This is a genomic window from Salinibacillus aidingensis (assembly GCF_055393355.1).
On the sequence record NZ_AP043759.1, the window covers coordinates 1,485,974 to 1,716,659 of the forward strand.

Sequence of the window (230,686 nt, forward strand, 5' to 3'; positions counted from 1 at the left end):
GTCATCCACCAGCATGATATTGCTATGTTTTCCCATAATTTCCACCATAAGAGTTTTGCTCGTAATATCCCCGATTTCATCCTTACTGTAAATTCGAAAGGCAATTATACGCTCCATGTTTTTTTGCTCAATCTTCTCAATAAATCCACCAGCCAGATACTTTCTTAAAAGCATACAGAACATTGGTGGCTCCTTAGGATTGGTCAGGGATTCACTGGTTAAATGTATACGGGCGTAGCTTGGGTGTACAGACAGGAGAAGCTTATGATTTTCTCCGTGGCTACGCACAGTCATCACTAATTCAGTGCTTGTTGGCTGATAAATTTTCAGTATTCGGCCGCTCGTTAGCTTCGTTGATAATTCATCAACAACGGCTCGTGTTACAACTCCATCAAATGACATCTTCATCACCTCATATCATACAAAGTATAGCATTTTTTAAGGCTTGTCTGAATAGATATACACAAGAAGCTCGGTATGGGGGTAATAACCGTGAAGTGGTATACGAAAAATCAAAGAGAAATAGAAGAGCAGTTACAGACAAATGCAGGCCATGGGTTATCGGAAAAACAAGCGGAGGAGCGTTTAAGACAACACGGCGAAAATGAAATTGCTGAACAGGTGTCAGTATCCAGAATCTATTTGTTTGTCCAGCAGTTTAAAGATTTTATGGTGCTTGTTTTACTTGGAGCAACTCTGATCTCTGGTTTGTTGGGCGAATATATCGATGCTATTGCCATTATGGCCATTGTTCTACTAAATGGTCTTTTAGGCTATTTTCAGGAGCAGAAGGCTGAAAAATCGATGGCAAAATTAAAAGAATTATCCGCTCCGGTTGTCACGGTATTACAAGATGGCGTCTGGGTCAATAAAACAAGTCGTGAACTTGTCCCCGGGGACATTGTAAAAGTGAAAACAGGTGACAGAATCAGTGCGGATCTTCGTTTGCTGGATGTAAATGCACTTGAGATAGAGGAATCCGTTTTAACCGGGGAATCGATTCCTGCGGTTAAGAATGAACAGCCTATTCCAAAAGAAAATGTTGAGCTTGGCGATCAGCACAATATGGCCTTTTCCGGTACATTAGTCACCAGAGGAAGTGGGACCGGAGTGGTTGTAGCCACTGGAATGTCAACCGCCATGGGACAGATTGCTTCAATGCTGTCTTCCACAGAGCGAATACCAACACCTCTCGAAAGAAAGCTTGAAGAACTAGGGAAGATCCTCATTGTCGGTGCCATTCTATTAACTGTTGCTGTCGCCCTATTAGGAATTTATCAGGGACACCCAATCTATGAAATGTTTCTAGCGGGCGTATCCTTAGCTGTTGCTGCTATCCCTGAAGGACTTCCGGCTATTGTAACGGTTGCTCTGTCCTTAGGTGTGCAGCGGATGATTAAGCGAAAAGCTGTAGTTCGCAAGCTGTCAGCGGTCGAAACCCTGGGGTCAGCCTCCGTTGTCTGCTCAGATAAAACGGGAACTCTGACCCAGAATCAAATGACTGTGCAACAGATATATGTACCAAAGCAGCACTATTTTGTTACAGGACAGGGCTATCATCCTAAGGGAAAGTTTTACCTCAATCGAAAGAAAATCGATCCATTAAGCACGAGCGCTTTGAGTCAAATACTGAAAAACACCCTTTTATGCAGCCATGCTGAAATTTTGAAAACCAATGGCCGTTTTCAAATTGATGGGGATCCTACTGAAGGTGCACTGGTGGTTGCGGCAGAAAAAGCAGGTTTATCCCGACAAAATCTGCAGGGGTTGAACGTGATTCATGAGATTCCGTTTGATTCGGCCAGGAAGCGTATGACGGTTGTTGTAAAAGACGAAAAAGGGAAACGGTTTGTTATTTCTAAAGGGGCTCCTGATGTATTGCTGAAACGGACAAGCTGGATACAGGAAGGCAGTGAAAGACGCCCCTTTACACCTAAAAAAGAAAAGCATATTCATCACATGATGGAAAGAATGACGAATGAAGCCTTACGGACAATTGCTGTCTGTGTTAAAGAACTGGACCCTTCAGAAAACGAAAAGGACTTTCAACTGGAAAATCATTTAACCTTTGCAGGATTATTTGGTTTGATGGATCCACCACGGGAGGAAGCAGCAGAGGCAATTGAAACCTGCCGACAAGCTGGTGTAAAAACGGTGATGATCACCGGCGATCACGTAAATACGGCACAGGCTATTGCCCGACAGCTGAAGCTGCTTCCTCCTCATGGAAAAGTTTTAGGTGGGTACCAATTAAGTCAAATGACCGATGAGGAACTGGAAGCCATCATTCCTGAGGTGTATGTCTTTGCCCGTGTTTCCCCTGAGCATAAATTAAGAATTGTAAAAGCCTTTCAAAATCGTGGTCATGTTGTAGCCATGACAGGGGATGGAGTCAATGATGCCCCTGCCATAAAAGCCAGCGATATTGGAATAAGTATGGGAAAAGGCGGGACAGATGTCACCAAGGAAGCCTCCTCATTAATTTTAATGGACGATCATTTTGCGACCATAAAATCTGCTATTGAAGAAGGACGAAATATTTATGAAAATATCAGGAAATTTATCCGATATCTGTTAGCTTCCAATGTAGGAGAAATTCTGGTGATGCTGTTTGCCATGATGCTAGCTATGCCTCTCCCATTAGTTCCAGTACAAATTCTTTGGGTAAATTTAGTTACAGATGGACTGCCTGCACTCGCCTTAGGTCTGGACCAGCCTGAAAAAGATGTAATGAAACGTCCACCTCGAAGCCAGAAGGAAAGTGTATTCGCCAGAGGACTGGGTTTTAAAATTGTAAGCAGAGGATTTTTAATTGGTCTGGTCACATTGATAGCCTTTATCTTTACCTATCAAAAAAGTCCTGATCATTTAGCCTACGCCCAGACGGTAGCCTTTGTCACATTAGTAATGGCCCAGCTTATTCATGTATTTGATTGCCGATCGGATTATTCGGTCTTCTCACGCAATCCATTGGGAAATCTTTCTCTGGTAGGAGCAGTGATTTCCTCGATTCTGCTATTACTGGTTGTTGTGTATTTTGAACCTCTACAGCCAATTTTTCATACAGTAGAGTTGCCTCTGACCGAATGGATTTATATTCTGGCATTAAGCGCTATACCAACGTTTATCTGGATGCCTTCAGGGAAGGAAAAAAATCATTCGATTCATGTCTGAAACGGTGTATTTTGACAAATTTATTAGAAATTCCAAGTAAATCATGATAAAATAATGTATATCGTAGCAATTATCCTATAATTGGTAAGAGAAATGGAAGTGAGAAGTCTTGGTTAAGAGTATGACAGGCTACGGTAGAGAAATCGCAGCAATAGGGGAAACAAGAATTACAGTAGAAGTGCGCACTGTTAATCATCGTTTTTTAGACCTGTCAATTAAAATGCCAAAGATGCTTCTGTATATTGAAGAGAAAATTAAGGAACAGGCCAGATCATTCTTTACACGTGGACGGATTGATGTCATGGTGACGATAGAAGGGGAAGGTCTGGTTAACGAACCATTAACATTGATTGGGATCTATTAGATCAATATATTGAGAAGTTGTCCTCCATACAGAATCATTATCAGCTGTCCGGATCTGTTCGTGTACAGGATATTCTGAAGCTTGAGGATGCGTTTTCTATTGTGGAACAGGAAAATACCAGTAGTGATTTTGAAGATGTATTACTCCGCACCTGTTATACTGCCTGCAAAAAAGCCTTGGAAATGAGAGAACATGAAGGGAACGCTCTCTTTAATGATCTAAAGCAGCGCATTCATTTTGTACAGACGGTCGTGCAAAAGCTGGAGAAACAACGGGACATCATTATGGAAGAATATCGTCAGCGCATTCGCCAGAGAATTGAAGAGTATATGAATGAAGAGCTTTATGAGGAGCGCAGAATGATGCAGGAGGTGGCCTTACTGGCTGAAAAGGGGGATATTACAGAAGAAGTTACAAGGCTTTTCAGTCATATCCATCAATTTGTGTCAACGTTGGAGCAGGATGATGAATCAATTGGAAGGAAGCTTGATTTTATTGTCCAGGAAATGCATCGGGAGGTTAACACGATAGGCTCCAAATCAAATGACGGTGATTTGTCAGAATGGGTTGTAAGTATCAAAAGTGAAGTCGAAAAGCTTAAAGAACAAATCCAGAATGTTGAATAAACCCAAAAAATCCTGTATATTTTGAAGAAAAGCGGAGGCGACTGTTCAGGTCTGGAGGTATAAGGCGAAGACATGTAGTGGCATGTTTTTGCCACGTAATGGCTTTGGCTTATATCCGCAAAGGCCTGGGAGCCGCAGCTGGACAAAGAATAGCGGAGGCGACCGGCACTTTATTACATAATAAATGTTGCGATAAGAGACAGAAAAGCGTAAATTAGAGGAGGAACCATACTTGAGTTTAAAATTAATTAATATTGGCTTTGGGAATGTTGTATCAGCAAATCGGATTATTTCCATTGTTTCACCAGAATCAGCGCCTATTAAGCGTATTATAACGGTTGCAAGAGACAATAATAAATTGATAGATGCTACATATGGAAGACGTACACGTGCAGTCATCGTTGCAGATAGTGATCATGTTATCCTTTCTGCAGTTCAACCAGAAACAGTTGGTCAACGTGTCATTAGTAATGATGACATGTCGGATGAAGGCTAGGAGGCAATATTGTGATTGAGAATAAAGGTATACTTTTTGTTTTATCTGGCCCATCAGGAGTCGGAAAAGGCACAGTAAGAAAAGCATTATTTGATCAGGCAACAGATTTGCAATATTCGATTTCTGTTACAACACGTAAGCCAAGAAATGGGGAAAAACACGGAGTTGACTACTTCTTTCATGAAAAAGATGAAGTAGAGAAAATGATTGAAGAGAGTAAGCTGCTTGAGTGGGCAGAATATGTCGGAAATTATTATGGAACTCCAAGAGAATACGTGGAACAGACACTTGAATCAGGTAAGGATGTATTCCTCGAAATCGAAGTTCAGGGTGCTCTGCAAGTAAAAGAAAATTTTCCAGAGGGAGTCTTTATTTTCCTGTTCCCGCCTAGTCTCGATGAGCTAAAAAATCGTATTGTAAACAGAGGCACAGAAACAGAGGACCTGGTTCGAAATCGGCTGTTAGCTGCTAAAGAAGAAATTGAAATGATGGAAGCCTATGATTATGTAGTGGTTAATGATACAGTAAGTCATGCTGTAGAAAAAATAAATTCCATTGTTCAGGCAGAACATTGTAAAAGAGAAAGAATTGCCGAAGAATATAAAAAAGCATTGGAGAGTGATATAGAATGATGTTGGAACCATCTGTTGATGAATTGCTTGAAAAAATCAATTCGAAATATGCATTAGTTATTCTGTCGGCTAAACGTGCAAGAGAACTACAATTCACGGATGATCCGATGATTGATGATGTGAAATCCAATAAATTAGTCGGGACTGCTTTGGAAGAAATTCGTGCCGAAAAACTTGAAACGGCTAATCATGACTATGAATAATCACCTATGATTAATTGAAATAACAACCTTAACAGGGTTGTTATTTTTTGCACTTAATGACACCATTTTGTTCATGGTCTTCTCTATTAAAGGGTTAAGGAAAGAGGGGAATGAAGGATGTTAAAAGGAAAAAAGGTCGTATTAGGAGTATCAGGAGGCATTGCCGCTTATAAGGCATGTGCACTGACAAGTAAGCTTGTCCAGAGAGGAGCCATCGTAAAGGTTATAATGACCAATCATGCGACTCAATTTGTCAGTCCCCTGACATTTCAGGCTTTATCCAGGCAGCCGGTTTATACGGACACCTTTGATGAAAAGGATCCGGAAAAAATTGCTCACATCGATTTGGCAGATTGGGCCGATTTATTTATTCTTGCTCCAGCAACAGCAAATGTGATCGGAAAAGCTGCAAATGGAATAGCAGATGATATGCTGACAACGACGCTGCTTGCTACAGAAGCAACCGTGTATGTAGCTCCGGCGATGAATGTTCATATGTATGCCCACCCAGCTGTTCAGAAGAATATGCAGACCTTACATGATTTTGGTTATCAGTTTATCGAACCTGGCGAAGGTTTTCTTGCGTGTGGTTATGTAGGCAAAGGCAGGCTGGAAGAACCTGAATCAATCCTTGACGTTATTGAAGAGCATATAGGGACAAAAGAATCCTCTTCTTATTATAATGGCAAACACATATTAGTCACAGCCGGCCCTACACGGGAATCGATTGATCCTGTCCGCTTTTTTACCAATCATTCTTCAGGAAAAATGGGCTACGCGATTGCCGAAACTGCTGCAAAACTGGGTGCGAGCGTTACCTTAATTTCCGGACCATCCAATCTGGGAGTACCGAATGGAGTCAGTCGAATGGAAGTTGAGAGCGCCCGGGATATGTATCATGAAGTATTCCGCCATTATGATAAGGCTGATATTATTATTAAAGCAGCCGCAGTTGCAGATTACCGGCCTAAGGAAACCTTTGATCAAAAAATGAAAAAGCAGGAGGGTTCGCTCGTCATTGAACTAGAGCGGACAGAGGATATTTTAAAAGCTTTAGGGGAGAAAAAACAAAAGCACCAATACTTAGTTGGGTTTGCCGCCGAAACATCAAATGTGATTCAATATGGCAGGGAAAAGCTCGAAAGAAAAAATCTGGATGCCATTGTCGTTAACGATGTCAGTCAGGAGAATGCCGGTTTTTCAGCTGATACAAATGAAGCAGCTTTTATTTCAAAGACAGGAAAACAGCAAAAGCTGTCACTAAACTCAAAAGTTAAAATTGCTCAACAGCTATTTTCTCTAATTGAGGAAGACTTAAAGGGAGGAGAACAGTGAAAATTGCAAGTGTAATTGTTGATGTCCCTTCCATGGCTATTGATCATGTGTTTGATTATCGAATTCCTGATCGATATAAAGACAGCCTGGAAGAGGGGATGAGGGTAATTATTCCTTTTGGACCGAGAAAGGTCATGGGCTTTGTTATTGAAATCAAAACGAATACAGAAGTGAAAGAATTAAAAGAAATCGACGAAGTTCTGGATTACACACCTGTTCTGACTCAGGAACTTTTACAACTGGGGACATGGATTGCCAATCGGACTTTAAGCTTCCAGATAACCTCTTTACAAGTGATGCTCCCTCAGATACTGAAGGCTAAATATAAAAAAGAATTGTGGCTGCTAGCTGAGGAGGAAGAGCTGTCGGAAACTTTACAGATACTATTTGCCGGGCGGGTTATGGTCACGTTTGAGGAGATAGAGGAGAGGAACATCCCTTATATTAAAATTCGCACTGCAATCAAAGATGGTTTGGCTGAGGTCAGATATGTCGTCAAAAGTAAAGAAACCAGAAAGAAAATGACCTGGGCAGAACCGGTGGATGCCTTTCAGTTAGAGGAAGGCTTCATGGAAACTTCCAATCAGGCCAAAAAACAGAAAGCCATTATCGGATTTTTTCTTGAGAATCCTGAGCCCATTCTTTTAAAGCAATTGTTAACAAAGCTCCATACAACTCGGTCCACCGTTCAATCATTAGTCAGTCGGGGTTTGATCCGCTTATATGAAAAAGAAGTTTATCGGGATCCCTATGAAAATCGTAATTTTGAAAGAACCGAACCTTTACCTTTAACAGAGGAACAAGCGAAAGCGATAAAACCCATTCATCAGACGATGGATCATCATGAGCATGAAGTTTTCCTGCTCCATGGTGTTACAGGAAGCGGAAAGACTGAAATTTATCTGCAGTCTATTCAGAATGCATTAGACAAAGGACAGGAAGCGATCGTGCTGGTGCCGGAAATATCCTTAACCCCTCAAATGGTACAGCGCTTTAAAGGACGATTTGGCTCAGACGTAGCTGTGATGCATAGTGGGTTATCCGCTGGAGAAAAATTTGATGAGTGGCGGAAAGTTCAGCGTAAGGAAGTCCGTGTCGTCGTAGGGGCCAGGTCCGCTATCTTTGCTCCTTTTGAAAATCTGGGTATTATTATCATTGATGAAGAGCATGAAAACAGCTATAAACAGGACGATACCCCTCGCTATCATGCACGTGATATAGCGATTTTCCGGGGAGAGTATCACCATTGCCCTGTTATTCTCGGAAGTGCGACGCCAACTCTGGAATCTTTTGCACGAGCGAAAAAGGGCGTTTATCATTTGCTTACATTGTCGAAACGGATGAACAATCAAAGCATGCCAGAGGTTGAAATTGTAGATATGCGGGACGAACTTCACCAGGGTAATCGTTCCATGTTTTCCTTTCCATTACAGGAACGTATTCGTGAGCGTTTAGAGCGAAAAGAACAAATTGTCCTGCTTTTAAATCGCAGAGGGTATTCAACCTTCGTCATCTGCCGGGATTGTGGGACGACCATTCAGTGTCCCCATTGTGATATTTCTCTAACCTATCATAGGAAGCAGGAGAGATTAAAATGCCATTATTGCTCCTATGAAATTCCTATGCCACAGGTGTGTCCGGAATGCGGAAGTGACTCTATCCGCTATTTTGGTACAGGAACTCAGAAAGTGGAGGAATCCCTTCAGCAGACATTCCCGGAAGCCGGTATCATTAGAATGGATGTGGATACCACACGGAGAAAGGGCTCCCATGAAAAATTATTAAATCAATTCAGGGAGAGAAAAGCGGATATTTTATTGGGGACGCAAATGATAGCAAAAGGACTTGATTTTAGTAATGTTACATTAGTAGGCGTGCTTGCTGCTGATTCCATGTTACATATTCCGGACTTTCGCTCAGCTGAAAAAACCTTTCAATTATTAACACAGGTTAGTGGCAGAGCCGGCCGTCATGAATTACCAGGTGAGGTGGTCGTTCAATCTTACACACCGGATCATTACAGTATTGAACTGGCAAGTCAGTATCAATTTGAACCCTTTTTTCAATATGAAATGAAAATGAGAAAAAGATTTAAATATCCACCCTATTATTTTCTGGCTTTAGTAACGATTTCCCATCCCAATCATGCTTATGCCGTTCAAGTTACGCAGAAAATTGTAAAATCCTTACACGAGATGAGTATGAACCGTACACAGATTATGGGGCCCACGCCATCCCCTATTACAAGGATTAAAAATAGATATCGCTATCAATGCATGATAAAATACAAAAATGAACCAAATCTGTATGAGAATATGAAGAAAATTATCCAGCAATATGAAAAAGAAATTCAGACAAAGGATTTACAAATATCTGTTGACTTTCAACCAACGCAAATGATGTAAAAGGAGTGACCCAAATGACAAAACGTATCGTATTTATGGGGACCCCGGACTTTGCCGTTCCTGTCCTGCAATCCATTATCCAAGCGGGCTATGAAGTGGCTGCAGTCGTTACCCAGCCAGATCGGCCCAAGGGGAGAAAGCGTGTATTAACCCCACCACCAGTAAAGGCTGAAGCCGAGAAGCATAATATTCCTGTCATACAGCCGGAGAAAATCAAACATGAATATGACAAGGTGCTTGAATACCGTCCGGACCTTATTGTCACAGCTGCCTTTGGTCAGATTCTGCCTAAGGAATTACTTGATGAGCCCGAGTATGGATGTATTAATGTACACGCTTCTTTACTTCCGGAATTAAGAGGTGGTGCGCCCATTCACTATGCAATTTTACAGGGCAAACATGAAACAGGAGTCACCATTATGTATATGGTAGAGGCCCTGGATGCAGGTGATATGTTAGCGAAAGTCAGGGTTCCTATTGATGAAAAAGATCATGTCGGCTCTTTGCATAACAAACTGGCTGACGCCGGTGCCAGACTCTTAATTGAAACCTTGCCTGAAATCTTTAATCGCTCCATTGAACCTGAAAAACAGAATCATGAACAGGCCACATTTGCTTATAATATTAAACGAGAACAGGAAAGAATAAACTGGAATCAGTCACAGGAAGAAGTCTATAACCATATTCGCGGTCTCCATCCCTGGCCAGTGGCATCGACTACGCTTAACGGAAAAAACGTAAAAATCTGGTGGGGGGAAAAGATTGAAAGCACCTTTCAGGAAACACCCGGTACGATAAGTGAATTGGATGATGACGGGTTTACAGTCGTATGCGGGGATCAAAAAGGAATTCGCATTACAGATCTTCAGCCCTCAGGCAAAAAACGAATGAATGCTGAGTCCTTTTTACGTGGTGCAGGAAGTAATCTTACTAAAGGAGACAGGTTAGGAGAGTAACATGGCACAAAAAACAGTACGTGAAGCAGCTTTAAATATATTAGTACGTGTTGGACAAGGTGGTGGCTACAGTCACTTACTCATTCAGCAGGAAATAAGCAAAGATGATCTGAATCAGAAAGATGTTTCCCTGCTTACTGAACTGGTCTACGGAACGCTGCAGCGAAGAGACACCTTGGCTTTTTTTCTTAAACCATTCGTTCGAAAGCGTGTAAAACCCTGGGTAAGATGGCTTTTGTATCTGGCCATTTATCAGATGCATTACCTGGAACGGGTTCCCGATCATGCGATCATTTATGAAGCTGTGGAATTGGCTAAGAAAAAAGGCGGTAAAAGCTTAAGCTCATTTGTCAATGGTGTCCTGCGAAATGTTCAACGAAAGGGAGTCCCTTCCTTTGATTCCATTGAGGACCCGGTAAAACGGCTGGCTGTCGAAATGAGTCATCCCGAATGGCTGGTGAAACGGTTTGTCAGATGGTACGGATTTGATATTGCACGGTCCATGTGCCTTAAAAACTTACACGAAAAGGATGTTTCCGTTCGTGTACAATCCACAAAAATGAGTCGTGAGGATGCGATAAAACGTCTTGAACAGGATGGCTTTGAGGTGGAACGCTCTCTATTATCTTCACAGGGAATCATTATGAAAAGCGGAAACATCTTTCGTCATCCATTATTTAAAGAATATTTCACCGTACAGGATGAGAGCTCAATGTTAGTGGGTGAAATGATGGATGTGGAGCCGGGTATGTTTGTACTTGATGCTTGCAGTGCTCCAGGTGGGAAAACGACCCACATTGCGGAAAAGATGAAAGACAATGGAGAAATTCATGCCTATGATCTCCACGCAAAAAAAGCGAAGCTGGTAGAAGAAAAAGCCAAGGACCTTGGGCTGAGTATTATTACTGCCAAGCCTGCCGACAGCCGTACACTGCCTGATATTTATGAAAAAGAGACCTTTGACCGGATTCTATTGGACGCACCTTGTTCGGGATTGGGCGTATTACGAGGTAAACCTGATATTAAGTATCAGAAATCAGCGGAGGATGTCACCAATTTATCTGGCATACAGACCGATTTACTTGAGGCCGTTGCACCGCTTTTAAAGACCGGCGGGAAGCTTGTTTACAGCACATGCACAGTTGATAGGGAAGAAAATGAGCATGTTATTCAGCAATTTTTGAAAAATCATCCTGAATACGAAATCGATCCATCCTTTCGAGAATCCCTGCCAGTTGTTTGCAGAGAATTAAGCGGTTTGTCACAATGGGGACTCCAGCTTTTTCCCCATGATTTAGACACAGATGGATTTTTCTTAACAAGATTAATCAAAAAATCATAAATATGGTATTCTATAGTAGATAGATATTGAGGAGAGTTTAGGTGTTAGATTTTTTGTAAGCTTATCCTGAAAAGCGAAATCATGATAGTGCCAGGAGCTTATCATTTAAACTGGATAAGCATGTAAGAAAAGACGGGGTGATACGAGTGTTAGGAAATTTTCTAACCGATACAGGGCATGTCAGAAGTCATAATGAAGACTCAGGTGGAATTTATTTTAATCAGCAAAATCAAATGCTTGCGATTGTTGCTGATGGAATGGGGGGACACAGTGCAGGTGATGTAGCCAGTTCCCTCGCAACGACAGAACTACATAACAGATGGAAGAACACAGAATCCATTACATCACCCGACGAAGCACAGACATGGCTTGAAGATCAAATCAAGGATATTAATCAGATTATTTTACAGTATGCGATTGACCATGAAGAGTGTAAGGGTATGGGAACTACCATTGTTGCAGCAGTTTGTACAGATGAGTTTATTACGATTGCCCATATTGGAGACAGCAGATGTTACTTGTCAAACAGTAACGGTTTCTCTCAAGTAACAGAAGACCATTCCCTTGTAAACGAGCTTGTGAGAACGGGACAATTATCACCTGAAGATGCGGAACATCATCCGAGAAAGAATGTTCTCCTGAAAGCATTGGGAACAGAGAAGGATGTGGAAATTGACACCAAAACCATCACTTGGGATTCTGGAAATTATTTAATTTTATGTTCGGATGGTTTGACAAATAAGGTAGAAGATCATGAGCTTCATCAGTATATTATAGAGGCCGATTCGATTGAAGAGTCCATGAGAAGTCTGATTGATCTGGCCAATGAACGAGGCGGCGAGGATAACATTTCCTTAGCCATTGTACAAAATTCCCCTCAAGAGAAAGAGGGTGAATAAACGTGTTTGAAGGACAAGTCTTAAATGATCGTTATAAAATACTGAATGCAATAGGTGGCGGGGGGATGGCCAATGTTTATCTCGGCCATGACACCATTCTTGATCGTAAGGTTGCCATTAAGGCTTTACGGATGGAATACGCCCATGACGAAGAGTTTATTGAAAGGTTCAGGCGTGAAGCTCAATCAACCATCAGCCTGTCACATCCAAATATCGTCAGTATTTATGATGTAGGGGAAGAAGATGACAATGACAATATTTATTATATTGTCATGGAATATGTAAGGGGAATGACTCTTAAGCAGTACATCCAGCAGTATGGGCCTCTTCCTGCAGAGGAAGCTGTGGATGTCATGAAGCAGATTACTTCTGCCATTAGTCATGCCCATCATAACGAAATTATTCACAGAGATATAAAGCCTCAAAATATCCTGATTGATAATAAAGGGAATGCTAAAGTAACAGATTTTGGTATTGCTATGGCACTTAGTCATACAAGTGTAACCCAGACGAACTCAGTGCTGGGCTCTGTTCATTATCTATCGCCCGAACAGGCCAGAGGTGGCACAGCCATCAAAAAATCTGATATTTATTCATTAGGTATTGTATTTTTTGAAATGCTGACAGGCAGACTCCCATTTTCAGGGGAATCAGCTGTATCTATTGCATTAAAGCATTTACAAAGCAAAACACCGTCTGTACGCAGATGGATTCCTGATATTCCCCAGAGTGTTGAAAATGTTGTATTAAAGGCGACAGCAAAAAATCCTTTTCATCGCTATGAAAATACAGCACAAATTGAAGAAGATTTGGCGACCGTGTTGCTCCCGAGCCGAATGAACGAAGAAAAATTTTCGCCTCCTGAGGAAGAGGGAGAAGAAACTAAAGCAATACCCGTTATCCCGAATGATCACCAATTGGCTGGCAATCAGAACGGGGATACGGTTATTCATAAGAAACCAGAGTCGGAAACTGAAGAGGAACCAAAAAAGAAGAAAAGGAACTGGAAGGCATGGACCTTCTCTATTTTAGGCGTTTTACTTGCAGCCGCTATATTTTCCATTTTTGTTTTACCTAAATTGTTAATGCCGGATGAAGTCGAAGTTATGGATGTTTCCGGATTAACCTATGAAGAGGCTGTGAACCGCCTGAATGAACTGGATGTGGAAATTGATCATGACCAGGAAAATTCTGATGAAATTGAAGAAGGAAAAGTCATTGAAACAGACCCGGAAGCAGGGTCCATTATCAGGGAAGGTACAACTGTAACCATTATTACCAGCCTAGGACCTGAAAAAGAAGCTTTTGGTGATTACGTTGGTCAGCAATATGACCAGGTGAAACAAATCCTCGAAGGTTTGGGCTATGATGATATTAAAAAATTTGATGTAGAATCAGAAAAACCTGAGGGGGAGATCATTTCACAGGATCCAGAGGCTGAAGCTCCCGTTATTCCAGAGGATACCTCTGTAAGATTTGAGGTTAGCAGTGGCCCTCCTATGGTAACAATACCTTCATTTAAAGGATCAGCGTTAGAGGAAGTCGATCAATTTATTAGCAACAACAACTTAGTTATGTCTTCAGAACCTGAGGAAGAGTACTCCGCTGACGTGAAAGAAGGACATGTTATTCGTCAGGATCCTGCTCCAGATGAGGAAGTGGAGGAAGGTACTGAAATTTCTGTAGTGATTTCAAAAGGTCCGGAACCAAAGCCTGAAACAAATCCTGTTGAATATACAGTAGAAGTAAATCAGAGTAATGGAAATGAAAATGACGATGATTCCGGGAATAAACAGGAACCAGAGCCTGTAAAGGTAGAAATTTATATAGAGGATATGAATAACGATGGTTCTGTTCCATATATAAGTGAAGAGATTACTAGTACCAAACCCTATAAGTTTGATGTAGTCGTTGCTCCAGGAGAGACAGGCAGCTACCGCATCCTTGTTAATGGAAATGTAGTCGATACGAATACATTCACGAATAATCCAGAAGGTGGAGATTAAGTACATGGAGAAAGGAAAAATTGTAAAAGCATTAAGCGGGTTTTATTATGTAGAAGTACCAAATAAGGGCATTTATCAATGCAGAGGCAGAGGCCTTTTCCGTAAACAGAAGATTACCCCTCTTGTTGGGGACAGGGTAGAGATTGATATTACCGATAATGGAGACGGTTATGTCACAAAAATTTACGAACGAAACAATGAATTAGTCCGGCCTCCTGTATCCAATATTGATCAGGCGATTATCGTAACCTCTGCAGCCAAACCTGACTTTAATGCTTTACTATTGGACCGCTTCCTTGTATTAATCGAGGCCAAAAGGATTGAACCTGTTATTGTCCTTACAAAAATGGATCTCGTAAGTTCTGAGGCTGAGAGGCAAATGGAAGCCGTTCAGAAAATCTATGAGAACATTGGTTATTCCGTTGTCCGGCTAAGCTCTAAAGATAAAAACCAGGTTCAGCAGCTTGTCCCTTATATAGAAGGGAAAACGTCCGTGATAGCAGGTCAGTCGGGAGTCGGAAAGTCTTCACTGCTTAATGCACTTAAACCAGGTCTGGATCTGGAAATTGGAGATATTTCTGAAACATTAGGTCGTGGAAAACACACAACAAGACATGTTGAATTCATTTCAATGAATGATGGGTATGTAGCTGATACTCCCGGCTTTAGTTCACTTGACTTCCGGGAGATTGTGGCTGAAGAGCTCCCTGAATGCTTTCCGGAAATGGTGGATAGGCAGGATGGCTGTAAATTCAGGGGCTGTAAGCATTTTAAAGAGCCGAAATGTGCGGTGAAAGATGCTGTCCAAACAGGGGATATCCCCGAATTTCGCTATAACCATTATTTGCAGTTTTTAGAAGAAATCCAGTCAAGAAAGCCGAGGTATTAAAAGTGACAAAATTAGCTCCTTCTATATTATCAGCCGATTTTGCCAGGCTTGGAGAAGAAGTAAAGGATGTTGAGCAGGCCGGTGCCGATTATATTCATGTCGATGTGATGGATGGGCATTTTGTTCCTAATATCACTATCGGGCCACTTATAGTTAAAGCCATCAGGCCGGTGACTGCTCTGCCGCTTGACGTTCATTTAATGATTGAAAAGCCCGAAGATTATGTAGAAGCTTTTGCAAATGCAGGTGCAGATATTATTACAGTCCACCAGGAGGCCTGTGTGCATCTACACAGAACGATTCAGATGATTAAGCAAAATGGAGTTAAGGCAGGTGTGGTCATTAATCCTGCAACGCCTGTAGAAACCATACGGCCGATATTGCCTGATGTTGATTTAGTCTTATTAATGACCGTTAATCCCGGATTTGGCGGACAGGCATTCATCGAATCGGTCATTCCAAAGATTGAAGAAGTAGCAGCTCTAAAACAGGAGCAAAACCTCTCGTTTGAAATTGAAGTGGATGGTGGAGTGAATAAAGACACAGCAAAGCGTTGTACGGATGCCGGGACCAATGTACTTGTGGCTGGCAGTGCGATTTTTAATTCAGAAAATCGTAAACAGGCTATGGAGGAAATACGTCAGGAGATTATTTAAAGTAAAATTTGATTCTATTGAAAAGCTGCCTTCAGGAGGCGGCTTTCTTTATTGAGGAGGAAGCAATCATGACTATAGTGGGTATAGTTGGTGGAGGTCCTGAAGATAGACTCCCGGATCTCCATTTGTATAATGAACAGAATGTGCAATGGATAGGAGCAGATCGGGGAAGTATCTATTTGCTTAATCAAGGAATTGTTCCGGACTACGCGATGGGGGATTTTGATTCGACTTCTGAAGATGAAAAAGCCATGCTTCATACAAAAATCAATCAGGTGGACACTTATCCTATTGAAAAAGACCAGACTGATTTGGAAATTGCTGTTCAAAAAGCCATAGAGCTAAAGCCTGATAAAATCTATCTATTTGGGGTTACAGGTGGAAGACTGGATCATGAACTCGTTAATATACAGCTGCTGTATCAGCTTTCCGAACAAAATTTAAGAGGAATAATCATAGATAAAGGAAATCTAATTGAACTAAAGAGGGCGGGTGTGCATATAGTAGAATATGATGAAAATTATGAGAATATTTCATTGATTCCACAGACACCCTTGATTAAAAACCTGACTCTGAAAAATTTTTATTATCCGTTAACCAACGCAACTCTTGAATTTGGAACTACCCTGTCCACGTCTAATCGTTTAATTGGAAAAAAAGGTACTTTTTCATTTGATGAAGGCATATTATTAGTGGTAAGGAGCGATGCTGTCCACCAATAATGCGTCTTCATTTCATCATACGGGTGTTGTGGAATTTTGATTTGATCGCTAGAGGAGGGGGATCTAATGAAATTTTATACGATTAAACTCCCAAGGTTTCTCGGTGGCATGGTTAGAGGGATAATTGGGATATTCAGAAAAGAATGAATTTGCTCATGTGCAACCCGGAAAAGAAGCATGGGCTAACAGAAAAAGCTGTCAATCAGGAAAACTGACAGCTTTTTTTGTGAAAAACAAAGGCGGAAGCGCCCGTTAGCGACGTACGGACTGGACTGAGCCGGACGTGGCCTCACCTGTTTTTCTTAGCCACAAATTGCTTATTTTATAATTTCCTAGGCCAAGAAGAAAAACGGAATCGCCCCGGGAGCAGGTGTTGGACAAAGAAACGGATTCAACCGTTCGGAATCACACCAATTGAGTAAAGAAAAAAACGCATTCGTAAAAAATACGAATGCGTTTCTTTCCATCAGGAACTTTTATTATACACGCTTGATTTTACCTGATTTTAAAGCGCGAGCAGAAACATATACCTTCTGAGGCTTTCCGTCAATCATTACACGTACTTTTTGTACATTGGATTTCCACTTACGTTTATTAGCATTCATTGCGTGTGAACGACTATTTCCAGAACGTGTTTTACGTCCAGTTACAGCACATTTACGAGCCATTTACATTCCCTCCTAATTCAAGTAAAACTATATATATTCAGTACATACTAAATTAATTTATCATAAGAAGCAGTAAAATGCAATGTGGAACGAATGATTTCATCCGCTGTCTGCTTTTCTGTGTTGAGCTGTGGCCTGGGCTTCCTGTTTGAATCATACCCCTAAAGTAAAAATACTTGACATTATGTTTATTTTAGGCCATTGTATGAAGAGAAATTGTATTCATACATAGCTTATCTTTTAAAACAAAGGTCTTTGTAGTAAAATATCCATGAGTTAAGTGAATTGTAGAGGAGGATTCATATGTCCATTGATTTACAAAATGAATATGGTCATGTCACCATTTCAAATGAAGTGATTTCCACAGTAGCAGGTGGTGCTGCCGTAGAATGCTACGGAATTGTAGGCATGGCTTCTAAAAAGCAATTAAGAGATGGACTTGCTGAAATATTAAGAAGAGAAAATTTCTCTAAGGGAATTGTTGTACGTCAGGATAATGATAAAATCCATATTGATATGTATATTATTGTAAGTTATGGAACAAAAATTTCTGAAGTAGCTCACAATGTTCAAAATCAGGTTAAATATACACTAAATAAAACGGTAGGATTATCTGTTGACTCCGTGAATATTTATGTTCAGGGTGTCCGGGTTATTAATGCTTAACAGATCGGTACTGTCTAAGCACGTGTGAGTATTTACTCACACGAAATCGTATGAAGGAGGAAGTGTCGTGACGGTAAAGACGATAGATGGTGAAACGTTTTCCCAAATGGTTCTGCTCGGAGCAAGCCATTTAACCAATAATGCTAAAATGATTGATGCACTGAATGTATTCCCAGTTCCTGATGGTGATACAGGTACGAATATGAACTTAACCATGACTTCCGGTGCTGAAGAAGTTAAAAAAGCATCCGGTAATCATGTCGGTTCAATCGGCGAATCCCTGGCAAAAGGGTTATTAATGGGAGCAAGAGGAAATTCCGGAGTTATATTATCTCAATTATTTCGAGGCTTCTCTAAATCAATAAAAGATAAAGAAGTTTTACATATATCAGATTTTGCTGATGCATTTGAAGCAGGAGTAGAGACAGCTTACAAAGCAGTTATGAAGCCGGTTGAAGGAACGATCCTGACAGTTGCCAAGGATGCAGCAAAGGCCGGTAAAGATGCTGAGAATTCAGTGGAAGATATCGTTGAATTAATGGAAACCATTTTAAAGGCAGCTAAGGAATCCTTAGAGAGAACACCTGAACTCCTGCCAGTCCTAAAAGAAGTAGGAGTTGTTGATAGTGGAGGCCAGGGTCTGGTAACCGTCTATGAAGGATTTCTTGCTTCATTGCGTGGAGAAGAAGTTCCTGAACAGAAAGATTCCCAGGTTCGTATGGATGATATGGTGAGTGCTGAACACCATAAAATGCACCAGGACTTTATGGATACTTCTGAGATTGAATATGGATATTGCACAGAATTTATGGTTCAGTTTGAAAAAGATAAGCTTAAGGAAAATCCCTTTGATGAAGAATCCTTCCGTAACACCTTAAGTGAGATTGGAGACTCATTGCTTGTTGTATCAGACGATGAGCTTGTTAAGGTACATGTACATGCAGAATATCCGGGGGAAGTTCTTAATATAGGTCAGAAATATGGCAGCTTAATCAACTTAAAAATTGAAAATATGCGTAAACAACATACGGATATAGTCGGGCAAGAAAATAAAGAACCCCCTGAGGTTAAACAGGAACAGGCTGAGTTTGGTATTGTAACAGTCGCAATGGGGGATGGCATTAAGAAATTATTTGAAAGCCTGGGTGCCACGGTGGTTATTGAAGGTGGACAAACCATGAATCCGAGCACACAGGATATTGCCGAGGCCATCAGTCAGGCTAATGCTAAAAAAGTCATTGTTATGCCAAATAACAAAAATGTTCTTATGTCAGCCGAACAGGCAGCAGAACTGGCCGATTCCGAGGTGGAAGTGGTTCCAACCAAAACTGTTCCACAGGGCATGAGCGCACTACTTATGTTCCATCCCGAGAAGTCGTTAGAGGAAAATGGAAAATTAATGAGAAATGCAGCTCAGGATGTAAAAACAGGTCAAATCACTTATGCTGTCCGTGATACACAAATCGATGGTATGACGATTGAAAAAGGAAATTATATGGGAATCGCTGATGGAAGCATTACTTCTACCAATGAAGATAAAATCAGCGTAATGAAGGAATTGCTAACCAGTATGATTGATGATGAAGAAGATGAAATCATTACAATCCTGCAAGGTGAAGAAGGTACAGATGAAGAAGTATCTGAAATTCAGACCTTTATTGAAGAAAATTTTGAAGAACTAGAGGTTGAAGTCCATCAGGGGAAACAGCCAATCTATTCCTTTATTTTTTCAGTTGAATAATATTAGCTTAAAAACCAGAGAACAGATTCTCTGGTTTTTAATTTGGCATATTTGTGTTTTGCGGATAAAATAGAAGTAAGAGACAATTTGTGGGGTGGTTAGGAGTATGAAATATCGATCCGTTTTTGATATTATTGGTCCGGTCATGGTGGGTCCGTCCAGCTCGCATACTGCCGGTGCTCTTCGTATTGGGCGTATGGCAAGACAGCTATTAGGGCGGGAGCCGAAATGGGCAAAAATTTATTTGTATGGTTCGTTTGCGGACACATACAAAGGTCACGGAACCGATGTTGCCATCACCGGTGGTTTATTGGACTTTGATACGTTTGACACAAGAATGGGCGATTCCATGAAAATAGCCAGTGAAAAAGGTATAGATATCGAATTTTTTGAGGAATCGGCTAAAACGGACCATCCGAACACGGCCAAAATACGAATTGGTGATGATGAAGAGGATATTGAACTGGTTGGCATTTCAATTGGTGGCGGGAAAGCTGAAATTACAGAACTGAATGGTTTTGATTTAAGATTGAGCGGCCATCACCCTGCCATACTGGTTATGCATAACGACAGATTTGGTGCGATTGCCTCTGTGACACAAATACTAGCAAAATATGAAATTAATATAGGTCATATGGAAGTTTCAAGACGGGAGCAGGGACAGGATGCGCTGATGGTCATTGAAACCGATCAGAATATTGACCCTGAAATTGTTACGCAACTGGAAAAAGAGGAACATATCATGCAAGTAGTAAAGGTATCTGACTGAGTTTTTGAGAAAGGGAGGGAGAGGTTTGTTTAAAAATGTCCGAGAATTGGTTGAGCTTGCTGAAAACGAGAATATCCCCATTTCAGAAGTAATGATACGACAGGAAATGGAAGTTACTGAAAAATCAAGAGATAAAGTGATGGGACAGATGGAAGAGAATTTGTCTGTAATGGAAAAGTCGGTAGATGATGGCTTGAAGGGCGTCGAATCCCGATCAGGTTTAACGGGTGGAGACGCCGTATTAATCCAGGACTATATGAAAAATGCTGAGCCGTTATCCGGTCACTTACTTTTGGATGCTGTGAGTAAAGCTGTGGCCACGAATGAAGTGAACGCAGCGATGGGAATTATCTGTGCGACGCCAACAGCCGGGAGTGCAGGATGCGTACCTGGAACATTATTTGCTGTTAAAGAAAAACTGAATCCTACAAGAGAAGATATGATCCGCTATTTATTTACTTCAGGAGCTTTCGGTCAGGTGATAGCCAATAACGCTTCCATTTCAGGTGCTGCAGGAGGCTGTCAGGCAGAAGTAGGATCAGCTGCGGGGATGGCCTCTGCCGCTATTGTTGAAATGGCAGGAGGCACGCCGCAGCAGTCTGCTGAAGCGATGGCTATTACTCTGAAAAATATGCTTGGCTTAGTTTGTGATCCTGTTGCAGGACTTGTTGAAGTACCGTGTGTGAAACGGAACGCAATGGGGGCTTCAAATGCTATTGTCTCTGCTGATATGGCTTTAGCAGGGGTCACAAGCCGAATTCCATGCGATGAGGTAATCGAAGCCATGTTCAGAATTGGACAGCGTATGCCTTCTGCTTATAAAGAAACCGCACAGGGAGGCCTTGCAGCTACGCCAACAGGAAGAGCAATTGAACAACAGATCTACGGAACGTCTTTACAGAAAGAGTGAGGAATGTGTTAGCGAATATACCCGTTTCAAATCTAAAAGGAATTGGAGAAAAAATTGAAAACGACTTGCAGACAATGGGAATTGAAACCGTTGAGGATTTACTCTTCTATTTTCCATTTCGCTATGATGTACATGAAATAAAGCCTCTGACAGAGCTCGAACATCATGAGAAAGCTACACTGGTAGGGAAGGTTATCTCAGAACCTTCCCTCACCTTTTATGGACGAAAAAAATCACGGCTCATGGTCACTCTGGAAATTGATCAGATTGCGGTGAAGGCAGTCTTTTTTAATCAGGCATTTGTAAAAAAGCATTTAAAGCAGGGGGAGCTTATTACAGTTATCGGGAAATGGGATCAGCACCGCCTGCAGATTACCGTAAGCCAGTTTAAAAAAGGACAAGTAAAAGAAAAGGACACCATTCAGCCTGTTTACTCCTTAAAAGGGAAGGTGTCACTGGGATTCTTACGAAAAACGATGAGACAGGCTCTTCAATCCTATAAGAACCAAATTGATGAAATTCTTCCAGAAAGTTTTCTCACAAACTATAAGCTCCCTCCTCGTGAAGAAGCATTAACACAAATGCATTTTCCTGGTAACGGTCACCGATTAAAGCATGCTAAAAGAAGATTTATCTATGAAGAATTGCTTTTATTCCAGTTAAAAATGCAATGGCTTCGGAAACAAAAAAGAGAGGCGACCATGGGAAATGCCATAAAGGTTGACTCGGAGCAGACAAATGCTTTTGTTGACAGTCTTCCCTTTTCTCTCACAAATGCCCAGCAAAACGTTTTAAAAGAGATCCTGAACGACCTGAAACAGCCTTATCGTATGAATCGATTGCTGCAAGGGGATGTAGGGTCAGGTAAAACCGTTGTTGCTGCCATTGGACTCTATGCGACAATCAGCGCAGGAAAACAAGGTGCATTAATGGTTCCAACTGAAATTCTGGCAGAGCAGCATCATGAATCTTTACAGGAGCTTTTTGGAGATCAGGCTGAAGTTGTGTTATTGACAGGCTCTGTAAAAGGGAAGAAAAGACGGGAAGTTCTACATAAAATTGAAACGAATGAAGCTCAGATTGTTGTAGGTACCCATGCATTAATCCAGGATGATGTGTTCTTTCATGATTTAGGCTTTGTTATTGTGGATGAGCAGCATCGTTTTGGCGTTGAACAAAGGCGTGCTTTAAGGGATAAAGGTCTGCATCCTGATGTCTTATTTATGACAGCCACACCTATTCCGAGAACCCTGGCCATTTCTTCGTTTGGAGATATGGATGTTTCGGTAATTGATGAAATGCCGGCCGGTCGTAAGCCGGTAGAAACCTATTGGGTAAAGGAAAATATGCTGAAGCGGGTATTACGATTTATATATAAAGAAATTCAGAACGGCCATCAGGCTTACGTTATCTGTCCTCTGGTAGAAGAATCGGACAAGCTTGATATTCAAAATGCAGTTGACCTCCATCAGCAATTAGAGGAAATTTTTCCGGATGACGTCAATGTTGGCCTGATGCACGGTCGCCTTCATTCAGATGAGAAGGATGACGTTATGAAAAGTTTTGCCGAAAATGAAATCGATGTCCTCGTATCAACAACAGTCGTTGAAGTAGGGGTTAACGTACCGAATGCCACCCTTATGCTGATTTATGATGCTGAACGTTTTGGTTTGTCACAGCTCCATCAATTACGGGGGCGAGTGGGAAGAGGAGATGCGCAAAGCTATTGTATTTTACTGGCAGACCCTAAAGGCGAAACGGGGAAAGAAAGAATGCGTATTATGTCTGAGACAAACGATGGCTTTGAGCTTTCAGAACATGATCTCAAATTAAGAGGCCCTGGAGATTTCTTCGGTAAAAAACAGAGTGGCTTGCCCGAATTTAAAGTAGCTGATTTAGTGCAGGATTACCGTGCATTGGAAACGGCAAGAAAAGACGCTGTTGAAATTATTGAATCAGGAAAACTATTTGATGATTCCTCCTATCAAAAAATGAAGCGAATCATAGAAGATGATCCATTTATAAAAGGACAGGTATTGGATTAAAAAAGTATTGCATATAATCTTCAGGTATTATATATTACTATTAGTACCTAGTCATAATTGTGGACGGTGTCATACATGAAGAAACCAAAAAAAGCAAGACAGGCAGAACTGAAAGAAACGATTTCCCGAATGCCATTTATTACAGATGAAGAGCTTGCGAAACAGTTCAGTGTAAGTATTCAAACTATTCGTTTAGATCGAATGGAACTGTCTATCCCTGAGGTTCGGGAGCGCATTAAATCTGTAGCCACACACGAATGGAATGAAACCGTTAAGGCTTTACCTATTGATGAAGTCATCGGTGAAATTATTGATTTGGAACTGGATCAACGTGCGATCTCCATTTTAGATATTGGGAGAGAACACGTTTTTTCACGTAATAAAATCGCCCGAGGGCACCATTTATTTGCCCAGGCAAATTCATTAGCGGTTGCCGTTATTAATGATGAACTGGCGCTGACAGCCAAATCTGATCTTAAGTTTAAACGACAGGTAAAAGAAGGAGAACGAGTCGTAGCTAAAGCAGATGTTAAAGGAAGTGACGAAAAAGGGCGTACGATGGTTTCGGTACAAAGCTTTGTTGACAATGAACCCGTATTTCAGGGGTTGTTCGAAATGTACCGCTCAAATGACCAAAAAGGAGAGGCAAACGAATGAAACTAGCAATCGATGCAATGGGGGGCGATCATGCTCCAGAAGCTATTGTAAAAGGAGCTTGTACTGCTGTTCAGAATATACCTGATTTATCCATTGTCCTTGTCGGCGATCAGGAGCAGATCAAACCCTTCCTAACTCATACAGAACGAATCGATATTATACATACAACAGATGTTATTAAATCAGAAGATGAACCGGTAAAAGCTGTTAGAAGAAAGAAAAACGCTTCTATGGTTCTTATGGCTAATGAAGTGAAGGAAGGAAGAGCTGATGCGTGTATCTCAGCTGGAAATACCGGGGCATTAATGAGTGCGGGTTTATTCATTGTTGGCCGGATCAAAGGAATTGACCGTCCAGCCTTAAGTCCAACCCTTCCAACCCTTGATGGGAAAGGCTTTTTGCTGTTGGATGTTGGAGCAAATGTGGATGCAAAACCTCAGCACTTATTGCAGTACGGACTGATGGGTTCCATTTATGCTGAAAAAGTGAGAGGCATAACAAATCCGAGGGTGGGTCTGTTAAACGTTGGAACCGAAAGTCAAAAAGGAAGTGACTTAGCGAAAAAGGCTTTTGATTTAATGGAAGATGCCCCCATTCACTTTGTGGGTAATGTTGAAGCCAGAGACTTTTTAAATGGTGTGGCAGATGTCGTTGTCACCGATGGATTTTCCGGCAACATCGCCCTTAAATCCATAGAGGGAACTGCTCTAGGCATGTTTTCCATGATGAAGGAAGTTTTTATGAAAAATGTAAAGACAAAAGTAGCAGCAGGTGTTTTAAAATCCGATTTAAAAGGTCTTAAGGACAAGCTGGACTACTCAGAATATGGAGGTGCCGGATTATTTGGACTGGCAGCTCCAGTGATAAAAGCGCATGGTTCTTCTAATGAAACAGCTGTATATAATGCTATTCAGCAGGCCTGTCAACTGGTTGAACAGGATGTAACAGCGAAAATAGAAGAAACAGTCCAATCCTATAAAGCAGAGGAGGGGAATGAATGAAAAAAGTAGCGTTTCTATTTCCCGGGCAGGGATCTCAGGAGACTGGTATGACAAAAGCCTTTTATGAAAAGGATGAAGATGTAAGGACTTTAGTGGATCAGGCCGAGGAAATTCTTCAAGTACCTATAAAAAAGCTAATGTTTGAAGGTCCTCAGGAAGACCTGACAAAAACAGAGCATGCCCAGCCAGCTTTGCTATTATCCAGTTTAGCTGCGTTAAGGGTTCTTGAAAAGGAAGGGATCCGTCCTGAAATGGCAGCAGGACACAGCCTCGGAGAATACAGTGCATTAGTAAATGCCGGTGCTCTTTCCGCTGAAGATGGCTTAAAACTTGTTCAAAAAAGAGGACAATTAATGGAAAAAGCTTATCCCGCCGGCAAAGGTTCTATGGCTGCTGTGTTAGGGCTTGATGAATCTACCATTCAAAGTACGATCAATGAGATATCCGAACAGGGTGAAGTCGTTGATATTGCTAATGACAATTGCCCTGGACAAATCGTTATCTCTGGTACGAAACAGGGAATTGAACAAGCAGTTGACAAACTGAAGGAGAATGGTGCTAAACGGGTGCTTCCATTAAATGTGAGCGGGCCGTTCCATTCCAGATTAATGGAGCCTGCCAGTAGTGAATTGGCAGCAGAGCTTAATCAGATAAACATAAAGGATGCGGATTTCCCGGTTTATGCAAATGTCACTGCAGCACCAGTTCAGGACCAGACAGAAATTAGAGACCTCCTTGTTAAACAGCTTTACTCACCGGTTCGATTTTCAGAAACCATTTCAAATATGCTTGAGAAGGATATTGATGCGTTTGTCGAGGTGGGTAATGGCAAGGTTTTATCCGGATTGGTCCGTAAAGTGAAAAGAAGAGCGAAAACATTCTCTGTTCAGGATCCGGATTCCATGAACGCTTTTCTTGAGTGGTATAAGGAGGATTCATAATGTTAGACGGAAAAAATGCGTTGGTAACAGGAGCATCACGGGGGATTGGTCGTGCTATTGCGCTTGAGCTAGCCAAAAATGGTGCAAACGTTGCGGTTAATTATGCAGGAAACGAACAGAAAGCAAATGAAGTCGTTAAGGAAATTGAAGACTTAGGCGGCCGGGCATTCCCTGTGCAGGCGAATGTTTCCAATTCAGAAGATGTTAAGGGAATGATAAAGAGCGTCATTGACACATTTGGTTCCCTTGATATTCTGGTAAACAATGCAGGCATCACTCGGGATAATTTACTAATGAGAATGAAGGAAGAAGAGTTTGAAGACGTCATTGATACGAACTTAAAAGGGGTCTTCTTAACAACAAAGGCTGTAACAAGGCAAATGATGAAACAAAAGGGTGGCCGAATCATTAACATTGCTTCCATAGTTGGAGTGGCAGGAAATCCGGGTCAGGCAAATTATGTAGCCGCTAAAGCCGGAGTCATTGGCCTGACGAAAACGACGGCCAAAGAGCTTGCTTCCCGTAATATCCTGGTAAATGCCGTTGCACCCGGATATATCTCAACAGATATGACGGATGAACTGGATGAGGAAACCCGTGAAATGATGCTATCTGCCATTCCGTTAAACCGTTTGGGTAAACCAGAGAACGTAGCAAAAGTCGTGAAATTCCTAGCCTCCGACGACGCTGCATACATGACAGGCCAGACCCTCCATGTAGACGGCGGAATGGTTATGTAGGCAGAAAAGCGGAGGCGACCGATTAGGTCCGACGGCATAAGCAGAATATCCGGAGTGGCCGCTTTTTGGCCATGGAGGTTATTCTGCTTATGACCGCTTGGGCCTGGGAGCCGCAGCTGGACAAAGAAAAGCGAAGGCGACTGTTCAGGTCATGCGGGATAAGACAAAGACATGAAGTGGCATGTTTTTGGCCACGGAATGGCTTTGACTTATATCCGCCTTGACCTAGGAGCCGCAGCTGGACAGAGAAAAGCGGAGGCGACCGTTTCTTTAAATTCCATCGAAGGGAGGTGACAACAATGGCAGACGTTTTTGAACGCGTAAAAAAAGTAATTGTTGACCAGTTAGAGGTCGATGAAGCAAAAGTTACCATGGAAGCATCTTTCAGCGATGACCTTGAAGCTGATTCACTTGATGTAGTTGAGTTAGTGATGGAGCTGGAAGATGAATTCGATATGGAAATCTCCGATGAAGACGCAGAAAAAATTGCAACTGTAGGAGATGCTGTGGACTACATAAATAAGTCACAGTCCTAATGAATGTATATCAACTTTATGTTTGAAATTATAGGAAAGCCTTGTTTTTTAACAGGGCTTTCCATTCATTTATTTTAATGAATAACTATATCTAAAGATAGGTGGAAGTAAAGGTGAATTTTGAACAATTCCAAGAGCAAATTGGTGTCCATTTTCAGAACCAGGCACTATTAAAAAAGGCTTTTACACATTCATCGTATGTGAATGAACATCGGAATCGCGGTTTGGAAGATAATGAGCGGCTTGAATTTTTGGGTGATGCGGTTTTGGAACTTGCTGTATCCCAATTTTTATACCGTAAATTTCAGAAAATGAATGAAGGAGAGATGACAAAATTCAGGGCTTCGATTGTATGTGAGCCTTCTCTTGTTCATTTTGCCGAGAAGCTTCAATTTAATGATTTGGTATTGCTGGGAAAAGGAGAAGAAATGACGGGTGGACGAACCAGACCGGCATTACTGGCTGATGCCTTTGAAGGATTTATTGGAGCTTTGTACCTTGATCAGGGCTTTGACACTGTTCTGAGTTTTCTGGATGAATATGTCTTTCCTGAAATAAAACCTGGTGCTTTTTCTCATGCAATGGATTATAAGAGTATGCTTCAGGAGGTTGTACAACAGGATCAGGAGGGGGACATTGATTATAACATTGTTGATGAAAAAGGACCTGCTCATAACCGGGAATTTATTGCAGAGGTAACCATCCAAAGTGAAGGATTTGGAAAGGGAAGCGGCCGGACGAAAAAGGAAGCAGAACAAAATGCGGCTAAAGAAGCTCTGGATAAAATAAAAGAACAACAATCATAATAGGTGCCAAAGCTTTCGAATTCCTGTTTTGAAGGCTTTGGCACCTATTAACTTAGGTTCTTTTATTTTACCCTGTATTTTCTCAGTTCTTCAATGATGGCCTGTATTTCCGGTACACTTAATTGACCCTTACTTTTAACCATTTCATAGACCGACTTTATTTCATGATAATCTTTGACATCGAAATACTTAGGGTCCAATACGCCCCGATTAATAACCTGTAAATCATTCATGAGTTCTTCAACCATAAATGATAAATTCTGCTCGGATACTTCATTTAAGTTCACGTCAACACTCCTTTAAGTAGAAACATTCTTCTTTCCTATTATATTCTATGATAAAATATACAAGGTTAAAAAGAAACCTATGATAGAAAAAATGATGATAACAAACATCTCTCTATAAAGTAAGTTGTATGAAAATAGATTACAGGAGGAAAACGTTATGTTCCTCAAACGATTGGATACAGTAGGATTTAAATCATTTGCTGAACGAATTTCCGTAGATTTTGTCCCGGGTGTTACGGCTGTTGTCGGCCCCAATGGAAGCGGGAAAAGTAATATAACAGATGCCATTCGCTGGGTTTTAGGAGAACAGTCTGCGAAATCCCTGCGTGGTTCAAAAATGGAGGATATCATTTTTGCAGGCAGTGATACACGGAAGGCACTCAATTTTGCAGAAGTTTCGCTTGTTTTAGATAACGAGGATAGTGCTTTGCCGATTGACTATCAGGAGGTTGATATCACTCGTCGTGTTTACAGATCCGGTGAAAGTGAATTTTTAATTAATCAGCAGCCGTGTCGACTAAAGGATATCATTGATCTATTTATGGATTCAGGTCTGGGAAAGGAAGCCTTTTCGATTATCAGTCAAGGAAAGGTTGAAGAAATTTTAAGCTCCAAACCTGAAGAACGGCGGGCGATTTTTGAAGAAGCTGCTGGAGTGTTAAAGTATAAGCAGCGGAAGAAAAAAGCGGAAATGAAGCTGGCTGAAACCCAGGAAAATCTTTACCGTGTAGAAGATATTATTTATGAAATTGAAGGTCAGCTTGAACCTCTGAAAGAACAGGCTGAGACAGCAGAAACCTATTTACAGAAAAAGGACGAACTGAAAAAGCATGAAGTCTCCTTACTCGTCACAGAGATTGAAAGGTTAAATGAAGAATGGCAATCTCTGCTTAGCCAAATTGAAGAACAAAAGCAGGAGATTCTACATAAACAGACGGGGATTCAACAGGAAGAAGCTGAGCTTGAAAAGGAAAGGGCTGAGATACAGGGACTGGATCAGGCCATTGAACAGATGCAAAATCAAATGCTTTCCCTAACTCAGGAATTGGAAAATCTTGAGGGACGCAAGCGGTTGTTTAATGAACGCTGGAAGCATTATGAAGAAAACAAGGATAAATTGGCAGATGAAGAAAAGCGTTTAGATGAGAAGATAGCTAATGTTACGAAACAGCTGACAGAAGATGAAGAGCAGCTGAATGTGCTGGTTTCTGAGAGAAAAGAAACAAAGGAAAGAATGGCAGATCTGGAGCAAAGCCTTGGCACCTCGAGGGAAAGTATGGAGGAGAAGATAGAGGAGCTGAAAAGTGAGTACATTGAGGTATTAAATGAACAGGCAGCTAAACGGAATGAACTGCAGGGGATCGAACGCAGTCTGGAACAGAATAAGCAAAAGAAAAATAGAATGACTGATCGTTTTCAGGGGTTATTGGATCAGCGAAAAGAGATCGATCAGGAACAGGAAACCATTACAGACCAACTAAAGACGATTGAACAAACCCTTACTGAAAAACAAAAGCTATTAAATGGAGAAAAGTCTGCTCTTGAGGAACAAAAATCCCAAGTTGAAGAAGAGCAGAAAAAATTAAATCAGGGATATCAGTTCATCCACAAGCTTAGGTCAAAAAAAGAAATGCTTGAAGAGATGAAGGAGGACTTTTCCGGGTTTTTCCATGGTGTAAAGGCTGTTCTGAAAGCGAGAGAACGGAAGGAATTAAGTGGCATTCATGGAGCTGTTGCCGAAACGATTCAAATTGGGGATGATTATGTTCTCGCGATTGAAACGGCGCTTGGGGGACAAGCCCAGCACATTATAATGGAAAGTGAAAATGATGCTCGTCAGGCCATTCAATGGCTTAAAAAGACGAACAATGGCAGAGCAACTTTTCTTCCGTTACCTTCTATGCAGCCCAAGCGAATACCTGAACATCTGATTCGTAATATCGAAAACCACCAGGGCTTTATAGGCGTAGCTGAGCAATTGGTGGATTATGATCAAAAGTTTTCAAATGCCATTCAGTCTTTACTTGGAAACATTGTGATTGCACGAACTCTGAAAGACGCCAATGAATTGGCAGGCTTACTGAATCGTCGTTTTCGGATTGTCACACTTGACGGAGATGTAGTGAATCCTGGGGGTTCAATGACTGGTGGAGCTCAGAAGAAGAAAAACCAATCTTTATTTACCAGGGAAAAAGAGTTAGGTCAGGTGTCTGAAAAGCTGCAGGAATTTGAAGAAAGAACAAAAAGCTTTGAACATCAGCTTGATGATCATATCCAGTCTCAGAAGCAGAAAGAGAAGCGTGTCCAGGAACTGGAGGATGAAATAAACCAGCTCCAATCACAGGTCAGTAAGCTTCAGGGATACTTAAGAGAGGTTAAATTGAAGCGTGAGAATGTGAATGACCACTTATCTCTTTATGATCAGGAGCAGGAGCAGTTCCAGGAAGAAGAACAGGAACTTAAGAACTCTACTGATGCGTTATCCAGTCGTCTTCAGGAACTTGAAGATGAGGCGGAGAACCTGCAAAATCAAATTGATACCCTTACCCATGAGCTTACCAATCAACAGGAATCCAGTGAAAAAATTCAACAGGAATATCATCAGCTCCAGGTCATGCTAGCTGAGCAGGATACAAACGTGAAGAACCAGAAAGAAAAAGTAAACAGCTTGAAGCGTGACTTATCTGATTTTCAGTCCCAAAAAGATCAGTTAAAAGAAGAGCATATAGCACTGGAGGAAATTAAGGAACAGGGACAGACAGCTGAGGAAATTGAAAAGGAAATTGAGAATAAGCGTAAGGAGAAACGGGAAACCCAAAACACTTTAAAGTCAAAACGGGAAGAAAGACAGCAGCGTAACCAAATGACGGAGGATCTGGAAAAAGAAATAAAAGAGAGAAATCGTATTCTTAATCAATCGACCGATGATCTGCAACAGAAGGAAGTAAAAGCGAACCGTCTGGATGTTGAGTTGGAAAATAATCTCAGTGTCTTGCAAGAGGAATATATGCTGTCCTTTGACAAGGCACTTTCAGACTTTGGCAGAACCGACAATACAGATGAAGCGAAACAAACCGTTCAGCAAATCAAACAGGAGATTGATCGTCTGGGAACGGTGAACTTAGGTGCGATTGATGAGTATAAACGAATTCAGGAACGGTATGAGTTTTTAACGACTCAACGTCAGGATTTATTGGAGGCCAAGGATACCCTTTATGCTGTTATTAAAGAAATGGATGGGGAAATGGTCACCCGTTTTGAAGGCACTTTTAATCAGATTCAAAAGGAATTCACTGATGTATTTAAGAAATTATTTGGCGGTGGCCGGGCCGATTTAAAATTAACGGATCCCAAAGATTTACTTGAAACAGGTGTTGATATTGTTGCCCAGCCTCCAGGTAAAAAGCTGCAAAATCTCGGACTTCTTTCAGGAGGGGAACGAGCCCTCACAGCCATTGCCCTTCTGTTTGCGATTTTAAGAGTCCGGCCAGTTCCATTCTGTGTATTGGATGAAGTGGAGGCTGCGCTTGATGAAGCAAATGTCAACCGTTTTGCCCAGTATTTAAAAGAATTTAGTGAAAATACACAGTTTATTGTCATCACCCACCGGAAAGGAACGATGGAGGAAGCGGATGTCCTCTACGGTGTAACCATGCAGGAGTCAGGTGTCTCGAAATTGGTTTCTGTACGACTGGAAGAAACCGACCAAATGGTAAATGCTTAAAAGAAAGGAAGATTCTACTTGAGTTTCTTTAAAAAGCTAAAGGATAAAATCAACAAACAAACGGAACAAGTGACAGATAAATTTAAGGATGGATTGACAAAAACAAGAGATTCGTTTGCGACCAAAATGAATGATTTGGTAGCGAAATATCGAAAAGTCGATGAAGAATTTTTTGAGGAACTGGAAGAAGTACTGATCTCCGCAGATGTTGGTGTGGAAACTGTTATGGAACTCATTGAAGAATTAGAAATGGAAGTGAAACGCCGTAATATCAAAGACACTTCAGAGGTTGTGGAAGTTATCTCTGAAAAGCTGGTGGAAATTTATTATGGAGATGCGGATGAAGAGATAGAAGAGCTGAATTTAAATGAGGACGGCTTATCCGTGGTTCTGTTTGTAGGAGTTAATGGTGTTGGAAAAACAACAACCATTGGAAAGCTTGCTCATCGACTCAAAGAGGAAGGCAAAACTGTGATGCTTGCAGCAGGAGATACCTTTAGGGCAGGTGCCATTGAACAGCTTGATGTATGGGGAGAACGCGTCGGTGTTGAAGTCATTAAACATAGTGAGGGCAGTGATCCGGCTGCTGTCATTTATGATGGAATTCAGGCTGCGAAATCAAGAAATGCCGATGTTCTTCTGTGTGATACGGCAGGACGTCTGCAAAATAAAGTGAATTTAATGAACGAACTTTCTAAGGTTAAGCGCGTCATCTCACGTGAGATCCCGGAAGCCCCTCATGAAGTTTTACTTGTTCTGGATGCTACGACGGGGCAAAATGCCATGAGTCAGGCCAAAACCTTTTCAGAATCAACAGATGTTTCCGGAATTGTGTTGTCCAAACTGGATGGGACGGCTAAAGGAGGCATTGTTTTAGCGATTCGGAATGAGTTGTCCATTCCGGTTAAATATGTCGGACTTGGTGAAAAGGTAACAGATTTACAGCCGTTTAATGCCAATTCCTTTGTTTATGGTTTATTTGCTGACATAGTTGATCAGGACACGAACACAGATGCAAGAGATGACTAGCTGTATCTTGACACAGTGCAGCATTCCCCTTTACCATTTAAATGTAAAGGATATTCCCTTAACAAGAGGTGTTTACCTTGCTTGAAAAAACAACCCGAATGAACTATTTATTTGATTTTTATCAGAAATTGCTAACACCTAAACAAAAGAGTTATATGGAACTATACTATCTTGAAGATTATTCTTTAGGTGAAATTGCAGAGGAATTTGATGTGAGCAGACAGGCGGTTTATGATAATATTAGAAGAACAGAGTCTATGCTTGAAGAATATGAAGAGAAGCTGGATCTTTATCATAAATTCAAACAGAGAAACGAGCTTATTCATGAATTGAAAGAAACCATTGAAAGCAGAGACGCAATGGATAAATCTGAATTGTTGAGGTTTATTCAAAGGTATGAAAATCTAGATTAGGAGGCGGCTGTATGGCATTTGAAGGGTTAGCCGACCGGCTGCAGAAAACGATTCAGAAGGTAAAGGGCAAAGGTAAAGTTACCGAAGCCGATGTAAAAGAAATGACTCGTGAAGTGCGGTTGGCTTTATTAGAGGCCGACGTTAATTTTAAAGTCGTAAAAGATTTTATTAAGAGGGTTAAGGAACGCGCCATTGGTCAGGAAGTTATGGAGAGTTTAACTCCGGGCCAGCAGGTTATTAAAGTTGTAAAAGAAGAGCTGTCTGACTTAATGGGCGGTGAGCAAAGTAAGATTGCAACAGCTAATAAGCCACCAACCGTTATCATGATGACGGGTTTGCAGGGTGCCGGTAAAACTACTACCACCGGAAAACTGGCAAATCTTCTACGGAAAAAGCATAATCGCAATCCTATGCTTGTAGCCGCTGACGTTTATCGTCCGGCAGCGATTAACCAGCTGGAAACACTGGGGAAACAGCTGGATATGCCTGTCTTTTCTTTAGGCACAGATGCCAATCCTGTTGACATAGCTAAGCAGGCGATTGACAAAGCAAAGGAAGACCATAACGACTATGTCATTATTGATACTGCTGGTCGTTTACATGTTGATGAACAGTTAATGGATGAACTGCAGAGTATTAAAGAGGTCACCACACCAGATGAAATTTTCCTCGTTGTGGATTCCATGACTGGACAGGATGCAGTAAATGTCGCTCAAAGCTTTGATGATCAGCTGGATATTTCAGGTGTTGTGTTAACCAAGCTGGATGGGGATACACGAGGAGGAGCGGCTATTTCTATTAAAGCTGTTACCGGAAAACCGATTAAATATGCGGGTATGGGTGAAAAACTTGACGAACTCGAAGCCTTTCATCCCGATCGCATGGCTTCCAGGATATTAGGAATGGGAGATGTCCTTTCCTTAATTGAAAAAGCGCAGGATAATGTTAATGAAAAGCAGGCAAAAGAGCTTGAAGAAAAAATGCGTTCGGCTTCATTTACATTTGAAGACTTTCTGGAGCAGATGCAGCAGGTCAAAAATATGGGTCCTCTGGATGAACTGATAAACATGATGCCCGGGGCCAATAAAATGAAAGGAATGAAGAATCTCCAGGTTGATGAAAAACAAATCAGTCATGTGGAGGCCATCATTCAATCCATGACGAAGAAAGAAAGAATTGACCCAAGTATCATGAATGCGAGTCGTAAACGGAGGATTGCAAAGGGATCCGGAACCTCTGTATCAGAAGTAAACCGGCTCCTTAAGCAATTCGACGAAATGAAGAAAATGATGAAACAAATGACCAACTCAGGCAAAAAAGGCAAAAAGAAAAAAGGCATGATGAACTTCCCTTTTATGTAGACAGAACAGCGAAGGCGACTGACCAGGTCATGCGGGATAAGACAAAGACATGAAGTGGCATGGTTTTGGCCACGGAATGGCTTTGACTTATATCCGCCTTGACCTAGGAGCCGCAGCTGGACAGAAAAAAGCCGAGGCGACCGTTTAGGCCCGACGGCATAAGCAGAATATCCGGAATGGCCGCTTTTTGGCCATGTAGGATATTTTGCTTATGACCGCTTGGGCCTGGGAGCCGCAGCTGGACAGAGAAAAGCGAAGGCGACTGACCAGGTCATGCGGGATAAGCCGAAGACAAATGCGATTTTTTGAAATGTAATGGAAATATACTTTACAGCAAATAAAATATCTGCTACAATCTACACTTGTGTAAGATAATTATTTGGAGGTGCAGAAACATGGCAGTAAAAATTCGCCTAAGAAGAATGGGTTCAAAGAGAAATCCATATTATCGTGTAGTCGTTGCCGATTCACGTTCTCCTCGTGATGGACGTTTTATTGAACAGATTGGAACATATAATCCAGTAGTTGAACCAGCAAAAGTTGATTTGGATGAAGAAAAAGCACTTGACTGGATGCAAAAAGGTGCAAAACCAAGTGACACCGTTCGTAATCTGTTTTCAGAGCAAGGCATCATGAAGAAGTTCCACGAAGCTAAAAACCAAAATTAAAGTAGTGTGATATCATGAAAGCCTTAATAGAAACCATTGTTCGTCCTCTTGTTGATTATCCTGAGGAAGTCGTGGTGACTGAGGAAGAAACAGATAAAAAAATCCGGTATCATCTTACTGTTCATGAACAGGATGTCGGTAAAGTAATCGGCAAAAACGGACGTATTGCCAAAGCCATTCGAACCGTTGTATATGCAGCTGGTTCGGACAAGGATAAAAAATTATATTTAGATATCATGTAAACAACAGGGAAGGGGCAGACCTTTCCCTGTTGTTTACTAATAGCTGTTTTTTTGTGAGAACTTATCTATCAGGAGTGCCGCCAGTTAAATATCTATTTAACGTGGTCCAAACTATTGCTGGTGAAAGACTGTTGATGGACACTTTACATAATGGTGTGGTTTGAAAAAATGGAGGTATTCCCTCGTGAAAATAATAAGAAAAACTTCTGTTAAACAGGTGATTACCGAAAAAAGCAAGGAACGATTGGAGTTAAAATTTCATCGTCAGCTGTCCCAGCTTGAAAATGAGTGTCATCAGCTTCAGTTTGAGAAACGAAAACTGCAATCAAAAAAAGGGATTTCACCACAGGATGTTAAGACCCGGTTTCAAAAAGAAATAGACCGGCGACAAAACAAGATGAAATGGCTTGAATATCAGCTTGAGCAACTGGATATTTTACCAGTAGGCAGTGAAATCACTGAAAGCGAAATTGATGAGATTGTAGAGGTTTCCGTTGGAGATCGCTGGTCAGATGTTATGGGTGAACATTCCATTACCATAAAAGATGACACGATTATTCGAATCGATTAATATTAGGTGATGGGTGATACATAATGGAAATGTTTAATGTCGGAAAAATAGTAAATACTCATGGAATAAAAGGTGAAGTTAAAGTTATTAAAATTACGGATTTTGATGAGCGATTAGAGCCGGGCTCCAAACTTTACTGGGTTTCGGATGATGGTTCAATCACCATTCCCCTTGAAGTGGACGGACACCGCATCCATAAAAACTTTCATTTGCTCCATTTTGACGGGTACTCCTCCATTAATGATGTTGAACCGTTAAAAAATGGAATGCTGAAAGTCTCCGAGGAGCAGCTGTTGACTCTCGATGAAGGAGAGTATTATTACCATGAAATTATTGGCTGTGAAGTAGTGACGGAAGAAGGCGAAAAAGTGGGTATTATTAAGGAAATTCTGTCACCAGGAGCTAATGACATTTGGGTAGTGAAACGGTCGGGGGAGAAAGATGGCTTAATCCCTTACATAGAGGAGATTGTAAAACAAGTGGATGTAGAACATAAAAAAGTTGTGATACATCCGATGGAGGGTTTACTGGATTGATGCATATAGATATTTTAACCCTGTTTCCTGAAATGTTCGAGGGCGTACTTAATTCCTCCATTTTAAAAAAAGCGAAGGATATGGAAGCTGTCCAATATAATACGATTAATTTTCGCTCGTATTCAGATAATAAACATCAGAAAGTGGACGACTACCCATATGGGGGAGGAGCGGGCATGGTCCTGACACCACAGCCCTTATTTGATGCAGTTGAAGATCTGTCATCAAATCGTTCTTCAAAGCCCCGTGTTATTTTAATGTCTCCACAAGGGGAGCCCTATACCCAGAAAAAAGCAGAGGAGTTTTCCCGGGAAGAGCACTTAATTCTGATTTGCGGCCATTATGAAGGGTATGATGAGCGCATTCGCACGCATCTGGCTACGGATGAAATTTCCGTTGGTGATTACATTTTAACCGGTGGTGAACTTGGGGCCATGGTTGTGACAGACAGTGTGGTAAGGCTCCTTCCAGGTGTGCTTGGCAACGATCATTCTGCAATACAGGATTCTTTTTCAACCGGTCTTCTCGAACACCCCCATTACACCCGTCCCAGGGAGTTCCGGGGGATGAATGTACCAGATGTTATTTTGTCCGGTGATCATCAAAAGATAGAGGATTGGCGGCAAAAGGAATCGTTAAAAAGAACCTGGGAGCGTAGGCCTGATTTATTAGAAAATGTTGTCTTAACCGATAAACAAAAACAGTGGATAAAGCAATGGAAGATGGACAAATAATCTTGCATTGAAAGGGTCATTATGATATATTAATTGTTGTGCTTAAGAGTTCGCTTAGGCAAAGAAAAACGATACTCCGCTGTCGCAAATAAAGGCAAGAGTGTTAGTTGGAAGGAGTGAAGACTTGTGCAAAACATCATTGAACAAGTTACCAAAGACCAATTACGCACGGACCATCCGGATTTTCGTCCTGGGGATACGGTAAAGGTTCACGTGAAAGTTGTTGAGGGGAACCGTGAACGTATTCAGGTATTTGAAGGTGTCGTACTTAAGCGTCGTGGTGGCGGAATAAGTGAAACCTTCACTGTACGTAAAATCTCTTATGGCGTGGGAATTGAACGTACGTTCCCAGTACATTCCCCACGTATTGCTAAGATTGAAGTACCTCGCCGTGGTAAAGTACGTCGTGCGAAGCTTTATTACCTTCGTGGGCGTCGTGGTAAAGCAGCACGTATTAAAGAAATCCGATAAGATAATTAAAGCTGTATGAGCTTTAATTCAGTGGAGAAGGAGCTTGCATGGTCAGGCTCCTTTTTCTATTATATATACATATCGATTATTCCATTGAAAATGAAAGCTAAACTTTTGTACATATGCTCGGGGGTTTTGACATGTCCACGAAGAACAGAGAATGGCTAAGCTGGATTAAAGTTATTGTCATTTCAGCTATTATTGCATTAGGAATTCGAACATTTTTATTTACCCCAATTATTGTGGACGGGCCATCCATGCTACCTACACTTGAAAACGGGGATCATCTGATTGTAAATAAATTAAATTATCAGATTGGTGAGCCGGAACGCTTTGACATTGTTGTCTTTCATGCTACACAAAAAAGAGACTACATAAAAAGGGTGATTGGCCTGCCGGGAGAACATATAGCTTATCGTAACGAAACTCTCTATGTAAATGGAACCCCTGTGGAGGAACCGTTTATTCAGGAAAGAGTGGAAAGCCTGCAGGAAGGAAGTCACTATACGCATGATTTTACTCTTGAAGACTTACCTGGAGAATATGAAAAAATACCTGAGGGATATGTATTAGTCCTTGGAGATAATCGTATGAACTCAACAGACAGTCGAATGATAGGGTTAATTCCTGTGGATCAGATTGTGGGGGAAGCCCAACTCACTTACTGGCCTCTCTCTCATTTTGAGTGGAAAACATAAAGAAGGTGATAATGTGACGATACAATGGTTTCCGGGCCATATGGCAAAGGCAAAGAGAGAAGTAGAAGAAAAATTAAAGCTCGTCGATTTTGTGATTGAATTGGTGGACGCAAGAGTGCCAAAATCCTCACAAAACCCTATGCTCCAGGATGTGTTAGGAGATAAGGACAAGCTTGTACTCCTTATGAAAAAGGACCTGGCAGACCCTGAAGTGACAAAGGAATGGGAAGACTATTTTGACCACATGGGGATCCCTCATTTAGCTGTAAATGTACAGGAGCAAAAAGATATTCAAACCCTAATCAAAAAAGCAAAAACGATCGGTGAGCAGAAGCTGGAACGTTTAACACAAAAGGGAATAAAGCCAAGACCAATCAGAGCCATGATAGTGGGGATTCCTAATGTAGGGAAATCTACCCTTATTAATCGACTGGTTAACAAAAAAATAGCACTAACCGGAGATCGTCCAGGAGTAACGAAATCCCAGACCTGGATGAAAGTGAAAAAGGATTTCGAGCTTCTCGATACGCCGGGGATTTTATGGCCGAAATTTGAGGATGAAGAGGTGGGCCTTAAACTGGCCGCTATTGGCACAATTAAGGATCAGCTATTACACCTTGATGATGTTGCCGTTTTTGTGCTTAAATTTTTAAAACAGTATTATCCTGCTCAACTTAAAGAGCGTTATGGCATCGATTTAGATGCTGAAGATATTGTGACATGGTTTGATGAAATCGGGAAAAAACGAGGCTGCCTGGCCAGTGGTGGTATGATTGATTACGAAAAAACAGCTGATGTGATTATTCGTGATTTGCGAACGGGAAAATTAGGACATTTCACCTTCGATCGTCCTTAAATAGAAAAAGGCTGTCCTCTTAAACCTCAACAGTTATTGCAAATAATCATTAATATTTCCTGTTTAGCAGCCGATAAATCAAGTAATGGAGGAAAAGGATGACCAGCAAAGAAACCATAAAAGAAATACGCGAAAAATTAACGAATGAAAGCTATTCAGCCGCTGATTGGCAAGCCTATCAGGAGGATAACCGAAAAGGTGTACAGGCATTAGTTCTCAAGGAACAAAAAAAGCACGCTGAAAGACAGAAGAATTTAGAGCATTTTCAGGGAATGCTGATGTGGGAACATCGCCTTTGGGAACAGGGATATACATATATTGCAGGAATCGATGAAGCTGGCCGCGGACCGTTAGCAGGCCCGGTCGTGGCAGCTGCTGTGATCATTGATGATTCCTTTTATCTGGAAGGTCTGGACGACTCCAAAAAATTATCGGAGTCAGTGAGGGAAAGATTTTTTGATACGATTAAAGAAAAGGCTGTGGATTACGGTATAGGAATCGTTAATGCCAAAACCATTGATCAGATTAATATCTATCAGGCCTCAAAATTAGCGATGAAAAAGGCTGTTTTAGAATTAAAACATCAGCCTCAGTTTCTGCTTATTGATGCGGTAAAACTGCCGGAACTGCCCATTCAGCAGGAATCCATTGTTAAAGGGGATCAAAAGTCTGTATCCATTGCAGCAGCAAGTGTATTAGCTAAAGTAACAAGGGATCGAATGATGAAAGAAATAGATCGTCAATATCCTTCCTATCAGTTCGGATCAAACATGGGATATGGGACAAAAATGCATTTGGAAGCACTGGAGCAATTTGGACCTACCCCTTACCACAGAAAGTCGTTTTCACCAGTCAAAGAAGCAACTCAATCCTAAAGGGAGAGATTTGGAATGCAAAATTCCGGGATTACAAAAGCTCTTCAATCAATACGAATAAGGTCTGTCCAGAATTCAGGTTTATCCTTTAAAACAGGTCAGATCGTGACAGGAAAAGTGGAAAAATTTCTACCTCAAAATAAAGCGATGATACAGATGGGCGGACAGAAGCTTATCGCTCAATTAGAGCATTTCCTGCAGGCCAATAAGCGCTATGTTTTTCAGGTGAAACAAGCTTCTCCTTTTGTAAAACTTCAGGTGGTGAGTGAAAAGCCGGTGAAAAATCAGCAGGAGTCAGCGGCTATTTTGCTAAAGGAGATGGGCATGAAAGGAACGAGGAATCAGCATACGTTCCTTTCTTTTCTATTGGATCATCAACTCCCCGTTCAAAAACAGGTGCTAAGTCAGGCTTTTGGTTTACTGGATAGGGGTTCCTCTTTTGATGAATCGAGAATGGTTCTGCTGGAAATGCTGCAAAGAAACCTGCCGATGACAAAAGAGGTTTTTGATACTACTTATGCGCGGTTGTTTCGGCCTATATCCATTTCAAATGCAGCAGAAATTCTCACTCAATCCCTTCCCGACGAATTTTCAAATGAAACGATACAGCTCAGAAATATCCTTCATTTATTTCATTCAGGAGAATCGAATTTTAGTACCAGACAATTAGCTTCCTATATTTTATCGGATATTCATAAAGGTTCGACACAGACATTTTCACTGCTGAAAGCCTCAGGGCTAATACCCGGGAAGATGGATTTCACCAGCTGGAAGCAGGAATGGACGAGCTGGGCTGAACAAAATCAGATCCAACTAGGTCGACCGTTTTTTAACAAGCAAGTAGTGATGAAGGATTCGCCTCTTCCCTTTGAGTCCATGGAGGAATTTTATCAGGGAATCAGAGCATTGTGGAAATCGATGAAATCTACCGGTAATCAGGACTTCCAACGTGCACTGGATTTTTGGCTGCTTCAGGGGGCTGGGTCAGAAAAGTATGCTCATGTATTTACTGCTGCCGAAAAAGCAGCCATTAAATTTAGAGGGTTTACATCGCTATTAAGCAGTCAGCCAGACTTGAATTCCCCCGGCATGTCAGATACCTACAAGCCTTTAACGGAACTTCTGCAATCAGTTCAACAGCAAGTTAACGGACAGAAGTTAAAGCAGCCGCTCCAGCAGCTGATGCAGGTGTTTTCAGGCATACAACTGCTGTCTAATGATTATGGAGAATGGACACAGTTCAGTGTTCAATTTCCGGGTGAACTATTTGGGCTTCAGGAAGATTTTTTTATGGATTTTGAAGGTAAAAAGAAGGATGACGATCAGCTGGATTCTGATTATTGCCGGGTAATGTTTTATCTGCAGCTCCATCAACTTAAAGAAACGGTCATGGATATGAATATACAAAACAAGCAGATCTCATTGACCATTTTCAATCAGAATCCCAGCCGCATAAGACCAATTGCAAAGCTATTTGAGCCTGTTCTTAAAGACAATCTATCTCAATTAAACTTTCCACTTATGTCTGTCCAAATAAAAGAATTTCGACATAATACAGGTTTTCCGGGGACTAATCGTTTGGGGTCTGCCTATACTCAGGAGAAAGGACTGGATATTAAAATATGACACAGCCGTCTGAAGATAAACGGAAAAAAGCAGTGGCCTTATCTTATGATGAAACAATAGAGAATGCCCCAAAAGTTGCAGCTTCAGGGCAGGGGAAGGTCGCTGAGAGAATTCTGTCAAAGGCGAAGGAACATGATGTACCTGTACAGGAGGATGAAACGCTCGTTGAACTTCTTTCAGCGTTAAATATTAATGAAACGATTCCGGAAGATTTATATCAGGTAGTAGCTGAAGTTTTCGCATTTATTTATCAGGTCGATCGTCATGAAGAGGAGAGAACATAAATAAAATAGTTTGGACAACTGATCGTGAGGGAGGTAAAGAAAATGAAACTATTACGGAGACTTTGCATATTTCTGCTGTTAATAGGTGTTCTTGGTTTAGGAATTTACCATTTCGGTACAAAAATTGCTGCGGAGAAGATTGTGGAGTCTTATGCAGAGGAATTGTCAGCAAGCCCTGTTATGAATCAGCTGGAAGATCAAATGAACAATCATTCGGAATTACAGCAGATGGTTAAGGATGGAGCCAAGGCAGCCGAGGAGGGTTTGCCATTTTCTACAAAGGATGAGGCTGCTAAGGAACTAGTCTCCAGGTTCAGTGTCAGGGAATTAATTGAACTTGGAAACATGGCAAAGGACGGTCTGAGTCAGGATGAAAAACTGGAAATGGTCAACCAGTTAGAAAGAAAGCTATCGGAAAAAGAGCTTCTGGCCTTAAAAGCTATTGCCTATAAAGAACTTAATCAATAAATATTCGGCTATGTTTGTTATTTTTATAGAATCGTCTTATAATAGAAAAGTGTGGACAAATTCCAACAATTTTGTATACAATGTACACGCAATTTGAATTTCAGATGGGAGGATGGAAGATGAACATTCACGAGTATCAAGCAAAAGAGATTTTTCGCCAATTCGGCGTTGCTGTACCCAATAATCGTGTTGCGTTTTCAGTAGATGAAGCTGTCCAGGCGGCACAGGAATTAGGTTCAGATGTAAGCGTTGTAAAAGCTCAAATTCATGCAGGCGGCCGCGGGAAAGCAGGCGGAGTAAAAATTGCCAAGAGCCAGGAAGATGTACGTACATATGCTGAAGAGCTTCTTGGTAAAACATTAGTGACGCATCAGACTGGACCTGAAGGAAAGGAAGTAAAACGTCTTCTGGTTGAAGAAGGCTGCGATATTCAAAATGAGTACTATATTGGTGTTGTTCTTGATCGTGCAACCTCCCGTGTGGTGATGATGGGTTCCGAAGAAGGAGGAACTGAAATTGAAGAGGTTGCTTCCAATACACCTGAAAAGATCTTTCAGGAGGTTATTGATCCTGTAACGGGGCTTATGCCTTATCAGGCGAGAAGATTAGCGTTTAATATTAATATTCCGAAAGAGCTCGTTTCCAAAGCTGTTAAATTTATGATGGGACTTTATGATGTATTTATTAAAAAAGATTGCTCTGTAGCTGAAATTAACCCGCTTGTTACAACAGGTGACGGTGAAGTTTTAGCTTTAGATGCGAAACTGAACTTTGATGACAACGCTTTATTCCGTCAAAAGGATTTATTGGAGTATCGTGATCTTGATGAAGAGGATCCAAAAGAAATTGAAGCTTCAAAATATGATCTCAGCTATGTAGCTCTTGATGGGAATATTGGCTGTATGGTTAATGGCGCTGGTCTTGCTATGTCTACCATGGATATTATTAAACATTCAGGTGGAGAGCCGGCGAACTTCCTTGATGTAGGTGGAGGAGCAACTGCGGAAAAAGTTACCGAAGCCTTTAAAATTATTCTTGCTGATGACAACGTAAAGGGAATCTTTGTGAATATCTTTGGCGGTATTATGAAATGTGATGTAATTGCTGAAGGTGTTGTAGAGGCGACAAAGCAGGTAGGCCTTGAACTGCCATTGGTTGTTCGTCTTGAAGGAACAAACGTAGAGCAAGGGAAGAAGATTTTGTCTGAATCCGGTTTGAATATCACATCCGCAAATTCCATGGCTGATGGAGCACAAAAAATCGTTGAACTGGTTAAGTAATGTAGAAAGGTGGGAGAGAAATCATGAGTATCTATATAAATAAGAATACAAAAGTAATCGTTCAGGGTATTACTGGTTCTACAGCTTTATTCCATACGAAGCAAATGCTTGAATATGGCACTGAAATTGTAGGAGGTACTTCCCCAGGAAAAGGCGGACAGACAGTAGAAGGTGTACCTGTTTTTAATACCGTCCAGGAAGCGAAAGAAAAAACCGGTGCAACTGCATCTGTTATTTATGTACCCGCACCATTTGCCGCAGACGCCATTCTGGAAGCTGTGGATGCCGAGCTGGACACTGTCATCTGTATTACAGAACATATTCCGGTTATGGATATGGTTAAGGTAAAGCGGCAAATGGAAGGGAAGAAAACCCGTCTTGTAGGACCAAACTGCCCAGGTGTGATTACTCCCGAAGAGTGTAAGATTGGTATTATGCCTGGTTATATTCATAAAAAAGGTCATGTAGGAGTTGTATCACGTTCCGGTACATTAACCTATGAGGCTGTTCACCAGCTGTCTGAAGAAGGAATTGGCCAATCTACTGCTGTTGGTATTGGCGGGGACCCGGTCAATGGTACAAATTTCATTGATGTACTAAAAGCTTTTAATGAAGATCCTGATACAGAAGCTGTGATTATGATCGGTGAAATTGGTGGTACAGCTGAAGAGGAAGCAGCTCAATGGATTAAAGAAAATATGAGTAAACCTGTCGTAGGCTTTATCGGGGGACGTACAGCACCTCCAGGAAAACGTATGGGTCATGCTGGTGCCATTATTTCTGGTGGAAAAGGAACGGCAGACGAAAAAATCCGGATTATGAATGACTCTGGAATTAAAGTAGCAGAAACACCAGCTGTAATGGGTGAAACTTTAATAGAAGTTCTAAAAGAAAACAACCTTTACGAAAAATGTAAAACGTATTAATGTTGTTAAAGGGGACTGATCCAATCGATTTGGATGAGTCCCTCCCTTTATACTTTGGAAGGATGTGTGTGTATTGGTATCTGAAAATGAATTAAGATTGGCCCATTTGCTTCGGGTGCAGGGGCTTGGTCGAAGAAGAATCCGGCACTTATTAGAGTTAGATTCCAGTCTCTCCTCTATATACCAATTCTCCATCAGCGATCTTCAGGCAATTTTCCGCCTGACCCCGATGAAAGCTCAGAAAGTTCATCAAGGACTCCATAGCCCAAAATTGCTAAATAGTGTCGAACAGGACCTTAAAAAAACAACGATTATCTCTCTGAATCATCCCCACTACCCTTCATCACTGAAAATGATTCCTGATCCACCTTTACTGCTTTACATCAAAGGTTCGCCTGAGTTTTTAGAACATGAGCCTAAGCTGAGTGTTGTAGGTACAAGAGCCCATTCCGGAGAAGCCAGACGTAAAGTTCATTCCCTGCTAAAACCAGTGATAGAACGTGATTGGTTAATCGTCAGCGGAATGGCAAAAGGAATTGATTCTTTTTCTCATCAGGCTGCTTTGACGTATAACGGGAAAACCATTGGTGTTTTAGGATTTGGCTTTCATCATATTTATCCGAAAGAAAACATACAGTTAATGAAAACCCTGGAGCAGGAGCATCTGCTGATTTCTGAATATCCCCCGGATGCATCTCCTAAGCCCTGGCATTTTCCTGAACGCAACCGGATTATTAGTGGTCTTTCCTTTGGTACACTGGTTGTGGAGGCTAAAGAGAGGAGTGGAACATTTATAACGGCTGAGCAGGCCTTAGAGCAAGGACGAGAGGTGTTTGTTGTCCCTGGTTCTATTCTGCTGCCACAAACCAAAGGGTGCCATCGTCTCATTCAGGAAGGGGCTCAACTTATTCATAGTGCAGAAGATTTAATTGAGGCCAGAAATTCTTATGAAAACTGGAGTTTAACACCTAAAAAGGTATGAATTGTTGATTCTGTTGTAAAAAATGGTTTGACAAATGTAATACTTGTATTTAATAATAAGGAAGATTTCAAAAAACGTTTTCCATTATATGAATTTGTTCCTTCATGAAACCGTTAACCTTATATGTAATAGATAAAAAATAGAAAAGAAAAAGAGAGAAAACCTCTTAGGAGGATGAATATGGCAGATTATTTAGTAATTGTCGAATCACCGGCAAAAGCAAAAACAATTGAACGATATTTAGGAAAAAAATATAAAGTAAAGGCATCCATGGGACACGTGCGTGACCTGCCAAAAAGTCAAACAGGCGTTGATGTGGATGAAAACTATAAACCAAAGTATATAACCATACGGGGAAAAGGGCCTGTATTGAAAGAATTAAAAACGGCTGCTAAGAAAGCCAAAAAAGTATTTTTAGCAGCCGACCCGGACCGAGAGGGAGAGGCTATTGCCTGGCATTTGGCATATAGCCTGGACGTGGATGAAAGTTCCAAATGTCGTGTTGTATTTAATGAGATTACCAAGGATGCAGTAAAGGAATCCTTTAAACATCCGCGACATATTGATATGGATTTAGTTGATGCGCAGCAGGCAAGAAGAATTCTGGATCGTCTGGTAGGTTACAATATTAGCCCATTGCTTTGGCAAAAAGTAAAGAAAGGCCTAAGTGCGGGCCGTGTACAGTCTGTAGCTGTTCGTCTTGTTATTGAACGGGAAAGAGAGATTCAGAACTTCCAGCCGGAAGAATACTGGACGATAGAAACAGATTTTATGAAAGGCAAAGATACCTTTCAGGGTTCTTTTTATGGATTGAACGGAAAAAAACAGAAGCTGAGCTCACAAGAAGATGTTAATGAGATTTTAAATAAAATGGATGGAGACCAATTTAAAGTTGATAAAGTCAATAAAAGGGAAAGAAAAAGGAATCCAGCAGCTCCATTTACAACATCGTCTTTACAGCAGGAAGCTGCCCGTAAGCTGAATTTCCGTGCGAAAAAGACAATGATGCTGGCCCAGCAATTATACGAAGGAATTGATTTAGGAAAGAAAGAGGGAACAGTTGGTCTGATCACGTATATGAGAACCGACTCTACCCGGATTTCTAATACGGCTAAGCAGGAAGCTGCAGAGTTCATTGAAACTTCCTATGGAAAAGAATATTTGGGCTCTTATAAAAAGAAGAAGGATTCTGAAGGGGCTCAGGATGCTCACGAGGCAGTTCGTCCTACTTCAGTAAATCGAACTCCCCAATCTCTCAAATCCGTTCTGTCACGCGATCAGCTCCGTTTATATCGCCTGATCTGGGAACGTTTCTTAGCCAGTCAAATGGCTCCGGCTGTTATGGATACTGTTACAGCTCATTTAATAAACAATGATGTTGAGTTTCGTGCCAGTGGATCACAGGTAAAGTTCAAGGGCTTTATGAAAGTGTATGTGGAAGGCCAGGATGATAAAAAGAAAGAAGAAAATAAGCTCCTTCCACCACTTGAAGAGGGAGAGACGGTAAAAGCACAGGAGATTAATCCGAGTCAGCATTTTACTCAGCCGCCTCCAAGATATACAGAGGCGCGGTTAGTTAAAACGCTTGAAGAGCTTGGTATAGGAAGACCATCAACTTATGCACCTACACTGGATACGATTCAGCGAAGAAATTATGTTACTCTGGAAAACCGCCGTTTCGTTCCTACCGAGCTCGGAGAAATTGTCGTCAATATTCTGATGGAATACTTTCCTGAAATCATAGACATAGAGTTTACTGCAAAAATGGAAAATGACCTGGATAGCATTGAGGAAGGAAAGACCGAGTGGGTAAACATTATTGACGATTTTTATCAGGGATTTGAAAAAAGACTGAAAACGGCAGAACAGGAAATGGAAAAGATTGAGATAAAGGATGAACCTGCAGGGGAAGATTGTGAGGAATGCGGACACCCTATGGTTTATAAAATGGGTCGCTACGGGAAGTTTATGGCGTGCTCCAATTTTCCTGAATGCCGGAATACGAAACCCATTTTAAAGGAGATTGGGGTTAAGTGTCCCAACTGTAAGGATGGAAATATTGTTGAGCGAAAGTCGAAAAAGAACCGTACATTTTATGGATGTGACAATTATCCGGAATGTGAATTTATTTCCTGGGATAAACCTATTGCAAGGCCATGTCCAAAATGTGAAGGTTTATTAGTAGAAAAGAAAAGAAAAAAAGCAACGCAGGTTCAATGTACGCAATGTGATTATAAAGAAGAAAAGCAGGAATAGTGTAAGAACAAAGGCGGAAGCGCCCGTTTAGCGACGTACGGACTGGACTGAGCCGGAGGAGATAAAGGAAACACGACGAACCTTGTGAGTCGATGTTGACTTATCGGACGGAGGTGAAGGAAGTCACGCTAGTCGCTGGGCGCTGGAGCCGGACGTCCTCTGATTGATTTTTTATCCACAAATCTTAAATTATATAATATCCTAGACAACGAAAAATCCCTCCAATAGTTCGCTTATGCAACTTTGGAGGGATTTTTTAATGCTTTTGTTTGACAGTGAACAATCCTATAGCTATAATTACCATTTGGTAAGGTTATTTACTTGACACAACTTACATACATTTGAAATATTTAGAAAGATGATACGCCCGGGGACATTTCAGAATTTTGTTACAATTTAGTCAAATTTATTGCAACCTATCCTTTAACTATGTTAAGATTTATACGCTCCAGGCAGGAAAGAAGAACATTTACCTGGTCTCCATACACACCTGCATATACTTTACTCTATATATTTGAACTAAAGTAAGGTGGGGAAACATGAATTCTGATTACTTACGTGAGGTATTTACTGAATATTTGCAGGTTGAAAAAAATGCCTCACCTTATACGGTGAAGTTTTATCAAGAGGATCTTGATACCTTTTTTTTGTTTTTAGAGGAAGAAGGTATTGAACATGTTAAAGATGTCGATTATGCAGCTATAAGAGTATTTTTAACGAAACAATACGAACAAAAGCTTTCCAGAAGAAGTGTATCAAGGAGACTGTCAACCTTACGAACGTTTTATCGTTTTCTGGAAAGAGAGGAGAAAGTAGACTCAAATCCATTTTTGCAGGTTTCTCAACCAAAGGTATCAAAACCTATACCAGGATTTTTATATGAAGAAGAGATTGAAAAACTGTTTCATGTAAATGATTTAACCAGCCCCCTCGGTCAGCGGGATCAGGCGATTTTGGAATTACTTTATGCGACAGGGATGCGGGTGAGTGAGTGTGCCAATTTAAAACTTGTCCATGTGGATTTTTCAATTGGAACTGTCTTAGTCAGAGGAAAAGGGAATAAGGAAAGATATATTCCATTTGGACGATATGCGCAGGATGCTTTAGAACAATATATCCATGATGGCAGAGCGAAACTGGTAAATAAAGCGAACGAAGATAGTGGATCGTTATTTTTAAATGCGCGTGGGACGACATTATCAACCCGGGGATTTCGCCTTGTATTAAACAAAATGGTAAAGAATGCTGCGCTGACGATTAACGTGCATCCGCATAAGCTAAGACATACCTTTGCGACGCATTTACTTAATGCAGGGGCCGATATGAGGTCGGTTCAGGAGTTGCTCGGGCATAAAAATTTATCGTCAACACAGATATACACACACGTTACAAAGGATCATTTACGTAACATATATAAAAATTCGCATCCTCGAGCTTAAAGCATTGTAGAGGAGGACTTTCAATTGTCAAATGAATTTCATGCAACCACCATATTTGCTGTGCGACATAATGGCCAATGTGCAATGAGTGGTGATGGTCAGGTTACCTTGGGAAATCAAGTGGTCATGAAGCATACGGCTCGAAAGGTCAGACGTCTGTTTAATGGCAATGTATTAGCTGGGTTTGCCGGCTCTGTCGCGGATGCTTTCACGCTATTTGAGAAATTTGAAAGCTACCTGGAGAAATATAATGGCAATTTGGCCAGGGCTTCTGTGGAGCTTGCCAAAGAGTGGAGAAGTGATAAAGTGCTTCGAAAGCTTGAAGCCATGTTAATTGTCATGGATAAGGAAAAGATGTTTTTAGTCTCCGGAACGGGTGAGGTCATTGAACCGGATGATGACCTTTTAGCTATTGGATCCGGTGGCAATTATGCCCTTAGTGCCGGTCGTGCTTTGAAGCGGTATTCACAGGAAAAGACAGCACCTGAAATTGCGCAGGCAGCACTGGAGATAGCTGGAGAAATCTGTGTCTTCACGAATGATCAGATTGTTTTAGAAGTGTTGGAATAAGGAGGTTGAACAATGGATGAGATGAACCTCACCCCAAGACAAATTGTTGAGAAGTTAGATCAATTTATTATTGGGCAAAACCAGGCGAAAAGGGCTGTAGCTGTGGCGCTAAGGAATCGGTTTCGCCGGTTGCAGATGGATGAAAAGCTTAGAGATGAAATTGTTCCCAAAAATATTCTGATGATCGGTCCAACTGGTGTAGGGAAGACCGAAATAGCCAGACGTCTCGCCAAATTAACCGGTGCCCCTTTTGTGAAAGTAGAAGCAACAAAGTTTACAGAAGTAGGTTATGTGGGGCGTGATGTGGAATCGATGGTTCGCGATCTGGTGGAAATATCCATCCGAATCGTGAAAGAAGAAAAGATGAAGCAAGTGAAGGGAAAAGCAGAGGACTTAGCCAACAATCGGCTTGTGAAACTCTTAGTTCCGGAAAAGAAAAAAAATCAATCCATGAAAAATCCTTTTGAAATGCTGTTTTCCAATCAGCAAAACGATGAACCAGCTCAGGAGGATGAACAACAAACTGAAATTGAACAAAAACGCAAGCGAATCAGACATCAGCTTGACCTTGGAGAATTAGAGGATCAGATGGTTACTGTTGAAGTAGACGAACAGCAATCTTCTATGCTTGATATGCTTCAGGGATCAGGAATGGAGCAATTCGGCATGAACATGCAGGATGCTTTTGGACAGCTGATGCCTAAGAAGAAAAAGAAGAGAAGACTTCCTGTGAGAGAAGCGCGAAAATTGCTGACTCACGACGAAGCCCAGAAATTGATTGATATGGATGAAGTCTCTCAGGAGGCTATAGAAAAAACAGAGCAGTCAGGGATTATTTTTATCGATGAGATTGATAAAGTTTCCGGAAAAAATGAATCACAGGCAAATGTTTCGAGAGAAGGAGTTCAGCGTGATATCCTGCCTATTGTTGAAGGTTCAACAATTACGACAAAATATGGCCCTGTAAAAACAGATCATATTTTATTTGTGGCTGCAGGGGCTTTTCATATGTCAAAGCCTTCAGATTTAATACCGGAGCTTCAGGGACGTTTCCCTACAAGGGTGGAGCTTCAGAAGCTTAACGTCGAGGATTTCATCAATATTTTAACAGAGCCTTCAAATGCATTACTTAAACAATACTCTGCATTATTGAAAACAGAAGGTATAAATGTTGAATTTTCTGACGATGCTGTAAATAGAATTGCTGAAATTGCTTATGAGGTAAACCAGGACTCCGATAATATTGGAGCAAGAAGACTCCATACAATTCTGGAGAAACTTCTGGAGGATTTATCCTTTGAAGCACCGGACATTAATATGGAAAAGGTGGATATCACCAGAGAGTATGTCAATGATAAGCTGGGCTCAATTGTGAAAAACAAAGACTTATCCCAATACATCTTATAGGGACTCGTCAAGAATTAGGAGGATGAAAATGGAGTTATTAGAAAGAGCAAGAATGATTAATTCGATGTTACAAAAAACAACAGGAAAGACCGTTAATTTTAGTGATATGTCCGCAACATTAAGAGATGCAATTAGCGCAAATGTATTTGTACTTAGTCGCAGAGGAAAGCTGTTAGGATTCTCCATTAAGCAGGAGATTGAAAATGAACGAATGAAGCAAATGCTGGAGGAAAGACAATTTCCTGAGGAATACACAGAGAATCTATTTACGATTTCGAGAACAACACCAAACTTAGACATCCACAGTGAATATACAGCATTTCCGGTAGAAAATAAGGATTTATTCCAAAATGGACTTACCACAATTGTACCAATCATTGGTGGCGGTGAGCGTCTTGGAACATTAATTTTAAGTCGTTTACAGGATCACTTTAATGATGACGATCTGTTGCTGGCTGAATATGGAGCAACCGTTGTTGGAATGGAGATTCTTCATCAGAAAGCCGAGGAAATTGAAGAAGAAGCCAGAAGTAAAGCAGTCGTACAAATGGCTATCAGTTCATTATCCTACAGTGAATTAGAGGCTATTGAACATATATTTGATGAACTCGGTGGAAATGAGGGTCTTTTAGTAGCCAGTAAAATAGCAGACCGTGTTGGAATCACCCGTTCGGTTATTGTAAACGCCCTTCGTAAACTGGAAAGTGCAGGCGTCATTGAATCCAGATCATTGGGAATGAAGGGTACGTATATTAAAGTGTTAAACGATAAGTTTCTTGTTGAACTGCGAAAACTTACGACCTGATAGGCCTATACACATATAACCCATAAAAAGGGGACTGACTCAAAATTGGAGTCAGTCCCCTTTTTATGGGTGAAGCCATGCATAAATGCAATTTTCTGACTAGTGAATGTATTCGAATGTTTTAAAACCTAACAAAAACATGGTCCTTTTGACCTAAACTAAAGAATGATAGCTCTATGTCTTTTGTAGTATTCTCTGTAAAATTTACGAAAATATCGATTTGATAATTTTCTTGAAGGATTTTTTATGTAATAATCTAATATAGTATGTAACGACAAAAAACTACAAAATAAGATGATAAACTACAAATTCTTTGAAAAATTTCTAACCAAAGGAGGGGTTCTTTTATGGCCTTGTTTGGGAATACATTCCAGATCCTTGACCGATCCCTTGATTATGCATCAGTAAAAAATCAGACTATATCAAACAATATCGCTAATGTGGATACTCCGAACTATAAAGCAAAAGATGTCGATTTCAAAAGTGCGTTAAATAAAGCACAATCCTCACTGGAGGCTGTGCGGACGCATGAGAAACACCTTCCATTTCAGTCTGGACATGGTTTGCCTGAATTTGAAGTTGTAAGCAGACAGAATACAACCTACAATCATAACGGAAACAATGTCGATGTAGATAAAGAAATGACAGATCTTGCGAAAAATCAAATCTACTATCAGGCAATTGCCGACCGCCTGAATGGGAAATTTAACAGCCTGAAAACAGTCATAAGGGGAGGTCAATAATGGGAATCTTTAATTCTATCAATACCAGTGCGAGTGGATTAACGGCTCAGAGATTGAGGATGGATGTCATATCTTCAAACATCGCTAATGCGGAAACAACCAGAGCTCAATTAAATGAGGATGGAGAATGGGTACCCTATCGCAGAAAAATGGTTTCTTTTGAAGAAAAAGGTTCATCCTTTCATTCCAAGTTCCAACACGCTCTGCACTCTCATTCCGATAACAATGCGAGTAATCAGAATACCGGTGTTCGGGTTGCAGAAATTTCAGAGGACGAACAACCGTTTAAAATGGTCTATAAGCCAAACCATCCAGATGCGAATGAACAGGGGTATGTTGCTATGCCGAATGTAGATCCATTAAAAGAAATGGTTGATTTGATGAGTACAACCAGATCCTATGAGGCAAATGTTACATCCATGAATGCATCAAAGGATATGTTAATGAAAGCTCTTGAAATAGGAAAATAGGAGTGTGTAATCCATAATGCCAACTGTTAATCAACTGATGCTAAACCAGGCTGCATCAATGAAGAATGTAAGTCAGAATCGTACGACGCCATTTGAAGCGCAGCAGAATTTCGCCGACTCATTGAAAAATGCAATTAATCACGTGAATGAAACACAAATTAATTCCGACCAGAAAACAAAGGCGCTTGCAGCCGGGGAAATAGACAACCTGCATGACGTTATGATTGCTGCACAGAAAAGCAGTATTACTCTTCAAACAGCTGTAGAAGTACAATCTAAAGCAATTGATGCTTATAAGCGAGTCATGCGAATGCAAATTTAAGTTATTGCTTTGCTTTTCTATTAAATAGTACGAATCCTATTAATAGTTTTTGAGGGTACCTTAAGAAATTTTTTAGTAATCTTTTCTGCATATCACATAGAAAATCAATGATTTGCAGTTGTTTTTCAATGTTATCCTCCAGATATCATTAAAAACTAGAGAAGAAATGCGGAGGCAGCAGCAGTGAATAAAGTTCGTGAATATTACCAGAAAACAATAGAATTTTGGAAGAGCCGTTCTCTCCTGCAAAAGTCACTTATGATTGGTGCTATAGTTGGCTTGCTGATGATTATTTTGGTTTTCAGTCTACTTGCCAATCGATCGAATCTCGTTCCTTTGTACAGTGATCTTTCTCTTCAGGAAACGGGACAGATAAAAACTGAACTTGAAGCTAGAGGGATTACCTATGAAGTTGCGGATGGCGGGTCTTCTATTTTAGTTCCTAAAGAAAACGTTGATTCTTTACTCGTTGACTTAGCTGCCCAGGGTATCCCGGATAGTGGAAGTATAGACTATTCGTTCTTTAGTGAAAATGCTTCCTGGGGGATGACTGATGGGCAACGGGAAATGATTGAGTTGGACACTCTGCAAACAGAAATATCCAATTTAATTAATAGTATTCAGGGTATTCAAGGCTCTGAAGTGTTAATTACGAAGCCTGAAGAAAGTGTTTTTATGAATGAACAGCCTAAAGAAGCATCTGCTTCGGTGGTTGTTCATACCCAGCCTGGTTATGAATTTAATCAGGGTCAGATTAACGGGCTTTATCATCTCGTTTCAAAAGCGGTTCCTAACCTTCCTACTGATAATATCGTCTTAATGAACCAATATTTTGAGTATTTTGATCAGAAAAATTCAAATAATGCTACAGCAGGAAATACGTATATGGAACAGCAGGATATCAAAAAGGACATTGAGCGTGATATTCAAAGCAGAGTTCAACAGCTTTTAGGCACCATGATTGGACGGGAAAATGTAGTCGTATCTGTTACCACCGATGTTGACTTTACTAAGGAAAACAGGACTGAAGAGTTAGTAGAGCCGATTAATGAAGAAGATATGGAAGGTCTTCCGGTAAGTGTAGAGCGTATTACCGAAACGTATTCCGGTACAGGTGCACCACCGGATGAAGCTGGTGTGGGAGATGAGAACGTACCAGGATATCCAGGTCAAGATGGGGAAGGTACGGACTCCGAATATGAAATGGTCCAGGAAACGATTAATAATGAGTTTAATAGAATACAGAAGGATATTGTAGAGAGTCCTTATAAGGTAAGAGATTTAGGAATTCAGGTCGCCGTAGACTCAAAAAAAGCACAGCCTGATGAGGAAGGAAATGCTCAATTCTTAACAGCTCAGGAACAGGCAACAGTCAGGGAGAGTATCTCTTCTATTTTAAATTCCATGATTTCAACAACCGTATCCGGTGAGTATGGGGAAATAAATCCTGAAGAAAAAGTTTCGATTGTGTTCCAGGAATTCAACTCACAGCCGGCAGCAGAACCTGCACCAACTCCTGTTATTCCGACATGGCTGTATATAGCAGGTGGTGTATTGCTATTAGCAGTCATCCTTCTATTAATTCTGCTGTTCAGAAGAAAGAATCAGGATGATGTAAGTGGATATAATGAAGAAGTTACTGAGGAACAGGTTTCAGTACCAGATATCGAACAACCACAGGAAACGGAAGAAACAATGCGAAAAAGACAGCTTGAAAATATGGCTAAAGATAAACCAGAAGAATTTGCAAAATTATTAAGATCATGGATTTCAGAGGATTAAGGGGGCACAAGGAATGGTCAAAGCCAAAACAGAGTTAACAGGAAAACAAAAAGCAGCCATTCTATTGATTTCTTTAGGTCCTGATGTATCTGCTGAGGTTTATAAGCATTTGTCAGAAGAAGAAATTGAACAATTAACCCTGGAGATTTCATCTGTACGCAAGGTGGACTCAAACCAAAAGGAACAGGTGATTGATCAGTTTCACCAGATTGCATTAGCACAGGATTATATTACACAAGGTGGAATTGGCTATGCCAAAACCATTTTGGAAAAAGCTCTTGGTGATGGAGAAGCATCACAAATTATCAATCGACTTACTTCATCCTTACAAGTAAGGCCTTTTGATTTTGCAAGAAAAGCTGATCCCACTCAAATCCTGAACTTTATCCAAAATGAACATCCTCAAACCATCGCGCTGATTCTTTCCTATCTGGATTCAGAACAATCGGCGCAGATTCTATCGGAGCTGCCTGAAGATATTCAGGCAGATATAGCCAGAAGAATCGCAGTTATGGATTCGACCTCTCCTGATGTCATTAATGAGGTTGAAGAGATATTGGAGAAGAAATTATCTGCTACGGTTACACAGGATTACACACAGACTGGTGGTGTTCAAGCTGTCGTGGAAGTTCTTAACGGGGTAGACCGGTCTACAGAAAGAACAATTCTGGACGAACTCGAAACACAGGATCCGGAACTGGCGGAGGAAATTAAGAAACGAATGTTTGTCTTTGAAGATATTGTCACTCTTGATAATCGTGCGATACAGAAAGTCATCAGAGAAGTGGACAATGAGGATCTTATTCTATCCCTTAAAGTGGCCAGTGAGGAAGTACAGCAGGTCTTATTCAGTAATATGTCTAATCGAATGGCCGAGAATTTCAAGGAGGAAATGGAATTTATGGGGCCTGTTCGCCTGCGGAATGTAGAAGAAGCACAAACAAGAATTGTATCAACTGTCCGTCACCTGGAAGAGATTGGCGAAATTGTCATTGCCCGCGGTGGAGGGGATGATATCATTGTCTAATCTTTACAGAGTTAATATTTCCAATGCACCTGAAAGTTCGAAAACAATCTCCATTAAACCTTTCAAGTCTATGGAGGATGAAGAGCAGAATACGTCAAGTGCACATGATGATGCTGTGATAGAAATGGAAAAACAACGTGAAGAGCTTCTTTTGGATGCAAAGCAACAACGTGAAGATGCCAAAGCAGAGGCAGAACAAATCATAAAAGATGCAAGGGCTCAAATTCAACAGGAGCACGAGAACTGGCAGCATGAAAAAGAGGAACTCTATAAAGAAGCAGAACAAAATGGTTTTCAGGATGGATATAAGGAAGGGAAAAAAAAGGCTGAATCTGATTTCAGATCCTATGTAGATGAGGCAACTTCTCTTATAACACTAGCGAAGAATGAGTATACACACATTGTTAATCGAAGCGAAAAAGATATTCTTATAATGGCGCTAAAAGCCGCTGAAAAAATGATTGGTCATAAACTCGATGAAGATCATGATGAAGTGTTTCTTTCGATTGTCAAACAGGCCATATCAGCCGTGAAAGATTCTCCTGAGATTAACCTTTATGTGTCGGTACAGGAATATGAACAGCTTCTTCAATATAAAGAAGAACTGCAAAATGTATTAAGCGATCAGGCAGAGCTAACCCTTTATCCCAGCCGTGAAATGGAACAATACGGCTGTATAATCGATACGCCCAGTGGACAGGTGGATGCAGGGGTTGATACACAGCTGAACATTCTGAAACAAAGGTTATTGGATTTGCTTGAGGAGGATCAATGGAGTGGAAACCAATCAATGGCTGAAACGGATTGAGGATACAGCAACCGTTAAAAAATATGGAAAAGTAACCCGGATTGTCGGACTAATGATTGAAGCAACAGGTCCCGAAACAAGTATAGGCGATGTTTGCTTCGTTTACACAAATGGTAAATCAAGTAAACCAATCAAGGCAGAAGTGGTAGGTTTTCAGCAAAAAAGTGTTCTTTTAATGCCTTATTCAGAATTAAAGCATATAGGCCCTGGCTGCCTGGTAGAGTCAACGAATCAATCTCTTGTCGTTAAAGCCGGAAACAGCTTAATAGGGAATGTCCTGAATGGATTAGGAGAGCCTCTGGATGGTTCAAGCCTTCCTGAAAATCTCACATATGTGCCAACCGACCAGGATCCGCCGAATCCGATGGAACGAGCCCCTATAAGAGAGCCCATTTCCATTGGTATTAGAGCTATTGATGGTCTGTTGACCGTAGGTAAAGGACAGCGGGTAGGTATTTTTGCCGGCAGTGGTGTGGGTAAGAGCACATTACTCGGTATGATTGCAAGAAATAGCGATGCTGATATAAATGTAATTGCTTTAATTGGGGAAAGAGGCAGGGAGGTACGTGAGTTCATTGAAAAAGACCTGGGCGATGAAGGGTTAAAAAAATCGATTGTAGTCGTGGCCACATCTGATCAGCCTGCTCTTCAGCGAATTAAAGGAGCTTATACAGCAACTGCCATCTGTGAGTATTTCCGTGATCAGGGATTGAATGTAAACCTGATGATGGATTCCGTTACACGAGTAGCCATGGCTCAGCGTGAAGTTGGACTGGCATCAGGAGAACCGCCAACAACGAAAGGTTACACACCAAGTGTCTTTGCTATTTTGCCAAAGCTTTTGGAACGAACCGGAGCGAATAATCGCGGCTCCATTACGGCATTTTATACGGTGCTTGTAGATGGGGATGACATGAATGAACCTGTAGCCGATGCGGTTCGGGGGACATTGGATGGTCACTTTGTTCTGGATCGCTCGATTGCTGAACAGGGACGTTATCCGGCTATCAGTATTTTGAAATCGATAAGCAGGGTTATGCAGAACATTTCTTCAAGAGAACACTTGCAGGCTGCAGAATATATTCGCAATATCCTTGCAACATATGAAGAAAATAAAGAACTCATACAAATAGGCGCCTATAAAAAGGGAGCATCAAGAGAGGTTGACCAGGCCATTTCCTTCTATCCTCAAATTGTTAAATATTTAAAACAGGATGTACATGAGAATGTTACAGGTGGAGAAGGAATTCAGATGCTATTGGAGCTTGCTAATGGGAGTGAGCGGTAATGTCCAGTGTGGAAACCTTTAAAAAAATATTAAATATCAAAATGATAGAAAAAGATCAGGCACAAAAGGATTACCAGAATGCGATGGATCAATTTGAAGCCAGTGCTACGGAATTATATTATCTTCTGAAAGAGAAGGAAGATTTCGAAGCGCATATGAAAGAACAGATTCAGTCACGGATTCGAGCTTATGAAATACGAAATTACCACCAATACATTCAGAGTCTGAATCAAAAAATAAATGAGCTGCAGCAGCATGTACAAAGAACCAGGGCGAATATGGAGAATAAGCAGCAGTCATTGACAGAGTCCTATATAGAAGTGAAGAAATATGAAAAAATTGTCTTTGACCGAAAGCTCAAGTTCAAGCAAATGGTGGAAAAACAGGAAAATGAAGTGATCGATGAAGCTTCGGTACAGCAATATATTCGTCATAGGGAAAAGGTGAAACCATGAGTCAAAAAAACTACGAAAAGGAAAAGACCAGTAAAATCCAATGGTTTTTGTTCGTTATCGTTATTCCTGTTATCTTTGCGATCACCCTTCTTTTCGTTGTATTAAGCATAGCCGGGATTAATGTTGTCGATATGGCGGAAAAACATAACATTCCTGTGGTTTCGGCGCTGGTTCAGGGTGATGAAAAAACGAAGAATGAAAAGAAAGACACACAAATTTCCGAATTACAGGAAACGGTCAAAAATAAAGAAACCAGTATTGAACAACTGGAGACGAAGGTTGAATCAAAAGAAGAAAAGATTGCAGAACTGGAGCAGACCATTAGTGAACTGACCAATCAGCTGAATGACCAGAAGGAAAAACAGCAAAATCAGGAGGAACAGGTAAAAGAGGTATCTCTTACATTTGAAGAAATGGATCCTGAATCGGCTGCACCCGTTATTGAAAATATGGATCAGGAAGTGGCTGTAAAAATTCTGACCGAAATTCCTTCCGAACAAAGAGGGGCCATTCTTTCGGCCATGAATCCAGAAATGGCCGCTTCATTTACAAGTGAACTATTAAACAATTAATAAGGACACTTGGAACGACCTTTGAAAGGGGGTGAAAAAACTTGAATGTCGCACTTCTTCAATCAATGCTGTCTCAGACAACAGCCAATCAGGAAGGAAAAATAATGACTGACAAGTCGAAGGATGGGGATAGCTCAAAAAACTTTTTAGCTTTACTTTCGAGCCTGCAGCCAACGGAGAAAGGAAACGCTGGTGCCGATTCAGCGCAGTCAGTTTTTCTTGGAGATTTGGCAAGTCAGCTCAGAGATGTCCTGCAAAGTCTGGAAGGAAAAGTGAACGAAGAATCTCTGAATCAACTAACAGCCACTCTGACAAAGCTGGCTAACGAATTATTACAAAATGATACATTCAGGTCGGCGGGGGGAGAAACTTCCCGTAACTCTGATGATCCGTTCACGCTTATCGACAACTCCTCCTTCTCTATTTCCAAGCTGCTTGAGAACATTAATGAAAATAAGGAGATAAAGCAGCAGCTTCTTACATTGGCTGGAGATTTCGTCAAAATGACAGAACAATTTATCAGTGCTGATAAAAGTCAGCGATTAAGTATGAGCAGGGAACTCCAATCTGCGTTGGTCAAGATATCAAATTTTCTATCTCAGGCAGGCCATACTTTAAAGCAAAACGGGCAAAGTACCCAGGCGAATTTTTTATTTCAGCAAAAGTTGACGGATACCAATCTGACTGGAAAACATGGGAATGGAAATTTGACGGCTCAGGTTAATCAGAACCAGTCGAACGCTTCCTTAACCAGAAGTATAAATCCTGTTTCAAATCATGGCAGTCAAACGATTCAAACGAAGGCAGCTCAGGAATTGTCTACTATAAAAACTGGCACTGCGGTTTCAGTTGACTCCATGCCGATGTCAAAAGTAGAGCAATTCACCATTTATCTTCAGCGAAACGGGGGTAACCAGGCAGCAACCAATAACAGCCATGATTTTATGGAGCAATTTCAAAAAATTATAAAGTCCAGCCGTTTTATTCAAAATGAAGGATCTTCACAGCTGACTCTAAAGCTGAAACCGGCCCATCTCGGAGACATGGTTGTTAAGTTTACACAGATAAATGGAGAGATGGCGGTACGAATTGCCGTTTCCTCACAAGCGGCTAAGGAAATGTTAGAGAGCAATATTAACCAGCTCAGACATATGTTTCAGCCCAATCAGGTTGTCATCGATAAGCAGGCTGAACCCATTTTGGCCCAACCGTCCTCATCCTATTTGAACTTTAGTCAGAATGAGGAAGAACAGGAGCAAAGAGGGGATACTTACCATCATGATCAGCTCGAGGATGAGGAAAATACAGATGAAGATTATGAGGACAAAAGCTTTGAGGACTATTTAAATCAGACGAAGGCAGGTGATCACTTTGACGCAGATTGATACATCGCTGTATTTGTCCAGTCAGAAAAATCAGGGAACAGGAAGCAGTACGCTTGGTAAGGATGATTTTTTAAAAATCCTGATGACGCAATTACAAAATCAAAGTCCTTCAGACCCTATGAAGGATAAGGAATTCATCTCGCAAATGGCTACTTTTTCTTCATTAGAACAGATGATGTCTATCTCCGGATCTGTAGACCAGCTTGTACAGCAGCAAGCCTATACACCGGTTGTTGAGTACAGCCATCTAATTGGTAAAGAGGTAGAATTTAAGACGAAGAATGAGGATGGAGAAGTCCAAACAGAAGGAAGTGGAACCGTTTCGGGTATTGCAGCGGGTCAGGATGGAACGGAAATCATTTTGCAGAATGAGAAGAGAATTCAGGTTCATTCGATCATAGAGGTAAGGGATTCTGAGTAATAAGCTGTTTCATAGAAAGAAGGGATGAGATGGATCATCGTATACATCAATTGCACAATCATCCGTTACAGCAGCAATCGTTAAAGACGTCACAGCCTGCAAAGCATAGTTCTGCAAAATCCTTTCAGACCCATTTACAGGAAGCACAGACTCAGCAGCCTTTGAAAATCAGTAAACATGCACAAAAACGTCTGGATGAACGAAATATCCAAATAAATGAATCAAAGTGGTCTGAAATTCAGGATCAAATGAACAAAGCAAAAACGAAAGGTGTAACGGACTCACTTGTTGTATTAGACGATGCCACCCTTGTTGTGAATACGAAGAACAATACTGTAATTACAGCAATGGGGCGTAAAGAAACCAATCATCATGTTTTTACAAACATTAATGGCACGATTGTATTACAGGATTCATAAAGGCTGGACCGTATGGGGGCCTTAGGCTGCGGACCGATCGAAGCAGCTATATGAAAATATTCCTAAGAGGAAAGGAAGATGTTACGTGTTACGTTCCATGTATGCCGGTATTTCCGGAATGAAAGGTTTTCAAACAAAATTAGATGTTGTTGGAAATAACATAGCAAATGTAAATACCTTTGGGTTTAAAAAAGGGAGAGTAACGTTTCAGGATATGATGAGTCAAACTATTCAGGGTGCTCAAGCTCCCCAAATTAATGAGAATGGTGAGCAAGTATTAGGTGGTAAAAATCCTATGCAAGTAGGATTGGGAGTTAACACTGGTAGTATTGATACGATTCATGATGGAGGTAATACACAGACAACAAATCGTTCATTGGATTTTGCTCTTGAAGGTGATGGAATGTTTGTTGTGGCAAAGAATACAGATTCTGGAGTTAACTATAACTATGATGGTAACGATATACCAGGAATAACTTTAGGGGAAAATGGCGATAACGTGAATTTCACAAGAGCAGGTAATTTTTACCTGGATGATAATGGTCATATTGTAGATCCAAATGGAAATTATTTAGTGGGAAATCCTACAACAAATGATGGTGTTGCACTTTCTCAAGTGAATATAGATGGGGTTAATCACACCGTATACTATAATTCAGATAATAATTCATATATCGACTCAGATGACAATGTATTTGAATATAATCCAGATACAGAAGAGTATGAAAATACAGCCAATGATGATTCTTTTGTAGAACAACAGGTTCAGCCAGTTTTAAGCCCATTACAAATCCCTGAAGATGCCGAGAGTTTTAGCATAGCCTCTGATGGAACTGTTAACTATGTTCAGGATGGTAATCCGCAGGTAGCGGGTCAAATTCAAATTGCTAAATTTTCAAATGCAGAAGGATTACAGAAAGCAGGAAACAATTTATTTCAATTGACTCCGAATGCGGGGGCTTATGATTCTGATAACGACGGAGTAATGGATTTACTGTCACCTGGTGAACAGGGTTCTGCTACTCTTCGCTCAGGTGCTTTGGAAATGTCCAATGTAGACTTGTCTGAAGAGTTCACTGAAATGATTACGGCTCAAAGAGGATTTCAGGCCAACACAAGAATTATCACAACGTCTGATGAAATCCTTCAGGAGCTTGTAAACCTGAAAAGATAATAAGCAGGGGAGGTAGAGTGAGGCTGGGACATGCAAATATTTTTGTCCAAGCCTTGCTCATGTAATCTATGATTCAAGTAACCAGGTTAAATGGAGAATCCTTTGTATTAAATGCTCTCTATATAGAAAAAATCCAGAACTTACCGGATACAACCATTACGATGATTTCCGGCAAGAAATATTTTGTGAAAGAAGAAAAACTGGAGATTGCTGAAAAAACCGCCCAATTTTATAAACGAATTGGCTTAATGGGTGTTCAGGCAAATTTGGAGGAGTCTTATGAACAAAAAAGTGATTAATATCATGTTAACCCTTTTAATCATCATCACGCTTGCTGGTATTGTTACCCTGGTGCTGATTATGAATAATAAAGACGAGAAAACCCATGCAGATGATGAAAAAAATGTTGAGGAAATGATTGAGACTTCATTTGAAACCGAAGAGATGACAACAGATCTGAAGGATGGAAACTTTATCCGCATACAGTTTCAAATTGTTACGGATAACAAGGAAACTATGAAAAAATTAAAAAAGGATTTTCGTTTAAAGAATGTGATGATCAAGGAGTTATCCAAAAAGGAATCTTCGGACTTTCGAGCAGGATTAGGAGAAATGGAGTCAGCGATTAAGGAAGAACTCAATCAACTATTAGATACTGGAATGGTTACAGATGTTTACACAACAAGCAAAATACTGCAGTAATATTTTATCTTAACCCATTCTCCATACAGGAGGTGAACTTTTTGGCCGAGGATGTTCTGTCACAAAATGAAATTGATGCGCTCTTATCCGCCTTGTCTTCAGGGGAAATGGATGCGGATGAGTTAAAAAATGAAGAGAAAGAAAAGAAAGTAAGAGTTTATGACTTTAAACGTGCCTTAAGATTTTCGAAAGATCAGATTCGTGGTATTACAAGGATTCATGAGAATTATGCCAGATTATTAACAACCTTTCTGTCCACACAGCTTCGTACATATTCTTCTGTGTCCGTAGCTTCTGTTGATCAGATTCCATATGAAGAATTTATTCGTTCGATCCCTAAACAAACCATCTTAAATATATTTTCTTTATCTCCTCTGGAGGGGAGAATTTTGATGGAAGTAAACCCCAATATAGCTTATGCCATATTAGATCGGGTTTTAGGTGGAAAGGGAGTCAGCTTTAACAAAGTTGAAAATCTAACCGAGATCGAAACAAAAATTATGTCCGCTTTTTTTGAGAAAACGATAGGAACTTTACAGGAGGCTTGGAGTTCATTAATGGATATTGATCCATTTTTAGAGGACTTTGAAATCAATCCTCAGTTTCTGCAAATGGTTTCGCCAAATGAAACGGTTGTTGTCATTTCTTTAAATACCTCGATTGGTGAATCCAGTGGAATGATTAACATATGTATTCCGCATATTGTGCTTGAACCGATTATTTCGAAGCTGTCTGTTCATTATTGGATGCAGAATCAATCCAGTAATGCCAAACCTGAAGATGCCAAAAAGATATCGAAACAGATCAAAATGGCTAAGGTTGATGTTAAGGCTGTACTCGGTGAATCTTCCATTACGATAGACGAGTTTTTGCAGCTAAAGGAAAATGATGTGATTCAACTAGAACAAAGCATTGAGGAGCCGCTGACCGTTTATGTTCATCAGGAACCTAAATTTCAGGCTCAGCCGGGTAAAAGAAAAAATAATTTAGCCGTACAGATACTCAATGAGATTAATAGGGGGGATGAACTTGAGTAATCGCGAAGAAATGCTTTCACAGGAAGAAATTGATGCACTGCTAAACGGCAATCAGAATCTCATGAGTGAAGAAAAACAATCAGACGAGGAAACATCGGACTCTCAGGAAATTACTGATGTTGAACGGGATGCTCTTGGTGAAATTGGAAATATATCATTTGGGACGTCTGCTACCACTCTTTCAACTCTATTAAATCAAAAAGTTGAAATAACCACACCAGCTGTTTCTGTGGTGGAGAACAAAAATCTCAGTGATGAATTTCCACACCCTCATGTAGCGATTTCTGTAGATTACACGGATGGATTCACGGGAATAAATCTGTTTGTCATTAAAGTAGAGGATGCTGCCATCATTGCCGACTTAATGCTTGGTGGGGATGGTACGTCGCCGGATACAGAATTGAATGATATACATCTAAGTGCTGTACAGGAAGCAATGAATCAAATGATGGGTTCAGCTGCAACAAGTATGTCGAGTATCTTTGATAAAAGAGTGGATATTTCTCCGCCTTCAATTACTCTAATGGATGTAAATAACGATGAAGGTACGGATAAGATTCCGGACAACGATTTGCTGGTGAAGGTTTCCTTCCGATTAAAGGTTGGTGAGCTCATTGATTCAAACATCATGCAACTCCTTCCTATTGATTTTGCCAGAGAGTTTGTGGATGAATTGTTAAATGGTCATGAAGATGAGCAGACGCAAACTGAAAAACCGGTTCAGGAAGAAAAGACGATGAATGTGCAGAACGATTTTGATTCTGTAAAGGAACCCGTTTCTTCTGCAGCCAATCATTCATACAGTCAGGAGCAAATTCCGGCAAGTCATACAAACCAGCAGCATTTTGGTTCGGAACGTCCTGTTGCTGAACCAAACATACAATCCGCGGCATTTTCGGAATTTGAAAATAACAAACTGGAAGCCCATCAGCAGCAAAACCTTGATATGTTAATGGATATTCCATTGAAGGTGTCTGTTGAATTAGGACGAACCAAAAAAACCATTAAGGAGATTTTGGAAATGGGCTCTGGTTCTATTGTTGAACTGGATAAATTAGCAGGAGAGCCTGTAGATATTCATGTGAATGACAAATTAATAGCCAAGGGTGAGGTTGTTGTTATAGATGAAAACTTTGGTGTTCGGGTTACGGATATCGTAAGCCAGACAGAAAGAATACAAAAGCTCAGATAAGGGGGAAGGTAAAATGGCACATAAAGTATTAGTTGTCGATGATGCAGCATTCATGAGAATGATGATAAAGGATATTCTGGAGAAAAATGACTTCGAAGTCGTTGGTGAAGCACAGGATGGAAATCAGGCCGTTGAAAAATATAAGGAATTAGAGCCGGATTTAGTTACTCTTGATATTACGATGCCTGAAAAAGATGGCATAACCGCTCTAAAAGAAATTAAGGAAAGTAACCCGGATGCAAAGATCATTATGTGTTCAGCAATGGGACAACAGGCAATGGTTATTGATGCGATTCAGGCAGGAGCAAAGGATTTTATTGTCAAACCTTTTCAGTCTGATCGTGTTATTGAGGCCATAAATAAAACTTTAGATATTTAATCGATTACGTGCGATAACGAAGTGGGGAAACGTTATGAACAGATATGTAAGGCCGATTCTATCATTAGTATTTATTATTGCTTTTATCGTACAGCCGATAAACCTTGGCTATGTACAGGCAGCTATGAATGTTGATGAATATTTCGACCAGAAACAAAACGAACAGCAAGAAGAAGAAAACAATGAGAGTAATTCTTCCGCTGAACAGGAACCGGAATTACAGGCAGACAACGGTTCTTTAATGGGGAATTTAATTAAAATGGTTATTATGCTTCTGATTGTTTTGGCTCTTATTTATTTCTTATTAAAGTTTTTACAAAAGCGAAATAAAATGTTTCAGCAGGTGCAGGCATTGGAGAATTTAGGCGGGATATCCTTAGGCTCTAATAAATCTGTTCAAATGGTCAGAATAGCTGATCGTGTCTTTGTCATCGGTGTGGGTGAGGATATCTCAATGCTGACAGAAATTGAGGATGAGGAAACGAAAGAAGAGTTATTAAAAGAAGATCAGGAAGCAAATACCAACCAGCCGTTTAAAGCCATGCTGAAATCCTTGGAGCAGAGAAAAGAACAGCAGAGTGATAAGGAATCAGTTACGAATTCCTTCAAAGAGCAATTTAACAGTGAGCTTAAGAAATTAAAAAATGGGAGACAAAAGCTGATGGAAAATAACAGGGATACCGGAAAAGAGGATCAGGATGGGTGAATTTGTAGACTTTTTTAATAACACGGATCCCCAGAGTGTCTCAACATCCGTTAAATTATTACTCTTATTAACTGTTCTGGCTCTTGCTCCAAGTATCCTGATATTGATGACAAGCTTTGCAAGAATAATCATTGTTTTGTCCTTTGTTCGTACATCTCTGGCTACACAGCAAATGCCGCCGAATCAAATATTAATTGCGCTGGCACTGTTTTTAACCTTCTTTATCATGGCACCTACTTTTCAGGAAGTTAATGAAGAAGCCTTACAGCCATTATTCAATGAAGAAATTACCATTGATGAAGCCTATGATCAGGCCAGTATGCCAATGAAGGAATTTATGGCCAAGCACACACGACAAAAAGATATGGCTTTATTTATGGATTATACCCAAATGGAGGCACCTGAGACATTAGAAGATGTGCCTCTTACAACATTAATCCCTGCTTTTGCCATTAGTGAATTAAAAACAGCTTTTCAAATGGGATTTATGATTTTTGTTCCCTTTTTAATCATTGATATGGCCGTTGCCAGTATTTTAATGTCGATGGGAATGATGATGTTACCACCAGTCATGATCTCTTTACCTTTTAAAATCTTATTATTTGTACTTGTGGATGGCTGGTATCTGATCACCCATTCATTATTAGAAAGCTTCTAGCTTTGGAAGGGAGCGCATCATTTTGAATAGTGAATTTGTTATCTCCTTGGCAGAGACTGCGGTGTACACGTTGCTTACGGTTATTGGTCCCATATTAATTCTGGCTCTGGTTGTAGGTTTATTAGTGAGTATTTTTCAGGCAACGACACAAATCCAGGAACAAACCCTTGCCTTTATTCCGAAAATCATAGCTGTTTTTATAGGGATTATTTTCTTTGGTCCCTGGATGCTTGTTCAGGTTGTGGACTTTACCGCAAATATATTTAACAATCTCCATCAAGTGATTGGTTAATATGTTAGAAGTCTTTGAACTTAGTAAACTGCCAGGATTTATCTTGATTTTTGCAAGGGTCATTGGTTTTTTCTTAACAATACCTGTATTTTCTTATCGTAATCTTCCCAGAACTCATAAGCTAGGTTTTGCGATTTTTTTATCATGGATCATGTTTTATACCGTAGATATCCCTGTTTTCCTGTTAAATGGGCAATTTATTCTCTTAATACTGAAAGAGCTTATTGTCGGGATACTTATCGGTTTAATTGCCTTTATTATATTAGGTGCTATTCAAATTGCAGGCGGATTTATTGATTTCCAGATGGGTTTTGCCATTGCCAATGTGATGGATCCGCAAACAGGGATCCAGAGTCCTTTAATTGGTCAATTTTTATATACCATTACCTTGCTTTTTCTCATAACGGTTGATGCCCATCATTTATTGCTTGATGGTATTTTTTACAGCTATCAATATATCGAAATCGATCAAATGGTTCCGTTTCAGAACGATTCGATTGTGCAATTTGTGATGGAAAGCTTTAGCCAAATGTTTTTAATCGCATTTCAAATGTCCATCCCCATCGTAGGCTGTCTGTTTCTGGTTGATGTTGCTTTAGGGATTGTGGCAAGAACCGTTCCACAATTGAACGTGTTTGTTGTAGGGCTGCCTTTGAAAATTTTTGTCAGCTTTGTCGTGATTTTTGTTTTTCTGGGTATTTATGTAACCTTAATACAACAATTATTTGAAACCATTCTCAACGCTATGAGAGGATTAATGTCTTTATTTGGGGGTGCTTAGTATGAAATGGTTATCCTTGGATTTGCAATATTTCGCAGGGGAAAAGACCGAAAAAGCTACCCCGAAAAAGCGTCAGGATTCAAGAAAAAAAGGACAGGTTGTGAAAAGTCAGGATGTTAATACCGCAATCCTTCTGTTTATGATGTTTATTTTATTTTTTGTCATGGGCGGGTACCTGAAAGAACGATTAATGGCGATCTATGAAAAAGGGTTTGTGGAATATATCCAGTGGAACGTAACAGCAGATACTGTCCAGTCCATGTTTTTTCAATACACGGTTGATGGGGTTATGGTGTTACTTCCCGTTATGATTGTGGCGGTTATTGCCGGACTGGCTTCTAACTTTCTGCAGATAGGGTTTTTATTTACCACCGAACCTCTAAAGTTTAACCTTGGGAAATTAAATCCTATAAAAGGAGCCAAGAAGATATTTTCGGCCCGGGCTCTGGTGGAGCTTCTGAAATCTTTATTAAAGATTACTGTCATCGGCAGTATTACATTTACGGTTATCTGGATGAACAAAGACCAAATGATGATCATGTCCTTAAAAGGCCTTGATAGTGCCCTCGCTTTTTTTGGACAGATGACGATAACCATGGGGATTGCAGCTTCCATAGGGCTTTTAATCATTTCCGTCATCGATTATATCTATCAAAGGTATGATCATGAAAAAAACATTCGAATGTCCAAGCAGGATATTAAAGATGAACATAAGAACATGGAAGGCGATCCACAAATAAAGTCCAAAGTAAAAGAAAGACAGAGGCAGATGGCTAATTCACGAATGATGAGTGAAGTACCAGATGCGGATGTAGTGATTACCAATCCGACGCACTATTCTATTGCGATTAAGTATGATGAAGATAAATATGATGCTCCTTATGTAGCAGCAAAAGGGGTTGACTATATCGCTTTTAAAATTAGGGAAGTGGCCAAACACCACGATATTCCCATGGTGGAAAATCGGTCACTGGCACGTTCCTTATACGCAAAGGTTGAAATAGGAGAAGTCATTCATGAAGACTTTTATCAGGCTGTTGCCGAAGTTCTTGCTTACGTATATCGATTGCAAAATAAAGTTTGAAGCAATGAGGAGAGACCATCATGAAACTTAAAGATTTATCTGTATTATCAGCTGTTATATTAATTATTGTTATGCTCGTCATTCCTATGCCGGGCTGGCTTTTAAGTGTATTCATTTTAATTAACATCACACTCGCTTTAATCGTGATCCTTGTTGCTATGAATACAACTGAGGCACTGGAATTTGCAGTGTTTCCTTCTCTCTTATTGCTTTTAACTTTATTCAGATTGGGATTAAACGTATCCACAACACGATCCATTCTATCTGAAGGGGATGCGGGAGTCGTTATTGATACATTCGGAAGTTTTGTTATCGGGGATAACTCATTGGTTGGTTTTGTGATTTTCCTGATTTTAATTATTATCCAGTTTATCGTCATTACGAAAGGCTCTGAGCGTGTATCAGAGGTTTCCGCACGATTTACATTAGATGCGATGCCTGGTAAGCAAATGAGTATTGATGCTGATCTTAACTCAGGATTAATTTCTGAACAGCAGGCAAAGGATCGCAGAGAAAAAATTGAACAGGAGGCGGATTTCTACGGTGCCATGGATGGTGCCAGTAAATTTGTTAAGGGTGATGCGATTGCAGGGATTGTTATTGTTATTATCAATATTATCTTTGGATTAATTATTGGTGTGGCTCAGATGGGCTTAACGTTTGGTGAAGCTTCGAATCAATTCCTGCGCCTTACAGTTGGAGATGGACTTGTATCACAAATTCCGGCGTTACTCATTTCCACCGCAACAGGTATTGTCGTTACACGAGTAGCTTCTGAAGGAAATTTGGGTACCGATATTACAAATCAGCTGCTGCGATTCCCTAAATTACTATATGTTGCTGCCGTCACCATATTTATGTTTGGGCTGACGCCAATTAACTTTGGGTTAACTACCATGATTGCAGGTGTTCTGGCCTTCGGAGGCTTTCAATTAAGTAAAACAAAAGCCGAAGAAGAGGGTGAAGAATGGCAGGAGGAGGAAGAAATCGAATCTCAAGATATGTCTTCACCTGACAGCATTATTCAGATGATTAGTCACGATCCGATTGAATTCGAATTTGGTTATGCTCTGATTCCTCTGGCAGATGCGAATCAGGGAGGAGATTTACTGGACCGGGTTGTGATGATCCGCCGCCAGTTGGCCATAGAGCTGGGAATGGTTATCCCGGTTGTCCGGATACGTGACAATGTTCAGCTGAATCCTAATGAATACAGTTTAAAAGTAAAGGGGAATGAAGTGGCCAGAGGTGAGATTTACCTTGATCACTATATGGCCATGATGCCTGGAATCGAGGAAGAAGATCTCGATGGCATTGATACGATGGAACCTGCTTTTGGCTTACCGGCAAAATGGATTTCAGAGGATCTTAAAGATGAGGCCGAAATGCTGGGAGCAACTGTGGTAGACCCGCCATCCGTTGTATCCACGCACATTACAGAGGTTATTAAGCGGCAGGCACATGAATTGCTGGGCAGAGAGGAAACGAAGCAGTTAATCGATCATCTGAAAGAAAGTAATCCAATTCTTGTGGAGGAAGTTACCCCAGAGCCTTTATCCACTGGAGAAGTCCAGAAAGTTCTGGCCAAGCTGTTACGAGAGCAGGTATCCATCCGGAATTTGCCTGTCATTTTTGAAACCTTGGCTGACTTCGGTAAAATGACAAATGATACAGATCTTCTGGGAGAATATGCCAGACAGGCCTTAGCCAGCCAAATATCTAGTCAATATATAAATGATGATCAGATTTTAAAGGTGGTAACTTTATCAGGGCAAGTAGAAAAGCTTATTGCAGATCATGTTCAGCAGACAGAGCACGGCAGTTATTTAGCTCTTGACCCTGAATCCCAGCAAAAGATCATTCAATCGATTAATCAGCAAATCGAAAAACTGTCATTACAGGAAGCTACACCCGTTCTTCTTTGCTCACCAGCGATTCGGATGTATGTGAAGCAGTTAATTGAGAGATTTCTCCCTCAAGTTGTGGTTCTTTCCTACAATGAAATAGAACCATCTGTTGAGGTACAAAGTACAGGGGTGGTGAATAGCTAATGAAGGTTAAAAAATACACAGCCCAGACCATGCCGGAAGCCATGAAACAGGTTCGTAATGAACTGGGCAGTGATGCGGTGATTTTAAATTCAAAAATTGTCAAGCCTAAGGGGATTTTTGGAATTTTTAAGAAAAACAGCATAGAAGTTATCGCTGCTATCGATCCAAATCCTACACACGAGAAAAAACAAAAGCCTTCGCTGCAGCCAAGGCATAATATCAGTGAACGAAAGCCTCAAAATAATCAAAAGGTAACAGGACCATCCGGATCCGATAAACAGGTTTCTGATGAAGTCATTAGAGAACTTCGTGAATTAAGGGAGACGGTGACAGCACAACAAAACTCAGCTGCCGGTTCACAGGACTACTTACCGGCTCCAATTAATAAAGCCTATCAATATTTAATAAACCAGGAACTTTATGAAGAAACTGTGAGATTGATCATAGACCCCTTGCTGGAAAAGTATTATCTTCATAATAAACAGGTGAATGATCAGCTTATCTTTCAATGGTTAAGAGAAGAATTGGAAGAGCATTTGCAGGCTTATTCAAATGGTTTTAAAGAATTTTCATCTAAAGTCATGTTTTTCGTAGGGCCTACTGGTGTAGGAAAAACAACCACAATTGCCAAAGTAGCAGCCAAGGCTGTGGTGGAGGAAAAGAAGAAGGTAGCTTTTTTAACGACCGACACTTACCGTATTGGTGCGATTGATCAGTTAAAAACCTATGGCAAAATTTTAGACGTTCCTGTAGAAATTGCTTATAACCAGGATGATTTTCAAAAAGCAAAAGAAAAATTTTCAAATTTCGACATAATTTTAGTGGATACAGCAGGACGTAACTATAAACAAGTCGAATTTATAAAACAGCTGGAGGATACCATCGATTTCGAGCAGGATGATGAAATGTTTCTCGTGCTATCTGCTACAACAAAAAACAAAGAACTATCAGCTGTACAGTGGCAGTTTCATCAATTTCCGATTAAGAAGCTTATTTTTACCAAATTAGATGAAACCTCTGAATATGGACCAATATTAAACATTATGAAGGAAGGGAATGCCGGTCTTGCCTTTTTATCCGATGGTCAGGATGTCCCGGATGATATAAAGGAAGGATCTACGGAACAAATCATTTCCTTAATTCTTGGTGGTTGGAACCATGACTGATCAGGCGCAAAAGTTAAGAGATCTGCTTAAAAAGAAGAAGGATATTAAAGAAGCCAAAACGATTGCCATTCTGAGCGGCAAAGGAGGAGTGGGGAAATCCAATTTTGCGCTTAATTTTGCTATTGGACTTCAGCAAAAAGGAAAAAGAGTTCTTTTATTTGATTTGGATTTTGGAATGGGCAATATTGATGTATTAATGGGGGTAGCCCCGAAGAAGACAATCATTCAAATGTTTCAGGAATCGTTGGAAATTGGAGATATTATAGAAAAAGGTCCGAATTCGCTATCTTATGTGGCTGCTGGTTCAGGATTAACCAATATTTTTCACTTTAATCCTCATTATTTTGATTATTTTGCAGACCAGCTGCAGTCGATCTCTATGCAATATGATTATATTCTTTTTGATCTGGGAGCCGGTATGCAGGATCAGCATTTACAGTTTGCATTTGCTGCGAATGAATGCTTTGTTTTAACAAATACTGAGCCAACTTCCATAACAGATGCATATGCGGTGATGAAGCATCTGTACTATGAGCAGAGTTCCATACCCGTTTATCTTATTGTTAATCGAGCAGAACCTGAGGATGGTGACCTGACCATTAAAAAATTTAAAGCTGTGGTTGAACAGTATTTGAAGCAATCGTTTATTCCTTTAGGTGTTTTACCGGATGACCACGCTCTAGTCAAGGCGGTTAAAGATCAGATTCCATTCCTTTTGCATAATAAACGGTCGGCAATTAGTTTGCAGCTAGCACAACTGATTGACAACTATTTAGGTGAGCAATCCAAGGAAAGAATGGCCATACGTCACTCCTTTGTTACAAAGCTGAAAATGCTATTTAAGAGAAAGGTAGATTAATATGCAAAACATCCGAGTACTGGTCATAGATGATTCGGCATTTATGCGTAAAATGATTTCAGATATTTTAAATCAGGATGATCAAATCCAGGTTGTTGGAACAGCACGAAATGGACAGGACGGTATTCAAAAAATCAAAAGTCTTTCACCTGATGTCATTACTTTAGACGTGGAAATGCCTGTCATGAATGGGATTGAAGCATTAGAAAAGATTATGAAGGAATGTCCAGTACCGGCTGTTATGGTTTCAAGTGTGACTAAATCCGGAGCAGACAGCACTCTTCAGGCCTTACACCTGGGTGCGATTGACTTTATTACGAAACCTTCCGGGTCTATTTCGCTCGATATCTACAAAACAGAGTATGAAATCATTTCGAAAGTAAAACACGCCGCAACTGTTAATGTCCATCAAATTCATACAAAAGCAACTTTGCCAAAACCCGCATCTTCTCGAACTGACAGTACCGTCAGCCAAAAGAAGAAGATTGTTGTTATAGGTGTTTCAACTGGTGGACCTAGAGCTTTACAATCTCTGATCCCTGCTTTGCCTGATGATTTCCCGGCTCCAATTTTAATTGTCCAGCATATGCCTGCTGCATTTACAAAATCACTGGCTGAACGTTTAGATCGCGAGTCCAAACTGTCTGTTAAGGAGGCAGTGAATGGAGAAATATTATCTAAAGGTGTGGTTTACATTGCCGCTGGCGATTATCACTTAGAAATTAAACGAACAGGAACTTCATTGACTGCTTTAGTTGTACAATCCGAGCCGGTGAACGGACATCGCCCTTCTGTCAATAAATTGTTTGAATCTGCAGCAGATCTGAAACATTATGAAAAATATGCATTAATTCTGACAGGTATGGGTTCGGATGGATCGAAAGGGATTCAAACATTGAAGGAAAAGGATAAGGGGACAAAGGTCATTGTCGAATCTGAAGAATCAGCTGTGATTTTCGGGATGCCCAAAGCAGCTCTAAATACAAAAGAGGTCAATCATGTAGTAAGCATAGATCAAATGGGATCCCTGCTATGTGAGCTTGTTCAAAATTGAAGGGGATTTGCAGATAATAACGTAAGGGGGAATGATGCAGATGACAAAAGAACAACGGAATGAAAAAGTAATCGTTTTTCAATTAAAGAATGAAGAGTACGGAGCCCCGGTGGACGCTGTAGGTTCCATTGAGCGTATGGTGGAAGTAACACGAGTTCCCGGGACACCTCAATTTGTAAAAGGAGTTATTAATCTTCGAGGTGTGGTAACTCCGATTATTGATTTAAGGGAAAGATTCGGAATAGAGCCAGCGGAATATGACGACAGCACCAGAATAATTATTGTTTCACTGGAAGATAAAGAAGTTGGAATGATTGTCGACACTGCTAATGATGTTATCGATGTTTCAGCCGATGCGATTGAGCCTCCGCCAGAAGTAATAGGATCAGTGGATGTAGATTATATCCGGGGAGTTGCAAAATTAGACAATCGATTATTAATTCTTTTAAACATTGAAAAAGTCCTTTCGGAAGAGGAGATAACTGAAATATCACAGGTAGAAGGGTAGAACATTATGAATGATTCGTTTTCTTTTTCCAGCTTACATTTAGATATATTAAAAGAGATTGGAAATATCGGTTCCGGAAATGCAACTACATCTTTATCAGCTTTATTAAACCGGAAAATACAAATGAAAGTTCCTGAAGTAAATATCGTCAGTTTTGATGAAATGATGGACATGACAGGTGGTCCGGAGAAAGAAATTGCTTCTATTTTTGTGAAAATTCAAGGGGATATTTCCGGCAGTATGTTTTTTGTACTCCCTCCGCACGAGGCAAGTATGCTTATAAGGGAAATGACGGGGAATGACGACTTCCATTTTCAGTCTCCACCCTATTCTGATCTTGCTGTTTCCGCTTATGTGGAGTTGGGAAACATATTATGCGGATCGTACCTAAGTGCCTTATCCGATATGACAAACCTCAACATTCAGCCGTCTGTACCATCAGCAGCTTTTGATATGGTTGGTGCTATTTTAACGGCAGGATTAGTGGAGATTTCCCAGGTTGCTGACCAGGCGATTTTTATTGAAACGCTGTTATTAGATGAAAAGGATCAGTATGACCAGATGAAAGGACAGTTCTTTCTCCTGCCTGACCCTAATTCCTTTGACAAAATTTTTAATGCTTTAGGAGCTCCTCGTTAGTATGGAGACTGCAGGAGAAATTGTAAAAGTAGGTATAGCAGATATAGGGATTTTAAAAGGTCCAGGTAAAATTCGTACTTCCGGACTTGGCTCTTGTGTTGGAGTTTTGATTTATGATCTTCGTGAACAGTTGGCTGCTTTAGTACACATCATGCTCCCTGATTCATCATCGTTCAGGGGAGATAATTTAAACAGGGCAAAATATGCAGACACAGGAATCCGGGAAGCCATAACCTTATTAAAACAAAATGGAGCACGTTCCCATTACTTAAAAGCCAAAATAGCCGGGGGTGCGCAAATGTTTCAGCTCTCTGCAGCACAGGATATGATGAGAATTGGACCTCGTAATATAGAAGCGGTTAAGCAGGTGCTATCAAGCCTTCGTATTCCATTGATTAGTGAAGAGGTTGGAGGTTCAAACGGTCGAACGATTGAATTTAGTTTTGTGACCGGCATGCTGACGATACGTACAGTAAATGAGGGAATAAAAGAAATTTAACAGGATTTACCGTCTGAAGGAGGTCAAGGGATGAAGCAGCAGGAGGCTCCCGATTTACAGTCATTATGGAATAAGTGGCAACAACATAGAAATGAGGATGCGGGGAACGAACTTGTTGCCCAATACATGCCTTTAGTCGATTATCACGTAAGAAGAATTTCTGCCCATTTGCCTGGAAATGTCAGTCGGCAGGAAATTAAAAGTCTCGGATTATTAGGATTGGTGGATGCTATTGAGAAGTTTGATTATAAGAGAGACTTGAAATTTGATACCTATGCGTCTTTCCGGGTTCGCGGTGCTATCATGGATGGATTAAGAAGAGAGGATTGGCTTCCACGAACAGTCCGTGAGAAATCGAAAAAAATAGATGCTGTTGCAGAAGACTTGGAGCAGGTGCTGGGCAGAGAGCCTGAGCCTGAGGAAATTGCGGATAAGATGGGAATCTCCAGTCAGGAAGTATTAACAGTCATGAAAGATACCCTTTATGCAAACACCTTATCCATTGAGGAAAAATCAAGTGATGAGGATGGCCAGCACGCAGAAGGTATTGGTTACATGATTCCGGATGAAAAGGAATCCCTGCCAGAGGATCAGCTTATCGATCAGGAAAAAGTTGGTGAATTAAGTAAGGCAATTAAAACTTTAAATGAAAAGGAACAAATGGTCATTAGTTTATTTTATCATAAGGAATTAACTTTAACTGAAATAGGAGAGGTATTAGAGCTTTCAACATCAAGAATTTCACAAATCCACAGCCGTGCAGTTTTTAAGCTCAGAAAGGTCCTTTTACAAGTCATTGACTAAGGTCTTCAGAAGTTATATCCGTATTTAGTCCATAAATGGGGGGAAGGACAATATGGTATCATTAAATTCAGCAAAGGATTGGTTCAGGATTAGCGTTACAGAGGATCAAATGGAAGCTTATCTTGAGTTAAGAGGGGATTTTGAAAGAGATTTTGAAAGAGATGAGATCACGATTGAGGATCTACAGGAGCTATTTGATGAGAGTAATATTACTTTCGGTCATCTTGATGAACAAATAAACAGGATTACGGAAAATCCATCCTTAGTCACATTTCCCTGTTTGATTGCAGCTGGACAACCAGTTGAACACGGAAAGGATGGCAGGGTTGAATTTTTCATAAATTTGCAATCAGACCTTTCTATTGAGGAAAAGGAAAACCTGGATTTCCGGGAAGTTATGAAAATTCCAAAGGTTACAGGCGGAGAACCGATTTTAAAGATGATTCCACCAACAGATGGAAATTCAGGTTTAAACGTTTTCGGCGCAGAAGTGAAGCCGCAGGAGGGAAAGATTGCCCGTGTGAAGGCAGGTAAAAACACAAAATGGGCAAGCGAGGATACCCTTATAGCAACAATGGATGGTCAGGTTTCTCTTGTAGATCGTTCCATACAAGTATTACCGACTTATGAGGTCAATCATGATGTTGATTTGCGGTCCGGAAATATTGATTTTAACGGTTCAGTGGTTATACATGGCGATATTCCCTCAGGCTTTACCGTTAAAGCAAAGGGTGATATCCACGTTATGGGTTTAGTTGAAAGTGCAGTATTAGAAGCTGGTGGCTCTATTTTTATACAAAAAGGAATATCAGCGGTTCATAAAGGTATGGTGCGTTCCGGCCTGGACGTCCATACAAAATATATAAATCAGGGAAATGTGGAAGCTGGAAGAAACATTTTTGTTGAACAATCTATTTTGCTCAGTCAGTGTACAGCAAGGGAAACCATCTTCTGTCAAAGAGGAAGTATCATTGGTGGCCATTTGTCTGCCGGACAGCATATATATGTGAAGGATCTGGGGAATCGCCTGGAAGCGGAAACAAATATATATTTAGGTGAAAATAAGGATCATTTAGATACCTTACAGCATTTAGAGGATCGTTTAACAGAACTTAAAAATACCATTAATAAACTGAAACAACTAGGTGAAAAGTTGAAAAAAATAGCATCCATAAGAGGAGAATTAACATTCAGTGAAAAAGATACTCTCCTAAAGCAGGAAAAGTCCTTGCGAGCAGCAACATCAGAATATTTAGAAGTACAAAAACAGCTTTCGGAAAAGAAGGAAATAAATGTTGATTTTTCCCAGCCTGTTTTTTATATTCATGGTATACTGTACCCAAACTCTAAAGTCAACTTTGGTAAATACCAGAAGAATTTTTTGACTCAATCCAGAAATGTGAAAATAAAGTTAGAGGGCTCTGAAATTCAGGTTTCACCATTTCATTAATGGGATGGAGGTTGACTCTTTATGAGCTGGAAAGCTGTAGAAATGCAGGTTGCTCTGCCACGGACACAGGATGCCGGCCAGATTCAGGAACAGCTTGAACAAAGATCGGCGAATAGTCAGCATTATCTGGCTCAGGCTAAGCAGCAGGAAGAGGAGAGGCGACGAAAAAAGGTTAATGAACTCAGACAAAAAGAGCACAAACGTCTCCAGAATGATGATGCACGTTCTGACTCTCCCGGGACCTCCTTGAACAGACGGGAAATGGAAAGAAATTTATTCAGACAGAAACAGAAACATCCTTATTTAGGAAATCGATTTGACTTAACAAGATAGGAATGGAAGCTATGATAGAATTTTTAGTTATATTCAGTCTGATTTTACATGCGATTGTATTTATATTTATCATTTATCTTTATCGACGGTTTTCACAGAATTCATCAGGTATGTCCGTGCAGGAAAGAAAAGAAATGGAAGAAATGCTTTCCTCCTATATTACCGAGATGAAAAAGGAAAATGAACGTCTATTGAATATTCTGAATGAAAATGGCAAAAATGTGAAAGAAAAACAAACAGCACCAGATTCCCGGCAAAACTCAAGTCCAACCCTGGATACATACGTGGAACCGGTACAGAAAAAGGAAACAACTGCAAAGGAAACCAAAAACGTGGAGAAATATAATCCGGAATCCATTATAGTGGAGGATGAAGCAGAGGGAGTATCAGATCACGCAAAAGCGCTGCAATTATATAATGAGGGACTTTCTACTGAAGAAATTGCTCAAAAATTGAACAAAGGGAAAACAGAAATTGAGTTGTTTATTAAATTTCAATCACAATCATAAATTTCTGCTTGAATGAATACTGTCCATATGATATATTTACTTTTGGTGTAAAACACACGTCTGTCGATTGTGCAGGAGGTGCTTTCAAGTAGGGAAGTCCCTGTATAAAGATGAGACAGACGGAGGCCAAAACCATTTTATAGGAGGAAGAAAGAATGTCAGTAATTTCAATGAAACAACTTTTAGAGGCTGGTGTACATTTTGGTCACCAAACTCGCCGTTGGAATCCAAAAATGAAGAAGTATATCTTCACAGAGAGAAACGGCATTTATATTATTGACCTTCAAAAAACAGTTAAGAAGGTTGAGGAAGCATACGAATACGTGAAGAATGTAGCTGCTGATGGAGGTACTGTTCTATTTGTAGGTACTAAGAAGCAGGCACAGGATACTGTTCGTGAAGAAGCAGCACGTTCCGGTATGTTCTACGTAAACCAGCGCTGGTTAGGTGGTACGTTAACGAACTTTGAAACGATTCGCAAACGTATCCAGCGTCTTAAAGATATTGAGCGCATGGAAGAGGACGGAACTTTTGATGTTCTTCCTAAAAAAGAAGTTGTTATGATTAAGAAGGAACAAGATCGCCTTGAAAAATTCCTTGGCGGTATTAAGGATATGGAAGGAATTCCTGACGTGCTATTTGTTATTGACCCTCGTAAAGAGCGTATCGCAATAGCTGAAGCACATAAATTAAACATTCCAATTGTAGCAATGGTTGATACGAATTGTGATCCGGATGAGGTGGATTATGTTATCCCGGCAAACGATGATGCAATTCGTGCTGTAAAACTTCTTACCGGCAAAATGGCTGATGCAATTCTTGAAGCTCGTCAAGGTGAAACAAGCGAAGAAGTAGCAGAAGAAGAAGAAGAAGAAGCACAACCAGTAGAAGAGTAAGAAAGGTTTTGAAGGTGATAAGAGGGAAAAAGCCTTTTATCACCTTTTTTATCAAAGAGAATGGATATGAAAGCTGTACCATTTGAATAATAATAAAGACCATTATTATCATGGAAGGTTAAGGAGGAAATGTCATGGCTGTAACAGCAAAAATGGTAAAAGAGTTACGTGAAAAAACAGGTGCAGGAATGATGGACTGCAAAAAAGCATTAACAGAAACAGATGGTGACATGGAAAAAGCAGTTGATTTTCTTCGTGAGAAAGGTATTGCAAAAGCGGCAAAGAAAGCTGATCGTATCGCTGCAGAAGGATCTACATACATCGAAGTGGATGGAAATACTGCTGTAATTTTTGAAGTGAACGCTGAAACAGACTTTGTTGCAAAAAATGATCAGTTTAAAAATCTTCTTGCTGATCTTGGAAAACACCTTGTTAAACAAAAGCCTGCAACCGTTGAAGAAGCTCTGCAGCAAAAATTACATGGTGAAGGCGAAACTTTAGAATCTTACATCACAGATGCGATTGCTAAAATTGGGGAGAAAATTTCTCTTCGCCGTTTCACAGTAGCCGAAAAAACAGATAGTGATGCATTTGGTACTTACCTTCATATGGGTGGACGTATTGGTGTACTAACTGTTCTTGAGGGAACAACAGATGAGTCCGTTGCTAAAGATGTTGCTATGCACGTAGCTGCTGTAAATCCTAAGTATCTATCCCGTGATGATGTACCTAAAGAAGAAGTAGATAGTGAGCGCGAAGTACTTAAGCAGCAGTCCCTGAATGAAGGGAAACCAGAGCATATTGTTGAAAAAATGGTAGAAGGGCGTCTCGGCAAGTTCTTCCAGGGCATCTGTCTTCTTGAACAGGAATTTGTAAAAGACCCTGATCAAACCGTTAAGAAATTTGTAGAATCCAACAATGCGACTGTGAAACAATTTGTACGTTATGAAGTAGGAGAAGGAATGGAAAAACGTGAAGAAAACTTCGCTGATGAAGTTATGGGTCAAGTTAAAAAATAACACCACAAAAGAGTTTTGACTTTGAAAATAGGGGACACGTGGTGTTCCCTATTTTCAAAAATCCTACATACTAAAGATATCCCGGAAATAAACACATTTAAACCAAATCATAATTTTATCAATTTTTCGCTATCTTATAAGGGTGAACTTTATAGAATGTGAAAAATTGATAATAGATGGAGGTTACTATGACATCAGTCCAGTATAAACGAATTGTACTTAAGTTAAGTGGAGAAGCTCTAAGTGGAAATGCCGGCTATGGACTTGACCCTGTTATTGTAAAATCAATTGCCCAGCAAGTGAAAGAAGTAGCAGAGCTTGGTGTGGAAGTCGCAGTCGTTGTAGGTGGCGGAAACATATGGCGCGGTAAAGTAGGCAGTGAGGTAGGTATGGACAGGGCTACTGCTGACTATATGGGAATGCTGGCAACTGTCATGAATTCACTGGCTTTACAGGATAGTCTCGAGAACATTGGAATTCCAACCAGAGTGCAGACATCTATAGAAATGAGGCAGGTTGCAGAGCCATACATTAGGAGAAAAGCTATGCGTCATCTGGAGAAAAAACGTGTGGTGATCTTTGCAGGGGGTACAGGTAATCCGTACTTTTCAACAGATACAACGGCAGCATTGCGGGCTGCTGAAATTGAAGCCAATGTTATCTTAATGGCCAAAAATAATGTTGATGGGGTTTACAATGCTGACCCTGTAAAAAATAAGGATGCTAAAAAGTATACACAGTTATCCTATTTAGATATTTTAAATGAAGGATTAGAAGTTATGGATTCAACAGCATCTTCACTCTGTATGGACAATGATATCCCGCTTATTGTGTTTTCTATTACGGAAGAAGGAAATATTAAACGTGTTGTTCAAGGAGAAAATATTGGAACTATTGTTAGGGGGAAAGAAAAATGAGTCAAGCAGTCATTAAAGAAACCCAGGAGAAAATGGAAAAAGCAAAAGATGCCTATCAAAAACAATTAGCAACCATACGTACAGGCCGCGCGAATCCATCTATTTTAGATGGCGTATTAGTGGAATATTACGGTACAATGACCCCATTGAACCAATTAGCAAATGTTTCAGCACCAGAGGCTCGTTTACTTGTGATTACTCCATTTGATAAAAGTGCATTAGGTGACATGGAAAAAGCTATTCAAAAAGCAGATTTAGGGTTAACTCCAAATAATGACGGGAATATGATTCGTATTAATATTCCAGCATTAACGGAAGAACGCCGTAAGGAATTGGTGAAAATTGTCCGTAAATATGCCGAAGAAGCAAGAGTACAAATCCGTAATATTCGTCGTGACAGTAATGATCAGCTGAAGAAAATGGAGAAAGATGGAGAGCTGACAGAAGACGAACTGCATGGCTTTCAGGATGATGTTCAAAAAGAAACAGACAAATACATTGATAAAATTGATCAACTAACAAAAGAAAAAGAAGATGGAATCCTGGAGGTTTAATGCTCACATCTGCTTGTTTATGTGAGCTCCTTATTCATTCCATAAAAAAAGAAAAGGATTGATAAATCTCCCACTGCATGGGGGATTTTTCACATCCAATTATCATTAACTCGAAAGAAAGTCTTTCTTTCTCCTTAGTGATTGATTTATAATATTTGTACTTATTAAATGGATAGATAAATCCTGACTGGAGGATTTAATTTATGGCAATACGGATTCCTTTTTTAAAAAGTAAGAATAGAAAACGCAGTACGATACAAACAAATGAAAGCCTGCCAGGACATGTCGCTATTATTATGGATGGAAATGGAAGATGGGCGAAAAAACGAGGTCTGCCAAGAGCTGCGGGACACAAAGAAGGAATGAAAACAATAAAAAAAATTGTAAAAAAAGCGGTTGAACTTAAGCTGAATGTTCTAACATTATATGCTTTCTCCACAGAGAACTGGAAGCGCCCTAAATCTGAAGTGGATTATATTATGAAATTACCAAGTGAATTTTTAGATACATATTTACAAGAATTAATAGATAACAATGTTCAAGTACGAACAATCGGTGATTTTAGTGCCCTTCCTGTTCATACTCAAAAGGCTGTTCAGACTTCTATAGACGAAACTGCTCAGAATGATGGGCTCATCCTGAATTTTGCTTTAAATTATGGAAGCAGAAATGAAATCGTTGGTGCTGTGAAGGATATTGTTCATGATATTGAACAGCAGCAGATGTCAAAGGATGATATTAATGAGGAAGCGATTTCGGAAAGATTGTATACGAAGGACTATGAAGATCCAGACTTGTTAATACGCACCAGTGGAGAAATTCGCATTAGTAATTTTTTATTATGGCAGATTGCTTACGCTGAATTTTACTTTACAGAAGTACTATGGCCGGACTTTGACGAAATTGAATTTGAAAAATCCCTCATAGATTATCAGAACCGTAAAAGAAGATATGGGGGAATTTAAGGTGTTGAAGAAAGCATGAAAGAAAGAGTATTGACCGCTATTATAGCATTACTTTTATTTGTACCCATTGTCATATATGGACAATGGCTATTTCAGCTTGTTATTTACCTTTTAGCCTCCGTATCACTCTTGGAATTGCTCAAAATGCGTAATATTCCTATCATATCCTGGCCGACAACCATTTCAATGCTTTCATTATGGATCCTTTTATATGATTCCTCTATGTTACCCATAACTTTTCTTGAAAACTATAGTAAGCTGGAGTGGCTTGCTTTAGGCGTATTTGTATTATTAGGGTATATGGTGCTGAAAAAGAACACTTTTACTTTTGAGGATACTGGTTTTTTAGCAACCTCTATTGTTTATGTGGGAATTGGCTTTTATTGTCTCATGCTGGCTAGAGAGTCAGGTCTTGAATACCTGCTTTATGTATTGGTTGTCATCTGGGCAACTGATACAGGAGCATATTTTGTGGGCCGATCATTAGGAAAGAGAAAGCTTTGGCCGAACATTAGTCCGAAAAAGACTGTCGAAGGGTTTATAGGTGGAATTATACTGGCTTGCGTAGTAGCTGTTATTTTTCAATTCATCTATGCTATTGGGGACTATTCGGTTTTATCTATGATCGGGATTACAATCATTGCTTCAATGGTAGGTCAAATTGGTGATTTAGTGGAATCGGCCATTAAACGTACATATGATGTGAAAGATTCCGGTAAGATTTTACCGGGTCATGGTGGCATATTAGATCGGTTTGACAGCTTAATCTTTATGTTGCCTGTGTTATATTTTATTGGCTTTTTTAATTAACAGGTTTAGGAGCGGTGTTGATGCAAAATATTACCCTGCTTGGTGCTACAGGATCCGTAGGCCTTCAAACAGTTGAGGTCATACGGGAGTTAAAAGAACAATTTCACATTTATGCCATTGCTTATGGAACAAGCACAGAAAAAGCCCTTCCTATCATCGAGGAGTTTCGCCCTCAATATATTGTTGTGAGTAATAAAGAGGCGAAACAGGAATTGGAAAGGAAAATCACTTACAATCCCGTACTATTAGTTGGAAATGAGGGAATGACTGAAGTTGCCACCCTTCCTGAAGTGGACATGGTTGTGAATGCTGTCCTGGGAAGTGTTGGTCTTGAACCAACTTTGGCCGCTATAAAGGAGAAGAAAAGAATTGCCTTTGCTAATAAGGAAACACTGGTAACCGCCGGACATCTTGTTATGAAAGAGGCACGTAAACATGGAGTTCAGCTTCTTCCTGTTGACAGTGAGCATGCCGCCATCCATCAATGTCTGAAAGGTGAGCGGGCAGATGAGGTTAAAAGACTTATCATTACAGCCTCAGGAGGCAGTTTTAGAGATAAATCAAGAGAAGAGCTTCAGAATGTGACCAGGCATGATGCTCTTAAACATCCTAATTGGAGTATGGGAGCTAAAATAACGATTGATTCGGCTACCATGATGAATAAAGGTTTGGAAGTCATAGAGGCCCATTGGTTGTTTGATATTCCTTTCGAGCAGATTGATGTAATTTTACATAGAGAAAGCATTATTCATTCCATGGTTGAGTTTAAGGATCATAGTATAATGGCACAGCTTGGGACCACAGATATGAAAGGACCCATACAATATGCATTAACGTATCCAAACAGGCTTGATATTTCAAATGCAAAAGCGTTAAACTTAATGGATATAGGAAAACTGCAATTTGAAAGGATGAGCCTGGAACGCTTTCCTTGTTTAAAAATGGCTTATGATGCAGGAAAAATCGGTGGCACCATGCCGACAGTGCTGAATGCTGCCAATGAACAGGCGGTAGAATTGTTTTTAAATAATAAAATTTCTTTCCTTGAGATAGAAGATTTTATTCAAAAAACAATGGATAAGCATACAATAATACAGGAACCAGATTTATCTACAATTATAGAAGTGGATCAATCAACAAGGCAACGAGTAAAATCTTATGTAAACTAAAGGAAGGTGCTTTCTTTGAATACGGTTATTGCTTTTATTTTTATGTTCGGTCTGCTCGTCTTTATTCATGAGTTTGGCCATATGATTTTCGCGAAAAGAGCAGGGATGTTAGTTCGCGAATTTGCCATTGGGTTTGGACCCAAAATTTTTTCATATCGAAAAAATGAAACTCTATATACAGTCAGACTGCTTCCTATTGGTGGTTATGTAAGAGTTGCAGGGGAAGATCCTGAAATTATTGAACTGAAGCCTGGTCAGCATATTGGTCTTGAGTTTAATCAAATTGGAAAAGTCAATAAAATTATTGTAAATAATAAATCCAAGCATCCAAATGCCCGTGTGATTGAAGTAGAACGTGTTGATTTGGATCATGAATTAATGATTACCGGTTATGATGTGGATAGTGAAGAGCGTTTAACATTTGACGTTGATCCAAAAGCGTTTTTCATTATGGATGAAAACGAAACACAAATAGCGCCTTATAATCGTCAATTTGCATCAAAATCAGTGCCCAAAAAAGCTATGCAGATTTTTGCGGGGCCGATGATGAATTTTATACTGGCCATCGTCGTGTTTATCATCCTTGGTTTTGCACAGGGCGTACCTGTTGAGGAAGCACAACTGGGTGAAATCAGCGAAAATTATCCTGCTGACGAATCAGGATTACAGCAGGGAGATCGAATTTTACAAGTCGATAATACATCCATTGATACTTGGGTCGATTTTGTAATGGAAATCCAGGCGCATCCAAATGAAGAGGTTGAATTGACCGTGGACCGCAATGGAGAAATCATGAATTTATCGGTTACACCAAGAGCCATAGAAGGGCAGCAAGGTGAAGAAATTGGGCAAATCGGGGTTCGACAGGCATTTGATGAATCGCCGGGTGAAATTGTGAAATATGGGTTTACAGAGACCTATGAATTGTCAACGCTGATTTTAACAAGTGTTGGACAACTCGTTACAGGACAACTATCCATTGACAATCTCGCTGGACCTGTAGGTATTTATGATGTCACCGACCAGGCTGTTCAGACAGGTTTCTACACATTCCTGACCTGGATGGCGATGTTAAGTGTGAACTTAGGAATTATTAATTTATTGCCACTGCCTGCCTTAGATGGGGGACGGTTGTTATTTGTGGGGTATGAAGCAGTTCGGGGCAAACCTATTGATCCTCAAAAGGAAGGGATTGTTCACTTTCTCGGATTTGCGCTGCTCATGTTATTGATGATCGTCGTAACATGGAATGATATCCAGCGATTATTCACTCCATAGGCTGTGTAAAGCACCCTTAGATTGAACAGGTTATTAGATTAAATAAGAAATCGAGGTGCATGTTTATGCGACAAAGCAATTTACTAATACCTACCTTAAAAGAAAATCCAAATGATGCTGAAATAAAAAGTCACCAATTATTGGTTCGTGCAGGCTTTATGCGACAAATTGCGTCCGGCCTTTACAGCTTTCTGCCTTTAGGAAATCGTGTGCTAAGAAAAGTGGAACAGATTGTAAGGGAAGAGATGGATGAAGCAGGAGCCTCAGAAATGCTGATGCCTGCATTACAGCCATCCGAATTATGGAAGGAATCCGGACGCTGGGAAACGTTTGGACCAGAACTTATGCGAATCAATGACCGCCATGAACGGGAATTTGCCTTAGGTGCAACACATGAAGAGGTTATTACAAGTATTATTCGTGATGAACTGAAGAGTTATAAAAAACTGCCTTTAACCGTCTATCAGATCCAATCGAAGTTTAGAGATGAAAAAAGACCTCGATTTGGGTTGCTACGCGGGCGTGAATTTTTAATGAAGGATGCTTATTCCTTCCATGAGAGTTTTGAAAGTCTTGATGAGACCTATGAAAAATTATTTAATGCCTATAAAAATATTTTCAGCCGATGTGGTTTGGATTTCCGCGCTGTTATTGCCGACTCTGGAGCTATGGGCGGAAAGGATACCCATGAGTTTATGGTTCTGTCAGAGGTTGGAGAAGATGTGATCGCCTATTCTGACACATCTGACTATGCAGCCAACATCGAAATGGCACCTGTTATAACAACATATGAAACTTCAGATGAAAAATTAAAAGAATTGCAAAAAGTGGAAACACCGAATCAGAAAACGATGGAAGAAGTGGCAGATTATCTGGGACACTCATTGGATCAGGGTATAAAAGCTCTCATGTTTAAAGTGGACGAGCAATTAGTTTTAGTCATTACACGAGGGGATCACGAAGTCAATGATGTTAAGTTAAAGAACTTATATGATGCAAGTTTCGTTGATTTAGCCAGTGAAGAGGAAACCAGACAGGCTATGAATGCCGGATTTGGCTCATTAGGGCCAGTAGGTGTCCCTGAAGATATTGATATTGTTGCCGATCATGCCGTACAATCTCTGGTTAATGTTTCCTGCGGGGCAAATGAGGATGGCTATCACTATATGAATGTTACCCCTGATCGTGATTTTAAAGTAAGCCAATATGCAGATTTAAGGTTTATTCAGGAAGGTGATCCATCCCCTGATGGGAACGGTAAAATTAAGTTTGCCAGAGGTATTGAAGTGGGTCACGTGTTTAAACTGGGAAGGTACTATTCTGAAAAGATGAATGCTACCTATTTGGACCAGAATGGAAAGGCCAATTCATTTATCATGGGCTGTTATGGTATAGGAGTTTCACGTACCCTTGCCGCTATCGTTGAACAGCATCATGACGACAATGGTATCACCTGGCCGGCTCAGGTTGCTCCATATCATGTTCACCTGCTGGCATTAAATGTGAAAAAAAATGAACAACTGGAGCTTGCTGAGGAAATTTATGAATCATTGAAAAAAGCTGGTATTGAAGTGTTATTTGATGATCGTCAGGAACGCGCAGGTGTGAAGTTTGCGGATAGTGATCTTATGGGCATACCTTTGAGAATAACTGTTGGTAAACGTGCAGCTGAAGGCTATGTCGAGGTTAAATATCGAGATTCCGGAGAGCAGGAAGATGTTCAGCAAACAGAAATTATTAATACTGTACGTTCTTTTATCAGTGAGGTAAAATAGAATAGAGCATTTTTCAACCCTTGTCACTAATTTACGACAGGGGTTTTCCAGTTTAACAGGGGGAGATTTAATTATGCCGGTCACCAGCCGTGAAAAAATGGAGATTTTGCTGGAGCAAATTCAATTACCCAATGACATTATCAATAAATATTTTCAAGAAGCCTCCTTAGAGAAATTAACCGTTTTTAAGAAGGAGAAAATGTGGCGCTTTACATTCCGTGTTCAGAGTGTACTGCCGCCGGATGTATTTCAGTTATTTGAAACCAAAATTCATGAAGCTTTTGATCATATAGCTTCTGTAGATTTTAAAATAGAAGCGGAAAATCAAGAATTTAAGAGGGAGTATATAGATGAGTACTGGTCTGTTTTCATTCAATCTGTCCCTGATTTGCTGCCTGCCTACAAGGATATTCTTCATCAGCAGACACCGGAATTGGATGGCAATAAACTAACGATTTTGGCCAGAAATGAGGCGGAATCCCACGCCATTAAAAAACGCTTGCAGCAGCCTGTAAGTGATTTTTGTGCCAAGATTGGCTGTGCTCCTTTTCAAATTCACGTGAATGTCAAAGAGTCTGAAGAGGACTTGAAACGATTTATCGAAATGAGAGAGCAGGAAGATCAAAATCTTATACAAAAGGCTGTAAAAGATAAAGAAGAAAGAGCAAAAAAACAAAGTGAAGAAAAAAGTAATGAGCCCTTTACCATTGGTTATCCTATTCAGGAAGATAAGGTTGAGATGGAAACCATTGTGGAAGAGGAGCGGAGAATTACGATAGAAGGCTATGTTTTTGACGTTGATATTCGTGAGTTGCGATCTGGTCGTCATTTATTAATTGCAAAATTAACAGACTACACAGACTCTCTTACTGTAAAAATGTTTTCCAATGGTGAAAGTGATCAGGAGAAGTTTAAACAGTTAAAGAAAGGGATGTGGGTGAAAGCACGAGGGAGTATTCAAACGGATACTTTTACAAATGAATTAACCATGATGGGCCGGGATATTAACCAGATCCAAAAAGGTGAACGCTCTGATCAGGCTCCAGAGGGAGAAAAAAGGGTGGAATTACATGCGCATACCATGATGAGTCAAATGGATGCGCCAGTATCAGCATCCCGCCTCATTGAAACAGCTGCTAAGTGGCAGCACCCTGCTGTTGCAATTACTGACCATGCTGTCGTACAGTCCTTTCCTGAAGCGTATGCTGCAGGAGAAAAGCATAATATTAAAGTGTTATATGGGGTAGAAGCTAATGTAGTCGATGACGGTGTTCCAATTGCTTATAATGAGCATGATCGAATGCTGGAAGATGCAGAATATGTGGTCTATGACGTTGAAACAACGGGGTTATCGGCAATATATGATACGATCATTGAACTTGCGGCAGTCAAAGTGAAGAAGGGGGAAATTATCGACAGATTCGAATCGTTTGCCAATCCTCATCATCCATTGAGTGAGACAACAACAGAATTAACCGGAATCACGGATGAAATGGTTCAAAATGCACCTGAAGTAGATGAAGTGCTGGAAGATTTCCACACCTGGATGGGGGATGCCATTCTTGTTGCACATAATGCAAGCTTCGATATGGGATTCCTGAATGCCGGACTTAAAAAAATCGGGAAAGAAAAGGCGCCAAACCCTGTGATTGATACGCTTGAGCTCGCAAGGTTTTTGCTGCCTAATTTAAAGAATCATCGTTTAAATACTCTATGTAAAGTGTTTAACATTGAATTAACCCAGCATCACCGGGCCATTTATGATGCAGAAGCAACAGGATATTTACTCTGGAAGCTTGTAGAGGAATGCTTTAAAAAAGATATTTCCAACCATAATCAGCTGAATAACCATATGGGTGAAGGAAATGCCTATCAACGGTCAAGACCTTTTCATGCAACATTATTAGCACAAAATCAGGAAGGGCTTAAAAATTTATATAAACTAGTTTCGATTTCTCATATTGATTATTTTTACCGAGTTCCAAGAATCCCACGGTCAAAATTGCAAAAGTATCGTGAGGGTATTTTAATAGGTTCCGGCTGTGATAAAGGTGAGCTTTTTGAAACCATGATGCAAAAGTCAAAGGAAGAAGCGGAAGATGTGGCAGCCTTTTACGATTATATTGAAATACAGCCTCCGTCCAATTATGCGCATCTGATTGAAAAGGAACTGGTCCGGGATGAGCATGATTTACTCGATATTTTGAAAAATTTAACGGAGCTTGGAGAAAAATTAAACAAGCCTGTGGTGGCTACGGGGAATACCCACTACATTGAAAAGCATGAAAGAGTTTATCGACAAATATTAATTGCTTCACAGAGCGGAAATCCATTAAACCGGCAGACATTACCTGATGTTTATTTCAAAACAACGGATGAAATGCTGAATGAACTCTCCTTTTTAGGTGAGGATAAGGCTTTTGAAGTTGTAGTTGAGAATACACAGAAAATCAGTGAATGGATCGATGAAATTAAACCGGTGAAAGAAGACTTGTATACGCCTAACATTGACGGAGCCGAGGACGAAATGCGGGATATGACGTATGGGCGTGCGAAGAGCATTTATGGAGATCCTCTGCCGGACATTGTTAAAAACCGTCTTGATAAAGAATTGGACAGTATTATCGGTAACGGATTTGCCGTTATTTATCTGATTTCGCAAAAACTCGTTAAAAAGTCGCTGGATGATGGTTATCTGGTTGGCTCAAGGGGATCTGTCGGTTCGTCGTTAGTTGCTACAATGACAGAAATTACTGAAGTGAATCCTCTTCCACCACATTATGTTTGTCCAAACTGTCAGCACTCTGAGTTTTTTAATGATGGATCTGTTGGCTCCGGATTTGATTTACCAGAAAAGGATTGCCCTAAATGCGGGACCAGTCTGAATAAAGATGGACAGGATATTCCATTTGAAACCTTCTTAGGATTTAAAGGTGATAAAGTTCCCGATATTGATTTGAATTTCTCAGGGGAATATCAGCCACGGGCACATAATTACACAAAGGTTCTATTCGGTGAGGACAAGGTGTATCGTGCAGGAACCATTGGTACCGTTGCAGATAAGACCGCATATGGCTATGTGAAGGGGTATGCATCCGATCACGATATTACGTATAAACAGACTGAGGTAGATCGCCTGGTTCAGGGCTGTACGGGAGTTAAACGAACAACCGGGCAGCATCCGGGCGGGATAATCGTTGTGCCGGATGACAGGGAAATATATGATTTTACACCAATACAGTATCCAGCAGATGACCGGAGTTCTGAGTGGAGAACAACTCACTTTGACTTCCATTCCATTCATGACAATTTGCTTAAGCTGGATATACTCGGACACGATGATCCCACAGTTATCCGTATGCTGCAGGACTTAACCGGAATTGATCCTCAGGAGGTACCAACAGACGATCCTGAGGTCATGAAAATATTCAGTGGTCCTGAATCTCTTGGTGTAGATGCTGAACAAATTATGTGTAAAACAGGAACATTAGGTGTCCCTGAATTTGGTACCAGGTTTGTTCGGCAGATGCTGGAAGATACAAAGCCGTCTACCTTTGCAGAATTAGTCATGATATCGGGATTATCACATGGTACAGATGTATGGTTGGGCAATGCTCAGGAATTGATTAATAAAGGTATTTGTACACTGCCCGAGGTAATCGGCTGTCGTGATGATATCATGGTATATTTGCTCCACAAAGGGTTAGAAGCTTCTCTTGCCTTTAAAATTATGGAGTTTGTACGTAAGGGGAAAGGACTGCAGGATGACTGGATTGAAGAGATGAAGAAGCATGGTGTACCAGACTGGTATATTGAATCCTGTAAGAAGATTAAGTACATGTTCCCGAAAGCTCACGCAGCTGCTTATGTATTGATGGCCATTCGAATCGCCTATTTTAAAGTACATTATCCGATTTACTTTTATGCAGCCTACTTTAGTGTGCGCGCCAGTGACTTTGAGCTGGATACCATGATAAAGGGAAGTCAGGCCATTCGGAAACGGATTGAAGAGATTCAGAACAAAGGGAATGACGCCTCTCCAAAAGAAAAAAGTTTACTGACTGTCCTTGAAGTCGCCTTAGAGATGAACGAAAGAGGCTATTCATTCCAAAAGGTAGACCTGTATCGCTCAGACGCCAAGGATTTTCTAGTAGACGGGGATACGCTCATCCCTCCATTTAATGCAATTGACGGTCTGGGTACAAACGCCGCTTTAAATATCCAGAAAGTCAGAGAAGATGGCGAATTTCTATCAAAAGAAGACTTGCGCGAAAGAAGTCGAATATCCAAAACCGTATTGGAGTACCTTGATCAGCATGGCTGTTTAGAAGGATTACCGGATGCCAATCAGTTATCTCTCTTTTAGTATGTTTGCAAAGTTTATGAAGTTATGGTATATTTTTGTTGGTATAACAAAGGATACGAAGTAAGGATAAAGAGTGGGGCAGCCCACTCTTTCCTATTACCTGAAGGTTTATTACTTTATTGGCAGCCGTAAAGGAAGAAACTGGTTGTCATAAACTTCTATTTTGTTATGGGTGAGTTTTTGTTCTTTTGATTCTGTTAGTGATTCAAATGGCTCTGAAGGAAAATTCCCTGCTTGTATAGCAGGGAATTTTATCGTAAATGATGTATCATTTGAATCCTGCGGCAAAAGGGTAAATCTACATAAACGCTAAAGGAGTGATCGGAATGGGAAAAAAAGTAACAGAGACGACAGAAGAGCTCGTACAACCCATTTTGGACGATATGAACCTGGAACTTGTAGATACAGAGTTTGTGAAGGAAGGGAAGAACTGGTTTCTTCGTGTTTATATCGATAAAGAAGGCGGTGTGGATATAGAAGAGTGCGGAAAAGTGAGTGAAGCGCTCAGTGAGAAATTAGATGAAGCAGAGCCTGTAAAAGACCCCTATTATCTTGAAGTATCTTCGCCAGGGGTAGAGAGACCGCTGAAAAAGGAGCAGGACTTTATCGATCATACAGGTGAAAACGTGTATGTGAAGGTTTATAAGGCTATTGATGGTGAAAAAGAATTTGAAGGAAAGCTGCGTTCTGTTGAAAATGGGATTGTTAATTTGGAAGTGAAAGTTAAAACCAGAACAAAGAATGTTGAAATTCCCTTCGATCAGATAGCTAAAGCTCACTTAGCTGTTACATTTAATTAAAAGGAGGATATCAAGGTGAACAACGCCGATCTTTTTGAGGCAATCCAATATTTAGAGAAAGAGAAGGGTATCGATAAAGAAATTTTAATGGATGCCCTGGAAGCTGCCTTAATTTCAGCTTATAAAAAGAATTTTAAATCAAAAACAAATGTACGTGTGGATCTGAATGAAGAAACAGGCTCAATGCATGTACTGGCACGAAAAACGGTTGTTGACTCTGTTGAAGACGACCAGACCGAAATCACCTTACACGAAGCCCAGCAAATAGATCCAAGCTACGAAGAAGGGGATATTGTAGAGCTTGAGGTAACACCTAAGGACTTTGGCAGGATTGCGGCTCAGGCTGCAAAGCAGGTCGTTACTCAGCGTGTTCGGGAAGCTGAGCGCGGTGTCATTTATAATGATTATATTGATCGTGTAGAAGATGTTATGACGGGAATTATTCAACGTAAAGATCATCGCTTTATTTATATCGATTTAGGAAAAGCAGAAGGTCGCTTACCGCATAATGAAGTTATGCCAAATGAATCTTATGAAGTACATGACCGGATTAAAGTTTTTCTGACAAAAGTGGAGAGCACAAATAAGGGACCGCAAATTTTTGTTTCCCGTACACACCCTGGACTTTTAAAACGTTTGTTTGAGATGGAAGTCCCTGAAATTTATGATGGTATTGTTGAGGTTAAATCTGTTTCAAGAGAGGCTGGAGACCGCTCAAAGATTTCCGTACATGCCGAGGATCCTGAAATTGATCCTGTTGGTTCTTGTGTTGGTCAGCGTGGTCAAAGGGTTCAGGCTGTAGTGGATGAGCTAAAAGGAGAAAAAATTGATATCGTAGAGTGGTCAGAGGATCCTGTCGTTTATATCTCGAATGCTCTTAGCCCGGCCAAGGTGCTTTCTGTATTAGTGGATGAGGAAGATAATGCCACAACAGTTATCGTTCCGGATTATCAGTTATCATTAGCTATTGGAAAGCGTGGCCAGAATGCTCGTCTTGCTGCTAAATTAACAGGATGGAAAATTGATATAAAGAGTGAATCTGTAGCTTTGGAAGAGGGGCTGCTTGAGGAAAACCATGAGGAAGAAGAAGCTGATTCTGAACCAGAAGAAGAAAATTCTTTTGAGTAAGGGGAGATTTTCTTATGGCTAAAAATAAAAAAGCACCTTTGCGAAAATGTGTGATGACGAAAGATATGAAGCCTAAGAAGGAACTTATCCGCGTAGTGAAAAATAAAGACGGCGATATCTTTATAGATGAAACAGGAAAGAAAAATGGCCGTGGAGCTTATTTAACAAAGGATAAACATGTTATTGAACAGGCAAAAGCGAAAGATGTTTTATCTCAAACCTTTAATGTAAAGGTGGATACAGAAATATATCAGGAATTACTAGACTACGTTGAAGGTGTAAAACATTGAAAAATTCCTACTTAAATCTAGTTGGATTGGCATTCAGAGCTGGAAAATGCAGTTTAGGAGAGGAAGCCATTTTAAAAGATATTCGCTCGAAGCAGATGAAGCTGTTAATTATAGCAAAAGATGCAGCACCAAACACAAAAAAGAAATTTACAGATAAGTGTACGTATTATGATATACCGTTTGTCATTGGAGATGATCGTGACCAATTATCACAGGCCATGGGTAAAAATGGTCGTGTGGCTGTAGGTATTAAAGACGACGGATTTGCGAAAAAGATTATCTCCATGCTCGAAGAAACTAACCGGGGGTGAATGTATGAGTAAATTGCGAATTTACGAATACGCAAAACAGAACCAATTAAAAAGTAAGGAAGTTATTGAAAAACTAAAAAGTTTAGATATAGAGGTATCCAATCACATGTCCACCATTACAGATGGAACCAAAGCTATTCTGGATAAGGAATTTGGATTTGGTGGTACGGTGAAGGATGACCAGCCCAAACAGCAGGGTAATAAGCCTGAGCAAACTAAGCAAAACAACAGTAACCCTAAGAATAAGAAAAACAACCAATCTCAAAATGCCGGTCAAAAGCAACAGGAAAACAAAAAAAATGGTCATAAAAAAGGGAAACAAAAGAAAAATAAAAATACTATGAAACAACAAAATCAAAATCAGAATGAAAAACAACAATCAAATAAAAAACCGGCATCACCTGAAAAAATAACTTTCTCCGGCTCTTTAACAGTTGGTGAACTGGCGGAGAAATTAAATAAAGAGCCTTCCGAGCTTATTAAAAAATTGATGTTTCTTGGTGTGATGGCCACAATTAATCAGGATCTTGATAAGGATACCATCGAACTTCTTTGTGAGGAATATGGGGTAGAAGTTGAAGAAGAAGTGGTGGTTGATGAAACAGACATCGAAAATTATGATTTTGAAGATGCTGAAGAGGATTTAATTGAGCGTCCATCTGTAGTGACGATTATGGGTCACGTTGACCACGGAAAAACCACTTTACTTGATTCCATTCGCCATACAAAGGTGACGGAGGGAGAAGCAGGTGGAATTACTCAACATATTGGTGCCTACCAAATTGAGCCGGAAAATGGAAAGAAAGTTACCTTCTTGGATACACCGGGTCACGCAGCTTTTACAAGTATGCGCTCAAGAGGTGCTCAGGTAACCGACATTGCCATCCTGGTGGTGGCTGCTGATGACGGCGTTATGCCACAAACTGTTGAAGCCATCAATCATGCGAAAGCAGCTGAAGTGCCTATTATTATCGCTGTTAATAAGATTGATAAAGAGGGAGCCAATCCTGACCGTGTCATGCAGGAATTGACGGAGTACGAGCTCGTTCCGGAAGACTGGGGTGGAGATACGATTTATGTTCCTGTGTCTGCACTTAAAGGAGAAGGCATTGATGATTTACTTGAAATGATTACCCTGGTTGCAGAGGTTGAAGAGCTGAAGGCTAACCCTGATCGCCTTGCTGTCGGTACAGTAATAGAAGCTGAATTAGACAAAGGCCGTGGTCCAGTTGCCACTCTACTTGTTCAAAATGGAACACTGAATGTCAGTGATTCATTAGTTGTGGGTCATACATTTGGCCGTGTAAGAGCTATGGTCAATGATGAAGGACGTCGTATACAAGAAGCAGGCCCATCTACTCCAGTTGAGATTACAGGTCTGAATGAAGTACCTGAAGCAGGTGACCGATTTGTTGTCTTTGAAGACGAAAAGAAAGCGCGTCAAATTGGTGAAGCAAGACAACAGCAGCAAATTGAAGCACAGCGTAACGATTCCGCGAAAGTAAATATTGATGATCTGTTTGAACAAATAAAACAGCAGGATATGAAGGAAATTAACCTTATTGTAAAAGCAGATGTTCAGGGATCCGTTGAGGCTGTTGCAGCATCCTTGCGTAAGATTGAGGTTGAAGGTGTTAAAGTTAAAATTATTCACACGGGTGTAGGTGCCATTACAGAGTCTGATATTATCCTTGCCTCTGCATCTAACGCTATTGTTATTGGTTTTAACGTAAGACCGGATGCCAATGCGAAGAATGCAGCTGAAACAGAAAATGTAGATGTAAGACTTCATCGTGTTATTTATAAAGCCATTGAAGAGATTGAATCGGCGATGAAAGGTATGCTGGACCCTGAGTATCATGAAAAGATAACAGGTCAGGCAGAAGTCCGTGAAACCTTTAAAGTTTCTAAAGTAGGAACCATTGCGGGTTGTTATATTACTGAAGGTAAAGTTACCCGAAATGCTGGTGTACGTCTTATTAGAGATGGTATTGTCCAATTTGAAGGTGAAATTGATTCATTAAAGCGTTATAAAGATGATGTAAAAGAAGTTGCTCAAGGGTATGAGTGCGGAATTACAATTAAAAACTACAATGATATTAAAGAAGGAGACATTATTGAAGCCTTTGTTATGGAGGAAGTTAAGCCTGTATGATCGTGTATCTTGAAATCGAATGCTTCATTTATGACACCCATTCATTAAAGCAGAAACGGTCCGTGTTAAAACGGTTTTTGCACAGGATCAGGCAATCATTTAATGTGTCCATAAGTGAACTTGATTATCAGGATTTGTGGCAAAGAACATTAGTAGGCATCGCACATGTCTCATCTGACAAAATACAGGCAGAAAAGGTTCTTCAGGAAATCGTAAAATTAACAGACTCCTTTTCTGAACTTGAAGTAACAAATAAACAAATTGAGTGGTTATAGACTCATCCCTTGTTATAAAGAGGTGTTAGCAAATGAGTGAACTTCGTGTCAATCGAATTGCAGAACAGATGAAAAAAGAACTTGGGGATATTATTGGCAAGAAAATTAAAGACCCCCGTATTGGATTTGTTACAGTAACAGATGTAAAAGTCACCGGTGATCTGCAGCAGGCAAAAATTTTCATTTCTGTTTTAGGAGATGACGAGCAAAAGTATGATACACTCGCCGGACTTGCAAAAGCGAAAGGGTTTATCCGCTCCGAAATAGGGAAACGAATTCGCTTACGAAAGACTCCTGAGATCACCTTTGAGTTTGATGAGACGATTGAATACGGAAATCGAATTGAACGGATTATAAGTGAACTCAACGAAGACACGGATGAACAGTAGGCATGAAAGGATAGGCATTTATGTCTATCCTTTTCACTTGTTTAAACAAAGAAGATTGGAGGGTCAAATATGGATGGAATCCTCCCTTTATGGAAAGAACCTGGTTTGACCTCACACGACTGCGTGTTTAAGGTTCGAAAGCTTTTGAAAATGAAAAAAGTCGGTCATACAGGAACGCTGGACCCCCAGGTTGATGGAATTTTACCGATTTGTATTGGACAAGCCACTAAAATATCTTCTATTATTATGGAATCTCCAAAAGTTTACGAAGCGGAAATAACGCTGGGAATTGCCACTGAAACAGAGGATCAGGAAGGACAAATCATCAAAAAGGAAAAGGTTTCAGACACTCTCACGATTGATGATATTGTACAGACACTATCTGAATTCGAAGGGGAAATCGAGCAGACTCCACCCATGTATTCTGCTGTAAAAGTAAAAGGGAAAAAGCTTTACGAGTATGCGAGAATGGGGGTAGAAGTGGAGCGCCCGCAAAGAAGTATAACCATTCATCATCTGAAGCTTTTGTCTGAAAGCATTGACTGGTCACAGGATCATTCAACAGCTTCCTTTCGTATACGTGTAAAATGTTCAAAAGGTACGTATATCCGTACATTATGTGTAGATATAGGTTCCGCTTTAGGCTATCCTGCACATATGTCACAGCTGACTCGAACGGAATCGGGGACATTTCGTCAGACACAATCCCTAACGATAGAGGATCTTAAGAAGGCTGTATTGGAAGATAAAATTGAAGAAAATCTGTACTCAATCGACTTTGCTCTACAAAAATTTGATACACTGTATATAAGTGAACAGGATGTCTCCCGCTATAAACATGGACAAGTGTTACCTTTACCTGAAAACATGCCGAGTACAGACCCTTTTCGGATTAAAGCTGAAACGACAAATGAATTAATCGCTCTCTATCAGATTCATCCCAGTAAGAAGGATTTTATGAAGCCCTATAAAATGTTTCAGGTTCCTGCTCAAACGTAGGCGAAACAAACATACTTGCTGCTGTAAAGAAGGTGGAAAAATGGAAGTATTTGAACTGGAATATCCAATTGAAAAATCCTTGGATGTACAGGATATGGCTCTGGCTATTGGTTATTTTGACGGGGTTCACCTTGGTCATCAGAAGGTCATTGGTGAGGCAAAAAAAGCAGCCGAAGAAAAACATTTGAAAAGTGCAGTGATGACCTTTCATCCTCACCCTTCTGTTGTTTTAAATAAAGAAATTCAGGAGGTCCATTATCTTACTCCAAAAAGAGCTAAGCTGGAGCAATTTGAAAATTTAGGGATTGATTATGTCTTTATTGTAAAGTTTAATGAATCTCTGGCGCAATTGGAACCCGATAAATTTGCAGAAGAGTTTTTAATTAAACTTGGTGTTAAGCACTTAGTTGCAGGCTTTGATTTTACATATGGTCATAAGGGTAAAGGAAATATGGATACCATGAAGGAACATTCCAAAGGTGAGTTTACCCTGTCGATGATAGAAAAAGTGAGTCATAATAATGAAAAGATTAGTTCTACAGCCATTCGTAACAAGATAGCTGAAGGCCGGATGAATGATGCCCGCCAGCTGTTAGGAAGACCTTATCGTTTAAAAGGAAGAGTTAAAAAGGGAAGTCAAAGGGGTCATACAATCGGATTTCCCACAGCAAATATACAGCTTTCTGATGACTATTATTTGCCCAAAGTAGGCGTATATGCAGTACAGCTTGCCTTAAATGGGTCAACTTATTACGGAATGGCTAACCTTGGCTACAAACCTACATTTAAGGAAGGTGATGCAAAACCATCCTTAGAAGTGTATATTTTTGATTTTTCTGGCAATATTTATGGTAAAGAGGCAGAGGTGGACTTCTTTACGTATATACGGGAAGAACAAAAATTTTCTGGTATTGAGGAGTTAAAGTCACAGCTCCGTCATGATGAGGAAATGATACGACAATTTTTTGCGATTTCTTCATAAACCTCTTGCATTTTTAGTCAAAAAGTTGTATCGTATAATCCGTACGTTATTCAACCATCGCTTGGCTTAGCGCTTCACCAACGCTATGCTAGGAGAATGGGGATTATAATAATAGGAGGTGAAACAGGATGGCTTTAACACAAGAACGTAAGAATGAAATCATCAATGAGTTTAAGACACATGAAAACGATACTGGATCTCCAGAGGTTCAAGTTGCTGTCCTAACTGAAGAGATTACCAAGCTTAACGAGCATTTGCGTGATCATAAGAAGGATCACCATTCACGTCGTGGTCTTTTGAAGATGGTAGGTAAACGCCGTAACTTGCTGAACTACTTACGTAAAAAAGATGTAACTCGCTACCGTGAGTTAATTAAAAAACTTGGTCTGCGTCGCTAATTTTGTTTTTATCCGCGGATCAGCAGAGAAAGATAAAAAGCGGGATAGAATCCCGCTTTTTCTATAGGAAGAATTTTTGTTATATTTTGGATAGGAGTATTTTTTACATAAATTTATACGCAGTAGTTACAATCTAACTATAAACGTAATTTTTTTGTTTGAGAGGAGTAGTACAAAATGGCAGAAGATAAAAAGGAGTACTCCATTGATATAGCTGGCCGTACGCTTAAAGTTGAAATTGGCGAACTTGCTAAACAGGCAAACGGCGCATGCATGATACGATATGGAGAAACAGCTGTATTATGTACAGCCACTGCATCAAATGAACCGAAGAATCTAAACTTTTTCCCGCTTACAGTGAACTATGAAGAAAGATTATATGCTGTAGGTAAAATTCCGGGTGGTTTTATCAAGCGTGAAGGGAGACCAAGCGAAAAAGCAATTTTAACCTCCAGACTCATTGACCGTCCAATAAGACCGCTATTCCCGGATGGATTCCGTAATGAGGTACAGGTGATCAGTACAGTTATGAGTGTTGATCAGGACTGCTCATCAGAAGTAGCCGCCATGATTGGGTCTTCCATTGCGTTGGGAGTTTCTGATATTCCATTTAACGGACCGATTGCAGGTGTTATTGTTGGACGAATTGATGGCGAATTCATTATTAATCCTACTGTAGATCAGTTGGAGAAAAGTGATATCAATCTGTCTGTTGCAGGTACGAAGGATGCCGTTAACATGGTAGAAGCTGGAGCGAATGAAGTTCCGGAAGAAGTCATGCTGGAAGCCATCATGTTTGGTCATAAAGAAATTCAAAGACTGGTTGAATTTCAGGAAAAAATTATTGAAGAAGCCGGCAAAGAAAAAATGGAAGTTGAACTTTTCCAACCAGAAGCATCCATCAGGGAACAGGTTGAAAAAGATGCTAAGGAAGAATTAATCCAGGCTATTCAGGTAGAGGAAAAACACGCAAGAGATGAAGCGATTGAAAAAGTAAAAAATGAAGTACTGGAGAAATATACAGAAGAGGAACAGGATGAAGATGTCCTTGGACAAGTTCGGGATGTACTGGATGCATTGGTTAAGGATGAAGTACGCCGTTTAATCACAAAAGAAAATGTACGTCCGGATGGTCGTGCTCCGGATGAAATCAGACCATTGTCTTCCCGTGTGGGTGTGTTGCCAAGAGCACATGGATCGGGTCTGTTTACAAGAGGTCAAACCCAGGCCTTAAGTGTATGTACATTAGGAGCATTGGGCGATGTTCAGATTTTGGATGGACTTGACCTGGAAGAATCAAAGCGCTTTATGCATCACTATAATTTCCCTTCCTTTAGTGTAGGTGAGACCGGTCCAATTAGAGGGCCAGGACGTCGTGAAATTGGACATGGTGCACTGGGTGAACGTGCTTTAGAGCCTATTGTTCCTTCTGAAAAGGAATTCCCATACACAATCAGGGTTGTTTCTGAAGTGTTGGAATCAAACGGTTCAACATCGCAGGCAAGTATTTGTGGAAGCACGATGGCTATGATGGATGCAGGTGTGCCTATAAAAGCTCCAGTAGCGGGTATTGCTATGGGACTTGTGAAACAGGACGAAGATTATACGATTTTAACAGATATTCAGGGCATGGAAGACCATCTTGGTGACATGGACTTTAAAGTTGCCGGAACAAAAGATGGAGTAACCGCTCTTCAGATGGATATTAAAATTGAAGGCCTGTCACGTGAGATTTTGAAAGAAGCTCTGACACAAGCGAAAAAAGGGCGTATGCATATTCTCGGCCATATGCTTGAAACCATACAGCAGCCACGTCACGAGCTTTCTGCACATGCACCAAAAATCTTAACGATGAGCATTAACCCGGATAAAATCAGAGATGTCATCGGACCAAGCGGTAAACAAATTAACCAGATTATCGAAGAAACAGGCGTAAAAATTGATATTGAACAGGATGGAAACATCTTTATCTCATCAGCCGATATGGATATGAACAAACAGGCGAAGCAAATTATTGAAGACCTGGTTCGTGAGGTTGAAGTAGGTAAGACATATCTTGGTAAAGTTAAGCGCATTGAAAAGTTTGGAGCCTTTGTAGAGCTTTTCAAAGGTAAAGAAGGTCTTGTTCATATTTCACAGCTTGATGAACGTCATATTAAGAATGTTTCAGACGTTGTTTCCATTGGAGATGACATTCTGGTTAAAGTAAAAGAAATCGACAACCAGGGAAGAGTTAATCTTTCACGAAAGGATGCAATGAAGGAACAAGGAGTTGCGAATAAGGAAACTGAATAGACGATAAAGTAAGAAGCTGGCCTGCCAGTTTCTTTTTTATTGGATTTTTTGGGCATTCTGCTTATGCCGGACCTAACCGCTCGCCTTCGCTTTTCTATGTCCAGCTACGGCTCCCAGGTCAAGGCGGATATAAGCCAAAGCCATTCCGTGGCCAAACCCATGCCACTCCATGTCTTCGTCTTATCCCGCATGACCTAACCGCTCGCCTTCGCTTTTCTATGTTCTACACGGGGCTTGTTTTTCATAGGGTTTAGGGAGAGGGGGATTTTATGAGGCGGCGTTATTGGATTCAGGGTATATTATTTGTCGTTCTTGTTATGCTGTCATATGGTTTATTTGAGAATACTTATACTAAAGACTATGTTTCCGTTATGGAAAATATTTCAGTATCCTCTGTCGATAAAAGTGATTCACTTTATAAGGAAATTGAACAAAAGGCTCCAAGCTTTGAGGTAGAGCCTCAAAATGCTAAAATACATAAAGTGTGGAAAAAAATGCCGGGTTTAAATGGTTTAGAGGTAAATGTGGATAAATCCTATTTAAAAATGGAGGATACAGGGGAATTTAATAAAGAGAAGCTCGTGTATAATGAAACAGAGCCTGAGGTTACGTTTGATGACCTCCCTGCCGCTCCTGTTTACCGGGGACATCCGGACAAAAAAATGGTTTCTTTTCTCATCAATGTTTCCTGGGGAGAAGAATATATACCAAACATGATTAAAGCGCTAAAAAAACATAACCTGAAGGCAACATTTTTTATAGATGGAAAATGGGCACAGGATCATGTTGAGCTATTAAAGATGATTAATGAGGAAGGTCATGAAATCGGCAGTCACGGCTATAATCATCCTGATATGAGTCAAATGAACAAAGAACAAATTACCGATCAGATTACAAAGACCAACGGCATTATTAAATCTATTATTAAAAAGAAGCCTGAATTTTTAGCTCCACCTGCGGGTAACTTTAATAAATATGTTGTCAACGTCGCTGCTGAACATAACATGGAGACGATTATGTGGACGATTGACACCATTGACTGGGATAATCCTTCTAAGGCTCAAGTTATGAATCGTGTTATACCAAAATTAGAAGGGGGATCCATGATTTTAATGCACCCGACAAAAGTAATGGAGGATACACTTGAGGACTTAATTTTGAAAATCAAGGAAAAAAACTATAAAATTGGTACCGTTGGAAATTTATTATCAGAGAACAGATCATGAAATGAATATGTTTTATTTAGGAGGATGAATTTTGGTTAAAAAATATACATGTGATAATGGACTCCGTATCGTATTAGAAGAAATCCCGACTGTCAGATCTGTATCGATTGGAATATGGGTTTTAGCAGGCTCCCGAAATGAAGGAAATCTGAATAATGGGATCTCCCATTTTATCGAACATATGATGTTTAAAGGGACTGAAAATCGGAACGCTCGTGAAATTGCAGAAAGCTTTGATTCAATTGGAGGACAAGTGAATGCCTTTACCTCCAAGGAGTATACCTGTTACTTTGCAAAGGTTATGGATACACATGCAAGCTATGCGCTGGATATTCTGGCTGATATGTTTTTCCATTCCACCTTTGATCAGGAAGAAATGGAACGGGAAAAGAAGGTTGTTAATGAGGAAATTAAGATGTATGAAGATACCCCGGATGACATTGTTCATGACTTGCTGTCGGAAGCAAGCTATGGGAAGCATCCATTGGGCTATCCAATCTTAGGCACGGAAGAAACCCTGGCATCCTTTAAACCTGAGGATTTGCGAGCCTATATGGAGGAGAATTACAGCCCGGAAAATGTTGTGGTTTCTGTGGCGGGAAATGTGGATGAAGGATTTTTCAAAGATGTTGAAAAGCTGTTCGGCACCTTTGAGCGTAAGGGCGGGAAGAATCAATTTGATAAACCCGACTTTCAGCATCAGCACTTTAAGCGAAAGAAGGATACCGAACAGGCTCATCTTTGCCTGGGGTACCAGGGGCTTCCTGTAGGTCATGATGATATTTACAGTCTTGTCGTTGTGAATAATGTATTAGGTGGCAGTATGAGTTCCCGATTATTCCAGGAGGTAAGGGAAACAAAAGGTCTGGCCTATTCAGTGTTTTCCTATCATAGCTCCTTCCTTGATGATGGTCTGTTAACCATTTATGGAGGAACAGGTAATGATCAATTAGAGGTACTGGAAGAAACGATTCACGATACGGTTCAAAAATTAATTTCTGATGGTCTGACAGATAAGGAGCTGAAGAACAGTAAGGAACAGCTGAAAGGGAATTTAATGCTGGGTTTAGAAAGCACAAACAGCAGGATGAGCCGCAACGGTAAAAATGAGCTGCTGCTTAAGCGCCATCGCTCTCTTGATGATATTATTCAGCTCATTGATAACGTAGACCATCATTTAATCAATAACAGTATTCAGCAAATATTTAATCAGCCTTATTCAAGTGCATTAATCTCAGCAAAAGATTAAAAATAACTTTCATTCCCTGCGCATAAAGTAATAGTGGGAGGGAACAAAATGAGATTTAAAGACTTGAGCGGGAAGGAATTGATTGATGTATCCAAAGGTACCCGCCTGGGGATTTTAGGTCAGACAGATTTAGATATTGATATCAAAACAGGAAAGATTGAATCCATATTAATTCCGGATTATAAATGGTTCGGTGTTAAAAAGGGAGAAATGCAGGATAAGATTCATTGGAGTGAAATTGAAACGATCGGAGACGATATTGTCGTTGTAAAGCCCTATCAGGATCCATATCAAGGTTAAATCAGCAGGAAAAAACCTTTGTTTTCGCATTTGAATGGCGGAAACAAAGGTTTTTTTATTCGTCATTTTTCAAAGAGAAGAAAACATTCACGTTATTGGCTTATGGTCATAAGATAACATCGTAAATGAATTTGGGCTTATTCATTAAAAATAACGGTTCTCTATAGTGAGGTGCTGACATGTTAACAGGTTATCAAATAGGTGTGCTTGGTGGTGATGCCAGGCAGCTGCAAATCATTAAGAAGCTTTGTGATTGGGATGCAACCCTGTATTTAGTCGGGTATGACGAGTTAGAAGAGGATATACCAGGCGTTAATAAGACCAATATGGAGGAAATTAAACCAGATCATTTAGATGCAGTACTTCTGCCTGTACGTGGGGTAGATCAGGAAGGCTATTTAGATACTGATTTTTCCAGTTATTCTCCAAGATTAACGGAAGAATGGTTAGACCAACTGTCACCATCCTGTCAGGTCTTTACTGGTATTACAAATTCATATTTAACCAATTTATGCGAAGAAAAGGATCTTACATTGATCCCGTTATTCAATCGCGATGATGTAGCGATTTATAATTCGATTCCAACCGTTGAAGGATTACTCATGTTAGCCATACAGTACACAGATTTCACCATACATGGATCAAAAGTAGTGGTTCTTGGCTTTGGAAGAGTTGGAATTACGATTGCAAGGACATTTCAGGCTTTGGGAGCCAAAGTAAAGGTAGGGGCAAGATGTCAAAAGGATCTTGCTCGTATTTATGAAATGGGATTTGAACCCTTTGAAATGAAAGAAGTAAGTGAAGCCGTATATGATTGTGATATTTTATTAAATACCATTCCAGCACCAGTAGTGAATGTGAAGGTCATTCAAAACCTGCCTCTCACGTCTATTATTCTGGATGTAGCGTCAAAACCTGGAGGCACTGATTTTCGCTACGCCAGACGCAGAGGGGTAAAGGCGATATTAACACCCAGTCTGCCCTCCATTGTGGCTCCAAAAACAGCAGGAGATATATTGGCTGGTGTCATCACTCAAATTTTAACGGATGAACAATAAGAAAGGAGTTATGACGTATGGATATCAAAGGGAAACGTATTGGATTTGGAGTGACCGGTTCTCATTGTACGTATGAGGAAATTTTTCCACAGATTCAACAGCTGGTAGATGCAGGTGCTGAAGTGGTTCCTGTGATTTCCAATACTGTAAAATTTGTAGATTCTAAGTTTGGGAAAGCGGTGGATCATGTCAATAAAATTGAGGAAATCACCGGACAAAAAGTGATTTCAACCATTCCGGATGCAGAACCTCTTGGACCGAAGTATCCGTTAGATTGTATGGTCATTGCGCCATTAACAGGAAATTCTTTAAGTAAATTGGCAAATGCATTAACCGATTCGCCGGTATTAATGGCTGCTAAAGCAACCATGAGAAATCAGAACCCAATTGTATTAGGGTTGTCGACAAATGATGCTTTAGGCATGAATGGTGTTAATTTAATGAGATTGATGGCCAGTGAATACTTCTACTTTATACCTTTAGGCCAGGATCACCCATTTAAAAAGCCAAATTCCCTTGTTGCTGATATGACTCAGCTTCAAGCAGCGGTAGAAAGTGCACTGGACCGGGAACAGTATCAACCGGTACTAATTCAGCGCATGTTTAACGAAAATTAAGGAAAACCATACTTTTCAACCTGTGAGTATGCTAGAATGGAGATAATTATATCAAGTTATCATTGAATTTAAAATTGAGTATTGTAAACTTGTGATTAGAGCAACTTTTCAATCTATTTATATTCTTAGTGAAGATTTAAACGATTAATGATTTAGGAAAGGAGAAACATTTATGTCACAAAATCAACAAAGCTATCATGTTGCAGTTGTTGGTGCAACAGGTGCAGTTGGCCAAAAAATGATCCAGACACTCGAAGCACAGAACTTTCCAATTGATAAAATCTCCCTTCTGGCATCTGAACGCTCAGCAGGTAAGAAGGTTTTGTTTAATGGGGAAGAAGTTGAGATAAAAGAAGCGTTGCCTGAAGCCTTTGAAGGCGTGGATATCGCTTTGTTTTCAGCAGGAGGAAGTATTTCAAAAAAACTGGCACCCGAAGCTGTAAAACGTGGTGCAGTGGTTGTCGATAATACAAGTGCCTATCGTATGGACCCCGAAGTACCTCTGGTTGTTCCTGAGGTGAATGAGGAGGATATTAAGGAGCACAATGGAATTATTGCCAATCCAAATTGTTCAACCATTCAAATGGTCGCTGCCCTTGAACCTATTCGTGAAGCATACGGTCTGAAAAGAGTGATCGTATCGACCTATCAGGCAGTATCTGGAGCGGGAAACGCAGCCGCAGATGAATTAAAAGAACAATCTCAGTCCTTTTTAAATGGTGATGAGTTAAATGCCGAGATTCTGCCAGTTAAAGGCGATGAGAAGCATTATCCAATCGCATTTAACGCATTACCGCAAATTGATGTCTTCCAGGACAATGGATATACATTTGAAGAAATGAAAATGATTAATGAAACGAAAAAAATCATGCATTTAACCGAATTACCTGTTTCTGCAACCTGTGTACGACTTCCATTTTTCACATCACATGCAGAAAGCGTGTATGTTGAAGTGGAGCAGGAAGGAGCATCTGTCGGACAGATAAAAGAACTATTCCAGAACGCTCCAGGGGTTGTACTGGAAGATGATCCGGAAACACAAACCTATCCAACGCCTTTAAGTGCGGAAGGAAAACGGGATGTGTTTATCGGTCGTATTCGTCAGGATCTCGATCAGGCCAATGGATACCATCTATGGGTTGTATCTGACAATCTATTAAAAGGTGCAGCATGGAATTCTGTTCAGATTGCACAAAGTATAATAGAAAATAATTGGTTAAAAAAATAACGTTATAGAGGTGTATCAATGAAACTAGTCGTTCAAAAATTCGGTGGAACTTCTGTACGTTCAAAGGATACTAGAAGTAGCGCTATCTCTCATATTAAGAAAGCGATGGATGATGGATATAAGGTGGTTATTGTCGTTTCAGCCATAGGCAGACAGGGGGATCCATATGCCACGGATACCCTTTTGTCCCTGGTTAATGACACCCATTCGTATATTTCAGATCGTGAAAAAGATTTGCTGGTCTCTTGTGGGGAAACTATTTCATCCATTGTGTTTTCCAATGAACTTAATGAGCAAAATGTCAAAGCTGCAGCATTGACAGGTGCACAAGCTGGATTTTTAACTAACAGTGAATTTACAAACGCCAAAATTGAAAGAGTAAATACAGATCGGATTTTAAAAGAATTAGAGGTTTATGATGCGGTTGTCGTTGCAGGCTTTCAGGGGAAAGATGAAAATGGAGAAACAACCACAATAGGCAGAGGAGGATCAGATACTACAGCAGCAGCATTAGGAGCTGCGCTTAAGTCAGAATATGTAGATATCTTTACAGATGTTGAAGGCATTATGACAGCTGATCCGCGAATCGTAGAAAAGGCACGACCGTTATCTGTAGTTACGTATAATGAAATCAACAACCTGGCTCATCAAGGTGCAAAGGTGATTCATCCAAGGGCAGTAGAACTGGCCATGCAGGCAGAAATCCCTTTGCGAATACGCTCCACTTATTCAGATGATGAGGGAACGCTCGTAACCTCCTCAAGAACAGAAGCCAATGGTCAGGATATTCCTGATCGGCTTATCACCGGTATTGCTCATTTATCCAACATTACACAGATTAATGTAAAGTCGGAAACCAATACGGATAAACTTCATGAAGATGTTTTTACAACAATGGCTGAAGCGAACATTTCTGTAGACTTTATTAATATTTCACCAGATGGGGTAACCTATACTGTACCAGGTGCATCAGCAGATCAGGCTGTAAAACTGCTTCAAAAATTGGGTTATCAGCCGGAAACCGTTCCAAATTGTGCAAAAGTGTCTACAGTTGGAGCAGGTATGACCGGTGTCCCTGGTGTCACTTCAAAAATTGTCAGTTCCTTAGCTGCTGAAGGAATTCAGATCTTGCAATCCGCTGACAGTCACACAACGATTTGGGTACTGATTCATGAGGATGACTTAAAAAAGGCAGTCACTGCATTACATGACACATTTGAACTAGGGTGAGATCAGGAGAGAAGGGAGTCTTTTTCGTGAGTTTCGGCAGGATTTTAACGGCTATGGTTACTCCTTTTGATGATAATAGCAAAGTAGATCTGTTTAAAACGACAGAATTAGTTGAGTATTTAATTGAGAATGGTTCTGATGGTTTAGTTGTGGCTGGAACAACTGGTGAGTCACCCACCTTGTCAGTGGATGAAAAAGTTCAGTTATTTAATCATGTAGTGAAGGTTGTCGATGGCAGAGCAACTGTCATTGCCGGAACAGGGAGCAATGACACTCAGGCTTCCATTGAGCTGACAAAAAGAACAGAACAAACAGGTGTAGACGGGATTATGCTAGTAGGCCCTTATTATAATAAACCAAGTCAGCAAGGTCTATATGAGCACTTTAAGTCAATTGCTGAATCCACATCCTTACCCGTTATTCTGTACGATGTACCAGGAAGAACGGTTGTACGCCTGGAAGCCGACACAGTGGTCCGTCTCTCTAAAATCGATAACATTGTCGCCATTAAGGATGCAAGTGGTGACTTAAATAAAATGGCTGAGGTCATTGAACAGACAGATGATGAGTTCGTATTGTATACAGGTGAAGATCCTTTAACTCTCCCTACCAGAGCGATTGGCGGGGAAGGAGTTATTTCTGTATCCGCTCATATCATTGGAAATGAGATGCAGGAAATGCTTCAACATTATGATCAGGGAAATGTGCAGCAGGCAGCCTACCTTCACCGTCATCTGCTGCCGGTCATGAAAGGAGTCTTTTTAGCTCCTTCACCAGCACCTGTAAAAGCTGCATTACACTGGAAGGGGATTGATGCAGGTGGAGTACGCTTGCCAATTATCCCCCTAAATGATGATGAGAATAAACAATTAGTCAGTATTTTAGAAGGAATTCATGAAAGCCGGCAATAATTTATGCCGGCTTTTTTGCATGTCTATACGTCCTATCGGTCATAATAAGATGTAAACATAGAAAAGGGGCGTAGATAGAGTGAGTAACGAACAAAATCCACAAAAAGATGGAAATCAGGATGGACAGCAACAAGGGAATGACCAGAATAGCAGTAGTCTGGTACAGAAATTACAGCAATTAGGTCAAACCAACGTTGCCCAAACCCCTGATTCCAACGTTCATATACTGCCCATTATTGGCCAGATTGAGGGTCATGTGCAATTACCGCCAAAGAATAAAACAACAAAATATGAGCATATGATACCGCAAATTATAGCTGTTGAACAAAATCCTAAAATTGAAGGGTTAATTGTTCTTTTGAATACTGTAGGTGGGGATGTAGAAGCAGGTCTGGCCATATCCGAAATGATTGCCTCGATTTCAAAGCCCACAGTCTCCATTGTTTTAGGCGGTGGACACTCTATTGGTGTTCCTATTGCTGTGTCAACGGATTACTCGTTTATAGCCGAAACGGCAACGATGACCATTCACCCGATTCGTCTGAATGGTCTTGTGATAGGTGTGCCGCAGACTTTTGAGTACTTAGATAAGATGCAGGATCGAGTGATTAACTTTGTCACTCGTCACTCTAATGTTGAAGAGGAAAAATTTAAGGAGTTAATGTTTGAAAAAGGGAACTTAACGAGAGATATTGGCACTAACGTTGTAGGAACAGATGCAGTAAATTTTGGACTTATTGACGAAATAGGCGGTGTAAAGGAAGCTATGGAAAAGCTGAATCAAATGATTGATGACAACAAAGATAACGGTAATGAGAGTCAGGTGATACAATGATTCTTTACACACCTTTAAGCGAACATGATATTTTTCCACCAGATGAGGAGGAATACAGCCAGTGTAAATGGGTCACCGTTGAAAATCGCGTATTAAAGGTACAGGATATGAAGGATGGATCTTACGAAATTCTGCAGACCATGTCAACAGACCCAAATGATTATTTAAACCAGCAGTATACACCAGGTAATCGGATCCGATTATAAGTTCCCTTCATGATTACAAGCGTGTCTACACTGTGATATAATAAGAATGGAAAAAGCAGCCACGAGGTATGGCTGCTTATCTTTTACATAATAGAAAAGCGGAGGCGACCGTTTAGGCCCGACGGCATAAGCAGGATATCCGGAGTGGCCGTATTTTGGCCATGGAGGAGATTCTGCTTATGACCGCTTGGGCCTGGGAGCCGCAGCTGGACAGAGAAAAGCGGAGGCGACTGTTCAGGTCATGCGGGATAAGACGAAGACATGGAGTGGCATGGGTTTGGCCACGGAATGGCTTTGGCTTATATCCGCCTTGACCTAGGAAGCCGCAGCTGGACAGAGAAAAGCGGAGGCGACCGTATATTGAGGTGAACATCTATGGCAAAGAAAAAGAGGAAAAGAAGTAAAAAAACAATAAAAAAAGGTCTGAAGTTTGAATTACTAGGCCTATTATTCATAGCCCTTGCGATTTTTTCAAGTGGAATAAGTGCTATTGGTGCAGGTTATATTCCAAGAGGTCTGGAGCACTTATTACGGTTGTTTTTCGGGATATGGTTTGTTATTCCTTCTATATTTCTATTTGGGTTAGGGATATCGCTAATGGTTAAGAGAACCTGGCCTAAATTCTTTCAGCCCAAACTTACAGGTTTTTATATTATTATTTCATCACTTTTATTGTTTACCCATATCCAAACCTTTGAATCTATTATGACTTCAGCTGCTGACCCATCGATTCTAAAGACAACCTGGAGTCATTTTACGGGTTTTCTCAGTGGTGAACTCGAAGCTTCCTATTTAGGGGGAGGATTAATTGGTGCCAGTCTTTATGCGTTCAGCTTTTACTTATTTTCACCGGATGGAGCACGAATTTTGTCTGTTTTCGGTTTTATTATAGGTATTCTCTTTTTGACACAAATTTCATTAGGAGATCTTTTAAAGAAAAGCTATGAAAAAAGTAAAGACAAATGGTTGGAACAAAAAAACAATCTCCAGCAAAAATGGCTCGAACATAAAGCAGATAAACTGGAAAAGAAGGCAGCTTCGACAGATATAGATGCTTCTCCGGAAATTGATATGGGACAAGCTGCGCCTGAAATTGCAGATAAGGGTGAAGAGCCGATTATTGAAGATTTTACAGACGCTGTATATCATACCCATGACTTTCATGAACCTGGTTCTGATGGAGAAGAGGAGACTGGTCAATCAAGCCAAAATCAAACTCAAGAAGTTCAGGAGGATTCCGGGTCACAGGAGGATCAGACAGAACTGGACGAGTCGTTGCCATTGGCAGAGAAGGAAAACATAGAATATATCTTGCCATCGCCGGAACTGCTTGTTGAACCGGTTCAGAACTCTCAGCAACAAGAAAAGTCCCATATTCAGGCTACGGTTCGAAAGCTGGAAAAAACTTTTGAAAGCTTTGGTGTTAAAGCAAGAGTCTCCAAAGTTCATGTAGGGCCTTCGGTTACAAAGTATGAGGTATATCCCAGTGCTGGTGTAAAAGTAAGTAAAATCGTCAATCTTCACGATGATCTGGCTTTGGCATTAGCTGCCAAGGATTTACGAATTGAAGCGCCAATACCGGGGAAATCTGCCATTGGTATTGAAGTTCCCAATCAGGAAATTGCAACAGTCTCTTTAAAAGAAGTTATGGATGCATATCCGAAAGGCAATTCCTCCAAGCTGCTATTTGGGCTGGGAAGAGATATCTCCGGCGAAGTTATAACAGCTGAACTGAATAAAATGCCGCATATGTTAATTGCTGGTGCAACAGGAAGCGGAAAAAGTGTCTGTGTAAATGGAATTATTACCAGTATCCTAATGAGAGCCAAGCCTCACGAGGTTAAAATGATGATGATTGACCCGAAAAAAGTAGAGCTGAATGTCTATAATGGAATTCCTCATTTACTTACACCTGTTGTTACCGATCCTAAAAAAGCTTCGAGAGCATTAAAAAAGGTTGTAGCAGAAATGGAGCGGCGTTATGACTTATTCTCGGAAACAGGTACACGGAATATAGAAGGATACAATGAATATGTGAAACGAATGAACAGCATTAGCCCAGAGGAAGAAGAACAGCCATTATTACCTTATATTGTTGTTCTGATTGATGAGTTAGCGGACCTGATGATGGTGGCTTCCAATGAAGTGGAAGATGCGATTACACGACTGGCTCAAATGGCACGGGCTGCCGGTATTCATCTGATCATTGCAACTCAGAGGCCTTCTGTTGATGTTATTACAGGAGTCATTAAGGCGAATATCCCATCAAGAATCGCCTTTAGTGTATCTTCACAGACTGACTCGAGAACGATTTTGGACTCTGGTGGAGCTGAAAAGTTATTAGGTCGAGGAGATATGCTCTTTATCCCGGTAGGAGCTTCCAAACCTACACGTATTCAGGGTGCTTTTCTATCAGATGAAGAGGTTGAACGTATTGTCGATCACTGTGTCGAACAGCAGAAGGCTCAGTATCAGGAGGATATGATCCCTGAGGAAGAGTCTGAAGTTGTACAGGAAGTGGATGATGAATTATATGATGATGCTGTACAGCTCGTCCTGGAGATGCAAAGTGCAAGTGTATCCATGCTCCAGAGAAGATTCCGAATTGGGTACACGCGTGCGGCTCGTTTAATTGACGCAATGGAAGATCGGGGAATCGTTGGTCCTTATGAAGGAAGCAAGCCACGAAAAGTTTTAACGAATCATGTTGAAGAAGAACAAACCTCATGAAGCAGCCTTTCCTTTAAGGCTGCTTTTCGTCCAATTAATAGTAAAACAGGAGCTTGGTCCATACAGTTCGGAACCTTATTCTGATTGAAGTTTTGCTTTATTTGCATGTCGAATAATGATATAGTAATTTAAGGTTCATCGTTGTTCCAAAGAAAGTGATTTGAGGTGAATGTAATGTCCATTCGTGATGATTCACGTCATTTATATTTACAGGTCATAGACCAAATTAAACATGACATAGAAAAAAACAAATATCGGGAAGGCGAAAAATTACCTTCTGAATTTCAATTGTCCAGGGATTTAGGAGTTTCCCGGGCCACATTGCGGGAAGCGCTCCGTATTCTGGAGGAAGACAATATTGTCATTCGAAAGCATGGTGTGGGTACATATGTGAAGGAAAAGTCCGTTTTTGCTTCTGGGATTGAGCAATTGCATAGTGTAACGGATATGATCGCTCAAACCGGAATGACCCCTGGCTCCCGCTACCTTGCAACTGAAATCATTCAATCATCATCGGAAGACAGGGTTCAGTTTAATGACAATTCGTTATCTGAAATCGTCGAAATTGAGCGAATTCGTACAGCAGATGATACTCCTGTGATTTACTGTATTGATCACATTCTTCCAGATTCCATTGACCTTGAAAATGTGCACAAAAATACCTCCTTGCTGAAGGTTATAGAGGATTACACGGGTTATCGAATAACGTATGCTGTAACGAAAATCGAACCGGTAAGTTTTCATGAAAAAGCTTCATTATTACTTGATTGTCAACCTGATCAATCTCTTCTTTTATTAAAACAAATGCATTATAACGAAAAGGATGAGCCTGTGTTATATTCGAAAAATTATTTCAGAGCGGACAAATTCAGCTTTTACGTTATAAGGAAGAGAATTTGAGTACGTGTTTAACTTAAGGGGATGGTTAAGGAATAAGTTCATACGAAATCCAGGACTCTTTATTTCTAATAATAAAGGGTTTTTTTTACGCTTTAATTTATGCTTATAGAAGGATACTTTTTCTAATTCATGATAAGCTATATGGAGAGATTGTATGTTTAAGGAGGTAAAAAGGAATGGCTGAATTGACTGAACATCAGTTTGATATGGAAGGATATCAGCTGCATGTAATTCCTACAAAAAAGTTTAAAACCAATGTGCTGGTTATCCGATTCCTTGCTCCTTTGCAAAGGGATATAGCCACCAGACGTGCCTTACTTTCTTTTGTAATGCAGAAAGGAACAAAGGATTATCCGAGTGAGAGAAAATTACGAACCAGACTCGATGAGTTATACGGAGCAGATTTGAATATCGATGTTTCAAAGAAAGGTGAAAATCACTTAATTACGATTCGTATGTCATTTGTGAATGAGAAATTTTTACCTGATGAAAATTCACTGATGGATGAGGTTATGGAACTTGTTCAGCAAATTCTTCTTAAACCTCTTCTCGAGGAAAATGTTTTTAAGTCAGAAATCGTAGAAAAAGAAAAGGAAACCCTCAGACAGAAAATTGAATCCATTAAAGATCAGAAGATGAGTTATGCCAATATGCGTTTAATTGATGAAATGTGCCAAAATGAGCCTTATGCCACTCATGTACACGGATATTTGGAAGATTTGGAATCCATTGATGGCCAAACTTTGTACAACACATTCCAATCGATGCTAAAAGAGGATCGTATGGATGTTTATCTTTTAGGAGATGTGGATGTTGAGGAGACTAAGCAAACCATTGGTCAATCGCTCAGCTTTGACCGTTATCCTGTTCATTCCTCTTCACTGGTACAGTCACCATCAGAATCAAAACAGGGGCAGGAGGTAACGGAAAAACAAAAAATACAACAGGGTAAGCTGCACTTAGGTTTTAGAACGCAAACCACATTTAAGGACTCCGACTATTTTACGATGCAGGTGTTTAATGGCTTATTTGGCGGATTTCCTCATTCAAAATTATTTGCCAATGTTCGGGAAAAGCATCAGCTGGCCTACTATGCTGCTTCCAGATTTGAAAGTCACAAAGGATTATTACTTGTTTTCAGCGGTATTGCTCCTGAAGCATATGATAAAGCGAAAGAGATTATCATCAAGCAGTTTGAAGAAATGCAGAAAGGAAACTTCACGGATACTGAGGTTGAGGAAACAAAAAGGCTTACGATTCATCAGTTAAAAGAAACTTTTGATCATCCAGTCGGAATTATTGAGATAATGTATCATCAGGTTCTGGCCAATCAAAAGAGAACCCCCGGTGAAATGTTTGAGGGAGTCGAACAAGTAACGAAACAGGATTTAATATCTTTTGCTGATAAGGTTAAGTTGGATACGATTTACTTTTTAACGAGTGAAGGTGATAACGCATGAAATCAAAAACATTAAATCAGATTCAGGAAACCTTATATTTTGATACGTTGGAAAATGGATTAGATGTATATCTATTACCCAGAGATGAAATGGAGAAGACGTTTGGCATATTTTCAACAAAATACGGCTCCGTTGATCGTACATTTACTCCTCTTAATAAAGATGAATATGTAACGGTTCCAGATGGGATTGCCCATTTTCTTGAGCATAAAATGTTTGAAAAAGAGGATGGGGATGTTTTTCAGCAATTTACAAAGCAGGGAGCATCGGCAAACGCCTTCACATCATTTACTAGAACAGCTTACTTATTTACGTCCACGGAAAATGTTACAGAAAATGTTGAAACACTTTTAGACTTTGTTCAGGAGCCTTATTTTACGGAAGAAACCGTTGAAAAAGAGAAAGGAATCATTGCCCAGGAGATCAAGATGTATGATGATCAGCCGGATTGGCGGTTGTTTTTTGGAACGATCGGCTCTATGTATGAAAATCATCCGGTCAAAATCGATATTGCCGGTACAGTCGATTCTATACAGGAAATTACGAAGGATGACTTATATACATGCTATGAGACGTTTTATCATCCCTCTAACATGATTTTATTTGTGACCGGAAAGTTCGAGCCAGAGGATATGATGGGAAAAATTAAAGAAAATCAGGAAAGAAAATCCTTTCACCCTGCTGACGAAATTAAACGTTCCTTCCCGGAAGAGACTGTTCAGGTGGCAAAAAAGGAAGAAGAAATTTACATGCCCGTTTCAGTTTCTAAATGTCTTGTCGGGATTAAGGAAGACCCGTCTCAGCTGACGAAGGATAAATTACCGAAATTAAAACTGGTCACTCAAATGGTTTATGACTTTCTGTTTTCGAAAAGTGGTCCTTATTATGAAGAATTATATAATGAAAACCTTATTGAAGATGGATTTGATTACGAAGTTCATATTGAAGAAAATTTTGCATTTTCCTTTGTCGGTGGGAATACACAGAAGCCCAAAGAATTATCTGCTAAATTAAAGGAAATGCTCTTGAAAATCAAGAATGAACAATGGTCAGATGAAGTTTTCACCCGGATGAAGCGTAAGCAAACCGGTGATCTTCTGAAAACCTTAAATTCTCTGGAGGGAACGGCGAATCAATTTATTGATTATCATCAGCTGGGTCTGAATTATTTTGATTTATACGAAACGTTAAACGAAATGACGAAGGAAGAGTTTGAGCAAATTGTGCAGGATTGGATCAGCGAGGAACGTATTAGTACGTGTTATATCCTTCCCGAGTAAGACAGAAAGGAATAGTTAAAGATGAAAACATGTTTGGTCACAGGGGCGAGTGGAGATATAGGAGGAAACATTGCTAAGGATCTGGTGCAGGATGGCTGGCAGGTCATTCTGCATTGTAATCAGAATCTTGAACGTTTACAGGAGCAGACGAAGCACTTTCCAAGCGAGTCCATCCTATCCTGTATTCAGGCAGATCTTTCAACCTCGGAAGGAATTCAAACACTAATGGATCAGCTTTATTTTAAAGTGGATGCACTGGTTTATGCGAGTGGAAAAGCATTATTCAGCCTGTTTCAGGATGTAACCGATGAGGATATGGAGGAAATGATACTCCTCCATATGCAGGCGCCTATGAAAATTGCCCGTTATCTTCTTCCCGATATGATTAAGCAAAAGAGTGGGCATATTGTGCTCATTAGTTCGATTTGGGGAGAAATTGGTGCCAGTAATGAAGTCTTATATTCAACAGTTAAAGGAGCTCAAAACAGCTTTGTAAAGGCGTTATCAAAAGAAGTTGCCGCTAGTGGTATCCGGGTAAATGCAGTAAGTCCAGGTGTAATTGATACGAAAATGAATGAACATTTATCAGCGGAGGAACGGGATGCATTATTTGAGACGATTCCTCAAAAGAAATTTGGGAGCACACAGGATGTTTCCAATGTGGTGCAGTTTCTTTTTAGTGAACGCGCACAGTATATAGATGGGCAAATCATTAACGTTAATGGTGGGTTTTCCTCCTGAAATGGTATTTCTTTTGTGAATAATCACCTGCTTCCGGTTCAAACTAAAGATGAAAGGTCCAATTTGAAGGAGGAAAGAATATGTCCATCTTAGATAATTTTGAATCATGGAAGGATTTCCTGGGTGACAAAATGCATAACGCAGAAGGTCAAGGGCTGTCCCAGCAGGAAATTAGCGACCTTGCTTATGAGGTTGGAGATTATTTAGCCACTCAGGTAGATGCAAAAAATGACCAGGAAGCAGTTCTCAGAGATTTATGGAATGTAGCTTCAAATGATGAGAAACATGCAATTGCTAATATGATGGTTAAGATGGTACAAAATAACGGGATACAATAAAAACAAGAGGGTGCTTCCCTCTTGTTTTTATTGTGCCAGAAACTTTTGAATGCATAAGCCGTAATACCCCCAACTTTGGGGCGTTAGTAAAACGAACTGTAAAAATGAGAGCCTCGTATATGGCCTTATAAGTTTATCTGCCTATGAATGGGAGGGAGGATCTTCTCCCTCATTTTAAAGTCCTATCTTTTCTCTTTTTAAATGAATTACAGGATTATGCTTTTATGTCCTTTTCTAATATTGAAAAATCATTTATCATAGTAATTAATAAACGTTTTATGTTACGTAATGAAGGGGTTTATCTATGGGAGAGAGACAGGAATGGTACCTGGAGTATGAAATTCAAACCAACAGGCCTGGACTGTTAGGCGATATTTCTTCTTTGTTAGGGATGCTGTCGATTAATATCGTCACGATTAATGGAGTGGAAAATTCCCGCAGAGGGATGTTGCTCTTAAGTAAACACGAAGAACAGATACAACGATTGAAATCGATATTAGATACAATGGATACGATACGCGTCACCAAGCTGAGACTGCCTAAATTACGAGATCGACTTGCGGTTAGGCATGGAAGATACATACATAGTGATGTGGATGATAAAAAGACCTTCCGCTTTGTCCGTGATGAATTGGGACTTCTTGTGGATTTTATGGCTGAATTATATAAAAAGGAAGGACACAAACTAATTGGGTTAAGAGGTATGCCCAGGGTTGGGAAAACGGAATCAGTCGTGGCAGCCAGTGTATGTGCAAATAAGAAATGGTTATTTGTATCCAGTACGTTATTAAAGCAAACGGTCAGAAGTAAGCTGATCAGAGACGAATATGATGAGAATAATCTTTTCATTATAGATGGGATTGTATCCACCAGACGAGCAAGTGAAAGACATTGGCAACTAATTCGTGAAATTATGCATATGCCAGCTACAAAAGTTGTCGAACATCCGGATATTCTTGTGCAGCACACAGAATATACCTTAGATGATTTTGATTATATTATAGAATTACGAACAGACGAAGAGGAAGAAATCACGTATGAAAATCTTGAACGTCCAGCATTTTCTCAAGATGATGGTTTCTCAATGTTTGACTTTTAAGGATGGATGGTGTTAAAGAATGGAATTAGGACAAAGATTAAAAGAAGCAAGAGAAGAAAAAGGCCTTTCTCTATCTGATATTCAGGAAATGACGAAGATTCAAAGGCGCTATTTAAATGCCATAGAGGAAGGTCAATTCAACATCCTGCCAGGCAGTTTTTATACAAGAGCATTTATTCGTGAATATGCGAACACCGTTGGATTAAATGCAGATCAGCTCTTTGAAGAGTATGAAAATGAACTTCCATCCCCTGAACAGGAAGAATATGAACGTATCAGTCGTGTTCAGAAGCATAGTAAACAGCCATCTTCTGAGAAACATTCCGCACTGTTTTCTGTTATCCCGAAAATATTAACCGTTCTCTTAATTGTCGCTATTATTGTTTTTGCCTATTTCTTTTATCAGCAAACGATTGATCCCGAAGAATCTCCGGAACAGGACAATCCGGATGAGGTGGAAATTACGCGTGGGGACCAATCTCAGCAGGAAAATAAGAATGATGACAATGGCTCGGACCAGAAAGAGACAGAAAAAAAGGAAAATGGTGATCAAAATAGCGAAGAAAATGAAAATAGCGGGTCAAGCGAGTCAAATAGTGACACGGGCGATGCAGAAAAACCTCAAACAGAAGTAAATTTAACAAACCAATCCAAAAGCGGAGGTCTCTCAGCAGAATATGAAGTAAAACTCCCTGATGATAAGTTTAATGTAACCTTAACAACGTCTAAAAAAAGCTGGCTGACGATAAGAGATGCGAATGAACAAGTTATTTTTGATAAAATGTTAACATCAGATAACTCCCCTAAGGAATTTGATTTTTCGGACCAAAAGTCAGTAACGATGAGAATCGGACAAGCAGCAGCGGTTGATATAAAGGTAAATGACACAAACCTTAAATATGCCTTTGACCCTAAAAAACCAAAAAATTATGTTCAAGATATTACTTTAAAAGTGGTACAATAAAAAATATAAATGAATAAAGTGGAGTCATCGAATACCGATGACTCTTTATTTCGTTAGCAGGAGGCGTTAAAATTGAATATTCCCAATCGAATTACTTTATCTCGTATAATGTTAATCCCATTTTTTATTCTGTTACTAGCTATCTCTTTTGAATGGGGAGAAATAACCGTTGGTGAGCGTATTTTACCTGTGTCTCATTTAGCAGCAGCAATTCTTTTTATTGTTGCTTCTACAACGGACTGGATTGATGGGTATTATGCCAGAAAACATAATCTGGTAACCAACTTAGGGAAATTTTTGGATCCATTAGCTGATAAATTGCTCGTTTCAGCGGCATTTATTCTTTTGGTTGAACAGGGGTTAGCACCGGCCTGGATTGTTATTATTATAATTAGCAGAGAATTTGCAATTACAGGTTTAAGGTTAGTCGCTGCCGGTGAAGGGATTGTTCTGGCAGCCAGTCAGATGGGAAAATTAAAAACATGGATTCAAATTATTGCTGTATCTGCATTATTACTGCATAATTTTCCTTTTTCTTATCTGGGGCTTCCCTTTGACATCATTGCCTTATATGCCGCTATGATTATTACCGTTGTTTCAGGTGTTGAATACTTTATCAAAAATTGGCATGTGATGAGGGATTCCAAATGAAGAAGGACATAAATGCCGAAATTATATCCGTCGGGTCTGAGCTCCTGTTAGGGCAGATTGCCGACACGAATGCGCAGTGGATTTCCCAGAATCTTGCACATATGGGCATCAACGTTTATTTTCACCATACCGTGGGTGACAATTATGACCGTCTTAAAAGCGTTATGGAGCTGGCAGACAGGCGTTCCGATCTGGTTATTGTTACAGGAGGACTGGGACCTACGGAAGATGATTTAACCAGAGAGGTTGGGGCAGATATCCTAAGTCAGCAGCTTGAGATTCATCCCCAGGTGCTGACAAAGGTTGAATCCTTCTTTGAACGCCGTGGGATATCTATGACTGAAAATAATCGCAAACAGGCTCTTGTCTTTAAAGATGGAAAGGTTTTTCCAAATGAAGAAGGGATGGCCCCAGGGATGTTTGTGGATCATATGCAAAAAGGCTGGATTTTCCTTCCTGGTGTCCCACGGGAAATGAAATCCATTTTTTCAAAAAGTATCATCCCATTTCTTAAGGAAAGGTATCCATTTAAAAATCAAATTGTGTCACGAGTGCTGAAATTTATTGGAATCGGAGAATCTATTCTTGAAGAACGGGTTTCAGATTTGATAAGAACCCAAACCAATCCTACCATCGCCCCACTGGCTGGAGAAGGTGAGGTTACCTTACGTTTAACAGCAAAAGCTGAAACTGCTGAAGAAGCGTTATCCTCTATTTCCAATGTCCAGGAGCAATTAATGCAGCGGATTGGTGATTATTATTATGGCCGGAATGATGAAACGCTTGAGCAAAAGGTGCTGGAAATGCTTAAGTCACATTCGTACACACTTGCTTCTGCGGAAAGCCTGACAGGGGGAAGGTTCATTGACCAGTTAATATCTATACAGGGCGCTTCGGATGTTATTGCCGGGTCGATTGTGGGCTATCAGACTAAAATTAAAGAAAATGTGTTACATATTCCTGACTCCCTGATTAAAAAGCACGGCACAGTCAGTGAGCAATGTGCACGTGAGATGGCGGAACAGGTTCAGCGGAAAATGCAGTCAGCGGTCGGTATCAGTTTCACTGGTAATGCAGGACCGGATGCCAGTGAGGGAAAACCGGTCGGACTTGTATATATAGGTCTGAAAATAGGTGATCAGGATTCAGTTGTAAAAGCTTATCAATTAAACGGAAGCAGAGAAAAAATCCGCCAGCATACAGTGAAAAAGGGATTGGAATGGTTATTCTATTCATTAAAAGAAATGCCTGAAAAATAATTTGAAATTCATTTATTAGTGCGTCTATTTTAGCCGAATTTAAAAAATGGACAGGGAAAACCTCACTTTTTGGCCATTATTTTTCATGAAATTAACAGAACATTTATTCGCATTTCTGTTGGCAAATCCCTTAAAAAAGGTTATGATAGACATAACGATGATAGATTGTTAAAGGAGGAAAAACTGTGAGCGAACGTAAGCAGGCGCTTGATATGGCGTTAAAACAAATAGAAAAGCAATTTGGCAAAGGCTCCATTATGAAACTTGGGGAACAGGAAGGACAAAAAGTTTCAACGGTTTCAAGTGGATCAATTACACTTGATGTTGCATTAGGTGTTGGCGGGTACCCACGAGGACGTGTGGTGGAAATTTATGGTCCTGAATCCTCTGGTAAAACAACGGTAGCTTTACATGCGATTGCAGAGGCACAGCGTAATGGAGGTCAGGCTGCGTTTATTGATGCAGAGCATGCACTGGATCCTGTCTATGCAAGAAAATTAGGGGTAAACATTGAAGAATTACTATTATCACAGCCTGATACTGGTGAGCAGGCATTGGAAATCGCGGAAGCCCTTGTACGTAGTGGAGCTATTGACATGATTGTTGTTGACTCTGTTGCAGCCCTTGTACCTAAAGCAGAAATCGAAGGGGAAATGGGTGACTCCCACGTTGGTTTACAGGCACGTTTAATGTCTCAGGCACTGCGTAAATTATCTGGTGCCATCAATAAATCGAAAACAACGGCTATTTTTATTAATCAGATTCGTGAAAAAGTCGGTGTTATGTTTGGTAATCCGGAAACCACTCCAGGTGGACGTGCATTGAAATTCTATTCCTCTGTTCGTCTGGAAGTCCGCAGAGCCGAAACCTTAAAACAAGGAAATGAGATGGTTGGTAACAAAACCAAGATTAAGGTTGTTAAAAACAAGGTTGCCCCACCATTTAAAACAGCTGAGGTTGATATTATGTATGGAGAAGGTATCTCTAAGGAAGGCGAGATTCTTGATATTGGAGCCGATTTAGATATCATCCAGAAGAGTGGAGCCTGGTATTCTTATAATAATGAAAAAATGGGTCAGGGAAGAGAAAATGCGAAGAAATTCCTGAGTGAGAATGAAGATATAGCCGAAGAAGTAAAAAGTGCAATCAGAAAGCATCATAATCTTGATGAAGATGATGGAGACGAAGGTAAGGAAGTAAATAATGATGAGGCCCAGGAAATGTTAGATGTTTAATAGGGATGAATTCAAAAGGCTGTCCGTTATAGGGACAGCCTTTTGAATTTTGTATATTGGACAGGCAAACCTTGACAATAAAATTTGGCAAGCTTAAAATTAATATGTATAATTTTATTTTTATATTTCAACAAATTTTTGAAGTGCTGACTTAAATTTGAATCTTTGTACATGCCGACTTGAAATAGTACGAGCATTACAGCAAGAGGAGGTGAACGAAATGGAACCAGTTGTCACCATAATCATCTCCGCTTTGCTAGCCTTAATTGTCGGTATTGTTGTTGGCTATTTAATTCGCAAGTCTATTTCAGAGGCGAAAATTTCGAGTGCTGAGGACTTGGCAAAACAAATTGTCGAAGAAGGTCGGAGGAATGCTGAATCCGCAAAACGTGAGGCGCTTTTAGAAGCGAAGGATGAAAATCACCGATTGCGTCAGGAAACAGAAAACGAACTTCGTGAACGGCAAATGGAAGTAAAAACCCAGGAAAATCGTTTATTGCAACGAGAAGAAAACCTGGATCGAAAATCTGAATCTCTGGATAAGCGCGAGCTCATGTTAGAACGTAAAGAAGAATCACTTGCTGAAAAACAACAACAAATTGAAGAAATGGAAAGCAAAGTGGAAGAGTTGATGAATGAACAGCAAGCTGAGCTTGAACGCGTTTCTGGATACACAACTGATCAGGCTAAACAGGTTATTTTAGAACGTGTGGAGAAGGAAATTAAACACGAAACGGCTATTATGATAAAGGATGCTGAAAATCGTGCAAAAGAAGAGGCGGATAAGAAAGCCAAGAAGGTATTATCCCTAGCTATGCAACGATGTGCAGCAGATCATGTCGCCGAAACAACGGTTTCAGTCGTGAATTTGCCAAACGATGAAATGAAAGGCCGTATCATCGGAAGAGAAGGTCGTAATATTCGGGCATTGGAAACCCTGACAGGTATTGATTTGATTATTGATGATACACCTGAAGCTGTTATACTGTCAGGATTTGATCCAATAAGAAGAGAAACAGCACGCCTGGCACTTGAAAAATTAGTGCAGGATGGACGTATTCATCCGGCTCGAATTGAAGAAATGGTCGAAAAATCTCGTCGTGAAATTGACGAATATATTCGTGAGGTTGGTGAAGAGACTACATTTGAAATTGGTGTACATGGGCTACATCCAGACTTAGTCAAAATCTTAGGTCGACTAAAATATCGTACAAGCTATGGTCAAAATGTGTTGAAACATTCAATGGAAGTCGCGTATTTAGCTGGCTTGTTAGCAGCAGAATTAGGAGAAGACGAACGATTGGCACGGCGTGCAGGCTTATTGCATGATGTTGGTAAAGCAATAGACCATGAGGTGGAAGGCAGCCACGTAGAAATTGGAAAAGAGCTTGCTCAAAAATATAAAGAGCATGAAGTGGTCATTAATTCCATTGCCTCTCACCACGGTGATGAAGAACCTACATCGATTATATCCATACTTGTAGCCGCTGCTGACGCACTTTCTGCTGCACGTCCAGGTGCACGTAGTGAGACGTTGGAAAATTACATTAAACGTCTGGAGAAATTAGAGGAAATTTCTGATTCGTATGAAGGAGTCGAGAAATCCTACGCTATTCAGGCTGGACGGGAAATTCGAATTATGGTTCGTCCTGATTCAATTGGAGATGACGAATCCTTAATTCTGGCAAGAGATATCAAGAAGAAAATTGAAGATGAATTAGATTATCCTGGTCATATTAAAGTTACCGTGATCCGGGAGACAAGGGCAGTAGAATATGCCAAATAAGCGATCCTTTTCAGGGTCGCTTTTGTTTTGGTTTTGACAAAATATACCTGATATGTAAAACTGAACTTGTATTTAAAGGACATAAAATTATAGTTATAGAAAGAGGACGAACACATGAAGATATTATTCATCGGAGACGTGGTGGGGTCACCAGGAAGAGAGATGTTAAAGGAAAATCTTCCTCATCTTAAGAAGCAATATCATCCTGATGTCACCATTGTAAACGGAGAAAATGCAGCTCATGGAAAAGGGATCACCGAAAAAATTTATCGCCAGATGAAAGAATGGGGAGCAAATGTCATTACACTTGGCAACCATGCCTGGGATAAAAAGGACATCTTTGAGTTTATTGATGATGTGAATGACATGGTCCGACCAGCTAATTTTCCTCCTGATACACCAGGTAAAGGGATGACCTTTTACAAGGCTGGCAATAAAGAAATAGCTGTCATTAATGCGCAAGGCAGAACCTTCCTTCCTCCTATCGAGGATCCTTTCCGTGTTGTAGATGAACTGGTAAAAGAAGCGAAGAAAAGAACTCCCTATATTTTCGTAGATTTTCATGCAGAAGCTACCAGCGAGAAACAGGCAATCGGATGGTTTTTAGATGGAAGAGTGGGGGGCGTTGCCGGTACACATACCCATGTGCAGACAGCGGACAACAGGATTTTACCTAAAGGCACTGCTTATATTACTGATGCCGGTATGACGGGCCCCTATAATGGAATTTTAGGTATGGATAAAGATAGCGTTCTAAGAAGGTTTCACACTGCACTGCCTGTCCGCTTTGAAGTGGCTGAAGACGGACCGACTCAATTAAGTGGTGTATTTATTGAGATGAATAAGGATAATGGAATGGCAAGACGAATCGAACGTATTCTTATAAACAATGATCATCCGTTTTTTCACTAATTAGACTGTGTAAACGTTATATAAGAGGAGGAACTCCGGCCTCCTCCTTTTATAAAGGAATGGCAGCGCTAACAAAAACAGGCCTCAAAATTTGAATTTTTCAGAAAAATCCTTCATAATAAAAAGGAATATCTAAAAAAATAGTGAATATAGTAATTATGGAAGAATTATAGTAAATAAAGGAGGAACTAGTAATGGAAATATTAAAAGTTTCAGCAAAATCAAATCCTAACTCTGTAGCAGGTGCTCTTGCAAACGTTTTACGCGAACGTGGATCCGCGGAAATTCAGGCAATCGGTGCAGGTGCGTTAAACCAGGCAGTTAAAGCGGTAGCCATTGCAAGAGGTTTTGTTGCTCCTAGTGGTGTTGACTTGATTTGTATTCCAGCTTTCACAGACATTATGATTGATAATGAAGAGCGTACAGCTATCAAGTTGATTGTTGAACCTAGATAAACGTAGTTAACCTGTTTGCGAAGCGGGCAAACAGGTTTTTATTTTACGATAGAATTCATCATAGGAGGACTCAGCGTGATTATCGACGGACATTGTGACGTATTATATCAACTATGGAGAAATCCTGATTGGTCTTTTGACAATCAGCAGGAATTACGGGTGAATTATAATAGATGGATGAATAATGATGTGAAGGTTCAATGTTTTGCTATTTTTGTACCACCACATATACCTGAGGATTTACAGTTTCATAGTGCATTAGAAATGGCTAATATTTTCTATGAACGAATTCTGAAACCCTACCCCAAAATTAAAATGGTTACCTCCCGGGACGATATTCTTCAGTTAAAAGAAGATGAAAAAGGGGCCATGCTTACGTTGGAGGGGATGCATCCCGTAGGTAATGATATTACCAAACTAAAGACATTACTTCATCTGGGTGTAAAAGCAGCAGGCCTTACATGGAACAATGCAAATGCTGTATCTGATGGAATCGGGGAAGTAAGAGGCGCTGGTTTATCTGAATTCGGGAAACAGGTTGTGGAAGTACTGAATACATATGAAGTATTAACGGATGTTTCTCATCTATCTTATCGAGGCTTTTGGGATGTTATGGACACAGCAGAATATCCGATAGCCAGCCACTCAAATAGCTTCAGTGTCTGTAAGCATCGAAGGAATCTGGATAATAAACAAATTAAAGCATTAATTTCCAGAGATGCTTTTATGGGGGTAACCTTTGTCCCGGAGTTTTTAGCAGATACTGATCAGACTAGTACAAAAGATATTCTTAACCATATTGAAAAGATCATGACTCTTGGCGGTGAAGATATCGTAGGATTAGGATCGGATTTTGATGGAACAGATGGAATTGTGAAAGGGATAGAGGATTATTCAAAGTATAATTCTTTTATTCAGGAATTAGAAGGTCGATTTTCCAGCGATTTTGTCCGGAAGATTACCCATGAAAATTTTCTTAAAGCATTACCGCGTTAGATAGTAATAAGCCTAATCGCTTATTCTATTATATTTATTATAAGATGAGGCATTCCCGGGTAATTTGGGATGCTTCCATCTGAACTTTATTAAGGGGGTGTCTAATTCAATGATAAGTCAGCTTTCATGGAAAGTAGGAGGACAGCAGGGAGAGGGAATTGAAAGTACCGGTGAAATTTTTGCTGCGGCGATGAATCACTTAGGCTACTATCTTTATGGTTACAGACATTTTTCATCACGTATTAAAGGAGGTCATACGAATAATAAAATAAGAGTTTCAACAACACCTGTTCGTTCTTTGCAGGATGGATTAGATATTTTAGTAGCATTTGATCAGGAAACAATTGATGTGAATGTCCACGAACTTCAGGATGAAGGAATTGTGATTGCTGATGCGAAATTCAAGCCAACCATACCTGAGGGCTCTAATGTAATTCTTTATGCCGTTCCGTTTACTGAAATAGCGAGAGAATTAGGAAGTTCATTAATGAAAAATATGGTGGCTATTGGTGCATCCAGTGCCATTCTTGATTTGGACACGAATGAATACTATGATATTGTCTATCAGACCTTTGGCAGAAAAGGAACTAAAGTAGTAGAGAATAATATGAAAGCAATAGGAAAGGGCGCTGCATTTGTTCAATCCCAATCACAGGGGAAGCCCTCGAACCTGAAGCTGATGCCTGCGGACGGTCAAAAACGAATGTATATGATTGGAAATGACGCCATTTCAATCGGATTATTAGCAGGGGGCTGTCGCTTTATGGCTGCTTACCCTATTACGCCGGCTTCTGAAATTATGGAATTTATGATTAAGCATTTGCCTGACTATGGTGGAACCGTCATTCAGACAGAGGATGAAATGGCTGCAGCCACAATGGCAATTGGCGCTAATTATGCAGGCGTACGCGCGATAACCGCTTCCGCTGGACCAGGCCTGTCTTTAATGATGGAGTCGATTGGATTAGCCGGAATGACCGAAACACCACTCGTTGTCGTAGATACTCAACGCGGCGGGCCGAGTACAGGACTTCCCACAAAACAGGAACAGTCCGATTTAATGGCTATGATTTATGGAACGCATGGGGAAATACCAAAAATTGTTATGGCGCCAAGTACAGTGGAAGAAGGGTTCTATGACGCAGTAGAAGCGCTGAATCTGGCAGAGGAATATCAATGTCCGGTTATTTTATTATCTGATTTACAATTATCCTTAGGCAAACAGACCGTTGATTATCTCGACTATGATCAGGTGGAAATTAGAAGAGGAAACCTTGATATTGATCCTGATTTACCTGAATTAGAGAAAGGTCATTACTTTAAACGATACAAAGTTACAGAAAATGGAATATCCCCGCGAATATTACCTGGAACCAAAAACGGTATCTTCCATGTTACCGGAGTTGAGCATGATGAAACAGGTAAACCTTCAGAAAAAGCTCCGAACCGAAGAGAACAAATGGAAAAGAGACTTCGCAAATTAAAAGACCTGCCGAAAAAATTTCCTGCACCTGTCACAAAAACAACAATAAATGATGAAAATCCCGATCTATTATTTGTTGGATATATTTCCACAAGAGGAGCCATTGAAGAAGCGATGGCACGATTACGCCAGGATGGATTTAAAGTGAACCATGCCCACATTCGATTGCTGCATCCTTTTCCATCTGAAGAAATAACCCCTTTATTAGAAAACGCTAAACAGGTAATCGTTGTGGAACATAATGCTACTGGTCAATTAGCCAATATTTTAAAAATGAATACCGGTTATGGGGATAAAATCACAAGTGTATTGAAATTTGATGGCACCCCATTCCTGCCAGGTGAAATTTATCATGAATGCATGCAGGAGGTGGTTGTTTATGGCAACCGTTAAGGATTTCCGAAACAATGTGAAGCCGAACTGGTGTCCTGGATGTGGTGATTTTTCTGTGCAGGCATCTATTCAACGGGCATGTGCCAACATAGGCTTAGAACCAGATGATCTGGCACTTGTTTCCGGAATTGGCTGTTCAGGAAGAATATCAGGCTATGTAAACGCCTATGGTTTTCACGGCACACATGGACGTGTGCTGCCGATTGCGCAAGGGGTGAAAATGGCGAATCGGGATTTAACCGTTATCGCGGCCGGTGGTGATGGAGACGGGTTAGCGATTGGAATGGGGCATACCATTCATGCAATTAGGAGAAATATTGATATCACTTATATCATCATGGACAACCAAATTTATGGTTTAACCAAAGGGCAGACATCCCCCAGAAGTGAGGCCGGGTTTGTAACGAAAAGTACACCTGAGGGCTCCATTGAACCTTCCGTCAATTTAATGGAAATGGCCCTATCCTCTGGTGCAACATTCGTAGCTCAAAGCTTCTCAAGTGATATTAAGGATTTAATGTCTATCATTGAACAAGGTATACAGCATAAAGGATTCTCCCTGATTAATGTGTTCAGCCCCTGTGTAACCTACAATAAAGTAAACACTTATGAATGGTTTAAGGAAAATCTGGTGAAGCTTTCGTCTATTGAGGATTATGATTCCGGTGACAGAGGGATGGCCATGAAAACATTAATGGAGCACGACAGTCTGGTAACAGGATTAATCTATCAGGATTCGGTCAGAAAATCCTATCAGGAAATGGTGAAAGGGTATAAGGAAGAACCTTTAAAAGACGAAGAGTTAGGCATGGATCGTGAAAAATTTGATGAGCTGGTTCAGCAATTTATTTAACGCAACTTGGGCAATGAATGGATATTTCCTGGGAAAGCGCATAATGTGAGGCAATAGTTTAATTTCTGAATCATTTCAAGGGTATTTGACAAATAAGGGCTGACGTCCATTTGAAAAGGGACTCAGCCTTCATTTGTGTCTTCACTTAAAATTTGCGGCAAAGCCTGACCACACTTTGAATAGTGAAATTCAAATCCATGCTTTAATGCTTTGTCAGGAATCACTTTTTGTCCTTCTGTTAAAAACTCACTCATTTCTCCAAAAATGACCTTCAATATCCATGATGGTACAGGAAACCAGTGAGGCCTCCTTAAGGTTTCCCCAATCTTCTTTCCCATCGTATCCATTTTTACCGGATTTGGAGCCGTAATGTTTATCGGCCCTTCAATGGCTTCCTGGTGGATGATATAGTCAAATAGCTGCGTGAGGTCATAAATGTGTATCCACGACAGCCATTGTTTTCCTGATGCCACTCGACCACCGGCAAATAATTTATAGGGCATAATCATTCGCGGCAAAGCCCCGCCATCTTTCCCTAAAACAATACCAATTCTTGCAATCACGGTTCGTATCCCAAATTGTTCTGCCTTAATGGCTTCCTGCTCCCACATACTGCATACCCTCGCCGGAAAACTATTTTTTCGGGGTGCAGATTTTTCTGTGAATTCCTGCTCGTTTGAATTCCCATAAACGCCAATAGCCGAAGCATTGATAAATACCTTTGGCTTTATCTCAGAGCTTTGCATAAACTGCAGAAGTTTTTGCGTGGCTTGTTTTCTGCTATCCCATATTTTTGTCTTCTTTTTCCTTGTCCATCTTCCTTTATTAATTGGTTCACCAGCCAGGTTGATGACAGCATCGATAGGTGGAAGGGTTTCAAAAGTGTGTTCATCCTGATTAAACCATGTGATATAGTGAAGATAGGGAGAACTTTTTGGATTGTGATGGGACGATCTTGTGAGGACATAAACATGATACTGTTTCTGAACCATGGATTGTACCAGGTGACGTCCTATAAAACCTGTGCCGCCTGCAATTAATACATTCACGTATACCAACTCCTGTCGATAGATTTGTATGGTTTGAAAGAAGGAGGCTGTTATAATGAAACATCCTGATAAAATCTTGTATGTATTCTATGATAGCTGGTGTCCAATCTGCCGCAAAGCTAAAGCTAAAATTGAAAAAGCAGATAAAAATCACGTGATAATACTGCTATCCATCCGGGACTCAAGTGTTTACGAAGAGTATCATTTAACAGGGAAGAATGTAGAAGAACGAATATACAGCATTCGTAATCAGGATGGGAAGTCATTTACCGGAATTTTTGCCATTTTGGAAATTGCTAAACGTATCCCTAAATACAAGCCTCTCGTTCCTTTTCTATATATTTCCATTATACTTGGTTTCGGACAAAAAGTATATGATTACATTGCTTCAAGAAGGGAAATCGTCCCAACCGGTCATTGCAATGAGGATTCCTGTTCCATTCATCTCAAGGAGGATTAGGAAATATGTACGCAGCCTGAATCAGTCATTTGAAAAGGTGACAAAAGTTTGAATATAGACAAAACAACATTTTCATTTTTAATGTCGGGCTGATATAATAATACAGTTAGAAGCTATAAGGAAAGGAGTTTTGAAATGAATGAGCAGCAGCGTAAAGAAATGTCCCAGATACGTCAGGGGAATCCAGCGGACGTAAAATCCGAACAGGATAATCTTGAACGTATAAAGAATAAGAAACCAGATGATTTCGTGAAATATTTTCAAACTACATATGAAACTCCAAACTTAAACAAAGCAAGAAAGCGCGGCAAGCAGGATATTAAGTATCATGAGGACTTTACGATTCCTGATGAACTTCAGAACATAGGTCAGGGGAAGAAATATTTGATTCGAACCTATGGCTGCCAAATGAATGAACATGACACAGAGGTTATGGCAGGAATTTTAACAGAATTAGGCTTTGAATCAACATCGGATGCTAATGAAGCGGATATTATCCTGCTGAACACATGTGCCATCCGTGAAAATGCAGAAAATAAGGTATTTGGTGAGCTGGGCCACTTAAAGCCGCTGAAGCAGAATCGTCCGGACCTGATTTTGGGTGTATGCGGTTGTATGTCCCAGGAAGAATCTGTAGTAAATAAAATTTTGGAAAAGCATCAGCATGTTGACCTTATTTTTGGTACCCATAATATTCATCGTCTTCCACAGCTAATCCAGGAAGCTATTTTTGGTAAGGAAATGGTCGTTGAAGTATGGTCAAAAGAAGGCGATGTCATTGAAAACCTTCCAAAAGCCCGTAACGGTAAGACAAAGGCATGGGTAAACATTATGTACGGCTGCGATAAGTTCTGTACCTATTGCATTGTCCCTATGACCCGTGGTAAAGAACGCTCCAGACGTCCTGAAGATATCATTCAGGAAATCAGGCATTTGGCAGCACAAGGGTATCAGGAAGTTACGCTGTTAGGCCAAAATGTGAATGCTTATGGAAAAGATTTAGCCGATATGGACTACGGCTTAGGCGATCTGATGGATGAAATTCGTAAAATTGATATTCCAAGGGTTCGCTTTACCACATCCCATCCTAGAGATTTTGATGACCGATTAATTGAAGTACTGGCTAAGGGTGGGAATTTAATGCCGTACATTCATTTACCTGTACAGTCCGGAAGCTCCGAAGTATTGAAACGAATGAATCGTAAATATACAAGGGAAAGTTATCTTGAACTGGTACGTAAAATTAAGAAGGCTATTCCACACGCGGCCTTAACTACAGATATCATTGTCGGTTTCCCTAATGAGACCGAAGAACAATTTGAAGAAACGATGACTTTATATGAAGAAGTTGGATTTGAAGGTGCGTACACATTTATTTATTCTCCGCGTGAAGGTACACCAGCGGCTAAAAAAGAAGACAATGTACCGATGGATGTGAAAAAACAACGCCTTTATCGTTTGAATGAACGCGTCAATCAATATTCCAGAGAAGCATTGAAGAAGTATCAGGATCAGGTTGTGGACGTCCTCGTGGAAGGGGAAAGTAAAAATAACCCGGATGTATTGGCAGGATATACACCTGAAAGCAAGCTTGTGAACTTTAGAGGACCAAAATCAGTTATTGGTAAGATTGTAAAAGTGAAGATTACAAATACAAAAAGCTGGACTCTTGATGGAGAAATGGCAGAGGAAGCTGTAGAGGTGAATTAATATGGCAGAATATACACGTAAAGAGGTTGTAGAAGAAGCAAATAAATTGGCGAATATGCTGGCTAATATTGAGGAAATCGACCGCTTTAAACAGATTGAAGCAAAACTTAATGAAAATCAAAAAGTACAGGATCTCATCCGGCGAATTAAAGCGATGCAGAAGCAGGCCGTCAATTTACAGCATTATGGAAAAAAAGAAGCACAGCAGAAAGCAGAAAAAGAGCTGGAGCGTCTTCAGGATGAACTGGATGAAATTCCAATTGTAGCAGAGTTTAAGGAAATCCAGGTTGTTGTAAACGACATTTTACAAATGGTTACTGGAACGATTGCACGTAAAGTAACCAATGAAATTGTCCGTTCCACCGGTGGCGATGTATTAACCGGCCAGACAAAAGCACAAATGGAAAATGATTTGACTCACCATCATCATTAAAAAAGTCAGCCTTTGGGGCTGACTTTTTTTAACCAGGAAAATCACACTGATCAGTTGCCTCCGCTTTTCTTTATACACACATTCACCCATTTCTGCATAAGCTTTATTAGACAGATAACTAGATATTACATTCATGGCTATTATCTTAAACGTTGCTGCAAAAACATCGAAATGTTTTGTTCAGGTTCATGCACTTCGGGCGAATGCCTTGAATAAAATGTCATGGAATCAAATTGAAGGAGGGTAAACGTACATGTCAATGGTTGATAGAGAAACACGGCAGATTATTACAAAAGCAGTGATCGGGAAAGGTAAGAAATTTAAAGAAGCAACACATACAATAACACCGCACCACAGTCCATCAAGCATTTTAGGTTGCTGGGTCATTAATCATCAATATAAAGCAAGGAAAAAAGGAGACTTTGTGGAGGTTTCCGGAAGCTACGACATTAATGTGTGGTATTCCTATAATAATAATACAAAAACTGAGGTTGTCAGTGATCGCGTAAATTATTCAGATCGTGTACCACTCGTTATCAAAGATGAAAACTGTATTTCTGATGATCTTGAAGTAATAGCACGTGCGACCCAACAGCCAAACTGTCTTGAATGCACCATAAATGAAGCAGGCAATCGTATCGTTGTAGAAGTAGAAAGAGAGTTTGTTGTTGAAGTGATCGGTGAGACGAAAGTAGTGGTTAAGCTTGATCCACATGGATATGTAAATGATGACGATTTTGAATATGATGAACTTGAAGCTGAGCTTGCAGATGTAGATCCTGATATTTCATCATCCCATTCAGCTGAAAAAGATTAATATCATTCCCCTTTTACCTGGCTCTGAAAAGCCGGGTTTTTCTTTTTTTATGCCCTTTTCTTGTATTTAAGACTCTAAAGAATTCAATCAGATATGCTATAATAAAAAGATGTAGAAAAAGATCACATGGAGTATAATTTTTGGAGGAAGTCTTATGGCTCAGTATACGCCGATGATTCAGCAATACTTACAAGTTAAAGAACAATATAAAGATACATTTCTCTTTTTTCGGTTAGGTGACTTTTACGAAATGTTTTTCGATGATGCCCTGCTAGCATCTAAAGAACTGGAAATAACGCTGACCAGCAGGGATGGAGGAGGGGAGGAACGGATACCCATGTGCGGGATTCCTTTTCATTCCTCTGCTAACTATATTAAAAATTTAATAGAAAAAGGATATAAAGTTGCCATTTGTGAACAAGTAGAGGATCCAAAACAGGCGAAAGGGGTCGTTCGCAGAGAGGTCATACAGGTTATTACCCCCGGAACAGTCATGGAAGGGGAGTTGCTGGATGAAAAGGAAAATAACTTCATCGCCTCTCTGACCCCATTGGATGATGAACGTTTTGTTGTGGCTTATAATGACCTTTCCACCGGGGAAAACAGTGTTTCTTTTATCAGAGATGGATTTGATTCTGTTTTAAGTGAACTTTTTAACCGCCCCGTAAAAGAAATTGTTGTACCATCCGATCTACAGGAAACATGGGCGGAAATGCTTACGCAAAGGTTAAATGTCACCATATCTCAGGAAGACAGTGTGGACATTCCGGATGAAAGTAAGGAATTAGTGCAAAACCTGAAACAGAAGGAATTGATTACAGGGTTTGCCCGTCTGTTTCAATATTTAGCACGCACCCAAAAACGGGCGATGACCCATTTGCAGCCTGTACAGTATATTGAACTTAGTCAGTATATGAAATTGGACATGTATTCAAAGCGCAATCTGGAACTGACGGAAACGATTCGAAAAAAAGGCAAGGAAGGATCATTACTATGGGTACTGGATAAAACGGTTACCGCTATGGGAGCAAGAATGCTTAAGAAATGGCTGGACAGGCCATTATTATCAACCACGGAAATGGAAAGACGTCACCAGCAGGTAGAAGGATTGCTGGAGCAGTATTTTGAAAGAGAAGCACTTAGGGAAGCCTTGAAAGAGGTTTATGATTTAGAGCGTTTATCAGGAAGAGTTGCATATGGAAACGTCAACGCCAGAGATTTAATTCAACTGAAAAAGTCCCTGCATCAAATTCCGGAAATCATTCAGGTGCTGCAGGATTTTCAGCAGGAGGAGCTTGCTCAGCTGGCCGACACCATTAATCCACTTGAATCCTTAAAAGAAATCCTTGAGAAGAGCATTGCGGAAACGCCTCCTTTATCGATTAAAGAGGGGGATATTATAAAGGATGGCTATCATGAGCAGCTGGATCAATACAGAGATGCTTCAAGAAATGGTAAGCAATGGATTGCCGAGTTGGAGAGGAAGGAAAGAGAAGCTACTGGTATCAAATCTTTAAAGGTTGGTTTTAATAAAGTATTTGGCTATTATATCGAAGTGACCAAGGCCAATCTTCATTTGATTCCTGAAGGACGTTATGAACGTAAGCAGACACTTAGCAATGCCGAACGTTTTATTACTCCGGAACTTAAAGAAAAAGAGTCATTAATTCTGGAGTCCGAGGAGAAAAGTGTAGAGCTTGAATATGAGATCTTTATAGATATCCGGGAACAGGTAAAGACATTTATTCCAGAACTTCAAAAGTTGGCTGAACAAATGAGTGAATTGGATGTCTTACAGAGCTTTGCTGTTGTGAGTGATGAAAATCGGTATACCAGGCCATCATTTACAAATGGACATGAGCTTCATATAGAAAATGGACGGCATCCCGTTGTAGAACAAGTGATGAAGGATGATCATTATGTTCCCAATGATGTAAGGATGGATGAAAATCGTGACATTTTGTTAATTACGGGTCCGAATATGGCCGGTAAAAGTACTTATATGCGTCAGCTGGCTCTTATTGTAATTATGGGCCAAGTCGGATGTTTTGTCCCTGCTGATCGCGCGGAACTTCCGGTTTTTGATCAGATTTTCACTAGAATTGGCGCTGCAGATGACCTGGTAGCCGGACAAAGTACCTTTATGGTGGAGATGCTTGAAGCTAAACATGCGTTAACGAAAGCAACCGAGAACAGCCTGATATTGCTTGATGAAATAGGAAGAGGCACAAGCACGTATGATGGTATGTCTCTGGCCCAGGCCATTGTAGAATATATTCATAACCACATCCATGCGAAGACGTTATTTTCCACCCATTATCATGAACTCACAAGTTTAAGTGATTCTCTGGAGCGGTTAAGTAACGTGCATGTGAAGGCAGAAGAGCATGATGGGAATGTTGTGTTTCTTCATAAAATCCAGGACGGAGCAGCTGATGAAAGCTACGGTATTCATGTGGCAAAGCTTGCCGAACTGCCTTCACCTTTAATTGATCGGGCCTATGAAATTTTAAACCAGTTTGAACACTCGGAATCCTCTCGAGTACCATCAGCTAATGAAGAAGAGCAGCTGGACTTTTTTGCTTTTAAAGAACCTGCCCAAAAAAAGCAGGAAACGGAAAATTCCAAGTCGGTTTCAACTGCAGAAAAAACTATAATGGACGAGATTAAAGGATTAAACATGTTAAATATGACACCAATGGAAGCCATGAACACCTTATTTGCCATCCAGCAAAAATTGAATAAATGACGAGGGGAGGGATAAGAAATGGGAAGTATACAATTAATGCCTGACCATCTGGCCAATAAAATTGCTGCCGGCGAAGTAGTGGAAAGGCCGTCATCGGTTATTAAAGAATTAGTTGAAAACAGTATTGATGCCAATAGTACCTGGATTAAAATTGAACTGGAGGAAGCAGGTTTAACCTCCATTAAAGTAAGTGATAACGGAAATGGAATGTCAGCTGAGGATTGTGAAAAAGCCTTTTTGCGTCACGCCACCAGTAAAATTAACTCTGAAGGTGATTTGTTCAGGGTTCGTACGCTGGGCTTTCGCGGTGAGGCATTAGCCAGTATTGCAGCTGTAAGCCGCTTAATCGTACGTACATCAGATGGCGTAAGTGCGGGTACGCAATTAGAAATTGAAGGTGGAAAACTCATTAGCCGTGATAAAGGGGATGCGAGAAAAGGTACAGATATTCTTGTCAAAGATATTTTCTTTAATACGCCTGCGCGTTTAAAATATATGAAAACAATTCATACAGAGCTTGGTCATATTACAGATGTACTCAATCGGATTGCCTTGTCTCATCCGGATATACGATTTGAGTGTATTCACAATCAAAAACGCTTATTTTATACCTCAGGAAGAGGGGACCAGAGGCAGGTTATTGGTCAAATTTATGGAATGCAGACAGCAAAGAAAATGCTTCCGATTGAATATGAAACTCTAGACTTCAAAATTACTGGTTATGCTGCACGTCCTGAGGTGACAAGAGCGAATCGAAATTATATTTCCAGCATCATTAATGGTCGCTATATTCGAAACCCAATGATTAATAAGGCGATTCTCAAGGGCTATCATACACTATTACCTATCGGGCGGTATCCGGTGGTTGTAATTAATATTGACATGGATCCGTATTTAGTGGATGTCAATGTTCATCCAAGTAAGCTTGAAGTCAGGTTCAGTAAGGAGCAGGAGCTATTCGCTGCTGTTGAAACGGCAATAAAAGATGTATTTAAGCAGGAAACTTTAATACCTGAACCTGCTGCTGCTGAAAAGACTAAGAGAGAACAGCCTAAACAAAGCTATTTCACCTTTGAGCAGCAATCCAGGCCAACTGTGAAGGATGATACACCCTGGGAGGATTTACTTGCGAAAACGGACGTGAATCCAGGGACTCAGAGACAGGAGATTGAATTGGATTATATCACAGACAGTCAGACTTCTTCTGTTCATGAACAGTGGTCCGAAGAGTTGGATTTACAGCAGGAAGAAGAAGCGATTACTACTCAAACCGAAAATACAGAGGAAAACCGGGTGCCTGTGTTATACCCCGTCGGTCAGGCTCATGGCACTTATATTATCGCACAGAACAATCAGGGACTTTATTTAATTGATCAGCATGCTGCACAAGAGCGGATCAAATATGAATTCTATCGGGAGAAGGTAGGGATTGTGCCGGAAGAGGTCCAGGAGCTGCTTGTCCCGTTAACCTTTGAATTCTCGAAACAGGAAGCGATCTTCATTCAAGCCCATCAGGAGGAGCTGAAGCAGGTAGGTCTTTTCTTTGAAACATTTGGAGAGCATACGTTTATTATCCGTTCTCATCCTCAATGGCTGCCTAAGGGAGAAGAGGAAGAGACAATCAGGGAAATGGTAGATCAGGTCCTGGAAAATCAAAAGGTAGATATTAAACAATTACGTGAGGATGCAGCAATTTTAATGTCGTGTAAACGATCGATAAAAGCGAACCACCATTTGAATTATGATGATATGTACCGTCTTCTGGAAGATTTACGTCAGTGTCAGGATCCTTTTACCTGTCCACATGGACGTCCCATTATCATCTTCTTTTCCGAGTATGATCTGGAGAAAATGTTTAAACGTGTCATGTAGCAAATATTCATCATCCAATCAGAAGAGCTGATACGCTGAGTCACGGCTCTCTCTGGTTGGATTTTTCCATACCCATTGAAATAGGCTTGTAAAATTTTGCATATATACCCATATCATGTATAATATGAGAAGCAAGTGATATACACATTCGGTTGCTGTATGATACTTGTTTCAGGCATCTGGAGGTCTACTAAAATGAAAACAAATGTTATTGCTGTGGTCGGACCTACTGCCGTTGGAAAAACGAAGCTCAGTGTAGAGCTGGCCAAACGGTTTCATGGAGAAATTATAAGCGGCGATTCGATGCAGGTTTATCAAGGATTAGATATTGGAACAGCGAAGGTTACTGATGAGGAAAGGCAGGGAATTCCTCACTACATGATTGATATAAGAGAGCCGGACCAGGATTTCTCGGTGGCCGATTTTCAGGATCATGTTCAGCATTATATCAATTATATCGACAGCCGTAATAGGCTTCCCATTATTGCGGGAGGTACCGGTTTATACATACAATCAACGTTATATAATTTTAATTTTTCATCTCAAAAGCGGGATGAACAGTTCGAAAAAGACATGCTGGCTGCCATTCAGGAAAAGGGGGTAGAGCCCTTTTATCATAAACTTAAAAAAGTAGATCCCGAACAGGCGGAAAAAATTCATCCAAATAATTTGCGAAGAGTCATACGAGCTTTGGAAGTCTATGAAAGAACAGGGTTAACAATGTCTGACCTGCAGCAAAAGCAGGCGGATCAATCACCCTATAATCCTACTTTAATAGGACTCTCTATGGACCGTGAAGAATTATACAGGAGAATTAACCATAGAGTGGATCTAATGATGGAGGAAGGACTCCTGGATGAAGCCAAACGACTTTATGACCAGGGGCTGAAGAATGCTCAATCGATGCAGGGGATTGGGTATAAAGAATTTATTCCTTATTTTGAGGGGGAGTGGTCACTGGAAGAGTCCATTGAGCGGTTAAAACGTAATTCCCGCAGGTATGCCAAACGTCAATATACATACTTTCGGAATAAAATGGATGTCCATTGGTATTCCATTTCAGAGCTCAATCTTCAGGAAACTTTTTCATTAATTTTTCGAGATTTAGAAGGATTGCTTCAAAATATCACGAAATAATCAAATATAGATAATTAGAGGAGGAAAGTTTCATGGCACAAACTGTAAATATTCAGGACCAATTTCTAAACCAGATTCGGAAAGGACATGTCCCAGTGACGCTATTTCTGACCAATGGTTTTCAATTAAAAGGTGTTGTAAAGTCGTTTGATAATTTCACCGTGCTTTTGGAAACAGATGGCAAACAGCAATTAATTTTCAAGCATGCGATTTCAACCTTTGCACCGTCAAAACAGGTCACTTTAGAAAAAGAATAAGGTCAGCATAACGGATGCAATTCAGGCATCCGTTTTATTTTGCACGCGCTTCCGCCTTTGTATTGTCCAGCTGCGGCTCCCAGGTCTGGGCGGACATAAGCCAAAGCCATTACGTGGCCAAGCCCATGCCACTCCATGTCTTCGTCTTATACCGCCAGACCTAACCGGTCGCCTCCGCTTTTCTTTATAGGCGGGTGTCACAAAAATCCTTTGTTTACGTATAGTAATCGTAGATAAGGGGTGAAGTGATGTGAATATAGAGGCGAAGCGTAAAGGACAGATCAATGTTGTTTTACATGATCAGGATCAAACCCATTCATTAAAATCCTATGAATTTAATCATAAAAGTGATCAGCGTTTTCGTTTTATTGATCAGGCCTTTTCATCATATATCGGCATGGAAACGTTAAAGCAGACATTAAAGGAAATTTACGCGAAAGTTCTGGTTAACCGTAAAAGAGAGGAAGCGGGTTTAAAGGCTGAAAATCAGATGCTGCACATGATGTTTAAGGGAAACCCCGGTACTGGTAAAACTTCGGTAGCAAGGGAGATTGCCCGCTTATTCCATCAAATGAATCTGCTTTCCAAGGGTCATTTGATAGAAGCGGAGCGTGCAGATCTCGTTGGTGAATACATCGGACATACAGCCCAGAAAACCAGAGATTTAATAAAAAAAGCCATGGGTGGTGTATTATTTATTGATGAAGCCTACTCGCTGGGGCGAGGAGGAGAAAAGGATTTTGGTAAAGAAGCGATTGATACATTGGTGAAACACATGGAGGATTATCATGAAGATTTTGTACTGATCCTTGCAGGTTATCCGGATGAAATGGATCACTTTTTGTATTTAAATCCCGGACTCAAATCCAGATTTCCGATTATTGTTGATTTTAAAGACTATACAATTGATGAATTAATAGAAATTGCACAAATTATAACTGAGCAGAAACAATATGAACTGACACAATCTGCCTATAGAAAGCTGCGAACTCATTTAAGGGAATTACAGGAGCAGGAATGGGAAAATTTTTCGAATGGAAGATATATCCGAAACAAGGTTGAAGAAGCTATCCGAAGGCAGGCGCTGCGCCTTGTGGCAACAAATCAGTTCGGTGCAAAGGATCTAGTTTCCTTAAAACCGGAAGACTTTAATTTTCGGGTGGAGACATATTCATAGCAAAAGGAGTTCTGATGATGGAAAATAAAGAACAGGTATTACTCATCGCCTGTCAGATTAAAGGCACGAATGAACAAAAATTTCATACGTCATTGGAAGAACTAAAACAATTAACAGAAACTGCAAATGGAGAAGTTGCAGATGTCGTCATTCAAAAGAGAGATAAAATACACGCGGCGTTATATATCGGTGAAGGAAAATTAGAGGAGATTCAGTACACCCTTGAAATGAATCCAGTTGACCTCGTCATCCTTAATGACGAGGTTTCACCTGGACAGTTAAAAAATTTGAGTGACCGTTTGGACGCCAGGGTCATTGATCGAACCCAGCTCATTCTTGATATTTTTGCGGGACGAGCAAGGACAAGAGAAGGAAAACTGCAGGTTGAGCTGGCGCAAATGCAGTACTTACTTCCCAGGTTAGCAGGCCAGGGGACAGAATTATCCCGTCTTGGTGCAGGTATTGGTACAAGAGGGCCCGGGGAAACCAAGCTGGAAACCGACCGACGCCATATCAGGCGAAGAATTACTGAAATTAAGGAGCAATTACGAGCCGTTGTGAATCAGCGCAGTCAGTATCGTAAACGCAGAAAAGAAAATCAGGCCTTTCAAATTGCGATTGTCGGATACACCAATGCAGGTAAGTCTACTTTATTTAACCGATTAACGAAAAGTGAATCGCTGGAAGAAAACCAATTGTTTGCGACATTAGATCCACTGTCAAGAAGAATCAGATTGGATAATGGATTTGAAGCTATTATTACAGATACGGTTGGTTTTATACAGGATTTACCTACAACTTTGGTGGCTGCCTTCCGCTCTACGTTAGAGGAAGTGACAGAGGCGGATTTCATTTTACATGTCGTCGATGGTTCAAATGAGGATTTTCCGCAGCATGAGCAAACGGTCTATAACCTATTGGATGAACTGGGTGCTGATGGACTGCCTATGTTAACCATTTATAACAAACGGGATCAATTCAAGGCTGATTTTATCCCGAACTCCTATCCTTACATTACCATCAGCGCCTTTGATGATGAGGATTTAAACAGGCTTCTGAAAAAAATTGAAGAGGTTGTAAAATCTGAATGGAAATATTACGAATTGCAGGTACCTGTTCAGGATGGCCGTCTCCTGCATCGTATCAAGAACCATACGATTGTGGAAACCGAGGATTTTGAACCGGACACAGAGGATTATATGCTGACAGGATATGTTGACCCCAATCACCCTATTTATGAACATTATATCAATAAGGAGCAGTAGCTATGGAAACAGAAGCAATTGAAAAGTTGGCGAACAAAATCGAAACAGACTTATTTCCTTTTCACAAAAAAATTCGAACCATTGTTGAAGCGAATCAGAAAAAAGTTTTAGAGGCTTTTCAGAAACATCAGGTAAGTGATAGTCACTTTAACCCAACAACCGGATATGGCTATGACGATAGAGGCAGAGAGGTGTTAGAGGAAATTTATGCGGAGGTATTCGGCACCGAGGATGCATTAGTAAGACCTCAGATTATCTCCGGCACTCACGCCATTACATTAAGTTTATTTGGTGTATTAAGGCCGGGGGATGAGCTTCTTTATATCACTGGTAAACCTTACGATACATTAGAAGAAATTGTCGGTACCAGAGGTGAGGGTTCAGGTTCATTAAGGGACTTTAATATTAACTATAAGCATGTTGATTTAACAGAGGATGGTTCTGTTAATTTTGCTCAGGTAAAGAATGCCATCCATGAAGATACCAGAATGATAGGGATTCAGCGGTCAAAGGGATACGACAGCCGCCCATCGTTTACGGTGCATCAAATAAGGGAAATGATCAGCTTTGTTAAGTCTGTTGCTCCTTCCTGTATTGTTTTTGTTGATAATTGTTATGGAGAGCTTGTGGAATTGGAGGAGCCGACAGATGTTGGAGCAGATTTGATGGCAGGTTCTTTAATTAAAAATCCCGGTGGCGGACTGGCCAAAACAGGTGGCTATATTGTTGGCAGGAAGGATCTGATTGAAAAATGTGCCAACCGTCTGACAGCGCCTGGAATTGGTAAAGAAGCAGGCGCTTCACTGTACAGCCTTCAGGAAATGTTTCAGGGGCTGTTTATGGCCCCTCATGTTGTAGGTGAATCGTTAAAAGGAGCTTTATTTACCTCCCGTATATTGGAGGAATTCGGATTTGAAACGATGCCATCTTATAAGGAAGAGCGGACAGACCTCATTCAATCTGTGAATTTTCCTGACGCAGATATGATGATTACTTTCTGTCAGGCCATACAAAAGGCTTCTCCAATAAACTCACACGTTGTTCCTTACCCGAGCCCTATGCCAGGGTATGAACACCATGTTATTATGGCTGCAGGAACATTTATCCAGGGTGCAAGTATAGAATTATCGGCTGATGGCCCCATAAGACCTCCTTATACAGCATATGTTCAAGGTGGACTCACTTACGAACATATTAAAATTGCCATTGTATCTGCTATAGAGATGATGGTGGAAAAGGGCTATAATCTTACAGTTAAATAATCAGATATTCAGATCACAACAATTACATACACCTTTTGTAAAGTTTCCTTACATGCCTTGACAGATATACAAACAAAAAGTATAATCAATATTAATTAAAGATTGGAGGTGCGTTTATGAGTGATCTCAACCGACGCTCAACGCCTCTTTTCCCAATGAGCATTATAACCTCTCTTACTGATTTAACCGCACGCCAGATCCGTTACTATGAGGAACATGGACTGGTGCATCCTGCCCGCTCGAAAGGCAATCGGCGTTTATTTTCTTTTAACGATGTTGACCGGTTATTAGAAATAAAAGATCTGATTGATAAAGGAGTTAACTTAGCGGGTATTAAAGAGATGTTATCTAACAAAAACACAAAAGATCAGCCTGAGGAAACAGTAAAGGAAGAAAAAACGGAGGAGAAGCAGCCTTTAACGGATAAAGAGTTAAGGAACTTATTGCGTAAAGAGCTGTTAGATGCAGGGAGGTTAAACAAAAATTCGTTAAGACAGGGAGAATTATCACGATTCTTCCATTAAAAAATATAGGAGGCTACTTATGGGGAAAAAATTTACTAAAGAAGAGATCCTGAAAAGAATTGAAGAAGAAGATGTAAAATTTATTCGTCTGCAGTTTACAGACATGCTGGGAACCATCAAAAATGTGGAAATTCCTTTAAGCCAATTGGAAAAAGCCCTGGATAACAAAATTACTTTTGATGGATCATCTATTGAAGGGTTTGTACGCATCGAAGAATCTGATATGTTCCTTTATCCTGATCTGGATACGTTCGTTGTCTTCCCTTGGACTTCTGAAAAAGGAAGAGTGGCACGTTTTATTTGTGACATATTTAATCCAGATGGGACGCCATTTGAAGGCTGCCCTCGTTATAACTTAAAGAAGAACGTCGAGAAAATGGAGGAGCATGGTTTTACGGCCTTTAATATTGGAACTGAACCGGAATTTTTCCTGTTTAAGCTAGACGAAAATGCAGAACCAACGATGGAACTTAATGATAAAGGCGGATACTTTGACTTAGCACCAACCGATTTAGGGGAAAATTGCCGTCGTGATATCGTATTAGAGCTTGAAGAAATGGGATTTGAAATAGAAGCTTCCCACCATGAAGTTGCCCCGGGACAGCATGAAATTGATTTTAAATATTCGGATGCCGTTAAGCACTGTGATGATATTCAAACCTTTAAGTTAGTCGTAAAAACAATTGCAAGAAAGCATGGTTTACACGCGACCTTTATGCCTAAGCCATTATTTGGCATGAATGGTTCAGGCATGCATTGCAATATGTCCTTATTTAAAGATGGCGAAAACAGCTTTTTTGATGAGAAAGGTGATTTGCAGTTAAGCAAAACCGCTTATCAGTTTATTGCTGGTGTCATCAAGCATGCTACAAGCTTTACGGCGGTTACCAATCCAATCGTAAACTCTTATAAGCGTCTTGTTCCAGGTTTTGAAGCTCCAAGCTATGTAGCCTGGTCCGGTCAGAACCGCAGCCCGTTAGTCCGGGTACCATCTTCACGCGGTTTAAGTACACGGATTGAAGTAAGAAGTGTGGATCCAGCTGCGAACCCTTATATGGCCATGAGTGTATTACTTGCTTCCGGACTTGACGGTATTAAGAATAATTTAACCGCACCAGCGCCTATAGACCGGAATATTTACGTTATGGAAAGAGAAGAACGGGAGGAACAGGGAATTGAGGATCTCCCGGCAACTCTGTATGACGCACTTCAGGAGCTAAAGAGTGATGAAGTACTTGTAGAGACTCTGGGTGAGCATTTATTCGAGCACTTTGTAGAAGCTAAAGAAATTGAATGGAATATGTTCCGTACTCAGGTACATCCGTGGGAGCGGGAGCAATACCTGCAGACGTATTAATGATTCAGAAAACCCCTGATAAAAATTTTATCAGGGGTTTTATTACGGGCATATAAGATCATCATTTACTCTTTAGAGAGTCTAAAGAATTTCTAATTGTAAAATGATGAATAAGTGTCAAAACAATTAGAAGAATATTTAATATGCTATTAAGCTTTACAAGCCGACTCATTCCATCACCACTTTTTTAGTTATTATGTGGCTTTGTGCAGCTTTTATTCTTAAATCCTGGTTTCAAAAACTTGAAAAAAGACTCTTACAATTAAGTTAAGTAGTTCACTTACCGTGGAGAAAATATCAAATCACATAACAAATAGCATATGGTTTCGAAGCATCTTTAATAACCATTTTAACACTTGTTTTAACCGCAAAAACGTTTGGATATACATAACTTATCCAAGCGTTTTTCTTTGTTTTCAATTATATTGTCTTGTTCAACTAAAGCACCTGTTTGTTGAATAAGACATCTATTATTTTCCAGACAACTTAAACCGTTTAAGCAAACTTACATTTACAACATCATTAGATTTTCTTTCCAAAGAATAAACTGATACCGTATCAAGAATAAATTCCTCGCTAATTTCCTTTGATAATAATTCTTGAGTTTCTATATCTGTTAGAGATGAATTGTTACATAATGTGCAATGTGGCTTATAAGGAAATGGGTTTTCTAAAAATTTTATATCCGATTTTACAAGTTCTTTGTGTAATTCTCGAATAGGACCTTCATCTTGTAAGGTAAAAAAGAAAATATCTGTATTTGGAAAGCTACTAACTTCTCCGAAATTACATTTAATCGGTTTTATTCGTGAGGTCACATCTTTAATCGTTGAATAGACATTACTTGGATTTTGTTCATATTGTAATACTCCTATTCCACTTGACCCAGTAACCGTTATTTCTGCGGGTAAAGACATTGTATAGTTATGTTCAGACCTTATCTTCTTTACTTTATCAGCAATTTTTTTAGGTAAATCCAATACTATGTATGTATCATTTTTAAAATCTTCCATACTAAGTCCCCCAAACTTTTATTAAACTCTTCTGCCTCTTTAGTTTAAGTATATAATTTCACAATATCTTATATCTCTTTTATAACATATACTCGGATTTACCCTAAAATTCACAAAAGATAATACAATTACCCTATTTAACGTTAAAAATAACATAGCAATTATCACCCTACTAATCAACTGTTAGTGGACTGTTAATTTGTGTGCTAAATATAAAGCTAAAAGTGATGTTATTTATAAGTAAACATTGATATATAAACAAAAAATAGCATACCAAACAATGTGCTATTTGGTATGCTATTTAATCATTTATTTAGGTTTTTCTCCATCGAAAGTGAACTACTTACAATTAAGTAAGAGTCTTTTCTAAACTATAAATCTAGTTTTAAAAGTTAGTGTATTTCCCTGAATAATCCAATCACTTTCCCCAATATCGTCACATCACTAACAATAATCGGATCCATTGTTGCGTTTTCAGGCTGGAGTCGGATATAATCCTTTTCCTTAAAGAAACGCTTCACGGTTGCCTCCTCATCCTCCGTCATAGCGACAACGATTTCTCCGTTTTGAGCGGATCGCTGCTTACGAATAATTACCCGGTCGCCATCAAGAATACCGGCTTCAATCATACTTTCTCCAGCAACATTCAAAACAAATAGATCGTCTTCTGAAATGGCCAGATGTTCTGGAACAGGTACATATTCCTCAATATTTTCGATTGCTGTAATAGGTTCACCGGCTGTTACCTTACCAATGACCGGTGCGTAAAAGGCTTCTGTTTTTGGAGCATTATTCATTTCCTCTTCCAGTTCCAGCACTTCAATCGCTCTTGGTTTTGTTGGGTCTCTGCGTATAAAGCCCTTTTCTTCAAGTCTTGATAAATGTCCATGAACAGTAGAGCTGGAAGCGAGTCCTACTGCTTGCGCAATTTCCCTTACTGAAGGTGGATAGCCTTTAGCCGTTACCTGCTCTTTTATGTATTCCATGATCGCCTCTTGCCTTTTGGATAGCTTGGTCATATTTTTCTCACCTCGTACATATATATCAATTGTCTGTATTATAGCATGTATTTCCACTTTTCACAAACATTCGTTCGGAAAAAACGGTTGACAGGAACAGGTGTTCTGATATAATGAAAATAGACAAAAGCGAACAAAGGTTCTATTTTTGTTAGGAGGCGATTTTAATGTTTAATAAAGTATCAAAAATCGACATTGCGTTTTATTCACTTTTCGGACTGACTCTAGTAATCTTATATTATGCATTATCTATTAGCTAAGAGTTTTTTACATAGTTAAGAGGTGGAATTATTGAGGGCGGTTATATACTGTCGTGTCAGCACAGACAAAGAAGAACAGACAACATCTATTAAAAGACAGAAGGAAGAACTCATTCAACTGGCAAATCAAAGCCATTATGAGATAGCAGATATCATTGAAGAAAAACAAAGTGGTTATGAAATCGAGCGTGAAGGTATTTTCAGGATGCTGGAGCTTTTCTCATCAAATGAAGCGGACGTACTCTTTATTCAGGACGAGACAAGGCTTGGCAGGGGCAATACAAAAATAGCTTTGCTCCACCAGCTTCAAAAACTGGGCATCCCAATATATACAATTTCCCACCAGGGAGAGATTCAACTCTCTGAATCGGACTCCATGGTTTTACAAATTGTATCGATCGTAGAAGAGTATCAGAGAAAGCTCCATAATATAAAGATTAAAAGAGGAATGAAAAAGGCCGTATCAAATGGGTACAGGCCTGAAAATAATCTATCAAATATTCATGAGTCTCCTGGAAGAGAACGTAAGACATTTCCAATTGATGAAGTGGTTAAACTTAGAAATAACGGCTTAACTTTTGCTGAAATTGCTTCTACACTACGAGGTATGGGGTATGACGTATCAAAAGCAACCGTTCATCGCAGATTCCAGGAGTATACGCTTGAAAATCAAAATAAATCCATGTAAGATTAACAAAAGAGCAAGCAAGAGTCTGTAATAGTGACGCTTGCTTTTTGTTTTTGGCAAGGGCTCTGCAGGCAAAACGTGGCAAGCGGTGTGTGTTTCCTGTAAGCAGAGTCAGTAGAAATTGTGAAAATTGTCTTGATTATAAATGTAAGGAGCGTTCATATGTTATCACAGGATAAAATTGATCGTATCAATTATTTAGCCAATAAATCGAAAAATGAAGGATTAACTGAAGAGGAGAAAAAAGAGCAGAATGATTTACGTCAGGCCTATTTAAAAAACTTGCGTAAATCTTTTAAGAGTCAGCTTACTTCCATGAAGGTTGTTGATCCAGAGGGGAATGATGTGACCCCGCAGAAGGTTAAGGACGAAAAAGAACGAAAGAAAAAGCATTAAAATACTATTTTGAAAAGCCTTATTCAGTTCGATGGATAGGGCTTTTTATATGTATAAAAGTCTTGGTTTAATTGATAATAATAAGAGATTTTATTGAACATTTCCTTACGTATAACGATTTTTGCTTGTATCCTTTGATGTTTCATTATACGATAAATAATGTGGATTACATAATTGCAAGGATGAAAGGAGATTGCGACATGTCAGCAGACATTGAACAAAAATCAATAAATACGATACGAACATTAACCATTGATGCCGTACAAAAGGCTAATTCAGGACATCCTGGAATGCCAATGGGAACGGCTCCAATGGCCTATACACTTTGGACAGAATTTATGAATCAGAACCCTGAAAATGCCAGCTGGTTTAACAGGGATCGTTTTGTCCTTTCCGCAGGTCATGGTTCTATGCTTTTATATTCATTATTACATTTATCAGGCTATGATGTGACCATGGATGATATAAAGAACTTCCGTCAATGGGGTTCAAGAACACCAGGACACCCTGAATTCGGACATACAAATGGAGTAGAGGCTACAACAGGTCCATTAGGACAAGGACTGTCTATGGCAGTTGGAATGGCTATGGCTGAACAGTACTTAGCCGGAAAATACAATCGCGACAAATATAATGTCATTGATCATTATACCTATACCGTCTGTGGTGATGGGGATTTAATGGAAGGTATCTCTCATGAAGCAGCATCCTTAGCTGGTCACTTAAAGCTTGGTAAGCTCGTCATGCTATATGATTCCAATGATATTTCCTTAGACGGTGATTTGGATCGTTCTTTCTCAGAAAACGTTCAGCAGCGTTTCGAAGCATATGGATGGCAGGTTATCCGTGTAGAAGACGGCAATGATCTGGCAGCTATTCGCAAGGCAATTAAAGAAGCGAAAGCTAATACAGATCAGCCTACACTCATTGAAGTAAAAACGGTTATCGGCTTTGGTGCGCCAAATAAATCAGGCAAATCAGACGCTCATGGTGCTCCGTTAGGTGAGACGGAAATCACGATGACAAAGGAATACTATCAGTGGGAGCATGAACCGTTTCATGTACCTCATGAAGTTTATGAAGACTTCAAGCATAAAGTTCAGGAGGCTGGCGCAAAAAAAGAAAACGAATGGAACGAATTATTTTCCAAATATAAGGAGCAACACCCAGAGTTGGCTAAGGAATTAGAAACAGCTATCAACGAAGAGCTTCCAGAAGGCTGGTATAATGACCTTCCTGACTATGAAGTGGGAGAAGACTCCCCGGCAACACGCGCAGCTTCAGGATCAGCATTAAATGCTATCGCCAAACGGGTTCCAAACTTTATTGGTGGCAGTGCAGATCTTGCCGGATCTAATAAGACCACCATTAAAGATGAAGCTGATTTTACATCTAAAGACTACAGTGGTCGTAATATCTGGTTTGGTGTCCGCGAATTTGGAATGGCTGCGGCTATTAATGGAATGACATTGCATGGCGGGCTGAAAGTATTTGGCGGTACATTCTTTGTATTTAGTGATTACTTACGTCCGGCCATACGTTTATCATCACTAATGAATCTGCCTGTTACCTATGTGCTTACACACGATTCAATAGCTGTAGGGGAGGATGGACCTACCCACGAGCCAGTAGAACAGCTTCCATCATTACGTGCAATGCCAAACCTTTCCTTAATTAGACCTGCAGATGGTTATGAAACGAATGCAGCATGGAGATTAGCCCTTGAGGCTGAAGATCATCCAACCGCACTAGTATTAACCAGACAGGGATTACCTACATTAGAAGGAACAAAGGAAAAGGCATATGAAGGTGTAAAGAAAGGGGCCTATGTAGTATCCCCGGCAGAAAAAGAAACAGCTGATGTCTTATTACTTGCTTCAGGATCCGAAGTACAGTTGGCTGTAAAAGCCCAACAGGAACTCAAATCAAAAGATATTGATGCATCCGTTGTGAGTATGCCTTCCTGGGATCGCTTTGAGAAGCAATCTGAGCAATATAAAGAGGAAGTCCTTCCTGGAAATGTGAAAAAGCGTTTGGGAATTGAAATGGCTGCCCCATTTGGCTGGGAGCGTTATGTAGGGGATGAAGGAAAAGTGCTTGGCATTGATAAATATGGAGCATCTGCCCCTGGCGATAAAGTCGTTGCTGAATATGGATTTACAGTTGAAAATGTTGTTAAGCAAGTAGAGGATTTACTTAAATAATGATCTCTCTTTGCGGCGCCAATAGCATTATTGGCGTCGCTTTCTGTTGAAAATGCTGCAAAAAAACCAAAGACTATTCGACTGAATTTGGCAGATTTTTGATTAGGATTTCTGATAGAATGGACTCTAATAAGGAGGACTGGCTATGCAGAAATTCTCGCTGTTTTTAATAAAGGAAAATGTAGCAGATGCGTATTATCATAAGAGTGATATCCTGTTTCACTTTTTGCAAAAGTATCCCTCACTAAAAAGTGATGAAGTTTACAGAAAACAGTTTCTTTATATTACTCAGGAGATTTCTACAGATCACCTGATTCAGTTTATTCAAAAGCAATATCCGACTCAAAGTGTGAGGACAAGCGCTCATCAGCTTTACATAACCTACCAGTCAACTCATATAAAAATAACAGTAAATCCAACAGAGTGTACGGTGGAAGGCTCATCCTTGCATGAGGTTGAACAGTTCGTTTTTGAATATTTACGATCCTTTTATTCCACATTTTTTGTTGTAAACATAGCTGACCAGCAATTCGGCTGGCTGTCGCCACAACGAAAAAGACTAATGATTTAACACGCGACTATTGTCATATGATGCGGTTTTTACTATACTGTATGAGAAACAACACGAAGGAGGAAACGTTTTTATGAGTACGTTATGGGTTGTACTTATTGCTATTCTTGCTTTAATAGCCGGTGTTGCCCTCGGTTTCTTTATAGCAAGAAAGTACATGATGAATTACCTGAAGAAAAATCCACCAATTAATGAACAAATGCTTCGTACAATGATGATGCAAATGGGGCAAAAGCCATCACAGAAAAAAATCAAACAAATGATGCGTTCCATGAACAATCAGATGGACAAATAGAGATAAATCCTTCTTCGCCTGGAAGAAGGATTTATTTTTAATGAATGTTCACGAAATTGTCATGATTGATATAGTGTGAAAAGAGGGAAGCGGTGGTTTCTCTGTTAAAATTGACTTGGGTATCTGGTAAGGTAAAGGAGAGATTACATAATGGGAGAAGAAGTTAACCTTTTATTAGCATTTGGAGCAGGATTTTTATCTTTTATATCTCCGTGTGTATTGCCGCTTTACCCTGTTGTTCTATCTTATGTGACAGGAATGAGTGTAAGTGAATTAAAATCAGAGAATGCAGTCATGAGTCGTCGCAGCTTATTTCACATGATTGCCTTTTTAATTGGTTTCTCCATCATATTTCTTATATTAGGCTTCAGTACTACAGCGTTTGGAGAGTTCTTTAAGGAATACCGGGAATTTATTCGACAGATCGGAGCCATACTAATGGTGTTTTTCGGTTTAGTGATGGCAGGGCTGTTTAACTTTGAATTTTTAATGAAGGAAAGACGAATGTCCTTTAAAAACCGGCCATCCGGTTATATTGGTTCAGCTTTTATAGGACTGGCATTTTCGATGAGCTGGACACCGTGTACAGGACCGATTTTAGGTGCTGTACTGGGGCTTGTAGGAACACAGCCGGAAACAGGAATCTTTTTAATGATTGCTTATACTTTAGGTTTTTCCATTCCATTTTTAGCTTTATCCTTCTTTGTAGGTAAACTTGACTGGATGAAACGAAACAGTGAAAAAATTGTTAAAATTGGCGGTTACGTCATGATTATTCTGGGAATTGTGCTCTTTTTTGACTGGATGCGTTTTATCACAGCTTATCTTGCTGGTCTCTTTGATTTCCAGGGTTTTTAATTTAACAAAAGGGAAAAAGTTGTTAAAATGATTAATTTTATATTAAGATAGAAAACATAAGGGAAAAGTAGGAGGATTTTATGAGACATAACGATTTAATTTTAAGAACAATGACAGCACTAATCGCTTTTATACTCCTGGGTTTTTCCATTTATTTATTTTTGGCTGGTCACCAGTCTCCTGGTGGTGGATTTATAGGAGGACTCATGACCTCCGCAGCCATTGTATTAATGTATATGGCGTATGGTTTAAGACCAATAGAAAAAATCTTACCTGTTAATTTTAAACTTTTAATACCAACAGGCTTGCTGATTGCCACGTTAACCGGAATTGGATCTTTTATATTTGGAGAACCATTTTTAAGTCAGACATATGGACATTTCCACTTACCAATTTTCGGGGATTCAGAGCTTGCAACAGCTATGCTGTTTGATTTAGGTGTGTACTTAACCGTTGTAGGTGTAACGCTGACAATCATGCTTACGATTGCAAGTGATGAATAAAGTAGATAAAGTTCATTATAAATTGGGGAGAGATCGGAATGGGGAAAGTCCTTGTAGTAGATGATGCACAGTTTATGAGATTAACGTTATCAAATATTCTGACAAAAGGTGGCCATGAAGTGGTTGGGGAAGCTTCAGACGGCCAGGAAGCGATTGATCTGTATAAACAATTACAGCCGGAACTCGTTACGATGGATATTACGATGCCCAATCTGGATGGCATGGATGCGGCTGAAGCAATCATAGAAAATGATCCTGATGCAAGGATTATTATGTGCTCAGCTGTTGGACAGCAGAAAGTAGTGGTACAGGCCATTCAGCTGGGAGCCAAAGATTTTATTGTGAAACCCTTTGATGAGTCGAGGGTATTAGATACAATAAACCGTGTATTACATAATTAGATGAGCTTTGGATTCGAGAACGTACCGAAAGAGTGAAAACCATGTTCTGGATTATTACAAGTACAGCTGTAGCGTTTGTTATGGCAACGACTATGATTTTTGTACGAATGAAAGCAGCCAAAAAACCGGCATCCATCAAAAAGATTATACTTCCTCCTCTCTTTATGAGTACAGGAGCTTTTATGTTTGTTTTTCCTGTATTTCATATCAGCTGGCTGCAGGTTATGGAGGCACTGCTGGTGGGCGTTGTTTTTTCAGTGTTCTTAATTATCACCTCAAATTTTGAAGTGAAAGATCATGACATTTATCTTATACCTTCAAAAGCTTTTATATTTATTTTATTTGGGCTATTAATTTTACGATTAGTTCTAAAGACACTTATCGGACAGACGATATCCTTTGGAGAAACGAGCGGAATGTTCTTTTTATTAGCATTCGGTATGATTTTAACTTGGAGAATAGCGATGCTCATCAAATATTTAAAATTAAAAAAATCGCTAGAAAGCAAAACACTCATGGCTTAAGTCAATAAAAAAACCGTCACCATATTGTGGTAACGGTTTTTTTATTGACTTTTATAATTTGGCTCTAATATAGAGAGGTAAGGGGTATAGTCGATGTTCTTTTCATCGAGCTTTTTGATTAAAAATTTATGATCACGTTTTGGTGTAGCTAATATGTAACCTTCAATAAGTATATCTCTTGTAATCTCCTTACTATTCCTTTCTAGCGCTAATTGGCCAATCCTGCCGGCTATTTTCTGCTTGGCAACATCCCGGAATAGCTGCGGTACCGGGGATACAAGTTCGTTAAGGAGTTCCTTTTCGTCTTCTTTCCAGAGATGAGCCGTTTGTTCTACATAATATTCCTCCCAGTCAAGCGTGGACTTTCCATCCTCTTTTGGCATACGCTTCAAAAATTTCCGAAACATAAAAAAACCGCCAATCCCCATGAAACCAAGCAATATAAATGTCCAGATAATGATGATTGTAATAAATAGATCTGACATATTTCCACCTACTATTTAATCGATGTATGTATTCTCATTAAAATATAGCATATTTCCTGGCTAAATTCTATCATGCTATCCCGAAACTACTATAATAACATTATGTAAACTCGATGTAAATTTATGTTATAAAAACCACTTTAAATGAATAGATGTTTTTAGGTAAGAGTATAAACAGATTTTAAAAGAGGGGTATGCTGTGAATGTCAAAATTAGTATTGCCGGGTATTTATTAGGACTGACTTGTTTTGGGACTGGCGAATTATATTGTTCTGTACAATTGCAGGGGCAGGAATTCTTTCCATTCTCCTGGGATTTACGAATGATGATGATGAACTATATTTATTTGTTTATCACTTATATTACGGCCACGATATTGCTTCAATGGAATGCGCTGCAAATGACCAGGCAGATAATGAGAAGCCGATCCTTAAGTCCTCGTAACATTAGTTTGTCCTTGCTGCTTTTCACCTTGTTCTGCTTAAGTTTTCCAGGAGTGGTTATAATGAAATTCACCTATTATATTACTTTGGGGAATTATGACTTATTTACCATTTCTATTGTGTTAATGGTGTCGCTATCCCTTGTTGAATTAATTAAATACTTATTATCTCAAGAACGGGAAAAAGTAAGGTTTGTAAACGGCGATGTCATCTTGAAAAATCAGCATGGCTGAGTAATTAACTTAATAAACTGTAATTTGTGGTACATACATTTGTTCGGTATGGAGTTGTGAATGAAATTAGGAGAATTAAAAAAGCTTCCCAAATTTCCAGTAGAAGGCCAAATTGGGTAGCTTTTATCATTTCTGTTTGTTTGATTTTGAGCTTTGATATAAATCGTTATAAAATATGCTTAATTGGCGGGATTGTGTGGGAATCGAACCCACCGGAGACGGCACGCGCCTCCCGGACAGTTTTGAAGACTGCGACGGGCACCAGCACCGTAACCAACCCCAGCTGACAGAAAACAATTATACCCTGTCAATATAAAATATGCAAACCACTGGGCTGACAAATGCAATTAAGACGGATCTTCTGTTTTGTATTATTTAATTGATGAATGATAAAATAAATTAGATGAAGTATATATCAAATCATTGGAATCCAACATTGATCCTCCTGTCTGAAACAGGAGGATTTTATAAAATGATAGAATGTATCATGTATGAAGGCCTAATCTGTTGTGGAACAGTTGATTTTTTTAAATAGTAGAGGGATAATAAAATTGGATATATATAGATATAAAATATGGAAAATAGTCTGCCCTCTTTCAAACATTCATCCATCTTGAAAATACATAAGCAAATATTTCTTTTCATTTATCACAATGAAAAGAGTGGAGGGAGAAGGATGAAAAAAAGTAATCAATTAGTCAATGGGGATTTAACAGGAGCTCAGCAAAATAATTGTCAGGACACACTCATTAAAGATGAGGATTTTCAGCACTTAAGTGCACTTCCTTTGCCTTTTCTGGAATGGATTGACAAAGAGAGCAATCACATCTTCACAGTGAATTCCATCAACGGTGATTTTCGTTACATTTCAAACAATGTTCAGCAAATACTCGGACATAACAAGGAAGATGTTACAAGGACAAATGTTCTGTCCTGGGTACATCCGGATGATTATCACTATCTCCGTTCAAAGCTGCCTAAAGAAACACAACATCATGTTCATTTAACTTATCGCATGAAGAGTAAGGATGGACACTACAAATGGATTGAGTCAGTGATTAGTCGCATCAGGTATAAACACCGCGAATATTTTGTTGCCTATTCTATTGACATCTCCAGGATGAAGGAAACAACGAAACACCTCGCTCAATCTGAAAAAATGAATGTCGCCGGTCAGTTGGCTGCAGGTATTGCTCATGAAATACGGAATCCTTTGACTTCACTTAAAGGCTTTTTACAGCTAATGGAAGCTGGTGTGGACGTGGATGGACAATATTTTAAGATAATGAAAGAAGAAATTGAAAAGATGGAAACCATCACTTCAGAACTCTTATACATCTCTAAACCTCAACCTCACCATCGAAAAACTGTCTCACTTGCAGAATTATTAGCCGATGTATGTACATTGATGCGTTCCCAGGCCAATATGCATGAAATTGATATTCGTCTTACAACTGATACAGACCCTAGTGATATTGAATGTGCTCCTTCTCAAATGAAGCAGGTATTTATAAATTTAATTAAGAATGCTATTGAGGAAATGGAAGATGGAGGAGTTGTTCAGGTTCAGCTCCAGCAGACAGAAACTGAGACAATAGTGGAAGTCCAAGATGAAGGGCCTGGCATTCCCGAAAAAATTAAGGAGAAAATTCATGAGCCTTTTTTTACCACAAAAGAGAACGGAACAGGTTTAGGCCTTATGATAACAGATCAGATTATTAAAGAACATTATGGTCATTTAACCATTAAGGACGCACCAGTAAAGGGTACAATCATACGTGTAACATTACCTAATCATTCAGGATAAAAGGAAGTATGTGATTTAGTCATGAAAAAAAGAAATTTCACCATAGGAATGGCGGGACATATAGACCACGGGAAAACCGCCCTTACCAAAGCTTTAACAAAAACAGATACAGACAGGCTGAAGGAAGAAAAAGAACGGAAAATTTCGATTGAATTGGGCTTTGCACCGTTAAAGTTAAAGGATACTGATACCCATGTATCGATTGTTGATGTACCTGGCCATGAAAGATTTATACGTCAAATGATTGCCGGAGTGGCCGGTATTGATTTAGTCATCATAACTGTTGCAGCCGATGAAGGCATTATGCCGCAGACTAAAGAGCACATTGATATTCTATCCCTTCTTGATATAAAACAGGCCATGATTGTCATCACGAAGATTGATAAAGTTGACCATGAGCTTTTGGAACTCGTTAAAGATGATGTTCAGCAGTTTTTCCAAGGGTCTTATTTTAGCCAGTCCCCAGTTATATTAGTTGACAGTCTTTCAGGTAAGGGAATTTCGGAGTTGAAGGAACGTATTGAAGTACAACTGAAGAATACTCCTTCAAGGAAATCACATAGTCCTTTTCGAATGCCCATAGACCAGGTATTTACCATGAAAGGGATAGGTTCTGTTGTACGAGGAACCATTTATGAAGGGACCATTAGGAAGGGAGAACGCTTTTTCGTATTACCCGGGCAAGCGAAGGAAGCAAAAGCCCGTCAAATTCAGGTACATAATCAGGAGGTAGAAGAGGCTTTTGCGGGACAGCGTACAGCGATTAATATTTCTGGTGTCTCCAGGGAAGACCTGGATCGAGGAGATGTATTAGTAAAAAATCCGATGTATTTTGAGGAATCTGATACGATTGACCTGTCTCTGCAACTATTAGAGGATATTAAATACCCTGTGAAGCAGCGTGCACCTATTAAGTTTCATAGTGGAGCAAATGAAGTTTATGGTAAAATCGTATTTTTTGACCGGAATGAAGTCCAGCAGGCTAAGGAGGAAATTCTTTGTCAGGTTCGACTGCAGGAACCTATTGTCATAAATCGGGGAGATCGATTTATCCTACGGCGTGCCACACCAGTTGAAACTCTTGGAGGCGGGTGGGTAATCAATCCTGATGGAGAAAAGTACAGATTCGGAAACGAGACGATACAAAAGCTGCAGCAGCTAAAGGAAGGTACGCCTGAATCTCTTGTACTGCAGCTACTGCAGGAAGAAAAATGGGTCGAACATGCTGACCTTATGCGCAGGTTATCCCTTTCTCAAACGGCGCTTGACCATATCCTTCATGAACAGATTGAAAAGGGGCAAGCGGTGCAAATAGAAGGTTATTATTCCACTTCTGACATTATAAAGGAAGTAAAGGCCCATCTGTTTTCAAAATTATCTGCCTTTCATGAAGATTATCCATTAAAGGAAGGTGTGAATAAACCTGAACTTCTGCAATCAGATGATACACCGGATAACGTCCTTGAAAAGCTGATTAATCAATGGATCTCAGAAAAAGAGTTGAAGCAGTATCAGCAATATATTTCGTTATACTCATTTTCTCCAGCTATGCCACCAGAATGGCAAAAACGAATGGAGAATGTCATTCATCATATCTTTGAGGATCAAATTCAGGTGAAAGAATGGATAACCTATCTGGAAAAAGAAGGGATACCGAAAGAGCTGCATGAGGATTTCAGGAATTTTTTAATCAGTCATAAAATGGCTTATCCATTAACGGATAAGCATCTGATTCACAGCCGTACGCTGGACGTTCAAGCGAGGAGGCTAAGTGAGAACACGGATGAGTATTTTACGCTTAAAGAAGCGAAGGAAGCATGGGATATATCAAGAAAATATTTGATTCCATTACTGGAGCTAATGGACGCATTGCATTTTACGGAAAGAGTGGATGGTGATCGCAGGTGGATTTGCCGGCCAAATTAATCTGAAATGAGAATAACAAGGGGGCTAAGTCTGGCCCCTTATTTTTATGCAATTTAAAGGTAACAAGGGAAATGGCGGGTCGAGAATTTGTATTCCTCGGCCTTATTTATTAAAATGTGGGTGATAAGGAGATAAGGTTGATAAGGAGGAAATTTTATGGAATTACGTATTTCGGTTGAATTCTGCATGATGTGAAACTATGCACCAAAGGCTGCGAGTTTCGCAGAACAGTTATTCAGTCATTTTCGGCATGATATTAAAGAAATGAAGCTTATCCCTGGTTCAGGAGGAGTCTTTGAAATTTCGGTAAACGAAGAAACGATTTACTCAAAAAAGGAAACAGGAATTTTCCCTGACCCTAATCAGATCATCGAAATAGTAGAAGATCTGAAACAGACATAAAGCATGTTCACACATAGCAGGACATGGTTTTACGATATTATTGGAGCTTTGTTTCATATGGCGTGGAGGTAATAATCGTGAAAGAATTGCTTAGAAGAATCCCACCTGTTCATGAAATTCAAAGGAAGCCAGAAATTAAGGACATTCAGGAGCGTTTGAATATTACGAGAGAGAAGCTAAAGCATTGGATACAAACGGAAATCGAACATGTCCGTCAATTGATGATGACAAACAAACGGGAATTTCAACATAAAGAAGAAATTGAAGAATATATTATTTATCAGGTAAAGCAGAAGAGTATGAATTGGGAGAAGGACAATCTCACAAGGGTCATAAATGCCACCGGAACCATCTTACATACAAATTTAGGCCGGGCAAGATTATCGGACGAGGCCCTTGAACATGTGGCGAATGTGGCTAAGCATTATTCAAACTTGGAGTATAGCACAAAGAAGGGGGAACGGGGCTCCAGACACAGCATTGTTGAAGAGCTTATTAAAGAAGTGACAGGGGCTGAGGCTGCACTTGTTGTGAATAACAATGCGGCAGCTGTTTATTTAACCTTACGAGCCCTGGCTAAAAATCAGGAAGTCATTGTCTCACGGGGAGAGCTTGTTGAAATCGGCGGGAGCTTTCGAGTTTCCTCTATTATGTCGGAAAGCGATGCACAATTAGTTGAAGTAGGAACGACGAATAAAACCCATGATTTTGATTATCTGGACGCTATAAATGAACAAACTGTGATGATCCTGAAAGTACATACGAGTAACTTTAAAATAACTGGTTTTACTGACCAAGTAAACACAGAGGATCTTGCTACTATCGCAAATAAGAATGGTTTGATTTATTACGAAGATTTGGGAAGCGGGGCTCTCATCAATTTGGAGGACTATGGAATTGGCGATGAACCCGTTGTAAGAGATATATTAGAAGCGGGAGCACATTTAGTTTCTTTTAGTGGTGACAAGCTATTAGGGGGACCGCAGGCAGGTATAGTTGCGGGCAGAAAAGATCTAATTGACGTGTTAAAACGCCATCAACTGGCAAGAGTTCTGCGAGTGGACAAAATGACATTGGCCGCTCTGGAAACCACGTTAAGAATGTACGCCAAAGGGACACACTCTTCACTAATGAGTATACCAGCTATAAGAGATATTTTAAGACCCGCCTCAGAAATCAAGGAAAATGTTCAGGCATTTTTGGAGAAGGCAACTGCAAACACCATGCTGACTTTTGACATCCGTGATAGCTATGCAACGATTGGTGGGGGGACCATGCCGGATGAGCAAGTTCAAAGCTATGGTGTTCTTGTTCAATCCAGTGTTATATCTCCTGAACAGCTTGAAATCCGTTTGCGAAATCAGGACACTCCCGTTATTGGGCGGTTCTTAGATGAACAGCTGTTTCTGGATTTCAGAACATTGGACCATAATGATATTGATCAGTTGCACAGAATACTCGCCAGTATTAATCAGGATTTAGAGGTCATGTGATGCGCCCTTTTTCTGTCTGGTATGGTTACGGTTTTTTACTTTTTTTGAACCTTTCATGGGGACGCCATACGGTTGCTTGGCCTGGCGATTTAATTTGGAATTTTTTTGTTCAGCCAAATCAATCTCCTCCTTTCAAAAAGTATGTTGTGAAAAATCAGGGGTTTCTATCCGCCGCGCATCGAAAGTTCAAGAGAAAGAATGGATATGAATAATTGTTTTTAGAAATTTTTCTAAAAGATTTTACTTATTGAACATTTTGATTTAAAATGAGAGTGCAAACTGCCTATAGGGATGAAAGTAGATGAAAGTTTAATAGGAAATGAAGCCACATGGTTTCTGTACATAATCTATTAGAGGGGGTAAAAGATATGGCAGACAACGCCTTTAACGCGAGAAAGAATTTTGAAGTTAATGGCAAAACTTATCATTACTATGATTTGAAAGCGCTAGAAAATGCAGGAATTGGAAAAATATCTCGTTTGCCTTTTTCTGTTCGTGTTTTACTGGAATCGATTTTAAGACAGCATGATGGTACCGTTATCAAAGATGAGCACGTGGAAAAACTGGCTAAATGGGGAACAAAAGATGGAAATGTTGATGTACCATTTAAACCATCCCGTGTTATTTTACAGGACTTCACAGGTGTACCAGCTGTAGTTGATCTGGCCTCCTTACGTAAAGCCATGGTTGATATGGGAGGAAGTCCGGATTCTATTAATCCTGAGGTCCCTGTTGACCTGGTTATTGACCACTCTGTACAGGTTGATAAATACGGGTCTCCTGACGCATTAAATTTAAATATGGAGCTTGAATTTGACCGTAATAAAGAGCGCTATGAGTTCCTTCACTGGGCTCAGAAAGCATTTGATAACTACCGCGCTGTTCCACCTGCAACGGGTATTGTTCACCAGGTAAACCTGGAATACCTTGCTAACGTTGTTCATTCAGCTGAAACCGAAGATGGTGAAGTGGAAGCTTTCCCTGATACCCTAGTTGGTACAGACTCTCATACCACGATGATTAACGGTCTGGGTATTCTGGGCTGGGGTGTTGGTGGAATCGAAGCTGAAGCAGGTATGCTTGGTCAGCCTTCCTATGTTCCAGCACCTGAGGTAATCGGTGTTAAGCTTACCGGTAAATTTCCTGAAGGGACAACAGCAACCGACTTGGCCTTAAAAGTAACACAGGCTCTTCGTGAGAAAAATGTCGTTGGAAAATTTGTTGAATTCTTTGGCCCAGGTTTAAGCGAAATGCCACTTGCCGATAGGGCTACCATTTCTAATATGGCGCCTGAATATGGTGCAACTTGTGGTTTCTTCCCGGTCGACAACGAATCTCTTGAGTATCTTCGTCTGACTGGACGCAGTGAAGAGCAAATTAAACTTGTTGAAACTTATTGTAAACAAAATGAGCTATTTTATACACCGGACCAGGAAGATCCTGAATTTACTGATCTTGTTGAGATTGATCTTTATGAGCTTGAACCAAACCTGTCCGGTCCAAAACGCCCGCAGGATCGTATTCCACTGTCCCAAATGAAGGAATCTTTCAATAAGGCGTTAACAGATCCAGCCGGCAACCATGGTTTTGGTTTAGATGAAAATGAGAAGGATAAAGAGGCTGTAGTTAAGTTCTCCAATGGCGAAGAAACGGTTATGAAAACAGGAGCTCTTGCTATTGCAGCTATTACGTCCTGTACAAATACATCAAACCCGCATGTCATGTTAGGAGCAGGCTTACTTGCTAAAAATGCCGTTGAAAAAGGACTTGAGGTACCTTCATATGTAAAAACATCACTGGCACCAGGTTCTAAGGTTGTTACGCGTTACTTAGAAGATGCAGGTCTTATGGAATACCTGGATAAACTTGGTTTTAACCTGGTTGGTTACGGTTGTACAACATGTATCGGTAACTCCGGACCACTTCTTCCTGAAATTGAAGAAGCTATTGCAGAGAGTGATTTAACAGCTTCATCCGTCCTTTCCGGTAACCGGAACTTTGAGGGTCGTATTCATCCACTAGTAAAAGCAAACTACCTTGCTTCACCACCATTGGTTGTTGCTTATGCACTTGCTGGTACTGTGGACATTGATCTGAAAAACGAACCACTTGGCAAAGATAAGGATGGAAATGATGTTTACTTTAAAGACATCTGGCCATCAAGTGAAGCAGTAAAAGAGGAAATATCAAAGGTTGTTACACCGGACATCTTCCGTAAAGAATATGAGGAAGTGTTCAATTCCAATGAAAAATGGAACCAGATTGATACTACGGATGAGCCACTTTACGAGTGGGATGAAAACTCTACTTATATCCAGAACCCTCCATTCTTTGAAGGGCTGGCGAAAGATCCTGAAACCGTAAAACCTTTGAAGGATTTACGTGTAGTGGGTAAATTTGGAGATTCTGTCACTACAGACCATATTTCCCCGGCTGGTGCTATTCCAAGAGATATGCCTGCTGGTAAGTACTTAATTGAAAAAGGCGTTTCTCCACGTAACTTCAACTCCTATGGTTCCCGTCGCGGAAACCATGAAGTGATGATGCGCGGAACGTTTGGTAACATCCGAATTCGAAATGAGATTGCCCCTGGGACAGAAGGCGGATATACGACTTATTGGCCAACAGAAGAAGTTATGCCAATTTATGATGCTGCCATGAAATACCAGGAGGACAATACAGGATTAATGGTTATTGCCGGTAAGGATTATGGTATGGGAAGTTCCCGTGACTGGGCTGCAAAAGGTACAAATCTTTTAGGTATTAAAACCGTTATTGCTGAAAGCTTTGAGCGTATCCACCGCTCCAACCTTGTTATGATGGGTGTGCTGCCTCTCCAGTTTAAAGAAGGAGAAAGCATTGAATCCCTTGGTTTAACCGGTAAGGAAACCTACAACGTTGAAGTTGACGAAAGCGTTAAGCCACATGGTCTGGTTAAGGTTACAGCAACAGACGAAGAAGGCAATAAGAAAGAGTTTGAAGTTGTTGCCCGTTTTGATAGTGATGTGGAAGTAGATTATTACCGTCACGGCGGAATTCTTCAAATGGTACTGCGCAACAAGCTCAAATAAAATATGTTTTGGTTGTGATGAAAGCACCTCTTCGGGGGTGCTTTTCTTTGTTAAAGCGGGCCAGCATGATAAAATATGATTTAGAACATAAATTCTAACCTATAAGTGGAGAAGGAGAAATATGAAACTCATCAAACGTTTGATTGGACCAGCGATCATTTTAACCATGTTTACCATTGTGGTTTTTAATTTTGCCCAGGAACAGGTAAATGATAGCCGTGCAAATAAAGAGGAAGAATTTGACGGGGTTGCCGTAGCTGTTCCAGATGAATACGAATCAGAGAATCAAACTTCCGTCGAAATAGGGGAAACTGCCCCTGACTTCACCTTACATACCCTTGAGGGGGAGCAGGTGAAATTATCCGAACTTAATGGTGAGAAAGTTATGCTTAACTTTTGGGCAACATGGTGTAAGCCGTGCAGAAAAGAAATGCCGGAAATGCAGAAATTTCATGAAAAATACGGAGATAAAATGAACATTATTGCGGTAAATGCAACAGGATATGAGACTTCAGAAAACAATGTCCAGGACTTCGTAAACAAATATCATCTGACCTTTCCTGTACCTTTAGATCAGGAACTAACCGTAACGATGGATCAATACCAGGTATTTAATCTTCCCTCCAGTTACTTTATTAATACAGAGGGGAAGGTTATTGAAAAGTATTCCGGTTCCATTACCTTTGAAGTCCTAAAAGAAAAGATGTCAAATTTACAGTAATTCCGTATAATCCTTTTATTCATTGGAAATATTGTTTATAAAGGAGAGATATTCCAATGAATAAAAGACGAAAGCTAAGTTTTACTGAAATGTTAGAACTGGAACGTGAACAAATCAGACAAAATCCGGAACTCATGGATAAAATTGAACAAAAGCTTGAGGATAGACTTGCCTCAGGTACTATGGAGACAGCTGAAGAGTAATCTTAGCTGTCTTTTTTTGGTATATGAAATAAATAGCCTATTTTCGATAAGGAATCAGGAGGGTGCAAGACTGGCTTCAGCACCCAACGATTTTATTTTTCCATCATTTTCACTTACATACTTCAACCGCTATAACAAAACATAAGCATGAACGACTTCTTCAAAAAAGGGGTTAAACGAATGGGAAATCCAAGAAAAAACTCTGAACAATATAAACCGAATAAGCATGGGCATATCAGTAAAAGTTTTGATGGAAACAAAGGCCGGAAATATCAGACCAAAGGAAAAGAAGCACAGTGGATTCAGCCTAAAGGAAATTAATATGGGAGGAGTATGGCCATGAATCATCGACACAATCAGCCTAAACCAGATGATCGTTCAGATAACGTTGAAAAACTTCAGGAAATGGTACAAAACACAATTGAAAATATGGAAGAAGCCGAGGAAACAGCACAGTATGCATCCGGAAATGACCGTGCCGATATCGAAGCAAAAAATGAACGTAGAAGAGAATCCATTGAAGCTATGCGAAATGAAATTAAAGATGAAGCCCGCGATCAGAACCATTAAGCCGAATGAGGAAAACCTGCCTTTTAACAGGCAGGTTTTTCATGTGTGAGCTCTGCTAAAAGTAATTGATTATGTTAAAATAATTTTTAGTTGAGTTCATAATTAGGGGGAAAGATACGTGAAAGTAGTAGAAACAGACATACAGGTAAGATACCAGGAAACCGATCAAATGGGAGTCGTATACCATGCTAATTACTTAGTATGGTTTGAGATAGGACGGACCCGTTTTCTGGAGGAATTGGGCTTCCAATATCATGAGATGGAAAAAGAAGATATTGTTTCTCCGGTACTGGATGCCGATGTACAATTTAAAACCCCGGTTCGATATGGAGAGCAAGCACGTGTGAAAACATGGATTGATTCTTACGACGGTCTGAAAGTGGTTTATGCCTATGAAATACGTAACGGAAATGATGAAGTGTCTGTGACGGGCAAAACCTCACATGTCTGTGTGAAAAAAGACAGCTTCAGGCCTGTTTCGACCCGGAAAAAATTCCCGGCACTTCACGAGGCCTATCTTGAAGCAAAGGGTGATTGATAACATATGGCTTTTGGTGTAAAAAGAGCTGAAGTAAACAAGTGGAAGCAGGATGTGAAGGATGGGAAAATAGCCTTTATTACACATTATTGGCTTGATGATCGTTTTCCTGACAGTCGGACCGTTACAAAAGCCGGATGTAATGACCTCGAGAAATTAAAGGCATGGGGGAAAAAATATGGATTGAAGCCGGAATGGATTCACCAGGATGAAGAATTTCCGCACTTTGATCTGATAGGGAAGTTTCAAAAGGATATTTTAAAAGCTGAGAATCAACTAGAACAAATCAATCGTTTTGAATTATAAAAAGGCTATATGTGGCAAGGATAACTTCTGTCACATATAGCCTTTGTTTTTTATAAATCTGAGCTATTTTTGTTATTCTGACGCTGCTTTTCCGGTACAGGATCAAATCCTCCGGGATGAAAGGGATGGCATTTTAAAATTCGTTTTACCGTTAAATAAGTCCCTTTTATAGCCCCAAACCTTTTATAGGCTTCCAATCCGTATTCAGAACAAGTAGGCTGAAAACGGCAGGAAGGCGGTTTTAGTGGTGAAATATATTTGCGATACAAATTAAGAATAGAGATAAAAAAATACTTCATTAAGAACCCTTCTAATCGATTTCCTTGGTTTTATCATAATGAATACTTGCCACTGCATCATGAAGGTGTATGGACTCTTCATTTACACATTTTACATCGAAGACTTTTACAAAGGGCATTTCATATAAATCAGCAGCAACCAATCGCACAATATCCTCGACAAACCGTGGATTCTCATAAGCGGTCTCTGTTACCATTTTCTCATCCGGACGCTTTAATACAGGATGGATACGAGCACTTGCATTGGATTCCGCAGCTTCCAATAGAGCCAGTTTCCAATCTATTTCCTGTTCGTTAAAGTCATCGGATAAAGTCGCAGCCATGGTGACCTTCCCCCTCTGGTTATGAGCGCTGTATTCACTGATTTCTTTTGAACAAGGGCAGAGAGTGGTAATGGTTCCTTCCAATGATACGTTTACATCAAAATTGGTTTGAGCATGATATTCCACACGTATAGAAGCGGTGGCATGATTCATGCCTGCAAGTTCAGAATCAGGTCCTTTACGCTCAAAAAACCATGGGAAAGTAACCTCCATCGTTGCATCCTGTTGTTTGAGACGCTGGGCAAGTTCTTTCGTGAATTCCTTCATCATCTCAATATCAAGCGTAAACCCATTTTCGTAATAGCGATTCAACTGCTCAGTAAAACGACTCATATTTGTTCCTTTACTTTCCTGCCGTATACTAGATGAAAAAGAAAATGTACCAATGGTCGTCTGATTAAATGGCTTCATTTTACTGTGAATCACAATGGGATGCTTCACATTCTGAATACCAACTGCATCCAGTTCAAATAGAAAATCTCTGCTTGTATTTTGAAGGTCAGGCATCTGATCCTTTTCTGTAGGTTTTGTTTTTGGACCTGGAGGGACCGATCCGAATAACTCATGACGTTCTTCTTTGGAAGGTAATTTCTTTTTCTGTTTTTGTACTTTAGACATATCTATGACTCCTTTCAGCCTCTGATAGTATATCCATAATAAGGTTGTGTATTGATAACTTTGAAGTGAAAATTTGAAAACTTATTAGATTAGAATCACTTAAAAAAAGTATACATTATAAATCTTGTTTTGTTCAATTTTTAGGCTCTAAAGTTCCGGAACAACTTTTATTTTATCGGTATAAGTTTTCATATGTCCCTGTATCTCCTGATATAATTCCTTTGCCTGTTTCAGACCATACTGATCTGCTTGATGAAGAGGTACAATTTTATAGTTTTTGTAATTTGGCCGATACATGTAAGTTGGCATGATCCTGGCATTTGATAGACTGTATTGTGTATCATTATTTTGATCGATGGATTTCTCTAAATCGATGTGTAAGACCCCACCAATTCTTTGATAAAGCTCAGACTGTCCGGATAGAAAATTTCCCAAAGAGTAAATGACAAACGATCTCTCTCCATTTTCTTTCTTAATCCAGTCAACAGGCTGAAGTACATGTGGATGGTGTCCAAGTATAATATCTGCACCAGCCTGACTTGCCTCTTTTACGAGTAATTTTTGTGCTTCATTAGCCAGCCGTACATACTGCTGACCAAAATGTAAACTGACAACGACGAAATCAGCTTTTTGTTTTAATTTCTTTATATCCTTGATGAGAGTATTATCATCTATATATTGAACAAGATAAGGCTTGTCTGAAGGCCTCTGAAGTCCATTGGTTCCATAAGTATAAGCCAGAAAACCGATGGAAATTCCATTAGCTTTTAGAATTCGGTCGCGTTTTTGATCTTCAAGACTGCGGTTTGCTCCAACATAGGAGATATTTAATTGATTAAAATGATTTGTCGCATTCATTATCCCTTCTTCACCCACATCAAGAGTATGGTTATTGGCCATAGATACGACATCCACACCTGAGTCTTTCAGAGCATCCCCTACTGCATAAGGAGAATTGAACTGAGGATAAGAGGATAATCCTAGCTCCTTGCCACCAATGATGGTTTCCTGGTTAGCAAACGTTATTTCAGGCGTCTGCATTGAATTTCTGACTAATTCAAACATAGGCCTGAAGTCAAATCCATTTGGGGTACGGGCATCCTGATAGACTGTATTATGAACGAGAATATCACCTACCGCCCCAAGCGTAATCTCTGTCTGATACTCTCTATGATCCATCTTTTGCTGCCGAACCTTATCATGCTGCTGGAACGTATACTCGTTTTCTGCATGGTTGTTTTCTTCAGTTGTTAGTAAAAAGACCATTAGGATTAGAATAATTACACCAAAAAAACAGGTAAGCATCCATGACCACTTATTCATGCTGTCCACACCCTTTCATTTCTTTCTGTACTTAGTTTACAGGAGATTGAAGCCGGACGTGGTCTCTCCTGATTTCCTAACTATAAATCGTTTATTTATCATTCCCTGGGACAAAAGAAAATACAACACCTTGCGGAACAGGTGTTGTATAAATCTACATCCAGGTTATTTTTGGTTCCGTTTTGTTGAGAATCCGTTTAATATTTGTACGGTGCCGATAAATTACAAACAGTGTAAGAACCGAAGTAATGATAATTAATCCGACATGCTGGAGAATAGCTGAGCTGATTACGGCGACAATACCTGTTACCATAGAGGATAAGGAAACGTACTTCGTGATTTTTAGAATAAGTAAAAATGAAAGCACCATAATGGCAAAGAGTAAAGGACTTACGGCGAGTATTACTCCACCTGATGTGGCTACTGCCTTTCCCCCTTTAAATTTTGCAAACAGCGGATATGTATGACCTAAAACAGCAAATAGACCAATAATTAATGGGTCAGCTGTTGTCCCGAATAATACAGGAAGCGCTGCTGCCAGAGTACCTTTCAATATATCTGCCACTGTGACAATTAACCCGGCTTTTATCCCGAGGATTCTAAAGGTGTTTGTTGCTCCTAAATTACCACTTCCATATTCTCTTATATCCAGGTTATAACCTACTTTTCCTACTAACAATGCAGAAGGAATGGAGCCCAGCATATAAGCTGTGATCGCAAAAATAACATATATCATCATTCATTTACTCCCTTTTCATGGAATAAGTGCATCATTGTGATATAAAGCGTAATCGCTTTCTTACCTGATACTACTATCAATCACCATTCTACCATGAAAACAACCAAATCCGAATATTTTTTTGAAATTCTATTCTTTCCAGAAAAGCACAGATCCTTAAGCGATAGCTTTTGATATTGAAACCACTTTCATTATATAAAATTTTCCTTTAAGATAAAAGGAAAGGGGGTAAGGATTTATGACGATACAAAATCCTGAACAGGATAAAATCAAGGAAATTCTGGAAGAGGCGAAAACCATCGCTGTTGTGGGGTTGTCCGATAACCCTGAACGTACAAGCTATCAAATTTCAAAAATTATGCAGGAAAATGGATATCGGATTATCCCGGTAAACCCAAAGGTGAACGAAGTACTCGGCGAGAAAGCATACCCTGCTTTAAAAGATATTGATATTCCTTTTGATATTATCAATGTATTCCGGCGATCTGAATTTTTACCTGAGATTGCGGAAGAAGCCGTCCAGACAGACGCCAGTATTTTCTGGGCTCAGCAGGGTGTTGAGAATGAAGAAGCCTATCAATACTTAAAGCAACATGATTTTACGGTCATTATGGATACTTGTATCAAAGTAGCCCATGCTGTTACAATTGGTAAATAAACAAACGTTTGCTTAAGGAAAAAGTCCCTGTTATAGCAGGGATTTTTTCTTTTTTGTTGAAAAAGGTTATTTGCGAAACCTGAAAAAAAGCTTAAAATAAAGAATACATGTCACATTATGTTGATGTTTGGAACATTCGTTCTATAATAGTAATATGATGAAGTTTAAAATGCATCCAAATAGAATCGAATTTGTTTGGGATTGAAAGGGGAACAGGCAATTGAGTAGTCAAAATTCGTATAATGATGACTCTATTCAGGTGTTGGAAGGCTTAGAAGCTGTACGAAAACGACCTGGAATGTACATTGGAAGTACCGATCATCGTGGATTGCATCACCTTGTTTTTGAAATTGTGGATAATGCGGTAGATGAAGCATTATCAGGATTCGGTAATGAAATTAATGTTAAAATACATAAAGATGGAAGCATTTCCGTCCGGGATCATGGACGTGGGATGCCCACAGGTATGCATAAGATGGGAAAGCCTACTCCTGAAGTTATATTAACGGTATTGCATGCCGGCGGTAAGTTTGGACAAGGTGGTTATAAGACGAGCGGAGGTTTGCATGGTGTAGGCGCATCTGTAGTAAATGCCCTGTCCGAATGGCTAGAAGTCACGATCTACCGCGACAAAATGGTATATAAGCAAAGGTTTGAAGATGGCGGAAAGCCGGTTACCGGTCTGGAGCAGCATGGCGGAACCAGAAAAACAGGAACGGAAATTCGCTTTAAACCAGATTCGAATATTTTCTCCACTACCGCATTTCAATTTGAAATATTGGCGGAAAGGCTAAGAGAAGCAGCCTTTTTATTAAAGGGTCTGAAAATCGAATTAACAGATGAAATTCAGGAATTATCTGAAACTTATCAATATCCGGAAGGGTTAAAATCCTTTGTTGATTATTTAAATGAAGAGAAGGATACATTACATCCTGTTGTTGCTTTCGAAGGTGAAAGCCATGGAATTGAGGTTGATTTTGCATTTCAATTTAATGACGGTTATGCGGAAAGTATGCTGTCATTTGTCAATAATGTCCGCACACAGGATGGAGGTACACACGAATCAGGAACCCGTTCAGCCTTAACCCGGAGTATCAATGATCATGCGCGAAAGAATGGCTTGCTAAAAGAGAAGGATAAAAATTTAGATGGAAGTGACATTCGGGAAGGATTTACGGCGATTATATCTGTACGTATTCCCGAGGAGATACTGCAATTTGAAGGTCAGACCAAGAGTAAACTCGGGACTTCAGAGGCTCGTTCTGCTGTTGATAATGTGATATCGGAAAAGCTTTCTTACTTCCTTGAAGAGAATCCCGAAACAGCTACACAGCTGATTAAAAAGGCAATAAAGGCAAGAGAGGCCCGGGAAGCAGCCAGGAAGGCCAGAGAGGATGCCCGCACTGGGAAAAAACGCAAAAAACGGGATGCACTACTAAGTGGAAAGCTTACCCCTGCTCAATCGAAAAATGCTAAAAAAAATGAATTATATTTAGTAGAGGGGGACTCTGCCGGAGGATCAGCCAAACAAGGCAGGGACAGACGCTTTCAGGCCGTTCTTCCTCTTAGGGGTAAGGTTATTAACACGGAGAAAGCGAAAATATCCGATATCTTCAAAAACGAAGAAATCTCCACCATTATTCATACGATAGGTGCGGATGTGGGCGCAGATTTTAATATTGAGGATATTCAATATGATAAGATTATTATTATGACGGATGCGGATACAGATGGAGCGCATATTCAGGTACTCCTGCTAACCTTTTTCTATCGCTATATGAGACCTTTAATTGAAGCTGGAAAAGTTTATATTGCATTGCCTCCTCTGTATAAGGTTTCAAAAGGAAAAGGGAAAAAGGAGAAAACCGAGTACGCTTGGGAAGAAGATGCTCTAAAGGATATCCTGAGTAAATTTAAGAATGGGTACACGATTCAACGCTATAAAGGTTTAGGTGAGATGAACGCAGACCAGCTCTGGGAAACAACGATGAATCCGGACACACGTACCCTCATTCGTGTTACTATTGAGGACTTAGCGCGGGCGGAACGGAGAATTACCACATTGATGGGCGATAAAGTAGAACCCCGGAGAAACTGGATTGAATCGAATGTAGCCTTCAGTCTTGATGATGATGAAAACATTCTGGAAAACGATAAACTTCATACGTAATAAAATAGGAAAAGGAGGACAAGTCATTGGCTGATCAAGCACAATTTTTAGACCTCCCCTTTGAAGAAGTCATTGGGGACAGGTTTGGACGATACAGTAAATATATTATTCAGGAACGGGCCTTGCCAGATGCCAGGGACGGATTAAAGCCCGTACAGCGTCGTATTTTATACGCTATGCATCAGGAGAAAAATACCCATGACAAGCCATTCCGAAAGTCCGCTAAAACCGTGGGAACGGTAATCGGAAACTACCATCCACATGGAGATTCATCTGTATATGAAGCACTGGTACGTATGAGTCAGACGTGGAAGGTGCGAAATGTTTTAGTTGAGATGCATGGAAACAACGGGAGTATCGATGGAGACCCACCAGCAGCCATGCGTTATACGGAGGCGCGTTTAGCCAGTATCACTTCACAATTGTTACGTGATATTGAAAAGGAAACGGTTGATTTTATCCCTAATTTTGATGATACCGACTATGAACCGGTTGTTTTACCAGCGAAATTTCCTAACTTATTAGTCAATGGTTCAACAGGGATTTCGGCAGGCTATGCTACAGATATTCCTCCTCATAACCTGAAAGAGGTCATTGATGCTGTTATCATGAGGATTGATAAGCCAGATGCTGATGTTGAGCAACTAATGAAGGTTTTAAAAGGACCGGACTTCCCTACAGGAGGTATTATTCAGGGAATTGAAGGAATTAAAAAAGCCTATAAAACCGGAAAAGGAAAAGTGGTTGTTCGGGGTAAAGCAGAAATCGAAGAGCTCCGCAGCGGCCGGGAGCAAATCGTCATTAATGAGCTTCCTTATGAGGTTAACAAAGCTAATCTGGTTAAGAAGTTTGATGAATTCCGGCTTGACCGGAAAGTGGAGGGAATAGCAGAGGTCCGTGATGAAACGGATCGGACCGGACTGCAAATTGTGATTGAATTAAAAAAAGATGCGGATAGTGAAGGTATTTTAAATTATTTTTATAAAAATACCGATTTACAAATTACATATAACTTTAATATGGTAGCCATCCATAATAAGACTCCACAATTAATGAGCCTGTCAGCGATATTAGATTCCTACATTCAGCACCAGCGGGATGTCATGATTCGTCAATCCCGTTTTGATTTAAGGAAGGCAAAGGATCGTGCCCATATTGTGGAAGGCTTGATTAAAGCTATTTCCATTTTAGATGATGTGATTGCAGCCATTCGCGCTTCGAAGGATAAACAGGATGCCAAAAATCGTCTGATAGAACTTTTTGATTTTACTGAGAAGCAGTCAGAAGCGATTGTCACATTACAGCTTTATCGATTAACCAATACAGATGTGACAGCGTTGCAGGAAGAGGCGGAGGAACTGAAGAAGCAAATTGAAGAATTAGAATCTATTCTTAATAGTGAAACTAAATTGCTGAAAGAAATTAAAAACGATCTAAAACAGCTTCAAAAGCAGTATAAAACCGATCGTTTAACGAAAATTGAAGAGCAGGTAGAAGAATTAAAGATTAATCTGGAAGTTATGGTAGCAAGTGAGGATGTACTTGTATCCGTTACGAAGGATGGTTACGTGAAGCGGACCAGTCTCAGATCCTATTCTGCATCGAATGAAAGTGATTTACCGGTAAAAGAAGGAGACCATCTCTTAACCTTACAGGAGTTAAATACAACGGATAAAATTCTTCTATTTACAAACAAAGGGAATTACTTATACATTCATGTCCACGAGCTTCCGGATATCAGGTGGAAGGATTTAGGTCAGCATGTGGCTAACTTAGTTACTATAGAACCGGATGAAAAAATCATTAACGTTCTTCCTGTCAGAGAGTTTTCAGATGATCAATACCTGCTGTTCTTTACGCGAAACGGAATGGTGAAAAAGACGGAGCTAAAACAGTATGATGCGCAGAGACGCTCGAAACCATTGGTAGCTATAAATCTAAAAAACGATGATGAAGTCGTCAGTGTTCATCAGACAGATGGCAATCAGGATTTATTTATTACATCCAATAAAGGCTTCGGCTTATGGTACCATGAATCAGAAGTGAAACCCGTGGGTCAGCGTGCTGCTGGTGTGAAGGCCATTCAGTTGAAAAAGGATGAATTTGTTATCAGTGGTGAAGTCTTTGATGAATTAACAGCTCCTTCTATCGTACTGATAACACAAAGGGGAGCATGTAAACGTATGGCCCTGTCTGACTTCGAACAATCCTCACGGGCTAAAAGAGGACTGGTTATGCTTAAAGAGCTGAAATCTAAGCCGCACCGTGCTGTTGGGTTACATTTAATCCAGGAAGAAGAGTTTGTTATATTTCAAACTGAAGATGACCAAATTCATGAGTTGTATCCCTTGGAATTGAAGAAACACGACCGGTACAGTAATGGTTCATTTGTTGTTGATACTGACTTAACAGGGAATGTCATAAGTACTTGGAAAAAACCTTCTTATATAAAACCATTTGAAGAATTAAAAGAAGAATAAATCTAAGATTAAAATAGGGTCTGTTTATATAAGCAGATCCTATTTTTTTCGAACTAGTACGTCAAAATATCCTTCCCGGAATAGGGTTCACTTTAACTCATTTATTGAATACCTGGTTCAAATCATGTATATTAGAACCAGGTATTAATAATAGATAACAACGTATCTTAGGAGGATTTTGAAGTGGATTTATTAAAATTAAAGGATAAAAACATCGTTGTAATGGGTGTTGCGAATGAGAGAAGTCTGGCTTGGGGTGTGGCTCAATCCCTTTATGGGGCAGGTGCAAACGTAATTTTTACATATCGACAGGAGCGCTCCAAAAAGAAATTGGAGAAACTATTGGAGAAGCATGAATACGATGCTGAGCTTGTTGTACAGTGTGATGTGAATGATGATGAAAGTATTAAAGGAACGTTCAAAGAAATAGGCGATAAGGTTGGAACAATACATGGAATTGTTCATTCGATTGCATTTGCTCATGGAGAGGATTTAAAGGGAGATTTTGTTGAAACCTCCCGTGATGGATTTGCCTATGCACATGATACCAGTGCATATTCCATTATTGCTGTTGCCAGAGAGGCAAAACCTTATATGACTGAAGGAGGCTCAATCATTGGAATGACCTTCCTGGGAGCACAAAGAGTGATTCCTGAATATAAGGTTATGGGTATTGCAAAATCAGCATTGGAATCTTCTGTGAAGTATTTGGCAGAGGATTTAGGGGAAGATCAAATTCGTGTAAATGCCCTGTCGGCTGGACCTGTTCGTACCCTGGCCGCAAAAGGAATTTCCTCCTTCAATGAAATTCTTAGTGAAGTTGAAGAAAGAGCACCATTACGAAAGAACGTGACTAAGGAAGAAGTAGGGGATATGGCATTGGTTATGCTAAGTCACTTATCCCGTGGTGTAACCGGAGAAATTATTTACGTTGACTCCGGATATAACATTCTTTAAAGAAAAGCGAAGGCGATTCGGGAGCCCGTAGCAGGACATAGAAAAGCGGAGGTGACTTTCGAGTGCTTCCCTTTTTCTTTTTGTTGAAAGGTTTCTGAATATTGTGATATAATCACTTTATATGAAAGGATGGGAGTTGATGTATGGCTGAATTAAAGGAGCGTATCGTTGAATCTTCTTTATACTTATTTGAACAGTATGGGTTTCATGGTGTTACGGTCAATGATATTGTCCAGCATTCTAGGACGTCAAAAGGAGGGTTTTACCACCATTTTCAATCTAAAGATGAGCTCTTATTTATGATTCATGATACATTTATCACATACGTTTTAGCAAAAGCAGACGAAGCTATTTCTACTTATGAAAAACCTGCTCTGCAGCTTCATGCAATCATCCAGTCATTTGTAAAAGTCTTTGATTTATATAAACCCCACATTTCAGTCTTCTACCAGGAAAGCAATTATCTTAAACCTCACTTTGATCAGCTTATCAAGAGAAAACGGGATCAATTTAAACAAATGATCTTCCAGGTTATCCAACAGGGACAAAGCTCAGGGGAATTTCGTGCATCTCTTCCTGCCGAAATAACCGGAATGTCGATTCTGGGAATGGTAAACTGGACGTATAAATGGTATCAGAAAGATGGAGAGAAAACGATTGAAGAAATTGCCCATACATTTTCGGATATTATTTTACAGGGCATTTTAACACCATCTGCAAAAGAAAATCCGCAACTTAAACCCTTATTACTTTAAAATTATGGGCAAAAATAAAAGCGCTTACATTTGTGGTATTTACAGACCAACTGGTCGGTCTTAAACGATAAGTTTTTAAGGGGGAGTTTGATGAACTTTGAATTGACAAAGGAACAGGAAATGACCAAAAGAATGGTGAGGAATTTCGCTGAAGATGTTATACGGCCAAGAACCATTGATATAGACAGGAAAGCGGAATTTCCTCGTGACATTTTTAGGGATATGGGTGAATTAGGATTATTAGGGATTCCCTTTCCTGAGAAATATGGGGGTACTGGCGGGGATACCGTGATGTATGCCCTCGCAGTGGAGGAAATTGGTCGTGTATGCGGAAGCACAGGCTTAAGTTATGCTGCAGCTGTTTCTTTGGGTGCTTCACCGATTTATTATTTTGGAACAGAGGAGCAGAAGGAAAAATATCTTATTCCCCTGGCTACAGGAAAGGCTCTGGGTTCATTTGGCCTAACAGAGCCTAACGCAGGTTCCGATGCAGGTGGAACACAAACGTCAGCAAGCATATCCGGCGATGAATACATTATCAATGGGGAAAAATGCTTCATAACGAATGCGAGTTTCGCTAAAACACTAATCGTAACCGCTGTAACAAACGAGAACGATCAGTCTGAGGATAAAAAAGTATCCGCACTGATTGTACCAACTGATGCTGATGGGCTAACCATCAGAAATCCCTATGAAAAAATGGGGGTCCGGGGATCAGATACCGCAGAGATTGTGATTGAAGACGTTCGAGTGCCCAGGGAAAACTTACTGGGAGATCCGACAAAAGGATTTAAGCAATTTTTATATACGTTGGATGGCGGACGAATATCCATCGGTGCTCTCGGTGTAGGAATTGCTCAGGCTGCTTATGAAAAGGCCTTAGCGTATGCAAAGGAACGAAAGCAGTTCGGAAAATCCATATCCAGATTTCAGGCAATTCAGTTTAAATTAGCTGATATGGCGATGGAGATAGAATTAGCAAGAAATATGGTTCATAAGGCAGCCTGGTTGAAAGATCAGAACAAACCTTTCACGAAAGAAGCTGCCTACGCAAAGCTTTACGCAACCGAAGCAGCTTTCAGAGCAGCAAATCAGGCGATTCAAATTCATGGGGGTTATGGATATATGCGTGAATATGAAGTTGAGCGATATCTACGTGATGCGAAGCTGCTTGAAATCGGTGAAGGGACATCAGAGATTCAGAGATTAGTCATTGCAAGACAAATAGGATGCTGAATCTAAATAATAATAAGGAGGAATCATAATGAAGGAAGTAAAATCTACAATGGCAGGTAACGTGTGGAAAATCGTGGTCGAAGCAGGACAGGAAATAACAAATGGGGAGGATGTTGTCATTCTGGAATCTATGAAAATGGAAATCCCCGTCTCAGCAGAATCAGATGGTGTTGTAAAGGAAGTAAAAGTAAAGGAGGGTGACTTCGTGAATGAAGGAGACCGCCTGGTTATTTTGGAGTAACTGCAATAGCACTTATTTTTTACACACGGGGGAGTCCAAACGGAAAATCCGGTAAAAAAAAATCCGGTAAAAATGGACCGGAGAAGAGTCTGCTAAAGGGGAGGTAACGGTGAATACTGTTTTATTTGATGTCGTTGAAGATTATATCGGACTGATTACGCTTAATCGTCCAAAGGCTGCAAATGCCTTTTCGACTGAATTACTGCAGGATTTAAATGACTGTATGGATTTAATTGAGGCCAGGGACGATTTACGTGTTTTAATTATTAAAGGAAGCGGTGAGAAGGCATTTTGTGCAGGTGCAGACTTAAAAGAGCGGGCCAGCATGTCAAAGAATGAAGTGGTTCAGACTGTAAAAACGATTAAAGAAACCGTAAATCGAGTGGAGGCTTTGCCGATGCCTGTTATTGCAGCCATTAATGGGGCTGCATTTGGTGGAGGACTGGAGCTTGCGCTTGCATGCGATATACGCATGGCCAGTACAGAAGCGTCTTTAGGGCTGACGGAAACCTCTCTCGGCATCATTCCTGGTGCCGGGGGAACCCAAAGACTGCCCCGATTAATCGGGCCAGGCCGGGCGAAGTACCTTATTTATTCTGCCCGTCGAGTCTCCAGTCAGGAGGCTTATCAACTGGGAATGATAGAGGTGCTTGTAGAGCGGGGAAAGCTTGTGGAACAAGTATTATCCGAGGCATCTATCATTGCCGGCAATGGCCCGATCGGGGTGAGACAGGCTAAAGAAGCGATTCAGTCAGGCCTCAATACCAATATTGAGACAGGCTTAGATATTGAAGAGGCATGCTATAAACGAACCATTCCAACCAACGATCGTTTGGAAGGAATACAGGCTTTTAAGGAGAAACGTAAACCGAATTTTTCAGGAAACTAAAGGGGTGGAAACATGGGAATGGACGAACAACTTTCTGAAGCTGTTGAACGGATTAGACAAGGAGGCGGCGAGAAATATCATAGAAAAAATCAGGAAAAGAATAAATTATTTGTTCGTGATCGATTAAAGGAATTATTTGATGACAATTTAAATATAGAGGATGCTTTTTTTGCCAACTGTATGGATGGGAATTTTCCGGCTGATGGGGTCGTAACCGGAATGGGTCAAATCAATGGTCAAACCGTATGTGTAATGGCAAATGATTCAACGGTAAAAGCCGGGTCCTGGGGAGCTCGTACAGTCGAAAAAATCATTCGTATCCAAGAGACCGCAGAAAAGCTGAATGTTCCCATGCTGTACCTGGTAGACTCTGCGGGAGCTCGTATTACCGATCAGGTCGAAATGTTTCCAGGAAGACGTGGCGCCGGACGAATCTTTTATAATCAGGTGAAATTATCAGGACGTGTTCCGCAAATTTGTCTGTTATTTGGACCTTCAGCTGCTGGTGGTGCATATATTCCTGCCTTTTGCGATATTGTAGTTATGGTGGACGGCAATGCATCTATGTACCTTGGTTCGCCTCGTATGGCAGAAAAAGTTATTGGAGAAAAGGTTTCGTTAGAAGAAATGGGCGGGGCGCAGATGCATTGTTCCGTATCAGGAGTTGGTGATGTGCTGGCAAAAACGGAAGAAGAGGCAATATCCTTTGCCAGAAAATATTTATCATACTTTCCTGCTAACTACAAAGAAAGACCACCAAAAGTACAACACGAGTCTCCAAAGGCTTTTGAAAAGACGATTTCGGACATCCTGCCAGAGAACCAGAATGCACCATTTGATATGTATGAGCTTATTCACAGACTTATCGACGAAGAAAGTTTTTGTGAAATTAAGCGGAATTTTGCCAGGGAAATCATTACAGGTCTAGCCCGAATAGATGGCCGGTCAGTCGGTATTATTGCCAATCAGCCACGCATGAAAGGTGGCGTATTATTTCATGATTCAGCCGATAAAGCTGCGAAGTTCATTACGCTTTGTGATGCCTTTCATATTCCGCTGCTCTTTCTTGCTGATATTCCGGGATTTATGATTGGTACAAAAGTTGAGCAGGCAGGTATTATTCGTCATGGGGCAAAGATGATTGCAGCCATGAGTGAGGCCACTGTTCCAAAAGTATCTGTCATAGTTCGCAAAGCGTACGGTGCAGGCCTGTATGCCATGGCAGGTCCCGCCTTTGAACCGGATTGCTGTTTAGCTTTACCTACAGCTCAAATTGCTGTCATGGGGCCTGAGGCAGCGGTGAATGCCGTTTATGCAAATAAGATTGCTGAATTACCGGAAGAAGAGCGACGATCATTTATCCAGGAAAAGCAAAAGGAGTATAAGGAGAATATCGATATTTACCGACTCGCTTCAGAAATGGTCATTGACGATATTGTACAGCCTGATCAGCTGCGTCAAGAGTTAATGACCAGGTTTTCCTCATACGAAACAAAAGATATAACGTTTAGTGAGCGAAAACACGGAGTATATCCAGTATAACAATAGATAATTAACGTTGAGGGTGCTGATCAGACAAACAGCACCCTTTTTCTGTATGGTAAAATAAAAATAACTTGATGGAGGAGGGAGATCTATGAATAACGATCAAAAAGCTAAAGTTATAGAGCAGTTTTCAAAGAATGCTGACTCCTACGTAACGAGTCATTCTCATGCAAAGGGGAATGATTTACAACACATAAAAAAATGGTTACATCCTGAATCAAACTGGAAGGTTCTTGATATTGCCACAGGTGGAGGGCATGTAGCCAAAACTCTTGGACCTGTGGTTAGCCAGGTATTTGCCAGTGACCTCACGAAAACAATGCTTCAGAATACAGCATCCCACCTCAGAAACTATGAGAATATCTTTTTTATTCTTGCAGATGCAGAAAATCTTCCATTTTTAGATGAAACCTTCGATGCTGTTACTTGCAGAATCGCAGCCCACCATTTTCCAAAGCCGGAGTTTTTCATAAAGGAAACGTCCAGAGTTCTTAAGCCAGAGGGAAAGTTTCTCCTGATTGATAATGTTGTTCCAGAAGAAGAGGCGTTAGCTGATTTTATGAATCGCTTCGAAAAATTGCGTGATGGAAGTCATGCTAACTGTCTTTCGCCTTCTGAATGGAACCAGTTAAGCTCAAAATATCAATTAAAGGAGCTAAAAAGAGATGTACATAAAAAAACCTATCCATTTAAAACCTGGGTGCAGCGAACTACAGAAAGTGAAAACGACTGGAAGCAGGTGGAGGACTATATTTTAAGCGGATCTCATGAGGCACTTTCCTATTTTTCTGTCAGGACAGAAGATAATCGTATTGTTTCGCTTGAAGTAGATGAGATGATGAGTGTATATGAAAAGCGATGAATTCAAACTATGTTGGGTATTAAATAGAGAGAGGAGATTAATAGAAGACATACGAAACTCACGTATCACAAGTAAATGGAGAGGGAGGGTGATGAAAGAATGGTTAGGTTCTGCAGCGATTTGTTTCAATGAAAATACTGAAGTTCTTATGGTTAGAAGTAATGACTCTGAGGGCTGGAGTGTCCCTCTGGCGAAATTGAAAAAGGAGAGACACCTGAAGAATGCTGCATTAGAGAAGTGAAAGAAGAAACAGGATATGACGTTAGAATTATTAAAAATTTGTTTGTTAAGGAGACTGTAATAAAGGGGATAAACGTAAAGACCTATTATTTTAAAGTAGAGAAAATAGGAGAAAGTGAGGGGATAAATGACCCTGATAAAACCATTATAGAAGCCGCCTGGAAGTCTTTATCAGAAATAGATAATATGATTCATATATATCCAGAAGATTTAAAGACAATTCAAAAAAGCAGTGATGAATATAGGGAGAAAATATGATAAATATTATGAAGGCGAATGAAAGCCATGTCAAAGGAATTTCAAACGTATGTATTAGAGGGTATTGGGCGACATATGGGGAAAGTCACTCAAAAGAGTGGATTGAAAGAGTGATAAAAGATTTTTATAATCACAAAAGAATATTAAGAGAAGTAACAGAATTTAATCGTGATTGGGGCGGATATTTTGTAGCCGTTGAGAACGGAAAAATAATTGGTGCAGCAGGTGGAGGAATGATAGATTCAGAAATTGGAGAGTTATTCGTTATATACATTGACCCTGCAAGAAGAAATGAAGGGATTGGCACTAAATTATTGGATGCCGTCACGAAACAACAGAAAGAAAAATAGGGTGCCAAAGAACAATGGGTCTCTGTTCAAAAAGGAAAATATGAAAGGAATTCCATTTTATGAAGGCAAAGGTTTCAAATTTCAATATGAAAATCCAACGTATTAAATTAAGATATTGCAGAGAGATATGAATTTTTTCAAAAAAAGGCCGGAGTTTTGTAAATAAGTGAGCATCATGTATTACTCTATATAAATAATTTACGCAAAAGAGGATGGGACATAACGAATTCGATTGGTAATAAACCGAATAATAGGATTCTTTAGCGAAGTATTTTCTGGAGTAGTGGTTCCTCACCTATTATATTTCGGATTTACCTTTAGCGAAAACACTTTTGTCCCAGCCTCTTTTGACTTGCGAATTATAATTGTAATGAGCATCCAAAGCGTTTTCTACTTCAATTTCATATCTGATACATCTCTAATTTCTTCAAGACATTTCGGATTTTCCAGAGCGGATAGATCCCCACTTTCCTTTTGTAAAAATGCGGACTTTATCGCACGTCGCATAACCTTAGCATTTCTGGTTTTTGGTAAATCCTGAACAAAAAAGAGTCTGCTTGGGGCTATTGCTTTACCCAACTTGGCGATAGCTAATGTTGTAAGCTCTTCTTTAAGTAATGTTTTATTTACATTATCGTTATTGCACACGACGAAAGCGACCGGAGTTTCTCCTTTAACGTCATGGGGAACACCGATGACTCCGGCTTCCAGAACGTCCTCATGTTCCACAAGTACGGACTCAATTTCAGCAGGTCCCAGACGCTTTCCTGCCACATTCAATGTATCATCAGAACGCCCGGTAATGGTGAAATAACCTTCATCATCTTTTATGACCCAATCTCCATGTACCCATGTATCCTTGAAGCGGCTCCAGTACGTATTTTCATAGCGGTCATTCTCTTTATAAAATCCATTTGTCATTCCCACCCATGGCTGTTTGATCACTAATTCGCCAACTTCATTGGATACAGACTGACCATTTTGATCAAATACATCCACATCCATACCAGGTAATGCAGCATTAAAGGAAATAGGAGCAATCGGCTTCACTAGGACATTACCAAAAATCCCACCTGAGATTTCCGTTCCACCTGAATAGTTAAAAATAGGAATCTTCCTGCGACACACCTTTTCATAAAGCCACATCCATGGCTCCCGATTCCATGGTTCACCTGTAGAACCAATCATCTTTAAAGTTGATAAATCTTTTGGTTCAATCCATTCCTCGCCTTGCCCCATTAATGAACGTATGAGGGTGGGGGAGATGCCTAAATGGGTCACACGATGCCGCTCGACCAGCTGCCAAATACGATCTGGATTTGGATAATCAGGAGTTCCTTCAAAAAGAATCATACGGGCACCATTCATCAATGCGCCATAAACAAGAAAGGGTCCCATCATCCAGCCCATATCTGTATACCAGAACAAGGTATCCTCGGGTTGAACATCCATACATATTCCAGCATCAAAGGCGGCTTTTACAGGAAATCCGTGGTGGGTATGAAGGGCACCTTTTGGCTTTCCTGTCGTTCCTGAGGTGTATATAATCATGTAGGGGTCGTTTCCGGCAGTCCTGCTCCTTCTGTAATCGCTTACATTTTGTCGAATTTCCTTCCATGCTACATCCTGATTGGTATTCCAGTTTATATCCCGTTGTGTACGTTCAACGACAATAACTTTTTCGATGGAGGACGATTGCTTAACAGCCTTATCCGCTTCTTCCTTCATACGAATTTCAGATCCTCTGCGATAAAAACCATCCACAGTAATCAGCCATTTTGCTTCTGCAGCATTCATCCTTTTCGCTACAGCTTCTGCCTTATATCCTGAAAAAGCAGGGGAAAATATGGCACCAATCTTGGATATAGCCAGCATTGCAATAACTGTTTCCGGAAGCATTGGCATGTAAAGTGTGACCACATCTTTACGTTGAACGCCCAACTGTTCAAGTCCGTTAGCAACCTTGTTAATTTCTTTTTCCAATTCGGCAAATGTGTACGTTTTTGTCTGACCATCGTCACCTTCCCATATCAGTGCCTGTTTTTTTGATGTCGTTGCATTTTCAGCCCATTTGTCTACACAATTGTATGTAACATTCATTTCACCATTTACAAACCATTCCGGATACATCTTTCCATTTGTTAAATCGAGAGTTTTTGTATACGGTTGATCCCATTTCACATTTAATGCCTTGGTGGCCTGATCCCAAAACCAGGCAATATCCTCGACAGACTGTTGGTGAAACGTGTCATAATCCTCGTAACCAAGTGAGTTCATCCATTGAAACAGGCGAGTGGATCTTTTAAATGTTTCACTTGGGAACCACATAGCTTTTGACATTCTAAACCTCCTTTGACAGTAATGAAAATTCTGAAAAGTATCTCACATTTATTATAATATAAAAGGGAGGGAAGTGAAAAGCAAATAGAGAAAAGATTAATATATAGGAGTTTTATAAAAAATCATTATTCAGAGGTGACCTATCTATATGACGATAACCATCCGTAAGTGTACCAGGAAGGATTTAAACAAACTTCAGGAAATAAGTTATGAAACATTTAATGAGACATTTAAGCACCAGAATTCACCTGAAAATATGAAAACCTATCTGAAGAATGCATTTAATTCTAAACAGTTGGAGACTGAATTGTCCAATGAATCCTCACAGTTCTTTTTTATTTATTTACATCATGAAATTGCCGGCTATCTGAAGGTTAATATCGATGATGCCCAGTCTGAAATAATGGGGGATGAAGCTCTCGAAATTGAAAGAATTTATATCAGGAGCAAATTTCAAAATCATGGACTGGGCAAAGATCTTTTAAATAAAGCTGAAGAAATGGCTGTGAAATGTGACAAAAGGAAGATCTGGCTGGGTGTCTGGGAGAAAAACGAACATGCGATTGCTTTTTATAAGAAACAGGGGTTTGTAAAAACAGGAGATCATGCATTTTATATGGGAGATGAAAAACAAATCGATTTTATAATGACGAAAAACCTTTAATTGAGAGAAATTATTTCATTAAAACACAATCAGAAGTAACTATGACTCTGATTATGTTTTAATGAAAGAGTTGTATGCTTAATTTTGCATATGCTGGTGCAACTGATGTTTACGACCCTTTATATAATAATAGGTATATAGAATTATAGACAAAAATACGGAAATTGCTGCGGTTAAATAAATCACTGAATAATTAAAAATAAAAGCAATTTGTCCGAAAATAATCGCTCCAGTACCTACACCTAAGTCAAATGAAGAAAAAAACGTAGCATTTGCCATTCCTTTACGATTTTCAGCTGCCTTTTCAACCGCCCATGCCTGCAGTGTCGGCTGTACAGCACCAAAGCCCAGACCATATAAGGACGCAGCAATAAGCATCACAAATGTTCCGGGTAACCAGGAAAGTAACAGCATGGCTATGCAAATCAGAAAGGCTCCTGGAGGGAATACATACAAGTGGCCCTTATTGTCGTAAATTTTACCTGAAAAGGTTCTTGAGATCATTAAAAAGATAGCAAAGGTTAAAAAATAAAGTTCAATACCATACACACCTTTTTGTTCAGCATACAAAGGGAGAAAGGAAGCAATCCCTCCGAATGTTACCGTAATAAAAAACAACAGGGAGGCAGGCTGTAAAGCTGTCTTTTCAAAAACATCCAGTTTCATCGCTGTTGTTTGATTCGGTGACTGTTCGGCTTTTTTATATTGGATTTTTGATGAAAGTAACAACGAAATGAGACCGAGGGCTGCACAGATTAAAAATAAATATGTAAACGACATAACCCCGGCTAACGTTAAACCCAAGGATGGTCCAAAGGCCAAGGCGAGATTCCCTGAGAGTCCGAAATAACCCATACCTTCACCACGGCGTTTAGGCGGGATAATATCTGTTGCAATGGTCCCCGTGGCTGTTGTAGAAAATCCCCAGCCCATACCTTGAAGAATTCTCATGAGGAATAGAAAAACGATACTGGCAGCGAAGGCGTATGAACCGACAGAAATGACAAATACGCCAAGGCCAGTCATATATACGATTTGACGGCCTTTCGACTCGAGCGCATGACCTGCGAATGGCCGGAGAAGCAGGGCAGAAAAGGTGAAAACCCCCACAATAACACCAATCAGCTTATCATTTCCACCTAATTCTTCCACAAATAATGGAATGGTGGGAAGAGTCATTTGAAAACCTAAAAATATAAAAAAGTTAGCCAGACAAATGAGAATAAAATCCCGAGTCCAGATTTTATCCGGGTGATCTTTGGATTCGACGCTTTGATTTACAGACATAAGTTAAACGCACCTTTCTTCGATACTCGAAATATATTATACATGAGGGAAGTGCAGATTGAAATGATGTTTTGTAAATCAGGACAAGCTGCAGCATGAAATCTGGCCATATCGATGACGATGAGATCACTAGACTTTGAAATTACGTATGATGATAATGATTAGGCTTCCGTTTAAAATTCATTTTGTCTCACTATCCTGAGAATACTTCGTTAATGAGACTTGATTATTCAATTTTGGATAACTTCCGATAATATATGTTATGTAAACTTATAGAATATAGAAAATCTATATCGATTAATCTCCAAGTTCTTGGTTCTCTCCCTATTGTCATTGTTCGGTACATATTTAATAAAGTCATTTTACTTTTAGCAGTTTTCCTCTCTTAATTTTATGTGTATTAATTAGTTGTGTTCAGTATTTAAATACTTTAGTTCAAACACTTTTAACTAACATTCAGCTGCTTTAAAATCAAAAATTTATAACATATTGTCCGACCAGATCTTTACCATCCAAGATGTTAATTTTTTATTATAAAATTCTTGATCCTTTCACGTACTCGAACCTTTAATAAAACACAATAGACAACCCTTATATTTGGGTTGTCTAAACAGAATTACGTTATAGGTGCTGGATTGAACAAGCTTAGATCATTGTTTATTCCCCAATGGTCAGCCCATGTTTGTTTACGTCCGCTAGCAACATCTAATATAAAATGGAAAACTTCCCATCCTACTTCCTCAATTGTAGCTTCACCAGTTGCAATTTGACCTGCGTTAACATCAATCAAATCATCCCATTGCTCTTTTAACTCATTTCGCGTAGAAACTTTAATTACTGGAGCTATTGGTAAACTATATGGGGTACCTCGACCTGTAGTGAAAACTTGAAGATGCATGCCAGAGGCGAGTTGCAACGTACCACAAACAAAGTCACTAGCAGGTGTAGCAGCAAATATTAGACCTTTTTTTGTTGCCTTTTCTCCTGGAGACAAAACTCCTGAAATAGGACTACTTCCAGACTTGGCAATTGAACCCAGTGATTTCTCAACTACGTTTACTAAACCACCTTTTTTATTTCCAGGAGAGGGATTTGCATTTCGATCGGATTTTCCGGAATTTAAATAATTGTCGTACCATTTCATTTCTTCAATGAGCGCATGACCGATATCCTCATTAACAGCTCGAGGTGTTAATAAGTGAACAGCATCTCTTACCTCTGTAACTTCTGAAAATAGTACAGTTGCACCGGCACGGACTAATAAATCTGCAGCATATCCTACAGCAGGATTGGCAGTAACACCGGAGAAAGCATCACTTCCCCCACATTGTAATCCTACAACTAAATCTGAAACAGAACAGGTCTCTCGCTCTCGATTGTTTAACTTCTCCAGTCTTTCCTCGGCCATATCCATAATTGCATCAACCATATTAATAAAGCCTTGTTGGCCTTGTAATGAAAGGATACTATCATCTTTATTATCACCTTCTATTAGCCTCTCAGGTGACAATTTTTCACAACCCAGACCGACCACCATTACCTCCCCACCAAAATTGGGATGAGTGGACATACTTTGAAGGGTACGAATGGGTATATTTGCTTCAGGTGCATTTATGGCCACACCACACCCATAAGAATGATTTATTGCAACTACATCGTGTACATTAGGGAATTTTGGAAGAAGTTCTTTTTTAATTTTATTTACTGCATAATCAAGAACTCCCACTACACATTGAACACTTGTAGTAATACCCAGGATATTTTTAATTCCAGCAGTTCCATCTGCATTTCGATATCCCTCAAAGGTATATCCTTCTAAAGGTTGTATGCTTGATTGATCTCTTGTTGCAATAGGCAATTTCTCTATTTCAGGAGGGTTCGGCACATCTACTAAAGGTTCCTTGACCCATCTTCCTTTCTTTATGTGGGTATTTGCAAAACCAATGACTTCTCCATAACGAATAATCTCTTGACCTTGTTGCAAATCAATCAATGCTACTTTATGCCCCCCTGGAATGTACTCGTGCAGTTCCAGACCACATTGAAATACAGTTCCTGGCTTCAATCCACCTGAATTAACAATCGTTGCAACATTATCCTCTTTATTTACTTTAATATAAAGCGGAATATCACTCTTCGTGTTATTTATTGGCATAAGGAATGTTTCCCCTCCCAATTTAGTATGATTATTGATGATAAAAGTCCATCATCTTACCAGACATGGTCTTTTATTATCAAATTTCCATCCAGGAATTAAATATTGCATAGCAATAGAATCATCACGGGCACCCAGATTCATTTTTTTATAAAGATTATGGGCTTTATCAATTTGATCCAAATCAATCTTAATACCTAATCCTGGCTGATCTGGAACTTTTACATTTCCATTTTTTATTTCAAAGGGTTCTTTGGTTAAACGTTGACCATCCTGCCATATCCAGTGTGTATCGATAGCAGTAATATTTCCAGGGGCAGCCGCTGCAACATGAGTAAACATAGCTAAAGAAATATCAAAGTGATTGTTAGAATGAGATCCCCAGGTTCTTCCCCAATCGTGACACATTTGTGCAACACGCACTGACCCTTGCATCGTCCAAAAATGGGGATCTGCTAGTGGTATATCAACTGCATTTAATTGCATCGCATGACCCATTTCGCGCCAATCTGTTGCCATCATATTAGTAGCAGTAGGTAAACCTGTTTCACGTCTAAACTCTGCCATGATCTCACGGGAAGAAAAGCCATGTTCAGCGCCACATGGATCTTCGGCATATGCCAACACGTCATGTTTGTTTTTACACAGTCTTATGGCATCCTTTAAATACCAGCAACCATTTGGGTCCAACGTGATTCGCGCTTCAGGGAAACGTTCAGCCAACGCAGTTACAGCTTCCATCTCTTCTTCACCGCGAAGGACCCCGCCCTTTAATTTGAAATCACGAAATCCATACCGTTCTTTTGCAGCTTCTGCCAGTCTTACAATGGATTCCGGGGTTAAGGCTTCCTTCCGTCGTAATCGAAACCATTCATCGTTTGCGTTATCTTCACTTATATAAGGCAAATCAGTTTTAGAACTGTCACCAATGTAAAACAGGTATCCTAGCATTTTTACTTCAGCTCTCTGTTGACCTTCACCTAGCAAAGCTGCTACTGGAACTTCCAAATGTTTTCCTAATAAATCTAAAAAAGCAGCTTCTAATGCAGTGACAGCATGAATCATAATTCGCAAATCAAAAGTCTGTAAACCACGACCGGAAGCATCCCTGTCTGCGAATGTACTTCTAACTTTATTTAAAATATTGTTATAGTTGCCTATTGAATGACCAATTACCATCGATTTTGAATCGGCTATTGTTTTACGTATTTCTTCTCCCCCAGGAACTTCTCCAACCCCCATATTTCCACTGCTATCCTTAAGAATTACGATATTTCTAGTGAAGAAAGGACTATGTGCTCCACTTAAATTTAATAACATACTATCTTGACCAGCCACCGGAATCACTGACATATCTACAATGGTTGGAGTGCTTTTTTTCGTAATTATAGTCATCGTCATATATAATCAACCCCTAATTTTTGTATTAAAATTACTTCAGATTTTCCCGTACTGATATTCAATTGTTTATAAACATGAACTAGCTATTTAGAGGGTTTTCTGATGCTTCTGAATTTCTTTCCTCTCGTTTCTCCTTTTTTGTTTTTCGACTATCATATATGGCATAGATAACCGAAGCCAAAATTAGAACCCATAGTACAATGGCAATAGGACCTTTTGTAAAGAAGATCATTAAATCCCCATTACTTCCTTTCAAGCTATCGATAAAATATTTTTCAGATTGTCTTCCTAAAATAAATCCAATTAAAAATGGGGCAATTTGTACTCCGATTTTCATAAATAAATAGCCTAGAAAACCAAATAATAGTAACGTCCATACATCAAACATCACGCCAGAATTAATGGCATAAGAACCAACAACACACATCACAATGATAATTGGATAAATGGTATGTTTAGGGATATAGACAATCTTTGCCATATATTTAATCGAAAAAAACATGAGAATGAACATGACAATGTTTGCAATAATAAGTGAGAATACAATACCATTCCAAAGGTCAGGGTTGGTTGTAATAAATAAAGGACCTACTTGTATACCTTGCAATAGAAAGGCTCCAATTAGTACGGCTGTTGTACTATCACCCGGTATTCCCAAGGATAGTAGTGGTATTAACGCTCCACCTATTAATCCATTATTGGCTGATTCACTGGCAATAAGTCCTTCTGGTTCTCCAGTGCCCAGCTTCTCAGGTTTTTTTGAAAAGTTTTTTGTCTGTGAATATGATGTGATCGACGCGGCACTTCCTCCCACACCTGGCAGCATACCTATAAAAGTACCTATTACAGAGGAACGAATCGTATTTACTAATTGGCCATTAAATATTTTAAATGTGAATTTATTCTTTTTATTTTTGCTTAAATCAAAATTTTGATGGGCTGCTGGTTTCATTCCCTCCTCAGCCTCATGGATAATTTGACCAATTGCAAATAAACCGATAAGGACAGGGAGAAGGGCAAACCCATAATATAATTGCTCTTCTAATCCTAATGGAATCATTCGTAATTTATTGTTGTCAGGAAACATACCTATTAGACTTATAAAGACCCCCAGTACGCCACTAAAAATTCCTACAAGCAAGCTTCCTTTAGAGATTGATGCTATGACCGTCAGAGCAAAAAGGATAATTAAAAATTTCTCAACTGAAGAAAATTCTATTGCGATCGATGAAAGTAATGGAGCAAAGAAATATAGAATCGTTAAACTAAAGAAACCACCGATAATGGAAGCTGAAATTGCTACCTTTAATGCTTTCTCCCCTTGGCCTTTTTGAGTCATAGGAAAACCATCAAAAGTAGTACATAACGAAGAAGGAGTTCCCGGAATATTTAGTAGAATTGCAGGAACTAAGCCTCCACTAATTCCGCCAACATATAGCCCTATTAATAATGCAATAGCATCAACCATGTCGAGTGCATAGGTAAGGGGAAGGAAGAGGGCAATCGACATCGTTGCCGTCATCCCAGGTATTGCGCCAAATACGATACCAAGCATTACACCTGTAAATACTAAGACTACAGACAATGGAGTGAGTATCCCGATTATTTCCATAAATTGCTACCCTCCTTATGGTAAAGTTATATTGAACATTTGACCGAATAAAAACCAAATGAAAACTGATGTTATTATTGAATTGGCAAGAGATAGGAGAATTGATTTCCGTTTTAGATCACCAATAAATAAAAGCATAATAAGAAACATAAAAAGAATACTAGATAGTAGAAAGCCAATTGGCTCCATTATGATTCCATAACCCAGGAGTAAAATAATGGTTCCGTAAAATTTAGGTTTATCATAATTGTCTATGAAAAAATTAAAATTAAACTTCTTTGATTTCCCTTCCTTTATTCTTGTAACGATCCTTCTTACTATTATCAGAATCAATAAAGTAATGAGAATTGATAATACGATTTTAGGAAAAATGGTATGCGATTCACTAAATGTAATCTCAAGACTAAGAAGATCACTCATCAGCTCACCTTCTTCTATTCAAACTTTTATAAATTTAGAGGCTGTCTGTATTGTTATACAAACAACCTCTTATTAAATTTTCATTCACTTATTTACTCTGTAAGCTCATCCACGGACGGGGCATTTTTAATAATGTTTTGAAGGGTAGACCTCTTCTCTAGTAAATAATCATCGGCCTTATCAGCTGGGATATAATTAGGAATATAGGCATTTTTGCTTAAATCATTAATATAATCAGAGTTTTCTACAACTTCTGCAACTGCTTTATCTAAGGCTTTAGCAAAGTCTGGGTTTATATCTTTTGGTAATAGGAAGAAAAATTCCTTGTCAAAAACAAATTTCTCTCCGTCAAAAGTGATTCCCTGTTCCGAAAATGTAGGAATGTCATATCCTTCAACTCGTTCACCAGCTGTAATTCCTAAGAACTTCATCTTAACATCGGAATCTACGCCATCTTTTGTATATTCGCTATTACCACCAATAGATCCGTTAATGATATCGGCATTACCATCCCATAATGCCTGATTCTTATCCTGCTGTGATCCTGTTGGATAAACTTTAATTCGATTCGCAACTTCTTCCCCATATTTTTCCTCAACCCATAAATAATAGCCATCAAAAGAGATTTCAGAAGTGCCACCAGCTTCTATAGCAACAGTAATAGTTTCATTGGGATTGCTTTGTAACCATTCAGCCGAATCAGCCATTGTATCGTATGGTGCATCTGAACGAGCTAAAAATGCGTTACCTGGGTTTGTTGAAACAACCGGACCAATTTTCCAGTTTTCTAATTTATTTTTCTTATTGATACTTCCATATTCAATACCTAAATATGACATGTCATGGAAAAACATGATCGTACTTCCATCAGTGTCAGCATTGGATAGCTCACTAAAAGCCTTAACAGCACCAACAGCATCTACCTTCATATTTGTACCTAATGAATCCTCCAGATATCTGCTAACAGCATCTGCATTTTGATAGGTATCCCCTCCTGTTGAAGTGGAGCCAATCACCACACGAATTCTATCAGGGACCTCTGCACCGCTGCCACCACCTTTATCATCTCCAGTCGATTTACTATTACAAGCAACTAGCAATGCAGAAAGAACCAAAACCATTAAAACCGACAAAACCCTCCTCATAGATAAACACCCCTTTATAATTTTTTATAACTTATTTACAACCTAATTTTCACTTTAAAGATCTGCGCAGTAATTTAAGCGCTTTCACTAAAGATTTACTTTAACCATTTAAAATTAAATGGATTCCCTAGTTCCTAAGTTTAGCTATTAAAGAAAAGGATAGGGAGGGGAAAGTCCCATCCCCCCTCAATAAAAATAAAATTATTTAACAAAAACTGTTTTAATAGAAGTAAAGAATTCAATTGCTGCTTGACCTTGTTCACGCGAATGTGAGCTAGATTGCTTCATGCCACCAAATGGAGCCTGAAGCTCAACTCCGGCACTCTCTGCATTAATTCTAACTAGACCCGCATCCATCTCTTCAATAAATGAAAGCATTTGCTGAATATTTGTTGTAAAGATTGAGGCACTTAAACCATATTCAACATCATTTGCCACATGCACGCCTTCCTCCATGCTATCAACTTTTATTAATGCAATAACTGGGCCAAAAATCTCTTCTTGGGCTATTGTCATGTCTGAGTTTACATGATCAAATATAGTGGGTTCTACATAGTATCCATTATCATAGTCTTCACCTGTGAGCCTCTCACCACCTAACAGCAGTGTTGCACCCTCTTCTTTTCCCTTTTGAATATAGGAAAGTACTGTATTTAGTTGTTTTTCATTTGCACTTGGTCCCATCCAAATACCATCATTTAAGCCATTCCCAATGGTAATGTCTTTTGTTTTGGCAAGTAGGCGTTTCTTAAATTCATCGTAAACATCACTTTGAACGATTACCCGGCTTGTCGCTGTGCATTTTTGGCCGGTTGAGCGAAATGCGCCACTTATTGTAGCGTCTACGGCTAAGTCAAGATCTGCGTCCGCTGATACAATGACAGGATTTTTCCCGCCCATTTCAAGTTGGTATTTTGCACCTCTTGCAAGAGCTGATTGACCAATTTGTTTACCAACGGTATTTGATCCCGTAAATGTGATCCCATTAATATCAGGGTGTTCTGCTAACCCCTGGCCAATAACTGATCCTTGGCCGGTAACTAGGTTCACAACTCCGGATGGAAATCCTGCTTCTGCAAAACATTCAAATATTTTTGCACAAGTAACCGCTGTTTCTGTAGCTGGTTTCATAACAATTGAGTTCCCATATATTAAAGCAGGTGCAGCCTTCCACATCGGAATCGCTACTGGGAAATTCCAAGGTGTAATAATGCCCACTACCCCTAACGGAACACGAGTCGTAAACATAAGTGCATCTTTGTCTGTCGAAGGGATGACATCTCCAACCTTTCTCATTCCTTCACCTGCATAGTAACGAAGGATGGCAACTCCTCGCGCTGTTTCACCTTTTGCTTCAGAAAGGGTTTTTCCCATTTCTCTTGTCATGATCTCTGCTACTTCATCCAAGCGCTGTTCAAGAATATCAGCAGCCTTAAAAAGAATTTTTCCTCTGGCATCACCAGATAATTTTTTCCAATCCTTTTGTGCTTTGTTTGCAGCAGCAACAGCACTCTCAAGATCATCTTTAGTTGATACTTGTACATAGCCAACCACATCTTCAATATTGGCAGGGTTCGTGTTTTTAATCACCTCATCTGATGATGAAGACGTCCACTCCCCATCGATGTAGTTTAAATAAGTTTTAATTTCACTTTGAACTACCACATCAACACCTCCATTTAGTAATTTTATAAATATAGCTTAATTGGTAGCTATTTTTGCTGGATATTTGTCAAATGCTGTCTTTAAAATTTTCTCAAGTTGTTCGTAATGCTCTTTTTCAACAGGAGTGACTGGTGGCCTTACAGTATTTTCAACTGGCAAACCTACAATCTCCATACCTGCCTTAATTAAAGAAATGGCATAACCGCTTCTTTGTTTTCTAATTTGTGATATTGGTAGAATGACATCTTGATAGATATCTTGGACGGTATGCATATCGTTGTTAAGTAAAGATTCATAAAATAGCCTTGAGATATGCGGTATATAGTTTGAAATGGCTGATGAATATGAATCAAATCCTAACTGCACATAAGCAGGCATTGTAACTTCTGCCATTGGCATTCCATTCAGCCAGCGTAAGCGTCTTCCTATTGTTTGAGTTAACTCAACATTTAATTCCATATTCCCAATTCCATCTTTTAAACCTACCACTTGTGGGAATTCGACCAGTTTTTCTAAGGTTTCTAGTTGAAGGACTGCATTTGCACGTTGGTAGACGATTGCATTAAGTTCTGTACTTCCAACAATGGTTTTATAATACTCATAAAGTCCATCCTGCTCACTATTTATTAGATATGGTGGCAGAACTAAATATCCATCTACACCATGTTTTTCCGAAACTTTTGCCTGATCCAGAGCCGTAGACAAATTCCCACCAACGCCTGTATAGACTGGGACTCTCCCGTTTACTTCGGAAGTCGCAAGTTCAACCATCGATTCATATTCTTTGGTACTAATTGCATTAAATTCACCTGAACCACACGCTATAAAGATAGCTTCCAAACCTTCATCCAATAAAAACTCAATATTTTTAGATAAGCTTTTTTCACAGATATTTCCCCTTTCATTATAGGGTGTAATAGGAAACCCTAAAATTCCTTTAGGTGTTTGTCTTTCATTTGTCATACCCACTTCGCCCCTTTCATGGCCTATTTATTATGAATACTCTTAAACATTCTCTGCCTAACATTATCAAGGTGTCTATACATGCAGATATATGTTTCAATAGGATCTCTTTTTGCCAGTGCATTGTATATATCCTTGTGCTGTTGAACAGTAAGCTCTTTATTCCTATGGTTTAGAGAGACACTTCCCAATGTTTCATCAAACATATTTAATAGCGGGTCAATAATGCCTTCTGTTATAGAGTTACTTGCGCTATGTGCGATAATCCTATGGAACTCTTTATCTGCATTGTTGTAATTTTCTTCTTTTTCTTCCATTACCTTAATCGTCTCTGCTAATTTTTCTAAACTTTCATCTGATATCTTTTCTGCGGCAAGTGTAACTAATCCTAATTCCTGGGACAGCCTTGTTTCCATAATGGATTCAATATCCCCGGCAGATAGCGCCAGCATAATCCTAAATGGATTGCTGCCAATTCGATCTGAGAAAAACGTTCCTTCTTTTGTCTTTCTGTGTACAACTCCTACTGTTTCCAGAGAACTCATTGCTTCTCTAAGAACAGGTCTACTTACATATAACATTTCCATTAATTCCATTTCGGAAGGAAGCTTATCTCCTGGCTTTAACTGACCAGTCATAAGTAACTCAATAATTTGATCAATTACTTGTTCAGATAAAGTTTTACGCTTAACGGATTTCATCTTAAGCAAGCCTGATTGTTCTTCCATCATCTCTCACCTTTCAACTTAAAAACATATTTACCGGTAGAATATGTTTATTTATTTGTATAAATTGTAAGACAAATAAAATATTCTGTCAATTTAAAATTTTAAGAGGATTTGATTGTAAGACAAATAAAAATTTTAAGAGTTTAGGTTTGTATAATATTAAAAGGCATAATAGCTGATATAGTATTTTTTGTTACTCTCAACAAGCACAAGTAGTAAAGTTCACCGCGACATGACCATCAATCATAGTAAATTGTTGTCTATAAACTAAAAAAAGCTCGCAAAATTATTTGAAAGCAATCTTTTTATGGGAATTTTATTCGATTCCATTGTCTGTGAAAGACATTTCTAATTCAGGTAATACAAATTGTCAAATTGGTAAATAATGAATATGAAGTAATGTTTAGAGGTGGTGTATCCTTCTATGGAAGACAATCGCTTTACTATGAAAATTAATGACCAGGAATTCGAAGCTATTGAAGGTCAATCAATTTTGGAAGCAGCATTGGAAAATAATATTTATATTCCGGGTATCTGCTCCTCCCAGCCGGATCTCGGGATTGGGGCTATTCAGACTTGTGATACCTGCTATGTGGATGTAAATGGTGACTTAAAACGTGCCTGTTCTACGGATGCACAGCCAAATATGGTTGTCAATTCAGTGTCCGAAACGGCTAAAGAGGCTCAATTAGAAGGAATGTCACGTATTTTGAAGAATCACGAGCTGTATTGCACCGTTTGTGACAACAATAATGGAAATTGTGAGGTACATAACACAGCTGAGTATTTACAGCTCGACCATCAGAAATATGAATTTACTCCAAAACCATATCCGCCTGACAACTCCCACCCTTTTTACCGGTATGAACCGGACCAGTGTATTTTATGCGGTTTGTGTGTGGAGGCCTGTCAGGATCTTCAGGTCAGTGAAGTGCTAAGCATTGATTGGGAACGCGAACAGCCACGAGTCATTTGGGATGATGATGTTCCGATTAATGAATCATCCTGCGTTTCCTGTGGTCATTGTGTTTCCGTCTGTCCTTGTAACGCACTAATGGAGAAATCCATGCTTGGAGAAGCCGGTTATATGACAGGAACTCCTAAAAATATTTTAGAGCCTATGATTGATTTAACTAAAGAAGTAGAGCCTGGCTATCAGGAGATTTTCACCATATCAAATGTTGAAGCAACGATGCGTGAAGACAGGATTAACAAAACGAAAACGGTTTGTACGTATTGCGGGGTTGGCTGCAGCTTTGAGGTTTGGACAAAAGATCGGGAAATCCTGAAAGTCCAGCCTACCAGCGATGCTCCTGTAAATGGAATTTCCACTTGTGTAAAAGGAAAATTTGGCTGGGATTTTGTAAATAGTGAAGAACGTCTGACAAAACCACTTATCCGTAAAGGGGATAAATTTTACGAAGCAACCTGGGAAGAAGCATTAACCCTTATGGCTGATAAATTTACTGAGCTAAAGGATAAGGAAGGCTCTGATTCTCTCGGTTTTATTGCTTCCTCCAAGTGTACAAATGAAGAAAATTATCTGTTCCAAAAGCTGGCCCGGTCTGTATTTGGTACAAACAATATTGATAACTGCTCAAGATATTGTCAAACCCCTGCGTCTGCAGGACTCATGCGGACAGTTGGTATCGGTGGTGACTCTGGTACGATGGAAGACATTGCAACATCTGATTTAGTTATTGTTGTCGGAGCAAATCCAACCGAGTCCCATCCAGTGCTGGCTACAAGAGTTAAAAGAGCACACAAACTTCACGGTCAAAAGTTAATCGTATCTGATTTGAGAAAAAATGAATTAGCTGATCGTGCTGATTTGCATATTCACCCTGAACCTGGTTCTGATCTTGTATGGATTTCAGCTGTAACCAAGTACATTTTGGATCAGGGCTGGGAAGCCAAAGAATTTTTAGAAAATCGCGTAAATAATGTGGAAGAATTTAAGCAATCCCTGGAAAAGTTCACACTTGAATACGCAGAAAAGCATGCCGGTTTATCAAAGGAAACACTTATTCAAACAGCTGAAATGATTCGGGACGCAGAAGGTACATGTATTTTATGGGCTATGGGCGTTACGCAGCACATGGGTGGTACAGATACAAGCACAGCTATTGCTAACCTGTTATTAGTTACAGGGAACTTTGGGAAGCCTGGTGCAGGAGCCTATCCTCTCCGTGGCCATAACAACGTACAAGGAGCCAGTGATTTTGGTACAATGCCAAACTTCCTCCCTGGTTATGAGCCGGTGGAAAAGGATGAGGTACGTTCCCGCTACGAACAGGCATGGGGGACTGAACTTCCAAAATACCCTGGTTTAAACAATCATCAAATCGTAGAAGCAATCATGGATGGAAACGTCAAAGGAATGTATCTTTTTGGAGAAGAAATGGGCCTCGTTGATTCAAATATCAATTATGTTGAAGAAGCTTTTGAAAAACTCGATTTCTTTGTCGTTCAGGACATTTTCTTCTCTAAAACTGCCCAGTATGCAGACGTTGTCCTCCCTGCTGCTCCAAGTTTGGAGAAAGAAGGAACTTTTACAAATACGGAAAGAAGAATTCAGCGTTTTTATCAGGTCATGGACCCGCTTGATGACTGTAAGCCTGATTGGCAGATTTTCCAGGAGTTTGCTAACAAAATGGGCGCCAACTGGGATTATAGTCATCCATCAGACATTATGGATGAAGTAGCAAAGTTGGCCCCGGTCTTTGCCGGCGTGAGCTATGATCGTATGGAGGGCTGGGACAGTCAAGTGTGGCCGGTAAAACCAAATGGGGAAAGTACACCGTTACTTTATGAAGAGCGTTTTAAGTTCCTGGACGGAAAAGCGCGCTTATTCCCTGTTGACTGGACTCCTCCTCTGCAGATGGGAGAAGAATTTGATCTTCACTTAAACAATGGTCGTCTTCTGGAACAGTTCCATGAAGGAAACATGACCAATAAATCAGAGGGAATCAATCATAAAGTATCTAACCCATGGCTGGAGGTTTCACACGAGCTTGCTAAAGAACGTAATTTACAGTCAGGCTCACTGGTACGTCTCACCTCCCCTTATGGAAAAGTAAAGGTACGAGTCTTAGTAACCAATCGCGTGACCGGCAACGAATTGTATTTGCCAATGAACACAACGGAAAATGAAAAAGCCGTGAATAAATTGACCAGCAGCTATTATGATAAGGACACCCATACACCAAACTATAAAGAGACACAGGTGAAAATGGAATTACTGGAAAAAGCCGGAGAGCCTCCTCTCCCTGCGCATAACCACCGTTTTGGCAATCCACAGCCCCACATCGGTGTAGAGGTAGAGAAAAAGTGGAACAGAAAGGACTTCACGCCTGTACCCGAAACGTTGAAAAGAGAGGGATCTTATCATGGCAAAAGCAATCACGCAAATTGAGCAAAAGAGGAAAAGTAAGCAGGAAGAACGTTCAGAGGATTTATCGGCAATCATTAATCAGATTGCCGATAATCGGGAGGTCATTCAGGATACATTAATTATTCTTCAGGAACTTCACGCAACAGGAGTTCTTGATATGCTGAAAGGTCTGCTTCGTACACGGGAAAAGGTTGGTCAAATTGCCATTGAGCAGATTAATCAGCCAGGCATGCATAACATCATTAAAAACGGGATGAATACCATTGGATTACTTGCTGAGATGGAATCCGATCAACTGAAGGCCATGTTCAGTGGCTTGAATACTGGCCTGGAAAAAGCAGCTGAGAGTGCTAAAACCCAAGAAGAAGTTGGACTCTGGGGTCTTATGAAATCTGTAAGAGACCCCAACGTCCGCACATCCATGAATACGATGGTCAACTTTCTTGAAGGTATGGGAAATGGCCTGAATCAACAGAAAACACACTAATACAGGTGGTGTTATTCAATGATACAACATAAGCTATCCATTCCAAATCTGAAAAAAGAGGATGAGCGAAAAATCAGTGAGGCTCTGCATGATGTCTGGGGTGTACGCAATGTAAAAATTAACACCCAGACGAATGAAGCGATTATTTCCTATGACGAAGATGCAGGTTCATTACAGGACTTTCAACAGGCTGTGATCGATATGGGCTATGAAGCAAATACGAATGAAGAAGAAATTTAACAGGAGGTGTGCATAGTGCCCCGTATTTGTGAGGTATGCGGTCGTGTGGATGATGTGAACCATGAGGAGTTTCCATATGAAATTCTTGATGTCTGCCCTGATTGCTCAGACCATTTAATTCACCCCACTCATGAACATGAGGAATAAAATAAAGGCTTTAGCCATCAATCATTGGCTAAAGCCTTTTGTTTAAAAGTATTTGTTTTACACATCATTACGCAAATAAGCAAACCAGTAAAATGCTCCTACGAATATCGCTCCTCCTACTGCATTTCCCAGGAACACAGCCAGAAAATTCATCAGATAATCAAACCAAGTATAATACCCGGCGAATATGGCGGCAGGAATCACAAACATATTTGCGACCACGTGCTGAAAACCAATCGCTACAAAGGCCATAATCGGAAACCAGATACCCAGGATCTTCCCTGCAACATCTTCAGCTGCATAATTGAGCCATACAGCTAAGCAGACCAGCCAGTTTGCACCAACACCGGATACAAAGGCTTCAAAAAAATTATCTTCAATTTTAGCACCTGCAATATCAACGGTTTTATCCAAAAACGGCCCGGTTTCCGTTAAACCTAAAATATGACCAAAAAAGTATGCTACAAAAATGGATCCGATAAAATTACTAATCGTTATGATCAACCAATTGTTTAACACATGACTGGTCTTAATCTTGCCGGAAAATCTCGCAGTTGCAACGGCCATCATATTTCCTGTTAACAGTTCTCCGCCGGCGATTAAGACAAAAACCAGTCCTACCGGGAAGACTGCTCCACCAATAAATGCAGCCATGGATCCCCAGATTTCCTCAGGGAGATTTCCTGTTATCCTTATATCCAATAAAAATCCAAAAGCAATGAAAGCACCTGCTAAAAACCCTAATGCAAGCATTGTTGATAATGGTAAATGTGCTTTCTTTTCACCATGGTCTCTGGCTAGTTGTGCCGTTTTCTTGGGAGGATGAAAAGACATTTATAACCACCTAATCCTATATTTTTGTTCAATATCCTGGTGATATTTTTCCACTAACAACAATTACTTTATTCACAATCCTAGGAACCATAAGTTGCCTGTCCCTTTTAATTTTTAATGAATTATATTAATGACCGCAAAAAAAGAACATAAAAAGGATAACTTTTTAATCATAACTTGTCCCCTATTCATTCATATCCTGACACCAATGCTGAAAAACTTTACTCCCCTGATAAAAGTCTTCATTATAGTTGTTCTCATGATCAACCGTCCAACACGTGGCAAGTACCGAATGGCAAAATCCCCATTCTATCAAGCGATCTTTATTCAAATTTCCTTCTTCGACTAAAATTTGAATACGTCTATTAATTGTGGTTGATCTATTTTTCTTAGGAAGTTGATTTAGTAAAAATTGTACAAAGTCATACTCTCTTTCCCCAATCAAACCTTTAGGATCAATGGTCGTCCACTCACCTTCCACTCCTGTAGCAAGAATATTATCATGGTGGAAATCTCCATGCAGGAGCCATCTCTGTTCACTTGTAGTGTTCAAATGAGAGTACATGGAGAGAGCATTATTTAGTATTGTTACCGAATAAGGACCTAGACCATTTGGGTTTTTGATAGTTATATTCCGAAGATGATTTTCCATTGTTTCTGTTGTAGGAAAAGATGTTGTATTATGTACAGGATACGTCAAAGTCTCATGCACTTTTGCAGCTATTTGTGTTCTTTTTTCATCATTTGACATATTAGATAAGGGGTGCCCAGGTTCGACTTTTGTTAATAACAGGATCCCTCGTTCTCTATCATAATCAAGAAGCTCAACCATATTCATGGTGTCATATCGTTTCAATGCTCTTAATTCATTTAAAAATTCTTCTCCAGGAATACATATCTTCACCATAATTTGTTCCCCATGTTCACGAATAGCTGGTGCTACATAATTTATCGAAAGGGATAGAGGTTCTTTCATTTGTAAGCCCCATCTCTGCTTACTATAGGCGATTAACTCAGGTAATTGGTTTAACCATTTCCTCCCTTCTTCTTTAAAATGAAATTTTACATTATTCACAAAATCAGTTGGCAGCTGCACTGAATTCCTCCCCTCTATAATTCAAATTGGTTCTTTATGATGCGGGCAACCTCCTCTGGACTTTTATTAGTATTATTTATTCGCATATAATTTTTCCGGGTAATTTCTCCCGGTTTGGAATTTAGTCGATATTGATCCATGGATTTTATCAGTTCATTCTCTGAAAATTGAACATCTCTTTTTGTTGGCTTTTGCTCTAAACGATAAGGAGTTTTGTTACGTAAAACTCTTTCGTCCTTGTCCGCTTCAAGCTCCACAAAATAAACCTCTCCTCCATTCGATTCAAAAATGGAACAAATCTCATCAACAAATTGCCAGTCCTCCTGTTCATTAAAGGCCCACACATATGTGAAGATAAGCCCTTCCAGGTCACTCCTGGCGACTTCACGAAAGATTTCATAGCGAAACATATCATTCAGATGGTTAAACGACTTACTCCCAAATTCAAAGAAATTCAGCACTAAGTCAATCGTCATATGGTTATGAAACAGCTTTAAATCTGATACTTTCGTTAAGGCATGGCCTACTGTCATCTTCCCGACCGCTTGTGGTCCGAAAATTAAAACAAATTTCATCGTCGTTCTCCTTCCCCTCTTTATTTATTTACATCTGCCCTAACCTTCTGAAAAATGGGACAATATTCCTTTATTAAAACACAACGTTTGGTTCTATTTCAAGATACGGTTATTTAGTATCATGACAATAACGACAAAGAACTGTACACATCATCCCAATATAAGGAGGTTTTTTGAGTGCTGGAACAAGTTCGTTTAATTGATTATCAGGTGATTGAGCAAATGGATAATACCAATCAAGTGCCTGAGGGTGTACGTTTTATACGAGCCCCGGAAGTCTGGGAAAAGTCAAGGGGGAGAAATCAGACCATTGCCGTTTTAGATACAGGGTGCGCGGACCATAAGGATTTAAGAAATAACATTACAGGTGGGCGCAACTTTACAAATGACGACAATGGAAATACTGAGATTTATACGGATTATAATGGTCACGGGACACATGTAGCAGGTACAATAGCGGCAACAGAGGATGGAGATGGAATTGCGGGTGTTGCTCCTGAAGCACAATTACTGATTGTAAAAGTTTTAGATGAAAATGGTTCCGGACAGTATGATTGGATCATTCAAGGGATTCAATATGCTGTCGAACAAGAGGTTGATATGATATCCATGTCTTTAGGGGGACCTGAGGATGTTCCGGAGCTCCATGAAGCCATTAAAACGGCCGTGCATGAGCATAACATTCCTGTCGTTTGTGCGGCAGGAAATGAGGGGGATGGCGACCATGAAACCAAGGAATTAGCCTACCCTGGATCCTATAATGAAGTAATCAGTGTAGGTGCAATAGATTTGGAAAGAAACTCCTCTGATTTTTCAAATTCCAATAAACAAGTTGATCTGGTCGCTCCAGGAGAACAAATTACATCTACCTATCTTGATGGGAAATACGCAACGCTAAATGGAACTTCTATGGCTGCTCCCCATATCACAGGTTCCCTGGCGCTTATTAAGAGCATTGAAAATGAAAACTTTGGACGGAATCTAACAGAAGCTGAATTATACGCTCAGCTTATTAAGCGTACAGTTCCATTAGGATTTTCACCAAAAGTTGAGGGGAATGGAGTTATCTTTTTGCCTCTGCTGGATTATATACAGGACGTTTATCGGGAGTTAAATATTCAGCTTAAAAATCCTTCGTCTAATTAAATGAACTGCTTCACCAGGACTCAGTCACCAAATCCAATAAAAGCTATATTCAGCTTAAAAGGGATAAAAAGCGCAATCTTCAGATAATAAATCGCTGACTATTTACATTTGGTCACATCGACCGTAGAACGATTACATCCTCTGTTAGCAAACTTGAACGCCGGCTGCTTTATCCATACAATGGGCAGTGTAAAGGGATTAATACTTGATTTAGAGGAGGAGTGATCGTATGAAAGACTTCTATCCATCCAGAGTAAACCCAGAGCCTTCTATTATGGAAAGGAAGGATCCGGTGCTTTATGGATCTCAATCAGATGGACCTCTAAACAACACAGAACTGGATTTTTACAAACAAAACGGCTACATATTCCTGGAAAAGATGTTCACAGATGATGAAGTAGATGTTCTGCGCAAAGAATTAGATCAGACGATGAATGACCACAAATCTGTTGAGAGACCTGATGTTGTCCGTGAGCAAGGTAGTGATGAAATTCGTTCCATTTTTGACGTACACAAGAATACGGAATTTTTTCAGAAGCTATCTTCACATGAACGTCTGGTCAATATCGCCCGTCAACTGCTTGGAGACGATGTTTACATCAACCAGTCGAGAATTAACTTTAAACCTGGTTTTAAAGGAAAAGAGTTCTACTGGCATTCTGACTTTGAAACCTGGCATGTGGAGGACGGAATGCCGCGTATGCGTGCCGTAAGCTGTTCTATTATTTTAACCGATAACTATGAATATAATGGGCCGCTTATGCTCATTCCTGGTTCACAGAATTATTATGTGCAATGTGCGAGCGGAACACCGGACAGCCACTTTGAGCAGTCCTTAAAGAAACAGGAATTTGGAACACCGGATAATGAGAGTCTGAAATGGCTGGTCGACCAAAGCGGTGGAAGAATTGATCGTGCAACAGGTCCGGCTGGCTCTGTATTATTCTTTGAGAGTAACATTATGCACGGGTCGAGCGGTAATATTTCACCATTCCCGCGCAGCAATGTGTTCTTCGTCTTTAACAGTATCCAGAATAAATTGGAGAAGCCATTCTCGGACCTGACACCAAGACCTGAATTTTTGGCCAACCGGGAAAATATTAAGCCAATTCAGCCGAAACCGTTTGATTTAACAAAGAAACTCATACAATCTTAGTGGAAAGTTTAGGGAAAAGGTTCTTGCCTTTTCCCTTTTCGATTTTATGGTGATATTTTAGAGGATTAACGCTGTGGAATGATGAATACGTTACAATAGATGAGTAAGGAGGAATGAACAATGAAGAATGTAAAAATTATACGTATACCAGTTGCTACGCCAACATTATGGCCAAACACCGAAACAAACTGTTATCTAATCGGGAGTGAACACGAATCATTACTGATAGATGCCGGGTATGATACAGAAGAAACGAAAGATAAAATTGAGCAGGCTGTTGAAAAACATGAAGTTCAGCCTCCTGAGTCGATTTTATTAACCCATTCGCATCCGGACCATGCCCCTGGTGTACGTCAGCTAAGGGATTTATCTCCAACCGTTTATTGTCATCAGGCAGAATATGACCCTATCGCCGATTCAATCTCCCCTGTTAAAGACATTAAAACGTTAAATGACGGTGATATTTTAACGATTAACCAAACAAAAATGGAAGTTATTCATGGCCCCGGTCATACTGCCGGCCAATTAAATTTATACATTCCATCAGAAAAAATGTTATTAGCCGGAGACAATGTTGTATCTGAAGGAACAACCTGGATTGGCCCACCGGATGGAGATATGAGTGACTATTTAAATACCTTACACCGTTTAAAAAAGTTAGATATTGATAAAATCGGTCCGGGGCATGGAGAATGGGTTGTAAATCCAAAAGAAAAGCTGGAATTTATTATTGCCCGTAGATTAAAACGTGAACAGCAAATTAAAGACTTGCTTAATGAATATGAGCAATTGTCTGCAAGTGAGTTAACACAGTATATTTATAAAGATCAGATTCATCCAAGTGTATTTGATGTTGCTAAGCGTACGATTGAGGCTCATTTAAACAAATTAATTAAAGAAGGTCAGGTGAAGCAACAAAATAACAGCTACACAACTTCCATATAATCATTATTCTATTACGTTGTCCGGCATTTTGAGCGGTCCGCCATTGTTGTAATGCTTAAGGGTTCGCAAGGATGTAATCGTAGGTGGAACAAGCTTTAAATTCCCTTTTTCAAAATCTTCAAGGGCCTCTTCAGGTGTCGTCCAGAATGCATGATCAATTTCCTTCCAATCCGGAGAAGGTGTTTGATGATTAGGTAAGTCTGCGATAAAAAAACGGGTATCGAAACGGATTGGGCTCGTTGGTGGGGTTATACGGCGCCCAAAATAGCGTAGAGCTGAACTGTCATATTTAAAATTTTCCTTTTTCAACATCTCCAAAAGGGAAATACGATTGTTCACCAATAATTTTCGATAATCGTCTTTGGAATGTTGCTTAAAAGTCAAGTCATTGTTCTCCGATTTGGCTAACAATACACCAACTTCTTCAAACAGCTCCCTGGCGGCTGCGATATAATGAGCGGACGAAAAGGAATGGTGCTGAAATTCTGGAAAAGATTCATGTTCTTTTGGTTCATCTTCTCTCTCAACCGCTCCTCCCGGAAAGACGTAGTACCCACCAAGAAACTTCATCGTTTCCGGTCGTTTTGTAAGATAAACCTTTCCCTTATTCATAAGAATGACCGTTGAAGCAGGTCTTGGATTTGAACTCAATTGGTTTCTCTCCTTTATCCGGCATTAAAAATATGCTTTTATATACATATTCAACACAAAAACTCTTATCCCTTTTCACTGGTTCCAAGTCAAATGTTGGGGTGAGCACTTCGCTCACTCCTAATTTATGCGACCCGAACTTTTATATTTTTGTACTGATGATGTAATAACACCTTTAATCTAAAGCGACTAAACCGTCTAAAACCAAATGCATTTCGTTTAATGACTTTGGTTTGATTATTAATGCCTTCTACGAAGCCATTATGTAGATTATACGCAAAACTGTTCATAATCTCTTTCTGCCAGTTATGAAAGGTTTCAATCGCTTTTTCAAATTCCTTCATCCCTGAAGTCCTGACCAGATCATAAAATTGGTATAAGTGCTCTTTAATATCTTTTAACCCATGCGGGGCCAATTGCTTCGCTGTTTCAAACCATAAGCGATAAGCTTCCTTTAGTTGATAAGCTCTGTTTAACTCACTTGATTTTTCCCTGTAGTAATTTAAATACCATAACTGCTTGTCCGTTAAGTTTTCATAATGCTTATAAAACACGTGGCGCATTCGTTTGCACTTCTTACGATCGTAATCATCAAACTCATTTTGTACCTTCCTTCGCACTCTTTCTAGAGCCCAATAGATATACCGGCAAAAGTGAAATCGATCAGCTACTACAACCGGTCGTCCCAGGGCTTGATCAACAGCTGCTTTGAAGGAATGACTCATGTCCATGACCACAACCTCTACGTTATCTCCATGTTCCCGTAAATAAGCCATTAGCGTCTCTTTTTTGCGGTCTTTCAAGATCTCTAATGGTTTTCTTTCAACCGGATCGGCAATAATCGTTTGATACTTTTCGCCACCTGCATCCCCCTTATATTCATCTATCGCAATAACCTCAGGTAACTTCTTTGTTTCGCTTAACATCGAAGCACTAACCTGATCAAAACGGCGCATAACCGTTGTAGGAGAGGTGTCGAAGCGTTCCGCTACATCCTTAAAGTTCTTACCATTGATTAACTCAATACCTATCGCCTGGTTAAACTCTAGGGACTGCCTTTGATAACGCTCCACAATCGAATTATCTTCATAAAATCGTTTACCGCAGTTTTCATTTTCACAAGCATACCGACGTTTCCGGTAAAATAAGGCTGTTCGTCTACCAAAGATTTGATTATGTTTAATCTTTTGTATACGATAATCATGAACTCGATCCGTTACCTCTTTACAAGAAGGACATAAGTGGGGTACACGCTCCAGTTCCACATGAAGTTGGTAATATCCATCTTTCTCGAATGATTTGGTAATGATAAACCCTTCTAATCCTGGTAAAGAAATGTTAGAATTCAATTGCACGCATCTCCTTTTTGTGGTTGTTTGTTTATTGGTCTAAACAAAGTCTAACAAAATTAGGAGATTGCGTGTTTTTATTTGTCTGAATTTTTTCTGTACCCCAACATATATTTTAGAGCCTTTTCACTAAAAAAGACTCTCCATCTTGATCATTCTGGAGAGTCTTTTTGTTTCTAATTTTAAGCCATTACCTTGCAAATATCATTGGTGAACTCAACAGGGTCCTGAATAGGTAACCCTTCGATGAGTAATGCCTGGTTGTATAAGAGATTGGTGTAAAGGTGTAATGTTTCTTCATCATTGTTAGCAAATGCTGTTTGTAAGGAGCGGAACACGTCATGGTTGGCGTTAATCTCGAGAATTTTGTCCGCTTTAATGTTCTGATTATCCGGCATTTGACTGATGACTTTTTCCATTTCAATGGAAATTTCTCCATCCGCGGTCAGACATACAGGATGTGATTTCAATCGCTTCGAAACTTTCACATCTTTTACTTTTCCAGATAGAACTTCCTTCATTTTGTCAAAGAGTTCCTTATTTTCCTTCTCCTCATTTTCGGTTTCCTCTTTAGATTCTTCATCTTCTATGCCTAAATCACCACTGGAGACAGATCTGAATTCTTTGTCGTTATACATGTTTATCATTTTAATCGCGAATTCATCTACTTCTTCGGTGAAATATAAAATTTCATATCCTTTGTCAAGCACAAGCTCCGTTTGCGGCAGTTTTTCAATGCGGTCAATGGAATCTCCTGTTGCATAATAAATGTACTTCTGGTCTTCCGGCATTCTGGAAATATACTCATCCAGACTGACTGGCTTTTTCTCCTTTGAAGAGTAGAACAACAGCAAGTCCTGTAGTGTTTCTTTGTCTTGTCCAAAATTATTATAAACACCGAATTTAAGCTGTCTGCCAAAGGTTTCAAAGAATTTTTCATAGTTTTCCCGGTCATTCTTCAGCATTTTCTTCAATTCATTTTTAATCTTTTTGTTTAGATTTTTCTGGATGAGTCTGACCTGGCGATCCTGCTGCAGCATTTCACGGGAGATATTCAGTGACAGATCTTCAGAGTCAACCAGGCCTTTCACAAAACTGAAGTAATCCGGCAATAAATCAGCACATTTATGCATAATGAGGACACCATTTGAATAAAGCTCAAGTCCTTTTTCATAGTCCTGTGTATAATAATCAAACGGTATACTTTCTGGGATATAGAGAATAGAGTCAAAACGAATGGTTCCGTCTACCTGAATGTGCATATGTTTAAGTGGTTTGTCGAAACCATACCGTTTTTCATTATAAAAATTCTCATAGTCTTCTTTGGCTAATTCGTTTTTGTTCTTTTTCCAAATAGGGACCATACTATTAACCACTTGTTCTTCTGTAACCTTCTCCAGCTCTTCCTCATTGTCTTCTTTAGGGCGCTCTTCAGTTATATCCATTTTAATTGGATAACGGATGAAATCAGAGTATTTTTTTATAATGTCCTGAAGACGATGTTGTTCGAGAAACTCATCGTACGTTTCATCTTCTGTATTTTCCTTAATGTTTAGCACGATGACAGTTCCAGGACCTTCTTTCGTATATTCTTCAATCGTGTAACCTTCTGTCCCTTCAGATTGCCATTTCCAGGCTTTGTCACTCTCGAGAGACTTGGTATACACAGTTACAACGTCTGCAACCATAAACGCAGCATAGAATCCTACACCAAACTGACCGATGATATCATGGCCATCTTCAATCTCAGTTTCATTCTTAAAGTTAAGGGTGCCACTTTCAGCAATGGTTCCCAAATTATTTTCCAGTTCTTCTTTGGTCATTCCGATTCCCGTGTCTCTAATCGTCAATGTACGCTGGTCCTTATCAGCTTCCACTTTGATGTAGTATTGATCTTTCTCAAAGGTCAAGGAATCATCCGAAAGGGCTCTGTAATAGATTTTATCAATCGCATCGCTGGCGTTTGAAATTAACTCACGTAAAAAGACTTCCTTTTTAGAGTAAATCGAGTTAATCATCATTTCCAGCAGGCGCTTGGATTCAGCCTGAAATTCTCGTTTTTCCATGATTATCTCTCCCTTCTTCTATCATCAATCTTATTAATTTGTTTATTATTCCTTTAGCACTCACTGACTTAAAATGCTAACAATAATTAAATATCATAAATAGAAATGGCTGTCAATCATCCCTTAATCTGAAAGCATTTCATTATTGATGAGATAATGATAGATAAATTAATAAATGGCTGTAAAAACCATTTAACCTGTGTTTATAAATGGTATTGTTCTTCAACGACTCTATATTAAAAGGAAAAAGCACACCAAAACGCTTAGCGACTTGGTATGCTTTTTCACTAACAATTCTATTGAGCCTGTTTAAGTTAAATCACTTGGATTTTTCCTGGATTAGATTCGGTTACTTCCCCGATAATTGCTGATTGAACATCCTTTTTCTCAAGCTTGGACTGTATTTCTTTTGCATCCTTTTCCGGAACAGCTATTAACAGTCCTCCAGAAGTTATGGCATCACAAAGTATAATCTGATCAATTTCACTAATGGAAGAATCATATTCCACTCGATCACTTAACCATTTGTGATTTTTCTTAGAGCCACCTGGCACGACATCCTGTTTAGCTAACTCACGGGTTTTAGGTAAAACAGGAATTTGATCCATCTTTAAGGTTATTCCTGTCTGACTACCTTCAGCCATTTCGCTGGTATGTCCTAATAAACCGAAGCCGGTTACATCTGTACAGGCATGCACCTCATAGTCCTCCATAATTTCTGCCGCTTCTTTGTTTAAAGTAGCCATTACATTCATCACTTGATCAACATCATCTGTACCAAGCAGATCTCTTTTGATTGCTGTGGTTAAGATTCCTACACCAATTGGCTTTGTCAGGATAATTTGATCACCCGGCTTTGCTCCTACGTTAGTACGTATTTTATCCGGATGGACAGTACCAGTTACGGAAAGGCCGAACTTCGGCTCCTGATCATCGATCGAATGTCCTCCGACCAGTGCTGCGCCAGCTTCTCTGACTTTATCTGAAGAACCGGCCAAAATATCAGCTAAAATACTTTTATCTAATGTATTAACCGGAAAACCTACAATATTCATGGCCGTAATTGGTTTTCCGCCCATAGCATATACATCACTAAGAGCATTTGCTGCAGCGATCTGTCCAAACATATATGGATCATCCACAATAGGTGTAAAGTAATCAAGAGTCTGAACAAGGGCTGTATCATCATTTATTTTATATACCCCTGCGTCATCAGCTGTATCTAATCCTACCAGTAAATTCGGATTGGGCTCGTTTTCAGGTAAATGCCGCAGAACCTGCGACAGGTCTTCTGGACCAATTTTACATCCTCAGCCACCTTTAGTTGTCATTGAAGTTAGTTTAAAAATTTCTTCATCTGACATCTATATCCCTCCATTCTTATGAAGGTAGTCAACTTTTATTATACAAAAGCACACCTTCTTTAGTAAATCAGGTGCATCCAAAACGGTACTTACTAATTGTAACACATTAAAATGAAACCTTTGGGAATTCTATACCATGGAGGTGGTAAACATGCCAGGTCCGTATTTATGTCCCAATTGCAAAACGAATAAGTCCCGTTTCAATCTTATTGAACAGGTTGCAACTCCGATGAAGCTGGACCCGCAAACTGGTGATGTTCTTGAGGAGTTCAGCAATGAAAATACAGGGGTTATGCATGTCTCTTATAATGGCCCGGACTATAAGGTACAATGTGGTGTGTGCGGTTTGATTGAAGATGAACAAACGTTTATTAAACATGCGGAATATGATCAAAAAAATTCATAGGCCTTTTCTTAATTGCATAAAAAAACAAGCCCGTTTCAGGCTTGTTTTTTTATGCTAACTATTGAAGTTCCGTTGCCAGATCAGCACTACTGCTTAGTCCTGCTGCTTCAAAGACTGGCGCTAATTTTTCGGTATAAACAGCAATTTTATCCTCTGCTTCCTTAAAATCATTATTTCCGGACTCAATGGCAGATTTATAGGCTTCAAAAGCGGCTTTTACATCTTTTACTGCTGACTTAAATGTATCAACTGTTTGATCTGTAAGTTGATCAGCTTCAACCAGCTCGTAGGAGTCTAATTTACTGATGGCTTCATCAGCTGCTGTAATTGCGTCTTCTTTTAGTGTCTCAGCATCTATGTCTTCACTGTCCAGGGCTGAAATATAGTCATTTACCGCTGTATACTCAGCACGGATTGTGTTGGCAATCCCAACATGATTTTTCAGTAGTGCTCCAGTGTCATCTGCATTCTCTGTTGACTCAGAGTCTTCAGCAGCTTTTGTTTCCCCGGAGGCATTTGTATCTTCTGTTGATGAATCCTCCCCATTACTGCCGCATGCTGTCGCAACAGATAAGACTAGTACAAAAATAAGTAGCATAAATAGTTTTTTCATATAGTTCTCCCCCTTTTTATATTCCATTTAGAAGTTTACGATTTAAAATTGTAAAAGTAAACAACTTGGTGAAATGTTTTACTAGGTGCAAAATTCGAAATAATATATTTACTTACTACGGTGTATAAATATAAAGTGAAACTTCTATCAGTGAGGGGGTTACGGCGATAAATAAGGAACTGACCTGCACGAATCCAGGCTAGTTCCTTACAAACATCCTTATATATTCGACAAAATTCAAACAAACGTTTGATTGAATTCGACTAATCACCCTAAATACCGATGATATACACTTTTTGCTTCGTTTATATCCTTCGTACCATGAATTAACACTCGCCCATCCTTAAAAATAACCATTCGGTGCTGATCAATCAAAACGGATAATAGAAAAGGATTCTGGGTTTGGATTTCCCCCTGTTCCCCCAGGATATTTGATAAATCATCCAGGTTGCGATCACCCGGACTGGAAGGTCGAATTTGAACAGTATCCCGTCCGCACAAAACAGCCGTTTTTGTCTGATTTTCATAGGAAAGGTTCGGATAGGTTTGCTTTTTACCACAGGAGAGACAATCATCCTTTTTTAATTTATCTACCTTGATTGCTGTATGCTGATTATGCCATAGGTCAAAGGAGACCAGCTTCTTCCTTAATGACTCATAATCTTCCACCAGTATTTTTAAAGCTTCCGTAACCTGATAGGAAACAACCATATGCACAGCCGAGCTTATAATCCCTACAGTGTCACATGTCATCCCACCCATGGGGACATTTTCAAGCAAACAGTGGAGACAAGGGGTTTCTCCTGGCAATATGGTATAAGTAATCCCATAGCTCCCCACGCAGGCTCCGTATATCCACGGAATTTGTGCTTTTTGAGAAATATCATTAATCATCAGTCGTATATCAAAATTATCCGTGGCATCCATAATCAGATGGATATCCTGTTCGACTAACTGCTCTAATTCTTCTGGAGAAGCATCCATGATATGCGCTTCTATATCAACATCCGAATTAATTTTACTCAATCGTCTTTTAGCTGCAACAGCTTTAGGCAATCGATCTTCAGCATCACTCTCGTCATAAAGCTGCTGCCTCTGTAAATTACTCCATTCCACATAATCCCGGTCAACAATGGTCAGTTTTCCTACACCTGCACGTACTAATGCTTCGGCGCTGGCGGTACCAAGGGCTCCAGCACCAATGACAAGAACATGCTTTTGTCGTATTTTTTCTTGACCGTCTTTTCCGATTGGTGCAAATATTTCATGTCGTGAATATCTTTCTGTCACCCAATACTCATCCCTTCTGTTGGACTGCTTGCTGTTGCATAACGTTTCCTGGGGATTCGTCCTGCTTCATATCCCAAACGGCCCGCTTCTATTGCAAGCTTCATCGCCCTGGCCATTTTCACAGGATGTTCAGCTCCTGAAACGGCTGTATTTAGCAGAACCCCATCAGCACCTAACTCCATAGCCATAGCTGCATCTTTAGGACTTCCAATCCCTGCATCGACAATGACAGGCACATTTGCTTTTTCAATGATAAAGCTTAAATTCAAAGGATTGATAATTCCCTGGCCAGAACCTATTGGAGATGCTCCAGGCATAATGGCATGACAGCCCAGTTCTTCCAACCGGCTGGCTAACATGACATCATCCGAGGTGTAAGGCAGGACGATAAATCCTTCATTCAGGAGCTCTTCAGATGCTTTTAATGTTTCAACGGGGTCCGGTAACAGAGTCTTTTCATCCCCAATCACTTCTACCTTAATCATATCACACAATCCGCTTGCTTTGGCCAATTTCGCAGTACGTACAGCCTCGTCTGCTGTTTTTGCCCCCGCTGTATTTGGCAGAAGACTGTACTTTTCCACATCAATTTTTTCCAGAAAGTTCGGCTGATCAGGCTTAAAGATATTCATTCTTCTGACTGAAAATGTAAGGATCTCTGTTTCCGACACATTTACGGCTTCTTTTTGGGTTTCAAAATCGGGATATTTACCCGTTCCTAATAGCAATCTCGATGAAAATTCATAAGGACCAATTTTTAGCATATTAACCACCTCCGACAAAGTGTACGAGTTCCAGTTTATCCCCATCAGACAAGGACTGACTCTGATTTTCTTTTTCCAGAATTTTTCCGTTCAGTTCTACAACAACTACCTTGTCATCAAGCTTAAGATAACTTAACAGGCTTGAAACTGAATCAATCTCAGACGGAATTTCCATATAATCACCATTGATAAGTAATTGCATAGTTAAGCCCTCCTTACTTAACCTGCTGAAATAATCTGTCAATTCGAAATGGCTCCACATCCGTAATCGTTTTCTTTCTCTCAATTAAATCTGTGATAATCATTCCTGTAATAGGAGAAAGTAAAATGCCATTTCGGAAATGTCCATTGGCAATGAATAAATGTGACCACTCAGGATGCTCTCCTAAATATGGGAGTCCATCCAATGATTGAGGGCGTGTACCTGCCCATGCTTTCTTCCATTCTGTTTCTTTAATGGAAGGTAAAATGAATTTTGCTTCTTCCATTAATTGAGCAATCCCTTCTACAGATACCGACCTGCTGAATGAATGTGGTTTTACAGTAGCACCAATGATCAGCCGGCCACCTGTTTTCGGAACGATATAACAGGAAGAACTGAAAATCGTATGTGTAAGCAGTGGTTTATGCGTAATAACAGAAAAGCTTTCGCCTTTAACTGGATAGCCTTTTAAATCCAATCCTGACTCCTGGATGAGCTGTGTCGTCCAGGCCCCGGCTGTAACAACTACCGAATGACTGTAAAAGTTTCCTTCATTGGTTGAAACTCCTATAACCCGATTTCCTTCTCTCAGGAAGCCCTTAACTTCACAATATTCTTTTAAATCTGTCCCTAAAGCAGCAGCGGATTTAAGCAATCCCATCGTGAAATCAGGAGCAGATACCTGTCCATCTCCTTCAATGTACATGGCTCCTTTCAAACTACTTGATAGCAGCGGTTCCTTATTTATGACTTCTTCAGGTGTAAGCCAATCAACCTGTTCACCTAATTGCTGTTGAGTTTCAATGATTTTCAGAAATTTTTCTCTCTCTTCATTTGTAAAAGCCATTTTCAGCATCCCATTTTTCCGAAAACCGATATCAATTCCGGCTAAATCTTTAATTTCCTCAGCCAATTCAGGAAATTGTTTACGACTTTCCCGTGCCAATTGAAACATGGGACTATCAGAGTCAAGTTCAACTTGAGCTCCAATCATTCCGGCTGCTGCTGAGGAGGCTTTCCCTCCCAATTGATCTTTTTCCAAAACTAAAGTCCTGTACCCCTTTTTCGACAGTTGAAAAGCTGTGGATCCTCCCATCACTCCTCCACCAATCACAATGGCATCATATTTCTTCACCATATCCCCCCTGTTCTATTCATTACTTGAAACATCTGTTTAGCTGCCTGATATGGATCTGCAGCCTCAAAAAACCCCGACATAACGGCAATACCTCTGGCACCTGCCAGTTTAATATCCTGGAGATTTTCCACATTCACTCCCCCTATGGCTATAACCGGAATTTGAACAAGTCTGCAGACCTCCCTTAGCTGGTCCAGTCCTTTAGGTGGCAGGCCCGGCTTTGATTTTGTCGGAAACACATGACCATAGAAAAGGTAATCGGCTCCCTCCTGTTCCGCTGTTAATGCTTCGTCCGGTGAATGACAGGAATATCCCGCCCTTAAGCCGGGAAACTGTTTTTTTACAGGTCGAATCGGAAGTGAGTGATGGGCAAGGTGCACACCATTTACTTTGCACGCTGAGGCCACATCCGCACGGTCGTTGATGATGATTTTAGATAAAGGAACCTCTTTATCTGCTAATTTCTCCACAATATGATAGATTTCAATTGCTGACCTGGACTTTTCACGAATATGTATCGCATCTACAAATGGATGAATCGTTGCTGCGATGGCTGTAAGTTTTTCAATAGACTGTTTTCCAGTTGAAATCGCATGTATTTCATTTCGTGTACCCATCACTCTATCCCCATCCTGGTTACCATATTTTATGATTTTCCTTATAGATTAGAAGACACACTTGCCTGTAGTGGCCATTGCTCCTGATTGTAAGCCATTTCCCAAAACGAATATTCATAAGCACTGCTGATCACAAAATGCTGTTTCATTCGTTCACGTTCTTCCTTTGTGCATTGGTCAGCAATGGTATTCAGACGATCAATTTGTTCATCCACTAATCCCTTAAACCATTCACCGCCATACGCCTCAATCCATTTCTGATAAACTGGCTCGTCAGGGGTATGATCTTTTAGCTTTTCTCCCACTTCATAGTAAAGCCAGTAGCATGGAAGAATGACAGCAATCACATCGCCCAGGTGCCCACTATAGGCAGCTCGATAAAGATGGGATGTATAGGCGTAAGCGGTTGGGGAAGGAATAAATTGCTTCTGGTCCTCTTCTGTAATATTTAATAATTCACTGAATGTACGATGCAATTCCATCTCAGCTTCATAAGTTCCACTGGCATGATTGGCCATACGATTCGTGGTAAATAAATCAGCGGCCTTCGCGGCTCCCAGTGATTGAACCTTGGCAAAGTGCGATAGATAATACGAATCCTGCATGACATAATAACGAAACCTTTCCAGAGGCAGACTTCCATCCCCAATTCCTTTTACGAATGCATGTTCAAAGCTTGCCTCCCAATAACGATCTGCTTCCTGTCTTAACTCCTCGGAAAACTTCATACAAAAACTCTCCTCTCCAATAAATTTTTTAACCAATAAAAAACCACTTCCCTTACCTCGCGTAAAGAAAGTGGTTGTTGTATACACTTATGGATATATACAGCACTCCACTTTCCTACGCCAGTATAAACTGGATCAGGTTCCAAGGGTCTTAAAGTCCGGACTTTAATCTCAGCCTTTTGAAGGCTCCCCTAGTGGTCCGTAAAACTATTCATTTTGTATTATCGTAACCATGGTTTACCAAATTGTCAACATCATTTAAAAAATTACAGACTAAAATGCTCCAGACTTTGGTCAACAATATCCTGATTAATCCCAATATAACGAAGGGTAATCTCAGGAGAGGAATGATTAAAAATATCCTGCAGCAAGGCAACATTCCTGTTCATGGTGTAATGCCAAAAACCAAACGTTTTACGCAGGCTGTGGGTTCCAAAATTTTGGATCCCCACTGTTTTCGCTGCTTGATTTAATACTTTATAGGCCTGAACCCGTTGCAGAGGTAAGTCGGTTTTATGGGAAGGAAAGAGATAGTCGTCATCTTCCTTGTCACGTATATAATCAGCAATAATGCCCCGCAATTCAGCATTTAATAAAAAACGCTTATTTTTTCTCGTTTTCGTTTCTTTAAGCGTAATATGAGTTTGGTTTCTGACGTCCTTCACCTGAAGTGGCAACAGGTCACTGATACGCAGTCCGGTATTGATTCCCATAACGAATAAAAAGTAGTTTCGCTCTGAAGTTTTTCTTAACTCCTGTTTCATTTCTTCAATTAACAGCCGGTCCCGAATAGGCTCCACTGTCTGCATTCCCTTACTTATGATGGCATGGAAATCAGATTTAATATTTTCTTTTCTTTTAGGATTCCGTTTTTTGGATTGATTTAATTTTTCAATCTTTCTATTTAATTCATATTCGCCGTACTTGTTGACTAAATACATATATTCTCCATCTGTTAAATAAACGTGTTCTGCATAAGGTTTTTTATTCACATTCTCACCCCCATTTTATGTAAGCTCTCTGTGGAAATGAATCGAAATCTGACGACCTGTTCCCCATCTCATTTTGCGAGAATGGCCTTTAAGTTGCTGCCATAGTTTTACAAATATAATGTTTTTTTCCCATTATAGAATCTTTGATTACCAATAAATTCATGAACGAATCTCTTCAATATGTATTATACCATATAATACTATTTTATGGTCAACCTGTTAAATAGTTATTATATAAAGCTTTCATTGGGTTTTCATAATGAAACATAATAAAGAATTTGTTTCTTTACATTTTCTTCAATCCATAAAGTGAAACTTCCATCAGTGGGGGTTTTCTCCATCCCCCACTGATGGTTAGTTGAACTTATCTGAACTTATCAGGAATTTACTGGCCGTTTATCCCCACGTCTTGTTGGGTTACCCTCTAGACCTGAAGTGGGGGGATTACAGCCAGTTAATGCGTGATAAAATAAAGGACTTAACATATTTTAGGGATATGTTAAGTCCTTTGCTATTCTTTACTAGCGAAAAATTCTTATGGAAGATATTTTATAATAAAAAACAAAACTAATGATGATCGTTAATAGTGCCGTTCCACCTATGATGTATGCTCCGTCCCAATAATGAGAACGACCCGTTAATACCCAGACCTTATAGGGAATATAAATAAACGCCGATATGATCAAAACAACCCAAAACAGTGAGAGAGCTTTATGTTTCACCGCTTTTAAAACAGTATCATCCTCGGCAAAAGTAATCATTGACAATCTCTTCAAAGCGAACAATAACACAAAAATTGCTGCTAGAAGGAATAATATGTCCATATGAATCCTCCTTGAAGTTTTATTTATCACAGATCATCAATAACCCAATAGATTTCATTGTTCTTTTTTCTAGTTGGTTTAAAACCTGCCTTTTCTAACACTCGCAAAGAAGGATGGTTCTGATCTGAACAGCTAGCTGTAATTTTCTTAACTTTTGGCTGTTGAAAACCCCACTGAACAATTGCCATTGCCATTTCGGTTGCATAGCCATTCCCTTGATAACTTGGAAGAATGCTATAGCCTAAATCCATCTCTCCATTTTCATCTGGTCCACCCTTAAATCCCATATCTCCAATAATGACATGGTCTTCGGTATGAAGAAGAATACCTTCCCACTCATTTTCTTCTGGATACTGGCTAAATCGATCAATTTTATAAGGGAGTAATGTTTTATAAACCTCCATTGGATACTCTGAAGGAACATGAAAATTTGTGAGCTTTTCTAATTCACGATTGCTGACTAATGAGGCTTTCATCATTTCAACGGTAAACGTAACTAAGGTAAGTCTATCCGTTTTTATATAGGGCATATTTTTACACACCTTCTCTATTTGAGTTTGTTATATCACCAATTTTCAGGTCTGTATTCGTTCCCTGATGAAAATAAAGCTGCCATCTGCCATTAATTTGTTTCCAAATAGAACTTCTTAAAGTATTTCGTTTCCTGGTATTATCCCTAATATAATAAATGGATAATACTGCACCGGCAGCCAGTGGATAGATTTCATAGTTATGTATCGTCATTTCTGTTAGAGCAACACCACTCTCAAGACATTCTTTTTTACCAAAAATCCTGCCTGAACTGCCGATTTCAAAAAAATCATCCGAAAGTATTCGGTCTAATTGGTCCCTGTTTTTTCGGACTTCCAAATTTATATGTTTTTCTTCTAACGCTTTCAGTTGCTGTTTGAGATCTTTATTCATTGAGTTATCCATTTTATTATGCACCTCGATTAACACTAATCACCAGATGAAAAGAAGCTCATTTTAATCTGAGATTTTGTCTTTTCTTCTGCTTTTACCTCTTCTAAGCTTTTTGGCTGTTTATTCCTGGGTGGTCTTTTGTGTCCTTTATATTTTCTCCAGGAGATAAATACATAAAGTAAATCCCCCCTTTTTCTGAGTGAAGTAATTTTTGCAATGTATGAACACATTTATGGTTTAAACTACGCCAGTATCTTTGCCATATAATATTCATCAAAAAGTTGTCCATCAATATAAAGTGAATCCTGCTTCGTTCCTTCTCTTATAAATCCCATTTTTTCATATAACGCAATGGCTGAATAATTTTTACTTACGACAGTTAATTCCAGCCGGTGAAGTTTATTTTCAACCGCCCACTTCTCCAGTTCTTCAAGTAATTGAGTACCTAATCCCTTTCCCTGATGTATGGATAACATGCCTATTACCAAATGGACAGAATGCTGATTTCTGGGTGAACTGCCTCCTATAGCCATGGCATAACCTGCTAATGAACTGTTTAATTCTGCTACTAAAACTGTAGAATTGTCAGTTTTTAATATACGATCAATCATTTCCTTCTGCTTTTTCAGATTTGGCTTTCTTTCCCCAGCTCCATACAGCATATAAGGAGATTCTGCCTCCACTTCTCTGATTAAATTCATCAATGGTTCTGCGTCATTATAACGAATAGTTCTGATATGCATATTTCCATCTCCTATCTGTTAATCATCTAAATCATGATCGGTGTCTTCATGCCTTCTTCCTGTTTTTCCAGGAGCTGACTAATCTGGAACCGTCAATACCATTACGTACGGCTGCTGATACAACTGCATATAGGATAAACAAAGATAGAATATAAATAGCTATTCCCAGCATATTTACGTTATCTCCCCTTTCTTAACGGATTGACCCTGTCTGTTTTGATTTCCCATGAAAAAGAATGTCAATAGAATGGCTGTAAAACCTCCTGTTAACTTGCCAATGATCATTGCAAACACCATTTCTTTCTCGATACCGGCAACAAAACCAAGATGCCCGCCAAAAACGAAGGCACCACTCACCGCGAAGGCCACATTTACCACTTTTCCCCGCTCATCCATATTTTTAAAGATCATAAACATCGGGATATGATGAGCAAATGATGAAATTAGTCCTGCTATGGATGTTTCATTAACCCTAAGGAAATGACCAAGTTTTCCTAATGGTTTCTTTAAAACTCTCTGTAAAAAAGTGACCATTGGAAAAGCTCCGGCCAGAAACAGTGCAATGGTTCCGACAATTTGGAACCCCTCAGTTACAGGTGTCATGTTGGGAATCACAATAAAACCTGTCATCGTTTCTATAGCAATCGCTGTTAAGCCGGTAATCGCAATTATTTTGATAACTTCCCCAAAGATTTTAAAACCCTTTATCATTTGATTGGGGATTTTCCATAATCCCACGGCAATAAACATGGATAGAATCACTGCAGGAAACAGGTTTTTAAGAATCATCACCAGATTAAATCCACCAACAGCTCCCCCGACAAAGCATCCTACAGGGATCGTGATCATACCAATCAGAATTCCTTTAGCAAATACGGGATGATCCTCTTTTCTGATGATTCCCAGTGCAACAGGGATGGTAAAGACAATCGTCGGTCCCAGCATAGTACCTAAAAACACCCAGGAAAACAGCTCGGCATCAGGAGACAGTGACATTTCCCGGGCTAATGCGTATCCACCCATATCCAGGGCAAGAAGGGAGTTTACAAAGGAAGCAGGGTCAGCACCAATGAAGGAGTAAACAGGCTTAATGACAGGTGTTAGTACATTAGCCAGAACAGGTGCGAGCGAGATAATTCCAACCATGGCTAAGGTTAGTCTCCCCATGGCCATAAACCCTTCCGTAAACGGCTCGCCATATCCATATTTATTTCCGAGCATATGATCAATTGCACCTAATATAAGAAAACAAACTACAATAATAACAATGATGTCGTTGATACCCATATTTTCCTCTTTCCTCTTTTTTAAATCTAAAATCTATTCTATAGCCGGGATAGAAACGATGGCGGTATCGTTTGTTATTAAATCCCATACATCTGATTATGAAGGGTTTTAGGCGTTTTCTATAGTTAGTCTCGTTTGTTTTCCAGTTTGCTTATGAAATAGACTGAAATAAAGTGTTTTATAGAAGTTTGTTACATTTGTCTTGATTCTGAAATTAGCTACCGTTAATTCATGTGACAATAGATGTTTTTCAGCTTCGTTTTAAGTTCCATCGACTTTCTATTCCTTCCCACCGTTTTATACCCTCTCTCCAAATAGTTATTTCTCTATATTTTGTCAGATTTATGCAATTATTGCAATTTTAAATTTTAGTAAAAAAGCACGCCTCCAATTAGAAGCACGCTTTCAGATTCATTAGTCAATTGAACTTTTCAATTGTGCATCCTGCTCATATCGGTCAATCGCAAGTTCAATTAACCGGTCGATCAACTCGGAATAAGGAATTCCGCTAATCTCCCAAAGCTTTGGATACATACTGATTTTTGTGAAGCCAGGTAATGTATTAATTTCATTTAAGACTAAAGTACCGTCTTTCTTCATAAAGAAATCAACGCGTGCCATTCCCTCGCATTCAAGGGCCTTAAAGGCATGAACAGCTGTTTTTTTCATACATTCCATTTCTTCTTCATTTAAGTTCGCCGGTGCTTCCAGCAGAGCCCCGCTTTCATCAATATATTTCGTTTCATAGGAGTAGAATTCTCCTTGTGGCAAAATTTCTCCCGGGGTGGATGCAATGGGATCATCATTGCCGAGTACAGAGCATTCAAGCTCTCTGCCCTCGATATTTTCCTCTAAAAGTACTTTATGATCATACGCAAATGCTTCCCGAATTCCTTCTTTAAATTCTTCCTCTGTATTTACTTTGCTTACACCAACTGAAGAACCCTGATTCGCCGGTTTAATGAAAAACGGGATCCCCAGCTTTTCTTTAACTTGATCAAAATGAATACGGTCTTTTTCTCTTCTCTTTACAGTAATGGACTCTGCTACGCTTATCCCTGCATCCTTCATCAAACGTTTCGCAATATCCTTATCCATACAGACCGCAGACCCCAATACATTTGTACCTACATAAGGAATATTAGCTAAACGCAGCATTCCCTGCAGACTTCCATCCTCTCCTAAAGTACCATGTACAATCGGGAAAATAACATCCAGTTGATCCAGCTCCACATTACCGTTTGCATTAATCAGTTGATGATCTGTCTCACCTGGAATAATCGCCACATGGTCATTGGATTTATTTAATTGAATGAGCTTTGGATTTTCTTTATTAAGTAAATAGTGAGATTGGTCATTAATATGCCATTTTCCCTCTTTGTCAATGCCGAGAAGGGTCACCTCATATTTTTCCGGATCAATGGCATCCACAATGTTTTTGGCAGATTGTAAGGATACCTCATGCTCAGCGGACTTTCCGCCAAAAATAATTCCAACTCTTCTTTTGTTTGTCATGTTCTTCCCTCCATAATGAAAACACGAACTTTACATTACATCATCCTCTTAATGGACTGTAGACATATTGAACCAATTTTCCGGATGATTATAAAAAGGCAGTGTATGTTTTTGTAGTTTACTTATGTATTTTCTGGTCCTTTTGTGCTCCTTATCATTTATTTTAGCAAAAGTGCTGTAAATAAGATATGCAGGAATGGCCATCTCCTTAAGAATTTACTTCCATAAATTCATTCGATGAATATCCTGCGTTTATGAATGCATTCGTGTCATTCGGTTTATTCATTCTGTAAAATTTGAGAGTTGAAATCATAAACCACTGAATTTCATCATCCCAGTGAATCGGGACTTGCTCCCTTTCTTCATAACAATTATTCCAAATTACTGCCATTTCGACAAGTTGTTCCTCATGATCTTTAAATGCTTGGTACATTTGGTACATGCCAATCAGACAAAAATTCTGAAAAGCTTACATTTTTTATAGATTATTTCATACAATTTTGTAGAGGTGATGGTAGTGGCAAGAGTAGCATATAACCAAAAAGATATTGATTTAATAGCAAGGATGGTGAGAGCGGAAGCCGAGGGTGAAGGACGTCTGGGAATGCTTATGGTTGGGAATGTCATTGTAAATCGAGCGAAAGCTGATTGTTTGGATTTTGAAGATGTAAGGTCCATACGAGAGGTAATTTTTCAGGTTCAAGGCGGAAATTTTGCTTTTGAAGCGGTACAAAAAGGGAATTTGTTTTATAGACCTGCCAGAGAATTAGAAAGAAGATTAGCTCGTCAAGTTGTGAAATATTGGAGACAGCATCCTTCTAAGTTTGCTCTTTGGTATTTTAATCCGTATGGTGAATGTCCTCCTTCATGGTACGGCCAACCGCATACAGGACAGTATAAACAACATTGTTATTATGAACCAGTAGCTAATACATGCGAAAGTGCTTATAGATATTAATAAGATATTAATAACATCCCCCGCATTATGTGGGGGATGTTATTAGGAAATAATTTTTTGGGCCATATCCATAACTGGAATCTATATGTTAAGCAAAGCTATGATTCCTTTCTAAGAATTTCTCTGTTTAATTCAGCAACGGAAGTTTTGCCTGATAAAGCCATACTCAGATCAAAGTCGGCAATTAGATTCCTGAGGACCTGTTTAACACCGTCCTCTCCTGCCAAAGCCAACCCATACATATAGGGCCTTCCGATTAAAACAGCTCTTGCGCCGATGGCTAAAGCCTTTATAATATCTGAGCCTCTTCGTATTCCACTATCCATAAGTACAGGGATACGATGTTCAACAGCATCGACAATTTCCGGTAATGCATCAATAGCGGGCACGGCTCCATCTACCTGTCTTCCTCCATGATTGCTTACAATAATTCCGTCTACCCCATGCTGGACAGCAAGCCTTGCATCTTCAGGGTGTAAAATCCCTTTTAACACAATTGGAAGTGAAGTCTGGGCTTTGATAAAGTCCAAATCTCCCCAGGTCAAAGAAGGGTTACCGAAAATTTGTGACCATAACAGAATAGCTGATGTCATATCCTCTTCCGGAGATTGATCTAAACGTGATAAAAAGACGGGATCATTTAAATAATTACCGATTCCCTCTGCCTGAAGAAATGGTAAGTAAGCGTGATCAATGTCCTTCTCTCTCCAGCCCATCATAGGCGTATCCAGGGTAATCACAATGGCACTGTATCCCGCTTTTTCCGCACGCTTAACCATACTGGCGGCAATTTCACGATCACTGCTCCAATAGAGTTGAAACCAACGTTCCTTATCCTCCATAACCTCAGATGTTTTTTCCAGATTATATGTAGAAGCTGTACTTGCAACAAACGGAACATTCATAGCTGCTGCAGCACGGGCGCTGGCCAGTTCACCTTCTGGATGTATAATCGATTGAACACCCACTGGAGCACACAAAATGGGAAATGATAGTTTTCTTCCAAATAATTCAGTACTCAGATCTCTATTTGATGTATCACGGAGCATTCTTGGGATGATGTTCCACTTTTCAAATGCCTGTTTATTTTTCCTCTTTGTCATCTCTGCTCCTGCAGACGCTGCCACATAATCATAGGGCTTTGCATCTAAATGTTCCTTCGCTTTTTGCTCCAGCTTTTCAAATGATGGAGGGATTATATTCTTTTCAACCCCCTGGTAGACCATTGCTTGTACTTCATTACCAAAACTCATACCCCCACCCCTTTAGAAAACGGTTTCATTTATTTCACATTTTACACCAGAGGGAAGCGATTGGTCAAATAATTATCAGAATTGTTCAAAAAATAATAGGGTTAAAATATAGTTTAAGGGGTCGACTAAGTCAACCCCTTACAAATTTGATTATTCTCTATCTTTATGGTGATTTAAATAGTCATTCATTGACGTTTCTAACCTTTTATAATATAGTGTATAGCTAAACCAGAAAATCGCATATACACAAATGAAAGTTATGAAACTAAGTATTAAAGGCAGGAGCTCTAATGGCACCCATCCAATTGCTAAGCCAACAGAATAATAGGTAATAATAGAAAGTGTAAGATGAATAATGGTTTTCTTTAAAGGACTCCACTTTTGTATTTCAAAAATACGAGATGCTAATCCAAAATAAATACCAATAAATATACTTCCCAGCATGTTCACCCAAATTACAGACACACTTGCAGGAACATTAAATATCATTAAAAAGGTAAGCGCAACAAAGGTATAAATACCTGCAAAGCCGATTCCAACCATACTCTTCTAATTTAGGCCTTGCCAGTTCAAGCTGATCGGGAAAAATAGAATGATCGCAGAAATAATCAATCAATCTTTTTAAGGTTGTTAATGGATCACTCGTCAATACGATAAACCCATCATTTTTTGTTTGTACGCTTCCAAATGAATCCAGTGTATTCTTCGTGATATTTCCTTTTACATAAACAGAGGTTTTAGAATATTTTTGTAAAAGTTGAGATAAGCTTCCTTTTTCGATAATGGTCCCTTTATCGATCAATGCAATATCATCACAAAGTCGCTCGACTTCATCCATATTGTGGCTGGTATAAATGATGGTACGTCCTTGTTTTTTTTAGTTGATCGATCGGGTTGAAAATATGGTGTCTGGATTGAGGATCAATTCCTACAGTTGGTTCGTCCATGATCACAATATGGGGGTTATGCATACGCGCACAACCTATATTTAAGCGTCTTTTCATCCCACCGGAAAAAATCGATACTTTTTCTTTTCCATAGTCCGTTAACCCAATGTCTCTTAATACTTCCTGAGCTCGTTCATGAAGTTCCCGTCCTTTTAACCCATATAGTTGACCATAGAATTGCAAATTTACCAGAGCAGGCAATTTTTCTTCAAGACAGATTTCCTGAGGCACGTAGCCTGTAATACTTTTTCTCAGTGAATGGTTACCGGTGCGGTCAGAGGAGAT

At 39.8% G+C, this 230,686-nt stretch carries 238 protein-coding genes, 1 tRNA gene, 1 pseudogene and 1 riboswitch (2 of these 241 cut by a window edge); of the genes and pseudogenes, 190 read left to right on the forward strand and 50 right to left on the reverse strand.

Going from position 1 to position 230,686, the window contains the following annotated elements:
* On the reverse strand, positions 1-402 hold the beginning of the coding sequence (locus tag ACZ5OK_RS08090; protein WP_343840977.1) for an Rqc2 family fibronectin-binding protein. Its footprint begins 1,311 nt before the window's first position; 402 of the gene's 1,713 nt are visible here — the first part of the coding sequence; it begins with the start codon at positions 400-402; the stop codon falls past the left edge of the window.
* Between the two features lie 90 nt (positions 403-492).
* Here ACZ5OK_RS08090 and ACZ5OK_RS08095 point away from each other — a divergent pair, with 90 nt between their 5' ends.
* From ACZ5OK_RS08095 to spoVM, 16 genes are all read left to right on the forward strand, one after another.
* Positions 493-3,174 (forward strand): calcium-translocating P-type ATPase, SERCA-type, encoded by a 2,682-nt coding sequence (locus tag ACZ5OK_RS08095; RefSeq protein WP_343840979.1) that lies wholly within the window; start codon positions 493-495, stop codon positions 3,172-3,174.
* 121 nt (positions 3,175-3,295) lie between these two features.
* Positions 3,296-3,538 (forward strand): YicC/YloC family endoribonuclease, encoded by a 243-nt coding sequence (locus ACZ5OK_RS08100; protein ID WP_343840982.1) that lies wholly within the window; start codon positions 3,296-3,298, stop codon positions 3,536-3,538.
* A gap of 17 nt (positions 3,539-3,555) precedes the next feature.
* Positions 3,556-4,164, forward strand: a complete 609-nt coding sequence (locus ACZ5OK_RS08105; RefSeq protein WP_343840985.1) for a YicC/YloC family endoribonuclease — start codon at positions 3,556-3,558, stop codon at positions 4,162-4,164.
* 232 nt (positions 4,165-4,396) lie between these two features.
* Positions 4,397-4,660 carry an extracellular matrix/biofilm regulator RemA gene (gene remA, locus ACZ5OK_RS08110; RefSeq protein ID WP_093136413.1) on the forward strand — a complete coding sequence of 88 codons (264 nt, stop codon included), beginning with the start codon at positions 4,397-4,399 and terminating at the stop codon, positions 4,658-4,660.
* An 11-nt stretch (positions 4,661-4,671) separates the two neighbouring features.
* Positions 4,672-5,292, forward strand: a complete 621-nt coding sequence (gene gmk, locus ACZ5OK_RS08115) for a guanylate kinase (protein ID WP_343840989.1) — start codon at positions 4,672-4,674, stop codon at positions 5,290-5,292.
* Positions 5,289-5,495, forward strand: a complete 207-nt coding sequence (gene rpoZ / locus ACZ5OK_RS08120; RefSeq protein ID WP_343840991.1) for a DNA-directed RNA polymerase subunit omega — start codon at positions 5,289-5,291, stop codon at positions 5,493-5,495. Before gmk ends, rpoZ begins: the two co-directional genes overlap by 4 nt.
* A 117-nt stretch (positions 5,496-5,612) precedes the next feature.
* Positions 5,613-6,830: a bifunctional phosphopantothenoylcysteine decarboxylase/phosphopantothenate--cysteine ligase CoaBC gene (coaBC, locus tag ACZ5OK_RS08125; protein WP_343840993.1), complete on the forward strand. Its 1,218-nt coding sequence runs from the start codon at positions 5,613-5,615 to the stop codon at positions 6,828-6,830.
* The gene (priA, locus tag ACZ5OK_RS08130; protein ID WP_343840996.1) at positions 6,827-9,235 is read left to right on the forward strand and encodes a primosomal protein N'; all 2,409 of its coding nucleotides are present in this window, start codon (positions 6,827-6,829) and stop codon (positions 9,233-9,235) included. Before coaBC ends, priA begins: the two co-directional genes overlap by 4 nt.
* A 14-nt stretch (positions 9,236-9,249) precedes the next feature.
* The gene (gene fmt / locus ACZ5OK_RS08135; protein ID WP_343840999.1) at positions 9,250-10,191 is read left to right on the forward strand and encodes a methionyl-tRNA formyltransferase; all 942 of its coding nucleotides are present in this window, start codon (positions 9,250-9,252) and stop codon (positions 10,189-10,191) included.
* A 1-nt stretch (position 10,192) separates the two neighbouring features.
* Complete coding sequence (gene rsmB, locus ACZ5OK_RS08140) at positions 10,193-11,533, forward strand: 16S rRNA (cytosine(967)-C(5))-methyltransferase RsmB (protein ID WP_343841002.1); 1,341 nt, start codon at positions 10,193-10,195, stop codon at positions 11,531-11,533.
* Positions 11,534-11,679: 146 nt separating this feature from the next.
* On the forward strand, positions 11,680-12,432 hold the full coding sequence (locus tag ACZ5OK_RS08145; protein WP_343841005.1) for a Stp1/IreP family PP2C-type Ser/Thr phosphatase: 753 nt from the start codon (positions 11,680-11,682) through the stop codon (positions 12,430-12,432).
* A gap of 2 nt (positions 12,433-12,434) precedes the next feature.
* Entirely contained in the window at positions 12,435-14,438 is a 2,004-nt protein-coding gene (pknB, locus tag ACZ5OK_RS08150) for a Stk1 family PASTA domain-containing Ser/Thr kinase (RefSeq protein WP_343841008.1), read from the forward strand.
* Positions 14,439-14,442: 4 nt separating this feature from the next.
* Positions 14,443-15,327, forward strand: coding sequence for a ribosome small subunit-dependent GTPase A (gene rsgA / locus ACZ5OK_RS08155; RefSeq protein ID WP_343841011.1), 885 nt, complete (start codon positions 14,443-14,445; stop codon positions 15,325-15,327).
* 2 nt (positions 15,328-15,329) lie between these two features.
* Positions 15,330-15,983 carry a ribulose-phosphate 3-epimerase gene (gene rpe, locus ACZ5OK_RS08160; RefSeq protein WP_343841014.1) on the forward strand — a complete coding sequence of 218 codons (654 nt, stop codon included), beginning with the start codon at positions 15,330-15,332 and terminating at the stop codon, positions 15,981-15,983.
* Between the two features lie 68 nt (positions 15,984-16,051).
* On the forward strand, positions 16,052-16,705 hold the full coding sequence (locus tag ACZ5OK_RS08165; protein ID WP_343841017.1) for a thiamine diphosphokinase: 654 nt from the start codon (positions 16,052-16,054) through the stop codon (positions 16,703-16,705).
* Positions 16,706-16,771: 66 nt separating this feature from the next.
* Positions 16,772-16,852 carry a stage V sporulation protein SpoVM gene (gene spoVM, locus ACZ5OK_RS08170; RefSeq protein ID WP_044157353.1) on the forward strand — a complete coding sequence of 27 codons (81 nt, stop codon included), beginning with the start codon at positions 16,772-16,774 and terminating at the stop codon, positions 16,850-16,852.
* A gap of 332 nt (positions 16,853-17,184) precedes the next feature.
* On the opposite strand, the gene rpmB is transcribed toward spoVM, so the two are convergent.
* Positions 17,185-17,373 carry a 50S ribosomal protein L28 gene (rpmB, locus tag ACZ5OK_RS08175; RefSeq protein ID WP_044157354.1) on the reverse strand — a complete coding sequence of 63 codons (189 nt, stop codon included), beginning with the start codon at positions 17,371-17,373 and terminating at the stop codon, positions 17,185-17,187.
* A 303-nt stretch (positions 17,374-17,676) separates the two neighbouring features.
* Between rpmB and ACZ5OK_RS08180 the strand changes: the two genes are divergently transcribed.
* The 11 genes from ACZ5OK_RS08180 (at position 17,677) to rnc (ending at position 28,185) form a co-directional block, all read left to right on the forward strand.
* Positions 17,677-18,039 (forward strand): Asp23/Gls24 family envelope stress response protein, encoded by a 363-nt coding sequence (locus tag ACZ5OK_RS08180; protein WP_044157356.1) that lies wholly within the window; start codon positions 17,677-17,679, stop codon positions 18,037-18,039.
* A 67-nt stretch (positions 18,040-18,106) separates the two neighbouring features.
* Positions 18,107-19,780 (forward strand): DAK2 domain-containing protein, encoded by a 1,674-nt coding sequence (locus ACZ5OK_RS08185; protein WP_343841022.1) that lies wholly within the window; start codon positions 18,107-18,109, stop codon positions 19,778-19,780.
* Between the two features lie 106 nt (positions 19,781-19,886).
* Positions 19,887-20,549: an L-serine ammonia-lyase, iron-sulfur-dependent subunit beta gene (sdaAB, locus tag ACZ5OK_RS08190; protein WP_343841025.1), complete on the forward strand. Its 663-nt coding sequence runs from the start codon at positions 19,887-19,889 to the stop codon at positions 20,547-20,549.
* A gap of 25 nt (positions 20,550-20,574) precedes the next feature.
* Positions 20,575-21,459 (forward strand): L-serine ammonia-lyase, iron-sulfur-dependent, subunit alpha, encoded by an 885-nt coding sequence (gene sdaAA, locus ACZ5OK_RS08195; RefSeq protein ID WP_343841027.1) that lies wholly within the window; start codon positions 20,575-20,577, stop codon positions 21,457-21,459.
* A complete protein-coding gene (recG, locus tag ACZ5OK_RS08200; RefSeq protein WP_343841030.1) occupies positions 21,456-23,504 on the forward strand; it encodes an ATP-dependent DNA helicase RecG in 2,049 nt (682 codons plus the stop codon). Before sdaAA ends, recG begins: the two co-directional genes overlap by 4 nt.
* Before the next feature lie 75 nt (positions 23,505-23,579).
* Complete coding sequence (gene fapR, locus ACZ5OK_RS08205) at positions 23,580-24,161, forward strand: transcription factor FapR (protein ID WP_343841033.1); 582 nt, start codon at positions 23,580-23,582, stop codon at positions 24,159-24,161.
* Positions 24,158-25,162 carry a phosphate acyltransferase PlsX gene (gene plsX, locus ACZ5OK_RS08210; protein ID WP_343841035.1) on the forward strand — a complete coding sequence of 335 codons (1,005 nt, stop codon included), beginning with the start codon at positions 24,158-24,160 and terminating at the stop codon, positions 25,160-25,162. Before fapR ends, plsX begins: the two co-directional genes overlap by 4 nt.
* Positions 25,159-26,103, forward strand: a complete 945-nt coding sequence (gene fabD / locus ACZ5OK_RS08215; RefSeq protein ID WP_343841037.1) for an ACP S-malonyltransferase — start codon at positions 25,159-25,161, stop codon at positions 26,101-26,103. Before plsX ends, fabD begins: the two co-directional genes overlap by 4 nt.
* Positions 26,103-26,843, forward strand: a complete 741-nt coding sequence (gene fabG, locus ACZ5OK_RS08220) for a 3-oxoacyl-[acyl-carrier-protein] reductase (RefSeq protein ID WP_343841040.1) — start codon at positions 26,103-26,105, stop codon at positions 26,841-26,843. The genes fabD and fabG overlap by 1 nt, the downstream gene beginning before the upstream one ends.
* A gap of 299 nt (positions 26,844-27,142) precedes the next feature.
* Complete coding sequence (gene acpP / locus ACZ5OK_RS08225) at positions 27,143-27,379, forward strand: acyl carrier protein (protein ID WP_343841042.1); 237 nt, start codon at positions 27,143-27,145, stop codon at positions 27,377-27,379.
* A gap of 101 nt (positions 27,380-27,480) precedes the next feature.
* Complete coding sequence (gene rnc, locus ACZ5OK_RS08230; RefSeq protein ID WP_343841044.1) at positions 27,481-28,185, forward strand: ribonuclease III; 705 nt, start codon at positions 27,481-27,483, stop codon at positions 28,183-28,185.
* A 62-nt stretch (positions 28,186-28,247) separates the two neighbouring features.
* On the opposite strand, the gene ACZ5OK_RS08235 is transcribed toward rnc, so the two are convergent.
* Positions 28,248-28,472, reverse strand: coding sequence for a DUF1128 domain-containing protein (locus ACZ5OK_RS08235; RefSeq protein WP_343841047.1), 225 nt, complete (start codon positions 28,470-28,472; stop codon positions 28,248-28,250).
* Positions 28,473-28,629: 157 nt separating this feature from the next.
* Between ACZ5OK_RS08235 and smc the strand changes: the two genes are divergently transcribed.
* From smc to ACZ5OK_RS08765, 106 genes are all read left to right on the forward strand, one after another.
* On the forward strand, positions 28,630-32,196 hold the full coding sequence (smc, locus tag ACZ5OK_RS08240; RefSeq protein WP_343841049.1) for a chromosome segregation protein SMC: 3,567 nt from the start codon (positions 28,630-28,632) through the stop codon (positions 32,194-32,196).
* An 18-nt stretch (positions 32,197-32,214) separates the two neighbouring features.
* Complete coding sequence (gene ftsY, locus ACZ5OK_RS08245; protein ID WP_343841052.1) at positions 32,215-33,225, forward strand: signal recognition particle-docking protein FtsY; 1,011 nt, start codon at positions 32,215-32,217, stop codon at positions 33,223-33,225.
* A gap of 77 nt (positions 33,226-33,302) precedes the next feature.
* Positions 33,303-33,638, forward strand: coding sequence for a putative DNA-binding protein (locus tag ACZ5OK_RS08250; protein ID WP_044157380.1), 336 nt, complete (start codon positions 33,303-33,305; stop codon positions 33,636-33,638).
* Positions 33,639-33,649: 11 nt separating this feature from the next.
* Entirely contained in the window at positions 33,650-34,999 is a 1,350-nt protein-coding gene (gene ffh, locus ACZ5OK_RS08255) for a signal recognition particle protein (RefSeq protein WP_343841055.1), read from the forward strand.
* A gap of 395 nt (positions 35,000-35,394) precedes the next feature.
* On the forward strand, positions 35,395-35,667 hold the full coding sequence (gene rpsP, locus ACZ5OK_RS08260) for a 30S ribosomal protein S16 (RefSeq protein ID WP_343841058.1): 273 nt from the start codon (positions 35,395-35,397) through the stop codon (positions 35,665-35,667).
* Positions 35,668-35,681: 14 nt separating this feature from the next.
* The gene (locus tag ACZ5OK_RS08265) at positions 35,682-35,909 is read left to right on the forward strand and encodes a KH domain-containing protein (protein WP_343841060.1); all 228 of its coding nucleotides are present in this window, start codon (positions 35,682-35,684) and stop codon (positions 35,907-35,909) included.
* Positions 35,910-36,093: 184 nt separating this feature from the next.
* On the forward strand, positions 36,094-36,480 hold the full coding sequence (locus tag ACZ5OK_RS08270; RefSeq protein WP_343841063.1) for a YlqD family protein: 387 nt from the start codon (positions 36,094-36,096) through the stop codon (positions 36,478-36,480).
* 23 nt (positions 36,481-36,503) lie between these two features.
* Positions 36,504-37,016: a ribosome maturation factor RimM gene (rimM, locus tag ACZ5OK_RS08275; RefSeq protein WP_343841066.1), complete on the forward strand. Its 513-nt coding sequence runs from the start codon at positions 36,504-36,506 to the stop codon at positions 37,014-37,016.
* Positions 37,016-37,750: a tRNA (guanosine(37)-N1)-methyltransferase TrmD gene (gene trmD / locus ACZ5OK_RS08280; RefSeq protein WP_343841069.1), complete on the forward strand. Its 735-nt coding sequence runs from the start codon at positions 37,016-37,018 to the stop codon at positions 37,748-37,750. Before rimM ends, trmD begins: the two co-directional genes overlap by 1 nt.
* Positions 37,751-37,876: 126 nt before the next feature.
* The gene (rplS, locus tag ACZ5OK_RS08285; RefSeq protein ID WP_343841071.1) at positions 37,877-38,221 is read left to right on the forward strand and encodes a 50S ribosomal protein L19; all 345 of its coding nucleotides are present in this window, start codon (positions 37,877-37,879) and stop codon (positions 38,219-38,221) included.
* Positions 38,222-38,361: 140 nt separating this feature from the next.
* Positions 38,362-38,919 carry a signal peptidase I gene (gene lepB / locus ACZ5OK_RS08290; protein ID WP_343841073.1) on the forward strand — a complete coding sequence of 186 codons (558 nt, stop codon included), beginning with the start codon at positions 38,362-38,364 and terminating at the stop codon, positions 38,917-38,919.
* A gap of 13 nt (positions 38,920-38,932) precedes the next feature.
* On the forward strand, positions 38,933-39,775 hold the full coding sequence (gene ylqF / locus ACZ5OK_RS08295) for a ribosome biogenesis GTPase YlqF (RefSeq protein WP_343841075.1): 843 nt from the start codon (positions 38,933-38,935) through the stop codon (positions 39,773-39,775).
* A gap of 98 nt (positions 39,776-39,873) precedes the next feature.
* Complete coding sequence (locus tag ACZ5OK_RS08300; protein WP_343841078.1) at positions 39,874-40,650, forward strand: ribonuclease HII; 777 nt, start codon at positions 39,874-39,876, stop codon at positions 40,648-40,650.
* A 15-nt stretch (positions 40,651-40,665) separates the two neighbouring features.
* Positions 40,666-42,276: a hypothetical protein gene (locus ACZ5OK_RS08305; protein WP_343841081.1), complete on the forward strand. Its 1,611-nt coding sequence runs from the start codon at positions 40,666-40,668 to the stop codon at positions 42,274-42,276.
* Positions 42,273-42,560, forward strand: a complete 288-nt coding sequence (locus tag ACZ5OK_RS08310; RefSeq protein ID WP_343841083.1) for a FlhB-like flagellar biosynthesis protein — start codon at positions 42,273-42,275, stop codon at positions 42,558-42,560. Before ACZ5OK_RS08305 ends, ACZ5OK_RS08310 begins: the two co-directional genes overlap by 4 nt.
* A gap of 42 nt (positions 42,561-42,602) precedes the next feature.
* Positions 42,603-43,028, forward strand: coding sequence for a hypothetical protein (locus tag ACZ5OK_RS08315; protein ID WP_343841085.1), 426 nt, complete (start codon positions 42,603-42,605; stop codon positions 43,026-43,028).
* Positions 43,029-43,147: 119 nt separating this feature from the next.
* Positions 43,148-44,308, forward strand: coding sequence for an ADP-forming succinate--CoA ligase subunit beta (gene sucC, locus ACZ5OK_RS08320; RefSeq protein ID WP_343841087.1), 1,161 nt, complete (start codon positions 43,148-43,150; stop codon positions 44,306-44,308).
* Positions 44,309-44,331: 23 nt separating this feature from the next.
* Complete coding sequence (gene sucD, locus ACZ5OK_RS08325; protein WP_343841089.1) at positions 44,332-45,234, forward strand: succinate--CoA ligase subunit alpha; 903 nt, start codon at positions 44,332-44,334, stop codon at positions 45,232-45,234.
* A gap of 73 nt (positions 45,235-45,307) precedes the next feature.
* Positions 45,308-46,216 carry a DNA-processing protein DprA gene (dprA, locus tag ACZ5OK_RS08330; protein ID WP_343841092.1) on the forward strand — a complete coding sequence of 303 codons (909 nt, stop codon included), beginning with the start codon at positions 45,308-45,310 and terminating at the stop codon, positions 46,214-46,216.
* A gap of 180 nt (positions 46,217-46,396) precedes the next feature.
* A complete protein-coding gene (gene topA, locus ACZ5OK_RS08335; protein ID WP_343841094.1) occupies positions 46,397-48,472 on the forward strand; it encodes a type I DNA topoisomerase in 2,076 nt (691 codons plus the stop codon).
* Positions 48,473-49,011: 539 nt separating this feature from the next.
* Positions 49,012-49,911 carry a tyrosine recombinase XerC gene (gene xerC / locus ACZ5OK_RS08340; RefSeq protein WP_343841096.1) on the forward strand — a complete coding sequence of 300 codons (900 nt, stop codon included), beginning with the start codon at positions 49,012-49,014 and terminating at the stop codon, positions 49,909-49,911.
* 24 nt (positions 49,912-49,935) lie between these two features.
* Positions 49,936-50,481 (forward strand): ATP-dependent protease subunit HslV, encoded by a 546-nt coding sequence (hslV, locus tag ACZ5OK_RS08345; protein ID WP_343841098.1) that lies wholly within the window; start codon positions 49,936-49,938, stop codon positions 50,479-50,481.
* A 12-nt stretch (positions 50,482-50,493) separates the two neighbouring features.
* Positions 50,494-51,888, forward strand: a complete 1,395-nt coding sequence (hslU, locus tag ACZ5OK_RS08350; protein ID WP_343841099.1) for an HslU--HslV peptidase ATPase subunit — start codon at positions 50,494-50,496, stop codon at positions 51,886-51,888.
* Between the two features lie 28 nt (positions 51,889-51,916).
* Positions 51,917-52,693, forward strand: a complete 777-nt coding sequence (codY, locus tag ACZ5OK_RS08355; protein ID WP_343841101.1) for a GTP-sensing pleiotropic transcriptional regulator CodY — start codon at positions 51,917-51,919, stop codon at positions 52,691-52,693.
* Between the two features lie 347 nt (positions 52,694-53,040).
* Entirely contained in the window at positions 53,041-53,436 is a 396-nt protein-coding gene (gene flgB / locus ACZ5OK_RS08360) for a flagellar basal body rod protein FlgB (protein ID WP_343841104.1), read from the forward strand.
* Entirely contained in the window at positions 53,436-53,906 is a 471-nt protein-coding gene (flgC, locus tag ACZ5OK_RS08365; RefSeq protein WP_343841106.1) for a flagellar basal body rod protein FlgC, read from the forward strand. Before flgB ends, flgC begins: the two co-directional genes overlap by 1 nt.
* Positions 53,907-53,922: 16 nt before the next feature.
* Positions 53,923-54,228: a flagellar hook-basal body complex protein FliE gene (gene fliE / locus ACZ5OK_RS08370; RefSeq protein WP_343841108.1), complete on the forward strand. Its 306-nt coding sequence runs from the start codon at positions 53,923-53,925 to the stop codon at positions 54,226-54,228.
* A gap of 183 nt (positions 54,229-54,411) precedes the next feature.
* Positions 54,412-56,010: a flagellar basal-body MS-ring/collar protein FliF gene (gene fliF, locus ACZ5OK_RS08375; RefSeq protein WP_343841110.1), complete on the forward strand. Its 1,599-nt coding sequence runs from the start codon at positions 54,412-54,414 to the stop codon at positions 56,008-56,010.
* 13 nt (positions 56,011-56,023) lie between these two features.
* A complete protein-coding gene (gene fliG / locus ACZ5OK_RS08380; protein WP_343841112.1) occupies positions 56,024-57,037 on the forward strand; it encodes a flagellar motor switch protein FliG in 1,014 nt (337 codons plus the stop codon).
* Positions 57,030-57,845: a flagellar assembly protein FliH gene (fliH, locus tag ACZ5OK_RS08385; RefSeq protein ID WP_343841114.1), complete on the forward strand. Its 816-nt coding sequence runs from the start codon at positions 57,030-57,032 to the stop codon at positions 57,843-57,845. The genes fliG and fliH overlap by 8 nt, the downstream gene beginning before the upstream one ends.
* Positions 57,814-59,133 (forward strand): flagellar protein export ATPase FliI, encoded by a 1,320-nt coding sequence (gene fliI / locus ACZ5OK_RS08390; RefSeq protein WP_343841117.1) that lies wholly within the window; start codon positions 57,814-57,816, stop codon positions 59,131-59,133. The genes fliH and fliI overlap by 32 nt, the downstream gene beginning before the upstream one ends.
* The gene (gene fliJ / locus ACZ5OK_RS08395) at positions 59,133-59,588 is read left to right on the forward strand and encodes a flagellar export protein FliJ (RefSeq protein WP_343841120.1); all 456 of its coding nucleotides are present in this window, start codon (positions 59,133-59,135) and stop codon (positions 59,586-59,588) included. The genes fliI and fliJ overlap by 1 nt, the downstream gene beginning before the upstream one ends.
* Positions 59,585-60,160 carry a MotE family protein gene (locus tag ACZ5OK_RS08400; RefSeq protein WP_343841123.1) on the forward strand — a complete coding sequence of 192 codons (576 nt, stop codon included), beginning with the start codon at positions 59,585-59,587 and terminating at the stop codon, positions 60,158-60,160. The genes fliJ and ACZ5OK_RS08400 overlap by 4 nt, the downstream gene beginning before the upstream one ends.
* Positions 60,161-60,201: 41 nt before the next feature.
* Positions 60,202-61,545, forward strand: coding sequence for a flagellar hook-length control protein FliK (locus tag ACZ5OK_RS08405; RefSeq protein WP_343841125.1), 1,344 nt, complete (start codon positions 60,202-60,204; stop codon positions 61,543-61,545).
* The gene (gene flgD / locus ACZ5OK_RS08410) at positions 61,523-61,966 is read left to right on the forward strand and encodes a flagellar hook assembly protein FlgD (RefSeq protein ID WP_343841128.1); all 444 of its coding nucleotides are present in this window, start codon (positions 61,523-61,525) and stop codon (positions 61,964-61,966) included. The genes ACZ5OK_RS08405 and flgD overlap by 23 nt, the downstream gene beginning before the upstream one ends.
* A gap of 29 nt (positions 61,967-61,995) precedes the next feature.
* Positions 61,996-62,385 carry a TIGR02530 family flagellar biosynthesis protein gene (locus tag ACZ5OK_RS08415; RefSeq protein ID WP_343841130.1) on the forward strand — a complete coding sequence of 130 codons (390 nt, stop codon included), beginning with the start codon at positions 61,996-61,998 and terminating at the stop codon, positions 62,383-62,385.
* 97 nt (positions 62,386-62,482) lie between these two features.
* A complete protein-coding gene (locus ACZ5OK_RS08420) occupies positions 62,483-63,559 on the forward strand; it encodes a flagellar hook-basal body complex protein (RefSeq protein WP_425542218.1) in 1,077 nt (358 codons plus the stop codon).
* Between the two features lie 68 nt (positions 63,560-63,627).
* Entirely contained in the window at positions 63,628-63,858 is a 231-nt protein-coding gene (locus ACZ5OK_RS08425) for a flagellar FlbD family protein (protein WP_343841134.1), read from the forward strand.
* Entirely contained in the window at positions 63,839-64,261 is a 423-nt protein-coding gene (locus ACZ5OK_RS08430; RefSeq protein ID WP_343841137.1) for a flagellar basal body-associated FliL family protein, read from the forward strand. The genes ACZ5OK_RS08425 and ACZ5OK_RS08430 overlap by 20 nt, the downstream gene beginning before the upstream one ends.
* 41 nt (positions 64,262-64,302) lie before the next feature.
* Positions 64,303-65,298 carry a flagellar motor switch protein FliM gene (gene fliM / locus ACZ5OK_RS08435; RefSeq protein ID WP_343841138.1) on the forward strand — a complete coding sequence of 332 codons (996 nt, stop codon included), beginning with the start codon at positions 64,303-64,305 and terminating at the stop codon, positions 65,296-65,298.
* Positions 65,285-66,490 (forward strand): flagellar motor switch phosphatase FliY, encoded by a 1,206-nt coding sequence (gene fliY, locus ACZ5OK_RS08440; RefSeq protein WP_343841139.1) that lies wholly within the window; start codon positions 65,285-65,287, stop codon positions 66,488-66,490. The genes fliM and fliY overlap by 14 nt, the downstream gene beginning before the upstream one ends.
* Before the next feature lie 13 nt (positions 66,491-66,503).
* On the forward strand, positions 66,504-66,869 hold the full coding sequence (locus tag ACZ5OK_RS08445; RefSeq protein ID WP_343841141.1) for a response regulator: 366 nt from the start codon (positions 66,504-66,506) through the stop codon (positions 66,867-66,869).
* 34 nt (positions 66,870-66,903) lie between these two features.
* Positions 66,904-67,575: a flagellar biosynthetic protein FliO gene (locus ACZ5OK_RS08450; protein WP_343841142.1), complete on the forward strand. Its 672-nt coding sequence runs from the start codon at positions 66,904-66,906 to the stop codon at positions 67,573-67,575.
* On the forward strand, positions 67,568-68,233 hold the full coding sequence (gene fliP / locus ACZ5OK_RS08455) for a flagellar type III secretion system pore protein FliP (RefSeq protein ID WP_343841144.1): 666 nt from the start codon (positions 67,568-67,570) through the stop codon (positions 68,231-68,233). Before ACZ5OK_RS08450 ends, fliP begins: the two co-directional genes overlap by 8 nt.
* A 22-nt stretch (positions 68,234-68,255) precedes the next feature.
* A complete protein-coding gene (gene fliQ, locus ACZ5OK_RS08460) occupies positions 68,256-68,525 on the forward strand; it encodes a flagellar biosynthesis protein FliQ (protein ID WP_343841146.1) in 270 nt (89 codons plus the stop codon).
* 1 nt (position 68,526) lies between these two features.
* Positions 68,527-69,306, forward strand: coding sequence for a flagellar biosynthetic protein FliR (fliR, locus tag ACZ5OK_RS08465; protein ID WP_343841148.1), 780 nt, complete (start codon positions 68,527-68,529; stop codon positions 69,304-69,306).
* 1 nt (position 69,307) lies between these two features.
* Entirely contained in the window at positions 69,308-70,390 is a 1,083-nt protein-coding gene (flhB, locus tag ACZ5OK_RS08470; protein ID WP_343841150.1) for a flagellar biosynthesis protein FlhB, read from the forward strand.
* A 20-nt stretch (positions 70,391-70,410) separates the two neighbouring features.
* Entirely contained in the window at positions 70,411-72,441 is a 2,031-nt protein-coding gene (gene flhA, locus ACZ5OK_RS08475; protein WP_343841152.1) for a flagellar biosynthesis protein FlhA, read from the forward strand.
* A complete protein-coding gene (flhF, locus tag ACZ5OK_RS08480) occupies positions 72,441-73,607 on the forward strand; it encodes a flagellar biosynthesis protein FlhF (protein WP_343841155.1) in 1,167 nt (388 codons plus the stop codon). The genes flhA and flhF overlap by 1 nt, the downstream gene beginning before the upstream one ends.
* Complete coding sequence (locus ACZ5OK_RS08485) at positions 73,600-74,466, forward strand: MinD/ParA family protein (RefSeq protein WP_343841157.1); 867 nt, start codon at positions 73,600-73,602, stop codon at positions 74,464-74,466. The genes flhF and ACZ5OK_RS08485 overlap by 8 nt, the downstream gene beginning before the upstream one ends.
* A gap of 1 nt (position 74,467) precedes the next feature.
* Positions 74,468-75,520, forward strand: a complete 1,053-nt coding sequence (locus tag ACZ5OK_RS08490) for a protein-glutamate methylesterase/protein-glutamine glutaminase (RefSeq protein WP_343841160.1) — start codon at positions 74,468-74,470, stop codon at positions 75,518-75,520.
* 40 nt (positions 75,521-75,560) lie between these two features.
* Positions 75,561-76,028 carry a chemotaxis protein CheW gene (locus ACZ5OK_RS08495; protein ID WP_343841162.1) on the forward strand — a complete coding sequence of 156 codons (468 nt, stop codon included), beginning with the start codon at positions 75,561-75,563 and terminating at the stop codon, positions 76,026-76,028.
* Positions 76,029-76,034: 6 nt separating this feature from the next.
* Positions 76,035-76,667, forward strand: a complete 633-nt coding sequence (locus tag ACZ5OK_RS08500; RefSeq protein WP_343841166.1) for a chemotaxis protein CheC — start codon at positions 76,035-76,037, stop codon at positions 76,665-76,667.
* A gap of 1 nt (position 76,668) precedes the next feature.
* A complete protein-coding gene (locus ACZ5OK_RS08505) occupies positions 76,669-77,166 on the forward strand; it encodes a chemotaxis protein CheD (protein WP_343841169.1) in 498 nt (165 codons plus the stop codon).
* Between the two features lie 30 nt (positions 77,167-77,196).
* Positions 77,197-77,970: a FliA/WhiG family RNA polymerase sigma factor gene (locus ACZ5OK_RS08510; protein ID WP_343841171.1), complete on the forward strand. Its 774-nt coding sequence runs from the start codon at positions 77,197-77,199 to the stop codon at positions 77,968-77,970.
* 52 nt (positions 77,971-78,022) lie between these two features.
* A complete protein-coding gene (locus ACZ5OK_RS08515) occupies positions 78,023-79,420 on the forward strand; it encodes a FapA family protein (RefSeq protein WP_343841173.1) in 1,398 nt (465 codons plus the stop codon).
* Positions 79,421-79,441: 21 nt separating this feature from the next.
* Positions 79,442-79,753, forward strand: a complete 312-nt coding sequence (locus ACZ5OK_RS08520) for a hypothetical protein (protein WP_343841176.1) — start codon at positions 79,442-79,444, stop codon at positions 79,751-79,753.
* A gap of 11 nt (positions 79,754-79,764) precedes the next feature.
* Positions 79,765-80,262 (forward strand): DUF6115 domain-containing protein, encoded by a 498-nt coding sequence (locus ACZ5OK_RS08525; RefSeq protein WP_343841179.1) that lies wholly within the window; start codon positions 79,765-79,767, stop codon positions 80,260-80,262.
* Positions 80,263-80,417: 155 nt separating this feature from the next.
* Entirely contained in the window at positions 80,418-81,158 is a 741-nt protein-coding gene (gene rpsB, locus ACZ5OK_RS08530; RefSeq protein ID WP_343841181.1) for a 30S ribosomal protein S2, read from the forward strand.
* A 134-nt stretch (positions 81,159-81,292) separates the two neighbouring features.
* The gene (gene tsf / locus ACZ5OK_RS08535) at positions 81,293-82,177 is read left to right on the forward strand and encodes a translation elongation factor Ts (RefSeq protein ID WP_343841184.1); all 885 of its coding nucleotides are present in this window, start codon (positions 81,293-81,295) and stop codon (positions 82,175-82,177) included.
* A 188-nt stretch (positions 82,178-82,365) separates the two neighbouring features.
* On the forward strand, positions 82,366-83,094 hold the full coding sequence (gene pyrH, locus ACZ5OK_RS08540) for a UMP kinase (RefSeq protein ID WP_343841187.1): 729 nt from the start codon (positions 82,366-82,368) through the stop codon (positions 83,092-83,094).
* Positions 83,091-83,648, forward strand: coding sequence for a ribosome recycling factor (gene frr, locus ACZ5OK_RS08545; protein ID WP_343841190.1), 558 nt, complete (start codon positions 83,091-83,093; stop codon positions 83,646-83,648). The genes pyrH and frr overlap by 4 nt, the downstream gene beginning before the upstream one ends.
* Positions 83,649-83,851: 203 nt before the next feature.
* Positions 83,852-84,613, forward strand: a complete 762-nt coding sequence (locus ACZ5OK_RS08550) for an isoprenyl transferase (protein WP_343841193.1) — start codon at positions 83,852-83,854, stop codon at positions 84,611-84,613.
* 15 nt (positions 84,614-84,628) lie between these two features.
* A complete protein-coding gene (locus tag ACZ5OK_RS08555) occupies positions 84,629-85,423 on the forward strand; it encodes a phosphatidate cytidylyltransferase (protein WP_343841196.1) in 795 nt (264 codons plus the stop codon).
* 20 nt (positions 85,424-85,443) lie between these two features.
* Positions 85,444-86,592, forward strand: a complete 1,149-nt coding sequence (locus tag ACZ5OK_RS08560; protein WP_343841198.1) for a 1-deoxy-D-xylulose-5-phosphate reductoisomerase — start codon at positions 85,444-85,446, stop codon at positions 86,590-86,592.
* A gap of 15 nt (positions 86,593-86,607) precedes the next feature.
* On the forward strand, positions 86,608-87,870 hold the full coding sequence (gene rseP, locus ACZ5OK_RS08565) for an RIP metalloprotease RseP (protein WP_343841200.1): 1,263 nt from the start codon (positions 86,608-86,610) through the stop codon (positions 87,868-87,870).
* A 65-nt stretch (positions 87,871-87,935) separates the two neighbouring features.
* Positions 87,936-89,645, forward strand: a complete 1,710-nt coding sequence (locus ACZ5OK_RS08570) for a proline--tRNA ligase (protein WP_343841203.1) — start codon at positions 87,936-87,938, stop codon at positions 89,643-89,645.
* Positions 89,646-89,718: 73 nt separating this feature from the next.
* The gene (locus ACZ5OK_RS08575; RefSeq protein ID WP_343841206.1) at positions 89,719-94,011 is read left to right on the forward strand and encodes a PolC-type DNA polymerase III; all 4,293 of its coding nucleotides are present in this window, start codon (positions 89,719-89,721) and stop codon (positions 94,009-94,011) included.
* A gap of 326 nt (positions 94,012-94,337) precedes the next feature.
* A complete protein-coding gene (rimP, locus tag ACZ5OK_RS08580; protein WP_343841209.1) occupies positions 94,338-94,811 on the forward strand; it encodes a ribosome maturation factor RimP in 474 nt (157 codons plus the stop codon).
* Between the two features lie 15 nt (positions 94,812-94,826).
* Positions 94,827-95,939, forward strand: a complete 1,113-nt coding sequence (gene nusA, locus ACZ5OK_RS08585) for a transcription termination factor NusA (RefSeq protein WP_343841211.1) — start codon at positions 94,827-94,829, stop codon at positions 95,937-95,939.
* Positions 95,940-95,953: 14 nt separating this feature from the next.
* Entirely contained in the window at positions 95,954-96,229 is a 276-nt protein-coding gene (rnpM, locus tag ACZ5OK_RS08590) for an RNase P modulator RnpM (protein ID WP_044157463.1), read from the forward strand.
* A complete protein-coding gene (locus ACZ5OK_RS08595) occupies positions 96,226-96,540 on the forward strand; it encodes a L7Ae/L30e/S12e/Gadd45 family ribosomal protein (RefSeq protein ID WP_343841215.1) in 315 nt (104 codons plus the stop codon). The genes rnpM and ACZ5OK_RS08595 overlap by 4 nt, the downstream gene beginning before the upstream one ends.
* A gap of 4 nt (positions 96,541-96,544) precedes the next feature.
* Positions 96,545-98,695, forward strand: coding sequence for a translation initiation factor IF-2 (gene infB / locus ACZ5OK_RS08600; protein WP_343841218.1), 2,151 nt, complete (start codon positions 96,545-96,547; stop codon positions 98,693-98,695).
* Positions 98,692-98,970 carry a DUF503 domain-containing protein gene (locus ACZ5OK_RS08605; RefSeq protein ID WP_343841221.1) on the forward strand — a complete coding sequence of 93 codons (279 nt, stop codon included), beginning with the start codon at positions 98,692-98,694 and terminating at the stop codon, positions 98,968-98,970. Before infB ends, ACZ5OK_RS08605 begins: the two co-directional genes overlap by 4 nt.
* A 32-nt stretch (positions 98,971-99,002) precedes the next feature.
* Entirely contained in the window at positions 99,003-99,359 is a 357-nt protein-coding gene (gene rbfA, locus ACZ5OK_RS08610; protein WP_343841223.1) for a 30S ribosome-binding factor RbfA, read from the forward strand.
* A 69-nt stretch (positions 99,360-99,428) separates the two neighbouring features.
* Complete coding sequence (gene truB / locus ACZ5OK_RS08615; RefSeq protein WP_343841226.1) at positions 99,429-100,358, forward strand: tRNA pseudouridine(55) synthase TruB; 930 nt, start codon at positions 99,429-99,431, stop codon at positions 100,356-100,358.
* A gap of 40 nt (positions 100,359-100,398) precedes the next feature.
* Complete coding sequence (gene ribF / locus ACZ5OK_RS08620; RefSeq protein WP_343841229.1) at positions 100,399-101,340, forward strand: riboflavin biosynthesis protein RibF; 942 nt, start codon at positions 100,399-100,401, stop codon at positions 101,338-101,340.
* A gap of 128 nt (positions 101,341-101,468) precedes the next feature.
* Positions 101,469-101,738: a 30S ribosomal protein S15 gene (rpsO, locus tag ACZ5OK_RS08625; protein ID WP_044157470.1), complete on the forward strand. Its 270-nt coding sequence runs from the start codon at positions 101,469-101,471 to the stop codon at positions 101,736-101,738.
* 177 nt (positions 101,739-101,915) lie between these two features.
* The gene (pnp, locus tag ACZ5OK_RS08630; protein WP_343841234.1) at positions 101,916-104,033 is read left to right on the forward strand and encodes a polyribonucleotide nucleotidyltransferase; all 2,118 of its coding nucleotides are present in this window, start codon (positions 101,916-101,918) and stop codon (positions 104,031-104,033) included.
* Between the two features lie 269 nt (positions 104,034-104,302).
* Positions 104,303-105,259: a polysaccharide deacetylase family protein gene (locus ACZ5OK_RS08635; protein ID WP_343841237.1), complete on the forward strand. Its 957-nt coding sequence runs from the start codon at positions 104,303-104,305 to the stop codon at positions 105,257-105,259.
* A 31-nt stretch (positions 105,260-105,290) separates the two neighbouring features.
* A complete protein-coding gene (locus tag ACZ5OK_RS08640; RefSeq protein ID WP_343841240.1) occupies positions 105,291-106,508 on the forward strand; it encodes a M16 family metallopeptidase in 1,218 nt (405 codons plus the stop codon).
* A gap of 48 nt (positions 106,509-106,556) precedes the next feature.
* The gene (locus ACZ5OK_RS08645; RefSeq protein WP_343841242.1) at positions 106,557-106,808 is read left to right on the forward strand and encodes a YlmC/YmxH family sporulation protein; all 252 of its coding nucleotides are present in this window, start codon (positions 106,557-106,559) and stop codon (positions 106,806-106,808) included.
* Positions 106,809-106,987: 179 nt separating this feature from the next.
* Complete coding sequence (dpaA, locus tag ACZ5OK_RS08650) at positions 106,988-107,866, forward strand: dipicolinic acid synthetase subunit A (RefSeq protein WP_343841245.1); 879 nt, start codon at positions 106,988-106,990, stop codon at positions 107,864-107,866.
* A 17-nt stretch (positions 107,867-107,883) separates the two neighbouring features.
* Positions 107,884-108,483: a dipicolinate synthase subunit B gene (locus ACZ5OK_RS08655; RefSeq protein ID WP_343841248.1), complete on the forward strand. Its 600-nt coding sequence runs from the start codon at positions 107,884-107,886 to the stop codon at positions 108,481-108,483.
* A gap of 172 nt (positions 108,484-108,655) precedes the next feature.
* Positions 108,656-109,711, forward strand: coding sequence for an aspartate-semialdehyde dehydrogenase (gene asd, locus ACZ5OK_RS08660; protein ID WP_343841250.1), 1,056 nt, complete (start codon positions 108,656-108,658; stop codon positions 109,709-109,711).
* An 18-nt stretch (positions 109,712-109,729) separates the two neighbouring features.
* On the forward strand, positions 109,730-110,941 hold the full coding sequence (gene dapG, locus ACZ5OK_RS08665) for an aspartate kinase (protein WP_343841252.1): 1,212 nt from the start codon (positions 109,730-109,732) through the stop codon (positions 110,939-110,941).
* 26 nt (positions 110,942-110,967) lie between these two features.
* Positions 110,968-111,852 carry a 4-hydroxy-tetrahydrodipicolinate synthase gene (gene dapA, locus ACZ5OK_RS08670; RefSeq protein WP_343841256.1) on the forward strand — a complete coding sequence of 295 codons (885 nt, stop codon included), beginning with the start codon at positions 110,968-110,970 and terminating at the stop codon, positions 111,850-111,852.
* A gap of 79 nt (positions 111,853-111,931) precedes the next feature.
* Positions 111,932-112,687 carry a ClpP family protease gene (locus tag ACZ5OK_RS08675; protein WP_343841258.1) on the forward strand — a complete coding sequence of 252 codons (756 nt, stop codon included), beginning with the start codon at positions 111,932-111,934 and terminating at the stop codon, positions 112,685-112,687.
* Positions 112,684-112,893: a YlzJ-like family protein gene (locus ACZ5OK_RS08680; RefSeq protein ID WP_343841261.1), complete on the forward strand. Its 210-nt coding sequence runs from the start codon at positions 112,684-112,686 to the stop codon at positions 112,891-112,893. Before ACZ5OK_RS08675 ends, ACZ5OK_RS08680 begins: the two co-directional genes overlap by 4 nt.
* A 375-nt stretch (positions 112,894-113,268) precedes the next feature.
* Positions 113,269-115,623 carry a DNA translocase FtsK gene (locus tag ACZ5OK_RS08685; protein ID WP_343841264.1) on the forward strand — a complete coding sequence of 785 codons (2,355 nt, stop codon included), beginning with the start codon at positions 113,269-113,271 and terminating at the stop codon, positions 115,621-115,623.
* 174 nt (positions 115,624-115,797) lie between these two features.
* Positions 115,798-116,523, forward strand: coding sequence for a GntR family transcriptional regulator (locus tag ACZ5OK_RS08690; protein WP_343841266.1), 726 nt, complete (start codon positions 115,798-115,800; stop codon positions 116,521-116,523).
* A gap of 176 nt (positions 116,524-116,699) precedes the next feature.
* Positions 116,700-117,983 carry an EF-P 5-aminopentanol modification-associated protein YfmF gene (gene yfmF / locus ACZ5OK_RS08695; RefSeq protein WP_343841267.1) on the forward strand — a complete coding sequence of 428 codons (1,284 nt, stop codon included), beginning with the start codon at positions 116,700-116,702 and terminating at the stop codon, positions 117,981-117,983.
* Positions 117,980-119,263, forward strand: coding sequence for an EF-P 5-aminopentanol modification-associated protein YfmH (yfmH, locus tag ACZ5OK_RS08700; RefSeq protein ID WP_343841270.1), 1,284 nt, complete (start codon positions 117,980-117,982; stop codon positions 119,261-119,263). The genes yfmF and yfmH overlap by 4 nt, the downstream gene beginning before the upstream one ends.
* A 21-nt stretch (positions 119,264-119,284) precedes the next feature.
* Complete coding sequence (gene ymfI, locus ACZ5OK_RS08705) at positions 119,285-120,004, forward strand: elongation factor P 5-aminopentanone reductase (protein ID WP_343841272.1); 720 nt, start codon at positions 119,285-119,287, stop codon at positions 120,002-120,004.
* 80 nt (positions 120,005-120,084) lie between these two features.
* Positions 120,085-120,342, forward strand: a complete 258-nt coding sequence (locus ACZ5OK_RS08710; protein ID WP_044157489.1) for a DUF3243 domain-containing protein — start codon at positions 120,085-120,087, stop codon at positions 120,340-120,342.
* Between the two features lie 304 nt (positions 120,343-120,646).
* Entirely contained in the window at positions 120,647-121,441 is a 795-nt protein-coding gene (locus tag ACZ5OK_RS08715) for a DUF3388 domain-containing protein (protein WP_343841274.1), read from the forward strand.
* A 19-nt stretch (positions 121,442-121,460) separates the two neighbouring features.
* Entirely contained in the window at positions 121,461-122,405 is a 945-nt protein-coding gene (locus tag ACZ5OK_RS08720) for a helix-turn-helix domain-containing protein (protein ID WP_343841276.1), read from the forward strand.
* A gap of 72 nt (positions 122,406-122,477) precedes the next feature.
* Positions 122,478-123,056, forward strand: coding sequence for a CDP-diacylglycerol--glycerol-3-phosphate 3-phosphatidyltransferase (gene pgsA / locus ACZ5OK_RS08725; RefSeq protein WP_343841279.1), 579 nt, complete (start codon positions 122,478-122,480; stop codon positions 123,054-123,056).
* Positions 123,053-124,315, forward strand: coding sequence for a competence/damage-inducible protein A (locus tag ACZ5OK_RS08730; RefSeq protein WP_343841280.1), 1,263 nt, complete (start codon positions 123,053-123,055; stop codon positions 124,313-124,315). The genes pgsA and ACZ5OK_RS08730 overlap by 4 nt, the downstream gene beginning before the upstream one ends.
* Positions 124,316-124,500: 185 nt before the next feature.
* The gene (gene recA / locus ACZ5OK_RS08735) at positions 124,501-125,550 is read left to right on the forward strand and encodes a recombinase RecA (RefSeq protein ID WP_343841283.1); all 1,050 of its coding nucleotides are present in this window, start codon (positions 124,501-124,503) and stop codon (positions 125,548-125,550) included.
* A gap of 220 nt (positions 125,551-125,770) precedes the next feature.
* A complete protein-coding gene (gene rny, locus ACZ5OK_RS08740; protein WP_343841286.1) occupies positions 125,771-127,336 on the forward strand; it encodes a ribonuclease Y in 1,566 nt (521 codons plus the stop codon).
* 114 nt (positions 127,337-127,450) lie between these two features.
* Positions 127,451-128,248 carry a TIGR00282 family metallophosphoesterase gene (locus ACZ5OK_RS08745; RefSeq protein WP_343841289.1) on the forward strand — a complete coding sequence of 266 codons (798 nt, stop codon included), beginning with the start codon at positions 127,451-127,453 and terminating at the stop codon, positions 128,246-128,248.
* 194 nt (positions 128,249-128,442) lie between these two features.
* Positions 128,443-128,703 (forward strand): stage V sporulation protein SpoVS, encoded by a 261-nt coding sequence (gene spoVS, locus ACZ5OK_RS08750; protein ID WP_044157499.1) that lies wholly within the window; start codon positions 128,443-128,445, stop codon positions 128,701-128,703.
* Between the two features lie 75 nt (positions 128,704-128,778).
* A complete protein-coding gene (locus ACZ5OK_RS08755; protein WP_343841300.1) occupies positions 128,779-129,699 on the forward strand; it encodes a dipeptidase in 921 nt (306 codons plus the stop codon).
* 109 nt (positions 129,700-129,808) lie between these two features.
* Entirely contained in the window at positions 129,809-131,575 is a 1,767-nt protein-coding gene (locus tag ACZ5OK_RS08760; RefSeq protein ID WP_343841302.1) for a 2-oxoacid:acceptor oxidoreductase subunit alpha, read from the forward strand.
* A complete protein-coding gene (locus ACZ5OK_RS08765; RefSeq protein ID WP_343841304.1) occupies positions 131,562-132,428 on the forward strand; it encodes a 2-oxoacid:ferredoxin oxidoreductase subunit beta in 867 nt (288 codons plus the stop codon). The genes ACZ5OK_RS08760 and ACZ5OK_RS08765 overlap by 14 nt, the downstream gene beginning before the upstream one ends.
* Positions 132,429-132,550: 122 nt before the next feature.
* Here the strand turns inward: ACZ5OK_RS08765 and ACZ5OK_RS08770 are convergent, their stop codons facing one another.
* Positions 132,551-133,477, reverse strand: coding sequence for a TIGR01777 family oxidoreductase (locus tag ACZ5OK_RS08770; RefSeq protein WP_343841307.1), 927 nt, complete (start codon positions 133,475-133,477; stop codon positions 132,551-132,553).
* Between the two features lie 55 nt (positions 133,478-133,532).
* Between ACZ5OK_RS08770 and ACZ5OK_RS08775 the strand changes: the two genes are divergently transcribed.
* The 13 genes from ACZ5OK_RS08775 (at position 133,533) to glnA (ending at position 148,497) form a co-directional block, all read left to right on the forward strand.
* Complete coding sequence (locus tag ACZ5OK_RS08775) at positions 133,533-133,937, forward strand: thiol-disulfide oxidoreductase DCC family protein (protein WP_343841310.1); 405 nt, start codon at positions 133,533-133,535, stop codon at positions 133,935-133,937.
* A 135-nt stretch (positions 133,938-134,072) separates the two neighbouring features.
* Complete coding sequence (gene miaB, locus ACZ5OK_RS08780; protein WP_343841312.1) at positions 134,073-135,647, forward strand: tRNA (N6-isopentenyl adenosine(37)-C2)-methylthiotransferase MiaB; 1,575 nt, start codon at positions 134,073-134,075, stop codon at positions 135,645-135,647.
* A gap of 1 nt (position 135,648) precedes the next feature.
* Positions 135,649-136,080, forward strand: coding sequence for a YlbF/YmcA family competence regulator (locus tag ACZ5OK_RS08785; protein ID WP_343841315.1), 432 nt, complete (start codon positions 135,649-135,651; stop codon positions 136,078-136,080).
* Positions 136,081-136,333: 253 nt separating this feature from the next.
* Positions 136,334-136,897, forward strand: coding sequence for an outer spore coat protein CotE (cotE, locus tag ACZ5OK_RS08790; RefSeq protein ID WP_044157509.1), 564 nt, complete (start codon positions 136,334-136,336; stop codon positions 136,895-136,897).
* A gap of 154 nt (positions 136,898-137,051) precedes the next feature.
* Positions 137,052-139,646, forward strand: coding sequence for a DNA mismatch repair protein MutS (gene mutS / locus ACZ5OK_RS08795; protein WP_343841320.1), 2,595 nt, complete (start codon positions 137,052-137,054; stop codon positions 139,644-139,646).
* Between the two features lie 18 nt (positions 139,647-139,664).
* Positions 139,665-141,518 carry a DNA mismatch repair endonuclease MutL gene (mutL, locus tag ACZ5OK_RS08800; protein WP_343841323.1) on the forward strand — a complete coding sequence of 618 codons (1,854 nt, stop codon included), beginning with the start codon at positions 139,665-139,667 and terminating at the stop codon, positions 141,516-141,518.
* Between the two features lie 195 nt (positions 141,519-141,713).
* A complete protein-coding gene (miaA, locus tag ACZ5OK_RS08805; protein WP_343841326.1) occupies positions 141,714-142,655 on the forward strand; it encodes a tRNA (adenosine(37)-N6)-dimethylallyltransferase MiaA in 942 nt (313 codons plus the stop codon).
* Between the two features lie 32 nt (positions 142,656-142,687).
* Positions 142,688-142,912 (forward strand): RNA chaperone Hfq, encoded by a 225-nt coding sequence (gene hfq, locus ACZ5OK_RS08810; RefSeq protein WP_343841329.1) that lies wholly within the window; start codon positions 142,688-142,690, stop codon positions 142,910-142,912.
* A 250-nt stretch (positions 142,913-143,162) separates the two neighbouring features.
* The gene (locus ACZ5OK_RS08815; RefSeq protein WP_343841332.1) at positions 143,163-144,089 is read left to right on the forward strand and encodes an AAA family ATPase; all 927 of its coding nucleotides are present in this window, start codon (positions 143,163-143,165) and stop codon (positions 144,087-144,089) included.
* Positions 144,090-144,103: 14 nt separating this feature from the next.
* Positions 144,104-145,354: a GTPase HflX gene (hflX, locus tag ACZ5OK_RS08820; protein WP_464758723.1), complete on the forward strand. Its 1,251-nt coding sequence runs from the start codon at positions 144,104-144,106 to the stop codon at positions 145,352-145,354.
* Positions 145,355-145,356: 2 nt separating this feature from the next.
* Positions 145,357-146,616 carry a methionine gamma-lyase family protein gene (locus ACZ5OK_RS08825; protein ID WP_343841337.1) on the forward strand — a complete coding sequence of 420 codons (1,260 nt, stop codon included), beginning with the start codon at positions 145,357-145,359 and terminating at the stop codon, positions 146,614-146,616.
* 116 nt (positions 146,617-146,732) lie between these two features.
* Positions 146,733-147,140 (forward strand): MerR family transcriptional regulator, encoded by a 408-nt coding sequence (locus ACZ5OK_RS08830; protein WP_343841340.1) that lies wholly within the window; start codon positions 146,733-146,735, stop codon positions 147,138-147,140.
* Between the two features lie 19 nt (positions 147,141-147,159).
* Positions 147,160-148,497 (forward strand): type I glutamate--ammonia ligase, encoded by a 1,338-nt coding sequence (gene glnA / locus ACZ5OK_RS08835; protein WP_343841343.1) that lies wholly within the window; start codon positions 147,160-147,162, stop codon positions 148,495-148,497.
* A gap of 470 nt (positions 148,498-148,967) precedes the next feature.
* Here the strand turns inward: glnA and ACZ5OK_RS08840 are convergent, their stop codons facing one another.
* Together ACZ5OK_RS08840 and lexA are read right to left on the reverse strand one after the other, a co-directional pair.
* Positions 148,968-149,510 carry a 2'-5' RNA ligase family protein gene (locus tag ACZ5OK_RS08840; RefSeq protein WP_343841345.1) on the reverse strand — a complete coding sequence of 181 codons (543 nt, stop codon included), beginning with the start codon at positions 149,508-149,510 and terminating at the stop codon, positions 148,968-148,970.
* Positions 149,511-149,902: 392 nt separating this feature from the next.
* Entirely contained in the window at positions 149,903-150,529 is a 627-nt protein-coding gene (lexA, locus tag ACZ5OK_RS08845) for a transcriptional repressor LexA (protein WP_343841348.1), read from the reverse strand.
* Between the two features lie 291 nt (positions 150,530-150,820).
* Here lexA and ACZ5OK_RS08850 point away from each other — a divergent pair, with 291 nt between their 5' ends.
* The 9 genes from ACZ5OK_RS08850 to ACZ5OK_RS08890 all read left to right on the forward strand — a co-directional run bounded on the left by ACZ5OK_RS08850 (position 150,821) and on the right by ACZ5OK_RS08890 (position 157,229).
* Positions 150,821-151,477, forward strand: coding sequence for a YneB family resolvase-like protein (locus ACZ5OK_RS08850; protein ID WP_343841351.1), 657 nt, complete (start codon positions 150,821-150,823; stop codon positions 151,475-151,477).
* Positions 151,478-151,639: 162 nt separating this feature from the next.
* Positions 151,640-151,873, forward strand: a complete 234-nt coding sequence (locus ACZ5OK_RS08855) for a DUF896 domain-containing protein (RefSeq protein WP_044157525.1) — start codon at positions 151,640-151,642, stop codon at positions 151,871-151,873.
* A gap of 200 nt (positions 151,874-152,073) precedes the next feature.
* Positions 152,074-154,077: a transketolase gene (tkt, locus tag ACZ5OK_RS08860; protein ID WP_343841356.1), complete on the forward strand. Its 2,004-nt coding sequence runs from the start codon at positions 152,074-152,076 to the stop codon at positions 154,075-154,077.
* Between the two features lie 145 nt (positions 154,078-154,222).
* Complete coding sequence (sirA, locus tag ACZ5OK_RS08865) at positions 154,223-154,648, forward strand: sporulation inhibitor of replication protein SirA (RefSeq protein WP_343841358.1); 426 nt, start codon at positions 154,223-154,225, stop codon at positions 154,646-154,648.
* 73 nt (positions 154,649-154,721) lie between these two features.
* Positions 154,722-154,943: a YneF family protein gene (locus ACZ5OK_RS08870; RefSeq protein WP_343841360.1), complete on the forward strand. Its 222-nt coding sequence runs from the start codon at positions 154,722-154,724 to the stop codon at positions 154,941-154,943.
* A gap of 150 nt (positions 154,944-155,093) precedes the next feature.
* Positions 155,094-155,801 carry a cytochrome c biogenesis CcdA family protein gene (locus ACZ5OK_RS08875; protein WP_343841362.1) on the forward strand — a complete coding sequence of 236 codons (708 nt, stop codon included), beginning with the start codon at positions 155,094-155,096 and terminating at the stop codon, positions 155,799-155,801.
* Positions 155,802-155,881: 80 nt separating this feature from the next.
* Positions 155,882-156,304: a Na(+)/H(+) antiporter subunit B gene (locus ACZ5OK_RS08880; RefSeq protein ID WP_343841364.1), complete on the forward strand. Its 423-nt coding sequence runs from the start codon at positions 155,882-155,884 to the stop codon at positions 156,302-156,304.
* 38 nt (positions 156,305-156,342) lie between these two features.
* Positions 156,343-156,705 carry a response regulator gene (locus tag ACZ5OK_RS08885; RefSeq protein WP_343841366.1) on the forward strand — a complete coding sequence of 121 codons (363 nt, stop codon included), beginning with the start codon at positions 156,343-156,345 and terminating at the stop codon, positions 156,703-156,705.
* A gap of 41 nt (positions 156,706-156,746) precedes the next feature.
* Complete coding sequence (locus ACZ5OK_RS08890; RefSeq protein ID WP_343841368.1) at positions 156,747-157,229, forward strand: CcdC family protein; 483 nt, start codon at positions 156,747-156,749, stop codon at positions 157,227-157,229.
* 41 nt (positions 157,230-157,270) lie between these two features.
* Here the strand turns inward: ACZ5OK_RS08890 and ACZ5OK_RS08895 are convergent, their stop codons facing one another.
* Positions 157,271-157,714, reverse strand: coding sequence for a DUF2621 family protein (locus ACZ5OK_RS08895; RefSeq protein ID WP_343841370.1), 444 nt, complete (start codon positions 157,712-157,714; stop codon positions 157,271-157,273).
* A gap of 199 nt (positions 157,715-157,913) precedes the next feature.
* On the opposite strand from ACZ5OK_RS08895, the gene ACZ5OK_RS08900 reads away from it, so the two are divergent.
* On the forward strand, positions 157,914-158,390 hold the full coding sequence (locus ACZ5OK_RS08900; protein ID WP_343841372.1) for a hypothetical protein: 477 nt from the start codon (positions 157,914-157,916) through the stop codon (positions 158,388-158,390).
* A gap of 184 nt (positions 158,391-158,574) precedes the next feature.
* Here ACZ5OK_RS08900 and ACZ5OK_RS08905 read toward each other — a convergent pair.
* Positions 158,575-158,671, reverse strand: a tRNA-Sec gene (locus tag ACZ5OK_RS08905).
* 395 nt (positions 158,672-159,066) lie between these two features.
* Between ACZ5OK_RS08905 and ACZ5OK_RS08910 the strand changes: the two genes are divergently transcribed.
* The 4 genes and pseudogenes from ACZ5OK_RS08910 to selA all read left to right on the forward strand — a co-directional run bounded on the left by ACZ5OK_RS08910 (position 159,067) and on the right by selA (position 164,018).
* Positions 159,067-160,197, forward strand: coding sequence for an ATP-binding protein (locus tag ACZ5OK_RS08910; protein ID WP_343841374.1), 1,131 nt, complete (start codon positions 159,067-159,069; stop codon positions 160,195-160,197).
* A 21-nt stretch (positions 160,198-160,218) separates the two neighbouring features.
* A complete protein-coding gene (gene selB / locus ACZ5OK_RS08915; protein ID WP_343841376.1) occupies positions 160,219-162,123 on the forward strand; it encodes a selenocysteine-specific translation elongation factor in 1,905 nt (634 codons plus the stop codon).
* A 207-nt stretch (positions 162,124-162,330) separates the two neighbouring features.
* Positions 162,331-162,525, forward strand: a pseudogene (locus tag ACZ5OK_RS08920) (Rdx family protein); the annotation flags it as partial.
* A 77-nt stretch (positions 162,526-162,602) separates the two neighbouring features.
* A complete protein-coding gene (gene selA / locus ACZ5OK_RS08925) occupies positions 162,603-164,018 on the forward strand; it encodes an L-seryl-tRNA(Sec) selenium transferase (protein WP_343841379.1) in 1,416 nt (471 codons plus the stop codon).
* Here selA and ACZ5OK_RS08930 read toward each other — a convergent pair.
* Positions 164,004-164,135, reverse strand: coding sequence for a small acid-soluble spore protein P (locus ACZ5OK_RS08930; RefSeq protein ID WP_343841381.1), 132 nt, complete (start codon positions 164,133-164,135; stop codon positions 164,004-164,006). The two genes, selA and ACZ5OK_RS08930, sit on opposite strands and share 15 nt — an antisense overlap.
* Before the next feature lie 251 nt (positions 164,136-164,386).
* Here ACZ5OK_RS08930 and acnA point away from each other — a divergent pair, with 251 nt between their 5' ends.
* The 7 genes from acnA (at position 164,387) to ACZ5OK_RS08965 (ending at position 169,427) form a co-directional block, all read left to right on the forward strand.
* Positions 164,387-167,089: an aconitate hydratase AcnA gene (gene acnA / locus ACZ5OK_RS08935; RefSeq protein WP_343841383.1), complete on the forward strand. Its 2,703-nt coding sequence runs from the start codon at positions 164,387-164,389 to the stop codon at positions 167,087-167,089.
* A 121-nt stretch (positions 167,090-167,210) separates the two neighbouring features.
* On the forward strand, positions 167,211-167,810 hold the full coding sequence (locus tag ACZ5OK_RS08940) for a redoxin domain-containing protein (protein WP_343841385.1): 600 nt from the start codon (positions 167,211-167,213) through the stop codon (positions 167,808-167,810).
* A gap of 56 nt (positions 167,811-167,866) precedes the next feature.
* Entirely contained in the window at positions 167,867-168,013 is a 147-nt protein-coding gene (locus ACZ5OK_RS08945; RefSeq protein ID WP_343841388.1) for an FbpB family small basic protein, read from the forward strand.
* A 180-nt stretch (positions 168,014-168,193) separates the two neighbouring features.
* Positions 168,194-168,334 (forward strand): small acid-soluble spore protein N, encoded by a 141-nt coding sequence (gene sspN, locus ACZ5OK_RS08950; protein WP_162038796.1) that lies wholly within the window; start codon positions 168,194-168,196, stop codon positions 168,332-168,334.
* Between the two features lie 18 nt (positions 168,335-168,352).
* Positions 168,353-168,583 (forward strand): small acid-soluble spore protein Tlp, encoded by a 231-nt coding sequence (tlp, locus tag ACZ5OK_RS08955; protein WP_343841392.1) that lies wholly within the window; start codon positions 168,353-168,355, stop codon positions 168,581-168,583.
* Between the two features lie 118 nt (positions 168,584-168,701).
* Positions 168,702-169,121, forward strand: coding sequence for an acyl-CoA thioesterase (locus ACZ5OK_RS08960; RefSeq protein WP_343841393.1), 420 nt, complete (start codon positions 168,702-168,704; stop codon positions 169,119-169,121).
* 6 nt (positions 169,122-169,127) lie between these two features.
* A complete protein-coding gene (locus tag ACZ5OK_RS08965) occupies positions 169,128-169,427 on the forward strand; it encodes a hypothetical protein (RefSeq protein WP_343841395.1) in 300 nt (99 codons plus the stop codon).
* A 50-nt stretch (positions 169,428-169,477) separates the two neighbouring features.
* Here the strand turns inward: ACZ5OK_RS08965 and yidD are convergent, their stop codons facing one another.
* From yidD to plsY, 4 genes are all read right to left on the reverse strand, one after another.
* On the reverse strand, positions 169,478-169,726 hold the full coding sequence (gene yidD / locus ACZ5OK_RS08970; protein ID WP_343841397.1) for a membrane protein insertion efficiency factor YidD: 249 nt from the start codon (positions 169,724-169,726) through the stop codon (positions 169,478-169,480).
* Positions 169,727-169,737: 11 nt separating this feature from the next.
* The gene (gene folE2 / locus ACZ5OK_RS08975) at positions 169,738-170,667 is read right to left on the reverse strand and encodes a GTP cyclohydrolase FolE2 (protein WP_343841399.1); all 930 of its coding nucleotides are present in this window, start codon (positions 170,665-170,667) and stop codon (positions 169,738-169,740) included.
* Positions 170,668-170,814: 147 nt separating this feature from the next.
* Positions 170,815-171,990 carry a CapA family protein gene (locus ACZ5OK_RS08980; RefSeq protein WP_343841401.1) on the reverse strand — a complete coding sequence of 392 codons (1,176 nt, stop codon included), beginning with the start codon at positions 171,988-171,990 and terminating at the stop codon, positions 170,815-170,817.
* 154 nt (positions 171,991-172,144) lie between these two features.
* Positions 172,145-172,726, reverse strand: coding sequence for a glycerol-3-phosphate 1-O-acyltransferase PlsY (gene plsY, locus ACZ5OK_RS08985; RefSeq protein ID WP_343841520.1), 582 nt, complete (start codon positions 172,724-172,726; stop codon positions 172,145-172,147).
* Positions 172,727-172,973: 247 nt separating this feature from the next.
* Between plsY and ACZ5OK_RS08990 the strand changes: the two genes are divergently transcribed.
* From ACZ5OK_RS08990 to ACZ5OK_RS09050, 13 genes are all read left to right on the forward strand, one after another.
* The gene (locus tag ACZ5OK_RS08990; RefSeq protein WP_343841524.1) at positions 172,974-173,387 is read left to right on the forward strand and encodes a CoA-binding protein; all 414 of its coding nucleotides are present in this window, start codon (positions 172,974-172,976) and stop codon (positions 173,385-173,387) included.
* A gap of 220 nt (positions 173,388-173,607) precedes the next feature.
* Positions 173,608-175,557 (forward strand): DNA topoisomerase IV subunit B, encoded by a 1,950-nt coding sequence (gene parE / locus ACZ5OK_RS08995; protein WP_343841403.1) that lies wholly within the window; start codon positions 173,608-173,610, stop codon positions 175,555-175,557.
* Positions 175,558-175,583: 26 nt separating this feature from the next.
* Complete coding sequence (parC, locus tag ACZ5OK_RS09000) at positions 175,584-178,037, forward strand: DNA topoisomerase IV subunit A (protein WP_343841406.1); 2,454 nt, start codon at positions 175,584-175,586, stop codon at positions 178,035-178,037.
* Between the two features lie 183 nt (positions 178,038-178,220).
* Positions 178,221-178,994 (forward strand): enoyl-ACP reductase FabI, encoded by a 774-nt coding sequence (gene fabI / locus ACZ5OK_RS09005; RefSeq protein ID WP_343841408.1) that lies wholly within the window; start codon positions 178,221-178,223, stop codon positions 178,992-178,994.
* A gap of 143 nt (positions 178,995-179,137) precedes the next feature.
* The gene (locus tag ACZ5OK_RS09010) at positions 179,138-179,749 is read left to right on the forward strand and encodes a TetR/AcrR family transcriptional regulator (RefSeq protein ID WP_343841411.1); all 612 of its coding nucleotides are present in this window, start codon (positions 179,138-179,140) and stop codon (positions 179,747-179,749) included.
* Positions 179,750-179,839: 90 nt separating this feature from the next.
* Entirely contained in the window at positions 179,840-180,985 is a 1,146-nt protein-coding gene (locus ACZ5OK_RS09015) for an acyl-CoA dehydrogenase family protein (RefSeq protein ID WP_343841414.1), read from the forward strand.
* 28 nt (positions 180,986-181,013) lie between these two features.
* Positions 181,014-181,226 (forward strand): acetyl-CoA carboxylase biotin carboxyl carrier protein subunit, encoded by a 213-nt coding sequence (locus tag ACZ5OK_RS09020; protein ID WP_343841416.1) that lies wholly within the window; start codon positions 181,014-181,016, stop codon positions 181,224-181,226.
* Between the two features lie 109 nt (positions 181,227-181,335).
* Positions 181,336-182,115 (forward strand): enoyl-CoA hydratase, encoded by a 780-nt coding sequence (locus ACZ5OK_RS09025; RefSeq protein ID WP_343841418.1) that lies wholly within the window; start codon positions 181,336-181,338, stop codon positions 182,113-182,115.
* A gap of 12 nt (positions 182,116-182,127) precedes the next feature.
* Positions 182,128-183,657: an acyl-CoA carboxylase subunit beta gene (locus ACZ5OK_RS09030; protein WP_343841420.1), complete on the forward strand. Its 1,530-nt coding sequence runs from the start codon at positions 182,128-182,130 to the stop codon at positions 183,655-183,657.
* Positions 183,658-183,751: 94 nt separating this feature from the next.
* Positions 183,752-184,522, forward strand: a complete 771-nt coding sequence (locus tag ACZ5OK_RS09035) for a class I SAM-dependent methyltransferase (RefSeq protein WP_343841422.1) — start codon at positions 183,752-183,754, stop codon at positions 184,520-184,522.
* Positions 184,523-184,613: 91 nt separating this feature from the next.
* Entirely contained in the window at positions 184,614-184,763 is a 150-nt protein-coding gene (locus ACZ5OK_RS09040; protein ID WP_343841424.1) for a hypothetical protein, read from the forward strand.
* Positions 184,760-185,020: an NUDIX hydrolase gene (locus ACZ5OK_RS09045; protein ID WP_343841426.1), complete on the forward strand. Its 261-nt coding sequence runs from the start codon at positions 184,760-184,762 to the stop codon at positions 185,018-185,020. Before ACZ5OK_RS09040 ends, ACZ5OK_RS09045 begins: the two co-directional genes overlap by 4 nt.
* An 8-nt stretch (positions 185,021-185,028) precedes the next feature.
* Complete coding sequence (locus tag ACZ5OK_RS09050; RefSeq protein ID WP_343841428.1) at positions 185,029-185,370, forward strand: GNAT family N-acetyltransferase; 342 nt, start codon at positions 185,029-185,031, stop codon at positions 185,368-185,370.
* 390 nt (positions 185,371-185,760) lie between these two features.
* Here the strand turns inward: ACZ5OK_RS09050 and ACZ5OK_RS09055 are convergent, their stop codons facing one another.
* Complete coding sequence (locus tag ACZ5OK_RS09055) at positions 185,761-187,710, reverse strand: AMP-binding protein (RefSeq protein WP_343841430.1); 1,950 nt, start codon at positions 187,708-187,710, stop codon at positions 185,761-185,763.
* 148 nt (positions 187,711-187,858) lie between these two features.
* On the opposite strand from ACZ5OK_RS09055, the gene paiA reads away from it, so the two are divergent.
* On the forward strand, positions 187,859-188,374 hold the full coding sequence (paiA, locus tag ACZ5OK_RS09060; protein WP_343841432.1) for a spermidine/spermine N(1)-acetyltransferase: 516 nt from the start codon (positions 187,859-187,861) through the stop codon (positions 188,372-188,374).
* Between the two features lie 78 nt (positions 188,375-188,452).
* Here the strand turns inward: paiA and ACZ5OK_RS09065 are convergent, their stop codons facing one another.
* From ACZ5OK_RS09065 to ACZ5OK_RS09105, 9 genes are all read right to left on the reverse strand, one after another.
* On the reverse strand, positions 188,453-189,661 hold the full coding sequence (locus ACZ5OK_RS09065) for an MFS transporter (protein WP_343841435.1): 1,209 nt from the start codon (positions 189,659-189,661) through the stop codon (positions 188,453-188,455).
* Positions 189,662-190,277: 616 nt separating this feature from the next.
* Complete coding sequence (gene garD / locus ACZ5OK_RS09070; RefSeq protein WP_343841437.1) at positions 190,278-191,816, reverse strand: galactarate dehydratase; 1,539 nt, start codon at positions 191,814-191,816, stop codon at positions 190,278-190,280.
* 51 nt (positions 191,817-191,867) lie between these two features.
* Complete coding sequence (gene gudD, locus ACZ5OK_RS09075) at positions 191,868-193,217, reverse strand: glucarate dehydratase (RefSeq protein ID WP_343841440.1); 1,350 nt, start codon at positions 193,215-193,217, stop codon at positions 191,868-191,870.
* A 79-nt stretch (positions 193,218-193,296) separates the two neighbouring features.
* Entirely contained in the window at positions 193,297-194,829 is a 1,533-nt protein-coding gene (locus tag ACZ5OK_RS09080; protein WP_343841442.1) for a tripartite tricarboxylate transporter permease, read from the reverse strand.
* Between the two features lie 15 nt (positions 194,830-194,844).
* Positions 194,845-195,249: a tripartite tricarboxylate transporter TctB family protein gene (locus ACZ5OK_RS09085; protein WP_425542219.1), complete on the reverse strand. Its 405-nt coding sequence runs from the start codon at positions 195,247-195,249 to the stop codon at positions 194,845-194,847.
* Positions 195,250-195,341: 92 nt separating this feature from the next.
* Positions 195,342-196,382: a type 2 periplasmic-binding domain-containing protein gene (locus ACZ5OK_RS09090; protein ID WP_343841445.1), complete on the reverse strand. Its 1,041-nt coding sequence runs from the start codon at positions 196,380-196,382 to the stop codon at positions 195,342-195,344.
* 213 nt (positions 196,383-196,595) lie between these two features.
* The gene (gene gucD / locus ACZ5OK_RS09095) at positions 196,596-198,059 is read right to left on the reverse strand and encodes an alpha-ketoglutaric semialdehyde dehydrogenase GucD (protein ID WP_343841448.1); all 1,464 of its coding nucleotides are present in this window, start codon (positions 198,057-198,059) and stop codon (positions 196,596-196,598) included.
* 36 nt (positions 198,060-198,095) lie between these two features.
* On the reverse strand, positions 198,096-199,022 hold the full coding sequence (gene kdgD / locus ACZ5OK_RS09100; protein WP_343841450.1) for a 5-dehydro-4-deoxyglucarate dehydratase: 927 nt from the start codon (positions 199,020-199,022) through the stop codon (positions 198,096-198,098).
* A gap of 23 nt (positions 199,023-199,045) precedes the next feature.
* Complete coding sequence (locus ACZ5OK_RS09105) at positions 199,046-199,753, reverse strand: FadR/GntR family transcriptional regulator (RefSeq protein WP_464758735.1); 708 nt, start codon at positions 199,751-199,753, stop codon at positions 199,046-199,048.
* A 421-nt stretch (positions 199,754-200,174) separates the two neighbouring features.
* On the opposite strand from ACZ5OK_RS09105, the gene fdhF reads away from it, so the two are divergent.
* Genes fdhF through ACZ5OK_RS09125 form a run of 4 tightly spaced genes read left to right on the forward strand, consistent with a single transcriptional unit; the run spans position 200,175 to position 204,018 of the window.
* Positions 200,175-203,165 (forward strand): formate dehydrogenase subunit alpha, encoded by a 2,991-nt coding sequence (gene fdhF, locus ACZ5OK_RS09110; RefSeq protein ID WP_343841456.1) that lies wholly within the window; start codon positions 200,175-200,177, stop codon positions 203,163-203,165.
* Positions 203,140-203,631, forward strand: coding sequence for a helical membrane plugin domain-containing protein (locus ACZ5OK_RS09115; RefSeq protein ID WP_343841458.1), 492 nt, complete (start codon positions 203,140-203,142; stop codon positions 203,629-203,631). Before fdhF ends, ACZ5OK_RS09115 begins: the two co-directional genes overlap by 26 nt.
* An 18-nt stretch (positions 203,632-203,649) precedes the next feature.
* Positions 203,650-203,871, forward strand: coding sequence for a heavy-metal-associated domain-containing protein (locus tag ACZ5OK_RS09120; protein ID WP_343841461.1), 222 nt, complete (start codon positions 203,650-203,652; stop codon positions 203,869-203,871).
* 15 nt (positions 203,872-203,886) lie between these two features.
* Complete coding sequence (locus tag ACZ5OK_RS09125) at positions 203,887-204,018, forward strand: hypothetical protein (RefSeq protein ID WP_255453292.1); 132 nt, start codon at positions 203,887-203,889, stop codon at positions 204,016-204,018.
* A 57-nt stretch (positions 204,019-204,075) separates the two neighbouring features.
* Here the strand turns inward: ACZ5OK_RS09125 and ACZ5OK_RS09130 are convergent, their stop codons facing one another.
* The 3 genes from ACZ5OK_RS09130 to ACZ5OK_RS09140 all read right to left on the reverse strand — a co-directional run bounded on the left by ACZ5OK_RS09130 (position 204,076) and on the right by ACZ5OK_RS09140 (position 206,523).
* Positions 204,076-204,852 (reverse strand): formate/nitrite transporter family protein, encoded by a 777-nt coding sequence (locus ACZ5OK_RS09130; protein ID WP_343841467.1) that lies wholly within the window; start codon positions 204,850-204,852, stop codon positions 204,076-204,078.
* A gap of 184 nt (positions 204,853-205,036) precedes the next feature.
* Positions 205,037-205,927 carry an aminoglycoside phosphotransferase family protein gene (locus ACZ5OK_RS09135; protein ID WP_343841470.1) on the reverse strand — a complete coding sequence of 297 codons (891 nt, stop codon included), beginning with the start codon at positions 205,925-205,927 and terminating at the stop codon, positions 205,037-205,039.
* A gap of 35 nt (positions 205,928-205,962) precedes the next feature.
* Entirely contained in the window at positions 205,963-206,523 is a 561-nt protein-coding gene (locus ACZ5OK_RS09140) for a DEAD/DEAH box helicase family protein (protein WP_343841473.1), read from the reverse strand.
* Positions 206,524-206,700: 177 nt separating this feature from the next.
* Between ACZ5OK_RS09140 and ACZ5OK_RS09145 the strand changes: the two genes are divergently transcribed.
* The 3 genes from ACZ5OK_RS09145 (at position 206,701) to ACZ5OK_RS09155 (ending at position 209,770) form a co-directional block, all read left to right on the forward strand.
* Positions 206,701-207,669 carry a S8 family peptidase gene (locus ACZ5OK_RS09145; RefSeq protein ID WP_343841476.1) on the forward strand — a complete coding sequence of 323 codons (969 nt, stop codon included), beginning with the start codon at positions 206,701-206,703 and terminating at the stop codon, positions 207,667-207,669.
* 229 nt (positions 207,670-207,898) lie between these two features.
* Positions 207,899-208,825 carry an ectoine hydroxylase gene (thpD, locus tag ACZ5OK_RS09150; RefSeq protein ID WP_343841478.1) on the forward strand — a complete coding sequence of 309 codons (927 nt, stop codon included), beginning with the start codon at positions 207,899-207,901 and terminating at the stop codon, positions 208,823-208,825.
* 120 nt (positions 208,826-208,945) lie between these two features.
* On the forward strand, positions 208,946-209,770 hold the full coding sequence (locus ACZ5OK_RS09155; protein WP_343841479.1) for an MBL fold metallo-hydrolase: 825 nt from the start codon (positions 208,946-208,948) through the stop codon (positions 209,768-209,770).
* A gap of 3 nt (positions 209,771-209,773) precedes the next feature.
* Here the strand turns inward: ACZ5OK_RS09155 and ACZ5OK_RS09160 are convergent, their stop codons facing one another.
* The 4 genes from ACZ5OK_RS09160 to selD all read right to left on the reverse strand — a co-directional run bounded on the left by ACZ5OK_RS09160 (position 209,774) and on the right by selD (position 215,200).
* On the reverse strand, positions 209,774-210,421 hold the full coding sequence (locus ACZ5OK_RS09160; RefSeq protein WP_343841483.1) for an NUDIX hydrolase: 648 nt from the start codon (positions 210,419-210,421) through the stop codon (positions 209,774-209,776).
* Positions 210,422-210,546: 125 nt separating this feature from the next.
* On the reverse strand, positions 210,547-211,776 hold the full coding sequence (locus tag ACZ5OK_RS09165; RefSeq protein ID WP_464758207.1) for an ISL3 family transposase: 1,230 nt from the start codon (positions 211,774-211,776) through the stop codon (positions 210,547-210,549).
* Between the two features lie 176 nt (positions 211,777-211,952).
* Positions 211,953-213,836 carry a molecular chaperone HtpG gene (htpG, locus tag ACZ5OK_RS09170; RefSeq protein WP_343836157.1) on the reverse strand — a complete coding sequence of 628 codons (1,884 nt, stop codon included), beginning with the start codon at positions 213,834-213,836 and terminating at the stop codon, positions 211,953-211,955.
* A 314-nt stretch (positions 213,837-214,150) separates the two neighbouring features.
* Complete coding sequence (gene selD / locus ACZ5OK_RS09175) at positions 214,151-215,200, reverse strand: selenide, water dikinase SelD (protein ID WP_343836160.1); 1,050 nt, start codon at positions 215,198-215,200, stop codon at positions 214,151-214,153.
* A 151-nt stretch (positions 215,201-215,351) separates the two neighbouring features.
* Between selD and ACZ5OK_RS09180 the strand changes: the two genes are divergently transcribed.
* Positions 215,352-215,606 (forward strand): DNA alkylation repair protein, encoded by a 255-nt coding sequence (locus ACZ5OK_RS09180; RefSeq protein WP_343836163.1) that lies wholly within the window; start codon positions 215,352-215,354, stop codon positions 215,604-215,606.
* Between the two features lie 58 nt (positions 215,607-215,664).
* Here the strand turns inward: ACZ5OK_RS09180 and ACZ5OK_RS09185 are convergent, their stop codons facing one another.
* The 16 genes from ACZ5OK_RS09185 to ACZ5OK_RS09260 form a co-directional block, all read right to left on the reverse strand.
* Positions 215,665-216,219: a hypothetical protein gene (locus ACZ5OK_RS09185; RefSeq protein WP_343836165.1), complete on the reverse strand. Its 555-nt coding sequence runs from the start codon at positions 216,217-216,219 to the stop codon at positions 215,665-215,667.
* A gap of 267 nt (positions 216,220-216,486) precedes the next feature.
* Positions 216,487-217,509, reverse strand: coding sequence for a thiazole biosynthesis adenylyltransferase ThiF (locus ACZ5OK_RS09190; RefSeq protein ID WP_343836167.1), 1,023 nt, complete (start codon positions 217,507-217,509; stop codon positions 216,487-216,489).
* Positions 217,506-218,273, reverse strand: a complete 768-nt coding sequence (locus ACZ5OK_RS09195) for a thiazole synthase (protein WP_343836169.1) — start codon at positions 218,271-218,273, stop codon at positions 217,506-217,508. Before ACZ5OK_RS09195 ends, ACZ5OK_RS09190 begins: the two co-directional genes overlap by 4 nt.
* A 1-nt stretch (position 218,274) precedes the next feature.
* Positions 218,275-218,475: a sulfur carrier protein ThiS gene (gene thiS / locus ACZ5OK_RS09200; protein WP_343836172.1), complete on the reverse strand. Its 201-nt coding sequence runs from the start codon at positions 218,473-218,475 to the stop codon at positions 218,275-218,277.
* Positions 218,476-218,488: 13 nt separating this feature from the next.
* A complete protein-coding gene (gene thiO / locus ACZ5OK_RS09205; protein WP_343836175.1) occupies positions 218,489-219,613 on the reverse strand; it encodes a glycine oxidase ThiO in 1,125 nt (374 codons plus the stop codon).
* Entirely contained in the window at positions 219,607-220,230 is a 624-nt protein-coding gene (gene tenI / locus ACZ5OK_RS09210; protein WP_343836177.1) for a thiazole tautomerase TenI, read from the reverse strand. The genes thiO and tenI overlap by 7 nt, the downstream gene beginning before the upstream one ends.
* 41 nt (positions 220,231-220,271) lie before the next feature.
* Positions 220,272-220,958: a thiaminase II gene (gene tenA, locus ACZ5OK_RS09215; protein WP_343836179.1), complete on the reverse strand. Its 687-nt coding sequence runs from the start codon at positions 220,956-220,958 to the stop codon at positions 220,272-220,274.
* A gap of 95 nt (positions 220,959-221,053) precedes the next feature.
* Positions 221,054-221,161: riboswitch (TPP riboswitch) on the reverse strand.
* A 63-nt stretch (positions 221,162-221,224) separates the two neighbouring features.
* Complete coding sequence (locus tag ACZ5OK_RS09220; protein ID WP_343837704.1) at positions 221,225-221,767, reverse strand: site-specific integrase; 543 nt, start codon at positions 221,765-221,767, stop codon at positions 221,225-221,227.
* A 704-nt stretch (positions 221,768-222,471) separates the two neighbouring features.
* Entirely contained in the window at positions 222,472-222,774 is a 303-nt protein-coding gene (locus ACZ5OK_RS09225; protein ID WP_343836181.1) for a hypothetical protein, read from the reverse strand.
* A 26-nt stretch (positions 222,775-222,800) separates the two neighbouring features.
* Positions 222,801-223,304 carry a GNAT family N-acetyltransferase gene (locus tag ACZ5OK_RS09230; protein ID WP_343836183.1) on the reverse strand — a complete coding sequence of 168 codons (504 nt, stop codon included), beginning with the start codon at positions 223,302-223,304 and terminating at the stop codon, positions 222,801-222,803.
* Between the two features lie 4 nt (positions 223,305-223,308).
* Positions 223,309-223,710 (reverse strand): nuclear transport factor 2 family protein, encoded by a 402-nt coding sequence (locus tag ACZ5OK_RS09235; RefSeq protein ID WP_343836185.1) that lies wholly within the window; start codon positions 223,708-223,710, stop codon positions 223,309-223,311.
* Between the two features lie 230 nt (positions 223,711-223,940).
* Positions 223,941-224,441 (reverse strand): GNAT family N-acetyltransferase, encoded by a 501-nt coding sequence (locus tag ACZ5OK_RS09240; protein WP_343836186.1) that lies wholly within the window; start codon positions 224,439-224,441, stop codon positions 223,941-223,943.
* Positions 224,442-224,487: 46 nt separating this feature from the next.
* The gene (locus tag ACZ5OK_RS09245) at positions 224,488-224,613 is read right to left on the reverse strand and encodes a hypothetical protein (RefSeq protein ID WP_343836188.1); all 126 of its coding nucleotides are present in this window, start codon (positions 224,611-224,613) and stop codon (positions 224,488-224,490) included.
* A gap of 2 nt (positions 224,614-224,615) precedes the next feature.
* Positions 224,616-225,728, reverse strand: a complete 1,113-nt coding sequence (gene eutH / locus ACZ5OK_RS09250; protein WP_343836190.1) for an ethanolamine utilization protein EutH — start codon at positions 225,726-225,728, stop codon at positions 224,616-224,618.
* 414 nt (positions 225,729-226,142) lie between these two features.
* Complete coding sequence (gene ddlA, locus ACZ5OK_RS09255) at positions 226,143-227,243, reverse strand: D-alanine--D-alanine ligase (protein ID WP_343836192.1); 1,101 nt, start codon at positions 227,241-227,243, stop codon at positions 226,143-226,145.
* Between the two features lie 208 nt (positions 227,244-227,451).
* Positions 227,452-227,676 carry a hypothetical protein gene (locus ACZ5OK_RS09260; protein WP_464758741.1) on the reverse strand — a complete coding sequence of 75 codons (225 nt, stop codon included), beginning with the start codon at positions 227,674-227,676 and terminating at the stop codon, positions 227,452-227,454.
* 84 nt (positions 227,677-227,760) lie between these two features.
* Between ACZ5OK_RS09260 and ACZ5OK_RS09265 the strand changes: the two genes are divergently transcribed.
* Positions 227,761-228,201, forward strand: coding sequence for a cell wall hydrolase (locus tag ACZ5OK_RS09265; protein ID WP_425542158.1), 441 nt, complete (start codon positions 227,761-227,763; stop codon positions 228,199-228,201).
* A gap of 98 nt (positions 228,202-228,299) precedes the next feature.
* Here the strand turns inward: ACZ5OK_RS09265 and ACZ5OK_RS09270 are convergent, their stop codons facing one another.
* The 4 genes from ACZ5OK_RS09270 to ACZ5OK_RS09285 all read right to left on the reverse strand — a co-directional run.
* Positions 228,300-229,454 (reverse strand): lactate 2-monooxygenase, encoded by a 1,155-nt coding sequence (locus tag ACZ5OK_RS09270; protein WP_343836198.1) that lies wholly within the window; start codon positions 229,452-229,454, stop codon positions 228,300-228,302.
* A gap of 150 nt (positions 229,455-229,604) precedes the next feature.
* On the reverse strand, positions 229,605-229,997 hold the full coding sequence (locus ACZ5OK_RS09275; RefSeq protein ID WP_343836200.1) for a DUF3021 domain-containing protein: 393 nt from the start codon (positions 229,995-229,997) through the stop codon (positions 229,605-229,607).
* Positions 229,933-230,292: an ATP-binding cassette domain-containing protein gene (locus tag ACZ5OK_RS09280; RefSeq protein ID WP_343836202.1), complete on the reverse strand. Its 360-nt coding sequence runs from the start codon at positions 230,290-230,292 to the stop codon at positions 229,933-229,935. The genes ACZ5OK_RS09275 and ACZ5OK_RS09280 overlap by 65 nt, the downstream gene beginning before the upstream one ends.
* Positions 230,285-230,686, reverse strand: the 3' portion of a protein-coding gene (locus ACZ5OK_RS09285) for an ABC transporter ATP-binding protein (protein ID WP_343836204.1). Its footprint extends 174 nt past the window's final position; the window shows 402 of its 576 coding nt (coding positions 175-576); the start codon falls outside the window, past its right edge — the gene reads right to left on this strand; it ends in the stop codon at positions 230,285-230,287. Before ACZ5OK_RS09285 ends, ACZ5OK_RS09280 begins: the two co-directional genes overlap by 8 nt.

Coding starts and splice junctions, on each gene's coding strand:
- ACZ5OK_RS09245 (WP_343836188.1), bottom strand. CDS start 224,613: ATGCTGGGAATAGCTATTTATATTCTATCTTTGTTTATCCTATATGCA.
- pnp (WP_343841234.1), top strand. CDS start 101,916: ATGGCAGAAGATAAAAAGGAGTACTCCATTGATATAGCTGGCCGTACG.
- ACZ5OK_RS08680 (WP_343841261.1), top strand. CDS start 112,684: ATGATTCTTTACACACCTTTAAGCGAACATGATATTTTTCCACCAGAT.
- tenA (WP_343836179.1), bottom strand. CDS start 220,958: ATGAAGTTTTCCGAGGAGTTAAGACAGGAAGCAGATCGTTATTGGGAG.
- ACZ5OK_RS08100 (WP_343840982.1), top strand. CDS start 3,296: ATGACAGGCTACGGTAGAGAAATCGCAGCAATAGGGGAAACAAGAATT.
- ACZ5OK_RS08575 (WP_343841206.1), top strand. CDS start 89,719: ATGCCGGTCACCAGCCGTGAAAAAATGGAGATTTTGCTGGAGCAAATT.
- rpsO (WP_044157470.1), top strand. CDS start 101,469: ATGGCTTTAACACAAGAACGTAAGAATGAAATCATCAATGAGTTTAAG.
- sdaAB (WP_343841025.1), top strand. CDS start 19,887: ATGAAATATCGATCCGTTTTTGATATTATTGGTCCGGTCATGGTGGGT.
- gudD (WP_343841440.1), bottom strand. CDS start 193,217: ATGACGATGACTATAATTACGAAAAAAAGCACTCCAACCATTGTAGAT.
- ACZ5OK_RS09275 (WP_343836200.1), bottom strand. CDS start 229,997: ATGGTTGGAATCGGCTTTGCAGGTATTTATACCTTTGTTGCGCTTACC.
- ACZ5OK_RS09040 (WP_343841424.1), top strand. CDS start 184,614: ATGAAAGAATGGTTAGGTTCTGCAGCGATTTGTTTCAATGAAAATACT.
- ACZ5OK_RS08765 (WP_343841304.1), top strand. CDS start 131,562: ATGGCAACCGTTAAGGATTTCCGAAACAATGTGAAGCCGAACTGGTGT.
- ACZ5OK_RS08315 (WP_343841085.1), top strand. CDS start 42,603: ATGAAACTATTACGGAGACTTTGCATATTTCTGCTGTTAATAGGTGTT.
- tsf (WP_343841184.1), top strand. CDS start 81,293: ATGGCTGTAACAGCAAAAATGGTAAAAGAGTTACGTGAAAAAACAGGT.
- fliJ (WP_343841120.1), top strand. CDS start 59,133: ATGTCCAGTGTGGAAACCTTTAAAAAAATATTAAATATCAAAATGATA.
- plsX (WP_343841035.1), top strand. CDS start 24,158: ATGAAACTAGCAATCGATGCAATGGGGGGCGATCATGCTCCAGAAGCT.
- ACZ5OK_RS09195 (WP_343836169.1), bottom strand. CDS start 218,273: ATGCTAAAAATTGGTCCTTATGAATTTTCATCGAGATTGCTATTAGGA.
- truB (WP_343841226.1), top strand. CDS start 99,429: ATGGATGGAATCCTCCCTTTATGGAAAGAACCTGGTTTGACCTCACAC.
- ACZ5OK_RS08775 (WP_343841310.1), top strand. CDS start 133,533: ATGAAACATCCTGATAAAATCTTGTATGTATTCTATGATAGCTGGTGT.
- tlp (WP_343841392.1), top strand. CDS start 168,353: ATGAATCATCGACACAATCAGCCTAAACCAGATGATCGTTCAGATAAC.
- ACZ5OK_RS09270 (WP_343836198.1), bottom strand. CDS start 229,454: ATGAGTTTTGGTAATGAAGTACAAGCAATGGTCTACCAGGGGGTTGAA.
- ACZ5OK_RS08875 (WP_343841362.1), top strand. CDS start 155,094: ATGGGAGAAGAAGTTAACCTTTTATTAGCATTTGGAGCAGGATTTTTA.
- fmt (WP_343840999.1), top strand. CDS start 9,250: ATGACAAAACGTATCGTATTTATGGGGACCCCGGACTTTGCCGTTCCT.
- ACZ5OK_RS08430 (WP_343841137.1), top strand. CDS start 63,839: ATGAACAAAAAAGTGATTAATATCATGTTAACCCTTTTAATCATCATC.
- rimP (WP_343841209.1), top strand. CDS start 94,338: ATGGGAAAAAAAGTAACAGAGACGACAGAAGAGCTCGTACAACCCATT.
- yfmH (WP_343841270.1), top strand. CDS start 117,980: ATGAAATCAAAAACATTAAATCAGATTCAGGAAACCTTATATTTTGAT.
- ACZ5OK_RS08505 (WP_343841169.1), top strand. CDS start 76,669: ATGGAGACTGCAGGAGAAATTGTAAAAGTAGGTATAGCAGATATAGGG.
- fabD (WP_343841037.1), top strand. CDS start 25,159: ATGAAAAAAGTAGCGTTTCTATTTCCCGGGCAGGGATCTCAGGAGACT.
- ACZ5OK_RS09030 (WP_343841420.1), top strand. CDS start 182,128: ATGGGAATGGACGAACAACTTTCTGAAGCTGTTGAACGGATTAGACAA.
- ACZ5OK_RS09080 (WP_343841442.1), bottom strand. CDS start 194,829: ATGGAAATAATCGGGATACTCACTCCATTGTCTGTAGTCTTAGTATTT.
- htpG (WP_343836157.1), bottom strand. CDS start 213,836: ATGGAAAAACGAGAATTTCAGGCTGAATCCAAGCGCCTGCTGGAAATG.
- plsY (WP_343841520.1), bottom strand. CDS start 172,726: ATGATATATGTTATTTTTGCGATCACAGCTTATATGCTGGGCTCCATT.
- ACZ5OK_RS09065 (WP_343841435.1), bottom strand. CDS start 189,661: ATGTCTGTAAATCAAAGCGTCGAATCCAAAGATCACCCGGATAAAATC.
- ACZ5OK_RS08745 (WP_343841289.1), top strand. CDS start 127,451: ATGAAGATATTATTCATCGGAGACGTGGTGGGGTCACCAGGAAGAGAG.
- ffh (WP_343841055.1), top strand. CDS start 33,650: ATGGCATTTGAAGGGTTAGCCGACCGGCTGCAGAAAACGATTCAGAAG.
- ACZ5OK_RS09020 (WP_343841416.1), top strand. CDS start 181,014: ATGAAGGAAGTAAAATCTACAATGGCAGGTAACGTGTGGAAAATCGTG.
- ACZ5OK_RS08645 (WP_343841242.1), top strand. CDS start 106,557: ATGAGATTTAAAGACTTGAGCGGGAAGGAATTGATTGATGTATCCAAA.
- ACZ5OK_RS08450 (WP_343841142.1), top strand. CDS start 66,904: ATGAACAGATATGTAAGGCCGATTCTATCATTAGTATTTATTATTGCT.
- flgC (WP_343841106.1), top strand. CDS start 53,436: ATGGGAATCTTTAATTCTATCAATACCAGTGCGAGTGGATTAACGGCT.
- ACZ5OK_RS09010 (WP_343841411.1), top strand. CDS start 179,138: ATGGCTGAATTAAAGGAGCGTATCGTTGAATCTTCTTTATACTTATTT.
- ACZ5OK_RS08760 (WP_343841302.1), top strand. CDS start 129,809: ATGATAAGTCAGCTTTCATGGAAAGTAGGAGGACAGCAGGGAGAGGGA.
- ACZ5OK_RS08415 (WP_343841130.1), top strand. CDS start 61,996: ATGGATCATCGTATACATCAATTGCACAATCATCCGTTACAGCAGCAA.
- mutL (WP_343841323.1), top strand. CDS start 139,665: ATGGGAAGTATACAATTAATGCCTGACCATCTGGCCAATAAAATTGCT.
- ACZ5OK_RS08570 (WP_343841203.1), top strand. CDS start 87,936: ATGCGACAAAGCAATTTACTAATACCTACCTTAAAAGAAAATCCAAAT.
- sucD (WP_343841089.1), top strand. CDS start 44,332: ATGAGTATCTATATAAATAAGAATACAAAAGTAATCGTTCAGGGTATT.
- tenI (WP_343836177.1), bottom strand. CDS start 220,230: ATGGGTACACGAAATGAAATACATGCGATTTCAACTGGAAAACAGTCT.
- infB (WP_343841218.1), top strand. CDS start 96,545: ATGAGTAAATTGCGAATTTACGAATACGCAAAACAGAACCAATTAAAA.
- ACZ5OK_RS08485 (WP_343841157.1), top strand. CDS start 73,600: ATGACTGATCAGGCGCAAAAGTTAAGAGATCTGCTTAAAAAGAAGAAG.
- flgB (WP_343841104.1), top strand. CDS start 53,041: ATGGCCTTGTTTGGGAATACATTCCAGATCCTTGACCGATCCCTTGAT.
- glnA (WP_343841343.1), top strand. CDS start 147,160: ATGGGGAAAAAATTTACTAAAGAAGAGATCCTGAAAAGAATTGAAGAA.
- ACZ5OK_RS09225 (WP_343836181.1), bottom strand. CDS start 222,774: ATGGACATATTATTCCTTCTAGCAGCAATTTTTGTGTTATTGTTCGCT.
- ACZ5OK_RS09085 (WP_425542219.1), bottom strand. CDS start 195,249: ATGAGTGATCTTCTTAGTCTTGAGATTACATTTAGTGAATCGCATACC.
- yidD (WP_343841397.1), bottom strand. CDS start 169,726: ATGAAGTATTTTTTTATCTCTATTCTTAATTTGTATCGCAAATATATT.
- ACZ5OK_RS08555 (WP_343841196.1), top strand. CDS start 84,629: ATGAAAGAAAGAGTATTGACCGCTATTATAGCATTACTTTTATTTGTA.
- ACZ5OK_RS08305 (WP_343841081.1), top strand. CDS start 40,666: ATGCAAAATTCCGGGATTACAAAAGCTCTTCAATCAATACGAATAAGG.
- asd (WP_343841250.1), top strand. CDS start 108,656: ATGTCACAAAATCAACAAAGCTATCATGTTGCAGTTGTTGGTGCAACA.
- fliG (WP_343841112.1), top strand. CDS start 56,024: ATGGTCAAAGCCAAAACAGAGTTAACAGGAAAACAAAAAGCAGCCATT.
- ACZ5OK_RS09155 (WP_343841479.1), top strand. CDS start 208,946: ATGAAGAATGTAAAAATTATACGTATACCAGTTGCTACGCCAACATTA.
- ACZ5OK_RS08870 (WP_343841360.1), top strand. CDS start 154,722: ATGAGTACGTTATGGGTTGTACTTATTGCTATTCTTGCTTTAATAGCC.
- ACZ5OK_RS08605 (WP_343841221.1), top strand. CDS start 98,692: ATGATCGTGTATCTTGAAATCGAATGCTTCATTTATGACACCCATTCA.
- ACZ5OK_RS08785 (WP_343841315.1), top strand. CDS start 135,649: ATGGCAGAATATACACGTAAAGAGGTTGTAGAAGAAGCAAATAAATTG.
- ACZ5OK_RS09180 (WP_343836163.1), top strand. CDS start 215,352: ATGCCAGGTCCGTATTTATGTCCCAATTGCAAAACGAATAAGTCCCGT.
- ACZ5OK_RS08655 (WP_343841248.1), top strand. CDS start 107,884: ATGGATATCAAAGGGAAACGTATTGGATTTGGAGTGACCGGTTCTCAT.
- ACZ5OK_RS08635 (WP_343841237.1), top strand. CDS start 104,303: ATGAGGCGGCGTTATTGGATTCAGGGTATATTATTTGTCGTTCTTGTT.
- ACZ5OK_RS08830 (WP_343841340.1), top strand. CDS start 146,733: ATGAGTGATCTCAACCGACGCTCAACGCCTCTTTTCCCAATGAGCATT.
- ACZ5OK_RS08715 (WP_343841274.1), top strand. CDS start 120,647: ATGGGAGAGAGACAGGAATGGTACCTGGAGTATGAAATTCAAACCAAC.
- ACZ5OK_RS08310 (WP_343841083.1), top strand. CDS start 42,273: ATGACACAGCCGTCTGAAGATAAACGGAAAAAAGCAGTGGCCTTATCT.
- ACZ5OK_RS09235 (WP_343836185.1), bottom strand. CDS start 223,710: ATGGATAACTCAATGAATAAAGATCTCAAACAGCAACTGAAAGCGTTA.
- fliR (WP_343841148.1), top strand. CDS start 68,527: ATGTTAGAAGTCTTTGAACTTAGTAAACTGCCAGGATTTATCTTGATT.
- spoVM (WP_044157353.1), top strand. CDS start 16,772: ATGAAATTTTATACGATTAAACTCCCAAGGTTTCTCGGTGGCATGGTT.
- ACZ5OK_RS08965 (WP_343841395.1), top strand. CDS start 169,128: ATGGCTTTTGGTGTAAAAAGAGCTGAAGTAAACAAGTGGAAGCAGGAT.
- hflX (WP_464758723.1), top strand. CDS start 144,104: ATGATGGAAAATAAAGAACAGGTATTACTCATCGCCTGTCAGATTAAA.
- thpD (WP_343841478.1), top strand. CDS start 207,899: ATGAAAGACTTCTATCCATCCAGAGTAAACCCAGAGCCTTCTATTATG.
- kdgD (WP_343841450.1), bottom strand. CDS start 199,022: ATGACAAATGAAAGACAAACACCTAAAGGAATTTTAGGGTTTCCTATT.
- ACZ5OK_RS09035 (WP_343841422.1), top strand. CDS start 183,752: ATGAATAACGATCAAAAAGCTAAAGTTATAGAGCAGTTTTCAAAGAAT.
- fabG (WP_343841040.1), top strand. CDS start 26,103: ATGTTAGACGGAAAAAATGCGTTGGTAACAGGAGCATCACGGGGGATT.
- ACZ5OK_RS08525 (WP_343841179.1), top strand. CDS start 79,765: ATGATAGAATTTTTAGTTATATTCAGTCTGATTTTACATGCGATTGTA.
- rpsP (WP_343841058.1), top strand. CDS start 35,395: ATGGCAGTAAAAATTCGCCTAAGAAGAATGGGTTCAAAGAGAAATCCA.
- frr (WP_343841190.1), top strand. CDS start 83,091: ATGAGTCAAGCAGTCATTAAAGAAACCCAGGAGAAAATGGAAAAAGCA.
- rpoZ (WP_343840991.1), top strand. CDS start 5,289: ATGATGTTGGAACCATCTGTTGATGAATTGCTTGAAAAAATCAATTCG.
- rnpM (WP_044157463.1), top strand. CDS start 95,954: ATGGCTAAAAATAAAAAAGCACCTTTGCGAAAATGTGTGATGACGAAA.
- ACZ5OK_RS08425 (WP_343841134.1), top strand. CDS start 63,628: ATGATTCAAGTAACCAGGTTAAATGGAGAATCCTTTGTATTAAATGCT.
- thiO (WP_343836175.1), bottom strand. CDS start 219,613: ATGGTGAAGAAATATGATGCCATTGTGATTGGTGGAGGAGTGATGGGA.
- flhF (WP_343841155.1), top strand. CDS start 72,441: ATGAAGGTTAAAAAATACACAGCCCAGACCATGCCGGAAGCCATGAAA.
- ACZ5OK_RS08880 (WP_343841364.1), top strand. CDS start 155,882: ATGAGACATAACGATTTAATTTTAAGAACAATGACAGCACTAATCGCT.
- ACZ5OK_RS08730 (WP_343841280.1), top strand. CDS start 123,053: ATGAAGAAGGACATAAATGCCGAAATTATATCCGTCGGGTCTGAGCTC.
- ACZ5OK_RS08720 (WP_343841276.1), top strand. CDS start 121,461: ATGGAATTAGGACAAAGATTAAAAGAAGCAAGAGAAGAAAAAGGCCTT.
- rpmB (WP_044157354.1), bottom strand. CDS start 17,373: ATGGCTCGTAAATGTGCTGTAACTGGACGTAAAACACGTTCTGGAAAT.
- ACZ5OK_RS08165 (WP_343841017.1), top strand. CDS start 16,052: ATGACTATAGTGGGTATAGTTGGTGGAGGTCCTGAAGATAGACTCCCG.
- sirA (WP_343841358.1), top strand. CDS start 154,223: ATGCAGAAATTCTCGCTGTTTTTAATAAAGGAAAATGTAGCAGATGCG.
- ACZ5OK_RS08895 (WP_343841370.1), bottom strand. CDS start 157,714: ATGTCAGATCTATTTATTACAATCATCATTATCTGGACATTTATATTG.
- lepB (WP_343841073.1), top strand. CDS start 38,362: ATGTCCACGAAGAACAGAGAATGGCTAAGCTGGATTAAAGTTATTGTC.
- pyrH (WP_343841187.1), top strand. CDS start 82,366: ATGACATCAGTCCAGTATAAACGAATTGTACTTAAGTTAAGTGGAGAA.
- codY (WP_343841101.1), top strand. CDS start 51,917: ATGGAGTTATTAGAAAGAGCAAGAATGATTAATTCGATGTTACAAAAA.
- ACZ5OK_RS08515 (WP_343841173.1), top strand. CDS start 78,023: ATGGTATCATTAAATTCAGCAAAGGATTGGTTCAGGATTAGCGTTACA.
- ACZ5OK_RS08420 (WP_425542218.1), top strand. CDS start 62,483: ATGTATGCCGGTATTTCCGGAATGAAAGGTTTTCAAACAAAATTAGAT.
- ACZ5OK_RS09240 (WP_343836186.1), bottom strand. CDS start 224,441: ATGCATATCAGAACTATTCGTTATAATGACGCAGAACCATTGATGAAT.
- smc (WP_343841049.1), top strand. CDS start 28,630: ATGTTCCTCAAACGATTGGATACAGTAGGATTTAAATCATTTGCTGAA.
- dpaA (WP_343841245.1), top strand. CDS start 106,988: ATGTTAACAGGTTATCAAATAGGTGTGCTTGGTGGTGATGCCAGGCAG.
- selB (WP_343841376.1), top strand. CDS start 160,219: ATGAAAAAAAGAAATTTCACCATAGGAATGGCGGGACATATAGACCAC.
- ACZ5OK_RS08560 (WP_343841198.1), top strand. CDS start 85,444: ATGCAAAATATTACCCTGCTTGGTGCTACAGGATCCGTAGGCCTTCAA.
- fapR (WP_343841033.1), top strand. CDS start 23,580: ATGAAGAAACCAAAAAAAGCAAGACAGGCAGAACTGAAAGAAACGATT.
- rsmB (WP_343841002.1), top strand. CDS start 10,193: ATGGCACAAAAAACAGTACGTGAAGCAGCTTTAAATATATTAGTACGT.
- fliE (WP_343841108.1), top strand. CDS start 53,923: ATGCCAACTGTTAATCAACTGATGCTAAACCAGGCTGCATCAATGAAG.
- flhB (WP_343841150.1), top strand. CDS start 69,308: ATGAAATGGTTATCCTTGGATTTGCAATATTTCGCAGGGGAAAAGACC.
- acpP (WP_343841042.1), top strand. CDS start 27,143: ATGGCAGACGTTTTTGAACGCGTAAAAAAAGTAATTGTTGACCAGTTA.
- ACZ5OK_RS08910 (WP_343841374.1), top strand. CDS start 159,067: ATGAAAAAAAGTAATCAATTAGTCAATGGGGATTTAACAGGAGCTCAG.
- miaB (WP_343841312.1), top strand. CDS start 134,073: ATGAATGAGCAGCAGCGTAAAGAAATGTCCCAGATACGTCAGGGGAAT.
- ACZ5OK_RS09130 (WP_343841467.1), bottom strand. CDS start 204,852: ATGTCTTTTCATCCTCCCAAGAAAACGGCACAACTAGCCAGAGACCAT.
- miaA (WP_343841326.1), top strand. CDS start 141,714: ATGAAAACAAATGTTATTGCTGTGGTCGGACCTACTGCCGTTGGAAAA.
- ACZ5OK_RS08685 (WP_343841264.1), top strand. CDS start 113,269: ATGGCAAAGAAAAAGAGGAAAAGAAGTAAAAAAACAATAAAAAAAGGT.
- ACZ5OK_RS08510 (WP_343841171.1), top strand. CDS start 77,197: ATGAAGCAGCAGGAGGCTCCCGATTTACAGTCATTATGGAATAAGTGG.
- ACZ5OK_RS08710 (WP_044157489.1), top strand. CDS start 120,085: ATGTCCATCTTAGATAATTTTGAATCATGGAAGGATTTCCTGGGTGAC.
- ACZ5OK_RS09230 (WP_343836183.1), bottom strand. CDS start 223,304: ATGCCCTATATAAAAACGGATAGACTTACCTTAGTTACGTTTACCGTT.
- sucC (WP_343841087.1), top strand. CDS start 43,148: ATGAACATTCACGAGTATCAAGCAAAAGAGATTTTTCGCCAATTCGGC.
- ACZ5OK_RS08825 (WP_343841337.1), top strand. CDS start 145,357: ATGGAAACAGAAGCAATTGAAAAGTTGGCGAACAAAATCGAAACAGAC.
- coaBC (WP_343840993.1), top strand. CDS start 5,613: ATGTTAAAAGGAAAAAAGGTCGTATTAGGAGTATCAGGAGGCATTGCC.
- ymfI (WP_343841272.1), top strand. CDS start 119,285: ATGAAAACATGTTTGGTCACAGGGGCGAGTGGAGATATAGGAGGAAAC.
- spoVS (WP_044157499.1), top strand. CDS start 128,443: ATGGAAATATTAAAAGTTTCAGCAAAATCAAATCCTAACTCTGTAGCA.
- ACZ5OK_RS08980 (WP_343841401.1), bottom strand. CDS start 171,990: ATGAATAAGTGGTCATGGATGCTTACCTGTTTTTTTGGTGTAATTATT.
- ACZ5OK_RS09055 (WP_343841430.1), bottom strand. CDS start 187,710: ATGTCAAAAGCTATGTGGTTCCCAAGTGAAACATTTAAAAGATCCACT.
- ACZ5OK_RS08840 (WP_343841345.1), bottom strand. CDS start 149,510: ATGGAAGATTTTAAAAATGATACATACATAGTATTGGATTTACCTAAA.
- xerC (WP_343841096.1), top strand. CDS start 49,012: ATGAATTCTGATTACTTACGTGAGGTATTTACTGAATATTTGCAGGTT.
- ACZ5OK_RS09185 (WP_343836165.1), bottom strand. CDS start 216,219: ATGAAAAAACTATTTATGCTACTTATTTTTGTACTAGTCTTATCTGTT.
- mutS (WP_343841320.1), top strand. CDS start 137,052: ATGGCTCAGTATACGCCGATGATTCAGCAATACTTACAAGTTAAAGAA.
- topA (WP_343841094.1), top strand. CDS start 46,397: ATGGCAGATTATTTAGTAATTGTCGAATCACCGGCAAAAGCAAAAACA.
- sspN (WP_162038796.1), top strand. CDS start 168,194: ATGGGAAATCCAAGAAAAAACTCTGAACAATATAAACCGAATAAGCAT.
- ACZ5OK_RS08400 (WP_343841123.1), top strand. CDS start 59,585: ATGAGTCAAAAAAACTACGAAAAGGAAAAGACCAGTAAAATCCAATGG.
- flhA (WP_343841152.1), top strand. CDS start 70,411: ATGAAACTTAAAGATTTATCTGTATTATCAGCTGTTATATTAATTATT.
- hslU (WP_343841099.1), top strand. CDS start 50,494: ATGGATGAGATGAACCTCACCCCAAGACAAATTGTTGAGAAGTTAGAT.
- rpsB (WP_343841181.1), top strand. CDS start 80,418: ATGTCAGTAATTTCAATGAAACAACTTTTAGAGGCTGGTGTACATTTT.
- ribF (WP_343841229.1), top strand. CDS start 100,399: ATGGAAGTATTTGAACTGGAATATCCAATTGAAAAATCCTTGGATGTA.
- ACZ5OK_RS09280 (WP_343836202.1), bottom strand. CDS start 230,292: ATGGATGAAGTCGAGCGACTTTGTGATGATATTGCATTGATCGATAAA.
- trmD (WP_343841069.1), top strand. CDS start 37,016: ATGCATATAGATATTTTAACCCTGTTTCCTGAAATGTTCGAGGGCGTA.
- ACZ5OK_RS08890 (WP_343841368.1), top strand. CDS start 156,747: ATGTTCTGGATTATTACAAGTACAGCTGTAGCGTTTGTTATGGCAACG.
- ACZ5OK_RS08445 (WP_343841141.1), top strand. CDS start 66,504: ATGGCACATAAAGTATTAGTTGTCGATGATGCAGCATTCATGAGAATG.
- ACZ5OK_RS08550 (WP_343841193.1), top strand. CDS start 83,852: ATGGCAATACGGATTCCTTTTTTAAAAAGTAAGAATAGAAAACGCAGT.
- ACZ5OK_RS09015 (WP_343841414.1), top strand. CDS start 179,840: ATGAACTTTGAATTGACAAAGGAACAGGAAATGACCAAAAGAATGGTG.
- ACZ5OK_RS08495 (WP_343841162.1), top strand. CDS start 75,561: ATGACAAAAGAACAACGGAATGAAAAAGTAATCGTTTTTCAATTAAAG.
- hfq (WP_343841329.1), top strand. CDS start 142,688: ATGGCACAAACTGTAAATATTCAGGACCAATTTCTAAACCAGATTCGG.
- ACZ5OK_RS08490 (WP_343841160.1), top strand. CDS start 74,468: ATGCAAAACATCCGAGTACTGGTCATAGATGATTCGGCATTTATGCGT.
- ACZ5OK_RS08500 (WP_343841166.1), top strand. CDS start 76,035: ATGAATGATTCGTTTTCTTTTTCCAGCTTACATTTAGATATATTAAAA.
- ACZ5OK_RS08885 (WP_343841366.1), top strand. CDS start 156,343: ATGGGGAAAGTCCTTGTAGTAGATGATGCACAGTTTATGAGATTAACG.
- folE2 (WP_343841399.1), bottom strand. CDS start 170,667: ATGTCTAAAGTACAAAAACAGAAAAAGAAATTACCTTCCAAAGAAGAA.
- lexA (WP_343841348.1), bottom strand. CDS start 150,529: ATGACCAAGCTATCCAAAAGGCAAGAGGCGATCATGGAATACATAAAA.
- ACZ5OK_RS09260 (WP_464758741.1), bottom strand. CDS start 227,676: ATGTACCAAGCATTTAAAGATCATGAGGAACAACTTGTCGAAATGGCA.
- fliY (WP_343841139.1), top strand. CDS start 65,285: ATGAACTTGAGTAATCGCGAAGAAATGCTTTCACAGGAAGAAATTGAT.
- ACZ5OK_RS08690 (WP_343841266.1), top strand. CDS start 115,798: ATGTCCATTCGTGATGATTCACGTCATTTATATTTACAGGTCATAGAC.
- ACZ5OK_RS09105 (WP_464758735.1), bottom strand. CDS start 199,753: ATGATGGAAGAACAATCAGGCTTGCTTAAGATGAAATCCGTTAAGCGT.
- fliP (WP_343841144.1), top strand. CDS start 67,568: ATGGGTGAATTTGTAGACTTTTTTAATAACACGGATCCCCAGAGTGTC.
- ACZ5OK_RS08265 (WP_343841060.1), top strand. CDS start 35,682: ATGAAAGCCTTAATAGAAACCATTGTTCGTCCTCTTGTTGATTATCCT.
- paiA (WP_343841432.1), top strand. CDS start 187,859: ATGACGATAACCATCCGTAAGTGTACCAGGAAGGATTTAAACAAACTT.
- ACZ5OK_RS09220 (WP_343837704.1), bottom strand. CDS start 221,767: ATGCAGACAGTGGAGCCTATTCGGGACCGGCTGTTAATTGAAGAAATG.
- ACZ5OK_RS08300 (WP_343841078.1), top strand. CDS start 39,874: ATGACCAGCAAAGAAACCATAAAAGAAATACGCGAAAAATTAACGAAT.
- acnA (WP_343841383.1), top strand. CDS start 164,387: ATGGCAGACAACGCCTTTAACGCGAGAAAGAATTTTGAAGTTAATGGC.
- ACZ5OK_RS08945 (WP_343841388.1), top strand. CDS start 167,867: ATGAATAAAAGACGAAAGCTAAGTTTTACTGAAATGTTAGAACTGGAA.
- garD (WP_343841437.1), bottom strand. CDS start 191,816: ATGCCAATAAATAACACGAAGAGTGATATTCCGCTTTATATTAAAGTA.
- ACZ5OK_RS09050 (WP_343841428.1), top strand. CDS start 185,029: ATGAAGGCGAATGAAAGCCATGTCAAAGGAATTTCAAACGTATGTATT.
- ACZ5OK_RS08520 (WP_343841176.1), top strand. CDS start 79,442: ATGAGCTGGAAAGCTGTAGAAATGCAGGTTGCTCTGCCACGGACACAG.
- ACZ5OK_RS08180 (WP_044157356.1), top strand. CDS start 17,677: ATGTCCATTGATTTACAAAATGAATATGGTCATGTCACCATTTCAAAT.
- ddlA (WP_343836192.1), bottom strand. CDS start 227,243: ATGACAAACAAAAGAAGAGTTGGAATTATTTTTGGCGGAAAGTCCGCT.
- dapG (WP_343841252.1), top strand. CDS start 109,730: ATGAAACTAGTCGTTCAAAAATTCGGTGGAACTTCTGTACGTTCAAAG.
- ACZ5OK_RS08940 (WP_343841385.1), top strand. CDS start 167,211: ATGAAACTCATCAAACGTTTGATTGGACCAGCGATCATTTTAACCATG.
- cotE (WP_044157509.1), top strand. CDS start 136,334: ATGTCAATGGTTGATAGAGAAACACGGCAGATTATTACAAAAGCAGTG.
- yfmF (WP_343841267.1), top strand. CDS start 116,700: ATGGCTGAATTGACTGAACATCAGTTTGATATGGAAGGATATCAGCTG.
- ACZ5OK_RS09140 (WP_343841473.1), bottom strand. CDS start 206,523: ATGAAATTTGTTTTAATTTTCGGACCACAAGCGGTCGGGAAGATGACA.
- tkt (WP_343841356.1), top strand. CDS start 152,074: ATGTCAGCAGACATTGAACAAAAATCAATAAATACGATACGAACATTA.
- rsgA (WP_343841011.1), top strand. CDS start 14,443: ATGGAGAAAGGAAAAATTGTAAAAGCATTAAGCGGGTTTTATTATGTA.
- thiS (WP_343836172.1), bottom strand. CDS start 218,475: ATGCAATTACTTATCAATGGTGATTATATGGAAATTCCGTCTGAGATT.
- ACZ5OK_RS09115 (WP_343841458.1), top strand. CDS start 203,140: ATGGCAAAAGCAATCACGCAAATTGAGCAAAAGAGGAAAAGTAAGCAG.
- rbfA (WP_343841223.1), top strand. CDS start 99,003: ATGAGTGAACTTCGTGTCAATCGAATTGCAGAACAGATGAAAAAAGAA.
- fdhF (WP_343841456.1), top strand. CDS start 200,175: ATGGAAGACAATCGCTTTACTATGAAAATTAATGACCAGGAATTCGAA.
- ACZ5OK_RS08855 (WP_044157525.1), top strand. CDS start 151,640: ATGTTATCACAGGATAAAATTGATCGTATCAATTATTTAGCCAATAAA.
- rny (WP_343841286.1), top strand. CDS start 125,771: ATGGAACCAGTTGTCACCATAATCATCTCCGCTTTGCTAGCCTTAATT.
- ACZ5OK_RS09120 (WP_343841461.1), top strand. CDS start 203,650: ATGATACAACATAAGCTATCCATTCCAAATCTGAAAAAAGAGGATGAG.
- eutH (WP_343836190.1), bottom strand. CDS start 225,728: ATGGGTATCAACGACATCATTGTTATTATTGTAGTTTGTTTTCTTATA.
- rimM (WP_343841066.1), top strand. CDS start 36,504: ATGGAAATGTTTAATGTCGGAAAAATAGTAAATACTCATGGAATAAAA.